This window comes from Solwaraspora sp. WMMB762, from assembly GCF_049179115.1.
In the GTDB taxonomy this organism is placed as follows: domain Bacteria; phylum Actinomycetota; class Actinomycetes; order Mycobacteriales; family Micromonosporaceae; genus Micromonospora_E.
The window spans coordinates 3,968,509-4,199,194 of sequence record NZ_JBMHMD010000001.1 but is presented as its reverse complement, the minus strand read 5'-3'; the positions used below and the strand labels follow the sequence as shown (position 1 = coordinate 4,199,194).

The following is a 230,686-nucleotide window of genomic DNA, read 5'->3' as shown; positions in this document are numbered from 1 at the left end:
GAAGCCGGCTGCGGCTTCGTCGGTGATCCGGGCTGCTGGGCCGCAGACGCTCATCGAGCCGATCACGCGGTGGGTCCCGAAGACCGCTGCGGCTACCGAGGCGGCCCAGGGGTCGCGTTCACCGCGACTTACCGCGTAGCCTACTTCATGTATGCGTTTGAGTTCGGTGCGTAGTTGCCCGGTGTCGGCGATCGTGGCCGGCGTGAGCGTGACCAGCTCGACCGCGCGTAGGTAGCTGTCGAGTTCCGCTGGTGGCAGCGCGGCGAGGATGCTCCGGCCGGACGCGCCGGCGTACAGCGGGTAACGCCGCCCGATCTCGACCGACATCCGGATGTCCTGGGGGCCTTCGACCTGCTCGATGTAGATCCGTTCGTTGCCGATCATGAGGCTCAGGGTGGCTGATTCGCCGGTCAGCCGGGCGAGCTCCTGCAGGTAGGGCAGGGCGGAGGTGCGTACGTCGGGAACGCCCAGCGCGGCCATCGCCAAGGCGGTGGCTCGGCTGCCCAGCCGGTACCGCGACGAGTCGGCGGCGCGCTCGACCAGGCCGACCTCGATCAGCGCCGCCAGCGTACGGTGGACGGCGCTCTTGGGGATGTCGAGGTGGCGCGCGATCTCGGAGACGCCTAGCGTGGTGCCGATGCCTTCGGTGAAGGCAAGTAGCACGGCGCTGAGCCGCTGCGCCTGTGAGGCGGGCGGGGGAGTCATACGCAAGAAAGTAACATGTGGTCGATCCGGTCAGCGGTGCTCGACGGCAGGGTGCTGGTCCCACCAGATCTCGGCGATCTCGCGGCGACTGGCGAACCATCCGCCGCCCTTGGTCAGGACGTGGTCGATGAAATCGCGCAGGGCCGAGGCCCGCGAGGGCTGTCCGATCAGTCGCGGGTGCACGCCGATCGACATCATGCGTGGCGTACGGTCTGCCTCCTCCCACAGATAGTCGAAGCCTCGCCGGCATTCGTCCAGGAAGTCGCTGGCAGCGGTGAGTTGGCCGTAGGTGTGCCGGCTGTCGTTGAATGTCAGGGAGTAGGGGACCACGAGGAACGGGGTTTTCCCGACGTACACGAAGTAGGGCAGGTCGTCGTTGTAGGCGTTTGAGTCGTAGCGGAACCCGCCCTCCTCGACGAGCAGCCGACGGGTGTCCACACTGGGCATCCAACGCGAGTACCAGCCGACCGGCCGTTGACCGCAGGTGGCCTCGATCGATCGGACCGCGCGCTTGATCGCTTCCCGCTGGGCGTCAACGTCGAGGGTCCATTCTTCGGCCCACCGCCATCCGTGCGCGCATACCTCGTGTCCGCCTTCTCGCAGCGTCCCGCAGACCTCTGGGTTGGCTTCCAGCGCCTCGGCGGCGGCGAAGAAGGTGCTGGTGACCTTGTACCGGTCGAACAGCCGTAGCAGGCGGTGCACGCCGACCCTGCTTCCGTATTCGTAGACCGACTCGGTGGCCAGGTCACGGTAGGGGCCGTCGACGCGCCGTGGCACTTCGCCCAGTCCTTCGTTCGTTCCGTCGCGTTCGAACGACCGTTCGCTGCCCTCCTCGTAGTTGACGACGATGCTGACCGCGACCCGGGCGTCACCCGGCCAGCGTACGACCGGTGGGCGGCGACCGTAGCCGATCAGGTCGCGGACGGGCGTGCTCACGTCGTCTCGCCGTCTGCCGGCGCCGGCAGCGCGGCCATCACGTCGCGCGCCGGCATCACGTCGGCGAACTGCCTGTCGACGTCGAACAACGCTATCCGGTGTGAGATGTCGATCCGATCGAACACGCAGTCCTCGACGACGATCGTGCGGAAGTTGTAGGAGGCGCTGTCGATCGTCGTGGCCCGGACGCAGTTGCTGGTCGCGCCGCCGGTCACGATGACCGTGTCGATTCCGCGGTCGATCAGCAGATTCAGCAGCGGGGTGCCATGGAAGGCGCTCGGCTTCTTCTTGACCAGAACGAGGTCACCGGATTCGGGCGCGACGGCGTCGTGGATTTGGGCGCCCTCGCTGCCTTCCAGCGCCCAGCCCTGGGTGGTCAGGATGTCACGCTTGCGCCCGTAGACGCCGATGTCGCTGCCGCCGGGAGCAACAGTCCACTGAGTATAGATGACGGGAACGCCGACAGACCGGGCGTGGTCGATCAGGCCGCGCAGCGTGGGCAGCGCGGCGGCGGCCGATGGGCACGCCGAGGGATACTCGTGGGAGGAGCCGGGCGGCGGGCCGACCATGTAGTTCTGCGCGTCGATCACGAGGAGGGCCGGTCGGGGTCCGATGCCGACCCGGCGGCCGAACGCTGAGCGGCGGATGGTCTGTCGGTCGATGTCGGTGACGAGGTCGTCCCATGGTCGCCGGCCGTCGCCGATGACTCCGTCGGTTTCCGCTGCCGGGGCCGGGGTACGGCGGCCCGCTGCCAGATCGGCCAGCACGCTGGTGGTGTCGGCGCCCACCTCGACCCGGCCGGTGTGTCGGACGCGGCCCGGCGTCGCGCTGAGTTTGGCGATGATTCCGGTGGTGGTGATGGTTCCGAGGTCGTCGTCGGGCAGGTCGATGATGCTTCCCCGAGCCCGCACGTGCGGGTCGACGGCGAGTGACTCCGCGTCGTTGACCGGTGCGATCGGTGCTTCGACGGCCTCGAACGCGGCCAGGACGTCGGCTTGGGTGTTGCGGGCGATCCAGTCTGCGACGATCGTGTCGAGTTCATCGGCGTTCGCCCGCCGGGCGGGCGGACTGCTGAACCGGGGGTCGTCGGCCAGCTCGGGCCGGCCGACCGCGGTCATGATCCGGTTGGCGATCTGCTGGGTGCCGCCGGACAGCGCGACCCACCGGTCGTCTGCCGTGCGGTAGGCGTTGCGGGGGGAGGTGCGGTTGGACCGGTTGCCCTGCCGTTGTTGCACCACGCCGGTCTGGGTGAACTCGGTGACCTGGGGGCCGAGGATCGACAGCAGCGGCTCGTAGAGGCTGAGGTCGATCATCTGCCCGCGTCCGTCGCGGGACGTGTCCCGCCAGTGGAGTGCGACCATCGTCGCGTACGCGCCGGTGAGCGCGGCGACCCCGTCGGCCAGGCCGAACGGTGGCAGGGTGGGGGGTCCGTCGGGCTCACCGGTGATAGCGGCGAAGCCGGCGAACGCCTCGGCGAGCGTGCCGAACCCGGGGTGGTTCCGGTACGGACCGGTCTGGCCGAAACCGGTGACCCGCACCATCACCAGGCCGGGGTTTTCCGGCGCGAGGTCGGAGTAGCCCAGTCCCCATTGCTCCAGCCGGCCTGGTCGGAAGTTCTCGATCACCACGTCGGCCCACTCGACAGCCAGCCGTCGCGCGAGGAGCCGGTCGGACTCGTCGTGCAGATCGAGGCAAATCAGGCGCTTGTTGCGGGAAATCGTCTTCCACCACAGCGGAACGCTGCCCTTGGCCAGGCCCCAGCGTCGGGCGTCGTCGCCTCGTGGGTGTTCGACCTTGATGACGTCGGCGCCGAAGTCGCCGAGCAGGGTGGCGATGTAGGGGCCGGCGTACAGAGAGGACAGGTCGAGCACCCGGATCGAGGCGAGCGCCGCATCTTCGGTCATGACTTCTTACCCCCGGCTTCCTGCAGTAGCTGGCGGGCACGTTCGACCACAGGAACGTCGACTAGTTCGCCGTCGACGTTCGCGTTACCCAGACCCAGCCGCCGTGCTTGTTCCGCCGCGTCGAGGATCCGTCGTGCCTTGTCGAGCTCGGCCGGGTCCCGGTCGAACACGGATCGCACGACAGGCACCTGATCGGGGTGGATGGTGTGCTTGCCGACAAAACCCATCGATCTGGCGATCTCGGCCTCGGCGCGTAGGGTGTCCAGGTCGTGGAACGCGGGGTAGACACCGTCGTGTGGCGGAGCCAGCCCCAGCCGGCGGCTGTGCAGGACCAGTTCGGCCTTGGCGACCAGCAGAGTGTGGCCCTGTACGCCGCCGGGTGGTGGGAACGGTAGTCCGAGCTCGAGGGAGAAGTCGCCCGCGCCGAAGCTGAGCCCGTGCACCCGTGCCGGCAGGTCGGTCGCCGTCCGTACGCTGTGCCAGCCGCCGACCGTTTCGATCAAACCCATCAGCGCGACGGAGTCGGCGGTCAGCCCCGCCGCGCTCTCCCGCTGCTGAGCGTGCGACGCGACGGCCCGCAGCGAGTCTGCAGTGGCCTTGGGTACGACCAGACCGCAAACCTCAGCCCGTATACATGTGTCTAGGTCGGCGGTGTACGCGTCCGTGCCGGGGGCGTTGATCCGGACCCAGATCTGGCCTCGTCGGTCACCGGAGTCGGCCGGGTCGATGTTGTCGAGCATCCGCCCGAGCGCGATGCGTGCGTCTTCCTTGGCCTCGGCGGCGACGGCGTCCTCAAGATCGACGATGATCGTCGTCGTGGCCAGTAGTTGCGGCACCTTGTCGAGCTTGCGGGCGTCACCCGCCGGTACGTAGAGCATGGCTTCGAGGTCACGCACGGTCGGGTCTTCCCCTTTCGCGAACGGCCCGGCGTCAGCGGCCGAGCAGTTCCTTGATCCGCGGCCGGTCGGCGTAAGGGCTCTCGTCGCCGTAGTCGTGGACGATGTAGGGCGAGCTCTTCTGGTGGGTGAAGCGCAGCGTGAAGAACCAGGAGCCGAGCATTTCGCGTGGCTGGAACTGCAGTACCTCGTCGTTCTCGGCATCGAAGAACTGGACCCAGCCGTCGCCCTGCCACACCGGTCCCATCTCGACGTCGTCGCCGTAGTGCGCGACGAGGTCGTTGGCCAGCGGGCGGCCCTTGACCGAATCCCAGATGTAGCGGTGGCCCAGGAAGTGGGGGCAGGACCCCTGGACCCACTTGAACGGCGTGTCCTCGGGCCGGATGACCTCTTTGAGGTCGCCGTACAGGCGGTGCACCAGGCCCATGTTCTCGACGCTGGCGCAGATCCGGGCGCCGGCGTGAGCCTCGTTGTAGGTCGGGTGGAACGAGTGGAAGCTCGTCATTTGTACTTTTGCCCACTTGTGCGGCATTCCGACGAGTCTGCCGGTGTAGCCCAGCCAGTCCCGGTTGCCCCACGAGAAGGGCACGAAGTAGAACTCCTGGCCGCGGTAGGAGCAGGGAATCCAGAAGAAGGACTCGGTCTGGTTGAGCCGTTCGAAGCTGATGAACTCGGTCGCGTTGCGGCTGGTGTAGCCCCAGCGCTGGACGGCCTTAATGTACATGGTCCCGGAGCCGTCGAGTTCCAGTGGCTCAGGCACGTAGGCCCGGACCGCGTCGGGGTCGGCTTTGAAGCCGACGATCAGCACGTCGTCGGAGAGCACCAGGTCGGGTTCGGTGTTGAGGTCCATGAGGCTGGCCCGGCCGGTCGGGGACTGCGGCCACATCACGCCGACCTTGTTGCCGTGCATGGCTTTGGGGTTGCTCGTCTGCGTCATGTGAAGGCCTTCCTGGGAGAGCACGTCGTGATCGCTAGCCTCGCCGGAACATTCCGCCCTGTCAAACGTTGAACCCTGGTGTTTCAGCTCACGGAACGTTTTTCGTTGACGCTGCTATGCCGCAGGGCTAGGGTTCCGGTCATGTCGCCCGCCTCCGTGCTCCGAATTGATCGTTGATGACCGATGTGATGGCGTTGCTGTCCGCCCCGCTGGAGGCGGGTGGTCTGGCGTTGCGTAACCGGGTCGTGGTGCCGGCCCACACAACGAACTTCGCGCGGGACAACCTCGCTACCGAGCGTCTCGTGGCCTACCACGCGGAGCGTGCCCGGGGCGGCGCCGGCTTGATCATCACGGAGGCGATCCGGGTACATCCGACCAGCGCCGGGCGGTCCACCACGCTCGGAGCGTTCGGCGACGACTGCGTGGACCCGCTACGCGGGCTCACCGACGCGGTGCACGCGCACGGCGCGGCCATCGTCGCGCAACTGGTGCACACCGGGCGGCAGGCGCCGGGGGACGGGGGTCGGGTGGTCGCCTGGGCTCCGTCGGCCATTGCCTGGACCCCCGGAGCGCACGTTCCGCATGCCATGGACGCGGTGGAGATCGCCGTCGTCGTCCGGGCGTTCGCCGCCGCGGCACGACGGATGCGCCGGGCCGGCTTCGACGGAGTCGAGGTGCACGCCGGTCACGGCCACCTCATCCACCAGTTCCTGTCCCCGGTCAGCAACGTCCGGACCGACGGCTACGGTCGGGACGCGACGGGCCGGGCGCGCCTGCTGCGTGAGGTCCTGTCCGCCGTGTCCGAAAGTGCCGACGGCCTGCCGGTCGGGCTGCGGATCAGCGCGGACGAGTTCCTGCCGGGCGGCCTCACCCCGGCCGACATGGTCGAGATCGTCAGCGGCGTGCAGCGGGAGTTCCCGCTGGCCTTTCTCGATGTCAGTCACTCCGCATACCACGGCAGTTACACGCTGGCCACCCAGATCGCCGACATGACGTTTCCGCACGCGCCGTTCCGCCGGTTCCCCGCGATGTTCCGCCGCGCGGTGCCCGGCCTGCCGGTGATCGCCGTGTGCCGGCTGGACAGTCTGCCCGAGGCGGCCACCCTGATCGCCGACGGTAGCGCCGACCTTGTCGGCCTGGCCCGAGCCCACATCGCCGATCCGCACCTGTTTGACAAGGCGCGGGCTGGCCGTCAACACACGGTGCGCTCATGTGTGGCCTGCAACCAGGGCTGCCTCGGCCGCATCGAGGCCGGCCTCGACATGGCTTGTGTGGTGAACCCCCGCGCGGGTCGCGAGTGGCTGCCGGTCCCGGGGCCCGGCCCGTCGTGGTCGGTCCTCGTCGTCGGCGGCGGTCCGGCCGGTCTGTCGGCGGCGATCGAGTCCGCCCGCCGCGGGCACACGGTGACGTTGGTCGAAGCCGGTCCGGCTCTCGGCGGTCAGGTCGCCCGGCTGCGCGGTCTGGCCGCGCGTCGGCGGTTCGGCCTGCTGGTCGACGAGTTGGAACGCGACGCGCGGGCGGCTGGCGTACGGGTGCGGCTCGACACGCCGGCGACCGCGGACAGCGTGGCGGGCATGGACCCGGACGCGGTCGTGGTGGCCACCGGCTCGCGCCCGGTGCGTCGCCCGTTGGTCACCGGCCTGCCGCTACTGGACCTGTGGGAGGCGGTGACCGCGTTGCGCGACGCCCGCGATGGCGCCGGCCGCGAGGTGCTGATCTTCGACGACCACGGCGACTGGGCCGGCAGCGCCGTCGCCGAGCAGTACGCCCGGCAAGGCTGGCGGGTCCGGCTGGTGTCGCCGACGGCATCCTTCGCAGGGCGGATCACGACCTACTCGCGGCTGGCTCTGGTACGGCGGCTCGGGCTGCTGCGGGTCAAGGTGCACCCGCTGCGCCGGCTGGAACCGGAACCCGCACCGGACGGATCGCTGCGGCTGGTCGATGTCATCACCGGAGAAGTGGAGAAGCTCGCCGGCGTCCACAGCGTTGTGGACGCCGGTGCCGCGCGAGCCGACGACGGGCTTGTGCCGGCGTTGCACGAACGACTCGGACCCGACCGGGTGCACCTGGTGGGCGACGCGGTCGCGCCGCGTTCGGTGCTCGAAGCCGTGTACGAGGGACACCTCTGTGGCATGGGGCTCGCGGCGGGTCCAGGACCGAGGAGGATGTGATGATCGATATTGAGAAGGGGCTCACGCTCGACGAGCGTGCCTCCGTCGATTTCGTCCTGCAACTGCGCAAACAATGGGCCGGCACGGTCTATCCGGCACTCGTGGAGGAGTTCGGCGATCCGGCCGGGTCGTTGCCCGAGGCCACCCGCCGCCTGCACGAGCTCCCCCTTTACCCGTGGTTCAGCCATCTGGAGCGGACCCAGCAGAAGATGCTGTGGCGTACCGCCGGGGACACGGTGCTGCGCCGGGCCGACGAGCTGGTCGCTCAGGCGGGGGAGTCCAGCGGGCAGCGGGGATCGCTGGAGATCGGCGCTGATTTCGTCCTACCCGACTGGTACACCGCATACGACATCCACGTCCAGCCTGGCGGCTACTCCTCCCATGACCTGTCCGCCTACGTCTACGAGCTGGGCGCGCGCATCGTCATGTTGCGTGACAACGACGGCTACAAGTTCCATCGGCTGTTCGTGGAGACCGCGCTGCCGGACCAACCGCGGGCGAGCCGTATCGTCGACGTCGGCTGCGGGTTCGGTAAGAGCACCCGGCCGTTGGCCCGCCGCTACCCTAACGCCGAGGTGATCGGGCTCGACCTGTCGGCCCCCGGCCTGCGGCTGGCACACCGTGAGGCGGAGGACGAGGGCCTGGCGATTCACTACCGGCAGCGCGACGCGGTCGACACCGGAATCGAGCCGGGTTCCTGTGACGTGGTGACCGGCACCATGGTACTGCACGAGATGCCGGCCGACGTGATCGAACTGACTCTCGCCGAGGCGGCACGGCTGCTCAAGCCCGGCGGCCGCCTCGGCTTCCTGGAGTTCGCCCTGACCGGCGACGCGTTGCGCGACGCGACAGTGGTCGAGCACGCCGAACGCAACAACGAGCCCTACTTCCACGACCTGTTCCGCACCGACGCGGTGCGGATCTGCCGCCAGAACGGTCTGGTCGACGTGGCCTGGGTGCCCTTCGACGAGCGCGCCGCCGGGATCGCTCCGCAGGGATGGGGTGATCGCCGGGAGTGGCACTTCCCGTGGGCCGTGCTCACGGCGGCGAAGCCGATCGAGACGCAGGAGGTGACACCATGACGGCCGAATACGCCTACTTCACCGACCCACAGGTCGGAAAGCTGCTCGACCTCGTGCTGCAGCTGGCGACCGAGTTGCACGTGACCGATCACCGGCTGCGGGTGCTGGAGGCGGCGCTCGCCCGGCAGGGACATCTCGCGGTTGACGCCGTCGACACGTACGAGCCTGACGAGCGTGAGCGGGCGGAACTCGACCTGCGCCGCGACGGCTATCTCGGCCGGCTCATGCGGATCATCGCCGAGGCAGGTCCGGCCGAGCACCCGCTGCGCACCGAATGGGAGCAACGGCTGCAGGGCAAGACGACATGACGGCACCGACCGAGCCCGCGGTCGATCCGAGCGCGGCGCTCGACGCGGTCGACCGCCACCTCGACGAGTTCGTCGACCGGCTGCGGGACCTGTGCCGGCTCCGCAGCCGGCGCCAGGAGCCCGCCGGTATGGCAGCGGCGGCCCAGTTCGTCGCCGAAGAGTTGCGACAGTGGGGCGGCACCGCCGACATCGTCGAGTGGGAGAATTCCTACCCCTACGTCCTCGGCGAGATCGACGGTGGCCCGCGGCGGCTGCTGCACTTTCTCCACTACGACGTGGAGATCGAACCGACCGGTGATGAGAGTGCGTGGACCAGTCCTCCGTACGCGGCCGAGATCCGCCAGGGTCGGCTGTTCGCCCGTGGCGTGGCCGACGACAAGGGCGCGCTGATGTCGAGGATCCACGCGGTGGCGGCGTGGCGTCTCGCCGGGCTGACCCCGCCGGTGACGAGCATCTTCCTGATCGAGGGCAAGCGCCGACTGGACAGTCCCGGTCTGCCGTCGTTCGTTCGCCGGCACGCCGACCGGCTCGCCAGCGACGGCACCCTGTGGGAGAACTCGTGGTCGGACGCCCTCGGACGGCCACTGCTCAAGCTCGGTGAGAAGGGCCTGCTCTACCTGACCCTGTCGGTACGCACCTTGAATCGGGACCTGACCAGCCAGAACGCGGCTCTGCTACCGTCGGCGTCACATCGACTCGTCGCGGCCCTGGCCAGCCTGCACCATCCGGACGGCCGGGTCCGGGTTCCCGGCTTCTACACCGACGTGCGCCCGGTGACAGCGCACGAGCGGCAGCTGCTCGACCAGATCGAGTTCGACGGTGAGTTCCTGCGTCGCCGGTCGGGCGTGACCGGGTTCGTCGGTGGTGTCGACGACCGCGAGGCGACGTCGGTCGTGCGCACCGTGCCGACGCTGACCATCGCCGGCGTCGAGACCGGCGACAACCGTCCCGACGTGACGCTCGGCCTGCCGTCGCAGGCGACCGCGAAGGTCGAGATCCGGCTGGTGGCCGGTCAGCGGCCGGAGCGGATTCTGCGGTCGGTCGAGGAGCACCTGCGGGAGCAGGGGTTCGCCGATGTACGGGTGGAAGTGGTGGCGAGCAACGCGCCCAACGCCACCGACCACCGGGACCCGTTCGTGGCGCTCGTCGCCGACGCGGCGCGCCGTGCGTACGGCCACGAACCGGTCATCGAGCCCTACACCACCTGGGTCGGCAATCAGGCCGCGCTCGGCGACCGGCCGATCGTCGGCATCGGTGTCTCCCGCGCTGACTCGGGGTTCGACGGGCCGGACGAGAACGTACGGATCGACGACTACCGGTCGGGCATCCGTCATGTCGTGGAGATCATGGCAGCCATGGCGGACGGCGGGGCGCGACGACCGACCGACGACGAAGGAGCTCTGCGGTGACCACACCCGACCTGGACCTGCTGATTCGAGACGTCGACGTGGTGCGGGCCGGGGTCGACACGCCGACCCGTGCCGACATCGGCGTACGCGCCGGACGGTTCGCGGAGATCGCGTCCGGCATCGATCCGGCCCGTGCGGCGGCCCTGCTGGACGGCGGTGGGCGGCTCGCGTTTCCCGGCGTCGTTGACGCGCACCAGCACTGGGGGATCTACAACCCGCTGGCAGAGGACGCGGCGAGTGAGAGCCGGGCCGGCGCGCTTGGCGGAGTGACGACCGCGCTCAACTACATCCGGACCGGCCAGTACTACCTCAACCGCGGCGGCCCGTACGCGGACTTCTTCCCCGAGGTGCTCGAACGTACCAACGGCCGGTCTGTGATCGACTTCGGCTTCCACCTGGCGCCGATGACGGCCGAGCACATCGACGAGATCCCGATGCTGATCGACCGGCACGGGGTCACGTCGTTCAAGATCTTCATGTTCTACGGCAGTCACGGGCTGCACGGCCGGTCGACCGACCAGAGCGGTTTCCTGATGATCCCGCCGGACCAGTCCTACGACTACGCGCATTTCGAGTTCGTGATGCGGGCCGTTCAGGCAGCTCGCGAGCAACGACCGGACCGGGCCGACAGCATCTCGCTGTCGCTGCACTGCGAGACACCGGAAATCATGCGGGCCTACACCAAACTCGTCGAGCAGGACCCACAGTTGACCGGTCTGGCCGCCTACCATGCCTCCCGCCCGCCGCATTCGGAGGGTCTCGCGGTGACGATCGCGGCGTTCCTCGCCGATGAGACCAGCCTGGCCACGGTCAACCTCCTGCACCTGTCGTCCGGCAAGGCGGTCACCGCCGCCCTGCGGATGGCCCGGACGTTCCCGCACATCGACTTTCGCCGCGAGGTCACGATCGGACATCTCCTGACCGATGTGGAGTCGGCCCGGGACAACGGCGGGAAGGTGAACCCGCCGGTGCGGCCCAGGGCCGATGTCGAGGCGTTGTGGGAGCACGTCGTCGCCGGAGAGGTCGACTGGGTGGTCAGCGATCACGCGTGCTGCCGCAGCGAGTACAAGTTCGGTGCCGACCCGGGTGACGTCTTCGCCGCCCGGTCCGGGTTCGGCGGCGCGGAGTACCTGCTGACCGGGCTGCTGACCGAGGGCGGTAAGCGGGGGCTGAGCCCCGGGCGCATCGCCGACCTGACCGCGGGCGCGCCGGCCCGCCGGTTCGGCCTGCTCACCAAGGGCGACATCGCGGTCGGCCTCGACGCCGACCTGTGTCTCGTCGACCCGAATGACACCTGGACGGTACGGGCGGCCGACTCACCGTCGACCCAGGAGTACTCGCCGTTCGAGGGGGTCGAGATGACCGCCCGGGTGACCGACACGTTCGTCCGTGGCGTGCCGGTCGTGTCAGCAGGTGCCGTGACCACCGGACCAGCCACCGGCCGCTACATCTCCCGATCCGGTGGCGAGGGAACAGGCAGCGAGGGGTAGGGCGATGATCGATCCCGTTTACACCGCACGGGTGACCGCGACCGGGGGCCGGGGCGGGCGGGTGCGCTCGGCCGACGGCGTGCTCGATATCGCGCTCGTCCGCCCTCCGGGGCTCGGCGGCTCGGGGGTCGACGGCGACGGCACCAACCCCGAGCAGCTGTTCGCGGCCGGATACTCGGCCTGCTTCCACTCCGCCCTGACGGTGGTGGCGAGGGCCGCGCGGATCGGCGTCGCCGAATCGTCGGTCACGGCGGACGTGACCATCGGCAAGCATCCTGACGGCGGCTACGGCCTGGCTGTGACGCTGGACGTACGGCTGCCGGGAGCGCCGCCGGACGTGGCGCAGCGGCTGGTCCGGCAGGCGCACGCGCTGTGCCCCTATTCCCGGGCGACCCGCGGCAACATCGTGGTGACGATCGTGGTCAACGGGGGGTGACGTCGGCGCGGCCGACGTCACGCATGAGGCCCGGGATCGTCGAATCGTCTTCGCCCAGTCGGGCGACAACGGCGATGACCCGGTCCCGGGCCTCTGGGTCGAGCCGGCCGACCACGTTGTCGCGAAACTTGCGGTGCAGCTCGTCAGGGCTCAGCCGGCGTTGGGGACCACCCCGGGTGTACATCACCCGCTCGACGAGCTCTCGGCCGTCCACCGTACGGACCCGTACCGCCGCCGGGAACTGGTGCGGGAAGACGCGGGTGCACTCCGGGTCCTCGACGACCGTCACCTTGGCCATGATGTCCCGCCGGAGCGGGTCCTGGGCCCGGGCGTCGGTGAAGTCGGCGCGGGCGGCCCCCAGTCCACTCCCGCCTAGCAGGCCGACCGTGACCGCGTAGGGCCCGCTGAACTGGGCCTGGTATCCGGTCTTCGGCGTCCGTTTGACCTCGATCGGTTCGCCGATCGTCCGGATGACCGGCCCCGGAGCCAGCACGGTGATCTCGGCGGCGTCGGCGGGACGCAACCCGGCCCGGCGCAACGCGTCGGCAGCGTCGATCACCGCGTGGAGGAAGTGGTTGGCCGGGTAGGGCTTGACGAACAGATCACGGGTGAGCCATTCGCGGCCCAGCCCGTCAATCACCGCCTCCGGGCGCGAGTCGTCGCGGAGGAACGCCTGGAGCAGACCGAATCGACCCTCGATGACTGTCGGCGGTCCGGTGAAACCGGCCAGGCTCAGCTCGGCGGCCCGCACGGCCGACTGGGCGGCCCAACCGCAGTGGATGCGCTTCACCGTACCGCCGGCGCGGTTGGCCTCGATGACGCCCGAGGCCATCGAGGCGGCCAGACCGACCGCTGCGGCGATCCCCCCCGGATCGAGGTCGGCCAGCACCGCCGCGGCGACTGCTCCGCCGACAGTCCCGCAGATGGACGTGGCGTGCTGTCCGTGTCGGAAATACACCGAGTCGCCGCTGGCCGGATCGTATCCGGCCATGCCCAGCCGGATGCAGGTCTCGATGCCGGCAGCGAACGCGGCCATGGCCTTCGCGTCGTCGGCCCCGAAGCGCTCCGCGGCGGCCAGGACGGTCGGTACGAGGGTGGCACTGGGGTGCAGTACCGATGGAAGGTGGGTGTCGTCGTAGTCGAGCGAGTGCGCCAGCACGCCGTTGGCGAACGCGGCGTCGACGGCCGACACCGGACCGGGCAGCCCGATCGCGTGTGCCTGGGGCGAGCCATTGGCAGAGACGTATGTCAGCGCGGCGCGGCTGGTGTCAAGGTCGAGCGCGGCGACGCTGACCCCGAGCGTGTCGAGAATTCGGGCGCGCAGGTTCTCGACGACATCGGCCGGCAGATCGGCGAGGCCCAGGTTGTGGGCGAACGCGGCTACGGTGTGCGCGATCGGTTCAGTCACCGCAGCGCACCGCCAGGGGGCGTACCGGAGAGCCGGTCGCTCCGGTGATGGCCAGTGGCGCCAGCACGAACGTGAACTGGTAGGTCTCGCTGCCGGCGAGTCCCTCCAGCGCCATCGCCTCGATCAGGTATATGCCGTGTTCGACGAGCAGGATCCGGTGGGCGGGTAGGAGGCTGTGCCCGGCCCCGGGCGCGAGGCACTCGAACGCGATGGTGTCCGCGCCGGCCGCGTGGACACCGTGCTCGACGAGCCAGCGGGCACCGGCTGCGCTGATTCCGGGAACCCCGTCGGCGGCCCCGACGAACGCGGCCGGCTCGCCGAACAGCTGTGACCACCCGGTACGGATCAGGACGACGTCGCCGGGTTCCGGTGGTGTCCCCTGAAGCTGGACCACTGCGTCAAGGTCGGCAGGAGTGATCTCGTAGCCCGGCTCGCACCGGGACAGGCCGAGGGTGCGGGGAACGTCGAGCAGGATCCCACGGCGGAACATCGGATCGATCTGCTCGGCCCCGTGTACGGCGAAGCGACCGCCACGCATGGCGTCGGCCACTGGGATGTCGTCGAACAGACGCCCGTCCTGCGAGACGTGGGACAAGGCGTCGATGTGGGTGCCGACGTGGGTGCCGGTGAGGATGAGATCGTTGGCGGCCGAACCGCCGTCAGCGCGTACAGCGTCACCGTGTCGTCGCGGTACGTGGTGTTGAAACGCTGGATGGTTGGGCGACTGAGGCATGCCGGGAAACAGCGGATGGCCGAGGTCGAACACGCGGACGCCCTGGCCGAGCGCGGCGAGTAACGCGTCGGCCGGCGGGCCGGGCGAGGTCGATGACGCACTGACGGCAGCGTCCGGCGTGACCACGCCGGACACGGAGCTGTTGTTCACGCTGACTCCATTGTTCCGCTGGGTAGAACGATACCGAGGTGATGTTCTGCAAGGTACCGAAGGTGAGCGGCCGGGGCCAAGATCTCGTGCCGAACGCGGGCTATCGTTGCGCTCGGAGTGCGGCCGTGGTCACGGTGCGTCCGCCGAGGTGGGCGCGGCTTTGCCTCCACCCGTCGGGCGCGGGGACGCCAGGTGGACATCCCGTGACGTGGTCCTCGCCACACCGCGATGCCCGGGTCGTCGGCGATCGGGTTTCAGGTCTGTTTCGGCCCGCTCGTGACTCCGGGCGAAACGTCTGGATCGTGCCCTTGGGGTCGTTCTGGCCTGCCTGGGCCCGTGAAGGGCCGGACCTTGACACCCGACGGCATGCCCTCAAGAATCCAGAACATCATGGCGCTCCTGTTCTAGCCGGTGGAACGCCAGACGAAAGCCGCGGTCGCGGCGTTTCAGTCAGGATGTGAGGGCAGACAATATGGATGGGTTTAGCCTCATACGGGAAGCAGGCCATTACCGGGTCACCCGCCGTGGCCTGGTCAAGGGAAGCGCCGGCGGGTTGACGCTGGGCGCACTGGCGCTCGCCGGTTGTTCCGGCGGAACCGGTGATTCCGCGACGCCGGGTATGGCGACGGTGGACATGGCGCTTGAGCCATCCACGCTCAACGGCCTGACCATCAACAACCAGTACATCTCATGGGTCAACCGGCACGTTCAGGAACGGCTCTACGACATCGACCCCAACTCGACCGAGCTGATCCCGCGCCTCGCGGAGGGACAGCCGACGATCATCGACGATCTGACCGTCGAGGTGAAGATCCGCTCGGGCATCCGGTTCCACAACGGCGATGAGCTGACCGCCGAAGACGTGGCCGCCACCATCAACGCGGGCAATCAGCAGGGCCGGGTCTGGATTTTCCATTTGCGGCCGTTGGCCAACGTCGAGGCCGTCGACGCCACCACCGTCCGGTTCACGCTCCAGAACCCGTGGGGCCTGCTACCGCTGAAACTCGCCCTCATCCCGATCATCCACCGCGACTTTCTCGACCGTGACGACGAGATGATGGGTACGGGCCCCTACCGGCTCGACTCCCACCAGCCAGGGGTGCAGATCAGGCTGGCGGCCAACGCCGAATACCGTGACGGGGCGCCGGCGATCTCGGAGATCATCTTCCGGATCGTGCCGGAGCCGGGTGCCCGCATGGTCAACCTGACGCAGGGCAGCTCCAGCATTTACCCGGCCGTATCGACCGTCGACGCCAGCCGTATCGCCTCCGATTCCAACCTGGTCCTGGCCGAGGCCGCGGCGCCGGTTCTGATCACCATGCGGCCCAACTGCGCCCATCCTGTTCTGCGGGACGAGCGGGTACGGCAGGCACTCGCCTTCGCGATCAACCGCGGGCGGATGCGCGACGTGGTGTTCGGCGGTCGGGCCGAGATCGGCCAGGGCCCGGTCGGACCGGGGCATGAGGGCTGGGAATACACCACGAGGATCTACGAGGAGGATCCCGACCTCGACCGGGCCCGGTCGTTGCTGGCCGAAGCCGGGTACGCCGATGAGGAAATCTCCTTCACCTGGGTGGCGCAGGACGACACCGTCCTGCGCGACGTCGGTGCCGTGCTCGCGGCCGACTGGGCCGCCATCGGCCTTAACGCCGAGCTGCACTTCCTGCAGCAGGGCGACTGGCTCTCGTCGACCACGAAGGGCGGCCCGTGGGGGTTCAAGATCGCCTACGAAATGGCCGGTACCGGGCAGGGACGCAGCATCGACGGGAGCGTCGGATCCCTCATGGCCGACAGCGCCTCGAACTCCACCTCGTTCATCGACGAAGAGTCGACCGCGATCGCCAAGCGGGCCGAAGTCGCCGCCGACGCCACGGAGCGGGTCAGGCTCTACGCGCAGTGGAGCGACATGCTCGCGACCAAGGCGGCCTACATCCCGCCGGTGTACCCGCTGTTCCTGATCGGTCACCGCAGGGAGGTCACCGGTCTCGATCCGGCCGCCTACCGGCTCAACGCCTTCGACCTGTCGACGGCCACCATCGCGGCATAGGACGACGGGGATGACGCGCGTCATCGGGGTCGACGTCGGGGGCACGTTCACCGACGCCGTGCTCGTCGAGGCCGGCCGCCACGTCTGCGTGGCGAAGGTCCCGTCCACGCCGGACGATCCGTCGCGCGCCATCGCCGCCGCTGTGGAACAGATCCGCACGGAGCGGGACGCCCGGACCCTTCTGGTTCACAGCACGACGGTCGCGACCAATGCGATCATCGCCCGCGCTGGTGCCCGATGCGGCATCATCACCACCCGCGGCTTCCGCGACGTGGTCGAGATGGGGCGCCGGGACCGGCCGGAGATCTACGGCTTCGCCGGTGCGCACCGGCCGGTCGTGGCCCGGCGCGACCGGATCGAGGTCCGTGAGCGGCTGGCTCACGACGGAGTCGTGGTCGAAGCGCTGGACCTGGACGAGGTACGCGACGCCGGCCGGCAGCTGCTGTCGGCCGGCGTCCAGGCGGTCGTGGTCTGCTTTCTGCACTCCGACGTCAATCGCCGCCATGAACAACAGGCGATGGCGGCGCTGCGCGAATTCTGGCCCGAACCGCGTTACGTGACCGGCTCGGCTGATGTCTACGCCGAGGCCGGGGAGTTCGTCCGGTTCGCCACCGCGGCTACCAACGGCTACCTGCAACCGGTGGTCGGAGCCTATCTGGGGCGACTCGCGGGCCGGCTGGCCGACATCGGGCACACCGGTGACGTGCTCGTGATGCAGTCCAACGGTGGGGTCGCCTCGATCGAGCAGACCCGTGATCTGGCGATCGGTGTAGCCCGCTCAGGCCCGGTGGCCGGCGTGCTCGCGGCGGTCGGGCTCGCCGGGCGTGCCGGGCTGACCAACCTGGTCACCTGCGACATCGGCGGCACCAGCTCCGACGTGTCGGTCGTCGTCGACGGCCGGCCACGATACGTCAATGACGCGGCCCTCGGCTTCCGGCTCCCGCTGGTCACGTCAAGCGTGGACGTCGTGGCGGTCGGCGCCGGCGGTGGCAGCATCGCGCGCGTCGACGAGCTCGGCGTGCTGACCGTGGGGCCGGAATCGGCCGGTGCCGATCCGGGTCCCGCCTGCTACGGCCTCGGTGGTACCGCGCCCACGGTCACCGACGCCGCCCTGCTGCTGGGCCGTATCGACCCGGACGCCCGGTTCGGCACCGGCCGGCAACACCGGCTCGACCCCGAGTTCGCTGCGGCAGCTGTCAAGCCGGTCGCCGACGCGCTGGGTATCTCGGCGCAGGAGGCCGCGTCGGGCATCCTGGCCGTGGCCACCACCACGATGGGTAACGCGATCCGGTCGGTACTGACCGCCCGCGGCCACGACCCACGCGAGTTCACGCTCGTCGTGTTCGGTGGAGGTGGCGGATTGCACGTGTGCCCGTTGCTACGGGAGACCGGCATGCGGGCGGCTCTCGTACCGCCCCGACCCGGACTGGTCAGCGCGCTCGGTTGTGCCCTGGCCGACCTGCGGTACGAGAACAGCCGATCGTGGCCGACCACGGCAGCTCAGCTGGACGACGCGGACACCGTGGCCACGCTGCACCGGATGCTCGACGACCAGGAGCAGACGCTGCGAGAGCGGCTGACCGAGACAGGCATCGCGGCTCGTGACGTCGACATCGTCGTGGAGGGCGACATGCGCTACCGAGGGCAGAGCCATCACTTGCGGGTCCCGCTCGAACGGCCGATCAGCCGCGCCGGGGCGGAGCGGCGGTTCCGGGACGCCTACCGGCTGCGGTACGGCCGGACTTTGGCAGACGGCCTGGTCGAGATCGTCACACTGAGATCGACGCTGGTGGCCCGGCACGGAGCCGCAGCGGCGGGAGTTCGGCCGGCGACGCCCCGTACCGGCGCCCCGATCATCGCCTCCGATGCCGCGGCCCGGCACCGGGAAGAGGTGCAGCCGGGCGAGCACCTGCTCGGGCCGCTGCTGCTGTCCAGCGAGGACGCCACGGTCTACCTCGAAGCCGGGTACGTGGCCGATGTCGACGCGGAGCGGAACCTGCTCATCCGGGAACAGTCATGACGGCCGGCGACGATCGACGTCCGAGCGCCGACGTCGATCCGACGACACTGGCGGTCCTGCGGGCCGCGTTACAACAGGTCGCCACCGAGATGGACACCACCCTGGTGCGGTCGGCCTTCTCCCCGGTCATCTCCGAGATGGACGACCGCGCGTCCGGCCTCTACGACGCGATGGACGGCGCGACGATCGCCCAGGGGCCGGACAGCATGCCGATCTTCGTCGCAGGTATGGGATACGCCGTCGGCCGTACCATCGGGCTGTTGCGTGAGCGCGGTCGGCTCGACGACTTGCGCGGCGGCGATGTCTACATCTTCAACGACCCGTACGCCGGAGGAACCCACGCGCCGGACGTCAAACTCCTCGCTCCCTACCTCGTCGACGGCGAACTGTTCTGCTGGCTGGCGACGAGTGGACACTGGCTGGACATCGGCGGCAGCCTTCCTGGCTCGGTCGTGCCGGACGCGACCGAGTGCTACGAGGAAGGGCTGCGTATCCCGCCTGTGCTGCTGCACCGGGCCGGCCGGGAATGCCCTGACGTCGCGGATCTGATCTTCGGCAACATCCGGGCACCACAGCTGCAGCGAGCCGACCTCGAAGCGATGCTCAACGGACTCCGGGTCGGCCGACGCCGCATGGACGAACTGCTGGCCCGATACGGTGCCGGCACCGTGCGGGCCGCGATCGCGCAGCTGCGGACGCGGGCGGCCCAGCGGATGCGGCAGATCGTCGCCGAGCTGCCGGACGGGGAGTACCCGTTCGAGGACCACCTCGACGACGACGGTGCCGGCGGCGGGCCGATGCTGCTGCGCCTCGCCCTGCGGATCGCCGGCGACACGATGACCTTCGACTTCACCGGTTCGGCCGGCCCTGCCTGCGGTCCGATGAATCTCAGCCGGGACACGACGGCGGCCGCCGCGTTCATCGCGATCAAGCACATGTTCCCGGACCTGCCGGTCAACGGGGGCGCGCTCGAGCCGGTCAGGCTCGTCATCGACGACAGCTCCTTCCTCAACGCGGTCCGGCCCGCGCCCGTCGGCGGCTACCTCGACTGCGCCTCCCGGGTGATCACCGTCGTGCTGGGCGCACTCGGCAGATGCGTGCCCGAGCACGTGCCCGCCGACTGGTTCGGGACATCAGCGGTCATGTCCCTGTCCGCGACCGGCCGCGACGGACGACCCGCGGCGATCCCGCTGCCAGCCGCCGGGGGCATGGGCGCACTTCCCGACGACGACGGGCTCGTCAACGCGCCACCGCCCCACGGAACCGCGAAGTACCCGCCGGTGGAGACGATGGAACGACGGTTCCCGATCCGATTCGACCGCATCGAGCTGGCGGCCGACTCCGCCGGCGACGGTCTGCACCGCGGCGGACTGGGCAACACCTACCAGATCACGTCTCTCGACCCGTCTGTGTCGATCAGCATCATCGGGGACCGGGCGCGGTTCGCCCCGTTCGGCGTGCGCGGCGGCACCGACGCCCGGGCGTTGACCGTGCACCTGGACGTGGAGGGGCGACGACGGGACCTCCCCGGTGCGAAGGTGCGGCACGTGCGGCTGAGACCCGGCGACGGCGTGACACTGCGCTCACCCGGCGGAGGCGGGTGGGGCGATCCCCGACACCGTCCTCCGGCCGCCGTCACGGCCGACCTTCGCGACGGCTACATCACCATGGCCCGCGCACAGGCGGTGTACGGCCGGCGGAACCCTTCGGAAGAGGAGTAGCGATCGATGGCAGGATACGTGGTCCGGCGGGTGATCGGTTCGTTCGTCGTCCTCCTGGCGGTGGCCACCCTGGTGTTCGTGCTGGTGGACTTCGCCCCCGGCGACCCGGCCCGGATCTACGCCGGCGCGTACGCCACCGAGGAGGACGTGGCTGCCATCCGTACGCTGATGGGGCTGGACGGGTCGCTGCCGGAACGCTACTGGGCGTACCTGTCCAACGCCGTCACGGGTGACCTGGGCCAGTCCGTCTTCACCGGCCGCGACGTGCTGACCGAGGTGCTGGAGCGGGCCCCGGCCACCGTCGAACTGGCGATCGTGGCACTGATCGTGGCGACCCCGCTGGGCGTCGCACTCGGCCGGCTCGCCGGCGCACGGTACGGGTCGAAGCTCGACACGGCGATCCGGGTCGGCACGCTCGTCAGCTTCTCCGTCCCCGGCTTCTGGCTCGCGCTACTGCTGTTGTTCCTGTTCGGTCTCTACCTACCGGGGATCGTGCCGACCGGCGGCTGGGTGCCGTTGACCGAGGACCCGCTCGGCAACATCCAGCACATGATTCTGCCGGTGCTCGTCCTCGCCCTACCGTATGTGGCGATCATCGCGCGGACCCTGCGGGTATCCATGTTGGACGCGCTCGGCCGCGACTACGTCATGTTCGCCCGGGCGATGTCGTTGTCGCCGAGGGCGGTCAACGGGCGGGTGGCGCTGCCGAACGCGATGATTCCGACGGCGACGGTCATCGGGTTGGCCCTGGCCTACCTGATCGGTGGCACGGTGATCGTGGAGGTGGTGTTCACCATTCCCGGGATCGGTCAGCTGATGATCGACTCGTTCGAGAAGCAGGACTTCCCGGTCGCGATCGGGTGCACCCTGTTCATCGCGCTGTTCTGCGTGGTGCTGAACCTTGTGGTCGACCTGCTGTACGCGGTGATCAATCCCAGAGTCCGTGAACTCTACCGCCAGCGGGTCTCGGTCCGGGACCTCTAGGAAGGAACGCGGTCATGCAATCGACGTCGACGCCGCCCGTTCCGGCGACCGCTCCACCGCCGGCCGAGACGATCACCACCCCGGCGACACCGCCGCGTCTCGCCGGCCTGCGCACCTTGGGCCGGGTGGTCGTCGCCACCTGGCCGTCGCGGATCGGCCTGCTCCTGATCGTCGCCTACCTGTCGGTGGTCGTCATCGGCACGTTCGTCGGCGGCGACCCGCTCGCCCAGGGCGACGACATCCTCGTCCCGCCCAACCTGGAGCATCTGTTCGGCACCGACCAGCTGGGGCGGGACATCTTCGCCCGTACGGCCGCCGGCGCACGCCTGTCGCTGGTGGTGGCGCTCGCCAGTGTCGTGCTGGGCCTGGCCGTCGCCCTGCCGCTCGGGATGGTCGCCGGCTACTTCGCCCGTACCTGGATCGACGAGCTGATCATGCGGTGCCTCGACGTCATCATGGCGCTGCCGCTGTTCATCCTCGGTGTCGTCTTCCTCGGCCTCAGCCGGGCCAGCGGCGGCACGATTCTCGGCCTGCCCGCGCCGATCGAGGTGCAGGTCGTCACCGTCATCGCGATCACCACATTGCCGAAGTTCGCCCGGGTGGCCCGCGCGGCGACGATGGTCGAACGGGAGGAGGAGTACGCCGATTCGCTACGGGTCATCGGGGTCTCCCGGTTCCGGATCATCTTCGGGGAGATCTCCATCAACGTGCTGCCGCCGGTGTTCGTGCAGGCCTTCCTCTGGATGGCGGTGGCGATCTTCGCGGAGGCCGCGCTGAGCTTCCTCGGCCTGGGCGTCCAGGCTCCGGACCCCACGCTCGGCAACCTCCTGCACGACGCCCGCAACTACGTGCTCTACGGCGCATGGTGGTATTCGGTGATGCCCGGGCTGGTGCTGATGATCGTGATCGTCGGGCTCAACCTCGTCGGTGACGCGTTGACCGACCGGTTGTCCCCGCAGTTGCGCGACTGAGCCAGGAATGGAGACACGCGTGGAACCGTTGCTGGAGATCGACTCCCTGCGGACGACATATCGCCGCCAGGGCCGCACACGGACGGCCGTGCGGGGGGTGTCCTTCGTCGTACACCCCGGCGAGGTGGTCGGCATCGTCGGCGAGTCGGGCAGCGGCAAGAGCACGGCGCTGATGTCGGTACTCGGCCTGCTCCCGCCGAACGCCGAGCTGCACTCGGGCCGGATACTGTTCAACGGGACGGACCTAGCTACGGCTGGCGATGCGGTGCTGCGCGCCGTGCGGGGCCGGGAGATCGGCCTGGTGCCCCAGCGGCCGATGACCTCGTTCAGCCCGGTGACCCGGGTCCGCCGGCAGATTCGCCAGCTGCTGCGCCGCCACCGGGCGGGTGAGTCGACCGACATTGACGTGGTGATCGCGGACATGCTGCACCGGGTCGGCCTCGACGGCGTCGCCGGACGCCTGGACAACTATCCGCACCAGTTCTCCGGCGGCCAACTGCAGCGACTGCTCGTCGCGGTCGCGGCGGTCGGCGCACGGCCACGGCTGCTGTTCGCCGACGAGCCGACGACCACGCTCGATCCGACCGTGGCCGCCCAGATCCTGCGGTTGCTGCGCGACCTGCGCGACGAGCTGGGCCTGGCCATCGTCTTCGTGAGCCATGACCTGCGGTCGGTGGCGCAGCTCTGCGACCGGGTGTACGTGATGTACGCCGGTGACATCGTCGAGGAAGGAGACGTGCGGTCAATCTTCGACCAGCCGAGGCACCCCTACACCCGGGCGCTGCTCGACGCGATCCCCAGCCGGCACACCCCCCGCGAGCCGATGCCGGTGCTCGCCGGAAGTGTGTCCAGCCTGCCGGAGGACCGGCGTGGCTGCTCGTTCGCCCCGCGCTGCCCGATCGCCGCCGACGTCTGCCACGAGGACACGCCGCAGCTGCTGCCGGCTGCCGCCGGCCGGGTGGCCTGCCACCGCTACCCGGACGGCGGCTGGCCGCCCGGTGATCTTCTGGAGGATCGATGAGCCAGCGACTGCGCGTCGAAGAGCTGTCCAAGACCTTCCACGGCCGGCGGTCGTGGCGGACCATGCGTACGCCCAGCGTGCACGCGGTCAACGACGTCTCGCTGACCATCGAACCCGGCCAGACACTGGCGCTGGTCGGGGAGAGCGGCTGCGGCAAGTCGACGCTGGTCCGTACGATCGCCGGCATCTACCAGGCCACGGCCGGGCGCATCTTCGTGGACGACACCGACATCAGCGACCGGCGGGCGCTGCGCCGGCACCGGCGGGCCGTGCAGCTCGTACCGCAGAACCCGTTGTCCTCACTCAACCGCAGCCGTACGATCTGGCACGCGCTCACCCAGCCGCTGCGGGTACACCACATCGGTGCCGACCAGGCGGAGCAGGACCGGCGGGCGGGAGCCCTGCTGGAACGAGTCGGTCTGTCCGCCGACTACCTGCCACGCCTGCCGGTCGGGATGAGCGTGGGTGAGCTGCAACGGGTGGTGGTCGCGCGGGCGTTGGCCATCGAACCGTCGATACTCCTGCTCGACGAGCCGACGTCGAGCGTGGACCTGACGACCAAGGCCCGCATCATCAACCTGCTCCTCGACGTACAGCGGTCGTTCGACCTCACCTGCATGATCATCACACACGAGATCGACATCGCGCGGCACCTCAGTCACCAGATGGCTGTGATGTATCTCGGCCGGATCGTGGAGTCCGGGCCGACCGAAGAGGTGTTCAACCGCCCCCGGCACCCGTACACCCAGATGCTCGTGGCCTCGGCGACCGCGACCGAACCGCTCGCCGGCCGGCGAGCGGGCGACACGCCGCTCGGCGAGGTGCCCAGCATCGGGTCGCACACCGACGGGTGCGCGTTCAGCCCGCGCTGCGTTCATGCCGCCGAGGTGTGCCTGACCGCGCCGACCCTGCGGGTTGCCGGCCCCGACCACCAAGCGGCCTGTCATCGCATCGAGCAGATCGGTATCGCGGCACCCTGACCCACCGGCGCTCGTGGGCCAAGGTGCCGAGGACCGCCCGTCAGGCCAGAGTCAGGTCGGGTCGGTCGCGTGGCGGGGCGAAGCAGGTGTCGACGAGCGCCGGTGGGACATCCGCGAGCGTCGAGGGCCGCCACCGAGGTCGGCGGTCCTTGTCGATGATCTGGGCACGGATGCCCTCGACGAGATCGGGCAACCGTAGTAAAGCGGCGGAGATCCGGTACTCCTGGACCAGCGCCGCAGGTAGATCCGGCAGAACGGCCGCGCTACGGAGCGAGCGGAGCGTCACGACCAACGAGGTGGGTGATCGGGTAGTGATCACCTCCGCCGCTGCCCGCGCGGCGGCATCGGGATGTGTGGCGAGCCGGACGACGATCGCGCCCACATCGTCGCCGGAGTAGCAGGAGTCGATCCAGTGCCGGGCGACGGTGAGCTCGGCCCGGGGCGGGGCGACGGCAAGCGACCTGACCGCCTCGGCGGCGTCCCCGCGCGCCAGCTCGAGTGTCAGGTCCGGCAGCCGGTCAGTGGGGATGTAGTGATCGGCGAGCCCGGCGGCTATGGCGTCCGCGGCGTTGACCGGGACGCCGGTGAGCGCGAGGTGGGTGCCGAGCTGCCCGGGTGCGTGGGACAGCAGCCACGATCCGCCGACGTCGGGGTGGAAGCCGATGCCGACCTCGGGCATGGCGACCCTGGACCGCTCGGTCACCACCCGCAGCGAAGCGTGGCCGGAGATGCCGACGCCGCCACCCATCACGAGGCCGTCCATCCAGGCCACGATCGGCTTGGGGTAGGCGGCGATGGTGGCATCGAGCCGGTTCTGGTCGGCCCAGAAGTCCAGCGAGGCGGTGCCGCCGGTCACGGCGTCGGCGTGAATGGCGCGGATGTCGCCGCCGGCGCAGAGTCCACGCTCGCCGGCGCCGGTGATCAGAATTGTGCGGACACGGTCAGATACCGCCCACCGGGCCAGAATGCGGCGGATGCTGGTGATCATCTCGGCGGTGAGAGCGTTGATGGCCGCCGGCCGGTTCAGGGTCAAGTGCCCCAGATGGCCGTTGACCCGGGCGATCACCGGCTCCGTGCTCATGTGGTGGTCCGGTCGTCGATCAGCTTGCCGGACGTGATCAGCCGCATGATTTCCCCGTCCCTTCGGCTAGCCACCTACCCCAGTTCACTGATGATCTTTCCAATTTCGGGCTCGAAAGCACAGCCATAGCTGTCGCTGTGGACTGCGAGATACGTCACGCTATGCGGCGGGGCGTTGCTGGAGGAGGGGTGGGACCCGGGCATAGAGGTCTATTCACAGGCGATCCTGTAGAAGTGCAGCCCGATGGCGCAGGAGATCGTTTCTGTGAAGGTCGCGAGCGGTCTGCGGTAGTCGGTGTGCAGGATTCTCCAGGTCTTCAGATTCGCGATGACCTGTTCGACGACCCAGCGGATCTTGTTGACCTGCCTGTTGTATTCCTTCTGCCACTCTGTGAGCTCGCCGCCCTTGGGCTTCTTGTACGGAGTGATCATGCCGTTGCCGACGTATCCCTTGTCGCCGATCCAGCCTCCAGGATTCAGGCTGACGAGAACACCGGTGTCGTTGATCGCGTACGAGTCGTGGTGGTTGCCGGTGACGGGATCGGAGACCCAGACGAGCGCGCCGTCGAGGGTGCAGGCGACCTGGACGCTCATGCCCGTGGTCTTGTGCTTGCCGGAGTACAGACAGCGGTCCGTGCGCCATGACCAGCAGGGGAACAGGGTGCCGTCGACGATGTACTGGACGGTCGGGTCGAGCTCGTCGGCGGTCGGCGAGAACCCCGCCAGCACGCGGTCGAGGACCGGTGTGATGCCGGTGACCGCCCGTGAGATCGTCGACTGGGAGACGCCGTGCGCCTCGGCGATCTCCGCTTGGACGCGGTTGCGCCGCATGTAGGTCAACGTGACCACGAGGGCGCGGTAGAGGCCGAGGATCGGTGGCCACGGTTCCATGCCCAGGTTCCGGCATTCGGCGCGGACCAGCACGCAGAGGTCGCGGATCTGATCGGTCGTGAAGCCGGTGGTATGATACATGTTCGGCGGTCCGCTTTTCTTTGGTTGTTGTGTGGTAACTCCATCCTATGGGAGGGCGGACCGTCTCATTTATCGGGGGGTCCACTGTGGGCTATCGAGGCCCTGCTGAATAAGCCTCATAGTCGAAATTTGGTTGAACATGTTTGTGATGCCGCCGCCTGGCCATCCGCTGGGAACGCCACTTCGACCTCCACGACGCATCCATCAGCCTCGGACGCGTCCTGATCTGCTGGCGCCAAAGCCGTATTCGGCACACCTTCGGGATGAATCGGTCGTCACCTTGTAGTGACATGTGGGCCGATGAGGCCGGCATTGAATAAGCCGTCGATCCTGTAGCTGATCATCACGCGTTGCGCATCGATGGGTGATACATTTATCTTTCTGTTTAGGATAGGCCAATCGTTTGGATGCCTCGACCCTACCGTCAACAATCACTTCGAATGTTGCTGTAGATTCTGTCTTGGCAAATCACCGACTCCTATCATCGCCTAGAAGTGTTTGTACCTCTTGTTGAAGTGATCTCGGCGACTTGTGGTAAGTATTTGTATCCGAAGTGGGTCAGGTTTGGGGTAGGGTCACACCCTCCCTGCGTCTTCCAATCAGGCCAGTGAACCCCGGAATCCCAGGTCAGAACCACCCTCCGATGACTAGGCAAAGCCCCTGCGCCACCACCGTATGTGAGACGGGGCCAATTTGACAGACCCCGCCCGGTCAGATGATCTCATCGAACGGGCGCAAGCCGGAGAACACCGCGATCACCGAGGTTGACTTCGGTGCAGCGGGTATTTCGCCGTGTGGGTGGTGGGCCGTTCGGGCAGCAAGTACCCATGCCGGCCTACATCTGAACAGCGGACCACTCTCTGGCGTGCTGGCTCTGATGTAACAGAATAGGCATAGCTTGATGAATTGACCTCTATCGGTGTAGCTGATCGCCGCTGAGGGCTGCCTTGGGTGGTTGCGGTTGGCCGGTGCTGTACGCATGGCACTTTCGCGTTACGAGCGGCTCTTCGGTGGGGCGTGGTCCGTATCCGCTTCTTCTCTTTGTCGGATCAGGCTGCGGATGAGTTGGTGGAGTTGTTCGGCGGTGCGGTCGAGGGGTTCGATGCTGCGTTTGGCTCGGCACATGGCCACGGTGCCCTCGACAGCGGCGACGATAAGCGTCGCGGCCTGGTCGGCCTGGTCGGGGTCGGCACCGTGTTCGCGCAGGGAAGCGGCCAGGAGGTCTTCCCATTCCTGGAAGGCTTCCGCAGCGGCTGCGAGGGCAGGTGACGTTTCGTCGGTGGGGGGTTCCTCGACGGCGACGGCGAGGACCGGGCAGCCGGCCCGGAAGTTGGTGTCGACGACGATCGTGCGCCACATGGCAAGAAAGGCGCTGAGACCGGCGGCGGGGCCGGCCTGGAGTTCCTTGCGCAGGCTCCGGGCGATCGTCTCGCCGGTGTGCCGGACCGCCTCGGTGGCGAGTTGCTGCTTGCCGTCCGGGAAGTAGTGGTAGGTGGACCCGAGCGGGGCGCCGGCGTGTTTGGCCATCTGCCGGATGCTGGTGGCGGTCAGTCCGCGCCGGCTGATCATGTCGGCGGCGCCGGCCACGATTCGCTGCCGCGCTGGCGGGTTGCCACTGGTCACCGTACGGCCCCCTTCCTCCACTCCTGGCTATGACGACTGTTATAGCCTACTCTTCGTCTCGTCCATAACGACCGTCATAGTGCGGTGTCGTCGACGGAGGTTCGCCATGCCGATGATCCGGCTTACGGCTGCGGCCGGTGCCCTGACGTGGGAGGGCCGCGCGAGTGTGCAGCGCGACCTCGCTGCGGTGTTGCTTCGCTGGGAGGGTGTGCCGGACACGGCGTTGTTCCGTGCGCTGGCGTGGAGCTATCTGGTGGAGCTGCCGCAGGGTGCGCAGACAACGGCCGAGGACGACGACGCCCGTTTCCTGGTGGAGGTCACCGTGCCGCAGGCGGCGTTGTCGGAGCGTCGTAAGGCGGGCCTGATCGATGAGGTAACCGCCACCGTTCTCCAGGCGGCTGGGCTCGGCGGCGATGCCGCACCACGGGTGTGGGTGCTGGTGCACGAGCAGCCCGACGGCACCTGGGGCGCCGGTGGCGCCGTGGTGCGCTACGCCGACCTCGTCCCCCTCGCAAAGGAGCAGCGGGCCGATGCGTGAGCTGACCTACATCGCCCGCAGGACCGTCGAATGGCGCGAGGCGCCCGATCCGACGCCGGAGTCCGGCCTGGACGCGATCGTCGCACCGGTCGCGGCGACCTCGTGCGACGTGGATTTCGCGATCCTGGCCGGGCACGGATTCCTCGATCCACCGTTCCCGATCGGCCATGAGTGCGTCGCGAAGGTCGTGCAGGTCGGCGACGCGGTGACCGGCGTGACCCCCGGTGACCTGGTCGTGGTGCCCTGGTCGATCAGCTGCGGCACCTGCGCGCTCTGCCGCGCCGGTCTGACCGCGCACTGCGCGTCGGTGCCGCACATGGCGATGTACGGGGCACCGATCGGCGGCAGCTGGGGCGGGCTCTTCTTCGACCTGGTCCGGGTGCCCTGGGCGGACGCCATGCTGGTACCGCTGCCGGCCGGGCTCGACCCGGTGGCCATGGCCTCGGCCAGCGACAACTGGTCGCTGGCCTGGCGGCTGGTCGCCCCGCACCTCGACGCCAGGCCGGGCGCGCGGGTGCTGGTCGTCGCCCGGGGCAGCATCGGCCTCTACGTCTGCGACATCGCCGGTGCCCTGGACGCCGCCGACGTGCTCTACACGATCCGGACCCCGGGCACCGGCAACTCGCCGAGAGCTTCGGGGCCCGCACCGCCGAGACGCTCGAACCCGTCCGGCACGGCTTCGATCTGGCCGTGGAGGCCACCGGCCGCGTCGACCAGCTCGGCTTGGCTTTGCAGAGCCTCGCCTCCGAGGGCTCCTGCGAGTCGGCCGGCACCCACTTCCGCCCCGGTGAGCTGCCCCTGCTCGACGTGTACCTCACCGGCGTCACCCTGCGCGTTGCCCGCGACAACGTACGCGCCCACCTCCCCGACGCCCTCGAACTCGCCGCTTTCCGGAAAGGTAGGCCCCGGCCGCGTCGTCTCCGACGTCCTGGACTGGGAACAGCTGCCTTACACGCTTGTCGGCAAGCACCTCAAGCCTGTCTTCGCGCGCCCTCTGACAGCGCACCACCTGCCGAGAGACTGATGAACACAAGCCCAGATCACCAGCGCACGGCGATCCCAGATCATGAGTTTCCCCCGCTTTGTTGGAGCGGTGGTTACCTGCTGCCGGCTGGCGCAGGGGTGGTGACAGGTGGCTCGTCTGGTGCGGTCTGGCGGCTGTGCCAGGTCGCCTCGTACTCGTTGGGGCTGAGGTAGCCAAGTTCCTTCTGGATGCGGCGGATGTTGTACCAGCCGTCGATGTAGGCGAAGATCGCGTTCTCGGCCTCGTCGCGGGTCCTCCAGCTCGTGCGGTAGACGAGCTCGATCTTCAGGGTCGACCAGAAGTTCTCCATGAGGGCGTTGTCGTAGCTGTCGCCGACGGAGCCCATGGAAGGCAGGATTCCGTTGTCCCGCAGGCGTTCGGCGAAGCGGAAGGACGTGTAGTTCGACCCGCGGTCGGAGTGGTGGATCAACTGGCCGTCGCGGACGTCGCGGGACCAGACGCCGTATTCGAGGGCGGCGAGGATCAGGTCGGTGTCGCAGCGGTCGGAGGTCTTCCAGCCGACGATCCGGCGGGAGAACGCGTCGCGGACGGCGGCGAGCCAGAACACGCCCTCGCCGCAGGGTATGCGAGTGGCGTCGGCGACCCAGAGCCGGTTCGGCCCGTCGGCGGTGAACCGCCGGTTGACCAGATCCGGCGACGGCGTGTGTCGCGGGTCCTGCTTCGTGGAGCCGCCGCGCCAGCCGCGCCGCAGGAAAGCCCCCTGCCAGCCCTGGCCGGCCATGAGCCGCTCCACCCGTTTGCGGCCCACGCGGATGCCGTCGCGGCGTAGCTGCCGGTGGACCCGGTCCGCGCCGTAGGTACGCCCCGAAGTCTCCCAGATCTCGTGGATGTTGGAGATCAACCCCAGGTCGACCACATCGCGGTCGCAGGGCTGCTCGCCCTGCTTGACCCAGGCGTAGTAGGTCGAGGCGCCGATGTTGAGGACCCGTAGCAGGAGCGCGACCGCGAACTGGTCACGATGTTCATGGATGAACCTCATGACCGTCGCCGGGTCGGGTCGAGCTCCGCCGCGAAATACGCGCTCGCGGCCTTCAGGATCTCGTTCGCCCGCCGCAGCTCGGCGACCTCCCTGCGCAGCCGGCGGTTCTCCTCCGCCATCTCGCTGGTCGGCCGGTCGTGACGCTCGTCGGCGTCGGCCTCGGCCTGGCGGATCCAGTTCCGCAGCGCTTCGTGATGCACGCCGAGTTGCTCGGCCAGACGCCGGATCACCGGCTTCGGCTCCGACTCGCGATACAGCCGCACAGCGCGCTGACGTAGCTCGTCGGGGTACTTCTTCGGTGCTGCCACGGACAACTTCCTTTCCACGGCCATCAGACCATGATCAAGAAGCTCCATCAAAGCGGGGGTAGCTCATCACCAGCGCACGGCGATCCCAGATCACCAGCGCACGGCGATCGCCACACTCGGAGACGAACTGCGGTCCCTGGTGGACGCCGCTGTCCGTACCGCCGCTTCCCCGGAAACGCTGCACCGCGTCGCCGCCGGTGCTCGCCGCCTCACCGCGCAACTGGCCGGCCGCCGCCGCGCGCCGACGGAGATCCCCGACGTCGACGGCTTCCCCGCCGGCGTGCGGATGTACGGCCCGGTCACCGGACCCGGCAGCCCGTTGGCTCGGCCCCTGCGGGTCACCCCGGCCAACAGCGGGCTACTCGGCCGGTGCACCCTCCATCGCCCACGAGGGCCCTCCCGGCTGCGTGCACGGCGGTGTGAGCGCGCTGCTGCTGGACGAACTGATGGGCCGCCTGCGTCGCCGCCCGCTCACCCGCCATGATCATCTCTCGGACAACGACCTACCATTGCCCTGTCCCCGTGCGCACCGTTGCGGGTCCTCGCCCGCGTTACACGGCGTTTGAACCGCAAATCCTCGTCGAGGGCTCGATCGTTCCTGAGGCGGGCCCGTCCACCGTCCTGGTCACCGCGAACGGCGTGTTCGTCGCACCCGACCCTCGGCACGTCAACACCCTGTTCCCGCAACTGCCCCGACCGCCGCACCCGAACAGGAAACCGCTCGTGCGTGAACTCCACTTCCTGCGCGCCGGCCGACTCGTCTGGCAGCCGCAGGAGCCACCCGGCCTCCTTGACGCGGACACCGCGATCGTCCGACCCTTCCTTGCCGCCCGCTGCGACGGCGACACCCTGCCCCTGCACCGCCCCGTCTCCCGTGCCCTACAGGCCGGCATCGCCGCCGGACTCGTCGACCCGGTCGTCGCCGCAATCTGCGGTCCCGTCCCGTTCCGCGGCCCCTTCTGCATCGGCCACGAATGCGTCGCCGAGGTCACCGCCGTCGGCGCCAACGTGCGCACCATCAGCGTCGGCCAGACCGTGATCGTGCCCTGGGCCGTCTCCTGCGGAACCTGCCCTACCTGCCAACGCGGCCTGACCTCCAAATGCGACACCACCACCGCCGGGCGCACGCTCGCCGCGTACGGCTTCGGCCCTGCATCCGGCTCCTACGGAGGTATGATCGCCGACGCGGTGACCGTGCCACACGCGGATTACATGCTGGCCCCACTCCCACCCGGCGTGCCACCGCTGCGGGCCGCCGCAGCCAGCGACAACCTCGCCGACGCCTGGCGCACAGTCGTGCCTCCGCTGGCCGAACGCCCCGGCGGCCGGGTCCTCATCCTCGGCGGCGGCGCCAAGAGCATCGGCCTCTACGCCGCCGGCCTCGCCGTCGCCCACGGCGCCCAGACCGTCGACTACCTCGACGACGACCCGACCCGCCGGCGGATCGCCGAGAACCTGGGCGCCCGAACCGGCCCGCCTTCTGGAGCCGGTCCCGCCGGCCGCTACGACATCGCGATCGAGGCGACATCACGCCCTCGCGGACTCCGTCGCGCCGTCCGCGCACTCGCTCCCGGCGGCATCTGCACCGCCGTCGGCTACTACCTGGCAACCGGCACCCGAGTGCCCCTCATGCACATGTACACCACCGACATCACCCTGCGCCTCGGCGTCTCACATCCCCGCGCCGTCCTGTCCCAACTCCTCGCCTTCCTCGACCACACCGGCTTCCCCGCCGAAAACGTCAACACCCTCGTCGCCGACTGGGACGACGCCCCACACGCCTACCCAGCCAGGACCACCAAGCTTGTACTCCGACGTGACCCGCTGCGGGCCGGCGGCGCTGCTGGATAGCCAAACCAGGGACGACGCCGACAGCGTCTAGCCCAACCCTGTCGACACGCAGGCGGCGGTGCCGCACCCGAGCGGGTGCGGCACCGCCGCCTTGCCGTGCGCGTAACCGCGAAGGACGCACGTCATGGTCAACCTGCTGTTCTCCCCGTCGCCCACCCCTGTCGGCGCCGATCCCGGCTCGCCGATTCCCCCGCCGCCGGCAACCCAGTGGATCCCGCGGGCATCGGACTGGGCCATCAACCGGCCCTGGCTGCTGGGCGTCGCTGCCGGCCTTCTCTGCGTCTGGGTCGCCGGCCGGAGCCTCGTCGCGGGCTGGCGACACCGGTGTCACGCCGCCGGCGCCCGGCTGGTCACCGTCTCCCCCCGCCACCCGAGGTCGACGCGCACGGTGCCGCCGCCCTGTGGGCGAACCTGGCCGGCATCCCACTCCGTCCCGCCGTCGACGGCTGCTCTACGGCACCCCGCACGTTGTTTTGCAGTACGTCTGGACCGGCCGCATAACCACACCACAGCTGAAGGGTGTCCCGGCTTCGCTTCGCTTCGCCGGGACGCTACCGCCTGCCCACTAACCAGCATTCTTAGGAGGTGAGACGCTCCGTATTCAGTCCGAGTCTGGCGAATGCGCCGGCCGATCCTCGCCGAAGCCAGCTGAGAACGGACGGCGACGGAGGGAGTACAGCGGCGCTGGAAGCTCTCCCCTCGCAGAACGCCCAGCGGTCCCGGCAGCCGACACATGAACCCGTCCTCTGGCCCGCGCCGGGGGTATGCAGTTGGTCGATTCAGTACCGCCGTTCCGCGCCGCCTCGAGACGCACCTCGCGCCGCTGCCGGCAACCGTGGACGCGGGCGAGGCGGCGTCGGAACTGCGGATGACCGCGTTTCGTTAAGGGGTGCACTGAAGCCATGTCTCGATGATGCGCAGGCCACTATATCGCAGAGTTAGTACGCATGTTCTAATCTTTCGGTATCGTTCTGGGGGTGACCGTTCCTGACGTGCCATCTGATCCGGTGTCGTTGACCGACCGGCAGCGGCAGATTCTTGACGTGATCCGTAGCTGGGTTCAGCGGCATGGTTATCCGCCGACGGTGCGGGAGATCGGTGTGGCCGTCGGGCTTGGTTCCCCTTCGTCGGTGGCGCATCACCTGAAGGCCCTCGAACATCACGGCCTGATCCGGCGGGCCTTTGGCGGGCCGCGAGCGGTTGATGCCCGCCCTCTGCCTGGTGACAAGCCGTCAATGGATTCGGGCGCCTTGTCGGGAATCGCTGTGCCCCTGTTGGGAGCCATCGCCGCCGGCGCGCCGATCCTCGCCGAGGAGTTGGTGGAGGAGGTGCTGTCCCTGCCCGCCGAGATGGTCGGCCGGGGCCCGCTGTTCGCGCTGCGGGTACGGGGCGACTCCATGATCGAAGCGGCCATCGCCGACGGCGACATCATCGTGGTGAGGCAGCAGGCGGTCGCCGACAGCGGCGACATCGTCGCCGCGATGCTCGACGGGGAAGCCACCGTCAAGCAGTACCGAAAGCGCGACGGCCGCACCGAGCTCGTCCCCCGCAACCCGCGCTACCCGGTACTGCCCGGCGATCACGCGACAATCCTCGGCAAAGTCGTCTGCGTCCTGCACCGCCCGTGATATGGATGATGATCGCCGCCACCCCGCATCACCGCCCCGCCCGGACGATCGAGAGGAGCCGAGGGCTCGGCCCGCCTGCTGGCGGGCCCGGCCATGAAGACCGCTGTCCGAGGTCACTGTTCTTTCCCGGCGCGGTCATCGGCCGGCACGACAAATGGTGACGAAGGCGCGCCGTCACCAGCTCGGGGCTGGCGTGCCGCCCGTCGGCGGTGACGCCGTCGGCGGGCAGGATGACCTGATGTCCTCCTCCGCGTCCCGGATCGTGTTCCGGCCAACCGACCCTGACGTTCGGTCGGCGCTGCGCCAGCACGCCGCCCGGGTCGGGGTCATGGTCGAAGGGCTGCTGCATCACACGGACAAGGCGATCGTGGCGGCCGGGTCCCGTGACGGTGAGCCGGTCGTGGCCAAGCTGCTCACCACCGACGATCCGTACTGGACCGGCCGCCGTGAGCATGAACTCGGTGTCTACCGGCTCATCGCCGCGGATCCACCCCCGGTGGTCACGCCCCGGCTGCGGTACGCCGACGAGCGGCTCACCGTCCTCACGCGCGTGCCTGGCGCCCGCTTGGCCGACGAGCGACACCTGACCGGCGATGTGAACGGCCGATCCGTCGACGTCGTGCTGGATACCCTTCATGCGGTGGCCGCGTGGATGCCGCACCCGCCGCTGCCGGAGCCGATCGCCGACTACCACGGCCGCGTCGACGCCGAGCACGCCGCCGGCCAGCTCGACGACGCCGACCGGGCAGCGCTGCACCAGCTCGTCGACGCCAGCGGCGACACCCGGCAGGTCGGACACGGCGACCCGTTACCGGCCAACCTGCTGCTCGCCGACGGCCGCTGCGCGATCATCGACTTCGAACACTGCGGCCGATATCTTCCCGGCTACGACCTGGCCCTGCTCTACACCATCGGCGCACCGGCCAGCCCGACCCTCGCACAGGCGATCACCGGCTGGGTCCACGGCCACGACCTCACCGTCGGGTTCGCGGTCAACCTGGCCCTGCTCGTCGCCCGGCCTTCTCGCGGATGTCCAGCCGTGTGCCCGGCATCCAGCCGAGCACACGGACGATGCTGCGATCGGCGACGTGGTCGAAGGCAGAGTGTACTTGCCGTCGCAGTCGCGGCTGAGGGCTCGGAACCGGCCGGCATGTTGGCCGGTCCATGATGAGGCTGTAGGCCTGCTGGACCACCCATTGGCCGGTGAGGTACGCGGTGATGCTGAAGAGGAAAGGGGTCACGTAAAGGCGGCTCACCGACCGGAGGGCGAGCCGGCTTTCATCCCCCGTTCATGTGACGCACTCGTGCCAGGACCTGCCGGTAGCGTCACCGCCATGTGGACGGCCTTCCTCCGTCGGCCATGTGGCTGGACGCTGCCAGGGAGTCAGGGATGAACGTCGGCGACATCGAGGACAGCTATAAGCTGTCGCCGCTCCAGCAGGGACTCCTGTTCCGGCTCTCGGCGACGGCGACGCCGACGTGTATCTAAACGGGCGTATCTCCCTCGTGGAAGGGTATCGGGACGTCGACATGCTTCGGCAGGCGTGGGAGCAGACCACGCGCGCGCACACGATCATGCACACATCGTTCCACTGGGGAGTGGATGGATCGGTCGGTTCAGAACGTGCACCGGGACGTGCCGCCACGGATCATCCAGTACGATTGGTCCGGCCTAGCGGACCAGGACGAGCGCTCCAAGCAGCTGATTGCCGAAGACGTGGCAGCTGGCTTCGATCCGGCAGTTCCGCCGATGCGGCGGCTGCAACTCATCAAGTTCGACGGCCGCATTCACGGTGTCGTTTGACGCATCACCTGTTGCTCGGCGGCTGGTCGGTACCGGTCTTCCTCAGCACGACCGTCGACGTGGCCACCGCGCCACGCGGTGGTGACTGTTTTCACCAACAGCAGCCGGAGATCGTGGAGAGCGCCCTGCTGAACGGAGATGGTAGATGAGCCGCGCCGGTACCACCGCGTTGAGCCTGGCCGACGCGCTGCGGGCGGTGGACGCGGCCCGTGCCGTCATCACTGAGGAAGCGGTCAAGGCGGACAAGGCCGCAGCCTTTCCCAACCGGAGCGTCGCGGCGCTCAGGAGCGCCGAGCTCATGTCGGCGGCGATCCCGACGCGGTACGGCGGTCCGGGCTTCGATGCGGTACGGCTCAGCGAGATAGGCCGGAGGCTGGGGGCACTGTGCGGGTCGACGGCGATGATCTGGGCGATGCACCAGATCCAGCTCGGCTGCATGGAGCCCAGCGCGGATCAACAGCCCGAGGTCGCCGACTACCTCCGGCGGGCCGCCCGGGAACAGCTGCTGATCGCCTCCGTCACCTCCGAGGAGGGGGTCGGCGGCAACCTGCGTATGAGCAAGGCTGCGGTTCGGCCGGTGCCCGGCGGCGTCGAGATCGTCAAGCGGGCCCCGACCGTCTCCTACGCCGGTGCCGCTGACGCGTTCCTGGTCACCGCCCGGCGCGACCCCGAGGCCGCAGCTGGCGACCAGGTGCTCGTGCTGGTCGAGGCGCGCCAGGCGACACTGCGGCAGACCGGATCGTGGGACACGCTGGGGATGCGCGGCACGTGCAGCGCGCCGTACGCGATCAGCGCGGTGGTACGCCCTTGGCAGGTACTGCGGCAGCCGTTCAGCGAGATCGCGACGCAGCGCATGGTCCCGCTGTCCCACCTCCTCTGGGCCGCCGTCTGGTCGGGCATTGCCGATGACGCCCTGCGCAGGGCGATCGCCTACACCCGCTTGAAGCTGCGCAAGAGCACCGCCGCGCCCGACCCGCGCGTGGCCTGGACGCACGCTCGCGGTCAGATGATCAAGGACTCGATCCGTCAGTTCGCCGCTGACTACGCTGCTGACCCGCGCGGCGGCGCACTCGGCATCCGCGCCAACGCGCTGAAGATGCAGGTGTCCATCGACGCGCTCCGGATCGCGCAGCTCGCCCTAGAGGTCTGCGGGATGGCCGGCTACTCAGAAGTTGGGGACTTCTCGGTCGGACGTCACCTGCGCGACCTCTATTCCGCGCGGTTGATGATCCACAATGACCGGCTCAGCGGCGTCAACGCCGAACTGCTCACCTTCGGCGACGAACCCGTCTAGGGCGTGTATCAAAGTCGGTCACAGCCACTCGTTGATCGCCGCGACCTGCACGGTCGCCTCGTACCGGACCGCGAGCTTGTCGTAACGGGTCGCGACGGCACGGTTGCGCTTGAGCCGGTTGATGCCGCACTCGACCGCGTGGCGTTGCTGGTAGATCTCGGGGTCGAAGGCCGGTGGCCTGCCGCCCTTCGACCCCAGTCTGCGCCGGTTGGCGTCCTGGTCGGCCTTCGACGGGATCGTCGCGGCGACACCCCGTCGACGCAGGTAGGCGCGGTTAGCCTTCGACGTGTACGCCTTGTCCGCCAGCACCCGGTCCGGACGGGTCCGGGGCCGACCGGACTTCAGCCGGGGCACCCGCACACCGTCGAGGACCGTCGTGAACTGCGGGCTGTCGCCACGCTGCCCACCGGTCAGCACGATCGACAGCGGCTTGCGGCCCTGTTCACAGCCCAGGTGCAGTTTCGTGGTCCGTCCGCCACGGGAACGCCCCAACGCGTGGTCGTCGGGTTCCGACCCCGTACCACCGGGTGGTTCGGCCTGCAGATCCCCCTTTTACGCGCTCCGGCCGCGTGCTGGTGCGCTCGGCTGATCGTGGAGTCCACGGACACGTCCCAGACGATCCGTCCCGCCGCGTCGGCCAGGGCCTGCAACGCGGTCAGGATCCTGGCCCAGGTCCCGTCGCGCTGCCACCGGCGGAACAGGGCGTACGCCGCCGCCCAGGAGCCGTAGTGGTCCGGGATGTCCCGCCACGGGGCGCCGGCCCGGTTCCGCCACCGGATCGCGTCGATGAGCTGCCGTTTCGTTGATGCGGGCGGTCGGCCCGGCCTCCGCGCGGTGGGCAGGAGTGGCTCCAGGACTGCCCACTGAGCGTCGGTCAGGTCGTGCCGCCTCGTCACCGCTACGCTGGTCACGAGGTCTCCGTGTTGATGGGTCATCTTGGTCGATAAGCCATCTACCGGAGGCCTCGCTGTTTACCGGGCAGCGACACGCCGGAAGTTCGTCACCCACCCATGGCCGAGTGGTCGTTGGTCATGTCCAGCGGGGTTAAGTGGGGTCGACGTGGAGTAGCCGCAGGATTCGGGTTTGTTGGTACCCGGGTTGTGGCGCCGCAGCGTCGGTGGCGTAGTCGCGGTACTGGACGGTCAGCGGCGGCCGCCCGGCGCGCTCCGGGTCGCCGCCGGCGAGGTACAGGGCGGAAAGCTCGCGCAGCACCAGCCCGACCGGCCAGCCGTCCGACACGATGTAAAGCGGTGGCCGGCACCGTGTTTACGGGACACGACCGGGTACGGTCCGCGCCATACGTTTCCCTTGGGGCATGTTTCTCGCGGGTACGGAGTCTGTCGATGGATGCGATCACCGATGTTCCCGGTTACGATCCCTTTTCGTACCGGATCCACGAGGATCCCTACCCGACTTACGCGTACATGCGCGAGCACGCGCCGCTGTACCGCAACGAGGCGCGGGACTTCTGGGCCCTCTCTCGGTACGAGGACGTGCTTCCCGCGCTGCGCAATCCCTCGCTCTTCTCGAGCCGCAACGGCATTTCGCTGGAACCGGACCTGTGGGGTCCCGAGGCGGTCAAGACAAGCTTCTTTCTCGCCATGGACCCGCCCGAGCACGGCGCGATGCGGCGGCTGCTGGGCACCACGTTCAAGCCGCGGTGGGTCAGGGAAGCCGAGCCGCGGGTGCGGGAGCTGACCCGGGCGCGGCTGCTGCCGCTGCTGGAGCGCCCCTCGTTCGACTTCGCGGGCGAGTTCGCCGCAGCCGTCCCCAACGACGTGATGTGCGACCTGATCGGCATTCCACGCGAGGACTGGGACCGGATCCGCGCAGACAACGACCTGCTCAACCACTGCGAGGACGGCGCCGATGTGCGATCCGCCGACACCATCGACGCCGGCTTCCGGCTCGCGGTCTACTACGTCGGCCTCGTCAACCAGCGGCGCCGACGCCCTGCCGACGACCTTATCTCCGCGATGATCGCCGCCGAGGTCGACGGCCAGCCGCTCACCGACTCCCAGCTCGTCGCGTTCCTTTTCCTACTCGTCAGCGCCACCAACGAGTCCACCGGCAAGCAGATCGGCCTGGCCTGGTACCACGGCTGGCGCTTCCCGGACGTGGCCCGCGCCGGGCTGAACGGGCGGTCCACCGACTGGGGCAACGAGGCACTGCGCTACGACTCGCCGAGCCAGATGATGGCCCGCACGCTGACCCGGGAGACCGAGATCCACGGCGTCTGGGTCCCGGAAGGGGCGCGGATCGCCCTGCTGCCCGGCTCCGCCAACCGGGACGCCGCAGTCTTCCCCGACCCGGACTCCTTCGACCTCGACCGGGACACCAGCGCCATGATCAGTTTCGGCCACGGACCGCACTTCTGCCTCGGCGCCGTGCTCGCCCAACTGGAGATCACCGTGGCGCTGGAGGAGCTGGGCGCAGTGGTCAGCGACTACGACATCGACCTGAGCAACGCCCGCGCCATCCACTCCCCGCACCAGCGCGGCTGGGCCAAGCTCCCCACGGCAGTCACCCGCCGCTGACCGGCACTTTGCCCCCGCTGCCGCGTCAACATCTGCGGGCGTGGTCACTCCGGGGCGATGGCGACGATGCGCAGCTCGGCGGTGTAGCGGTTGCCGGCGGCATCGCGCAGCCAGAGCTGGTCAACGTCCGGCAGCATTTCGGTGATTGTGACCTTGCCGGCGCCCGACCCGGCGGTCCGCCGAATCGACTTCGCCAGCAGATTGACCAGGGGCAGGCTGCGGAAGTCGACGGCCATCGGCTTGCTCTCCACGTCCACCCGCACGAAGCCCCGCTCGGGCAGTTCGTGCTTCGCTCGCCAGCGCCGCGCCTGCGCGTACCGCTTGTCCTCGTCCTTGACGAACGCCCAGGTCGCGCCGGACGCCGGCAGCGTCCACGACTCGCGGCCGACGACCAGCCGGTCGATCGCGATGCGGGGCCGGTGTCGGCCGCCAGCGAAGGGGTGGAACGCGTTGGAGGCGAGCACCGACAGCGGTTCGCCGATAACCTCGAGGAAGCGGTGCGCGGGGCCGGCACCGGTACGATGGCGCACCACCACCTCGTCGCCCTGGCGTTCGGCGACCATGTCCAGCGCGGAGACCACGGTGGCGCCCGGCGGCGGTTCGAAGGTCTCGGCACCGACGCAGATGTACGTGTAGTCGGGCAGCATCAGCTCGACGGCGCGCGACATCCGGGTGGTGGTCTGCGGCGCGTCCATCCTCGGGATCGTAAAGACCCGGTGGGTGAAGCCGACTGCGGCGGAGGCGGCGGTGAGGCGTTTGGGCTCGTGGTGCTGGGCGATGAAAAGTTTGCTCTCCAGCGTATTGGTTGCGGCGTGCAGCTCGCCGAGGACGAAGTCGACGTCGCCGCGGGCGAGTGCCTGCGGGTCGGTCGCGGCGATCATTAGGTCAGGGGAGTGCCAGCGGGCGATGCTCCACAGCGGTGCCGATGTGGCGAACTCCCGCGCCGCCCGCTCGGCGATCTCGTCGCTGGTCACCTGGTGCTCGCGGACCTGCTCGAACCGCTCCGGCAGCAGGTCGAGCACCCGGCGCCAGCGCTCCTGGAACTCGATCTCGAACTCGTCCACGATCTCCGAACCGGCGCCGCCCTGGGCCAGCCGGGCCAGCTCCGGCAAGACAGAGGTGAGCAGCTGGAGCAGTGGCATCGCTGGCTTGCCGGTGCGGGCTGCCTCGCGGTCCACCACGTCCAGCGCCTTGGCCTGGTACCGTTCGCCGACCGCGTTCGCCAGCCACACCGCGCTGTCGAGCATCAGCCCCAGGGCGGGGGCGAGCGCGTCGGTGATCCGGCGCCCCACGCGTACCTCACCGGCGCGGGCGGTGTCCTCGTAGACCAGTGTCCGCCCGGCGTAGGTGGTGCCGGAGCGGCGGGTGGCGGCGCTGCCGGTGATCCGGGAGAACGTCTCTGCTAGCGCTTCCATCGCCCGGAGAAGCCGGTCCGGGTCGCCGGCCGCGGCGTGCAGGGCGTCCCGGGCGTGGACCATCTCCTCCAGCGGCTTGCGGGCACCGGCTCGCACCGCGGGGTCGCCGATCGCGTCCAGCAGCTCCGAGAGCTCCTGCTCGGGCCAGGTGACAAGGTGGACGCCGAGGTCGATGCGGACCGCGCCGTGATCGCGCAGCCGCAGTAGCGTCGCGACGGTCGCCGGGTCAAGCGGGTGACCGGCGATGTCCCGTACGGTACGCCGGCCGTCGCAGCGGGCCAGGACCTGTAACTCCTGAGCTGTCAGCGTGACAGGCTTGCGGAACGGCAGCCGCAGCGAACTGCCGATAACCACAGTGGATGGCGATACACGGGGGCGCAGCCATGGCCACAGCTCCGGGCGGGCGGCGATCGTGTCCGCGACCGCGTCGATCGCCCAGCCCTCGAAGTACGCCGTGCGTCGGGCGAGTAGCTGCGGCCCCGGCTCGCTGATCAGGCCGATGTCCTCCGGACCGATCCGGGCCCAGCCGACCGGCCCGAAGAAGCCGACGGTGTCGTTCTTGAGGCAGTACCGCTGGAGGTAGTTGACGATTGTCTGCTCGTGCCCCCGGCCGCGGGTGTTGCGCGGCTCGCCGGCCGCGGCCTTGTCCAGGCAGTCCCGGATCAGGTTTGGGTTCTGCCAGGTCACAGCCTCCCGGAAGGTGCTCTCCCCGGCGGTACGGCGGATCGCGGCGCTGAGCCGGTCCGCAGCCTCGGCAAAGATCTTCCGGTACCGCTCCTGCGTGGCCGGTACCGCGTCGTCGAGCAGGTCCGCGGCGACGGCCAGTTCGTCGTCGCAGATCTCGGTGAACCGCTCGGCGGGAAAGCCCGCGCCGCGCAGGGCGCTCTCCCGCCACAGCGTCCAGCGGGTGCCGCCCAGCGGGACCAGGTGTTCCGACTCGTCGACCATTTCGATCTCACCCGCGCTCCGGCTCGGCTGGACCGATCTCGTCGAGCAGCGCCTCTAGGTCCTCAACGCCGGCCAGCTCGCCCTGGGTACGGACGATGAGCTGGGCCAGTTCGTCGACGGTGGGTGACTCGAAGACGTCCCGCAGCGACAGTTCGACGTTGAACTGCTCCCGGATTCTCGTCGTGAGCTGGGTCGCCAGCAGCGAGAACCCGCCGAGTTCGAAGAAGCTGTCGTGGATGCCGACGCGGTCCAGCCCGAGCAGCTCCTGGAGGATGTCAGTGAGCTGCCGTTCCATCGGGGTGCGCGGGGCGACGTATTCGTCGCCGGCCCCGCCGTCCGCGTCGTGTTCGCCGAGGACGGCTAGGTCGTACGTGCCGTCCGCCGCGAGTGGCAGCCGGTCCAGAACCACGAAGTGGCTGGGGATGAGGAAGCTGGGCAGACGCAGCATCAGTTGTTGGCGAAGGTTTGTCCCCTGCGCTGGGTCGGGTCCGGTCAGGTAGCCCACCAGCGTGGTCTCGCCGTCCATGCCGACCTTTTCGGTGACCACGGCGTCCCGTACCTCGGGCAGGTCGCGTAGGGCGCCGGCGGTCTCGACCGGGTCGATCAGCGGGCTCGCGCCGAGCCGGCCGACAAACTCCAGCGTTCCGTCCGGCCACCGCCGGCCCAGGTCACCGGTCTGCTGGGAGCCGAAGCAGAGTTCGGCTACCTCGCCGACCGCGGCTGCCTGCCCCGACGGGTGGCGCAGCGTCGCCGGCGTGCCGTCCAGTTCGGTGCCGAGCGGCACCCGCAGTGGCGCGGTCTCCTGCTGCCAGTTCGCCGGCACCTCGTAGGTGGCCAGGGGAAGGCCGTCGGGACGGGTCCGGTAGGCGGCAACGTACCGGCTGCCCGGGGCCAGCCGCCGCAGCGCGGTGACGTCGTGCGAGATCAGCTCGCCGTTGTTGCCGACCAAGGCCAAGCGCAGCGCCGGAACCGTGGTGTCCGATCCGTACCCCGCCGCGCGGAGCACCGGCGGGCTCAGATACGCCACCGTGATCGCCTTGTCGCGCAGCCAGCCGGCGATGTCGCCGGCGACCGGGCCGTCGGACAGTACCAGGGTGCCGCCGGCGGTGAACGCGCTGGCGAGCGCCGACATCAGGTGACCCGGCTGTCCGGACAGCACCGCGAACCGGTCGTCGCTGGTCAGCCCGAACCGCTCGACTGCCCAGTCGCTACCCGGCTCGGCGGCGTCCGCGTCGTCCGGTGCCGGCGGCTCCCCGGCGGAGATTCCGCCGAGTTCCACCGTGTCCGGTGCGGACTCCCCGTCGGGGTGCACGTCGAGCAGGAGCGCGGCACCGAGGTAGCGCGCCGCCACCACACTGTCCGGCTCGGTCACCGTGAACGTCGCGCCCGCCCGTAGACAGCCGACGAGTGCGGCAACGAAGGCGGCGCCGCGGCGGCGGACGACCGCGACGTGGCCACCGGCCCGCACGCCCCGGGAGTCGAGGACAGCGGCCACCTTCGCGGCGGCACTGTCGAGCCACCGGTACCCCCACTCGCCGTCGGCGTCGACGACCGCGACCCGGTCGGCGCCGCGGGCGTGCCGGGCGACCGCCAGGTGCGGGGCGGCGCGATCCACCGGGGCCGGTTCCTGCGGCGGTGGTGCGGGCCCGAGCGGGTAGTCCAGGATGCTGCGGGTCGGGTCGGCCAGCACCGCGCGCAGGAAGGTGCCGATGTGCTCGGCGAGCAGCCGCATCATCTCGACCCGGAACCGGTCGGCGTTGAAGTAGAGTTCCAGCCGCAGGGCGCCTTCCCGCTCACGGGCGATGAGCGCGAGGTCGAACTTGCTCGGCATTGTCGGCGCCTCGTCCATCGGCTCGACCTCGATGCCGCTGATGTACTCGACCTCGGGCCCGCCTACGACGTTCAGCACAGCCTGGAACAGCGGTGTGCGGCGTGGGTCGCGGCTAGCTTGGAGGTCTTTGACGAGCATGTCGAAGGGGGCGTCCGCGTGCGCGTACCCGTCCAGGGAGGTCTTGCGCACCTGGGCGAGCAGGTCGGCGAAGGTCGCCGCGCTGGACAGCTCCACCCGCATCGGCAGGGTGTTGACCAGGAAGCCGATTAGCTTGTCGGTGTCGGCGTTGCCGCGTCTCGCGACCGGCACACCGATGACCACATCGGACTGCCCCGACCATCGGCTCAGTACCGCCGACTCGGTCGCCAGCAGCGCCATGAACGGAGTCACTCCGTGCCTGCGGCACAGCTCGCGCAGCGCGGTGGTCTCCTCGACCGTGAGGGCGAACGGGATCGTGTCGGCGCCGCCGCCTTGAGCGGAGAGGAAGCGCTGTGCGGTCGGCAGCGCCAGCGTCGGCGGAGCGCCGGCCAGGTGGCGATGCCAGTAGTCGACCTGCTTCTGGAGCCGTTCGCCAACCAGCCAGCCGCGCTGCCACGACGCGTAGTCGCGGTACTGGACCGGCAGCGGCGGCAGGCCGGCACGGGCCGCGTCGCCGCCGGCCTGGTACAGCGCGGACAGCTCGCGGACGAAGAGCCCGATCGACCAGGCATCGGAGATGATGTGGTGCATGGTGACGCTGAGCACGTACGTGGTGTCGGTCAGGCGCACCAGCTGGCACCGGAACAGCGGTCCTTCGGCGAGGTCGAACGGCGTAGCCGCCTGCTCGTCGGCGAGCACGATCGCCGCCGCCTGTCGATCGCCGTTGCTGTCGCGCAGGTCCCGCACATCCAGGCGCCAGTCCGGGTCGGCGTCGTCGACCACCTGTATCGGTTGACCGTCTGCGGTGGGGAAGCGGGTGCGCAGCGCCTCGTGGCGTTCCAGGATCACCCGGACGCTCGCCTCCAGCGCGGCGATGTCGAGGTCGCCGGTGAGTCGCCGTCGCCCGTGTACGTTGTACGCCGCGCCGGGCAGCAGTTGGTCCTCCAGCCACAGCCGCTGCTGGTCGTAGGAGAGCACCGGCTTGGCGTCCGGCGTCCGGCGTCCGATCAACTGCGGCTCCGCCGTGGAGCGGGCGGCCACGACAGCGGCCAGCGCCGCCACCGTCGGGGACTCGAAGAAGTCCATCACCGGGATGTGCACGCCGAGCGTCTTGCGGATCCGTGCGACTACGCGGGGGGCCAGCAGCGAGTGGCCGCCGAGTTCGAAGAAGTCGTCGAGGACGCCGACGTCCGTGCGACCCAGCACATCCGACCAGATCTCCGCGATGGCGTCCTCGACGGGTGTGCGCGGCGGGACGGGGTGGTCAGGGATCTCCGCACCCTCGTCGGGATCGGGGAGGGTGCGAGCCGGGGAAGGGTGTGCCATGGCTCAGACGTTACGGGCAGCCACAGGCCACTTGGCTGTCACACAAAAGGGGGTCGGAACGACAGATGCCGCCCGGACACAGTAGATCCCGGGCGATCCCGGTGCGTCGCCGGGGTACGGCAGTGCGACTCATCGCCTGCGTGAATTCCGCACTACGGCCGGTAGGTTCTGAGAGCCACGCTGGGTCAATCCCATCCGACGGATGGCCCGGGACAACCCCACTGGGGCCACAAGAGAATCCACGGCGAACTGCTCGGACTCCGGCCACCGCGTCGGCCTCGGCGCCATCCGTCGAATCCTGGCCCAAGGTCGCCTCGGCCTCGCACCCCCCGACACCTATTGACGGAGGTTCCTACATACCAGGCCATCGGGCGGCAGGCCGCCGACCTCTTCCACGCGGCGGATTCAACTCGGTCGTTGCAACAGTGGGTGTTCAGGCTGATGACGGGCTGATAGTAGCTCGGCGGGGGTGCGGACACCGAGTGTCCTACGGGGGCCCGTGCAACTCGGCGGCGACAGCGGCACGACGCTCGGCACACAAAACGCCCGAGCCAAGGACCGCGGGCCTGACTGGCTCGCGTCGAGGTCCGCCTCTGTGCCGGATTCGCCTACGTCGGCAGCAATCTGAACGACGGCGAGCTATCCCCTCTGCCGCCGCGCTTTATCAGGGTCCTGCACACACGGTGCATCGCCATATACCTGGCCAGCCGCAGCACCTACCAGGACAGCATCCTGCCCATTCCTGTCCTTCGGCACCCGAGGACTGCCTGGACTGCGCCTGCTACCTCTACCTCGGCGACCAGCCAGCCTGATCACCCCTCCATGAACTCACGTGGAGCAGCACTAGCATCGGCCGTGCGGAGGTCGACATGGCGAAATCATGATCATTGGTGACGTCGGTGGATGTGCCGAGCGGCTGTCCCAGGCCGTGGCGCCTATGCTGACGGATCCAGACGCCATGGTGATTCACGTCGGCGATTTGATCGATCGCGGGCCGGACAGCCCTGGCGTGCTCGCCTTTGTTCCGTACCAGCTGGAGAAACCGCGCGGCGGAGACCCAACGTGTCGAATCCGTGACCGCCGAACCGCGCCGGGATCGCCAGCGACTCAGGCCGGCTTCCTTGAGGGCTGCGATGCTCCGGGCGAGAACACCGCGCCTCGGCTACGGCCGCGAGGGCGTCGGCCAGACTCAGCCGGCCGGCGACCGTACCCGTCATCGCCGCGCTTCCGATGTGAGGGTGCTCTCCAGGATCTTGGCGACCATCTCGGGTTGCTGCTGGTGGAAGTAGTGCCCGCCGCCCGGCACAGTGGTCAGCTCGACGCTGCGGCTGAACCGTTCCCACATGCGCCACCGCTGTTCGTAGCGGGGAGTGAGTGGGTCGTCCGTACCGGCGATGAAGGTGATCGGTGCTGCCAGCGGCGGCGTATCCGACTTGCGGGTCCAGCGTGTCGAGAAGTAGCGGCTGGCCTGGGCGACGTCGTGGCGGAAGGCACGCATGACGAACGCCAGCACTTCGTCGTCGACCACGCCCTCGAACCCGCCGATCGAGCGCAGGTAGCGCATCTCGGCGACGTCGGCGCCCGGGCGGTCGTTGCCGGTGAGCCCGACCGTGTTCGCCGAGACCCTCAGCCACCCGCGGCTGACCATGGCGGCGAGGCTACGCTGCACGACCCGGCCGACCGGACCCGGATCGTAGAACGGGAACGACCCGCCGAGCAGTACCCGTTCGACGTGTCGGCCTGCCGCCTCAAGCAGGCGGGCCACCTCGACGGCCAGCGCGACGCCGGCACAGTGCCCGTAGACTGAGGTGGGGCCGGAGGTGCTTCGCAGGACGGCCTCCACCGTCTCCTGCGCCACGTCCTCCAGGGGGCGCAGCTCCGGGTGGCCACCGATGTCGTGCCCGGGCAGCGTGACGGCGTGCAGCGCCACCTCCGGCGGCAAGACCTCTGCGAGCGGCCGATAGCTGATCGCGCTGCCACCGCCGAACGGGACGCAGACCAGGGTGTGCCCGGCTAGCGCCGGGCCGGTCAGGCGTAGCAGGATGCCGTCCGGTTCTTGTACAGAGCGCAGGGCCGCGGCCAGCGCCCGCGCGCTGGGGTTGGCGACGAGCAACCCGACCGTCGCCCCCTCGATGCGGCGGATCGCGCGGACGGCGTCGTAGGAGTTCCCGCCGAGGTCGAAGAAGCTCGCGTCGGTGTCGACGTCGGTCAGGTTGAGGATCTCGCGGTAGACGGAGAGCACCGCCTCCTCTTCGGCGGCGGCCGGCGTGGACGCGGTCTGTGGCGCCCGGACGGGAGACTTGGCGCCGCTCGCTGCGAGGGCCGGCAGGGCGGCCCGATCCAGTTTGCCGTTGTGGGTCAGCGGCATCGCGGGCAGTACGGTGAACGTGGCCGGCAGCATGTAGCGGGGTAGTTCGGTCTGTAGGTGCTCGCGCAGCGCCCGCTGGTCGGGCGCGGTGTCGCTGGCCACCGTAAAGTATGCGGCGAGCTGCAGGGAGTCGTCGCGGCCGCAGGCGACGACCACGGCCTCCCGGACACCGGGGTGACCGGCCAGCACCTGCTCGATCTCGCCCAACTCGATCCGGTAGCCGCGCAGCTTCACTTGGTGGTCGAGTCGGCCGAGGAACTCCAGGGACCCGTCTCGCAGCCGGCGCGCCTTGTCACCGGTGCGATAGAGCCGTCCGCCCGGCCCTGCGAGCGGGTGGGCGACGAACGTCGACGCAGTCAGCCCGGGCCGGGCGAGGTATCCCCGTGCCAGCTGGACACCGCTGAGGTACAGCTCACCCGGTACGCCGACCGGCACCTCCTGTAGCCGCCGGTCCAGTACGTACGCGCCGGTGTTCGCCACCGGAAACCCGATCGGCACTACACTTGGCGGCCCGGGACGGCTGCAGTCCCACCAGGTCACGTCGACGGTCGCCTCGGTCGGACCGTAGAGGTTGTGTAACCCCACGTCGGGCAGCAGTTCGCGGAACCGCCGAGCCAGAGGGTAGGGCAGCGCCTCGCCGCTGCAGATCACCCGGCGAAGCAGCGGCAGGTCGGCCGCAGCGGGCTCGTCCACGAACAGTTGCAGCATCGACGGCACGAAGTGTGCGGTGGTCACCTTGTGGCGGATGAAAGCCTCGGCCAGGTATTCGGCATCCTGGTGCCCGCCCGGCGCGGCCACTACCATTGTGGCGCCGCTGATGAGCGGCCAGAACAGCTCCCACACCGAAACGTCGAAACCGAACGGTGTCTTCTGCATCACCCGGTCGTCGGCGGTGAGCCCGAACGTCTGTTGCGTCCATAGAAGGCGGTTGACCACCGCCCGATGGGTGATGACGACGCCCTTGGGTCGACCGGTCGATCCGGAGGTGTACATCACGTACGCGGCGTCGGCGCCGCTCACCGCAGGTCTGACCCAGCCCTGCTCTGTGGCCGGGAACCCGTCCGGGATCAGCACGGTCCGGGCACCAGCGGCGCGGGCATGCGCGGCGGACTCGGGCGTCGCGATCACCGCGCGCGCGTCGGCGTCGGCGAGCATGAACGCCAGCCGGGCGGCCGGGAGCGTCGGGTCGAGCGGCAGGTAGGCCGCCCCGGCGAACAGCGCGCCGAGAATGCCGGTCACCATGTGCAGCGACCGCTCGGCACAGATCCCGACGACGTCGCCTGGACCGACCCCGAGCGTGCCGAGCACGGCCGCAGCCTGCCGGGCCCGGTCCAGCAGTTCCCCGTACCGGCAGAACTCATCGTCGGTGACGACGGCGACGGCGTCTGGGGTCATGGCCGCCTGCCGTTCGATGAGCTCGGGTAGTGTCGCGTCCGCGTCCCGATAGTTCACCACCGGGCCCTGTTCGGTGGCCGGCGCCGGTAGCGTGGCGGCGACCTCGGCGACGCGGTCGTGTTCGGCCAGCCCGGCGAGCGCGGCCTGGAAGCAGTCGAGGATCTCGTCGGCCGCGCCGGGTACGAACCGTTCGCGCAGGATGTGGATCCGCAGGGCAAGGTGCGGCTCGGGCGTGACGGTCAGCACGAGCGGCTGGCTCGTCTTCTCGATCGTGTCGACAGGGCGTACCGACAGCAGCTGGCCGAGCTCGTCGGCGCTCACGTCGAGCGAGTAGTTGTCGAAGATGAACAGACTGTTGAACAGCGGCTGGGTGCCGGTCGCGCCGATCCACTGCTTGATCTGGGCGAGCGGACTGTACTCGTAGCGGCGGACGGCGGTGTAGCCCGTTTGGATGTCGTGCAGCCAGGGCCCTACCTCGCCGTCATCGGGCACCGTCACGTGTACCGGCAAGGTGTTGGTGAGCAGACCCATCATTCGGTCGACGCGGGGCACTTCGGGCGGGCGGCCGGCGCTGGTGACGCCGAACATCACCTCGGCCTCGCCGCTGAAGCGTTGCAGGACCAGCGCCCAAGCCGCGTGCAGCACAGTGTTGAGGGTGACCCGGTGCCTCGCGGCTTTGTCTCGTAGCCGCGTCTCGACGCCGCCGGGGAGCCGAACCGTGCGTTCGTCGAGCGTGCCCTCGGCGCCATGCGGGTTGGCGGGCAGCAGCGGCGCCAGCGCGGCGGACCCGGCCCGGCCGGACAGCGTACGGGACCAGAAGTCTTTTGCTGCGTCCAGATCCTGTCGCTGCAACCAGGCGATGTAGTCGCGGTACGGGGGCGCCGGCTCGGGCGGCGGGGTGCCGAAGGCGAGGTTGGCATAGCGGCGCAGTACGTCGTTCAGGAAGATCGGCACTGACCAGCCGTCGAGCAGCAGCAGGTGGTTGGTCCAGATGACACCGTGCCGGCGGTCGTCGAACTTAACCAGGTGCAGCCGCTGTAGCGGGACGACTGCCGGGTCGAACCCGGTGGTCAGATCCTCGGCCCGTAACCGGTCGAAGCGCTCCTGCTGGTCCGGCTCGCCGGACCAGTCGTACCTGGTGATCTGCGACGGCACGTCGCGGTGCACCACCTGGACTGGCTTGTCCAGACCCTCCCAGTGGAACGAGGTCCGCAGGATCGTGTGCGCGCGAGCCGTCTGCTCCCACGCCAGCAGCAACGTGTCGACGTCCAGCGGCCCGTCAACGTAGAAGCTGCGCTGGTTGACATAGACGTCGGTGTCACCGGCGTAGAGCGTGTGGAACAGGATGGCCTGTTGCAGCGGTGACAACTCGTAGATGTCCTCGATGTCGTGGGTGCTCATACTGACTCCCTCGCAGGCGTCCACGAGGCGACGCTACGACGGGTGCGGGCCCCGTGATTGAGCCGTGTTCACGTGACGTCCCGACTTGTCCAACCGATCGGTAGCGTCGCCTGGAGGAAGTCCACGCGGGAAAGGACCATGCGCCATGGATATCGCTGTTGCCCGGCTCGAAGCCTGGATGCGCAGCTACTACCACGAGGTCGATCACGACATCGGCAGCAGCGGAGTACGTGATCTGTCCATGGCCGAGTTGCTCGCCATCGGCGGCGCCGACCTCGCCGATTTGAGTACGATGGTCATCCGGGACAGTGAGAGTTACGGCGGCGGTGGCCTGCGCGCCGCGCTCGCCGACCGCTGGACGGGCGGGGATGTCGACCCGGTGATGGTCACGCACGGCTCCAGCGAGGCGATCTACCTGATGATGCACCTCGCGGTCGAGCCGGGTGACGAGATCATCGTCGTGAACCCGGCGTACCAGCAGTTGCACGACATCGCGAAGTGGCGGGGCTGCCGGATCACGCCGTGGCCGCTGCAGGTGAGCGAGGGATTCCGGGCCGACCTGCCGCTGCTGCGGCAACTGGCGCGCAGCCGGCCGCGGATGATCGTGGTGAACTTCCCGCACAACCCGACCGGCGTCAGCATCACCGCCGCCGAGCAGGAGGAGATCATCGCCATCGCCCGCGAGGCGAATGCGTGGCTGGTGTGGGACAACGCGTTCGGCGAGATGACTTACACCGGCGCGCCGTTGCCGCTGCCGTACGATCGTTACGAGAAGACGATCTGCTTCGGCACACTCTCCAAGAGCTATGGGCTTGCCGGGTTGCGGGTCGGCTGGTGCGTCGCGCCACCGGACCTGCTGGCCCGTGCCGCGATCCTGCGCGACTACATCGCCCTGTACGTGTCGCCGGTGCTGGAGTTCTTCGCCGAGCTGGCGGTGCGCAACGCCGACCAGATCGTCAAGCTGCAGCACGCGCACGCCTCGGCCAACCGCCGACGGCTGCTGCAGTGGGCCGGCACTCTGCCGGACCTGGTCCGGGTGAACCCGCCGGACGGTGGTGTCTCGACGTTCGTGGAGTTCCTTGGCAGGCCGGACGTGACCGGGCTCTGCCACGATCTCGCCCGGCACCACCGGGTGCTCCTGGTGCCGGGCTCCTGCTTCGGTGACGCCTTCGCCGGCTACGCACGGCTGGGCTTCGGCGGGACGACGGCCGAACTGACCGCAGGGCTGTCGGCGGTAGAGGAACTGATCCACCGGTGACCTACGAGTCGCGCGTCCCGAAAGTCCCGAGGCGCGCGACTTGCGTTCAGGGCAGACCCGCCAGGTCGTGGCCGCCGCCGGAGGTCAGCGAGGGACCGGTCGAGCGGGATCACCCGGCGCGGCACTAGATACTCCGGCAGGCTCTTGACGAGGCGCCGGCGTATCCGCCCGACGTCGAGGTGGGTGCCGGTCACGTACGCCGCCGTGCCCTGCCCTGGACCGGTGATGACGACGGCGCCGGTGACGCCCAGCAGGTCCGGCCGAGCGCGAACACTTCCAGCGGGTCGCCGAGCGCGGCGCGCGTACTCGACCTCGCTGTCGGGCCGGCGCCGCGCCGGCCGACCGGTAGGCGGCGAGCTCCTCTCGCCCGGTGCGAACAGGGTCACGGCGCCGCACAGAACGCCGACCGGCACCCACAACGGCGCCGTGCGCGTACGCCCGGGTGGCGCTGTAGCGTGGTCTCGATTTCACCCAGTTCGATGCGCCGCCCGCGGACTTGATCTGGAAATCCCACCGCCCGAGGTAGAGCAGGGTGCCGTCAGCCCGGAACCGGACCAGGTCACCGGTCCGGTACAGACGCTCGCCCGGCACCGGAGCGAAACGGGTCGGGCAGATAGCGGGAGGCGGTCAGCGAGGGCTTGTTGACGTACCCGAGGCTGAGCCCGTGGGTCATGACCTGATCTCCTGTCTCAGCCGGACGTGCGGCGGCGCTTCACAGTGATAGGCAGGTGCTGGAAGCCGCGCTGGTGTGCCGAGTGGACCCGCTCGGTGCGCGCGATGTCGACCTCGTACGACTCAACCTTCTTGGCGATCTCCTCCAGCACGATCTCCATCTCCACCTTGGCCAGCGCGCCGCCGAGGCAGTGGTGCGGTCCGGCACCGAAGCTGAGCATCTTGCGGGTGTCGCGATCGATGTCGAACGTGTCCGGGTTGTCGAACACCCGGTGATCCCGGTTGGCCGAGGCGTGCAGCACCACGACCCGGCTCCCGGCGGGGATGAGCGTGTCGTGCAGCACGACGTCCTCGGTGGCTGTCCGCGACGTCATCTGGCTGGAGTTGTCGTAGCGCAACGTCTCGTTGATCCAGTCGCCGTACCGGCCGCCCAGCCCGGCCCGCTGCACCTGCGGCATGCGCCACCCGTGGTACCAGGCGCTGCCGATCAGTTTCCCGGTGGATTCGTTGCCACCGCTGACGATGAGGAAGATGAAGGCGATGATCTCCGAGTCGGACAGCTTGACGCCCTTGACGTTCGACTGGCAGAGGATCGACACCAGGTTGTCGCTCGGATGCTTGCGGATGTCGGCGACCAGATGGACATAGTAGGTCGCCAGCCGGAACGCCGCAGCCAGGGTCTCCGGCGACCGCTCATCGGAGTCGCTCTCCCGTTTGGTCAGCAGGTCGGTGTCGAACCGGATCGTGTCCCAGTCCGCCTCGGGAATCCCGAGCATCTCGCAGACGACGTCGTTGGGCACGGCGGCGGCGAAATCGGCGGCGAAGTCGAAGCTGTCCCCCGCCTCCAGTAGCGGATCCAGCCGGCGTCTGGTCAGCTCGCGGATGCGTTTGGCGCGTCTGCCGACGTGCCGCGGCGTGAAATCCTTGGCGGTCAGGCTGCGCAGAGCGCCATGGTCCGGCGGGTCGAGGGCAAGAAAGAACACGTTCTTGTACGCCTGCGGGCCCCACAGCGACGGCTCCAGCGAGATGCCGTTGCGGTTGGTGAATCGGCGCGGGTCGCGTAGCACGGTGGACACGTCTTCGTAGCGGGACACCGCGTAGAAGTTGCGCTCCTGGTTGCGATAGACCGGGGCGTTCTCCCGCATCCAGGCGTAAAAAGGATAGGGATCCTCCTGCACCTCGTACGAGAAGGGGTCGTAGGGCCCGTGAGGGCTTTCGGTACGCATCGTTGTCACTCCAGAAGAGAGGGAACGCGCCCCACCCGGGCGGTGAAGTCCTTGGCGAACCCGGTGATCGTCGCCTCGTCGAACAGCTGGGTGGCGTAGTCGAGCCGGCCGTCCAGCCCGCCGATCGCCCGCTGGACGGGCCGGCAACAGAGGTCAAGCCGCGCCCCCGGCGGGTCGGGGAGCGGGAACCCGGCCGGCTCGGCGATCCCGTGCAGCGCGAACATCGCGTCGAACAACGGATGCCGGGCCGGATCCGGTGCGGTCTGCGAGCCCTCCAACCCCGCCATGACGATGCCGTCGTACGGGACGGTGGCGTGGCCGATCACCGCGAGCACCGCCGCGCCGACCCAGGGGAGCAGCCCTGCGTAATCGGGCACGTCACCGATCCGGGCCCGCGCCACCATACTGGTCAGGGCGGCGACCAGCGTTGCCAGCTCGGGGCGGTTGCATCCGTCGACCGGGACACCGGTGGTCAGATCGGTGCCGTCCACGTGCCGCGACAGCACCACGAGGAACGCGGTGAGCAGCCCCGCCGAGGCGGTGACGCCGTGTGCGGTCACGGCGTCACGCAGCCCGCTTGCCTCGTCCGGGGTGAGCGCGAACCGGACTGTGCCGGCGTGCCAGTCCCGGTCGGCGGAGCGGGACCGGTCGGTGCACAGCTTCGCCGGGTCGAGCCAGTCCAGCGCCTGCCGCCAGAACGCCGGGTGCCGGGTGCCGGCCGGGCCGGCCATCAGATCGCGGTGCCACTGCGCATGGTGGGCGGCGCGCAGCGGCGGATCAGCGACCGTGCGGCCCCGGTAGACGCCTCGCAGCTGCGCGGCGGTCAGGGCGCGGGAGTGTTCGTCGGCGGCGATTTCGTGTACGGCCACGAGCAACACGTAGCCGTCGGGGTCGCGGAGGAGCCGGATCCGGACCGGCGTCGCCGAGCCGAGCTCGAACGGCCGCGCCAGCTCGGCCGCGGGGACTGCCGTGGGGACACCGTCTTCGACCGGCGGTGACGTTGCGGCGGGAGGTGCCACCACGGGTGCCAGCCGTCCGGACGCATCGGGCATGTAGCGGGTGCACAGCGTCTGGTCGCCGGTCCGGCCGAGGATCTCGACACGGCCATCCGAATGCCGTCGCGCGAGGTCTCCGGTGCAGGACCAACGGGTGCCGCCCGGCGGACCGGGCAGCGCTGGCACCGGATTCTGCTGGTCGCCCACGAGCGGCACATGGTCACTGGTCGGCGTGAATGTCATGCCGTTCCCTTCGCATCCGGGTGCCCGCCCCAGTTAACGGCATGCGCTACCAGGACGTCCGTCGCTGGTTCCGGTGACTGCACCCGTGAACGCGCGCGCCCATAGCGTTTCCGGCAGCGGGCGGTGTCGCCCTGGCGGGGTCCTGCTCGAATGCGGGGTGGAAGGAAGTACACGGTGAAGGTCGACGAGGTGGCTTTCCTGCTGCTGGGTCTGGCCGTGATCGTCGTCGTGGCGCGGCTACTCGGGACGCTGGCCCAGAAACTCGGCCAACCCCGGGTGATCGGCGAGATCCTCGGTGGCGTCATGCTCGGCCCCACGCTGTTCGGTGGTGAGCTGACTCGGACGGTTTTTCCCGCTGACGTAGGCCCGGCACTGAGCCTGATCGCCACCGTCGGGGTGGCCGTCTTCATGTTCCTCGTCGGCCTGCATCTCGACGACGCTCTACCCAGAGGCGCCGGCAGGGTCGCCGCCACGGTGTCGGTGAGCTCGGTGATCCTGCCGTTCGGCCTCGGCGCGCTGCTGGCGTTGCACCTGCTGTCGCGGCACCCCAGCGACAACCGGCTTGCCTTCGTCCTGTTCCTCGGCACGGCTATGGCGGTCACCGCGTTCCCGGTGCTGGCCCGGATCCTCGCCGACAAGGGCCTGATCGACACTCCCATCGGTGGGGTCGCCCTAGCCTGCGCGGCCGTCGACGACGTGCTCGCCTGGTCCATGCTGGCGGTGGTCGCCGCGGTGGCCGGCGACGGCGGCGACCTTTGGCGGGTGCTGCTCGTGGTGCCGTTCGCGATTCTGCTGCTGCGGTTCCTGCGGCCGTTGCTCGCCCGTCTCGCTGCCCAGCGCTCCGGGGACAGCAGGCTCGCGGTGATCGGCGTAGGCCTCGCGGTGGCCGTGGGGCTCTTCCTCTCGGCCCAGGCGACGGAGTGGATGGGGCTGCACCAGATATTCGGCGCGTTCTTGTTCGGTGTCACCATGCCGCGCCAGGGTGCGGTGTCGCTGCGCCGAATCGCGCTGCCCTGGATCGATCGTGCCTCCGCATGGGTGCTGCTGCCGGTCTTCTTCTCGGCCGCCGGCATGAAGGTCGACCTTTCGCGTACGGACGGCACCGGGCTCGGTGAACTCGCACTGATCCTGCTCGTGGCGATCGGCGGCAAGTTCGGTGGAGCGTTCCTCGGCGCCCGGGCCACCGGGATCCAGCCGCGCCACGCCACGTTGCTGGCGATCCTGCTTAACACCCGCGGGCTCACCGAGCTCATCGCCCTGACCGTCGGGCTGCAACTCGGCGTGCTCGACCAGTCCCTGTACTCGCTGATGGTCGTCATGACGCTCGTCACGACAGCCATGACCGGCCCGCTGTTGCGCTACGTCTACCCACCCGAGCGGGTCCGCCGAGACACCGCGGCGCACAACCTGGAGAAGGAGTCAGCGTCATGAACCCTTTCGACGACCCGGACGGACGGTTCCTCGTTCTCGCCAACGATGAGGAACAGCATTCGCTGTGGCCCAGCCACCTCGCGGTCCCGGCCGGCTGGCGGATCGTGCACCCCGAGGACGACCGACAGACGTGTCTGGACTTCGTGGAGCAGAACTGGACCGACCTGCGCCCGCTCAGCACCCGCTGATGGTCGGGACACGATGGCTCAAGCCGGCCGGCCGGCGGGAGCCTGCGGACATCCGGCTCTTCTGCTTCCACCACGCCGGCGGCACCGCCGCGACGTACCGGGACTGGCCCCGGTTGATGCCCACTACGATTGAACCGGTCGCCGTGCAGCTCCCGGGACGGGCCGACCGCTTCCGGGAACCGCCGCTCGATCGGATGCCGGTGCTACTCGACCAACTCGTCGACGTGCTGCGGCCGCTGCTCGGCGAGCCGTACGCGTTGTACGGCCTGAGCATGGGTGCCCGGGTGGCGTGGGCGCTTACCCACCGCCTGCGCGAGGAAGGGCTGCCGCTGCCGGCACGGCTCTTTCTGGCCAACGTCGCCGCACCGAGGCACCGGGAAGGCCGGGCCGTCTGGTCCGACGATGACGTGATCGCCTATCTGCGTCACATGGGTGGCACGCCGGCGGAGATCTTCGCGGAGCCGGCGCTGCTCGCGGGTCTGCTGCCCACGGTGCGCGCCGACCTGATTCTGGTCGACTCGTACCACGCCAGCCCGGAGACGCCGCTGCCGACCCCAATCAATGCGTTCGCCGGCATCGACGACGCCGAGGGCCCGCCCGACCGGATGCGCGAGTGGAAGGCCGAGACCACCGGCGGTTTCACGCTGGACCTGGTCAGCGGCGGGCACCTGTTCGACTCGGCCGGTACCCAGCAGGTGATCCGGGCCGTCGCCGACGAGTTGCGACGCGCGACGACCCGGGCCGACTACCCATAGAGACGGGCGGGAGCCTTTCATGACCAACGTGCAGAGTCGGATCGCGGCGCTTTCACCACAACAGCGGGCACTGCTGGAATCGCGGGTGGCGGCGCTGGCGTCAGCGGCCGGGCCGGACGCCGCCGACACCATCCGGCCCCGAGACCGCGACAAACCAACCCCGCTGTCGTTCGCGCAGCAGCGCGAGTGGGCGCTGGAGCGGTTCCGTCCGTCCAACAACATCAGCGGTGCGCTCCGGATCGAGGGCGATACGGCGGAGGACGCCGACCTGGACCTGCTCGGCCGGATCCTCACCGAGATCATGGCGCGGCACGAAGCGCTGCGCACGACGGTCGAGATGATCGACCGTACTCCGTACTCGGTGGTCCATCCGGTCACCCCGATCAAGATTCCGGTCGTCGACATCACCCACCTCGGCCCGGAGGCGCAGCGGCTGGAGGTGCGCCGGCTGTACGACGTCGAGGTAGCCAGCCCGTTCGCGCCGGACGAGCCGCAGCGTATGCGGTGCACGGCGGTAAAGCTCGCAGAGAACGTCTATGTGGCGCTGATCAGCACCCATCACAGCTCCTCCGACGGCTGGTCGATGGCGATCGTGTTCAAGGAGGTGGCGCTGCTGTATCCGGCGCTGCGGGCGGGCCGCGAGCCGGACCTGCCGACGCCGCCTGCGCAGTATGGTGACTTCGCGGTCTGGCAGCGCGAACACTTCGGTGAGGAGGCGATGGCGAACGAACTCGCGTACTGGAAGAAGGCTCTCGAGGGTATTCCGCCGCGGCTGGCGTTGCCGACCGACCGGCCGTACCCCGCCCGCCGGACGTTCGCCGGCCATCACCACACCACGGCACTCGACCTAGAAACGACCGCGGCGCTGGAGCGGCTCGCCGGGCCCGAGGGCGTATCGATCTCGATGGTGCTCCTGGCCGCTTGCTCGGTCGTGCTGCACCGCTACACCCAGCAGGACGACCTCGTCTTCGGCGCGGCCATCACCGGCCGGGTCCGGTCCGAGACCGAGGAGATCATAGGCTGCTTCGCGAACGCGTTGCCGCTGCGGATCAGGGTGACGCGGGACGACACCCTGCTCGACGTGCTGCGCCGCGCCCGGCAGGTCGTCGCGTCCGCCTTCGACCACCAGAACCTCCCGTTCGACCGGCTGATCGAGGAGTTGGCGCCGAAGGAAGCTGCGCAGACCCCGCTCATCCAGATGATGATCAATGTCTTGAGCGCGCCCGGCTCGGTACTTCGGGTGATCGGCGACGTCTGGGAGGCGCCCGGCGTGCGGGTCAGCCCGGAGGTGATGGATCCAGGACCGATTCCGATCGACCTCATCCTGGCGGTGCAGGCCACCGGCGGGAAAATCTACCTCCAGTGGCACTACTCCACGGAGCTGTTCGACCACGAGACGATCGTCGGGCTCGCCGGCCAGGTCGAACGGGTCCTCGATCGGTTGGTCACCCAGCCGGATGTGCGGGTCGGTGACGCCGACCTGATTCAGGTCACGGAGCCGGCCCTCCCCGCGCCGGTGACCGCGAGTCAGGGGCCGGGCTTCCTCGAGCTGTTCGATGCCCAGGTCGCCTCAGCCCCGGACGCGCCCGCGGTCGTCTGCGACCGTGAGCAGGTCACCTTCGCCGAGCTCGACCAGCAGGCTGAGCGGCTGGCGCGTCACCTGCGTGGGCTCGGCGTGGGCCCGGAGACGGTGGTGGGTGTCCTGGTCGACCGCGCGCCCCGGCTGGCGGTGGCGGTGCTGGGCGTACTCAAGGCGGGCGGTGCGTTCCTCACCCTCGACGTGCAGCTGCCGGCCGCCCGGATCACGTACATGCTTACCGACGCCGGCGCACCGGTGGTGGTGACCACCGCCGAACACGCGTCACTGGCGACCGGATCGGCGGCGCGAACCGTGCTGATCGAGGAGCTGCCGGACGATGCCGGCGGCGCGACCCCACCGGCGCCGGCCCCCGAGTCGGCTGCGTACGTGGTCTACACCTCCGGCTCGACGGGGCAGCCCAAGGGCGTGGTCATCGAGCACCGCTCGCTCGTGGCGTTCGCCCGGGCCACCGCCGCCCGGCTCCAGCTCGGCGCCGGCGACCGGTTCCTGCAGTTCGCCTCGCCCGGGTTCGACGTCCTCATCGAGGAACTCTTCCCGATCTGGCTGGCCGGCGGTGCGGTCGTCATTCCGCCCGCCGACCAGACCGGGCCGGGCATCGACCTGGCGGCTGTGGTGGAGCGGGGACGGGTCAGCGTGATGGAGCTGCCTGCGGCGTTCTGGCACGAGTGGGTCCGGGAGCTGAACGGCACCGGTGCCGAATTGCCCGCCTCGCTGCGGCTGGTGATCGTCGGTTCCGAACGGGTGCTGCCCGAGCGGCTGGCGATGTGGCAACGGCTCGGCGTGCCGCTGATGCACGTGTACGGCATCACCGAGACCACGGTGAGCTCGACGTTCTTCCGGCTTCCCGCCAAGGCGTCCGAGGCCGACCTGCAGTTCCTGCCGATCGGTACCGCCCTGCCCTTCGCTGATCTGCGGATCCTGGACGCCGAGCTGCGGCCGGTGCCGGTCGGCGCGGTCGGCGAGCTGTACATCGGTGGAATGAGCGTGGGCCGCGGCTACCTGGGCCGGCCGGGGCTGACCGCGGAACGGTTCATCGCCGATCCGGACCCGGCTCACCCGGGCGGCCGCCTGTATCGCAGCGGCGACCTGGTACGGCAGCGCATGGACGGGAACCTGGAGTTCCGGTCCCGGGTGGACACCCAAATCAAGATTCGTGGACTGCGGGTCGAGCCCACCGAGATCGAGTCGGCAATGTGCCGGCACCCACAGGTCGCCCAAGCCGTGGCGACCGTGCACGAGCGGGCGGCGGACGACCGGCGGCTGGTCGGCTACGTGGTGGCACAGGGCCGGATCCGGCTAAGCGTCGCGGATCTGCGCCGATTCCTCGGACGGGAACTGCCGCCGTACCTAGTGCCGTCGGTGTTCGTCCAGCTCGAACAGATCCCGGTGACCACCAACGGGAAGATCGACCATGACCGGCTGCCGCCGCCCGGCGACGAGCGCCCAGAGATGGTCGAGGAACTAATGCTGCCGGAGACGCCGCTGGAACAACAGTTGGCGGACATCGTCGCGGACGTCCTAGGGGTCACCGTGGTCGGGCGCAACGACAACTTTTTTGAGCTGGGTGGCGACTCGATCCTCGCGATCCAGGTCGTCGCCCGAGCACAGGAGGCCGGGGTAGGACTGTCGCCGCTCGACCTGTTCGAGCAACCGACCGTGGCGCAGCTGGCCGAGATCGCGTCCGTCGCGGCACCCGCCCCGGAGTCGGCTGCGGCGGCCGAACCGGAACCGGAACCGGCGGCGGCCGCGCCCGAACCGGCCGAAGGGCTGGCGCCGTCCGGGTCGGACTTTCCGCTCGCCCGAGGCGTGGACCAGTCCCAGCTCGACGCGCTGATCAGCCGGATCAGCGGCGGCAAGCCGGCAGGCTGAGCGGCGAGGCCATCGCGCACACGCGGTGAAGCCCTGAGACGATCGTTCCAGGCTTCACCGCGCGTGCGCAGCGTCGGTCGGTGAGGTCGTCGGCGATCGTGCGGATCACTTGGCGGACACCGGCGGAGTCAAACAGGATGCCCACCGGGCACGAGGCCGAGGATGAACGCGGCCGAGGCCTCGTTGCCCGACCCGCGCAGGCATTCCGCGGTGGACGCTGTGTCAGCGGGCGACGCGGATGCACGGATCGGCACGTCGAGCGGGACTGCTGGACGGACAGCGCGCTCGGCTGATTCCAGCAGGCTCTAACAGCGTCAGATCGGCGCGCAGGGTGGGCAGCAGGACGCCAGGCGTCTCCGGGTCGTCGAGCGCCTCGGACGGCGTGCTACCCAGTTTGTGCAGGAAACATGCGAGCTGAGCATCGGCTTTGCGAGGGTTCCAGCTGCCGCGTCCCGAGCGCGGGGCGGGGTCGCTGGCCAGGTAAAGGGTCCGGGGCAGTGCTCGTGCCCGTAGAGCGTGACTGAGCGTCCAGGTGACCCGGGCGCACATGCTGGTGCCGTACAGCGCGAACGGCTGCTCCAGCACGCGCCTCAGCACCTCGATCAGCGGTTCCACGCGGTCGTACGCGGGCCCGCCGAACCGGTCCGCTCGCCCGGGCAGCTGGACCGCTACCCGGCGTGACGGCGCCAGGTGGCGGCCGTGGCCGGGAACGGGAGAGTGCTGCGGCTCCGCCGGCGTGATGCAGGCAAAACAGCTCGATCCGGGACGACGCGGTGTGGACCAACCGCTCCAACCACCGCGACGTTCGACGAGCACGTCAGAGCATGGTGAGGGCGGATAGTTCCCGGTACGACTGCGCCAGCGTGCGAGCGGCCTTATCGACCGAGGCAGCAGGGCGGGCCAGGGACACCCGGATGAAGCGCAGCCCGCCGGCCGGGTCCGCCCAGTGAAATGGGCCGCAGGGCAGCACGTGCACGCCGCGGGTCACCAAGTCCTTGTAGAGCAGAGCGGAGTCCGGGCCGCTGGCGGGCAGCGCGATACGGGCCACGCTGATCTGCGAGTCCGGGTCGGCCAGAGTGAGGCCCAGTTCGTCGACCGCGTCCCGGACCAACGCCCGGTTGCGGGACACGAGGTCTCGAGCCCGCTCGTATCCGCCGTTGACCCAGTCTGCGGCGAGCGCGGTCACCATCAACAGCACCACCGGTGACGCGGACAGCAATGACTCGGAGAACGCCCGCTCGATCGGCAGCTCGTTGCGTTCGCTGTAAGCCAGCATGCCGATCTTCAGCTCGTGCGTCGGCCACAGCTTGCCGGTGTCCTCCAGGACGATCCAGTCGGTGCCGGCCGCGTCCAGGACGGCGTAGGTGTCGTACTGGGCGTCGCGTACCTGGCCGCGGAAGCTCGCATCCACGATCGCAATTTGCCCGTTGCGGGCGGCGTGTTCGGCGAGCGATCGCAGATGTTCCTCAGGGGTAACCAGCCCGGTCGGATTGTTGGGGTGGGTCAGCATGATCGCGCGGACCGGCGGGCCGGGCCACTCCTTGTTGAGCAACTCGGCCTCGGACAGCGGTTGCAGTGAGAGGCCGCGGGTCGTAAAGAGGTCGGCGATGTTGTCGAACGTGGGGTGCAGTACCGCGATCCGGGCGCCGGCGGGCAGGGCACGGGCCACGATGTCGGTGGCCAGCGTCGACGAGTAGCAGCTCAGGATGCGCCCGGTGCCGATCGGTGCGCTGCGCTGCCCGATCGCGTGCAGGAACGCGGTGTGCGCCTCCCGCTCGATCTCGGGGAACGGGCGCCGTGACGCCTCGGCGAACATCTCGGGAATCCGATTGACGATGGCCTTCTGCTCCGGCGACAACAGCAGCCGGGCGTGGCCGTCGGTGAGGTTGATGCCGCCGTCGATGTCGGTGAGCGCATCGACTTCCATCGCGGTCAGGTTAGCCATGTGGGGCATTCGTCAAGTCCTCTGCATGTCCTTCTGACGTCGCCGCACGCGGGAACGACGGCGCGGATCGGCACCAGTAGGTGGGTCTTCATGAAAGGTAAGCGCTCCGGCGGCCGGGCGACCGTCCCGTGTAACGGGGACCAGTGCATACCGGCCGGCTGTTCCTAGACTGCCGATTTGACGGCTGCTGAGTGCAGGAGGGAGACGCGCGTGCACACTCTCGCGCTGACGCCGCAGGAGAACGCCGAGTTCGCGCCGATGCTGGCCGAACTCGTCGCGGCATACGACACCATCGAAGACCCCGAGTTGATCCGGCGGGCGCCGGTGCTCGCCCTGCAGTTGCCGGCTCGGCTGCTGACCTTCCTCGAGGAGTACCGGCTCGGTGAGCCGTCGGCTGTCTGCCTCATTTCCGGTCTCGACGTCGATGAAAAAGCGCTGGGGCCGACGCCGGAGCACTGGCGTGACAGCCAGCACGGCTCCCGGGCGTTTCCGTTGGAGATCTTCTTTCTGCTCTGTGGGTCCCGCCTCGGTGACGTGTTCGGCTGGGCGACCCAGCAGGACGGGCGGATCATGCACGACGTGCTCCCGATCAAGGGGCACGAGAACTACGAGATCGGCTCCAACAGTCTGCAGCATCTCTCCTGGCACACGGAGGACGCGTTCCACCCGTGTCGGGGTGACTACGTGGCGCTGATGTGCCTGAAGAACCCGGATGATGTGGAGACGGTGATCTGCGACGCCGGGGACCTCGACTGGTCAATGCTGGACACCGAGGCGCTGTTCGAGGCGGAGTTCACCCAGATGCCGGACAACTCGCACCGTCCGGAGAACACCGCCGTGTCCACCGGTGACCCGGTTATCGATCGGCTGCGGAAACGCAGCTTCGCGCTCATCCAATCGTGGAACGACGATCCGGTGAAGCGCCCGGTGCTCTTCGGCGATCGGCAGGACCCGTACATGGCGCTCGATCCGTACCACATGAAGACCGAGGGCTGGTCCGGCCGGTCGGCGAAGGCGTTCGACGGGCTGTGCGAGCAGATTGAGGCGCACATGCGGGGCGTGGCCCTGCGCCCAGGCGACCTCGTCTTCGTCGACAACTTCCGGGCGGTGCACGGGCGCAAGTCGTTCCGCGCCCGCTACGACGGCACCGACCGGTGGCTCAAGCGGCTGAACATCACCCGCAACCTGCGGGGCTCGCGCGCGTGGCGTCCAGCCCCGGACAACCGAATCATCTACTGAGCGTCACGGGCTGAGCTTCCCGAACTCGGCGAGCCGCCCGGCAAATTCCACGGTCGCGCTGCGGTCGGCGTTGCTGACGCTGACCCGCAGCATGCCCCGGTCGTCCGGCAGGAACGCGGTACCCGGTATCACCAGGGTGTCATACTCCACGATGAGTTCGCGTACCACCTCGGCGGTGGTGCGTCCGGTGAACGGGTGGCGCACCCAACCGAAGAAGCCGCCGGCGGAGAGCAGTTCGAACCCGCCCGGCCGGTTCGCCATCGCCTCGGCAAACCATTCCTGTCTGCGGCGCACCTCGGCTGCTCGTTGCCGTCGCCACGGGCCTGCGGTGACGAGGCCGGTCAGCACCGCCTCCTGCCCGATCCGCGGCGCGCAGATCGCCACGCAGTCGAGCAGTTTGGTGATCTGCGCGCCGAGCGCCGGTGACGCGACCACGGCGCCGACGCGGTAGCCGGGGACCGCGAGATCCTTGGAGAAGCTGTGCAGGCTTACCAACGTCCGGTCCCACGCCGGGTCGACGAACAGGTGGTGGGCCGGTTCGGTGGTGCCACGGAACGACCGGTAGGTCTCGTCGAGGACGAGAGCGACGTCGTGCCGTGCTGCCACTGCAGCGATCGCGGCGATCCGTTCGGGAGGCATGGTGATTCCGGTGGGATTGCCAGGCGAAACGACGACGATCGCCCGGGTCCGCGGGGTGATCAGCGCCTCGGCGGCCTCCGGCGTCGGCATCAGATCCGGTCCCGGTTCGAGGTAGACCGGCGCGATGCCCTGTGTGCGTAGCCACATATCGTGGTTGAAGTAGTACGGCAGGGTCAGGACGATCTCGTCGCCGGGCCCGGCGAGCGCCGACGTCGCGAGGCAGAAGGCCTGGTTGCAGCCGGCCGTCACGAACACCTGCGTGGGGCTTACCCGGCCCCGGTACGCGTCGGAGACCTCCCTGGCGAATGCCTCGCGCAGACGGGGTAGTCCGGCGATTTCGGTGTACTCTGCGCCGCGGGCGTCGCGGGCCACCGAAGCGAGCCGTTCGGCGACGACCGGCGGCGGCGGGTACTGCGGGGCGGCCTGGGCCAGGTCGAGCAGATCGCGTTTGCCGATCCGCTGGTCGAGCGCCTCGTACGCCGACCCGATCGGCGAGTCCACGGTGTCGGCCACTCGGGTATTGAACCGCATGGGCATGCTCCTTTCGCGGGCGGTGCGTCGAGCTTGCTGTGCCGTTGTGGGCGCAACCATCCCTGCTTCATGTGACACCAAGAACGTCCTGCTCAGACGGTAATTTCGAGGCGAAGCCGAGGGCGATCTGGAGCAGGGGGAGACTGTGGTGAGGTTCGACTTTCCAGATGTGGGCAGCGCTGTCGAGGTGACCACCCTGGCGTGGCTGCTGCGCTGGCGGGCGGCGCACGAGCCCGACCGGATGGGCTACGTCTTCCTCGACGGTGATCTCGATGTCGCGGCCACCAGGACCTACGGCGAACTCGACCGCACCGCCCGGGCCATCGCGGTGAGGCTGCGGGAGGCCGGTGTGGTGGCGGGCGACCGGGCGCTGCTGCTCTATCCGCCCGGGGCAGACTTCGTCTCTGCGTTCTTCGGCTGCCTATTCGCCGGGGTGATCGCGGTGCCCGCGTTTCCGCCCGACCCGATGCGCTTCGAACGTACCCTGCCGCGTCTGCTTTCGATTGTCGCCGACGCCGGTCCCGCAGCGGCGCTGACCACCGAGCCGCTGCGGGGACTCGCCGAAGGGTTGCCAGACATAGGGTTGCCCTGGTTGACGACCGAGGACGTGCCCGACGCGGCGGCCGATGAGTGGACCCGGCCGACGGCGGACCGCGGGAGCACGGCGATGCTGCAGTACACGTCGGGATCCACCGGCGCGCCCAAAGGCGTGATGCTGACCCACGGGAATTTGCTGCACAACTCGCGGCTGATCCAGGACTTCTTCCACACCACACCACAGACCCGAGGCTTGAGCTGGCTACCGCCTTACCATGACATGGGTCTGATCGGGTGTGTACTCCAGCCACTGTTCGCAGGCCTGCCGATCTGGTTGATGTCCCCACTCGACTTCCTTCGCCGACCGCAGAGCTGGCTCGAGGCGGTGACCAAATTCGGTATCACAATGACCGGCGGCCCGAACTTCGCCTACGACCTGTGCGTGCGCCGGACGACCCCAGAGCAGCAGGCGCAGCTCAGCCTGAGCACGTGGCAGGTAGCGTTCAACGGCGCCGAGCCGGTTCGTAGATCCACCATGGAGCGCTTTTCCGCCGCGTTCGCCCCTGCCGGGTTCCGGGCCGAGGCGTTCCTGCCCTGCTACGGGCTCGCGGAAGCAACACTCATCGTCAGCGGAGGTTCGCTCGCCTCGACCGCTGGCGATGTCGACCCAGCGGCGCTCAGGCGTGGTGAGGTCGTGCCCGGGCCTGCTGGGGGACCGGTCAGCTGCGGCCCGGTCGCCGCCGACCAGCAGGTCGCGGTGGTGGACCCGGAAAGCCGGGAACGCCGCGCGCCGGATCAGGTCGGGGAGGTCTGGCTGCGGGGTCCGAGCGTCGCAGCGGGCTACTGGGAGCGGCCGGGGGACACCAGCGAGGTATTCCACGCCCGGATTGCTGGCGAGGGCGAGGAGAACTGGCTGCGCACCGGCGACCTCGGCTTTGTCCGCGACGGCGAACTGGTCGTCACCGGCCGGCTCAAGGACCTGATCATCATCAGGGGGCGTAACCACTATCCACAGGACCTGGAGGTGACGGCCGAGCGGACGCACCCGGCGTTGCGGCCCGGCTGCGCGGCCGCGTTCACTGTGGAGCACGATGGCGAGGACCGGGTGGCGATCGTGCACGAGGTCACCCACGGCGTCGCCGACACCCTCGACATCGCCGCAGTCGCAGGCGCGATCCGGCGAGGGATCGCCGAGCAGCATGGCGTCCAGGTCGCTTTGGTGGTGCTCATCCCGCCCGGTTCGCTGCCCAAGACATCGAGCGGCAAGGTGCAGCGGGCAGCCTGCCGCACGCGGCTGCTCGCCGGTGATCTGCCCGAACTCGGCCGGAACGAGACCGGCCGCGGCGAGACCACCCCGGACGGGCCCGCACCGACTCGCGCGCAACTGCTTGCCGCCGAGGGCCGCGACCGTCAAACGCTGATGGTGGAGACGCTGCGTCGATGGGCGGCTGAGGCCTGTGGGATTCCCGCGCCGGACCTCGCGCCGGAGTCGCCGCTGCTGGCAGCCGGGCTCGATTCGCTGGCCGCGCAGCAGTTGGGGCAGCGGGTCGAACAGGAGCTCGGCGTCGTGTTGCCGCTGGCCGAGGTACTCGCCGGGGCCGGTCTGGCAGACCTCGCCGGTCGCCTGGCGGGACAGCTCGATGCGGCTCGTGCCCGGCCGGTGGTCGGGTCTGCGCTGGCCGAGGCACCGTCGACCGTCCTGTCGCCGGGGGAGCGGGCGCTGTGGTTCCTGCATCAGATGGAGCCGGACAGTACCGCCCACACGACGGCGGCCGCCGTCCGGCTAACCGGGCCACTCGACGAGGTAGCCCTCGCTGCGGCGTTCGATGGTCTCGTCCAACGACACCCAGGGCTGCGGACGAATTTCGTGGCCCACGACGGCGAACCGGTACGGCGGCCTGGGCCCGGTGGCGAGTTCGTGCGGTCCGAGGTGGACCCCGAACAGTTGCCGGCCCGGCTGGCGGCGGACGCCGCCCTGCCGTTCGATCTGGCCTCCGGCCCTCTCGTCCGGCTGTATTTGTACCGTCTCGCCGCCGACGAACACGCTGTCCTGGTGACCGCGCACCACATCGCCACCGACTTCTGGTCCACCACAATCCTCGCCCGGGAACTCGCAGCCCTCTACACCGGGCAGGCACTGCCACCCGCCCCGGCTGTCCTTGCACCGTCTCCGGCTGGCGAGGACCTGCTCGAGTACTGGAAACGGCAGTACGGTGCCGGCGTGCCACGGCTGGAACTGCCCGCCCGGAATCCGTCGGGAGCCTCGCAGACGGCGGGCGTGCACCGGTTCTGCCTCGACGGCGACCTGCTTGCCCGGCTCCGGCGGTGCGCGGTCGACGAGGGTGTCACCGTGAACGTACTACTGCTCGCCGGCTACCAGGCCCTGCTGCACCGGCTGACCGGACAGGACGACGTGGTGGTGGGTACCCCGCTCGCCGCCCGGTCGCGGCCCGACGCCGCGGGCGTCGTCGGGTACCTGATGAACCCGGTGCTGATTCGCAGCCGGGCCACCGGCGCCGACCCTTTTCGGCACCTGTTGCGACAGGCACGGACCCAGGTCGTCGGCGCCATTGAACACCAGGACTTGCCCAGCGCGTTGCTTGCCGAGCAACTGACGGTCCCCCGGCACGGGCTTTTCCAGGCGATGTTCGTCTTCAACCGGCCGTCGCCCGGCGATACCGCAGCGTTTCCTGCGGCGCTGCTCGGCCACGCCGGCATCGTCCGAGAACTGGGCAGCCTGCGGGCCGAGTCCCTCCCGGTAGGCCAGCGGCACAGCGCGTTCGACCTCGAGATGGCGTTCGCCGATCTCGGTGACACGGTGCATGGCTCGCTGCGCTTCCGCGACGACATCCTCGACGTGGCGGCCGGGGAGCGCTTCGTGCGGCAATACACCGCGCTGCTGGACCAGGCGGCCACCAATCCCGCCGCACGGCTCGGCGGGCTGCCTCGGGCAGGCGACGATGAGCGCGACCAGGCGGTACAGGAATGGAATGCCACCGCGCGCGAGCTGGGCACCGGAGAATGCGTGCCGACGTTGTTCGCCAGGCAGGCCCGCCGATCCCCGGACGCCGTCGCTGTGCAGGCGGGGACCGCGTCGCTGACCTATCGGGAGCTCGATGAGCGAGCCGGTGGATTCGCCTCCCTGCTGCGGAGGGCCGGAGCCGGGCCGGGCGGACGGGTGGGGATCGTGCTGGACCGGAGCCTGGACCTGGTCGCCGCGCTGCTCGGCGTACTCCGGGCTGGTGCCGCCTACGTGCCGGTCGACCCGATGAGCCCACCCGGTCGCATCGCGGCCACGTTTGCCGACGCGGACGTGACGGCGGTGCTGAGTCACCGGGACCTGGCGGCGAAGCTGTCCGGCACCGATGTGCCGGTGATCCTCGTCGACGACGACGCAACGTCGACCGGGGACGACCCGGTGGTTACCGCGGGGGACGTCGCGTACCTCATCTATACCTCCGGATCGACCGGCGAGCCCAAAGGCGCGGAGGTGTCGCACGGCTCTCTGGTCAACTTCACGCTGCACGCCGCGGAGCAGTACGACCTCGGGCCGCAGGACCGGATTCTGCAGTTCGCCTCGATGGCGTTCGACACGAGCGCGGAGGAGATCTTCCCGGCCCTGCTGCGTGGCGCCTGCGTGGTGCTGCGGGACGACCGGATGCTGGCCGACCCGGCGACGTTCCTCGATGCCTGTGCCGCCGCCGACGTGACCGTGCTGGACCTGCCGACGGCGTACTGGCACGACCTCGTCGTCGCCCTCGGGCAAGGGGATGCCGAGCTGCCCGGCACCCTGCGGCTGGTGATCATTGGCGGGGAGCGGGCGTTGCCGGAGCGGGTCGCGGTCTGGCACGAACGTGTCGGCGGCCGGGTCCGGCTGATCAACACGTACGGGCCCACCGAGACGACAATCGTCGCGACCACCTGCGAGCTGACCGGCGCCGATCCGAGTCTCGGCGCGCCGATCGGGCGGCCGGTCGCCAACACCCGAGCCTACGTGCTCGATGACGAATGCCGGCCGGTGCCGGTGGGCGTGGTCGGTGAGCTGTACCTCGGCGGCGCCGGACTGGCGTACGGCTATTGGGGCCGGACAGCGCTGACCGCTGCGCACTTCGTGGCGGACCCGTTCGGACTGCCTGGCGCCCGGCTCTACCGCACCGGCGACCTGGCTCGCTGTCTGCCGGATGGCTCGATCACGTTCGTCGCCCGCGCCGACCGGCAGATCAAGCTCAATGGGTACCGGGTGGAGCTGGGAGAGATAGAGTCGGCGCTGCGGCGGCTGCCCGAGGTGACCGATGCGGCGGTGGTGCGGCACCGCCGGCCGGGTCAGTTGCTGGCCTACGTCACGCCGACGTCCGTCCCGGTCGCGCAGCTGCGTTCGGCGCTGCGGGCCGTGCTTCCCGAATACATGGTGCCGGCGCGGTGCGTACCGATCGCTGCGCTGCCCCGGACACCGAACGGCAAGATCGACTACGCCGGACTGCCGCCGGTCGGCCTAGACGAGGCGTCGGACGACGCCGCTGCGCCGGGGGAGCCGCCCCGCACGCCTGAGGAGCGGGACCTCGCAGCGATCTGGTGCGCGATTCTGGACGTGCCACGAGTGCGCCTGCACGACGACTTCTTTGTCCTCGGCGGGCATTCGCTGCTCGCTACCCGGATGCTCGCGCACGTCAATCAACAGCTCGGCGTCGACCTGCCGCTGCGCGCGATCTTCGAAGCGCCGACGCTGGCCGCCTTCGCGGCCCGGGTGGCGGAGAGTCCGGTGTTCCGTGCCGCGCCGGTGCCGCGGGCGCCGCGGGACGAGCCTTTGCCGCTGTCGTTTGTCCAGGAGCGGATCTGGTTCCTGCACCAGTTGCAGCCGGGCAGCTCGAACTACAACGTGCCCCGGGCGCTGCGGCTGCGCGGGCAGGTGGATCTGGAGACGGTCACTGCGGCGCTCGCCGAGCTCGAGGTGCGGCACGAGATCCTGCGGACCGTGTTCCCCGACATCGACGGTGAACCCGTGCAGGTGATCCTGGAGCCGAAGGGCATCCCGGTCGCACTGGCCGACCGGCGCGACCTGCCGGCCGACGATCGCGACGCCTGGCTCGACGACTTCGTGCGCGCCGCAGGGCAGGAGCCGTTCGATCTGGTCACCGGCCCGCTGCTGCGGGTCACCCTGGTTCGGCTCGCCGACGACGAGTACGTGCTGGTCGTGGTCGAGCACCACTTGATCCACGACGGCTGGACGCAGGGCGTCTTCCTGCGTGACTTCCTGGAGCTGTACGAGGCTCGTAGTGTCGGCCGCGAGCCGAACCTGCCCCACCTGCCGGTGCAGTACGCCGACTTCGCCGTCTGGCAGCGTCAGCAGATGCAGGGGGAGCGGCTGGAGTCGCTGCTTGCGTTCTGGCGCGATCGGATGGCGGGGGCGCCCCCGGTCCTCGACCTGCCGACCGACCGGCCCCGTCCCCGCAAGATGACCTCCCGTGGTGGGCAGGAGACGCTGGAGATCGACGGAGAGCTGGCCCGTGGGCTTCGGGAACTTGGCCGGCAGCAGGACGTCACGCTGTTCATGAGCATGTTCGCCGGGTTCGTCGCCGTGATGCACGGGCTCTGCGGGCAGGACGACATCGTCCTGGGCGCGGGCACCGCCAACCGGCAGCGGCCCGAACTAGAGAACTTGATCGGTATGATCATTAATACTGTGCTTCTGCGGACGGATCTGTCCGGCGAGCCGTCGTTTGCCGAACTGCTGCGCCGGGTCCGGGAGACCTGCCTCGACGCGTACGCCCATCAGGACATGCCGTTCGACAAACTGGTGGAGCAGCTGCGTCCGGTACGGAGCGTCAGCCACATGCCGCTGTTCCAGGTGATGTTCAGCTTCCTCGACACGCCGATGCCCGAGCTGCGGCTGCCAGGAGTGACGCTGGAGGTCTTGGACGCGCACAACGGCTCGGCGAAGTTCGACCTCAACGCCGTGATCATTCCACACGCCGAGCAGCGTTTTCAGGACGGCGCAACGGTGTCTGGGGTGGACGAGACCATCACGGTTTTGCTGGAGTACAACGCGGACCTCTTCGACGCGTCCACGGTCGCGGGAATCCTGGAGCAGTACGAGAATGTGCTGCGGGCAATGGTCGTGGAGCCGGGACGCCCTGTCGGTGAGTTGCTGGTCAGGGCCTCGGCAGGTGCTTGAGTTCGTTAGGAAGCCGCAGTTTCAGGCGTGATGTCGGGTTTCGGTGCTGGCCACGCACCGAGCACCACCGGGTCTTGGCCGACGACGCCGCTACGTTTCGAACGGATCCGGGGCCAAGACCTTCCCAGCCATCCCGCCGACCGCAGTTGCAGCGGCAGGGTTCACGGGTTTCCGGCCTGGCACCCTCGCGACACTCGGTCGCGGCCGGCGGTCTGGCCGGACAGACCTTGACGTCCTGAGCTGCTTTGAGGCAGCGCTGGAGCCAGCCTTCAGCTGCGGGAGCGTGAACTCGAGGAAGCAGGTCTTACGGCGAAGCGCCGCCCGCCCGGGCCGGCCGCCAGCTCGATGAGGTCGGCCACGCCCAGCGTCTCGGCCGTCAGGGCGATGTGCTCGGTGGGAGTGCCAGGCAGGCTGTGCGTGGCGTGGAGGATGCGGTGCCGATATCCGAAGGGACCGAGCCGAGCAGCATATGGGTGCCGATCCGTACTCTCGACGGAGTCTGTCGATGATCCCCTCGCTGCGCGTCGAGTAGCGACGTGTGCAGCAGTTCGTTCAGCTCCGTCTCGCTTCCCGTTCAGCGAACCTGAGCGAGTTCGGACGGTGAATGCGGGCGGAGGGCCCTAGCCCGATCGCCGGCACACGCGGTGATCGTTCGGGCTCAGCAGGACGTCGGCCGGCTCGACCAGGGGCCGGCGGACCGAGACCCAGCCGAGCATGACCGGCAGGGTGATCCAGTAGTTGCAGGACCTACACCAGGGACGCTGCGGAATGCCGGGGTGTTCGCCAGTGTCGGCGGGCGGCCGCCAGGAGCCGGGACGGGCAGGTGCGTCGAGCAGCCGCGTCGCCGGATTGCGCCGGTGGCATCGCACCACTACCAGCCGTTACGGCACCGCGTAGGTGTGCAGCTGGAGACCGGCGGCTCCAGGGTGACCCGTCGCACCTGCTGGATCGACCACGCTGGTGCCCCTACCTCTATGGCACCCTGATCCGGCTGCAGGTCGTTCCCCTGCGCGGCGACCATGATTCCAAACCGCTGTGGCTGTGCTGCTCTGCCACCGTGCGTCACCGTCCCGGATGTGGACTGAATCTACAAGGGATCAAGTATTGGCAACTCGGCCAAGGTTAAAGATCAAGTTCGGGGCGGGGGCCGTCGTGTGGTCATGCCGATTTCTGCGCGAGGGGACCGTACTCGTTGTCCGGGCCCGCTTTGGTCAACTGGCCGAGCAGGGCAGCGCGGGTCAACTCGGCCTTGTTGCCGACACCGAGCTTGGCGCGGATGCGCTTGACGTACGTGTCGACCGTATGCGGGCTGATCCCGAGTCGCGTAGCGATCTGTCCGTGGGTGAGCCCGCGGGAGATCTGCCGTAGAACCTGCTTCTCCCGTTCCGACAGGTGGTAGCCCGGGAGATCGGGGTGTTCCGCGGACGCCGGGGTCTGCGGTTCGCCGGGGCAGTAGAGGCAGCCAGAGGTGACGGCTCGTACCGCGTCGACGATGCGGTCGCCTGGCTCCCGTTTGCTGACCACGCCCGAGGCGCCGGCGCGCAGGTACGCGGCACCGTTGGAGGCGGCCTCGTTGTCCAGGACCAGCACGGCCGTGCTCCTTGCGGCATCGGTGATGTGGCCGAGGTCGTCCGGAGGGGACAGCGCATCAATGTCGACCAGGATGATGTCAGCTAGCCAGGACGGCTCCTCCTGGGGTGCGGTTCGTGACGAGACGATGACGATTCCTGCGTCGGTCAGCGTTTGGACCAGTCCGATCAGGAAGATGGGTGAACTGACGAGGATGTCGGTCCTGATCACTTGAGCCCCCGGTGCTGGTTGTGCCGCGCGATCGACGCTCGGCCTGCGTTCCCCCGCGCGGACGGAAAAGTGCATACGTCTATCCCGGCCGGCGTAGGCCGGGATTAGGTCGAAGGATGTCACTGGATGTAGCCCCAAGCTAGCAGCGGGTGCACTGCGCTCGCCGGTCCCTGCTTCCGGGGACTGGTGGCGACTGCAAGGGCGGATAGCTGCCGACCGGCAGGGGGTGTGCGCTCCACAGCGCGGCCCCCGAATTCGGGGACGTGTCCGGATTCCGCCGACCGCAACACAATGGGCCGACCCGCGTGGAGCCCGGCACAAGGCAGGTATGGACTCATGCCAGATCAGGACTTGAGACGAGACGACCCCCCAGAGGGCCAGGTCGTCGAGGCAGATGCGGATCCTCTGGAGCGGGCCGACGGGGCGCGCCGCCGGCGTCGCCGGTGGCGGGTGCTGAAGTGGTTCCTCGCCGCCCTCCTGGCCGCGATATTGGTCGTTTTGCTCTCATTTGCCTGGGCCGTTCGTCGCAGCTTTCCCGATTACAGCTCTGTGATCATTATGCCGGGTCTAAGCTCGGGGGTTACGGCCTACCGGGATGATCACGGAATCCCACATTTGTACGCATCGAACCAATTGGACCTTTTTGTGGCGCAGGGATACGTGCACGCCCAGGACCGCTTCTGGGAGATGGATTTCCGTCGTCACCTCGCCTCCGGGCGCCTCGCCGAACTGTTCGGCCCGTCGGAGATCCCCACTGACGCCTTCCTGCGGACGATGGGCTGGCGTGCGGTGGCCGAGCAGGAATGGGAACTGCTAACGCCAGACGCTCGCGCCAATCTTGAGGCATATGCGGCAGGTGTGAACGCTTGGATGTCGGACAATGGCGGTTCTGAGGCTTCTGGAACCAAAAGTCTGGAGTACGCTGTGCTCGGACTGCAGAACCCCGGCTACACCGTCGAACCATGGAGTCCCGTCGACTCCATTTCCTTGCTGAAAACAATGGCCTGGGATCTGATCGGCAACATCTATTCGGAAATGGATCGCTCTGTCCTGCTCGGGCAAGGGTTGACCCGTGCGCAGATCGAGCAACTATTCCCTGCATATCCCTTCGAGCGGAACGCTCCGATCGTTAGTGGCGGTTCGATTGTCAATGGTGCGTTCGATGCAAAAACAGCCGCTGCAGGTGGCTCGTTGGGAGGCGAGGGCGGGGCAGCGGACCAGGCTTGGCGCGGCGACGCGGCACCGGCGCTCGAGGCGCTCCGTGGCCGGATCGCCGCACTGCCAGCCCGGCTCGGCGTCAGCGGCACCGGCGTCGGGTCGAACTCCTGGGTGGTCAGCGGCGACCTGACCGCCTCCGGCAAGCCGCTGCTTGCCAATGACCCGCACCTCGGGCCGTCCCTGCCAGGCGTCTGGTACCAGAACGGGCTGCACTGCACCTGCGACTACAACGCCGCAGGCTTCTCCCTCGCCGGCATGCCGGGTCTGCTGATCGGACACAACGGGCGGATTTCGTGGGGGTTGACCAACCTCGGTGCCGACGTCGCTGACCTCTATGTTGAGAAGATCGTCGGCGACCGGTACTTCGACGGTACGACCTGGCTGCCGCTGACAATCCGAGACGAGACCATCGAGGTAGCCGGCGGGGATCCGATCACCGTCAAGGTACGGTCCACCAAGCACGGCCCGCTGCTGTCCGACCGGATGTCCGACATCTTCACCATCGCCGCCCGGCCACCGCTCGACCCCTCCGGTTCGCCGTACGCGCAGGTCTCACCGACGCACATACCGAGTCTCGACGTGGGTGCCCCCGGGGTGCCCGCGCACGCCAGCGCCCAGCCGTACGCCGTGGCGTTACGCTGGACCGCACTCGACCCCGGCCGCACGATCGACGCGATGTTCGACCTCAACCGGGCGTCGAACTGGACTGAGTTCCGGGCTGCGGCCGCGCTGTTCGACGTCCCCGCCCAGAACATGATCTATGCCGACGTCGATGGCAACATCGGATACCAGGCCCCGGGCCGGATCCCCATCCGTGGCAAGGGCGACGGCCGCTGGCCCGCGCCCGGCTGGGATCCGGCGTACGACTGGACCGGCTTCATCCCCTTCGAGGCGCTGCCCAACGAGTACAACCCCGACGACGGCGTGATCATCACCGCGAACCAGGCGGTGGCCGGCCCGCATTACCCGTACCTCATCACGAACGACTGGTCGTACGGCTATCGCAGCCAACGCATCGCAGACATGATCATCGACCGGGCGTCGCGCGGGAAACTGACCATCGACGACATGCGCGCGATGCAGATGGACAACTACAACGGCTTCGCTGCCACCGTGGTGCCCGCGCTGCTCGCCGCACCGCTCGCCGACGGCGACGAGAACGTGGCACAGGCCCGCGATCTGCTGCGTGGGTGGGATTTCCAGCAGCCAGCCGAGACGCCGGCCGCGTCCGCCGCGGCGGCGGCGTTCTACAACGCGACTCTGCTTCACCTGGTGAGGCGTACGTTCGACGAGCTGCCCGCCGGCCGGCTTCCCGGCGCCGGCGACGACGGTTGGGAGACCCTCCGCCCGCTCCTGGCCGAACCTCGGTCGCCGTGGTGGGACGACAAGCGCACCCCTGTCACCGAGACGATGAACGACATGCTGTCGCTCGCCATGAGCGACGCCGAGCGGGAGCTGAGCGACCGACTCGGCGACGACCCCACAGCGTGGCGCTGGGGCGACCTGCACACCCTCGCGCTAGAGAACGGCTCGCTCGGGCAGTCCGGGATCGCGCCGGTCGAGATGCTCTTCAACCGCGGCCCGGTGCCGGTCGGCGGCGGTGGCGGCATCGTCAACGCGACCAGCTGGGTGACGACCCAGGGGTACGAGGTCACCTACGTGCCGTCGATGCGGATGATCGTCGACCTGTCCGACCTGAACGGCTCGCGCTGGGTCCAGCTCACCGGTACCTCCGGGCACGCCTTTCACCGCAACTACACCGACCAGGTGGACCTCTGGCGCACCGGGCAGGACACGCCGATGCTCTGGGACCGCCCAAACATCGAGTCGGCGGCAGAGCACACCAGCACCATGAAACGAGAGGGTGACCAGTGAAACTGAAACGCCGGACGATCGTCTTCGAGGCTGCGGACATTCAGGCGGAAAGCACGTTCTGGGCGGAACTGCTGAGCGGCTCGGTCGAAGCCAAGGACACCTGGCACAACGTTTGGGTGGACGGGGACTGGCATATTGCCGTCCAGCTGGCGCCCGAGCACGTGTCGCCGACATGGCCGGACAATGGCTGGTCACAACAGGTCCATCTCGACTTCTACATCGAAGACCTCGAAGCCGCCCATGAGAAGGTACTCGAACTAGGCGGACGGCTGGTGAAAGCGGTCGACGACCCCGCCGCGCGCACCGGGTTCCGGGTCTACGCGGACCCGGCCGGCCACCCGTTCTGCCTTGCCTGGCCCTGAGCTTCCGTATGAAGCAGACACACGGTGGTGGCGGTCCCCGCAGGGACCGCCACCACCGTGTGTGCTCAGGCGTACGGGGTCATCTGGAAGCTGACGAATCGCCAACCACCGCTCTCGTCGCGACGCAACACCTGGGTGGCGACGCCGGCGAGAGTGCGTTCACTGCCGTCGGGCGAACGCAACAGGTTGGTCAGTGGCCCGGTCACCACCGCGACGTCGCCGATGAGCCGGATGAGCAGCTCGCCCCGGGTGATGTCGAGATAGGGGCGGCGCTTCGCGGTGTGCTCCAACAGTTCCGCCTTGCTGTGCGTGACGCCGTGCGCGTGGGTGTGCACGAGCGACTCGTCGAACATCGCGTCGAGCGCGTCGAGGTCGACGGCCACGAGTGCGTGCCGGCGGCGGCGTTCCAGAGCGTGCACCTCCTCGATCGCCCGCTGGTCGGGGGCGCTCATGCGGAGGATCTGGGCGAGAGTTCGCACGCGTTCTCGGCGACACTCAGCAGCGTGTCGGCCAAGTCGCCCTCGAACTTGATCACCTCGGGTGTACGCAGCTCGGGCGGCCGGTCTCCGTCACTATCCATCGGATACAGGCTGTTCGCCGCGACGTCCTGGGCGATAGCGACCAGCCGTCGCAGCAGCTGAGCCACCACGTCGTGCCTGGGCACCGGGGCACGCAACGTCGTGAAATAGGAGTCATAGATCATCCCGGCCAGCCGGTGGCCCGGTTTGCGGACCTGAGCCTCCCGCAGCAGGGATCTGCCGTTGGCCACCAGACGCGCGGCGACACCGTCGTGCACCTGGTGCAGCAGCGTGATGGCTGCGGTGAGCTCGTCGGCGTCCGCCTGCGCCATCGGGGGCAGGCTGCGGCACCGGAAGAGGTCGCGGATCGGCCAGTAGTCCGGCGCCCAGCTGCCGCTGAACGCCCGGTGTCGGCGCCGCATGCTGGGCCGGATCAGCACGTTGTAGAGGTCGGGCGGGCACGAGCCGGTGTAGAGCAGCATCGCCGAATAGCCATCGACGTAGCGGCTGATCGGCGCGACTACCTCGCCGGCAGGGCGACGGCCCTCGTTCAGGTCGTCGAGAAGCTGCGCGATCAGCCGCCACGCGATGAAGCACACCTGGTGCCCGGTGATCCACCGGAACCAGAACAGATCCTGCGGCTCGACGTTGAGCTCCGGCAGGCCAGTCTCACCGATTGTGCGCAGATACCGGCAAGTCTCGGCGTACGCTCCGGCCGGCACCACGTCCGCCGCCCCGGCGTCGGGGGCGCCCACCGTTGGCAGCAGAAGCGGCTCGAGGCCGTAGGCGAATCCACCGAAGTCCCATCGCCCGCAGGCCGGCAGATCGGACAGTGCACCACTGACACCCTGCTTCATGGATCCCTCTCAGGTTGTGAGTCCGTACTAACCGGCGGACCGCTCCAAGGTGTAGTGGCGCCGCAGCGCCTCGATGTACGGCAGGATCGCCGGGTCGGCGGACGCGCGGGCAAGGTCGGTCATGGTGCTCCAGACAAAGTTGTCACCGCCGTCGTACCGGAAGTGCTTCTTGATGACGATGCTGAAGACTTCGTCGACCGTTTCCATCGTCAGTAGACCGGCGAGCGCCATCAGCGCGGCGTGGTCGGCTCCGGTAAGCGGCGGTCGCTTCACCATACGATCCTGGGGGATTCCTGCGTCCGCGCCGGCACTCCCAACAGTGGTCAACGGTTTGTCTGATGGTATGTCTACGAAGTCGAACATCAGGTGGATCCGCTCATCGGCAGAGAGCACCGCCACCGAGTGGATCTCCGAGGCGTCGAGGAACCACACCTCGCCCTTGCGCATCCGGTATACGGTGTCACCTTCGTTGAAGAAGCAGTTCTCGTTGGTGACCAACGGGATGTGCATCCGGTGGGCGTTGCGGGTGTCGTCGGCGATCTCGTTCAGTTCGAGCAGGTCCCGGTGCGGGATGATGACACTGTTCTGCACCTTGGCCAGCCGGACGAAGTTCAGCCGGTCCAGGTCGGCGACGCTCGTGATCAGTTCGCGCAGATAGGGCACCTGCTCGCCGAGCTGCGTAAAGGTCGCGGGCCGTCCGTGGTCGTAATTGGTGACTACCCCGTCGCCGGCGTCCCCACCCCGGGCCCAGAGCATGCAGCTCTTCCAAGCGCCGCCGAACACGAAATCGCTGTACGCATCGGACCACGGGAACGAGGCTGCCTGCTGCAGATCCTTCGCCAGACGCTCATCGTCAAGCGACGTGTCGGCCACGTAGTGGGTTCGCATCAGACCAGTAGACCCTTTCCTGTCGGTGGAGCATCGGAGTCCTTCTGCGACGCTAGTTGGTGCCGGTTCCGGGCGCAGTCACGGAATCCGGTGACGACATCCGGATTTCTCCTCCAGCAGCCAGAGCTTGATCAACTCGTCGTGGTCGACCTTTCCGTTCACCGTCGCCGGCAGGTATTCCACCGGAATGACTTCCTCGGGCCGCATCTGCCGGGGCAGCAGCCCCGCCGCGTGTTCGAGGATCGCAGCGGGGTCCAGATCGGCGGCCGAGCCGCGGCCGGCCGGCGCGACGAAGGCGAGCAGGCGCAGCGGCTGCCCGTGGGCCAGCACCGCGCAGTCCCCAACCGCCGGGTGCGTTGCCAGCACCGACTCGATTTCCCCGGGTTCCACCCGCAGCCCACGAACCTTCACCTGCCGATCGATCCGGCCGAGGTGCTCCAGCGAGCCGTCCTCGCGGTAGCGGCAGAGGTCACCGGTGCGATACATCCGCGAGCCCGGCGCACCGTACGGGTCCGCAACGAAGCGCTCCGCGGTCTGGCCCGGCTGCCCCCAGTAACCGTCGGCAAGACCGACATCACCGCTGACGTACGCCTCCCCAGGCGCGCCAATCGGCACCAGTCCGAGGCCGGCGTCCAACACCGTCACCCGGAAGTTCTCCGCGGGCCGGCCGACCGGGACGAACCCGCCGACCGAGCCAGGATCGACGACGTCGTCGGTGACCGGACCGGCCTCCGTCGGGCCGAACGCGTTGACCAGCGAGCTGCCGGGCATCGCCGCCGCGAACGTCGCTGGAATCTGCGGGTTCATCGGTTCACCGCCGCACACTACCCACCTCGGACCGCCCGGTGCGGAATGCGCCAGGAACGCCGGCATCATCGTGGGTGCCATGAAGACCATCGAGACGTGGTGCTCTCGGACCAGCCGTGCCAGGTGCCGCGGGTCCCGTTCGCTACCGGGCCGGCAGATCATCAGACGAGCGCCCCAGTAGAGCGGCCAGAAGATCTCCCAGATCGAGATGTCGATGCCGGGGGAGGTCTTGTAGAGCGCCGTGTCGCCGTATCGGAACGGGTATCGCCGTTGCATCCAGAGAATGTTGGCCAGAGCGCCGCCGGCGCGCGAGACGACGCCCTTGGGACGGCCGGTGGTACCGGAGGTATAGAGGATGTGCAACGGCCCGGGTGCGCTGTCGAGCACCGGGTTCGTCACCGGGCACCCCGAGCCGGTACCTGCGGCCGAGGCGCTGTGAATCGCCCAGCCGCCGTCCGGAAGGCGGCTGCGCCAGTGGGAGTCGGTCAGCACGTGCTGCGGCGTCGTGTCCGCCAGGATCAGCGCGATGCGCCGTTCCGGCAGGTCAGCGTCGATCGGAACGTACGTGGCGCCGGTCTTGACAGCGGCGTAGACAGCCACGATCTGGTCGATGCCGCGCCGCAGGCAGATTCCGATCCTCGTCCCGGGCACGGCGCCGAGCCCGCTCAGGTGGTGGGCCAGCCGGTTCGCCCGTTGGTTCAACCCCCGATAGCTGACCGTGGTCCCGTCCTCATCTTGCAGCGCCACCGCGTCCGGCGTACGTTCTGCCTGCTCCTCGAACGGTTCCGCCATCGTGCGGAACTGGATGTCCGGCTTGCGGTACGGATTGAGGCCGTGCAGAATCCGCTCGCACTCCCTGGCCCCAACCAGCGGCAGGCTCCGCATCGGCGCGTCGGGATCGCTCGCCATACCGGCGAGCAGCTCGATGAAAGCGCCCGCCCAGGCCTGTGCCGAAGGGACATCCGGTGACTCGGTCGTAGTCTCGACATACAGCTGCCTTCCGCCCCGCGAGACCAGGATTATCACGGCGGCCGAGCCGTCGACTTTTCCGGTGCCCCGTGGGATGGCGGCGTGCCGCAGCGCGTCACGGAAGCTGGTGCTGAGATCGGGGGCGCCAGGTGCGGGGCAGCCCGCCTCGCTCGTCCCCCGGCTGATCAGGACTCGGCAGTTCGTGCCCGGGCGCGGCAACCGTCGGGCCAGCACGTCGGCGCAGATCGACAACGGGGTGAAGTCTTCCACTCCGGCCGCCGCAGCGAGGCTGTGCACGGCGTCGAGCAGTCCGTCCTGCAGGGCGATCGGCCCGATACAGTCCGCGTTGGACGGCAGCCTGCTCACGCCGCGCTCCCTCCGAGAAGATCTCGCCAGGATCACACCGTATGTGGGCCGGCTCCGGCCGTCTTGTCACCGGAAACAGGGTCGCCCGTTGCGGCATCTGAGCCGTGATGCCTGGGCTGCCCGTGCAGGTCGGCCCCGTGAACGCCACCGGGAGTGGAACCCCTGTTCAGCACCCGTGCGGCCAGACGGCGTACTCGACGCTGGTGGTCGTCGGTCGGGCGGTGTGTTGTTCGTTCTCTATTGGGAGTCGGCCGTCCTCGACACTCGAATCGGCGCCGAGGCGGCGTGTCTGGCCGCCCGGACCGCGTCCCAGAACGCGACCCGCCGGAACCGGGGCAGTGACCTAGACATCGCAACTCCCTTGATCGACTCAGGTGTTGCGACGACCCCCTGGACCCGAGGCCTGGTTCGAGTGCAACAGCCTGGTCAACGTTCTGTGCGGTATGGCCGGCCACAACGTGATCGACGCCCGCTCTGGACCGGTCGAGACCGATCAGAAGGTCGACGGCGGTAGCGGCGGACGTCTGCCGTGGTGGCGGCGTATCCCACCTGGCCGGCCTGCGATCGGTGACGGGACCCGGCTTCGCCGCCGACAATGCTGCCGGACCCGGTAGCCCACGACGCCATCAGGACTGATCAGCAGTGTCTATGAAATCCGGGCCGTTCCATCGAATGGGTGTCAGCGGACCATGGCGTACGCTTGGCGGCCGCGGGCACCGGCGGCGGCGAGTCGGAAGCCGGTGGTGGGGTCGACGCCGACGGCGCAGACCTTGCCTAAGGTGGACTCGGGTACCACGTCCAGGACATGGCCTCGCTGTCCCAACGTGGTGATGACCTCGGGGTCGAACGACCGCTCCACCACCACGGTGCCCGGCCGGGACGCGCGGGGTGCGAAGGACTGGGGGAAATGGTCGATGTGAAAGGTGGGGGTCTCGGTCGCCGCCTGCAGGTCGAGGCCGAACTGGGTGGTGGCCAGAAACGTCTGTAGCGTCCACTGATCCTGCTGGTCGCCGCCGGGAGTGCCGAAGGCCAGGAACGGCCAGCCGTCGCGCAGCACTATGGTCGGGCTCAGCGTCGTGCGGGGACGCTTGCCCGGCGCGAGCGAGTTCGGGTGTCCTTCGGTCAGCAACGCTGTCTGGCCGCGGGTGCCGAGTGCGAAACCCAGGCCGGGGATGACTGGCGAACTCTTGAGCCAGCCGCCGCTGGGGACGGCGACCACCATGTTGCCAACGCCGTCCACCACCGCGATGGTGCACGTGTTGCCGGCGCCGGCTCGTTTCGCGACCGAGCTGACGGTGGGCAGGCCGCTGCGAAGGTTCGTCATCCACGCGGGTTCGTCGGCCGGGGTCGGCGCCGGTTCGGCCCAGGGGATCCAGGACTCGCGGCCGTCCGGTCGGCCCGGTTGGGGATTCAGCGCTGAGTCCGAGGCGATCAGCGAACCGCGCAGCGCCGTGTAGTCCGGCGCCAGCAGCGCGTCCATCGGCACCTGGACGTGCCGTGGGTCGCCATACCAGGCCTCACGGTCGGCGAACGCGAGCTTCGCCGCCTCCACCCGGGTGTGCACGTAGTCGGCGCTGTTCAAGCCCATGCCCCGCAGGTCATGCCCCTCGAGGAGAGCGAGCTGTTGCAGGAAGGCCGGGCCCTGCGTCCACGGTCCGGGCTTGAAGACCGAAAGCCCGTGATAACTCAGCTCGTACGGCTCCTCCACCGTCGGCTGCCAGGCCGCGAGGTCGTCGGCGGACAGCAGGCCGTGGTGCCGCCGGCCGGTCGAGTCGAAAACTTTGGTGGTACGCAGGTAGCCGTCGATCGCCTCAGCGACGAAACCCTGATAGAACGCGGAGTGCGCGGCAGCGATCTGCGTCTCCCGCTCGCCCGAGGCGGCCTGTGCCTCGTGGACGATCCACTCCAGGGTGGCGGCCAACTCGCCGTTGTGCATCCTGGACCCGGCCGCTGGCGGCTCCCCGCCGGGCAGATAGACGCGCGCCGAGTCGGGCCACTCCTGCCGGAACAGCGGGGCCATGGCGGCGATCGTTTGGGCGGCGCTGGGCAACAAGGGATAGCCGCGTGAAGCATAGCCGATCGCCGGTTCGAGGACGGACGCCAGGGGCATGGTGCCGAACTCGGCAAGCAGCCGAAGCCAGGCCCCGAACGCTCCCGGTACGGAGGCCGGCAGCACCCCGGAGGCCGGGATGTGATCGAGGCCGAGCCCGGCGAACGCAGCGATGGTCGCAGCCTGGGGCATGGGGCCCTGGCCGCAGATGATCCGGACCGTGCCGGTGGACCGGGAATAGACGGCAATCGTGACATCGCCGCCCGGACCGTTCGAGTGCGGCTCCACCACCTGCAGGGCGAAGCCCGCGGCGACCGCCGCGTCGAACGCGTTGCCGCCCTGATCGAGGATCGCCGTTCCGACGCCGGCCGCGAGCCAGTGCGTCGACGCCACGCCCGCCGAGGGGCCGCTCAACGCGGGTCGTAGCACCGTCACGACTGATCGCCCGGTAGGTAGGTGAACTCGAGTTCGAGCCCATTGACCTCGTACGCGTAGAAGCTCTGGATGCCGTCATCGTCGACCACGATGTCGGTCGGCTGCTCGTCGAGCGCAAACCAGAACCGGCCGGACTTGTACAGGTCGATCCAGCGTTGCCGGGTGGTGACCAACTCGTCCGGGTCGTGTACGCGGAAGCAGAAGTGCTGGAACTGCACCGCGCTCTGCCCTGGGTCGGCCGCCTGCCCAGGCCGCTCGAACAGGTGGATGCGCACCTCGCCGACCACCATCTCGGTCAACGTGCGGATGCCCGGCAGCCGGCTGCGGGTCAGTTCGGAGAACCGGTCGAGGACCCACACCTGCTCGCAGCCGAGGAACTCGGAATACCAGCGGACGCTGTTGTCGAGGTCGTTCGTCTGCACCCCGACGTGATGAAAACGCGGTGCGAGGGCCGATGGTGACACTGTCATGACTGATCACTCCGGACGCGGATGCGGCGAGGATTCTCAGTTCATGGTCACCCGATTACGCCGTCCGGAGGCTTCCCCGCTTTAGGGGACAGCCAGGATCGCGTCGAGGTCACGTACGGCGTAGCGGTGGTGCTCCCACTCCTCCTCGAGGATCGTGTGCAGGCAGGCGAGGGTGGTCTGTTCGTGCGCGGGACGCCACGGATCGGTGTGGGGTTCGCCGAGCGTGCCGGGGACGACGGCGGCGAGGAAGTCGCGCACCATCGCGACGCGACCGGCCCGGACCTCTAGCACCTCGGCGTACGTCGGGGTGGCCGTGGCGAACACCGACATGTCCAAGCAGCCCTTGTCGGCGCCCCGGTGCGGCAGCCCGAGGGGGTGGAACGGCTGATCCAGCTCCAGCACCGTCTTGCGCAGCCATACGTCGGTGGCGAGCACCAGGTGACGCAGCGTCTGCGCGAATGACCACTCGCCGTCCACCGATACCTCCGCCGTGCCGGGCGGCATGGCCGCGACCCGGTCGAGCGTGCCGGCCCAGACCCGCTCGAGCGAGGCCCAGGCCGCCCGCAAACCGTCCGGGTCGGTGGCGCGACGGTCAGCCCGGCCGGGGAAGCGTCGGTTGAGCTCGGCCTCGACCAGCGGCACCACGTCGACACCGTTGACGCTCAGCGAGCCGCCCTCGAAGAGCCACGGCGACTCGATCTCCATTCCGGACACCTCGACCCCGCGCAGTACGGCGCTGGAGAGATCGGTGCCGACGAACCGGGCACCGGCCAGGTCGATTTCATCGAACTCGATGGCTGCCATACCTGTGCTCCTCGTCGAGCGAGCGGATCAGCCGGATTATGTCAAGGCCGGCCGGTCCAGCTCAGCAGCGATCTCGTCGAGTACCTCCTCACGACCCGGGAACGGCTCGTCCGGGCGGGGCCACTGCACAACGACGTCGGTGATGCCCACCTCGGCGAAGCGTCCAGCCGCGTCGAAGAACGCCTCCTTGGAAGCAAGGACCCCACTCACGGTAGGACCGGTGACCAGCAGGCGGGACACGCCGGCCGGGTCGCGTCCGACCTCGGCGCACGCCTGCTCGAACGCCTCCACCTGGCGGCGAAGCACCGGCAGGGCTTCGTCGTAGGGTGCAGCCGCAAAACGGTTGGGCTCGCCGGTGGTCACCCAGAAGGAGCCGTACCGGGCTGCGAGCCGCATGCCCCGCGGCCCGGACGCGGCGACGGCGAACGGGACACGTGGCTGCCGTCGACACAGCGGCTGGGAGTGGACCTCGTCGGCCAGGTAGTACTCGCCGTCGAACGAGGTGACCGGCTGGGTGAGAAGCAGATCGGTGAGCTGGACGTATTCCTCGAACCGGGCAGTGCGTTCGCGCTTGGTCCACTGCCTCCGGCGGGTCATCTGCGAGTCGAAGCCCTCGGCGCCGGCGCCGAGCCCGAGGACGAGCCGCCCGTTGGAGATGTCGTCGATGGCGGTGATGTCCTTGACGAGGTGCACCGGGTGTCGCAGGTTCGGTGAGGCGACCAGGACCCCGATCTCGATCCGTTGGGTCTCCATCGCGGCTGCGGTCAGCGTTGGGACGGCGGTGAACCACTCTTTGGCGCGGAAGGCGCGCCAGTTCAGATGGTCGTAGGTCCAGGCGTGGTCGAACCCCATCTGCTCGGCCCGGCGCCACTTGTGGCGGGCGGTCTGCCACCGGTCTTCGGGGACGATCATGATGCCGAATCTCACGCGTCCTCCTTGCCCGGCTCGATGTTGAAGTTGTAGCGGAAAAGGTTGTTCGGATCAACGCGCCGTTTCAGCGCGACCAGACGCTGCCACCGATCGCCGTACGCGGTGCGGACCCCGTCCGATCCTTCGTCGTTCAGAAAGTTCACGTACCGCCCTACCGAATGCGGTGCCATGGCTGCGCTGAAGTTGCGGACCCACGCCACATGTCGCTCCCGGTCGTCTCCTTCCGGCTCCCAGGCGCCGAAGATGTTGATGTTGTGTCCGGCGTGGCGCGAGCCGAACGCGCTCCCGCCTTCGGGCAGCCGGCTGACGGCTCCACCGAGGTGATAGATCGGCACGGCGGCCAACGGAGAGGTGATCTGCGAGGCGTGCTCGACGATGACGTCGATGACCGGGTCGGTGAGGGGGCCGAGGTCCACCGACCGCCAGTAGTAGTGCTTTCCGGGCGGCGAGGTCTGGTCGACCGCCTGCTGGAAGTCGACGTAGGGCTTTGGCGCGACGGTGTCGAGCACAGGCCGGCCCAGGGCTCGCAGGCCACGGACGTACGTCTCGCCCGCATCGAGGCTGCCGGACCAGCATACGTTGATCGCCACCACTGGGGTGCCGTGCAGCTTCGCGGGAATGGCGGCTACCGCTGGGGCGAGCCGCAGGTTGAGGATCGTGCCGAAGGCCTCCGGGGCGTCCGCGATCAGCTCCCGGTAACGTGGCAGGACGGCGGGGGCGTCGGCCAGCGGATAGACGATCATTCCGGCCAGGACGGTCGGACCCACCTCGTGTAGCCGGAAACCGAACCGCACCACGGCCCCGAAGTTGCCGCCGCCACCGCGCAACCCCCACAGGAATTCCGGATGCTTCGTGGCGTCGACCGAGACGATGCTCCCGTCCGCAGTCACCACCTCGGCCTCGACCAGGTTGTCCGCGGTGAGACCGCACCGACGCATCAGATGCCCGATCCCACCGCCGAGCGTCAGCCCGCCGACGCCGGTCTCGCTGACGATCCCGCCGGTCACCGCGAGGCCGTGGGCCTGGGTGGCGCGGTCGACGTCCTGCCACAGCGCCCCGCCCTGTACGTGGGCCAGCCGGCGCTGCGGATCCACCCGGACCATGCGCATTCTGGACAGGTCGAGCACGATGCCGTCGTCACAGAGCCCGTGACCGGCCACGCTGTGCCCGCCGCCGCGCACTGCGATGGGCAGTTCCCGCTCCGCAGCGAAGGCGACCGCGGTCGCGACGTCGTCCGGGCCGGCGCAGCGGGCGATCAATGCGGGGTAGCGGTCGATGTCACCGTTCCACACCGTCCGGGCCTGGTCGTAGCTCAGGTCCGCTGGGGTGATTAGGTCACCGCGCAACGAGTCAGCCAGCTTGTCCGTACCGCTGATCGTCGAGTCGTTCAAGACCGGCCTCCGGTACCGTCGTGGGCGGGTGGATCGATGACGCCACATCTCGTAGTGTCGCGGTGAGGACCATGGTCGGGTCGGGAACGGCGTGCAGGGCGGCCCGGCACTCGTCGAGCAGCCGGAACACGAGCATCGAGTGTCCGCCGAGTTCGCCGAAGGTGTCCAGCACGCTGATCGGTGACGTGTTCAGGATCCGACGATAGATGTCGATTAGGGCCTTCTCGTACGCGTCGGCGGCCGGCACGACACGGCGTTCGCGTTCGGTCAGCTCCTGCCAGACGGCGACCAGCCGCGCCTGGTCGATCTTGCCGTTCACCGTCGCCGGAAGGCGCTCGACCGGAACGAGCCGTTCGGGTCGCATGTGGGTGGGCAGCAGCGTCGCCGCGTACTCACCGATCGCCGTGAGATCCATCTCGGAGGTCTGCGTTCGGCCGGCCGGCACGACGAAGGCGAGCAGGCGAACGGGCTCGCCGTGTACGACGACCGCGCAGTCACCGACCGCGGGATGCGCGGCCAGGACCGTCTCGATCTCGCAGGGCTCGATCCGCATCCCGCGGATCTTGACCTGCCGGTCGATCCGGCCGAGGTGTTCCAGCGCGCCGTCGGGGCGGTAACGGCAGAGGTCACCGGTGCGGTACATACGCGATCCTGGCGGGCCGTAAGGGTCGGCGACGAACCGTTCGGCGGTACGGGCCGGCGCCCGCCAGTAACCCTGGGCGAGGCCGACCTGACCGCTGATGTACGCCTCCCCGGGCGCGCCGATCGGCACGATCCCCAGGCTCGCGTCCAGCACGGTCACTCGGAAGTTGTCCGCCGGCCGGCCGACCGGGACAACCGGGCCGTCCGCAGCCCGGGCGACGGTGTTGTCAGTGACCGGGCCGGCCTCGGTGGGGCCGAAGGCGTTGATCAGGACACTCGACGGCAGGCGGGCGTAGAACGTCTCCCGGATCCGCGGGTTCATCGGCTCACCACCGCACAGCATCCACCGGAGCGCACCGGCCCTCGCCGACGACACCTCTTCCAGGAACGCGGTCAGCATCGTCGGAACGAGGAAGATCTGCGACGCGCAGTACGTCTCGGTCAGCCGGGCGAGGTGTCGGGGATCGCGCTCGGCGCCCGGCCGGCAGATCACTGTGCGAGCACCCTGATACAGCGGCCAGAAGATCTCCCAGATCGAGATGTCGAATCCCGGCGACGCCTTGTACAGCGCCGTGCCGTGTTCGTCGAATGGGTACTGGCCCTGCATCCAGAAGATGTTGGCGAGAGCTGCGGCGGTGGTGGTGGCGACGCCCTTGGGGCGACCGGTCGTCCCCGAGGTGTAGAGGATGTGGACGATCGCCTCGGGTCCGCCGTCAACCATGAGGTTCGTCGTAGGACGGCCGGCCCACGGCGGGTCGCTGGCACCGAGTTCGTGGATCTCCCAGGCGCCGTCCGGAACCCGGTCGCGGCAGGCGTGGTCGGTGAGCAGATGGTCGGCTGCCGCATCGTCGAGCATCCACGCGACACGTTCGCCGGGCAGGTCGGCGTCGATCGGCACATAGGTGGCGCCGGTCTTCGTAGCGGCGTAGATCGCGACGATCTGGTCGATCCCACGTTCCAGGCAGACGGCGATGCGGATGCCCGGCGCGGCGCCCCGCTCGCGCAGGTGGTGCGCCAGCCGGTTCGACCGCTCGTTCAGCTCCCGGTAGCTGACGGTGGCGCCGTGCTCGTCGAGCAGCGCTACCGTGTCTGGGCTGCGTTCCGCCTGCTCCTCGAAGGGTTCCGCCATCGTGCGGTAGGGGCTTTTCGGCACACGGTACGGGTTGAGCCGGCGCAGGATCAGGTCACGTTCGTCGTCGTCGACCAGGCAGTGGGTGCGCATCGGGACGTCCGGCGCGCCGGCGAAGCCGGTCAGCAACGCCGAGAACGCGTGTGCCCAGGCCCGTGCGGTCGGGATGTCGGCCGAATCCGTCGAGCTCTTGACGTACAGGTGTCGGTCGTCGTCCGAGATTCTGATGGTCACCGGCGGATCGTTGTCGGCGCCCGTGTCCGGGCCGGCCTGTCGCAGCGCCGTACGGAAACTGTCGTGCAAGGCGACGGCCGCCGGGACGACGGCCTCGCGGCAGCCGTGCACCACCCGGACCTGCACGTTCGTGCCCGCGCGTGGCAGGCGGGCAGCCAGCACCCCAGCGCCAATCGACAACGCGGTGATGTCGTCGGCGCCAGCAGCCGCGGCCAGCGAACGCAGAGCGCTGATCAGGCCGGTCGGGAGCTGGGCGGTGGACTCGCTCATGCGGAACCCTCGAGCAGGGTACAGGCGTGAAAGCCCTGGGCCGGCGCTTGGGCGAGGTAGGTTTGCCCGGCCACGATGCCGGACTTCTCGTGGTAGTCGGCCAGATTGATCATCCAGTCGGTGTTACCGCAGTGCCCGTAGGCGGCAAGCGTCTCGGCGTAGTGCAGCCGGTCCGGCGGCAGACCCGCCGCAGCGGCGTTGAACAGCATCAGCGGCTGGTACAGGTTGGCGGTGAACACCTTCGTGATCTGTTCTAAGCGCCGTCCGCTTGCGGCAAGGACAGCGGTTAGCGCCTTGTCCGCGACCTCCTTGCGACTGAGGATCGAGTCGTGGCCGCGCAGCCCGTCCTTGTCCACGTGGATCGAGGACGAGACGAGCCGGACGAGCCCCGGTGCGCCTCGCGTCAACACGCAGCTCGCCGCGCCGTCACTGAACAGCGCGTAGTCGCGTACCCGATCGCGGTCGTCCGGGGTGAAGTCCAGGGCGACCACGAGAACGTTGTGCACACCCGGGTCGGCGAACAGTTGCCGGCCGTGTCGCAGCGCGGTTTGCGAACTGCAACAACGTTGGAAAGACAATAGGTGCGGCACACAGCCGATCAACCCGACGGCGTCGATGACCCGGATCGCGAAGTCGTGCGGCAGCCGGGCTAGGGTCGGATCGCTGGTCGCGAACACGATGTGGCTCACCGCCGAGGGCGACACCCCGGCGTCGCGCAGGGTGCGGTGGACGGCGTCAACGACGTATGGCAACACCGGGCCCGGCATCCTCCGGTAGGTTCCGCACCCCATCGCAGCGAAGTCGGTCTTGGGGGAGACGGACTGCCAGAGGGAGTCGAAGCCCGGGATGTCTGCGGGTTTGCACTCCAGCTCGCCCACGACGTACGCGAACGAGCCGATGCCGATGTCGTCTTGGTCCATAGCCATGGTCACCTTCGATCGTCCTGGGTAGGCGTCATGTCTGCGGCTGCGCGACCTTGCTCGCGTCGATCTCCCGGAGCACGGCGACGATGCCGTCCACGTCGACCATCCTGGGGACCCACTCCGGGCGGAGGGTGACCGTGTCGTTCGTGTGTTCCTTGATGTAGTTCAATATCACCACGATCATGTTGAGTGAGCTGATCCCCAGTTCGTCGCGGGTCTGCGCCCGGAGCACCTGCTCGGCGGTGACGTCCTTGGCGACAGGCTGGGTCGCGAGGAACTCGGCAAACTTGAGGCGGTAGCCGTCGTCGGTGCCCATCAGGACTCGACCTTGGGGAAGGGGAAGCCGTTCAGGTTGTTCTGGAGGATCCGATTGTGGCCCCACCGGTCCTCGCCGGAGACCAGGACGCTGCCGTGGTAGTCGAGGCTGATCGCGTCACCGAACCCGCTGAGGCTGTCGATGTGCTCGTAGACCCTGACCGAGGGGGAGACGTAGCGGGTGGCGAGCCCGAGGCGTTTGGTGTCGCTGATGTTGGGCAGCGACCCGTGGATGCACTTGGCGAGAAAGATGACGAACTGGCCCGGCTTCATCGGCATGTTGACGATGGTGGCGGCGTCCGGGTCCCAGTCCTTGTCGAGCTTCAGCTCCGAGTAGTCGTAGCCGAAGAAGTCGTGCGACTTGCTCTCCACGTTGCGCGACATGGGCTTGGTCTCGTCGTAGTACCACTTCTTGTGGCTGCCCGGGATGAATCGCAGGCAGCCGTGCTCCTCGTCGGCCTCGGAGAAGGCCGTCCACACAGTGAGCTCTTGCGTGGCGGCGGTGCTCTCCTCGGTGTACCGCAGCGAGGGGTAGGCGACCGTCCCGGACTCGAAGACGGTGAACGCCTCCACCTGATGCCAGCCGGTGCCGGCCTCACCCGGCTGCTTCTCGAAGATGTTGGTCTTCCAGCAGATGATGTCGCTGCCCATCAGGCTGCGCAGCTTGTGCACGATCGTTGGGTGCGCGATGTGCTCCGAGAGTGTGTTGCAGTCCAGATGACGGTCATAGTTGATGATGTTGGAGTCGTGAGGCTTGTTGGCCGAAGTGACCATTTCGATCATGGCCTGACCCCAGAGGACCGGTGCCTGTTCTTCGGGGTAGAGGTCGAACGGTCCAATGAAGCCGTTCTCCTGGAAGGACCGCACCTGCTCGGCCGTCAGACCCTTGATCTCGGTGCCGGTTACGCTCTCAGCCATTCCTACGTCCTCTCCGGAGTCGGTTTTAGCCCAACGTAGGCGTCCCCGCCCGAGGCGTCTTGTCACCGGAACCGGTGTCCGCCGATGCCCCGCAGCTGATGGCAGGCTCCCGGCATGCCTAGGTTCCTTGTGTTCTCGGTCGGATTGCTGACCTCGGTTCTCGGGTCGGCGTTCACCAGCCTGGCGATGGGCGTCTGGGTGTTCCATGACACCGGGTCGGCCACGCAGTACAGCCTCACGCTTCTCATGAGTCTGCTGCCCGGAGTGATCTTCGGGCCTCTCGCCGGCGCGCTGGTGGACCGCTGGAGCCGGCGGGCCCTGCTGATCGTCAGCGAGGTGGCGTCGGCCGTACCGGTTCTCGTGCTGGCCCTGCTCCACTCCGCCAGTGCGCTGCAGCCGTGGCATGTGTTCGTCTTCGTGGGTATCCAGTCGCTGATCCGTGCGGTCCAGCTGCCGGCTCTGAGCGCCAGCATCGTACTACTCGCGCCACCCGAGCAGGTGGCACGCGCCAACGGCGTGGTCATGCTCGCCCATGCGCTCGGCAACACGGTCGGTTTCGCCGCCGGTGGTGTCCTCTACTTGTTGATCGACCTCAACGGCGTGCTGTCCGTGGACTTCGCGACGTTCGTGTTCAACACGGTGATTCTCGCGTTCATCCGGATCCCGCGCCCGCCCCGCAGCGAGGCCGGCCAGACGCCGTCCGGCGGACTGATCGCCGAGATCCGGGCGGGCTGGCGCATAGTTGCCACCCGGAACACCCTGGTGACCATTCTGCTGTTCAGCGCGGCGCTCAACGTCAGCCTCGGGTACGCCGACGCGGTCCTCACCCCGCTGGTGCTCTCGTTCGCCTCCGCAGCGAGCCTGGGCATCGTGATCGCATGCATGGGGGTCGGCGCGGTGGCCGGCAGCCTGGCACTCGCGACCTGGGGCGGCCCCCGCCGCCGGATCATCGGGCTCGCCGGCTTTGCGATACCCCTCGGGTTGTTCCTGTGCCTCGGTGCACTACGGCCAAGCATTTCGCTGATCATGGTCGCCGCCTTCGGCTTCACGTTCTGCTTCACCATCGTGGACGGCACGAGCCGTAACATCCTGCAGGTCGAGGTCGAGCCGGATATTCAGGGCCGGGTCTTCGCCACCTACAACATGGTCGGCGGCCTGGTGCTCGCCTCGTCGTATCTGATGGCCGGTCCGGTCGCAGACCGGCTCTTCGAGCCGTTGCTGTTGGCGGACGGCCCCCTCGCCGGGTCCGTGGGCTCGGTCATCGGGGTCGGCCCGGGGCGGGGGATGGCCATGCTGATGCTGGTGATCGGGGTGGTCATGCTGATTACCGCAGTGGTGGCGTCTCGGCAGGCGAGCCTGCGCGGGCTTCCGGACAGACCGATCCGCAAAGCAGCCCAGCCCGTGTCCGAAAGCGTGCCCGCAGCGGCTCCGAGCAATATGGTCGGCTCATGACCGTTCACGAACTGTCCCGTGCCGACGCGCGGAGGATCGCGGTACGTGCTCAACTGCTCGATCGGCAACAGCCGACCGACCTTCTCGACGTGGTCCGCAAACTGACTCTGCTGCAGATCGACCCTACCGCGGCCGTGGCACCCAGCGCCGACCTGGTGGCCTGGAGCCGGCTGGGCAACTCGTACGCCCCGGCGCAGCTCGACGCTGCCCTGCAGGACCGCACGCTAGTCGAACTGCGAGCGATGATCCGGCCCGCGGAAGACATGCGCCTGTATCGCGCGGATATGGAGGAACGGTCCGGACGCGGCGAAAACAGCTTGTGGCGGGAAGCGCGGTGGGAATGGGTCAGGGTCAATGACGCCTTCCGGCGCGATATCCTCGCCCGGCTCACCGAGTCGGGGCCGATGGTCTCGCGGGACCTGCCCGACACCGCCGTACAACCCTGGGGATCCTCGGGGTGGACCAACAACCGCAACGTGTCGCAGATGCTGGAGTTCCTCGTGCAGCTGGGTGAGGTCGCGGTCGCCGGCCGGCAGGGCCGGCAGCGGCTGTGGGACCTGGCGGAACGGGTCTACCGCGACGACCCGGTGGTGCCGGCAGAGAAGGCGCGGCACATGCAGGACGAGCGGCGGCTGAAGTCGCTGGGCATCGCGCGGGCCCGCGGGCAGGAGTGCGCGGTCGAGCCGTGGGACGTGGGCGAGGCGGGTGAGCCGGCCGTCGTGGAGGGCACCCGCGGCCAGTGGCGGGTCGACCCGGCTGCATTGGGCCAGCCGTTCACCGGCCGGGCGGCGTTGCTGTCACCCTTCGACCGGTTGGTGCACGACCGTAAGCGTATGGCCGAGATTTTCGAATACGAGTACCAGCTGGAAATCTACAAGCCGGCCGCGCGCCGCCGCTGGGGCTACTACGCGCTGCCGATCCTCTACGGCGACCGGCTGGTGGGCAAGTTGGACGCGACCGCCGACCGCAAGGCAGGGGTGCTCAAGGTCGCCGCGATCCACCGGGACATAAATTTCACCATGGCGATGACCAGCGCGGTGGGCCAGGAGATCGAGAAGCTGAGCCAGTGGCTCGGCCTGGAGCTCAGGTGAGCTCGTCGCCGAACGCGAGGAGTTCCGGGTTGACGGTGCCCAGCCGGTTGTTGGAGATCGTCAGCCGTGCGGAGTAGAGGTCGCGCTGGTGGCGGCTGATCGAGAACCTGCCGGTCTCGGAGTTAGCCGGCCATCCGGCAGATTTCGACCGCGATCTGAGCGACCTGAACCGTGTCGAGCGACACCCGCACCTTCGGCACGTTGGCGCGCAGACCGAGCCCGGGGCCGCGCGGGTTTCGGGCGTAGTCGGTCGCGAACGTCGCGACCGCGTGCCCTGCCGCCCGGATGCGGTTGTGCATCCACGCCTGTACCGTGCCAAAACTAGATTCCGGCTGCTGACCTGCGGCTTTGAGGATTCGGTCAGGCTGCTCGGTGGTACTCGTTGATCACTCCGCTGAGGCGTCTTCGGCGGCGTATGGGCTTGTCGATGGGGATGACGACGGACGGATCATGGTTGGGTGGCCGCTGCTGACGCCCTTGGTGCGGCCGGTGGTCGTTGAAGTGGTCGACGTACTCGCCGACTACGGTCTGCGCGTGGCGCTCGTTGTAGATCAGCATGTGGTCGGTGCACTCGCTGCGGAGGCTGCGTCCCCAGCGTTCGATGAAGCAGTTGGCCTGTGGGGTCCGGGGTGGGGTCTTGACCACGGTGATGCCCTCAACGGTGAAGACATCATCGAAGGCGGTGGTGTACTTGGCGTCGCGGTCGCGGATGAGGAATCGGAACCGGTTGGCGCGCTCGCCGAGGTCGAAGGTGAGGTTGCGGGCCTGTTGGGTCACCCACTGCCCGGTGGGGTGCGCGGTCACACCGAGGAGGTGGACCCGCCGGGTGGCTACTTCCATGACGACCAGCGCGTAGAGGCGTCGTAGCAGGATCGTGTCGAGGTGGAAGAAGTCGATGGCCAGCAGGCCGGCGGCCTGGGTGCGCAGGAAGGACCGCCAGCTGGTGTCGGGCTGGCGAGGCGCGGGGCCGAGGCGTCGGTGGGTCAGGATCCGTCGGATCGTGCCGGCGCCGATCTGATGGCCGAGTCGTTGCAGTTCGCCTTGGATTCGGCGGTGTCCCCATCGCGGGTTCTCCCGGGCCAGCCGAAGTATGACGTCCCGGAGTTCGTCGCTGACGGGTGGGCGGCCGGGTCGGTTCGGGTAGGTCCAGCGGCGTCGTACCAGCCGGCGGTGCCAGGCCAGCAACGTGGCAGGGGTGACGATCCGATGTGCCCGTAGTCGACGCGGCAGCAGGCGAGCCAGGGCGGACAGGATCGCCCGGTCCGGCCACGACAGCCGCGGCCGGCCGCGGACCTGCCGACGGAGCACCGCTACCTCATGCCGCAGCGCGAGGACCTCGATCAGCAACGCTTTGTCGCTGCGGATCAACAATCCCAGACCGTTGAACAGGCGGATCATCCCCAGGTACAGCAACTGCGCGGCCATACCGACGATCATCAACCCAAGCCGAGAACTCCCAGCTCACAGCATGTGCGACGAGTTTTGGCACGGTACAGGTTGCCGCGAGGGATTCACCCCGTCCCAGCCCGAAGTCGGTGTACTCGGCGTCGAACTCCGCCGCCAGCAGAGCGAGTACCTGCTCTCGGGTCACGTCGGCTCCGCTGTATAGCCCGTATTCGTTCGCCAACGCGAGGTCCTTTCCTCGTCACGGCTGCAGGATCAACTGCGGCTTTCTGTGACAATCAACCTACTTGGTCGCGTCGACATTAGGTGGGCACGGCCGCCGGCAGGCGGGTGTCGCAGGGCGTCGGCTTACAGATTACAGACCGTGCGGCAAGTCTTGCCCCGCCACACCTGACTCACCTCAAATTGAAATACCTATCCAGAGTTGGCTTAGATCACATCATTCGCTAATTACCAGTCACGGTCGCGCAGCCATTCCTCAATGTCTCGATCGAGGGTCTGTTCATCGACGCCTTGAAGATTAGATGCTGCAATCCATTCGACAACTAGTTTCTCGAATTGAACGAAGGTGCTTTCGTCAACTCGACCGTGGATTGCCATGAAAGCCAATAGTCCCTGCGCTGCCGGCTTTTCCGCATCGCAAGATGGACATAGTACGATTATACGCTTGCACGGAAGATCTGGATCCGGCACTGTGGCTGTCAGATAAAGTTCACCAGAGCAGCGATGACATGCACTTGAAGTGTCGGCAACAATGATGGGCGACCGTGAATCGTTACTACGATAATTCGGCAAACTCATTCAATTCCTCCTGCGCCGAGGAGGACCTTGATTTCAGAGCGAAAATTGAGATCATTGCTTACTTGGAAGTTTGGGAAGGCTAGCTGCAAAGTTCCTCCAGGTTTTTGAAGATTCAACTGGATTGGCGCCTTGCCTGGGTGGGCAAGGATAATTTCCTTCAACTCGTTGACGAGTTGTGGACTGATTCGGTCCAGTCGAGTGCGCAAAATTACCGGAGGCTCTCCGCCGTCGGTGATAGACGAGACGTCGAGGACCGCTAGGTCTTGGGCGAAGACGCTGACACCGCCGTCACGCACGCTGACGTTCCCGGAGATCTTCACGACGCTGTCTTCAATCAAATACTGTCCGAGCAGTTCGTAGCTCTTGGGAAAGAAGAGTACCTCGATGCTACCGGTAAGGTCTTCGAGTTGTACGATTGCCCAGGAGGCGCCCTTCCCAGTGATCTTTCTCGTTACGCCGGAGATGAGTCCGGCGAGCACAACGGGCTTACGATCTGCGGTCTCCTCGTCAAGGATTGCGGTGATCGTGTGGTCACAGTTCGCTTTAAGAATGCGTTCAGCCCCTGCCAGTGGGTGGTCGGAGACATACAGTCCTAGCATGTCGCGTTCTAGCGCCAGCTTTTCCTTCTTCGGCCACTCCTTGCCAGAGCGAGCCATCGTGAAGCCAACGATTCCTTCGGCTCCACCTACTTCCTTCATTTCACCAAAGAGATCCATCCAGCCGATGGACTCTTTGCGCTTGGAGTCCATTACCGCGTCGATGGCCGCCTCATGGTTGTCGAGCAAGTCGCGTCGTGTGTCACCTAGCTCGTCGAATGCGCCAGCCTTGATGAGAGACTCGATCGTTCGCTTGTTGCATGCTGTCGCGTCTACCTTGATCAGGAAGTCCTCGAAGGAGGAGTAGCGCCCCTTCTTCTTTCGACCTTCGACGATGGCGTTGACGACGTTCGTTCCGACGTTGCGCACTGCGTTGAGGCCGAACCGAATGTCAGATTCGACGGGTGCGAACGGGCCTTTTGATGTGTTGACATCGGGCGTGAGAATTCTGATGCCCATGCTCCGGCACTCGGCCAGGTAGATGGCCATTGTCTCCTTCTTGTCGCCGACGGACGTCAGTAGTGCGGCCATGTACTCGGCGGGATAGTTGGCCTTCAGGTATGCTGTCCAGTAGGAGATCATTCCATAGCATGCGGTGTGAGCTTTGTTGAAGGCGTAGTCCGCGAATGGAACGAGGATGTCCCACAGGGTCTGGATGGCTTCGTCAGAGTATCTGTTGCTGCGCATTCCATCCCGGAAGGGGATGAACTCCTTGTCTAGAACCTCCTTCTTCTTTTTTCCCATAGCCTTGCGGAGCATGTCGGCGCGGCCGAGGCTGTATCCGGCGAGCTTCTGCGCGGCGCGCTGCACCTGCTCCTGATAGATGATCAGGCCGTAAGTGGGGCCGAGGATTTCGTCGAGGGCGTCTGCCAGTTCGGGATGGATCGGAGTGATCTCTTGCTGTCCGTTCTTCCGCAACGCATAATTGGTGTGCGAGTTGGCTCCCATTGGGCCGGGGCGGTAGAGAGCCAAGGCTGCGGAGATGTCCTCGAAGTTGTCGGGCTTCATCAGCCGCAGCAGTTGCCGCATTCCGCCGCCATCGAGCTGGAACACGCCTAGGGTGTCACCGCGCGAAAGTAGCTCGTACGTGGGCTTGTCGTCCAAGGGGAGACTTAGCAGGTCGATCTGTTGCCCAGTGGTGGCTTCGACGTTACGCAGCGCGTCATCGATGATGGTGAGGTTGCGAAGGCCGAGGAAGTCCATCTTCAGCAGGCCGAGTGACTCGCAGGTCGGATAGTCGAACTGGGTGATGATGGCACCGTCGGCATCACGCCTGACGAGGGGTACGTGATCGATCAGCGGCTCTGCGGACATGATCACACCGGCGGCATGTACGCCGAGTTGGCGCACAAGTCCCTCGATGCCCTTGGCGACGTCCATTACGCGGGCGACATCGGGTTCGGTCTCGACAAGCCTGCGCACCTCGGCAGCTTCGGCATGACGTGGGTGCTTCGGATCGAAGATGCCGGACAGTGGAATATCCTTACCCATCACTGCGGGCGGCATCGCCTTGCTGATCTTGTCGCCCAGAGCGTAGGGAAATCCCAGGACCCGGCAACTATCCTTGATTGCAGCTTTGGCCTTGATTGTGCCGAAGGTAGCAATCTGGGCGACCTTGTCGTCGCCCCATTTCTCGGTGACGTATCGGATCACCTCGCTGCGGCGGCGGTCGTCGAAGTCGATGTCGACGTCGGGCATCTGCACGCGTTCGGGATTTAGGAAGCGTTCAAAAATGAGGCCGTGCTGGATCGGATCTAGGTCCGTGATGCCGAGCGCGTAGGCCACGATGCTACCGGCCGCAGAACCACGACCAGGCCCTACCCGGATTCCCTGGTTCTTTGCCCATACGATGAAGTCGGCGACGACAAGGAAGTAGGCCGGGAATCCCATCTGAAGGATGATGTTGAGCTCATACTCGGCCTGGGCGCGCCGTCGTTCGTCATACCCAGTTGGCCAGCGGCGGTCCATGCCCGCCCAGACCTCCTTGCGGAACCATGACTCGAGCGTCTCGCCCTCCGGCACTGGGAACTTCGGGGCCAGATTGTAGAACTCGAACATGCCGGTCGGATCGACCTTTTCGGCCACCAGTAGTGTGTTGCGGCAGCCTTGCGCCCAGATGTCGGACGAGTCGACAGCATACATCTCCTCGGCAGTCTTGACATAGTAGCCGCCCCCCTCGAAGCGGAACCGCTTCGGGTCATCGAGCCGACTACCCGTCTGTACGGCCAGCAGCGCATCGTGCGCCTCGGCCTGCGACGCCTTCGTGTAATGAAGATCATTTGTGACCAGCGGAGGGATACCGAGCCGCTTGCCGATCTCTAGGAGGTCGTCGCGAACTCGGCGTTCGATGTCTAGTCCATGGTCCATCAACTCGAGGAAGAAGTTGTCCTTGCCGAATATGTCCTGGTAAGCGCCGGCGACTTTGATTGCTTCGTCGAATTGACCGAGCCGGATCCTGGTTTGTACTGAGCCGGAAGGGCAACCGGTGGTCGCCATGATCCCCTCGGCATTTTCTGCGATCAGATCCTGGTCCATCCGTGGCCACTTGACGTAGTGCCCCTCGATGGAAGCACGCGAATTCAGGCGGAAGAGGTTGTGTAGTCCGGTCATGTTCCTCGCCCACATGGTCATGTGGGTGATCGCACCACCACCAGAGACGTCGTCGCTCTTCTGCTCTGGCCGTCCCCACCGCACCCGCTGCTTGTGGAACCGGGACTCAGGCGCCACGTACGCCTCAACCCCGATGACCGGGGTGATACCCGTCGCCTTGGCTTGGTGAAAGAAGTCGTACGCGCCGTGCATGTTGCCGTGGTCGGTGACCGCCACCGCCGGCATCTCCAGTCGCTGTGCCTCTGCTAACAGCTCCTTCAGCCGTGCAGCTCCATCGAGCATCGAGTACTCGGAATGCACATGAAGATGGACAAACTGCTCGGCCACCAGTCCCCCTCGATCCACGTCCCAAACGACCCCTGCGCGGGCCTTCCTGACCCTAGCTCCCGGCTGGCAGAGGATCGAGTGGCAAGCCGGCGCGTCGGCGACTCCACCCTGCTCCGGCTTGCGGGGCAGCACAAGCGTCTGTAGTCCTACGGTCGACAGCTATGGCACCCACCCGCACTCACGCCACCGTCCGTCACGGTCCGACTACGGCAGGGTCGGCGCGAACGCGACTGGTCAGGCCCAGGTAGTTCGCCGACACGGTCGGCTGCAAACGTTCGCTACATGCTCCGGCTTGGCGCGCTGACTCCCTCACACGCATTCCCGAAACATCTGCTGCGGTGCGCTGCGGCTCGTGCGCAGATCGTCGTTGATCTTGCTATATAGTCATCAATCCAGCCAAGTGCCGCAGACGCACCTCTGTTGCTACCACTGGGTAGAGCCGATAGTCAACCTGGTGCTCTCCACTGCGGCTTGCCTGCTCCATAGCGAGACGAAGCCGGTCGACGTTGACGACGCCCAACTGTCCAAGCAGGAGGTCCGTGCGCAGGAACCGGCTTAGTAGGGGAAGGCAGTTCCGGTATACCCCAAGGTTCATGAGTCCTCCGAGGTTCTCTGATAGTCGGGGATTCACCACTTCATTAGACGCGCCGGCCCGATTAAGTCGATCCCGAAAGATTCGCTTTCGCCGTCGCCATTCTGGTGGAAGCCATTCGCCGAACCGTATTGCGGCTGGTGATGCCAGTGGTTCCACGGGCCAGACGCCGCGCTGGATGTAGAGAGGATTGTGACAGGCAAAGCCGGCCAATGTTACCTCGTTGATGATGGCTGCGGGGGCTATATCTGACTCTGCGGAAAGCAGCTCATCGCGTGCAGTCGCAGTTAGCCAGACAGGCAGAGTTAGGTCCTCTAAGTCGCCAGAAAAGTCTCGTTCTTCGGGTGGCAGTGCCAGCATCTCGTCACCGCCCGTACCACCGAAGGACACTTTGATACCCTCATCAACCATAAGGTCGATCAGGTGTCCGACTGCCTCGGAAAAACCTTCTTCGTCAAAATCTAGACTGTTGCCGGCTAGGATTGCGCTCCCCGCAGACAATGGTGGAAGTTCCATCGCCGGGGTAGTGATGTCAGATTTGAGATGCGCAAGTCTTGCCAGTTCGCGGCGCCGCCGGCGCTGCTGCTCTCCGGCAGCGCCGGCGACAAGGATAGCGGATCCAGCGATGGCCCCTGGATGAAGCCTGCCTAGTGTCAGTGCGACGTTAGCTGAATCCATTCCGCCGGAGAGAGTCAACCCGCATATCGCAGGTTCCAAAACCCTTTCTTGGATGATGGACTCGAGTAGCACGGTCAAGCCGTCGACAACGTCGGCTCCCTCGCGTATTGGTCGAGGCTCCGCATGCTGGGCGTCGTCGGGATACTCTATCCGAAAGTCGCCGTTTTGCAGATAGGCGGTCGAGCGTTCAGTCAGGTGAAAGATGTGTCGAAAGTGAGTTCTATTCGAGTATCGTTGGAAGTAGCTCAGTGTTCGCGCAACCATGTAGCGTATTACATCTTCTGGAGTGCATCCTCGCGCCAGGTCGGTCAGATTCCATGAACCGGTGAGAGTGTGATCGGTTGCCGTGAGGTAGACTGGCGCTACGTTATATACGCCGGACGAAGCGCGTACGCCCTGGTCTGGGCTAATTTCCAAGATGAAGCGATCGAGATGCCAATGCTTGGCGTCATCCAGAACTGCATGGTAATCTTCCGGGCTTACTTCTACAGTTCGACTTGGTCCGGCCCAGGGGTAGGTTACATCGACGTTGGCGCTGCGTTCACGGATGATGACAGCAGCCCGCACCCCTTCGGTGATGAGAGTTGATTCTAATGCTGGATGGGTTATCGGTTCGATCCAGTCATCTTCAGATTCCCAGCGTCTGGAGCTGGTCCAGACCCACCGCTTGGTGGGATTTTCACTTACGCGGAATCGAATCATGGAGGGCTTCTCCATCTCTTCAGGGTGAACGTCGGCCAGAAGTGCTGCGATTCTGGCCGACGTTCACGGTCGTCCTACTCGAATACGTCCTTAGTCTTGTGCGTGTCCGAACTGCCCCTCTTCTTCTTGTACTTCTGTCGAGAAGCAACTGATGGCACCACTAGTGTCTCTGGGCCGTCGAAGACTTTGTCCACCAGTGACAGTGATTGTGACATGCGCATCGTGAGATTCACCTCCTCCCCGCTACGAAAGGTACCATGCTCAACTTAGAGTGAAGCCGATCGATATCCAGCGTAGCCCCTCGACGGAGGGAGGTCGACCCCGCCAAGTGTTCCGGCGCCGTCGGTGCGACTCCCTGGAAGGTGGGGAGTCGCGTTGGCGCTTACGGCTATGCAGCCGACTTATCGGTTCGTTGGGCTGCGAGAAGGCATCCTGTGATAATTGCACCCAGGCCGACGATGGTCGTGGGCGTGAGTTGTTCGCGGAGAAATACGGTCCCGAAAATGACAGCAAAGGCGGGCGACAGGTAGAACGCCAACGCGGCTCGGGCTGGCCCGCTGCGGGCGATCAGGGTGTAGAACAGTACGAGGGTCATGCCGGTGCAGACGATACCGAGGAGCATCATAGCGGCCAGCACGCTGGTTTGAGGTAGTTGGACAGGCAGCGTCAAGCTGGCTGGTGCAATCATCGCTGTGCTCGTGACGAGCATTGCCGAGGTGGCTACGCCGAGCGGTGGGGCGTTCGCGTGGCGTCGGTGGATCATGATCGCGCCGGCGGCGTAACATAGCGCGGCCACCAGTACGAGAGTGCCGCCTAGGAGGGCGAGTCGGCCGCCGCGGAGGTCGACGCCGAAGAGCAAAATGAGTCCAACGAATCCGATGGCAACGCCAGTCGCACCCATCCATCCCTGCGGGCGTTCGTCTGGCGCATACCGGTAGGCGAGCATCGAAACGAACAACGGCTGCGCTCCGACCAGGATGCCTGCGATACCCGAGGGTACGTATTGCTGCCCGTACGTCAGTAGTAGAAGCGGGATGGTCGACTGCACTAGTACGGTCTCAATAATTTGTTTTGGTCGCCGCCAAATATCCGCTAGTGCACCGCTGCTGAGGGCTAAGGGTACCAAGAGGACGCAAGCGAGCAGAACTCGGCCGAGGACAACGACAGCGGGTGACAGCTCGCGTAGCGCAACGTCGATCAACGGGTAGACCGCCCCCCACAGGGCTGCGAGGAGGATGAGCTCGATCCAGGCCCTTCGGCTCACCGGCGACTCGCGAGTACAGCAATCAGCACACCCCTAGTTAAGCAGCACCTGACGGTAGAGCCTCTGGACGTAGTCGATGTCGGTCCACGGCATAAGGCCGACTAGCAGCTCACGCAGACGCCTGCGGTTGCGCTCGGACCCGGTGCGCCGGGCAAGGGTGTCGGCCTGGCTCGCTGCGTCGCAGGCTTGCTCAATCTGACCCATCTGCACGTACGCGACGGCCAGATCGATCAGGGTGCCGGACCGTTCGCGTACGAACGTGGGCGGTAGCAGCGTCAGCGCCTCGTAGAGCGCCCGAGTGGCTTCTCGTGGCTCACGCAACCGTGTCAGGCACCTGCCCTTCAGCCGTGCAGCATGACAGTCGGCGTTGTAGAACCCCAGCCACGCAGGAGCGCTTTCCGTGCTGACGCCGTCAAAGACCCGCTCCGCCTGCGCGAGCGAGGCAAGGCCGGGCCGGGGCTGGCCCAGGAATCCGTACGCCTCGCCAAGGGCTTCGCATAACCACGACCTGACTGCGGCGGGGGCGCCATGACCAGCTAAGCCCTGCGCGGTGTCGAGCACACTGAGCGCGGCCTTCCCGTCGCCGGCATGTAGGTGTGTGTAGCTGATCACACCAAGGCTGTATGCACGCAGTGCACGGTCGTTGGATTTCTCGGCCAGTGACGCAGCCAATCGACAGTAGCCCTCGGCCTGGTTGTACTTTTGTGCGTCGATCGCCAGCCAGCCGGCCAACTGGGCGGCATCACCTGCGGCGCGTAGCAACCGGCGATGGGCCGCACTGGTGGTCGTACGGTTACTTACCTCCAACATGGTCCGCAGATGCGTGGTCACCTCGGAGCTCACCCGGTGTGATCCTTCACGATAGTCTAGGTGCCGATAGGTGTCGGTTAGCACTTCGAAGTCCTCGATCACCGCCTCGGTGACCTTCGTGAGCCCCGCCGCGCCGGTTAAGCCAGCGGTCGGTGGCCGAGCCTGCGACGGCTCACGGTCGGCGGCGGCACCCCCGTGGCCTGCTGTGTCCAGATGGCTGTAGTCCTCGCCATCCAGCAGCTCACCTGCGTTGCAGCGGTAGAGGTAAGCCAGCTTGTTCAACGTGTCCAGTGATGGGGTACGGCCGGCCGGGCCGGGCCATATCTCCCAGTATGAAATTTGCTTCGCGGTTTTTGGGGCGTCCTCGTCCGGCCACAGCTCGTTCCATCGCTGGGCAGCCTCAGCCTGAGTCATCCCATGCGCCAGCCGGAAGGCTACCCGCGAGTTCAATCGATACCGCTCTCTCCACTGTGCGGCAATTTGTCGGTACGTGTACCCCTGGGCGCGAAGTTCCTCGGCCTCCTGTTGGTAGCTGCGTGCGGTCCTGGGCACCAGCGGCTCCTTGCCGTCGTCTGTCCTTAGTACCTGAACATACGGCGTGGTTGACCTCTGTGGAAGTCCTACCATGTTTCGCTCCCCGCATCGCGGGGAGTATCGCGCGAACGGATACCCCATCCTTCGTGGTCGACTAATCGCGTGATTGGAGGCACGGTTGGTCGTGACCGCCGAGCTCCTCGATGGATGGGACGTTTGGGCTGTGATTCCGCCACTATCAAAAACCGATCTTGATGACGCAGGGCGTCGGCCTGCGTCCCAGCTACGCAGCTGGGGCGACTCCCTGCCCTGCCCTGGTGGGCCGGTGCGCCTGCAAACTGGTGCCCAGTGACCGTCTACCACTCCGGTACTGGTCGGCGTTCGGTGTTGTCGTTGCCGGTTGATCGTCGGTTGTTGGCGGATGAGTTTTTCCTGATGGCGCATCACGACGTGTCGGGTCAGTTGCGGGTGACGGCGCGGATCGCCGGGTTCGGGGCGACGGCCGCGGTGTTGGCGGACCTGGTGGTGGCGGGGGTGTTGGTGGTGACGGCGTCGGGGCATTTGGCGTGTCCGGAACCGGGGGTGCGGCTGGTCGGGTTGGAGCGGCAGATCGTGGCCTGGGTGGCGGCTGAGCCGGGTCAGCCGGTTCCGGTGTGGTTGGACGTTCTCGCGGATGTGTCGGTGCCGGCGATCGGTCAGCGGTTGGCCGATGCGGGGGTGGTGCGGCCGGTGCGGGTGCGGCGGCTGGTGACGGTCCGGACGGTGTGGGAGCCGACGGACATGAATGTGGCGGCGTGGCCGTGGGCGCGGTTGTCGACCCGGATCGGTCGTGGTGACCGGTTGGACCAGTTCGACAGCGTTCTGGCGCGGTTGTGTGTCGCCGTTGGTGTCGAGGGCCGGTTCCTCGGCGGTGAGCCGCGGGCTCGGCAGCGTCTGGACCGGTTGTTGAGTCCGGTGCCGGCGCAGGTCGACGTCCTGTTGTGGGAGTTGTCGGCGGCGGTCGGTCGGGCTGTGTTGGGTGGCCGGACCTGACCACCGTCTGCCCTGTTCAGGCGTCTGCTCAGGCGCCCTGCCCGCTCTTTTCTCTGACCTGCCTCCGTCTCATCTCTGGTTCTTGTCTTTTCTTGGGGGTTCGTTGTGTCTGTTTCTCATGGTGTGCCGCGTCCGCGTCGGGGTGGTGTCGCCGCCGCGTTGGCCCGGTCGCGGCTGGGTGTGCCGCAGGTGGTGTTCTTTGTCCTGGCGGCTGCGGCGCCGATGACGGTGGTGGCGTCGGCGGTGCCGACGGCGTATGCGGTGACGGGCCTGTCGGGGGTGCCGGTCGCCTATACGGCGACCGCCGCCGTGATGGTGGTGTTCGCGGTCGGCTATGTCGCGATGTCGCGGCATGTGGTCAACGCCGGGTCGATGTACTCGTATGTCGCGCACGCTCTCGGCCCGGCGTGTGGTGTGGCGGCGGCGTTCGTGGCGGTGGTGGCCTACAACCTGATGCAGGTCGGCCTGTACGGGGCGTTCGGTGTCGTCGCGGCCGTGACGGTGTCGGCGGTGGCCGGTGTCGGCGTGTCGTGGTGGGTGTGGGCTCTCGGCGGCTGGCTGCTGGTCGCGGTGCTGGGGTTGGCGCGGGTCGACCTCAACGGCCGGGTTCTGGGTGTGCTGCTGGTCGCGGAGGTCACCGTGGTGGTGGTCTTCGACGCCGTGATGGCCACCCACCCCGCCGGCGGGGGGCTGTCGGTGCACGGGTTGGCGCCGGGGCATCTGGCGGTGCCGGGGATGGCGGCGATCCTGGTCGGTGGGATCGCCGGCTACGTCGGTGTCGAGGCCACCACGGTGCTCGCGGAGGAGACCCGTGACCCCCGGCGTACGGTCGCGCACGCCACCTACACCGCGATCGCGGTCACCGCGATCCTGTATGCGGGGTCGGCGTGGGCGATGCAGACCGCCGCCGGCCCCACCACGATTGTCGACGCCGCCGTCCGCCATGGGCCGGAGTTGATGTTCGTGCTGGTCGATGGCCACCTCCCACGCCTGATCGTCGACGTGGGTCGGCTGCTGCTGGTGACGAGCCTGTTCGCCGCTCTGTTGGCCTTCCACAACATGGTCGCCCGCTATTTGTTCGCGTTGGGCCGAGAACAGGTCCTTCCCGCCGCGCTGGGGCGGACCCACGGGCGGACCGGAGCGCCGAGACTCGGCTCGCTGGCCCAGACCGGCGTGGCAGGCCTGACCATCGCCGGCTACGCGCTGGCCGGCCTGGATCCGATCGTTCATCTGTTCTTCTGGCTGACCGTCACCGGCGGGCTCGGCGTGTTGATCCTGATGACCGCGACCAGCCTCGCCGTCCTCGCATACTTCCGCCACCACCGCCGGGGTGAGTCCCGCTGGTCGACCGCGGTCGCTCCCGGCGTCGCGCTCAACCTGCTGGTGTTCATCCTCGGCGGCACTCTCATCGGTTTCGGTGACCTTCTCAACGCCCCGCCCGGCTCGCCGGCCCGGTGGGCGCTGCCCGGCCTCTACGCCGCCGCCGTCACCGCCGGCCTGGTCTGGGCCGCTGTCCTGCACCGCACACGCCGTCACGTCTACGCCACGGTCGGCGCGGGTGCCGACGCCGCGACCCGCTCCACCACCCACCCGACCCCCGCCGCGCGTAAGGAGATCCGTCGGTGACCACCACCCCCACCACGACCGTGGTCCGTGTCGCCGAGCGCCACGACATCCCCGCACTCACCGCGACCCTGGTCGAGGCGTTCGTCGACACTCCGGACGCCGTCTGGCTCATCCCCGACCCGGCCGAACGCCGACGGATATACCAGCAACTGTGTCCTGCGATCCTCACCCACGCGATGACCTCGGGCACCGTGTACACCACCGGCGACCACGCCGGCGCCGCCGTCTGGCTGCCCCACACCACCGCCCACACCCCCGACCCCCACCACACCGCGCTGGTCACCCGAGCCGCCGGCCCGCACGCCGGACGGTTCACCCGCCTCGCCGCGCTCCTGCACGACCACGCCCCGCGCCGCCCCCACACCTACCTCGCATACCTCGGCGTCGCCCCCACCCGGCAGCGCCGGGGTGTCGGCACCGCCCTGCTCGCGCACCGGCACACCATCTGCGACACCGCCGGCACCCCCGTCCACCTCGTCGCCACCACCACCAACGCCCGACGCCTCTACCAACGGCATGGCTACTACGACACCACTCCGACGCCGGTGCACCTGCCCGACGGTGGACCACCTTTGTGGCCGATGTGGCGTCAACCTCAGACCCGCGGTGTCGGCTCCGGCCGGGAGTCGTGACGGCCGTGCCCGCCAGCGCCGTACGCAACCCGTTCGACCCATCCGGAGAGGCAAGCCCGGTCATGAGCGACACCGCGCCCACCGCGAGGCGGGGCATCGACACCTGCGTCCCGCAGTCCGCCCGGGTCTGGAATTACTGGCTCGGCGGCAAGGACAACTTCGCCGCCGACCGGGAGATCGGAGACCGGATCAGAGCGGCGAACCCGCACATCGCCGAGATCGCGCTGGCGCAACGCGCGTTCCTCGTCCGGGCCGTCACCCACCTCACCCACGCCGGTATCCGCCAGTTCCTCGACATCGGCACCGGCCTGCCCACCGCCGACAACACCCATCAGGTCGCCCAGACACTCGCACCCGAATCCCGCATCGTCTACGTCGACCACGACCCCCTCGTTCTCGCCCACGCCCGCGCCCTGCTCACCAGCACCGCGAACGGCGCCACCGACTACATCGACGCCGACCTGACCGACCCCGAATCGATCCTGTCCCAGGCCGCCCGCACCCTCGACTTCGACCGCCCCGTCGCCCTGATCCTGCTCGGCGTCACCGCCCACCTCACCGACGACACCCAGGCGTACGCCATCGTGCGCCGCCTCGTCGACGCCGTCCCCGCCGGCAGCTACCTCGCCCTGTGCGACGACACCAACGTCATCCACCCCGCGCCGATGGACGACATGGTCCGCCAGTGGAACGCCAGCGGCGAAAACCCTCGCGTCAACCGCACCCCCGACCTCATCGCCGGCTTCTTCCACGGACTCGAACTCCTGGAACCCGGCGTCGTCTCCGTCACCCGCTGGCGACCCGACACCACCCACATCGTCGACGTCGACGACTTCGGAGGAGTCGCCCGTAAACCCTGACCAACATCGACCACGCCACCGACGGACGGCGGATCCCCCGAGCAACCAACGGAGACCGGAACCACACCCACAACCACCCGAGACCCACCTAGCCCCCCACGCACCCTCGCCGAGGACGGAACACCACCCATGACCATCACACCCACCCACCCGCCCGCCCCAGCGCCGGCGTACCCGTCAGCGAGCCTCACGGCCGACGCCATCCTCGCCCTGCACACCCCCGACGACACGCTCATGTGCGCGCAGTGCCGCTTCGAGGGACGACTCACCCCACACCCCTGCACCCACCGTCGATGGGCCGACGCCGTCGACCGCTCCACACCCACCCGCGACACCCTCATCGTCCTTGGACTCCTCGGCCGGCCACCGCGGTTGGCCGGCACCGCGCCTACACCGGACCCGCCGACGGAAGGCACCCCGTGATGGCTGACGAAACTCCGCCTGATCAGCGCCGCCGTCACCGCCCCGGCCAGCAGCCGCCATCGGACCACCGACTGGTCACCTGCTCCCTCACCCTGGACACCCCTCGCGAGGAGGGACGATGAACCCCACCACCGGCAGACGGGGCATCCTCGCCGCGTGTCTGGCCGCCGCCGTACTCGTGGGCGTCGCCAGCGGGTGCGGGACCGACACCGAGGACCCGCGGCCCGACCCGACACCGCCGTATGACCAGATGCCCCAGAACCTGTGCAACCGGCTGCGGTCGGAGGACCTGTTCCGGCGATTCGGGCTCACCCTCGCTCCCGCCCGGGACCACCACACGACCTACAGCGTGGGACGGACCCACTGGTCGGCGTACTGCATCTTCGTCGCCCACGCCACCGACGGGCGTTTCACCACCAAACTCGGCTTCGAACCCGTCGGCGGAATACAGGTCCGGGTCTACGACGACGTGCCAGGCGCGGTCGAGGCGTACAACCAGGACGCCGCCCGCTACGTCGACCTGTGGAAGGACACCACACCCGGCACCACCACGGCCGACCTCACCGGCTGGTGGGAGGACAGCGGACTCTCGTTCGAAACCGTTGAAGACCTGGACGCGAGCAGCACCACGGGCGGCGGCCTCGGAGCCACCCAGATCGACATCACTCACCTCGTCCGCGACGAGAACCTGGTCGTGATGGCGTACGTGCAGGCGCTGACACCCACCGCGGAGACGGACACGGCGCTCGCATTCCTGCACGACCTCACCGACACGCTGACCGACCAGACAGCCAGACGCCTCGGCCGCTAGCCAGACGGCCCAACCCGACCGGACCGGGAGGCAACCCAACCGCACCCGGGCCACAGCCATGGACACAGCCCAGGTCGTGGGTGAGTTCATGACGGCAGGAAGACGACGACCTGTACCCGCAGGATCTCTGGAGTGGCCATCCGCGCTCGGCAGCACTCAGGCAGAAGACCGGTGCCGGCGGCATCAGCCCGACGCGCCGCCACCGCAGCGGCGGCCCACCAGCCCACCAGCCCGCCAGCCTCCGCCGCCGGTCACGCGGCCCGACCGACCGATACAGGGGGAGGACGTTTGACCGCAGTAATGGTGGACTACCACGGCCATTGCGAGCCGTTGCCCGACCCGGTCCGCGCCGCCGAGTTGTTCGCCGGTCAGGCTGAGTCGATCATGGCCCACGGTGGAACCGGCCAGACCATCTGGATCGGCCCCGGGGACGGGCCAGCTCAGCTGCGGATCGACGTCGACACGCGCGTCAACCGGGCAGCGGTGTGCTGGCTCCCGGACGGCACGCGGGGCATCGAGCGCGAACCCGTCGGCGCGATCACGGTTGTCGAATCGCCCGATTCCGGCCTGGTCACCGTGCCCGCCATCCTGGCCCGGGTCAGTGTCGCCGCCGCCGGCCGCGCCGTCGCCGAGTACACCGCCACGGGCCGCCGGCCCACCTGCCTCACCTGGCGGTCAGAGCACCAATGACCGGGGGTGATGCCGGGGAGGGGTCGGGGGCGGCGCGATCGACTCTTGCGGGAGATCGACATGGAGATGGTGCCGCGCCGCCCGAGCGCAGCATATCGGCAGGCTGCGTTGCGCACCTCGGGCTCACAACCGTTCGGGTCCACCAGTCCCGCCCGGTACGCGGGGCGTTGCGGCGGTGGTGGTGTCGAGACGGGTGGTCCCGCCGGTGTTTCGGCGCTGTGGGGACCGTCGCCTCCTTCGCGGTCAGGATCTGGGTTGCGGGACCCGCTACGGAAGGTGACATGTGTCGGCGGCCCGGGCGGGCTGGCGTCTGCCCGGGCCGGGGGAGTGTCGGCCGTCGTCGACACCTACTTCCGACACCGGTCCGGAGTCACGCTGCGGCACCCTGTCCCACGGGGGTGGGAGGCCCGGTCGGCGTGTGTGCCGTCCCGTGTTATGCCGCCTTGGGGCGGTTGCGGCGGGGGACGAGTCGGGTCGTCGCCGCCGCGGTGGTCTTCTTCAGTTCAGCGAGGACGGAGGTGTAGGTGTCGGCGGTCAGGTTGTAGGAGGAGTGGCCGAGGGTGTCCTGGATTTCCTTGATGGTTGCGCCGGTGGCGAGCATCAGGGTCGCGGCGATGTGGCGCATGTCGTGGAACCGGACGGGTGGTAGTCCGCTGCGTTCGACGAGGCGGTCGAACCGGTAGGCGACTGTTTCCGGGTGCCAGGGTTGGCCGTCGCGTTTGCGGACGAAGAAGACGTCGGTGTCGGCCCAGGCGTCGCCGGCGACGATCTTCCATCCCGCGCGGCGCGTCAGGTAGGTGCGCAGGCTGGTCACGGTTTCGTCGGCGAGGTCGACGACCCGGTCCCCGGCTGCCGACTTCACGCCCTTTTCGATGACCTGGTAGCCGACGCTGGTGCGCTGGCTGGTGATGGTGATCGCGGCGGCTTCCAGGTCGACGTCGTAGTCGTGCAGACCGCAGAGTTCTCCCCGTCGGGGGCCGCGGTGGATGGCCAGGTCGAACAGCGCGTACAGCTCGGGGTCGTCGGTTTCGGCGAGGTCGAGGAACTCGCCCACCTGCGCTGGTGTCCAGACCATGACCGGGCTGGGCCGCTGGCCGGTGCGGCGCCACCGGTTGACCGCCGCGTCCGTCCACAGGCGGGGCTTCGGTGGTTTTCCCGATCTGAGTTCGACCGACTCGGCCGGGTTCCGGTCGATCAGGCGGTGGTGGTAGAGACGGCGGGCGTCGTTGAGCGCCTTGCGCAGGGTCGCGAGGATCCGCTGTTGGCTGGCGTCGCCGACGGTCCGGGTTCCTTTGACCGCGTCGCGGACCTCTTTCACCGGGCTGGCCTTGGCGGTGAGGATTTCGGCGTTGCGGGACTCGATCGCGGTGAAGACCATCTCGATGTGCGCGGCGGTGAGGTCCTGCAGCGCGACCTGCCCGAGGTGGGGTGCCCAGTACTTGGTGATGTGGTCCTGGTAGCTGCGTCGGGTGGCGGGTTGCAGTTTCGTGCGGCCCTTGATCCATTCGGTGAGGTAGTCGCCGAGGGTGAGGCGGGTGTCGGCGGGTACGTCGGCGCGGACGCGTCGGGCCATGTCGTCGCGGTCGGGCAGCGGCTGGTGGGGTTTGACAGCGTGCAGCGTGTCGGCGATCTGCTGGCGCAGGGTCTCGTCGCGGCCGGCGAGGTCGAGCAGCGTCCGGGCGTGGTCGCGTTCGTCGGCGGCGGTTTCGCGGGTGTCGAAGCCGCTGCGGCGTAGTTGCCGCCGCCTGCCTGCGGTGTCGAGGGGGAGTTCGAGCTGGTAGCGCCAGCTGCCGTGGTGGGGGTTCCAGCCGTTGCCGCGGCGCAGTTTGGGGCATTGGGCGCCGAGGCGTTTGCCGTTGTGTCGGCAGCTGCAGCGTTTGGTGATGGATCCGTCGGCCATGACGGGTGTCCTCCTTGCCGACGCCCCGGTGGGGAGCATCGGATTGTCGGGTGTCCGTTGGGTTGATCGACGCTCGGTTCGGCGGTGCGATCAAGTCGCGGGCGGCGGCGGGGGAGGGGCGTCGGTGGGGACGCCGAGGGCGGTCAGGATCGCGGTGACGGAAACCCGGTAGCGGGACCCGACCCGCAGGACGGGAACGGGGAGCCGGTCGGCGCGGGCGAGTTCGTAGGCGCTGCTGCGGGACATGCCGAAGATCGCGCCGGCGGTCGCGACGTCGGTGACGGCACCGAGTGCGCGGATGCGGTCGACGGTCCAGACCGGCGGGGGAGCCGGCTTGTCCGCGGCGGTGGCGGGGGATGCGTCGTTCATGATCTGTCCTTGTCGAACGGGGGGAAGGGGCCCGCCACCGTGGTGGTGGCGGGCCCTCTGCGGGTGGGTTGGGTCATGGTGAGGTGGTGCGGCGAAGGGGAAGGCGGGCGTCACCGAGACGCGGCCCTGGTCGGAGCCGGGGCGCCGGTTCGGGCGGTGTGGTCAGGGAGTCCGACTGGGCGGGTCGGGTGCGGCCCACCGGTGCGGGCACAGCAGCAGCCGTAGCGCGGCGGCCGCTTGGTGGGGGACGACGCCGTTGCCGAGGACCCGCAGCGCGCCGGTGCGCGGTATCGCGAGGGTCGGGTCGGTGACGTGGCCGTCGTTGAGGCCCATGAGCCATTCGACGAACGGCGGGGCCAGGACCGGTTTGTCGTGTCGGCCGGGTTGGGTGGGTTCGGGTACGCGGCGGCCGAGCAGCTGTTCCCAGCGGGCCACCGCTGGGGCGTAGGCGCCCCACCGGTCGGTGTCGGGTTGGCCCAGCCGGGCGACGGTGGTGCGCAGGTCGGCGCCGCCGTCGCCGTGTCGGCCGGGTCCGCGTGCGTCGGAGGCGCGGGGGGTGGGCAGGATCCGGTCCGGCACCCGTGCGGCCGCCGACGGCAGGGTGAGGTCGCCGCGTGATCCGCGCTGCCCCGGGCTGCCCTTGGTGCCGTCGGAGGCGCGTGGGGTGGGCAGCAGTATCTGTGACAGCGGTGGCCGCCACCCGGTCCCGGCCCGCCGGCCCGGGGTGCCGGTGTCGCTGGCCCTCGACGTCGGCAGCAACCTCGGGGCGGCGCCGGACTGTCGGTCGTTCCCGGCCTGCGGGGACGCGTCCGGCCCATGCGGCGTCGGGTGCGGAGTCGGTGGAAGGTGGTGGTGGCGGGTGCCGGCCGGTTCGACCAGGTCGGGTAGTCCGTACTGGTGGCCGGGGCCTTTGCCGTCACGGGCGCACGGGGTGGGCAGCGTCGGTGCCTCCTCGTTCGGTGGGTGTGGCCAGCAGGAACAGGCGGTCTCTGCGGTGGGGTGCGCCGATGTCGGACGCGCGTAGGCATAGCCAGCGCGTGTCGTACCCGATCTCGGCCAGGTCGGCGTGGACGACGTCGAGTCCTCGGCGGAGGAGGGCGGCGACGTTCTCCACGAAGACGAGCCGTGGTCGTAGTACGCGAACGGCGGCGGCGATGGTTGTCCACAGGCCGCTGTGGATACCGGTGATGCCGGCGCGTCGGCCGGCGTTGGAGATGTCCTGGCAGGGGAAGCCGGCGGTGACGATGTCGACGGGCGGGACGCGGGTCCAGTCGATGGTGCGGATGTCGCCGAGGTTCGGCACGTCGGGCCAGTGGCGGTTAAGGACGGTGGTGGCGTGGCGGTCGGTTTCGGCGTACCAGGTGAGGTGGCCGCCGAGCACCAGCTCGACGGCCAGGTCGAGTCCGCCGTAGCCGGTGCACAGCGACCCGATCCGCGCGGGGGTGGGTAGGTCACCGATCACCCCACCTCCCCACGGCCGTCCTGGCGGGGCGGGTCGTGGTGGGGGCAGGTCCACGGCCCGCAGCCCGGGACGTCGGGCTGAGGGCGTGGGCGCAGGACCACCTCGCCGAGCGGTACCCGTTGCCGGTGCAGGAAGAACTCCCCGCGCAGTGGACGACCCTGAGCGTTGGCCCGGGCGGAGCCGTTGCGGACCGCCGTGTCGAACGCGACCGCGTCTGCCCACTCCTGCGGGCTGTCGGCCTTCAGACGAGCCCAGAAACGGTCGTCGTGGAACGGGCATCCCACGCAGGACGACTTCGGGGTGTCGGCGTAGCCGTTGTCGGCCAGGAAGCGGAGGCAGTCGGTCCGCCGCCAGCCCAGGTCGAGCAGCGGGAACACGTTGCGCATGTAGGCGACGTCGCAATCGCGTGCCCGGCCGATCTCGTCCAGGCTGATCCCGATCGCCATCTCCGCCCGTACCCCGGCCGGCACGCGTGCGGGGTGCGGGTAGCCGAGCCGGCGCCGTACCTCCGCCTTGATGGGTTTGATCTTGTATTCGCTGGTGCACTGCCGGCGGGCCATGCCCCGTTGACCGTCCGGGCCGAGGGTGAACAGCGGCATGGAGGCGAACCGGTGGCCGGGGTCGAGCGCGTCGGCGCGGATGTCGCCAGCGGTCACCCGTATGACGTCGATCCCGGCCTGCCGGGCGATGCGGGTCAGCCGGTCCAGATGCCGGTAGACGGCTGCCGGTTCCCACGACGTGTCCGCGAACACGGCTGCGTCGAACCCGGGAATCCTGCCCTGGACGGCCAGGAGCAGCAGCGTCGTGCTCTGCACGCCGGCGCCGAGGGACAGGTAGCGGCGGGTGGCTGTGGTCACGCCACCACCCCGCTTCCCGGATCGTGGTGCGGGCGCTGGGGTTCGGCGGAACCCGCTGTGCTCTGTGGCTTGGCCAGGACGAGGACGTCCTCGTGGGCGATCAGGTGCATCGGCACCCCGGCCTGGCGGGCCTTACGCACGGCGGAGAGTTGGAAGAACGACGGTCGGGCGATCAGCCGCCCGCCGCGGACGGCGGCGAGCAGTGCCACGCACCGCTCGACCGGGACGAGCCCGGCGGCGACGCCGGCGCCGATGACCGCCGACGGCAGGTCGACCAGTTCGCCGCGTTTACGCCACGGCCGGGCGGTGACCACGACGATCCCGCCGGGCTTGAGCAGGGTGGCGCAGCCGGCGAGGATCTCGGTGAAGCCGTCGGCCAGGCCGGGGAGGTCCCGGTAGGCGAGGTTGCCCTTGTCGGTGCCGTCGTTGTAGGTGTTGTCGGACTTGTGTACGCCGGCGCCGGCCTGCGGGCGGACCAGGCCGTGCACGGTCGGCCCGTACGGCGGTGAGGTCACGACGAGGGACACCTGTCCGGCCAGCGCGGCCGGCAACAGGCTGGTGATGCGGGTGGCGTCACCACGCACGACCGACGCCCGCCCGGTCGCGCCGTGGCGGTGGGCGTGGACGACGTTGGCGTCGGCGATGTCGCTCCACCTGCTTTCGTACTCGACGCCGATGGCGTCCCGGCCGAGGCGGACGGCTTCGACGAGGGTGGTGCCGATGCCGCACATCGGGTCGAGCACGAGGTCGCCGGGCCGGGTGTAGGAGCGGACGGCGTGGGCGGCGATCGCGGGCAGCATCCGGGCGGGGTGTGTGACCGACTGGGGCACGTAGCGGCCGCGTCGTTGGACCGGGCCGGTCGACTGGGCGGTCGCCCACACCGACAGGCCCTGCGGCGACACCGCCGCCTTCTGGCCCCGACCCTGGCCCTGTCCCGGGTCCCGGCCGGCGTCGTCGCCGGTGTTGGTGGTGGGTTCAGGCACGCCGCTCACCGCCCTGTGCGACATCCCGCGAGGTCGTTGGGGTGGTGAAGACGAGCAGGTCGGCGTGGACCTTGACGTGGAGGACGAACTCCCGTGCGTGGGTGGCGCGGGCCAGGGACAGCAGTTCCTCGTCGGTGGCGTGGAACGTGAACCGGTCGCCGTCGGTGTCGGCGGCGACCGCGACGATGTGCTGCAGGTAGCCGAGCCCCGCGCCGGTGGCGGCGTCGACGACGTTGGTGAAGTCCTGCGGGGCCGCGGCGACGCCGGCGGGGGCACCGGCGACGAGGACCAGGCAGCCGCCGGGGCGCAGCAGCCGGCCGCAGGCGGTGAGCAGCCCGCCCAGCCGGGCCAGGTTCGCGGCGTCGTCGCGGGTGTGGAGGGGCCAGGTGGCGACGACGAGACTCGTACGCCCCGGACCGTCGCCGCCGTGCGGGGTGGTCGGGTCGTCGCCGGGTAGCGGGGCGGGGTCGGTGAGGTCGTCGCCGAACCACACCCCCGCCTCACCGGACCCGTCCAGGTCAGGACCGCCCGGGTCGGGGTGGTCGTCGGATGGCGGGGCCGGTGGTGGTGTCGATGGGCCGATGGTCAGCCTCGCCGGCCTGGTGAACCGGGCCGGCAGGTGGGGGCGTCCACCACGCTGGCAGGCCGTGGACAGCGTGTGGGTGTCGGTGAGGTCGACGACGGCGTCGCCGGGCCGGCTGTAGGCGGCGACGAGCCGGTACGCCAACCGGCGGGTGATGGTCGTGTGCTGGTCGTCGCCGCCGCGGGCGGTGCGCCAGACGGTGATCGGCACCGGCGGGTCACCGGCGACCACATCGATCGGAGGGACGTTCGGGTTGCCGCCCGGGTGGGCGGGCTGCGGCGTGGAGTGCTCGCTCATGTGGTGTCGGCTCCGCGCCGCGCCGTGATGCGCTGACATCCCCGAACCGGCGTGTGTGGGCTGTGGCGAACATCCGCCGCGCTCACAGGCGCTCACAGGCGTCGACCAGATGGGTCGACCACCGGCCTCGGTCGCGCCGTGGCCCGTTGCCGGGGTGCGGCTCTGCGGGGCCGGTCTGCGGCGGTCCGGCCGGTCGGCCCTGGTGGTGGCCGGCGTTGCCGCGGATTGCCGGGGCGGCCCTGACTGCGGTGTGCGACGTGCGGGGGTGGTCGGGCGTTGCCAGCGGGACGGGGTGTGTCCGGTGGATCAGGTCTTTCCGGCAGGGGTGAGCTTCTGTCAGGGCGGTGCTGGTTCTGTCAGCGGGGTCGTGTCAGCGGGTGGCAGAGGACCGGCTGCTGTCACCGGCGGGGTGGCCGCTGACAGCGGCGGGGGTGACAGAGGACTGTGAGCGGGCCGTCGTGTCACAGGGCGTGGACGACCGGGGTTGGTGCGTGCCGCGGGTCGCGGACCGGAGTGGGCGGCAGTGGGTCGCGGTCGGTGTTTTCTGTCAGCGTGTCACAGGGCAGGTCAGGCCTCGGGTGACAGGCCGACGCCGCCGCCCGGGCCGTGGGCGTGGCGGTGGCAGGGGACGTCTGTCGCGGCGGTGGGCGGACGGGTGGCCGGGGCGGCGCTGTCAGTGGTGTGTGAGCCCGTTGTGGCGGAATCGGTGGCGCTGTTCGCTGCGGCGTGACCCGGCGGACGGCACCAGGTTCTGTTTCTGTCAGGGGAGTGTTGACATGAGTGTGTCCGACACGGGTTGGCCGACGTCGGCTCTTGACGCGGCGGGGGCCGCGTTCGCGGCGTTGACGTGTGAGCCGGATCCGCCGCTGGTTCTCGACTGCGCGGCGTTCGCCGCTGACACGGGTCTGCCGCGGCGGGTGATGCCGCTGTCCGAGGTGCGGGACTGGCTGCTGCGGCGCCCGCGTGCCTACACGGCGCGGGATGAGGTGTGGCGGGAGGTGGTCCGTCGGGCCCGGCTCGACGGGCCGCACTGGGTGGTGGGTGCGGTCGGGATGGCGTTGCCGGCGTTGCGGCGGTACGCCGCCGCCCTGTGCCGGGGCTACGACGGGGATCCGGCGGATGTGGACGCGGAGATCCTGACCGGGTTCCTGGCCGCGGTGCGCGACCGGGTGGACGTGGCCGGGCCGGCGCCGTACGCGGGCCTGGTCAGGGCGGCGTGGCGGGCGGGGCGGGATCTGCGGTTGCGGCAACGCGGGTACGTGCCGGTGGAGGACATCGACCAGGTGGTTCCGGGTCCGCGGGCGCCGCGGGTGCCCTACGGGCATCCGGACCTGCTGGTACGGCGGGCGGTGATCCTCGGCGTCGTCGACGCCCGGGACGAGCAGGCCTACATCGATGTGCGGCTCGGCCGCCGGGCGGTCGAGCCGATCGCCGCCGGGATGGGGGTCAGCGTGGACGCGCTGCGAATGCGGCTGACGCGTATCGACGGGCGCCTCGCCGAGGCGTTGGCGCACGGGCTGCTGAGCGGGGTGGCGTCGCCGGAGACGATGGCTCGGCTGCGTCGTCGCGGTCGACGCCGGCCCGGTCGTGGCCCGGTCGGGCGTCGCGGCACCGCCGAGGCGGCCGCCTGATTCCTCGTCTGCCGGCGGTGTGACGGCCGCGTCCGATGCGATGTCGCGTCGGGCGCGGCCGTCTTCCGTGTTCGGACGAGGCCGGACCCCTCGTGGCGGGGTGTCCAGGCTGGTCGGGTTGGAACGGGTCGGCCGGCGGGTGGTGGCCGGGGGCCGTGTGGCACCGGCCGATGGAGGAGGACGGCCCTGGTCGGTGTGAGGGGCCTGCGAGCGCGGCGGGTGTTCGCCGGGGCTCACAGCGGCCGGTTCGGGGGTGTGGGACCACTTAGGCCGTTACCGGCCGCCGGTCCCGCCCGCCGCCGGGCAGTTGTGAGCGGAGCGGACGCGATCCGTGTGCCTCGGGTGCCGCGCCGCCGATGCGCTGACACCACATCGATGACCGTGACCCACCCGTGAGGGAGGACGAGCTCCTCCCCGGGGCACACGGTTCGCCTGCTCCGTTCATCCGCGCCCGGCGGCGGTCCTGTCCCGGACCGCTGTCGAGTCGCCACGCCCCCCTTGTTGTGGGGGCGTGGCGGGAGGTGACCACGATGTCCCGCAACCCACACCACATTCCACGAGCCCGACTGTTCCGTCGCCGCGCGCTGCGCGTGGCCGTGCCGCTGGCCGCTGTCGGTCTCGCCCTCGTCGTCGCGGGTGCCGCGCACGCCGCTGACGGTGGCGTTGTCGCGCCGGAGGCGAACTCGCTGCCGGTGGTGATCGCCAACCTGCGGAACTGGATCATGGGGATCCTCGCCGCGGTCGCCACCCTGTTCCTGGTCCTGGCCGGCGTGTACTGGGCCACCGCCGGCGGTGACCCGTCGCAGGTCGAGCGGGCCAAGTTCGCCTTCCGTAACGCGTTGCTCGGTTACGGCCTGGCGGTGCTCGCCCCGGTCCTGCTGCAGGTCGTCCGAGGCGTCGTCGGGGGCTGAGCGCGGTGTTGCTGACAGGTCCCGTCCTCGACGCGATGATCGCCTGGTTGACCGAGGCGGTCCTGGCCTGCGTCGTCGCGGTCTTCGACGTCATCACCGGGGTGCTGCTGACCACACCGCAGGTCACCGCGATGCCGCAGGTGCGGGCCCTCACCGGCCGGTCGGTGTGGATCGTCGACTCGGTCTTCCTGATGGCGTTCGTCGCCGCCGGTGTCCTGATCATGGCCGCCGGCGGCGGCGAACAGTCCCGGTACACGGTCAAGGACCTGCTGCCCAGGCTGGTCGTCGGCTTCACCGCCGCGCACTTCTCCCAGCTCATCTGCGCCCAGCTGATCGACCTCGGCAACGCGGTGACCGGGGCGGTCAGCGACGGCGCCTACGACGGCGACGGCGCGCTCACCGCGATCCACACCCACCTCACCGCCGCCGCCGCGAACCACACCGTCCCGCTGCTGTTCCTGATCCTGGCCGCGGTCATCGCCGCGCTGGCCGCGGCGACCGCGGTCCAGATGATCGGCCGGTTCGTGGCGCTGCTGGTGATGACCGCCGTCGCGCCACTGGCCCTGGCCTGCCACGCCCTGCCGCAGACCGACCCGGTGGCCCGCCTGTGGTGGCGTTCCTACACCGGCTGCCTGGCGATCCCCGTCGCGCAGGCGTTCCTGCTCACCGCGGGCGAGCAGATCCTGCTCGACCCGGCGGCGGCGCTGCCCGTGCCGGTCGACCCGGGCGGCACCGTCAACCTGCTCGTCGTGGTGGTGCTGCTGTGGACCACCGTCAAGATCCCCGGGCTGATGGCCCGCTGGGCCGGCCAGAGCAGCCGCGGCATGACCACCCTCGGCGCGGTCGTCGTGGTCCAGCAACTCGCCCGCGCCGTTCCCGGCCTGAACACCCTTCGAAGGAGTATCCGATGACCCGACCCGATCCCGACGAGGCGACCGTCACGGCGCGGATGCCCGCCGACGTCGACGCCCCCGACAAGGTCGCCTACGGGCTGACGTTCCACCAGCTGGCGATCGTCGCCGCCGCCGCGTTGATCTTCTACTGCCTGTGGCAGGCGCTGCACGGCGTCGTCGCGGCCCCCATCCTCGTCGCCGCCGGGATGCTGATCGGCGGGCTCGCCGCCGGGGTGGCGCTCGGCCGCCGCGACGGCCTGCCGCTGGACGTGTGGCTGGCGCACGCGGTCCGCCACACCCGCGCCCCCCGGTCGCTGTCCACCGCCTCCACCGGCGACGGCGCGGTCCCGGACTGGGTCGACGTCCCCCGGTCCCGGCGGCTGCCGCTACCGGCGCCGCTGCGGCTGCCCGCCGACGCCATCGACGACGACGGGCAGATCAGCCTCGGCGGCGCCCGGGCGACGATCGTCGGCACCGCCACCGTCAATCTGGCGCTGCGCACCCCCGGCGAGCAGGCGGCGTTGATCGACGGCTGGGGGCGGTGGCTCAACAGCCTCTCCGCCCCCGTCCAGATCGTCGTGTCCGCCCAGCCGGTCGACCTCGCCTCCCACAGCCGGGCCCTCGCCGCCGCCGCGCCCACCCAGCCGCACCCGCGGCTGACGGCGGCGTGCGCCGACCACGCCGCGTTCCTCGCAGACCTCGCCGTCCGCCGTGACCCGCTGCGCCGTCAGATCCTGGTCGTCAACCGCGCTCCCGGCGCGGAAGCCGGCCCCCACGCCGCGCGGCGCCGCGCCGACGACACCGTCCGCGCGTTGTCCGGCCTCGGGGTGACCCCCCGCGTCCTGGACGGTGCGGCCGTCACCGCCGCCCTCACCGCCGCCGCGGACCCCTACCGGCCGCCGCGTCCCGGCGGGCTGGCCGCGCCCGACACCGTGATCACCACCGCCCCCACATCGGCCCGCCGCAACCGGAGGACATCATGACGATCATCCGCAACCGCCGCCGCACGGACGGCGGCCCCACCGGCGCGGCCGCGGTGGCGTCGACGGTCGCCCCCGCCGCCGTCGAGGTCACACCCCGCTGGCTGCGCGTCGGCGACGGATACACCGCCACCCTGGCGGTGACCGGCTACCCGGCCGAGGTCGGCCCCGCCTGGCTGGAACCGCTGCTGTCCTGGCCCGGCCGGCTCGACCTCGCCCTGCACATCGAACCGCTGCCCGCGCCGGTCGCCGCCACCCGGCTCCGCGGCCAGCAGGCCCGTTACGAATCGTCCCGACGGGCCGACGCCGACCGCGGCAAACTCGCCGACCCCTACACCGACGCCGCCGCGGCCGCCGCCGCCGACCTCGCCGACCGGCTCGCCCGCGGCGCCGCGAAACTGTTCCGCGTCGGCCTGTACCTCACCGTCCACGCCCGCAGCGAAACCGAACTCGCCACCGCCTGCGCCCAGGTCCGCGCGGCCGCCGCGTCCACCCTCATCGACGTACAACCCGCGACCTGGCGGCACCTCGCCGGCTGGACCACCACCCTGCCCCTCGCGACGGACGGGCTGCGGATGCCACGCACCATGGACACCGCCGCGCTGGCCGCCGCGTTCCCCCTGTCCAGCCCCGACCTTCCCGCCCCGCTACCCGGCGCACCGGCCACCACCGGCGGCGTCCTCTACGGCGTCAACCCCGCCAGCGCCGGCATCGTCTGGTGGGACCGCTGGACCCAGGAAAACCACAACTCGATCATCCTGGCCCGCTCCGGCGCCGGGAAGTCGTACTTCGTCAAACTGGAAATCCTGCGCAGCCTCTACCAGGGCGTCCAGGTCGCCGTCGTCGACCCCGAGGACGAATACCCGCGCCTCGCCGACGCCGTCGGCGGCAGCACCGTCCGACTCGGCCGCCCCGGCGTCAAGATCAACCCCCTGGACCTGCCCGCCGGTGACCACCGCCCCGACACCCTGACCCGCCGGGGACTGTTCCTCCACACCCTCATCTCGGTCCTCATCGGCCACCAGCCGCCACCCGCCGAACGGGCCGCCCTCGACCGGGCCATCATCACCGTCTACCGACATGCCGGCATCACCGCCGACCCGGCCACCCACCACCGGCCCGCGCCGCTGCTCCGCGACCTCACACAGACACTCCACACCGACGACGACCCCGCCGCCACCAACCTGGCCGCCCGGCTCGCCCCATGGGTACACGGCAGCTTCGCGGACCTGTTCGACGGACCCACCACCCACACCCCGGACGGGCACCTCGTCGTCTGGTCACTGCGGCACCTGCCCGACGAACTACGCACCGTCGGCACCCTGCTCGCCCTCGACTCGATCTGGCGCGCCGTCGACACCCCGAAACACCCGGCACGGCGGCTCGTGGTGGTCGACGAGGCATGGCTGCTGATGCGCGACGGCGAAGGCGCCCGGTTCCTGTTCCGCATGTCGAAAGCGGCCCGCAAACGCCACGCCGGGCTGACCGTCATCACCCAGGACGCCGCCGACCTCCTCGGCAGCGACCTCGGCCAAGCCGTCGTCGCCAACGCCGCCACCCAGGTACTGCTCCGCCAGGCCCCCCAGGCCATCGACGCCGTCGGCGACGCGTTCGGCCTCACCGCGGGCGAACAGCGGCTGCTGCTGTCCGCCCACCGCGGCCACGGCCTGCTCATCAGCGGCACCAACCGGACCGCGTTCGACGCCGTCTCCAGCGACACCGAACACGCCCTCGCGACCACCAACCCGCTCGACCTGATCGACGACGACGCCGACAGCGTCTAGCCCAAACCCTGTCGACACGCAGGCGGCGGTGCCGCACCCGAGCTCGGGCGCGGCACCGCCGCCTTGCCGTGCGCGCGTAACCGCGAAGGACACGTCATGGTCACCCTCCTGTTCTCCCCGTCGCCCACACCCGTCGGCACCGATCCCGGCTCGCCGATTCCCCCGCCGCCGGCAACCCAGTGGCTCCTGCGGGCATCGGACTGGGCCATCGACCGGCCCTGGCTGCTGGGCGTCGCCGCCGGCCTGTTCATCGCCTGGATCGCCGGCCGCAACCTCGTCGCGGGCTGGCGCCACCGGTATCACGCCGCGGGTGCCCGGCTGGTCACCGTCGCCCCGCCGCCCGAGGTCGACGCGCACGCTGCCGCAGCCCTGTGGGCGAATCTGGCCGGCATCCTCACTCCGTCGCGCCGTCGACGGCTGCTCTACGGCACCCCGCACGTTGTCTGGCAGTATGCCTGGACCGGCCGGCAGCTGATCATCTCCCTGTGGGTGCCCGGCACCGTCCCGAACGGGGCGGTCGAGGCCGCCGTCCGCGCGGCGTGGCCTGGCGCGGCCACCACCACCAGCGAACCCGCGCCGGACCCCATCCCGGCGCAGACGGCCGCCGCGGTGGGTGGTCACCTGCTGCCCGTGGCCGCCGACTGGCTGCCGCTGAACGCCGACCACTACGCCGACCCGCTGCGCGCTCTGATGGCCGCCGGCGCCCAGTTGCACGACGGCGAGTACGCCTGCGTGCAACTCCTCGCCCGACCAGCCGCGCCCCGTCGCGCGGGGCGGGCCCGGCGCGCCGCCGGGCGGCTGCGTCAGGGCAAGACCGCCGTCGGGTCGGTCAACCTGGCCGGGCCGCTGACCGAGATGATCGACATCTTCCTGCCCGGCCGCTCCCGCGGCCCTACCGGCGCGGCGCCGGCCAGCCGCCGGGACCCCACCGCCGAGCGGGACGTGCGGGCGATCCTCGACAAAACCTCCCACCAGATGTGGGAGACCGGCATCCGGTACGCGGTCGCCTCCCGCGCCCACCGCGACGGCACCCGGCCCTATCACCGGCTGCGGGGCGTCGCCGACGCGGTCGCGTCGGCGTTCGCTGTCTACACCGGCCGCAACCGTCTCGCCCACCGCACCCGCATGCCTCGGCCCGTCGCGGTCCTGGCCACCCAGCGGCTCGGCGCCGGATTCCTCACCTCGACCCCGGAACTCGCCGCGATGGCGGGGCTGCCCCGCGACCTCGCCGTGCCCGGCCTGGACCGCGCCCGCGCCAAGTCGATGCCGGTCCCGGTCGCCGTACCGACAGGCGGACGGGGCCGCAAGGTCCTCGGCGACGCCGAGGTCGGCGGCCACGCCGTCGCACTGTCCGTACCCGACGCCCGCTACCACACCCACATGGTCGGCCAGACCGGCTCCGGCAAGACCACCCTGCTCGCCAACCTGATCATCGACGACATCAAGGCCGGCCGCGGCACCATCGTGCTCGACCCGCACGGCGACCTCGTCCTCGACGTCCTCGACCGGATCCCCGCGACCACGGCCGACCGGGTGGTGGTGTTCGACCCCGCCCAGCCCAACCCGCCCGCGATGAACCCCCTCGAAGGCGACGACCCGGACCTGGTCGTGGACAACCTGGTCAGCATCTTCGGGTCGATCTTCTCGAAGGCGTGGGGGCCGCGGATGGACGACGTGATGCGGGTGTCCTGCCTGACCCTGCTGCGGCACGCCAACGTCGGCCTCCAGCACATCCCGCCGCTGCTCAACAGCGCCCAGTTCCGCTCGGCGATGACCGTGGACCTCAATGACCCGGACGGGCTGCACGGCTTCTGGCAGTGGTACGACGAACTGTCCCCGGCGTTGCGCTCACAGATCATCGGCCCCGTGCTGGCCCGACTACGCGCCTTCCTCCTGCGAGATTTCGTCCGCAAGACGATGCGCTACCCCAAATCGAGCTTCGACATGTCCAAGATCCTCGACGGCGGGGTGCTGCTGGTCCGCATCCCGAAGGGCGAACTCGGAGAGGACACCAGCCGGCTGCTCGGCTCACTGATCCTGGCCCGGGTGTGGCAGGCCGCGACCGCCCGCGCCAGCATCCCCGCCGACCGGCGCAAGGACTGCTCGATCTATCTCGACGAGGCCCAGAACTTCTTGACCTTGGCCGCGAGTCTGGACACGATGCTGGCCGAGGCCCGCAAGTACCGCCTCGCGATGACCCTCGCGCACCAGGACCTCGCCCAGTTCCCCCGCGAACTCCTGGCCGCGGTCAGCGCGAACGCCCGCAACAAGATCTACTTCAGTGTGGCGCCGGAGGACGCCCGCGTGCTTGCCCGGCACACCCTGCCGGAACTCGACGAGCACGACCTGGCCCACCTCGACGCGTACACGGCGGTCGGTCGCCTGGTGGTGGACGGCCGGCAGACCGCCGCGTTCACCATGCGGACCCGTCCGCCGCTGCCGGTGGTCGGCGAGGCCACCGCGATCCGTCAGCAGGTCGCCAAGGCAGTCCCCGCCCAGGACCCCTCCGCCATCGACGCCCTGGTCAAGCAGCACAGCCAGAAAACGGACGACCGGCGCCGCAGAGGCGGCAAGGCCTCGTCGTGACCGATCTGTCACAGCGACAGACGTCGGCTTCCGTAACGGGATCCCCATGGGCATCCACCACCCCTTCCACCCTCATCCGCGACACCGGCTGACAGATCACCGGTGACGTCCTGTTCCCGCCGCACTGCGGCCCTGTCGACCAACCACTGTGGTTGAACCCCACTCAGACACCCTCCGTATGGAGGGCTCTCCTCCCTAGGAGCACCTGCCGTGTCCAGCCGTCTTCCGCCCCGCTCGCCCTCATCCGACCCGTATCTGCACACCCGTCGCCTCACCTCCCGCGACCGGCTCCTGCTGTCCTGGCTCGCCGAGCACTACCTGCTGTCCACCCGCCAGGTCGCCAAGGCCCTGTTCCCCTCCGGCCGCAGCGCCCGCCTGCGGCTGACCCTGCTCCACCGCATCGAGGCCGTCGACCGGTTCGTCGACGAAGCCGCCGCCGACTCCACCCAGTACCTGTACGCGCTCGGACCGCTCGGCCTGCGGCTCAACCGCGACGCCTACCACGACCCCGACAACCCCGCCGCGAAACCGCCGCGCAGCAGCCGCGACCGGGCCGACCGCATCGTCGGCAGCCGCAAACTGCGCCACCTGCTCGGCGTCAACGACTTCTTCACCGACCTGCTTGCCCACGCCCGCACCGATCCGCGGGCGCGGCTGGAGCGGTGGTGGTCCGAACAGCACGCCACCGACGCCTACGGCGGTGCCGGGGTCCAGCCCGACGGCCACGGCGTCTGGACCGTCGGCGACGCCACCGTCGGGTTCTTCCTCGAGCACGACAACGGCACCGAACCCCTCGGCAGGGTGCTGGCCAAGCTCCGCGCCTACGAGCGGGTGACCGAGTTCGGACCCCGGTACCCGGTCCTGTTCTGGGTCCCCAGCCGAGGCCGCGAGCGCAATCTCCTCGACGCGCTCGCCGGTACGTCCGCCGCGATGCCGATGGCCACCGCCGTGCACGGCACCAACCCCGCAAGGCCCGTCTGGACGCTGACCAGCGACCCCGACCGGCGTCGTCACCTGCACGAACTCCCCAGCGACCACGGCCCGTACGCGGCCACGAACCCGAACCGGTTCGTCCGCCGCGACCCCGAACCCGAGCCGGGCACCGAACAGGTCACCCAGACGCCCCTCTGACAGACACGCGCCGTATCTGTTCGACCACATACTCCCCGCTGTCAGATCACGGTGATCTGTCAAGGCCCGGCGAGCAGCCGTCCTTGACCGCCGCCCACGTCTGACAGTGCAGGTCAGCGGCCCTTTACGGGATCTGCTGCGGTCCGCGCGCTGACAGATCAGGCCGCTACGGTTCTCGGCACTACAGCACACCCATATATCTCCACCCCGGTAGGTCCCACCCTCGGACCTCTCGCCGCTCCCGGCACCTGACGTCCACCCGCCCTCACCGGCCGGTCGGCCCAGCAGCCCGCGACGAACCCCGACGGTCGCACCCACCACCTCGCACCAACCCCACCCACCCCCGAGCCGGCGCCCACGCACCCAGTGGACCGGCTATCTCCGCGTGCCTACGGCACGCCCAACCCACAAAGGAGGACCCCGCATGACCAAGAAGACGGCCCCCGCGGCCACCACGACCACGACGGTCGCCCCGGCCGTCGTGGCCATCCCGGAAGCAGCCGTTCGCACCATGATCGTCTGCGTCTCCGACGAGCTGGCCCAGGTGCTGGACAGCACCCGGCAACTCGAACGCCACCTCGGCGTCTCGGGTACGAGCTGCCCCCGGTACTGGGCCTCCCCGGCCATCTACCCGTGGCAGCGCCGCCAGCTCATCGACCTGCGTAAGGCCAAGACCGGACCCCGGTACTGCGCCGGCGGACCCGTCCGCCTGCTCGACCTGGCCGGCATGCGCCACGGCGCCTACGTCGGGGCCAGCGTGCGACACGCGCACTGGGCCCGCGTCGTCGCGGGAACGAAGGCGGCCACCCCGTGGCCGAGCTTCCTGCAGAAGCACCTGTCCGACCCGTCGGCGTATCCGATGGACACCGCGACCGCCGAGTTCAACCGGCAGCCGCGGGTGCAGGCCATGCGCATGTACAACGCCGCCACGTACGGTCCGGGTCACCTCGACCTGGGCGACCTGGAGATGTTCCAGGCCGGTGCCAGCGCATACGCCAACTACCACGCCCTCTGGGCGTTGTGCACCGACGCCTTCCTCACCGAGGCCGGCGACCGGCTGCAACCGGCCAGCGCGTTCTTCGCCGACCGGATCACCTACCTGGAGCAGGCGGCCCGCTACCTGGACTCGCTCGACGGGTCCCAGCGGCTGTTCGCCGTCACCCTGCACCACTCGTGACCGCAGAGCCGGTCGGGCCAGCCAAACCTCCCTCGTACCCAAAGGGGACCAGTGTTGCTGCCCGGCCGGCTCCACCCCACCAATGCCCCACGACACCCGAAGGGATGGATCCGGATGCCTCTACGGCTCTGGTTCGACTTGGCCACGGTGCTGCACCTGGCCGAAACCGCGATCAACACCCGCCATCGGCTCGACATCGACGGCACCGTCGCGGCCGACGCGCCGCCCGCGCTGCACCTCATGCGCGACTGCGGCGGAGACCTCGACGATCGCCTCTACATCGACGGGAACTTCCACCCAAGCCTGTCCGCGGACGACATCAACACGGAACCGTTCCGCAGCACGTACCGCGGTCGCCACTACGGCCACGGCATCACCTGGACCGAGTGGCTCGGCAGCCCACCACGCCACTGCCGGCCGATACAGGCGCAGATCGCCCTCCTCGACGATGCCAGGCTGCTCGACCTGCTCCGCGCCGGCCACGCCGCCGGCTTCGACATGTTCGCCATCGACCCCGACGCCGACGGCCTGCGGCCCGCCATCGCGCGACGCCGACGCCGCGCACGGCGGTCCCGCCAGGCGCCCCGGGCTGGGGCATCCCACCACGCCCGGCCCGCGCAAGGGCCGCCTTATACCTCTTCCAGGGGAGTGGATCAGCTTTGATCGTCGACAAGGGCTTCGACGCGGACGAGTTGAGTCGCTACATCCTCACGCGCGTCCATCACGTCGACGGGCAGGTGCTGTGGGCGCGGATCCGCCGCGACCACGCTGTCTATCAGTGTGCCGCCGCCGTCGGGGTTCTGACCCCGAACCTGACCGGGACCACCCTGGCCATCGAGCCCCGCGCCACCTGGTACCCGAACACACCCGAGTACGCCGACGACGAGGGCCCCCTCACCGACGTGGCCGACCGGCTCCTCGCCCACGCCCGCACCATTCTCGCCGGGCTTCCCAGCCCCGGCTGCTGACCACCTCCGGTCGCCGACGGAAACCGGCCCGCCGGACTCTCGCACCACCGCACTCGCACGACCTGGCCGTTGCCCGGCCGACCCGCGCACACCGCGCAGCCCCGGGCACGGCCGTACGGCCGTGCCCGGGTTCCCACCCCCGGTAGAAGGGAACCCCCATGGACTCGAACCCCGCCCTGGCCGCCCGCACCACGGGCGCCGGACTCCGCCGGCTGACCATCGCCGTGATCGGCGGCAGCCTGACCGGCCCCGTCACCGCCCTGCTGTTGCTGCGGGCCGGCTTCGACGTCACGGTCTACGAGGCCACACCGGCGTCCGCCCCGCTGGGCGGCGGGCTCATCGGCCTGGAACACACCGCCCTCGACGTGCTCGACCGCCTCGACATCCCCCAGCGCGAGTTCATCGCCTACGACTCCGAGACGATCCGGCAGGTCGCGATCCGCGACCGCCAGCCGGCACAGACCGTCCTGCGCACCTACCCCGGCCGGAACACCACCTGGACCCTGCTGCACCGCGCGTTGGCCGCCCGGGTCCCGGCGGACGTCCTGCGCAAAGGAACGCGGGTCACCGGCCTGACCGAGGATGCCGGCCGGCCCGTCCTGCGGTTCACCGACGGGAACACCGAGACGGCCGACCTGGTCGTGTTCGCCGACGGCCGATCCTCGATCGGCCGCCGCCTGCTCGACCCGGACCGCAAACTGCACTACGCCGGCTACGTCGCCCACCGCGGGATCGCCACCAGCACCCCACAGCCAGACCTGCGGGACTTCGTCCGGCTGGAGCCCTGCCCCGGCGCACAGTTCACCATCGCGCCGGTGCCCGGCGGCTGCGACTGGACGTTCTACCTCGGCTGCACCGCCGCCGAGTACGAGCAGCGTTTCGGCGCGACACCCACCCGCCGGGTCTTCGCCCTGCCGCGGCACATCACCCCGGCCGCTCGTACCCACGTCGACGAGCACGCCGACTACCTGCTTCCGTCCGACCACGCGGCGGTCGTGCGGGCCACCACCACCCGCATGGCCGTGCCGGTGCTGGACATCGACCCGCCCACTCGCATGGTGTGGCCAGTCGGCGACGGGCACGCTGTCCTGCTCGGCGACGCCCTCGCCCCGGTCCGCCCACACACGGCCCGGGGCGCCAACAACGGCATCGAACAGGCCGCCGGACTGGCCGTCGCGCTCACCCAGCACTACCGGTGGGGCGCCGACCTGCCCACCGCCCTGAACGGGTGGCAGCGCCGGCACCTGCCCACCGCGGTCGCCGCCGTACGGCGAGGGCCCGTCATCGGCGACAAGCTCGGCCTCGGCACCCGATAGCCCGCCGTCTCCTGTGGCCAGAGCCCCACCGAACGGCGAGCGCCTTGGCCGGAAACCCCCACGTCCTACCGCCCCCGCCGCCGTACCGGCCGAGGGCTCTTTTGCATCCCAGATCGAAAGGACACGGCCCGATGGCCACCAGAACCACCAGCGTCGTCTACGACGACTTCGACGGATCCACCGACGACATTGGGACCTACCGGTTCGCTCTCAACGGCGTGCTGTACGAGATCGACCTGTCCCGCCCCAACTTCGACCGGATGGCCGCAGCCTTCCAGCCCTTCATCACCGCGGCCCGCCGCCTGCCGAAGTCGACGGTGAGAAAGCAGACCCGGCACGACACCAACACCGATCGCCGCGCCCTCAACGCCCGCATCCGGCGGTGGTGGGCCACGCACTGGCAGGAGCGCAACCTGCCCGAGCCCAGGACCCGAGGGGCGATCCCTCCGGCCGTCCGTGACGCCTACAACAGCGCCCACTAGCCCTGCGCAGCGCGTACGCAGCTCCAACAGCCAGGGCGCCTAACGGCCGCCCTGGCTGTCGCGGCCAGGTACGCGCGAGTCCACCCAAACGACTTGATCGCGCCCCGCTTCGAAGCGTGCATGAGTGCACGCCTCGTCCTCACCCATTGGTAGCAGGAAGAAACGGAACCCGTCGCATGACCGACAGCACCAAGAAAACATCCACCCTGGAGCGGGTGCTGACCGCGCTCGCCGAACTCGGTCCGGCCACCGCCGCAAACATCGGCAAGTCCATCGGCGTCGCCTACCCCACGACCACCCCCAAACTGCGAGAGCTGGAAAACGCGGGCCACGCCGAGCGGATTCGCACCGAGCAGCGCACGACGCTGTGGCAGTTGACCGACACCGGCAAGGCGGCAGCCGCGTCGGTCGCAGCCGGCAGCACCAGCACGCAGACGCCATTCGCTGCCTCAACGGATGACGACGACCAGGCTGGGGGCGAGTCACAGCGGCGAGCCAACCTCCGCCCGGAGGCCGAACCGGAACTCGGCGCGGGAGTACCTGCCGAGGACCAGGTACCTGGTAAACCGCCAGCCGACCAACAGCCCCGCGACTCGGCAGCGGAGACCGACCAGGCCGGCCCAACGCCAGCGGAAGCGGCAGGCCCAGTCGGGACGGCCGAGCAGGTCGCCGCGCCGCAGGCCGAGCCCGACCCGGATCCGATGCCCGAGCTGGAGACCGCACCAGCGCCGGAGACCGACTCAGGGGCGTCGCGCAGCGGGGCTACGCAGGACCAGCCGACCGGTGAACCGCGCGCCGACGACCGTATCGGCGAATCGGAGACCGAAACCACGGAGGACATCGAACACCAGGGATCTGGAGCCAGCACACAGGAGCGCGACGGCCGTCGGAAGCCGGCCCAGCCCCGACGCCGCAAGGGGGAACTCCGCGACGAGGTGCTGGCGCTGCTGCGACGCAACCCGGACACCGCCTACAAGGTCGGGGAGATCTGCAAGCTGATCAACCAGGCCCACGACGGCGCCCAGGTCAACCAGGCCAGCGCGGGGGCAGTGGCCAACGCCCTCGACAAGCTCGTCATCGCCGGCAACGTCACGCGACTCGACACCAAGGTCGCGACCTACCAGGCCGATTAGCGGCGCCCTCACCCCTGGCAGCCCGGGGGCGGGCGTTTGACGTTGGCGCGCTCACGCCCGTCCCCGGTGCTCCTTCACACACAAGGAGCGACAACCAGTGTCTCAGACAGCGAACTCCCTCCTCACCGCCGCTGGCGGGCTCCTCGCCGGGCTGACCATCGCCGGCCTGTGGGCACTGCGCCTGTGGACCCTGCTGACCCGCGCCCGGATCCGGCTGCGAAAGCTGGACCGCGTCGTCCTGAACGCGCACGAACTGGTCGACACCCTGCGAGCCGAACGCGACAGGTACCACCGGCAGGCGACCGAGGACGACACCACCCGCCTGCCCAACCGCCGCGCCGCGATCGAGCGGCTGACGCACGCGGTGACGACCCACAGCGAGGTCGGCGTCATCGTCCTCGACCTCGTCGGGTTCAAGCTGATCAACGACCGGCTCGGGCACCGAGCCGGCAACATTCTGCTGTCCCAGGTCGCCGAACGTCTCCGCCGCCTGGGGCAGTCCGACATCGTCGCGGCCCGGCTCTCCGGCGACGAGTTCACCCTCATCGTGCAGGCGGGTCTCGACAGAACGATCTCGGTGGCGGACCGGGCGTGGCGGCACATCAGCCAGGTTCCGTTCGCCCTCGACGGCAGGCAGATCGACATCGTCGCCAGCGTCGGCTACACGACCACCGACCAGGCCGGTCGCGATCCCGAATCCCTGCTGCACCTGGCCGACATCGCCATGTACTGGGCCAAGGCCAACGGCGGCGTCGTGCACGGCTACGCCGAGCACATGGGCGACGTCCCCAGCGACGGTCGCCCCCGCGACTGGCCGCCGCCCTACGAGGGCTGACACCGCCAGGGCCGGGCCCGGCTCGCAGGCAACAGCCACCTGCACCGGGCCCGGTCCTTCCCCGACCTACGCGACCGCCGCGCGCTCGGCGGCCGCGTCAACCCCGCCGCGCGCCGGCGTGGGCGGATTCCACCCATCCCACACCCCATTTTGGAGTAATCCGTGACAGACATCATCGTCGTCCTGCGGCATCTCGCCCGCCTCGACAGTGCCGCACTCGACATGGAGCAGATCGGCGTCACCACCGCGCAGAACACGACCGACGTCTGTGACTTCGTCACCGCGGGTTGCGCTCTCGTCGCCGCCAACGTTCAGGAGCAACTGCTCGTCGAGGCCGCGCAGGTGCTCTGGAACGTCTACGACGGGGCAAACGGCCCCGAACTCGTCACCGCCGGTGAGCGTGTGCGGGCTGTCGGGCTCGCGCTCACCCGGGTGCGGGAGGAACGAGAAAAGGCACTCGTGCGGTTCCACGAGGCGTGCGCCGTCCTCCGGCACAACGGCACGCTCACCGAACCGGTTTCGAAGCCGGCAACCCCGCAGGGCGGTCTCCGCTGATGGGACACATGCTGCTCGCCGTCCTCGTGCCGGCAACCGCGACCGTCGACACCGTCGACGCTGACCTGGACCGGATCATCGAGCCACAACTGGAGACACTCGGCATCGATGACTACCGCCTCGGCGGCGGCTTCACCGGTGCCTGGGGCCCGGACTACGACCCGACCCGCGACCCGGCCAACCATGAGCCCTTGCCCGCGGTGCCACGGCACGCTGCGCGACCCGGACGGCAACACCTGTCACGGCCGCGCGGACGCGGTCAGCCAAGGCCCGCAGCACCGGGACGATCCTTAAGCTGACGTACGTCTGTGCCCGGCACCCCGGCGATCTGGTCCCGCCAGCCCGGCTTCTGGATCCCGGCTGGCGGTTCCCGCCGCACCGCACCCCGCACGCGTGGGCGAACCCAGCCGGCGTGCGCTGGCTCGGCACCGGGCTGCGGCTCTACCCGCTCAACACCGACACCGACATCCCGCCTCGCTTCGCCAGCCTGCGCGCCGGACGCCGCGACATGGACGGTTCGGGCCGGCGCATCTCCGTCGACCCGGCCGAATGGTTCGTCGCCGTCGTGGACGCCCACCACTGATCCGCAGCCGGACTCACTCATCGGCCTGCTCTCCGATGCCTCCGCCATCGGCTACCGCTGGCCACGCCTGGCCGCCACCACCGACGGTGCGCGTCGCCCATGCCCGCCACCAACCACTGACCCACCCGTCACCGCCGTCCGTGCCCTTCCTGCTCGGGAGCGGGGCTGGCGCCTGTCCTTTCTTGGGAGATCGACATGCCCACCTTCGACAGCGATCCGCAACCAGCGGCTCTGGAATCGGTCCTGCGGGACGCCTGGGACGCCTTCCACCCCGGCCAGCCCGCCCCGCTGGGCTGGCTCACCCACACCGCCACCCGCGTCCACGACTACCTCGGCACCCACCAACCCGCACCAACTCCGCCCGCCGCCCCGCCTCCCACCGTCAACGAACAGGTGGCACGGCTGCGCCGACAGGTGTGGCGCGCCGTTCGCGACGCCGTCGGCGATGACGACATCGACCCCGATGCCGCCAACAGGCTCCTGAACCTCCTGGACCTGCCCGGCCTGCCACGCCACTGGCAGGTCCGACTCACCATCCCGTTGACGATCACCGTCACCGCCACCGACCCCGACGACGCGTTCGACACCGCCGAGTCCGTCATCGACGACGCCCTCGACGCCAGCGGCCACGACAGCCACATCGACTGGACCGCCTCCGGCCGCGACGACGCCACCCCCGGAGACCTCGATCCCACCGCCGACGATCCGCCCGGCCTGCGATGACCTGACGCCGAATGTCCGCGCGGCCAGCCATGCCCCGCGCGGTCGTCGCCATACCCCGCGCCCATCCAGCGATTCACGAGGAGACACCGCCCGTGGGAACCCCCTGTTACGTCGGTGCCGCCGACCCCGCCCGGCCGACCATCGTCCGCGCCCGCTACGTCCACTTCGACGGCAACCCCTCATCCCTCATCCCGCAGCTGCGCGGCATCTGGGCCACCACCACCGGACGCGACACCCGCGCCCTCATCGATGCCGTCCTCGCCCACGACTGGGACCACCTCGGACCCGACCTCGCCCCGGACCCGCGGCCGGTCACCGGCCAGCACCACGTCGCGGGGGTCGGCATGACGCTCGACGACACCGATCCGGAGCCGCTCACCGTCTTCCCGCTCAGCCGCGCCGTCGACCTCGTCGCCTCGTGGATCTACGTGATCAACCCCGCCGACGACACGGTCACCGTGCACAACGGCGACGGCGAGCCGGTCGGCGTCCACCACCTCGGCTAACCACGAACCAGGAGGAACCCCGCCATGCCCGGCTCCGCCGCGCCGCCCCACCGAACCCGTCATCCCAGTCCCGACAGCAGAGGGCCGGGATGACGCTCCGATCCCTGGTATCACTCGCCGTGGCGCTCATCGCCGCGTTCATCCTCTGCGCCGGTGGTCTCGGCGGCCTCGTCGGTGGCGGCACCGCCGCCGCCGGCTGTGTCACCGTGGCCACCTCGCCCGGCCCCTCGTCACCTGCCACCGTGGCGCCGATCGCCGGACCGACCCTGTGGCCAGACATGGGTGACTGGGACAGCGGCCAGGTCGGCAACGCCGCCGCGATCGTCACCACCGGCGCCCGTCTAGGGGCACCCGGACGCGGGTGGGTGATCGCGGTCGCCACCGCTATGCAGGAAAGCACCCTGAGGAACCTGCCGGGTGGCGACCGCGACTCCGTCGGCCTGTTCCAGCAGCGTCCCAGCCAAGGCTGGGGCACCCCCGCCCAGCTCCGCGACCCCGCCTACGCGTCGGAGAAGTTCTTCGGCACGTTGGTCACGATCGACGGCTGGCAGACGATGCCGCTGGCCGAGGCGGCGCAGGCCGTGCAGATCTCCGCCTACCCCGACGCGTACGCGAAGTGGGAGGGGCCAGCCGCCGATCTGGTTGCCGCGATCGCCGCCACCGCCGGCCTACCCGCCGACGGGCTGGCCGGCTGCGGTGCCGTCGGCCCGTGGACCCAACCGGTGCTCGCCCCGGTCGGATCCGCCTTCCGCAGCTCGGACCGGCCGGGCCACGACGGCGTCGACCTCGCCGCCCCACGCGGCACGGTCATCCGCGCGGCGTCGGCCGGCACCGTGCGCACCGTGCGCTGCAACGCGGTCTACGCCAGCACCGGCGCCGAGTGGGGCTGTCACCGCGACGGCCACCCCACCCTGACCCGCGGCTGCGGCTGGTACGTCGACATCGACCACGCCGGGGGCCTGCTCACCCGCTACTGCCACATGGACCGGCCGCCGACCGTCAGCGTCGGGCAGCAGGTCGCCGTCGGCCAGCCCATCGGCGTCGTCGGCTCCACCGGCAACAGCTCCGGCCCGCACCTGCACTACGAGGTACACCACAACGGCGACGCCAGCGCGAACGGGGCCATCGACCCCGTGCCGTTCATGGCCGCGCAAGGCGCCCCGCTCGGCGTGCCGCCCACCTGAAATCCGTCACCCACCCCAGCGGCGGTGGCGGAATCCACACCGCAATCAACCCACCCATGAGCGCCAGCCTCGACAAAGGGAGAGAGTCAGTGCCTGACCACACCACCCCACCGACCCGCGGCCAGCACCCCGCCGATCCCACGGTCGGCGGCCATCTCGCCGCCACCCACATCATGATCGGCGACATCGGCGTCTTCGCCGGGGACTGGACCGCCTACGACCACCACGGCCGGACCCGCCACCCGGTCGGCTTCGTCGGACGGCTCGACGCCCAGCGTGGATACGGCGGCCAGTACGCCGTGTTCTCCTGCGAACGCGACGTCGCCGAAGCGATCGTCGCCGACCAGGAACGACTGCGCGATGAGACCCGCCGGCGGCTACACGGCGACGGTCTGCGCGGGCCGGCTCTCGACGCCGAACTCGACCAGGTGTGCGCGCCGCTGTACTTCGACGGCGACGACATCATCCTGGACGAACGGCGCGTCCACGGCGACGCCGACGGGATCTCCCGGATCTGCCCCGACGCCGACGGCCGGTACACGATCTGCGGCTGGGTGTGGGAATGGCGCGCCGTTGACCCCGCCGACTGCGCCCGCATCGCCGGCACCCCACCCACCCCGACCCAGCAACACGCCCGTATCCCGCTGCGGCACAGCCCGCTGCACGTGCCCCACGACCGGCTCACCGTCACCAGCCTCGACGAACTCCCCACCGACCGTGGGGTCGCGTTCACCGCCACACTCCGTCTCGACGGCACCCGGATCGGCGTCATCCACAACGAGGGCCGCGGCGGCGGGACCTGGCTCAGCTACCACGATCCCGCCCGGTTCAGCCGGCGTGACCTGGATGAGTACGTGCGTGGATGCCGCTACCGGCGCCAGCCCACCGACGAGGAGACCGTCCTCGACCGTCTGGTCACCGAATACGACCTCACCCGCCACATCGCCGCCCTGCCAGCCGGCGCGTTCCTGGCCAGGTCGGTCGACGACGACGGCGACTCCTGCGGCGACTTCGTCGTCTTCACCGGCCTCGACCGGCCCCAGCAGCCCGCCGCGTGGACCAGCCTGGCCACCTACCTGGCCACCGTCGAGGCCACCTTCAGCACCCACTGGCAGGTGTGGCTGGACGGCGCCTGGCACCGGGTGCCCGACCCCACTGACACGGCCGGACCCGACACGCATTGACGCCACCCGCCACACCTACCCAGCGTCGCCATCGCCCGCCACGCGCGCGCTCATCACCACCGCACAGCATCAGCCGCACGACCGCCCCGGTGGCCGGGACCGGCCGCCGGCGGACCCCGCTCACCCGAACAACCTCCGCTGACCACACCACCACCGTGCCCGGCCGGCACCTGCCCGGCCGGGCCTTTCCCCGACCCGAACAGCAGAAAGGGCACCCCCGTGATCGACACCCGACTCGCCGCCAAGTACTGCCGCGAACGGATCAACCCCCAGCACTTGGCCGAGGCACTACTCGCCGACCCCGGCACGCCGACGCTCGCCACGGAACTGCGTACCGCGCTCACCGCCCTGGAGATGACCGAAGGCTTCATCGCCGGACTCATCACCCCGCTGGACCGCAGCCTGCGCGACGTCGAGCAGGTCCTCGTCGCCGGACGCCACGACCAGATTCCCCTCATCGAGAACACCGGCGTCCTCCACGCACGAGGACCCCGCCTCGACGCGCTGCTCGCCCGCCGCGCCGCGCAGATCGACCACCTGCGCTCCCTCACCCGGCTCTGGGCAGCCGAGCACCCCGACACGACCCCCCAGTAGAAGCAGACACGCCTCCCGCCCATCCTGACCCCGCCATCCGTACCCCGCACCGCACGCCGGCCCTCACCGCAGCTCCCCAACGCCTGGGCACACCTTCGGCGACGGCCGGCCCGGCCATGGTGGCGTCACCCTGCCCCGCCCGCTGGCCGGGTACCTGGGCGGCGGACCCGCACGCCGCCGTGCTGTCCCCGCTCGAGGTCGCCGCCGCGGCCCTCCGCCTTGCACCACCTGCCGTCGTAGTCCCGACGGCCTCAACCGGCTCGTTCCACCTGACACGATCGCCCCGGCCGGGGCAACCTGCTGCCGCCGGCCGTGCGCCGGTCCGTGTCAGCAGGAGCCGCTCCGGCCGGGGCTTTCGCGTCCGAACCGCGCGCCACCGACGCGCAGAAGGCCCCGGCATGATCCCGAACCCAGAATCCACCGCACCTGCCGCACGGCGCACGGAACGGTGACCGCCTCATGGACGACACGTTCCTGCGGCGCGCCGCAGGCGCCGCCGGCTACCGCCTGGCGAACGACCGGCTGACCGAGGCCGCGATCGAGCAGCCCGAGCACGTCGCGAACTGGTGTAGGTTCCGCAGAAGCTTTACCGGGCGCGTGCCGACGACGGTCGCGGTGACCGACGCCACCTATGATCCATACCAGCACACCATGGCACTACTTCACTCGGGCGACGGTATCGCCCAACCGACGTCGGGGCGTTCGAGGATGAGGAGCACGGTAGCGTAAACTTGCCGCACCTTGGTAAGAAACATGCGGAAATGGTCGATATCCGCAGAACCTTCCTCGGGTGCGTGCAGCAACGCGAATAGGAGCAGCCTCATCACGTGTAGCTGATACGTGGTGGGCGCATGGTAGTTCACCCGATCGTTGGTCCCCGGCCGACCGGACCAGTCAGCCATTGCCTCCCACATGGCATGATCGAGAGTCACTGCCGTCATGGTCTGCTCGATCCTGCGGCATGGCCGTTCCAAGACATCCAGTGCGTTCCTGTGATTGGATTCGGTCAATGTCAGCAGCTCATCGACCTCGGTGAGGGTATGCCAGGCATGGCGGACCAGGTACGCGAGCCGATCGAGAGGCGTGGACCCGTCTAGATCGCCGCTGACCTGCTCCGGAGGCCGATGCGGCTTAGCGGCCTGCCTCGCCATCCACGATACAAACGCTTCGTCTCTCAGCTCAGGGCTATTGCGAAGTCGGGTTACCCCTGGTCACGGCAGGGTTTCCTGTAGTCACGGCGTCGATGAGGTCGTGTGGGCGGTGGCTGGCGCGTCGGGTGGCTTCGGCGATGTTGGTGGCACCATCGATGTGGTGGTATCCAATCGCGGTGTTACGGAGCGTGGCGAAGACGGCAGGTCCGCTACCCGTTCGGGCGCGATGAGCATCCTCACGGAACGTGACATCTCGTACGTGATGGAGCCGATTCTCAATATGCCATTCCGACCGCGCCCAGGCACCCAGATCAGCGGGTTGGGCCTGGTCGGCGGGCAGCGAGACGGTCAGGTACGCCGTCTCGCGGGTGCTCCTGCCCTTGATCGTGCGGGTCCGGGTGATCCGGACGGCCTGCCGCGCGTGGGGGAAGCCCAGGCCGCCCGGGGTGGAGACCGTCAACGCCTTGACGGTGCGGGTCTCCTTACGTCCGTGACCGGTCTCGCGGGTCTGGGACCCGACCGGGACCTCAGCCCAGGGAAGGGCCCTGAGCTGCGCGAACACGGTGGGCTGGTTGGCCTTGACCGCGGTCATCAGATGCCCGCCGTCGGCGGCGAGCAGCTCGGCGTGCCCGGTCTGTGCGTGCAACGCGTCCGCGACCACCAGGACGTCTTTCAACGATCCCAGCACGGCCGCGACCAGGCGTAGCAGCGGGGTGAACGCCGGGATCTGACCGGAAAAACAACCGTGAGTGGGCAGGCGGCAGCGTCGGGGCGCAGCCCCGACGAGGTTCTGAATTTGTCCGTTGGGTGTGGTGCTGGTCAGGCCGGGTTGAGCTGAACGGTGTGGCCGAGGGCTTCGAGCTGGCGGATGAGGCTACGGGTCTTGCGGTGCTTGTTGATATGGGTGGCGTAGTGGTCCGGGCCGAGATCGATGAAGCTAGCGGTCGGGTCGGCCAGGATGTGCCAGACGATCGTCAGGATGGATCTGGCGATCGCGACCAGGGCTCTGGCTTTGCCTCGGCGTTTGACCAGGCGCCGGTAGCGTTCGCCGAGGAAGGTGTCGGTGCGGGCGGCTGCCGCGGCGGCGTCACCGAGCACACTTTTAAGGTAGGGGCTGCCACGGCCGGTGGGTCCGCGGCGGGTCTTTGACCCGGACTGCATGGTGCGTGGGGACAGTTTCGTCCAGGACACCAGGTGGCCAGCGGTGGGGAACTGGGCCATGTTCCCGCCGGTCTCCGCGATGATGATCTGAGCGACCCGAGGTCCGACACCAGGGATCTCGTCGAGCCGCTCCAAGACCGAAGGCTGATGGGCCGCAGGAGGACAGTCCTCACCAGTACCCGTCGGAGGCAGTGCGGCGATTAGCTGGTCGATGATCACGGTGAGCTTGTCGATCTCGACGTCAAGGGCATCGATCTGCTGCAGCAGGACGGCAGCGATCGTGGCGTGATGGTCGTCGAAACGGCCGGTCAACGCCTCAACCAGAGCGGGACGTTTGACCCGTAGCTTGCCCAGGGCCAGCTCGGCCAGTCGGCGGGGATCGCGTTCACCCGCGACGAGAGCGTCGATCATCGCTCTTCCGGACAGCCCGAGGAAGTTGGTAGCCACCGTGGACAGCTTGATCAAAGCGTCTTCCAGCAGCTTGTCCAAGCGCAGCTTGTAGCGGGTCCGGTCCGCGACGAGGTCGTGGCGCAGCCGGGTGTAGTCGCGGATGTCCCGGATCGCCTTCGGCGGCACGAACGAGGGCCGCAGCATCCCACGCTCGTTGAGCTTGGCCAGCCAGACCGCGTCGAGCTTGTCGGTCTTGGGTCGGCCCGGGACCTGCTTGACGTCGTTGGCGTTGACCAGCCACACGGTCACCCCGTGGGCTTCCAGGATGTAGTAGAACGGTCGCCAGTAGTCGCCGGTCGACTCCAGAACGACACGTTCGATCTGATCGGTGACCAACCGCTGGGCCAAGGCGCAGAGCTCGTTGGTCGTGGACACGACGTCCCAGACCAGCGTCACCCTGCGGTGAGGCTGAGTCGGATGCGGTAGCCGGGTACAGACCTTGCCGGATGCCTTCGCGACGTCGATGGCCGCGACCCGGCTCAACCGGATCTCATGGTCGGGGTCGTGGATCTCTTCAGGTTCTCGTGACATGCCACCGGGCTCCATACGGGCAGAAGGGGGTGGGAGGTCGCCCGTGGGCCACGGTCGGGAACCAAGAAATCTGACCGGCGTGCTCGAAGCAACAGTGTGCGACCCATCGAGGTCGGGCCCCGCGCCAGACTCGTTAACGGCTTCAAGTGCCAAGATCCCATCGGCGTCGGCGGGCGACCGTACCGCAGTTTTTCACGCCATAGCGGCGTGCTCGGCACAGGGTGACTCGTTCGACTTCGCCGCGATCTGGACCTGGGCGAGCACGATCCCGGTGCCGGTGTCGTACGCCGAGAGCAGGTGGACCTGCCGCCCGTCGGGTAGTCGGGCGCCCCGGGCGACCTTGCCGTCCACGGCGATCACCAGACGCCACCGACGTCCGCCGATCACGACCGGCCCCGCCCGGTCCCGCAGCCAGCGGGCCAGAACCTGTGACAACACCTCGGCGTCGAGCCGGATCAACAGCCGCCACACCGTCGTGGCGGCGGGCACCCGTCCGGTGAACCCGAGCCGGGCCCACACGGGACGGTCCTGGAAACGCACCCAGTCGTGGACGGCGGCGAACGTGCACGCCCCGGCCAGTACCGCGCACACCGCCGCCGCCAGGATGCTGACCAGCGGGTATCTCCGGCCTCGTGGATCCCGTGGGTCGTTGATGGCCTCCAGGGCCACGAACAAGCTGCGGCGGTCACGATCGGTGACCACGACTGGTGACGGCAGGTTGGGGGGTCGATGCGGCAACACGATCTCGGTCAGTGATGATGACATCAGCGGGTGCGGTCCTCTTCTGGGTCATGGTCTTCGCAAACTCATGATCACCAGCGGGCCGCACCCGTCTTACACGGCCCCGGAACTCGCCGAACTCCATCCAAAACCCCAGCTCAACAGCTCCTCAACCGACTACGCAACCGCCCTGTCTCTCAGCTGCTCCAGACGCCCATCTGGGAGCCCGTCACTGTAGGCGTTGTGGGCCGCTCTCCTACCGGTTCCTTCACTACGACCGATCATCTCCCACGTCAGGCCGCGCGCTCGAGCCTCGGCAACAAGATCCTTTCGAATGGCACCCATGATTTTTTCCAGATCGCGCGCCGCACGGATGTAGCGCAGCACTGGGTCCACATCGGATGACTCAAGGCCGGACGGATTCGCCTCGCCCAACGTCCTGACCAGTTGGCCAATGGCGCGCCGCGCTTCGAACACCGCGATATCGGGGGAAAACGGCCACGCGTCGGAAGTGCACGGGGTTCCCCTCCAGGCAGGATTCTGCCATTCGTCCAGGATACTCACGCGCGCCACCATAGAGGGGTTTGCATCCAGGCCGTCAAGGTCTTCTTGTCCACCCGTCGTGGACAAGCCGCAGTGGGCCAGCAGCCGTGCGAGGTGCTCCCATAGGCGGCATGGCAAGCAGTCTCCTGAGCCTCGCGCTGGCCGCACTGGCCACCACGACCGTGCTCACCCGAGTGATGGCGCCCGTGGCTCGGGAAGTCCGCAACTGTCTCCTCCTGTGGCTCGCACTGCGCGGCACCAGGCCCGACCAGCGTCCTAGCATCATCAAGGCCCTTCCACCGTTAGAGCCGCCGCCTCTGCCAGCCAAATCCGGTCCACGCGTCGCCAAGCCCTCGGACACCGAGCAGCGGAGGCGGTCGGTCGCTTGATCCGGCGCACGCTCATAGCCGCGGATAACGCTTGCACGCGTGAGAACAACGCGGATGCGATCACCGAGAGTGCCGGCGTGCCGGGGAAACGCATTCATAACGCCGGTGGGTGCCAGTTGCGAACGTCCTGGTGAGGCCACCGAACTCCGTCACTGCCACACCTGCCACTACACCCGAACGTCACAGCACCCAACCACTGCTGCCACGCAACCCTGGACGACCGAGCCGCCATCCGCTGACCGGCAACCCTGGACGCCCAGGTCACCGCGCTGCCGTTGACAGGGCAACGACGGAACCTACAACTGGATCGCCGCCGCCGCCCGCTACACCGCCACAAGCAGAATTCAGCGCCTGCTGACCAACGCCGCACAGCAGCTACGCGACCGGCTCACCGGCCGGCCGCCTACGCAGTTCCGCGCCGACGCCGGAGCGCTCTCCGCCGTGTGCGACCTGCTCTTCGACATCGACGAGGCCCTACGTGACCTCGGCCGGCACGCCATCGCCCTCGCGCACCTCGGCCGGCCGCCGCTGGTCGACGACCCGGCGGCCACCACACTACCCGCCGCGCTGGCCGGACGGCAGGAAGCCGGCGGCGGTGACGAACCGGCGGCTCGGGCGCAGCACGTCACTGGCGGCAACCCGTTGCCGCCGGGCCGCCGCCGGCCCCGCCGCCGGCGGCGGTAACGCACCACGGCGCCGACCGACGGCGCACCCCTGTCTCACCAACGGCCACCCGGCCCGCGTCCCGCGCGACGCCCGGGTGGCCTTTCGCATGTAAGAGGGTGGTTCGGAGGATTAGGTCCGTTTCTGGGCGAGTGTGAATATTCCGGGCTCGTCTTCGGTGAGGACCTGGCGGTTGACCATACGTTTCAGTTTGGCGCGGGTACCTTCGACGTTTTTCGGTGACGGCTCGATGCCGAGGGCGAGGCAGATGCCCTTGGCGCGCAGGCCGGTGGGCGCGGTGGCGAGGACGCGCAGGATCTGCTGGTAGGGGGCGCTGGTGATCGTCGGGTCGTCGGCGGTGAACTCGGCGGCGGCGAGAGCGCGCAGGGTGGTACGGGTCGTCGCCAGGTCCGCCAGTTCGCTGTCCAGGCGGGTGAGTTCGCTGGTCAGTGCGGTGATCTGCTCGCGGAGCCGGTCGGCGTTCTGGCGTGCGCTGGTTTCCCGATCGGCGATCAGGTCGAGGACGGTGGGAAGGTTCACCGCTGCCGCCAGGTGGGTGTGTTGGTCCCGGTCAGCCGCCGCACGATGTTCGCCGTCGACGCCCACAGGGTTCGCGACACCGCCGATTCCGGTCGGCTCTCGTACTCGCGTGCGAGGCGGCGGTGCAGCATCAGCGTGCCGTTGACCTGCTCGACGATCCACCGCTTACGGATCGGTACGAACCCGGGTCGGGTGTCGGATCGTTTGACGACCTCGACGTCGACACCCAGGACGGCGCCGTGCAGCGCCACGTCCTGCTTGAACCCGGCGTCGACCCAGACGCGGCTCACCGTCGGGGTGTGCGCGACGACCTTGTCGAGCAGCCGGATGCCGATGGCGTTGTCGGTGACCGACGCCGCGGTCACCACGACCGCGATGACCAGCCCCAACGCGTCCACGGCCAGGCCCCGCTTGCGTCCAGACACCTTCTTCCCCGCGTCCTTGCCGGTCGTCGAGGCCGGGACGTGGTTGGCGGCCCTGATCGACTGGGTGTCCAGCACGACCGCGCTCGGATCCTCCCGACGGCCGGCCTTCTCCCTGGCCTGGCAGCGCAGCAAATCGTGAACCACCTGGTCGGTGCCGTCGTCACGCCACAGGGCGAAGTAGTAGTAGGTAGCCGACTTCGGCGGCAGGTCGTGGGGCAGGTACGACCACTGACAACCGGTCCGGTTCTGGTAGAAGATCGCGTTCACGATCTCCCGCAGGTCGTAGTCACCGTGTCGACCTGACACCGACACCGCGACCCGCTTGGCCTTCCATGCCTGTAGGAACGGCCCGATCAACGCCCACTGCTCGTCGGTGAGGTCACTGGGATACCGCTTTCGATCACCCATGACCGGGCTAACGCCGTAGCCGCCCGAACAGTCACGACCAGGACTCACATTCCACAGATCGACCAGCCACTATCCACAGCGAACCCGTCGGAAGGCCTCCAACCGGGCGCAACGCCTAGATCAGATCAAGCTACTGCGGACCAGCCTCTGACTGGACGTTTGCTTCATCTTCGCGCCAGTAGCGGCCGATTCACGTACCGACCCCAGCAGAGCAAGATGCCCGACCCGACCCAGAAAGACAGCATACCGGCAGCCACAGGCCCGCCCGGCTTCGCCGCATTCCACCCCGGGATCGTGTCTGATTCACTTTGATCCCCACATCGACGGACATGACGTCCGCCGAGCCGCCGCCCGAACACCGTACGCCTACCGAATGACCGAACGGCGAGCCTATCCGTCCGACCTGTCCGACGCCCGCTGGGCCCTGATCGCACCCCGCCTGACCGCCTGGCGACAGGCCCGCACCGACGCCGGCGTCAGCGGCCGCACCCCCACCCACGACCTGCGCGACATCTTCAACGCCATCCTCTACGTCAACCGCACCGGCATCGCATGGCGCTACCTGCCCCACGACTTCCCGCCCCACCGCACCGTCTACGGCTACTTCGCCGCCTGGAGCAAGGAAGGCATCTTCACCGAACTCAACTACCACCTCACCGGCCTCGTCCGCGACCACCACGGCCGCGCCATCCAACCCACCGCATCCATCATGGACAGCCAGAGCGTCAAGACCTCCACCAACGTCCCACTGTCCACACAGGGCACCGACGCCGGAAAGAAGATCGTAGGCCGCAAACGCGGCATCATCACCGACACCCTCGGCCTGCTCCTCGCCGTCATCGTCACCGCCGCCAGCGCCAGCGACAACGCCATCGGCGCAGACCTGCTCGACCAGGCCACCACCACCTACCCCACCCTCACCAAGACCTGGGCCGACGCCGGCTTCAAGAACCGCGTCGTCGAACACGGTGCCGCACTCGGCGTCGACGTCGAGATCGTCACCAAAGACCCACAGGCCAAGGGCTTCAGCGTGGTCAAGCGCCGATGGGTCGTCGAACGCACCCTCGGCTGGCTCATGCACCACCGCCGGCTCGTACGCGACTACGAAGCCCGACCCGACAACTCCGCCAGCATGATCACCATCGCGATGATCGACAACCTCGCCAAACGACTCACCGCCGAAACCACCCCAACCTGGCGATACGGCTAAACCCGCATAACCGGCAAAACACGTGAATCAAACGTCCTCTAACTGGACGTTTGCTTCATCTTCGCGCCAGTAGCGGCCGATTCACGTACCGACCCCAGCAGAGCAAGATGCCCGACCCGACCCAGAAAGACAGCATACCGGCAGCCACAGGCCCGCCCGGCTTCGCCGCATTCCACCCCGGGATCGTGTCTGATTCACTTTGATCCCCACATCGACGGACATGACGTCCGCCGAGCCGCCGCCCGAACACCGTACGCCTACCGAATGACCGAACGGCGAGCCTATCCGTCCGACCTGTCCGACGCCCGCTGGGCCCTGATCGCACCCCGCCTGACCGCCTGGCGACAGGCCCGCACCGACGCCGGCGTCAGCGGCCGCACCCCCACCCACGACCTGCGCGACATCTTCAACGCCATCCTCTACGTCAACCGCACCGGCATCGCATGGCGCTACCTGCCCCACGACTTCCCGCCCCACCGCACCGTCTACGGCTACTTCGCCGCCTGGAGCAAGGAAGGCATCTTCACCGAACTCAACTACCACCTCACCGGCCTCGTCCGCGACCACCACGGCCGCGCCATCCAACCCACCGCATCCATCATGGACAGCCAGAGCGTCAAGACCTCCACCAACGTCCCACTGTCCACACAGGGCACCGACGCCGGAAAGAAGATCGTAGGCCGCAAACGCGGCATCATCACCGACACCCTCGGCCTGCTCCTCGCCGTCATCGTCACCGCCGCCAGCGCCAGCGACAACGCCATCGGCGCAGACCTGCTCGACCAGGCCACCACCACCTACCCCACCCTCACCAAGACCTGGGCCGACGCCGGCTTCAAGAACCGCGTCGTCGAACACGGTGCCGCACTCGGCGTCGACGTCGAGATCGTCACCAAAGACCCACAGGCCAAGGGCTTCAGCGTGGTCAAGCGCCGATGGGTCGTCGAACGCACCCTCGGCTGGCTCATGCACCACCGCCGGCTCGTACGCGACTACGAAGCCCGACCCGACAACTCCGCCAGCATGATCACCATCGCGATGATCGACAACCTCGCCAAACGACTCACCGCCGAAACCACCCCAACCTGGCGATACGGCTAAACCCGCATAACCGGCAAAACACGTGAATCAAACGTCCTCTAAGGAGCCAAACGACGATGACGCGTCGACTCTGGTGGCGGGTGGAGGAGATCCTCCCGCTGGCCGAACACGCCGCCGCCACCCCCCGGCAGCGCAAGACCCGCCAGCAGTACCGTGCTGGCTGGCCGGACGTACCCGCACTGATCTGGTCCCGCAAGCCTGACGGCGACTGGCTGGCATCCAACGGCGTCCCCATCTGGTACGACGTCGACGGCACCGAGTACCGGGTACGGGCCGAGACCTGGACCCACACCGCCACCGGCGCCACCGGAAACCCCCACCCGAACGACGGTGACGGATTCCTGCCCCTGCACGCCGAACACCTCGACGGGCGCCGCACGCTGCCCGACCTGCTCCGCTTCGCCCGCCAGCACAACGTGCCGTGGCTCGGCGTCAACGCCGACCGCACCAGCGAGGACAGCAACGACAGATACCTGCTGTCGCACAGCCGCGAGGACATCCTGCCCCCTTACGCGAGCTGGGTACCGGCGACCGTCACCTCCGACACCGTCGGCGGCGACCACTACACGGCGCTGGTCGCCGACGGATACAGCGCCGTGGACGGCGGCCTGCTGTGCCGGTTCCCGCGCGACGAGGTCGAACGCATGGCCGACCACCTGCACGGGCTGTCGATCGGCGACATCCCCGGTGAACACCCCGTCCTGCGTCTCGGTGCCGGCTTCGTCAGCGTGCAGTGGGAAGCGGACACCGGCGAGGACAGCAGCCGGTGGATCGAGGAGGACCGGGTACCGGCCGACGCCGACGACCACTACGCCGTCGGCGCCTACCAGTGGCGCTGGACGCCCGCGACCATGGTCGAGGAGCAGCCGTGACCGCCCGCCGTAACCAGCGACGGCCAGGCACTCCCAACCCCGCCGACGACAGGGCGTTCCACCGTGCGCTGCAACGGCAGGTCGACGCCTTGGCTGCCACGGTCACACTCAAAGACCCTCCCGACGGCCTCAGCGTCACGGCCGAGCGTGAGCGGCGGGAACAAGTGGCCGCCGCCTGGCTTTACCTGTCCTGCGTCGCCGTCTGGGCCGAGGACCACCAGCTCGTCGAGCCGCTGCTGCGCAGCGCACCGCCCGGGACCGTGCGCAACGCCGCGAGCGCGCCGCTGTGGCTCGGCCGCGCTTTTGAAGCCCTCACCCGGCACCCTTCCACCCAGTGGCTGCTGCACCCGGAGTACAACCCGATGTTGTGGGCCGGCGCTCCCAGCGCCGCCGCCTGCGACGACCTGATCAGGTGGTGGGCCACCCAGGCGCCGTCGCTGGCCTGGCCCGACCAGGACGGCTATCCGCCGTCGATCAGTGGCTGGGTCATCGGCGACCTGCTGCAGATCCTGTCCCCGCAGCGGCGGGCGCGTCACGCCCTGGTGCAGACACCGCACCACGTCGCCGACTTCATCCTCGACCGCACCCTCCACCCAGCCGCCGACACCTTCCGCGAAGAGCCCGTGCTGCGGCTCATCGACCCGACCGTCGGCACCGGCCACTACCTGATCCGGGCGGTCGACTACCTCTGGCAGTGGTACACCACCGGCCGAATGGACCCCCGATCGGTTGACCAGCCGCCGGTCACCGGCGGGCACACTCTCCCGCCCGGCGAGGCGATCCGGCGGATCCTCGCCGGAGTCGACGGCGTCGACATCGACCCGCTGACCGTGGCGGTCGCCCGGCTTCGGATGACCGTCTACCTCGGACATCTGCTCGCCGACGCTGGGCTGCTCCCGCGTCCGCTGCGCCTGGCCGCCATTCCCGCCTGGGTCACCCCACGGATCGCGGTGGGCGACTCGCTGCTCATCGGCAAGATCAGCCGCGCCGAGTACGGCCGGCTGCACCCACACCTGGTGGACCTGCCCGGCGCCGCCTTTCCGCTGCCCGGCTTCACGTGGACGGCCGACGAGGCGGCGACCACAGCGCCTCCTCGTCGCGGCCGCCGGAGCTGAGCGGCCTCACGCCGGACGACCCAAGCGACTTGATCGACACCGGTCGCTCGCGTGTGGTTCGTCCCGCCGGCCCGCGCCAGGGCCACCTGCGCCATCCCGTCCCTGGCTCGGATCGCCATCGGTTCGAGCCGCACCGACCCGCAAGGAGGACAACTGTGCTGCACCCTGCCACCCGCGCCGCGATACCTGCGGTGTTGACCGGCGTCGAGTCAGCCGCCGACCAGTACGGCTGGGACCAGCCCCCGGTCGTGTTCGGCCTGTTCGACCGCACCGACCTCGCCGACGGTGCCGGCTCCGGCTTTGGGGCGCTTGAGGTCGACCCGACCCTGGCCGCCCCGGACCTGTGGACCGCGTCCGACCCGGCCCGGCCCGGCGAGTCGCTGCCCGTACCGGTCGTACTCCAGCGCTTCGCCCGGCAGCTCGCCACGCCGCACGCCCGGGTTTGGCTGCGGGACTGGCTGGCCCGCGACCGCCGCGCACTCGTCGGTGTCGGCCTGCTGTTCGAGGGCTGGGCTGGACCGGTGACCCCCGGCTACCGGCGCGGTGATCTCGTTAAGGCCCCTGCGGTGCTGCGCCGGGAAATCCGCATCGCCGCCGCCGTCGACACCGACCTGGGGCTGCACCGCGTCGCGCGGGTCCGCCATGGCCAACCGTCGGCCGCGCGGAGCTGGCCCGAACTGCCGTGGTGGGGCCAGCGGCGCGGCGTCGTCGTCGGGCTGCGCGCCCTCACCGAGCTGGCCAAACGCGTCTAGCGCGCCCGCCACGCAGTGCGCCCATCACTGGTGATGAACGGCCCGCTCACCCAGGCATTGGGTGGGCGGGCACGAACCCCAACGCCCAGCTCAGCGCCGCCGCCCGCGCCGCCGTGAAACACCCGCCCACGAACCACCGTCTGACCGGCTTCGACGCCCCGCCGAAGCGTCCCATCGAACCAGTAAGGAGCAGCATCCGATGCACACCGGGGACCCACGTGTGGCCCGCTACGCCGACCACATCATGACCGAGATCGATGGCGACATCACCGAGGGAGTGGTGCCACCCGGTATCGGCAGCTTCGCCGACCTGCACTGCTACCTCGACGCGAACGGCTACCTCGACGCCGCCGGCCTGCCTCACTACAGCAGCCAGGCGGACCTCGACCTCGCCAACGCCGTCACGGACGAGGTCAGCCGGCGGCTACGAACGCCCGGCCGCCCGTTCTGTACCTACGGCCGCTGCACCTTCAGCGCTCACGACCACACCACCAGCACGGGTCCCGACGGGCGGCACCTCGACCGCGAGGTCCCGCTGCGCTGCGCCCACTGCGGCCGCCCCGCGCACTACGACACCCGCCTGCGCGACTACCGGCACGACGACCCCGCCGTGCCCGACTGCTTCCTCATCCGCAGAGACACCCACGGGCACACCGAGACCTCGGCCGGTCCGCAAGCCGCGTGCGGAAACGCGGAGCCCGCCGACGCCCCCTGGACGACTTGATCTTTCCGCAGAGTCGAGCGTCGATCGGTGCGGTCACCATCGCCCGGCCCGAACGGCGAGGAGGACGGCTCCCAGGCCACGAGCCGAGACGGCCCGGGGGGTGGTGACCACCCGCCCGATCCCGGTCGCCGAAAGGACCCGCCCTCATGCCGCCCACCACCCCCGCTCCCGAGCCCGAGACCGTGACCGACCCGATGCTCTGGCGCATGGCCATCCGGGTCACCGCCGATCACCAGCCCCACCCGCGCCATCCCGGCCGCTGCGCCAACCTGCGCTGCGTTCACGAGGCCTACCCCTGCCCGCCGCTGCGCGACGCGCAGCGGGCGCAGCAGGCCGCGACCCGCCCGCACCGGTTCACGCCGGGACGCGCCCGCGTCGCTGCCGTCGCGCAGCGGTTCGTCGGCTGGTTCCGGCCCGCGCGCCCCGTTCCGCCGGCGCCGGTACCGCTGCCCCGCCGGCAGCCCATGGCCGCCCTCGGCCTCGCGGCCTGACGTCCCGCACAGACCAGCGACCGTTCGATCCCGCCGCCGGTTCGACAACCCCATGGAGGCGCCTTGAGCTTCTATCAAGAGACAACCCTGGCCGGCTACGCCCGCGCCGCCGTCCACCTCAAGTCACGGATGGTCGACTACAGCCGTACCCGCTTCGCCCAGCAGTACCTGAAGGCCTACCTCGACGCCGCGTTCGAGGAGACCGTCGCGACGACAACGCCGAAGGTGCTCGCAGCCGTCGACACGCTCGCCCACCAGCCGTGGCAACTCGGCGATCCCTACGTGCTGGCCCCCGAGATGACCGCGATCGTGGCCGCCGCCGCCGAGGCACTCGACCTGACCGGCGACCTCATCCCCGACGACATCGCCCCCAGCGACAGCGGCGTCCTCTTCCTGCCCGAACCGATCTACCACCGTGGAACACACGGCCAGGTCGCATCGATAGGCGCCGTCACCTGGGCAAAGATGCACAACATCGGCACCGGAAGCACCGACTGGTGGATCACCGGCTGGGCCGACCGCAACGACCCGCTCGACCCCAGCGCCGCCCGCCTCCGCGCCCAGTACACACAGGACGCCCAACTCGCGGCGGACTTCGGCCCGTACGTACTGGCCTCATCGGCCCGGATTCCCGTGGGCAGACCGGTCGAAGCCCGTTGCGACCTCACCGCGTACGACGATGACGACATCGAGTGGGAACCAGCCCCCGACGGGCGGTTCTGCATCGACGAATCGACCGTCCGGGTCAACGCGGTCGCCGCCATCGCCTACGCGTTCTGGGCCATCCAGGCCCAACCCCTCGCCACCGTATCCGCCCCACCGCTCGACCGCGCCGCCCGCCGCCGCGCCCAACGAGACAAGGTCGTCCACCTGACCCGAGTCGTCATGCTGCGCCGACGCAAACCCGTCACCGACCGCAACACCGGTGAAGCGAAATGGCACTACCGGGTCCGGTTCTTTGTCAAAGGCCACTGGCGTCACCTCTCCGACGCTGACGGCCGGCGGTATCGCATCTGGGTCCACAGACACATCAAGGGGCCAGACGGCGCCCCGCTGCTTCTTGGTGACGCCGTCTCCATCCTCGCCCGCTAAACAAGAAAGGAAACAAGATGCCACCGCTCGAGGAGTTCCTCCAACACCAACAACGTCTCATCAACGAATTCGGCTGGGCAGTGACCGCCGTACTGCCCGATCTCGGGGAGAGCGGCTCCGCGTTCGCCTACACCGTAGGCCTGACCGAGCATGATTTCCCTGAGTTGGTCATCGCCGGCCTTGACCCGCTCATCGCCCAGGCATTGCTGAACGACATGGCCGGACGCGTCTACGACCGGGCCGAGCGGTTCACCCACGGCCAACGCGTCGCCGACCTGCTCGTCGGCTACGACGCGATCATCGTCGAGGGACCCGCCACCGACGCGCTGCTTCCCGGTGCGGCCCACGCCCGGTACGGCAAGGATCGCGTGCGCCTGCAGCAGATCGTGTGGCCGGACCCGCGCTCCCGGTTCCCGTGGGACGACGGCTACGAATACCCCGCTCACGTGCAACCGCTGCTGGGACGCCCATAACCCGATGAGCGGCATCACGGGAGCCGTCAACGACCTGGCGCTGGAAGTCGGCGCGACGGTCAACTGGACCGCGTTGCACAACAATCTGCTGTCCCCAGCCGTGACCGCGCTCATCAGCGCCGCCGGGACCGTCGAGTTCAACACCGGCCTGATACAGAAGCATCAGCAAGACCTCAATCACATGCTTGACGCGGCGAAAGCCGAAGGCGGCGTCCCCGAGGACCTGCTGTTCGTCGCCGGCGCACTGGCGGACATGTCCCTGACCCTCCTCGATGAGCGACAAGCAGCCGTCGATCGAGTACGGGCGCTCGTCATTCCGCTCGCCGAACTCGGGGTGCTGGAAACGCCCGTGTGACGGGCGCGGCGCGAAACGACCCCGCTCTCTAACGGCGACGCCGTCGCTGTCCTCGCCGCGTTCACTACGAACCCGGGTGTCGCTGTGGGAGACAGCGACGCGATTCGCCTGGCCCCACGCCCCGCGCCTGGGGCTTTGTTGTGCCCAAGAATCGACACAGGAGCGATATTTTCCATGTCCGGTCACACCTTCGGCAAGGATGACCTTGTCGTCATCAGCCCGGTTTTCGCTCGCCCTGGCGAGGAGAACGTCGTGTATCGCGTGGTCGAGGTTCACCGAGTGAACCTCGACGCCGCTCCCGTCAGCGGCGGGCACCCTGTCCGGGCACCCAAGGACATGTTTGAGCCCGCGCCGGAGACCACCGCCGCTGCCGAACAGCCGGACGGCACGCATCCGGCCTCAGGCAACGCCGTCACCCTGTGGGCCGGCAGTGTCGTCACGGTCGCCGGGCCACGGTGGACAGGGCCGGCTGGCCAGCTCTACGTCGTCCTGCGGACGAGCGGCGACAAGGTCTGGCTGGTCAAGCTCGGCGGCGACAACGGCCGCTACTGGCGTGGTGTCCACCGCAGCTTCTGCGCCCTCGTCGACCCGAGCCTCATCACCATGTCCCCCGGCGACTCAGTAGCCGGGCGCCGGCGCGTCACCTCCGGTGGCTAATCCGCGCCGTCGGCCCGCCGGTCTGCCGCCAGCCCACCGGTAGGCGGCAGCGCACTCCGGCAGCCCGCCGCCGAGGCTTTCGGGTCAATCCAGCTCCAATCATTCGCATGCGGCGCCCCGAAGGCGATCCCACCCACCACTGGGCGGGCCCGCCTTTCGTGAGCGCCGCTGCCTCTTCGCTGGGAGAAATCCATGCCTCCGTCGACAAGCCCTCTCGTCCGGGTGGCCGCACAGTTCGGCTACGACCTCGACGAAACCTCACTCCTCACCGACCCGGGCGTCCCCGCGACCGACACACAGGCCGCCCGGCTGTGCGCGATCCTGATCGAACATGCCAGCACCATCAACGACCCCGACCTGCGCTACACCATCAGCCAGGACCCGGACTACGTGCACGGCATCGCCGCGGACGCTGCTACCGCGATCGAGCGCGCCTACCGGGCCGTCGCCGTGCTCCTGTCCACCGCGGTCAGCACCGGTGCCGCGCGGCTGCTCACCCCAGGCGGCAGTCGCGCCGCAGTCGCGTCGCCCTGGCGTCCCGGCGTGGTCCGCATCGCCGGCGCCCACGGCGGGCCCTACCCCTGCCAGATCTGGCAGGCGGGCTGGAACGGCTGGGCCCGGCCCCGCTTCACCCGTGACATCGTCGCCCGGCTGATGGCCGACCTGGACGAGGACTGGCGCCGCAGCGGGCAGCACCCCGACTCCCTCGCCGGACAGCTACTCGAGGACGGCAACGTGCTCCTGTTCCACGACGAGGGCGTCCAGGAGGTCATCCACCCAGACGACGACGACATGTTCGCCGTTGGCACCGGTACGTGGACGTGGGAGGAGTGGCCGGAGTAGAACCCGGCCCGCCACCCGACCCGGCGCGCCCCGGGCCGTACTGGCCCGCCTGGGCGCGGCCCGTACCGCGGGGCCGGCACGGCCACGGCACGAGCCGAGCCCTGAAAGCAATTCCTCTACCCCAGAAAGGAGGCGAGATGCTCAGAATCCTCGCTGTATCCGTCCGAGGGCATCGGTATCTGGAGGGAAACCCGAGCGTTCACCCCATCAGCGAGGTACCCGCCGGTACAGGGACCCTGTTCCCTGACCTCACCGCAGTGCAACGCCACGTGCAGCGCGAGTACCGCACCCTGTCGGTGTTCTGGCGCGTCGAGGTCATCGACGAGCGTGGTCAGATCGTATCGCGAGGCACGCGTGACGGCCTCAACGGCACCGGCAACCGCTGGGTGTGGCAGCCCGCGCAAAAGCCGTGACCGGCGCACCCACACCAACTGATCCCGACTCCGCTCGACGTCCGGACACTCCGGCGAGCGGCACCAGCCCCACCCGTTCCTGCGGCGTCATCCGTAGCTGACCGACGCCCGCTTTCGGCACCGCCACCGGTTGTCCGCCCCGCCCTTTGACGGCGGTTCGGCGCGGCACCAACCCCATTCCCGACCGGGAGGTGGCCACGCCGGAGGCGTGGCCACCTCCTGTCCATTTCCCAGGAGGAGTAACGGATGGACTCTGCACCCACACCAGCGCACCACAGCCCCGACCGCGACTTGATCACCGGGAGCGGCAACGGTAGTCGTGTCTGCGCCGCACCAATCGACGGCGTCAGGGGACCGGCGATGACCACACCGACAGCGGGTACGCCCGCCACACCTGCCGGCGCGGCCGGGATCAACGCGGTCAGCGGGCTGCCGAGGCTACGCGCCGGCGAGCTGCAGAACCAGGTCCTCGCGGTCCTAGCCAGCGCCGGCGTCGCCCTGGACGTCGGCGACATCGCCGGGGTCCTCGCCGGACGGTCCTCTGGCGCGATCGGTCAGGCGTGCGACCGGCTCGTCGAGCGCGGCCACGCCGAACTCCTGCCAAGCTCGCCCAAGCAGTACCGCATCACCTCGGCCGGGCTCACGCAGCACCGGGCGAACCCGACGCTGATACCGCCCGCACCGCAAAGCACCGCCGCTCGACCCGCGTCCCCGGCCCCGCCGGCCGCCCCAGCCCCACGCCCGGCGGCATCCACCCACCCCACACAGCCGGCGGCCGCAACCGCGCGACCGGCGACACCGGCGGCGCCCGCGCCGAAGAAGCCGACCACAGGACCGGTGCGGCGCCCGAACGGGCAGCTGTACTACCCACGGCTGCTGGCCAAGCGCCCCGACGTCGACGTGCTGCGAGACCTCCGCGACGCCGACGTCCCCGTGCTGCTCTACGGGCCGCCCGGCACCGGCAAGACCTCGCTGATCGAGGCCGCGTTCAGCACCGACCTGCACACGGTGCCCGGCGACGGCGACACCACGGTCGGCGACATCGTCGGGGACTACGTGCCCACCGACAGCGGCGGCTACGAGTTCGTGCCCGGCCCGCTGCCACGGGCGATGGAAGCCGGCGGGGTGCTGTTCATCGACGACGCCACCCTGATCCAGCCGAAGGTCCTCGCCGTGGTCTACCCGGCCATGGACGGCCGCAGGCAGATCATCCTCAAGGCCGCCGCCGGCCGGGTCGTCACCGCCGCCCCCGGCTTCTACGTCGTCGCCGGCCACAACCCCGGCGTCCACGGCGCCGTGCTGACCGAAGCCCTCTCCAGCCGGTTCTCCACCCAGGTCAAGGTCTCCAGCGACTACGACCTGGCCGCCGCGCTCGGCGTCGACTCCCGGATGGTCCGCGCCGCCCGCAACCTCGCCACCCAGTACGACAGCGGCGAGATCGGCTGGGCCCCGCAGCTGCGCGAACTGCTCGCCTTCAAACGGATCACCGACGTCCTCGGGGTCGACACCGCCATGGCCAACCTCATCGGCCTCGCCCCGGTCGAGGACCGCGAAGTGGTCCACAAGACCGTCTGCCAAGCCTTCGCCCGCGCCAAGATCCTGCCCCTCGCCCTCGGCAACCAGCTGTAACCCCGCAACGGAGGCACACCCATGTCGTTGTCGAAACACCTCAACCCGGACCCGGACGCCGCGTCCACCCCACTACCGGCCGACCACGCCTGGCTGCGCATGTCGGCCGCGCTCAGCGCGCACATCCCCCCGATCGCCGGCCGCGAGGACCTCCTCGTCGTCATCGAACCCGGCGCCGGTCACGGCGCACCAGCCTGCTTCATCCGTGAACGCGCCACCGTCGAAATCGACGGCACATACCTCGGCATCGACCCCCGCACGGTCGACCCGCACGACCCCGACGCCCGGGAAAAGTACCCCGTCGCCTGGGGGCTCCTGGTCCACGAAGCCGCACACTCCCACCACACCCGCTGGGAGTTCGGCACCGGACCCGCCCGGGTGGCCGAGGCCGCCGCGCTGCTGGAGGAGTCCCGCATCGAGACCGCCCAACTGCGCCGCAGGCCCGGCGACCGCCGCTGGCTCCGCGCCGCGGTCACCAGAATCCTGCTCGACGACATCCCGACCACCGACGACCCATGGGCCGCCGCCGCCAGCGCCGCGCTCGTCCTCGCCAGGGTCGACGCCGGGGTCATCGACCCCGACGAGGCCGAACAGCTCCGTCGCGCGGTCGTCCGGATCCTGCGCCCGACCCTGCTCAAGACCCTCACCGGGATCTGGCGCGACGCGCACCAGGTGCCCGACGACGACACCGACGCCATGCTCGCCCTCGGCCGACGCTGGTGCGACGCACTCGGCGTCGACCCCGACACCCCGCCGCCCGGAACGGGGCAGGCCGGTCCAGGCAACCGGCACGGCGGCGCCGGGCAGGGCGCCGGAGGCAGCCCCGCGGGCGGAGGCGTGCTGCGCAACGCGGCCGCCTCCGTCGCCGGTGCCGTGGCCGTCCACGACGCCGAAGCCGCCCAGGCCGCCGCCGCTGCCGCCGCCCGCGCCCAACAGCGGGCCCAGCAACGCAAGGCAGAGGCCGACCAGCAGAAACGGTCCCAGGACGCGGCCGGCGCGGTCTTCGACGGAGACGGAGGCACCGGCGGCGGGGGCGGCGCGAGCACCAACGGGAACCCGCTGGTCCGCACGCAACCTCCGAGGCATCGGACCCGGGAGCCCGGCGACGACGAGCGTGCCGCCGCGCGGCAGCTCGCCCGCGCCCTGCGGGAGGCCGCCTACCGGGAACCGACCGACGCGGTCACCACCTCGGTGACCCCGCCCGGCCGGCTCGTCACCCGCGCCGCGCTCGCCGCCGACGCGCAACGCGCCGCCGGCCAGATCCCCACCTCGCAGCCGTGGCGGCGTACCGAACGCCGCCGGGTACCGCAGCCGCCGATCCACGTCGGGATCGTCGCCGACGTCTCCCCGTCGGTGGAGACGTTCGCCGGGCCGATCGCCTCAGCGGCGTGGATCACCGCCCAGGCCACCGCCTGGGCCGGCGGCACAAGCGCCACCGTCACCTTCGGCCAGTACGTCACCGCCGTGACCCGCCCGGGCCAGCCACCCGACAGAGTCCGCCTGTTCGGCAAGGAGGGCAACACGCAGGGTTTCCCCCTCGCGGTGGACGCCCTCGACGCCACACTCGGCCTGGCCGACCCCCGCGGCGGCGCGCGGCTGCTCGTCGTGGTCAGCGACGGCGAGTTCACCGCCGCCGAGATCACCGAGGGCCAGAAACGTCTGGACCGTCTCGTCCGCGCCGGCTGCGGCCTGCTCTGGCTCGGACCGCCCAACTCCCGCCCCCTCAAGGGCACCGACGCCACCATCCTCGGCAACCCCGGCGACGCCGGCAGGCTCATCGCCCGCGCCGCCGCCACCGCACTACGCGACACCTGAGGCGACGCCCAGGGCCGGCACCTGTTGGTGTACGGGTTCCCGTGCAGAGCCATGTACGGGAACCCGTACGCCCGGTTACCTGCCGCTTCGGCTCCGTCGGCGGCCGCGGACGCAGTGGCCCCCATCCGTTTATTACGCTGGGTTACTAAGAGAGTCGGTTCGGTGCACCGGATCGCGGCAGATCCGGACGCTGCCGGGTCGATCGACAGGACTGATTGTAGTTGCTCGTTGCAGAGCAAGCTCGGCCGCGAACCACAGCCGCACTCGTAGATGTCGATAGCTGCCGTGTACTCGGTGGCGTACCCGGCTCTCTGCACTCGAGCCGTACGCCGACCCCGTGCAGGACGGTCGACGCAATGTGAACGCCTACAACGGAGGCGTCGATGAGGCAGACAAAGGAAGGCTGGCGCCGTCCGTGCTGTCAGCGGTGCTCGTCACTCGGTTGTCCGGGCCTGCTGTCCCGTCCGGTTCGGGTGCTGGCTTGTCCGGTCGCGTGGGACTCCGGGTCGGCGGGGGTAGTCGTGCGGGAGGTACCGGTAGACGGATCGCAGCGATCTGCCGATCTTCTCGGCGAGCAGTTCCGGGGCGAGGTCAGGTTCTCTGTCCAGCCAGTAGGCGACCGCCTCGGCTGTCGTCCGGGGCGGGCCCGGCTCCTGGTGGGTGTCGCCGCTGGCGGTGTCCGGTTCGTCGTGGCGGTGGTTGTCGCCGTGGATGTCGTGGGTGCTCCGGCCTGCCCGGTTCGGGGCGCTCTTCTCGTCTGTTACCGCCGTGACCTGGGGTTTCGCGTCGTGGTTGCCGACCGAGAGCGGTCCGGGGTTGGGGGCTTTGCGTGGTTCCGCCCCGCGCCGACGGTCGTGTGCGGCGGCGGGTGGTGTGGCGTCGGAGGTGCGTTGCCCGCCGGCGGTGTGTTTCCGTTTGGTCCAGGGACGGCGGTTGGGGCGGTGGGTCGTGATGATCCGTTCTGGTGTGAGGTCGGCGGCGATGAGGGCGGTCAGTCCGGTGTAGTCGGCGGTGGCGGTGAGGCGTGCGGCGATTTCGTTGAGGTCGTACACGCGGACGGCGATGTCGGCGGTGGTGATGTCGACGGCGGCGCGGATCTTGCGGTGCAGCACGGTGGCGATGGCGGCGTCGCGGCGTTCGCGGGTGATCGCGGCGCGGGCGGCGTCCAGGGACTCGTACAGGTCGAGGCCGTGGGCTTTGGCGAGGGTGTGTGCCCGGGCGGTGACGGCGGGGTGGCGTGCCCAGTGGTTGATCAGTTCGTAGGCGGGTGGGGTGGGTGGCAGGTCGCCGGTGGCGCGGAGCCGGTCGCGGCGCTGGTTCCCGGCGTGCATGAGCCAGACGAGGTAGCCGAGGGCGGACATGCCGGCGTAGAAGCCTGCGGCGAGGTGGTCGGGGTGGACGGTCCAGTTGAAGGTGACGGCGGCGGCGGCGATGATGGCTGACAGCAGTCGGGGGCCGATCGCCCGTTCGCCGAGTCGGCGGCGGACGTCGGCGTTGGCCATCACCACGACGCCGCCGAGTTCGAGCGCGGCGACGGCGGGGACCGCGACGAGGGCCGGGATGTCGAGTGTGTCGACGGCTCCGGTGACCTGCCCGACGAGGGCGACGAGCAGGACCATGACGTAGAAGGCCAGGCGCAGGTGGGTGGTGCGCCGGACGGCGGCGGCGAGGTCGCGGTCGGTGGCGTCACGGCGGGTGGCGCGGGTCGACGTCGGGTGCTGGCCGGTCGCGGTGGTGGTGGCGCCGTGGGGGTGCCCGGATCCCGGGGTGGCGGCGGGTCGGGGGCGGACACCGGCCGGGGTGGGCTGGTGGGGTGGGGGTTCGTGGCGACCGGCGGAGGTGGAGGGTGTCGCCGGGCGGGTCATCGGTGTCCTCCGCGCGGGTCGGGTGCGGCGGGGCGGCGGCGGAGGTCGGTGGTGAGCTGGTCGGCGAGGGCGGTGGTGGTGTCGTCGGGGGCGGCGTCGATCTCGGCGAGGCGGCGGGTCAGGGTCCGGCGCAGGGTGCGGATCTGGTCGGGGTGGCCCAGGGCGGCGTGGACGCGCATCGCCTGCTGGTAGAGCGGTTCGGAGTAGGGGTCGTGGCGGATCGCGGCGTCGAGGACGGTGAGGGCCTCGGCCGGGTCGGGGGTCGCGGTGGCGAGGGCGAGGTGCGCGTCGAGGGCGCGGCGGCGGACGCCTTCACGGTGTGCCTCGATCCATTCGTAGTCGTGGCCGTCGGCGAGCGCGCCGCGGTAGGCGGCGACGGCGGTCCGGAGCGCGGTGAGCCGTTCGCCGGGGTCGGTGGCCTGGTCGGCGTCGCGCAGGGCGTCGCGCAGCCGCCACAGGTCGACGTCGAGGATGTGCCGGTTCAGGGTGTAGCGGCTGGCCGCGTGGGTGAGGTGGTCGGCGGGCCCGCCGGTGCGGGCGAGGGTCTTCCGCAGGGTGGACACGTAGGTGTGGAGGCGGTGGGGTGCTCTGGACCGGGGGGCGTCGGGGAGCAGGTCGTCGAGGATCGCGTCCTGGGTGGCGTCGCCGTCGTGGACGGCGAGGTAGACGAGCAGTTCGAGCGATTTCGCGCGCAGCGGTGTGGTGGTGTCCATGTCGACGATGCGGGCGTCGCCGAGCAGCCGCACGCTGACGTGTCCGCCGCCGGATGGTTCCGGTCGGGCGTCGCCGTGTCCTTCCGGTCGTGGGCCGGTGTCCGGGCGGTCGTCGGCGGCGTCCTCCGGCCCGGCGTCCGCGGGCCCGGGGTGTGCGGGGGTGTGGGTGTCGGCGGTCGTGGCGTCAGCCGGCGCGGGGCCTGGGCTCGGGTCCGGCGCGCCGCCCTCGTGGGAGGGGTCCGCGGGCGGTGGTTGCGGATCGGTGGGTGTCCCGGTGAGCGTGCGGATCAGGTCGATGGTGTCGGCGGTGGTGAGGACGGTCAGCCGGCCACCACCACCGCCGATGACGTCGTCGTCGCTGGTGGTGGTGCCGTCGGTGTCGACGGTGAGGGTGCGGCCGTCGGGCCACGGGGTCAGCACGACGCCGTGGATGTCCAGGCGGTGGCCCTGGGCGAGGACCGCGGCGGTCCGGGCCGTCGCGTCGGCGGTGTCGTCGGCGATCAGCAGTAGGGGCGGCGGGCTGGGGTGGCCGCAGCGTCGCAGGTCGGCGACGGTGTCGGTGTCGTGCTGGTCGAGCAGCCGGCTGCGGGACATCAGCTGGGTCTCGAGGATCCGCAGGGCGGCGTCGAGGTTGGCGGTGAGGGTGAGGCGCGGCGTGTCGGGAAGGGCCCCGGGGTCGCCGAGCAGGGCCGCGGCGGTCGTGGACGGCATGACCACGTGGGTGGGCCCGGTGGTGAGGGCCGCGGTGAGCATGCCGCGGGCGGCGGCCCGCGCGCCGGGTCCGGTCAAACCCAGCCCGCCCACCGGGGCCGTCGGGTCGAGGGCGGTGACGGTGCCGGTACGGTCGCCGGCGTCGGGGCGGTCGGGGCGGTCGGGGCGGTCGGGGCGGTCGGGGAGGTCGGGGAGGTCCGGGTCCGGGTGGGGGATGGTCTGGTCCCGGGTGTCGCCGGCTCCGTGGGTGGTGGTGCCGGGGCCGGCCGTACGGTGCAGGCTGCGGCGGATCTGGTGGATCATCCGGGGGAGAGCCGCCGGGTCCTCACCGTGCCGGCGGTGGCGGCGTCGGCGCGCCCATACGGCCGTCGCCGTCGCGGCGAGGGCCACGGCGAGTCCGGCCTCGACCCAGCTTCCGTCGGGTAGTGCCACCCCGACGGGCCGCCGCCCGGTGTCGGTGTCGGTGGTGTCGCAGGTGCTGTCGGCTGGGGCGTCCGGCCGGGGGGTGTCGGCGGTGGGGCCGGTCTCGGGTGTGGCCGTGGGTGTCGGTGGTTCGGGTGTCGGCGGGGTATCCACCGCTGGCGGTGGCGGGGGCCGGTTGTCGTCGGGCGGTGTGGCCACGGTGGTGGGTAGGTCGAGGATCCAGCCGGGGTGGATGAGGTCCGGGTCGGTGAGCGTGCCGCCGGTGGGGAACCGGGTGCCCCGGTTGAGGTCGTAGATGTCGGTCCAGCGGTCGTGGTCACCGAGGCGCCGGTCTGCGATCGCGGACAGGGAGTCGCCGCGTCTGACCGTGTGAGTGGGCCGAGGTCCGTCGTCGGCGTCGGTGGTGGTGGGCGGGTCGGCCGTGCGGATGGTGCCTGCGACGGGTTGCGGGGGTGTGGCGGTGGTGGATGCCGGGGTGGTGGCGTGGGCGGCCCCGGCGGTGGTGGCGGTGACGGCGGAGGCGCCGAGGACCGCGGCGGTCAGGCCTTGCAACGGGCGGGGTAGACGCAGGGGTGGCAGCCACCGGGCCAACCCGGTGGCGGCGGCGCACAGCCGGGCCGCGACGGCGGTGGCGATCACCGCCCACACCAGCCATGCGCCGGCCAGCCCGAGCGCGGCGAGGAACCCCGGGGTGAGGGGCTGGTGGATCCACGCCCGCACCGCCGCCATGGACACCGGAGCGGTCGTCGTGCCGCCGAGGTGGACCAGGACGGCGGGCAGCACGGCGACGGCGGCGGCCACGGCGGTGACCCGGACCACGGCACGGGGACGACACGGCACGGCGGCTCCTGTTCACGGGGCGCGGGACCGCCCACGGCGTCGGCGGCGGCGGCAACCGAATTAAGGGCGGTCAACGGGGGATGCCGTCGACGGTATGGCCGTGACCGGCCCGAAGACGTGGCCACGCGTCTGACAGCACCTCACACGACCTCACACCGGCTCACAACGCCAGCTCACACCACCGCCGCGCCGCCGGTCCCCGGGACGGCGGCAGGGGTCGATCTTTCGTCGGCAACCCGGGCGGGCGGGCCGGGGGTGCCGGCCCTGGGGTGGTCAGGTCGCGGGGTCGAGGCCCGCTCCGGCCAGCCGGTCCTGGAAGGCGCGGAGCAGGGCGCGGGCGGTGTCGCCGTCGCCGAGCGCTGTCAACATGTGCGCCGCCCGCCGGTGCAGGTGTTCGTTGTAGGGGTCGACGCGGATCGCGGCCTCGAGCAGCGTCACCGCCTGACGCGGGTCGGTCTGCGTGTCGGCCAGCGCGACGTGGGCGTCGATCACGTCCCGGCGGACGGTCTCCCTCGGTGTGTCGAGCCACGGCCAGGTGTACCCGTCGGCGAGGCACCCGCCGTACAGGTCGATCACCGCCTGCCACGCCGCCGGTCGGCCGGTCACCGCCGTCGTCGCCTGCCGCACCGCCCGACGCAGCCGCCACAGGTCCACGTCTATGTCCGGGTGGAGCCGGTACCGGTCGTCGACGTGTTCCACCACGCTCACACCGCCGTCCTCGGACCCACCTGTGGCCTCCCGGATCGCTTTCCGCAGGTCACTGACGGTGGTGTAGAGGCGGCCGGTGACCCGGTGGGCCGGCACCCCGGGCCAGATCGCCTCGACCAGCTCCCGGACCGTGCCACCGCCGGAATGGACCGCGAGGAACACGAGGACCTGCAGCGCGGCGCTACGACGCACCGCCACCGGCGTGTCCCGGACGGACAAGCCCACGCCGCCGAGAAGCCGCAGCCGCAGCGCCGCCACCCCCGACCGGCCACCGCCGTCCCGGTCCGCTGGCGGGCCGCCGCCGTCCGGACCAGGGTCTACCGGCCGGTCCCCGGCACCGGGCGCCGGCGGCGCCGGCCCCGGCGCGAACACGGCCAGGGCGCCGCCGCCGGCAGTACCGGGTGGGCTGACCACCGCGAGGACGTCCCGGGCCGCCGCCACGTCCAGCACACACATCCGGCCCCGGACAGCAGGACCCCGCGAACCCCGCACCCGCCCCGACGCGTCCACCTCCCAGACGCCGCCGGTCCGAGCCCGGCCCACCACGACCACGGCGACACCACCGGCCACCGCCCCCACGAGACGGTCATCGACAGGTCCGCAGGTGAGCAGCACCACCCGGTCGCCGCCGCCCACATTCCCGCCGGCCGGCGCCTGGCCGGCGGCCCGCGACGCGACAGCGACCGCGTCGGCGACCGTGGACGCCACCTGGACGCCCGCCACCGCCGGCGCCGCGGCACCCGCACCGAGGAACACCTCCAAATCGGCCCGGGTCGTGACGACCCTCACCACCGCGGCGGGATCACGCAGCGACCGCACCGCCGCCGTGACCAGCACGCCACGGGCCGCGTCACCCGCGCCCGGCCCGGTCAGCCCCACCCCACCGGCGGGAAACACCACACCGGCCGGCCCGTCGACCTCCCACCCCTCCGCCGCCGGGCCGGCCCCGCCGCCCGCCGCACCACCATCGGCGGCGACCCCGGTCCGGGCCGCCGCGACCACCGCCGGCAACGGCACCAGATCATCGTCGCTTCGCCGCTGGCCGGGCACGACCGGCCGGTACGACCGGCGACGCCGCAGCCACAGCAACACCCCCGCCGCCGCCACCTGCTCCGCCGTGCCCCGCGGCAGCCAACCACCCGGAACCGTCACCCCCACCCGCTGATCAGCCGACCCCCGCCGCGGCACCTCACCGGACCCGCCGACCCCGGCCGGCACCGCCGACGGCTGATCCGTCACCCCACCCGGAACCGGCCCGGTGTTCGCGCCGAGAACCGCGACCCCCGCCAGCCCGGTGGCCGTCGCCTGCCACGGCGTCGGCAACCGCATCCGCCGCACCCACCCGGCGACCGCCCGCACCCGGACCAGCACCCGCAGCAGCACCACCGCGACGACCAGCAACCACAACAGCCATCCCCCGACCACCGCCGCCGCCGCGACCGTCCCCGACGTCAGCGGATCCGCCGCCCACCGCGCCAACCCCTCCCTGTCCGGCCAACCAGACCACGACCACCTCGTCAACCGCGCCAACCACAGCGCGGGCGCCACCACCAGCACCCCGACCACCACCACGGACACGACCCGCCGCGCCCACCCCACCACCGATCACCCCACCCGGGCCGGCGCCGGCACGACCCCGCTCACCCGGCCGCCACCCCCGCCGGCGAAGCCCGCACGATCCGCGTCCACAACCGACGCAGCCACCACACCGCCACCGCCACCGCGAACACGGCCCCGAGAATGCCCGTCGCCCGCCAACTCACGATCGCGGCGCCGATCACCGCCACCGGCGCCACCAGCACCAGCCGCAACACGACCGGACCCACCACCGCCACCACCACCGCCGCGCCCAGCAACCCGCCACCCACCCGACCCGCCAGATCGATCCACACCGCCATGCCCGGCGACCGGCCCGCCGACATCGAGTACTGCACCAACCACATACCCGCCCCCGCCGTCACCGCCGCACCGTTCGGAAACGCCAGGAAATCCGCCCACCCACCCACCGGCGTCCGCCACCCCCTCGCCGCCACCACCGCCGCCGCCACCGCGCACACCGCCACCGGAGCCACCGGCAGCAACGTCCACCGCAGGAACGGCCCCACCCCCACCTCCAGGTACAAACTCCCCACGATCGCGTACAACCCCGCCACCGCCACACCCAACGACAACCCCGCGAGAATCCCCGTACCGACCTGCCCACCCACCGACCCGACCCGCCCGCCCGCCGGCCCCCGCGCCGCCGCCAACGCACCGAACACCGTGCCCGCGTTCAACCCCGCCACCACCACCAACACCGCCGCCAACGCCAACTCACCCCAGTTCAACAACACCGACGCGCTGAACAACGGACCCGCCCAGTCCACCGTCGACAAACACTGGGTCACCAGCCCCAACGACACGAACCCCGGCACCGCCATCCCCACCACCCGCCGCACCGACGGAACCTCCGGCACCTCCACCACCGGCGACGCACCCGACCCGGCGACACCCGCCGCTCCCCGCACCGCCGCCGTCACCGGATCCTCCACCACCACCGCCGGCACCGACACCGCCTCACCCACCACCCGCGGCACCACCGCCATCAACGACGTACCACCCACACAGAACACGCCCGCCACATCACCCGGCAGCAAATCAGCCGCCGCGACCGCCTCCGCTGTCAACCGACCCACCCGCTCCGCCACCGGCCCCGCCACCCGCTCCAACAACACCCCATCCAGCACCACCCCGCCCCCGGACGGCAACGGCACCGTCACCGCCAGAAGCCACGACAACGACTCCTTCGCCGCCCGCACACCCACCCGCACCGACCACCCGCCCCCCGCCCCAACGGAAACGCCACCGTCGACACTGCCCAGCAACGCGTCAACCAGCCCACCGTCCAGCGCGTCACCACCCGCGTCCGGATCCGCCAACGTCGCCAACACCTCGAACCCCGCCGAACCCCGCCGCAGCACCGACACCTCCGCCCCCGCACCCACGTCACACACCACCACGAACGCACCCACCGGCACCTGCGTACCCCCGGACACCACACGCTGCGCGACCGCGACCGGAGCCTCCACCAACGACGGCTGACCCAACCCCGCCCGATGCGCCGCCTGACGCATCCACAACCGCCGCCGAGGCCCCCACCCCGCCGGCACCACCAAACACACCTCACCCACCGACCCACCCACCACCCGACCCGCCTCATCAGACACCCGCCGCAACAACGCAGCCATCACATCAACCGACTCCACCGTCGCCTCACCCACCGTCACCGGTCCGCCACCGGCGACCGGTGCCGCCACCAACCGGTCAGGAAACGCCGACGCGACCCGCCACGCCTCCCGCCCCGTCACCAACGACCCGTCCTCAGCCACCGCCACACCCGACAACACCGGCCCGCCATCAAACAGCACCGGCGTCCAACCACCCTCCGGACCCGAAACCACCGCCACCACACCAGCCCGACCAACATCGATACTCAGGCGCGTTCCCGCAGGCATACCAGCCAGTCAAACATGAATCACTTACTCACGTCACTCCACGCGTTGACCTCTCACCACGTCCGTCAGGTCCTGGAGCGGAAACACCGAGCCGCGTGCTGACCGCTCTTGACCAGTCCCCAGAAGGCCGGCACGCGTCGCGATCGTCCGCCGACCCGAGCCGCTGATCACCACGCTCACCGCCGGTGGTGGACTCGGCCCCGGACCCTCATCCTCACCGTCGCCGCAGGCACCACGGGAATGGGAGACGTCCCCTCGCCGCCCTGCTCGGCCCCGCCAGCTGCCCGCCGTACTCCTCGGGGCGGTAGGGCCGGCCTACCTGCTCGCTACACCCACACCGTCGCCCTGACCGTCACCACAGCCAGACCGCCGTGCCGCGACGCTGCGGGCGAGTTGCCATCCGCCTGCCGTGCGAACGCCGGTCGCAGTCGCCGAAGGGATCGACCGCGTCCGGGAGGCGGACGACCTTCGCCGGCACCATGAGGGCGCCAAACACAACCGACGACGGCGAGCGACACCCTCGACCGAGTTCAGCCACCCGTGGGCAGCCCCGCCAGGAGCCATCGACCTCTTCCGTCGCGGGTTCAGCTTAGCCATTACCGAGGCGGCGTGCCTCGGCCACCTTGACCAAACCGGACGTGGGCGACCTCGGCGTCCGGGGTGTGGAGCCGACCGAGCACCGGCTCCACACCCGGACGCCCCGCTGGGCTACTGGCGGAACACGGCCAGGGCTGTGGCGACCGCGGAGATCACCGCTGCCACGCCGCCAAGGACCGCAGCCACGTCACCCAAGTTGACACCCCGCCCACGGCGGGCCTTGCCACGCGCCTTGGATCTTGGCCACCTACTTGCTAACTTCACGGTTCCCTTTCCTCTCTACACAACCGGGGGAAGGCACAGGGACGGCATCCGCTGCAACGGATGCCGTCCCGCACTACACGGCCACATGTTCGGCCGCCAGGATCAAACCACGAAGGACCATCGCCTTCTGTGATTTCCGAGGCCATTTCGGGCCACCCTGACCCCGCCTCACCATCGAGAAACACACCGCATCCAGGCCAGGCCAACAGCGATCGTCGCTGACCTGCGACTTCCCTTGCTGGCTGCAAGTTGCATTAGGCAAGACGAGGAAGATTCGCATAGCGAGATATCTGATCGAGACACGCCGATAGGATGCAAACACTTTGGCTGGCGATTCAAATGCGATCAGCATTCACAAATGGGCATCGGCGCGGGAGATCCTCAACCTGTCCGCGGACGCAACACCACCCGTTTCCTCCGGTTGCCCCTCGCCGACACTCGCTGGCGTTCCGGACCGGAGCGCGACCCCGCCGATGTCGACGGTTCGTCGACCATCATCATGATCCGAGCCACCAACGGACGCAGCAGGTGCTCACAGCCCGCCGTCACGGCGCGCTCCCGGACCTCATCCAGCAGCGACTCCCAAAAATCGTCACTCGAACGTGCAGCGGCTACCCGCCGCGCCGCCCGATGCCTTCGGCTCCACGCGAGACCACGCGGCCGCGCCGGCGTGATCGCCGCCAGGTCGTAGACCACCCGTCTCAGCTGCAGCAACCGCACCTCAAGTTCGGCGTACCGTCGCGCCAGCTCACCGACCTCAGCCCGAGCGGCGTCCACCACCAACTGGACATCCGCCCGCGCCTGACGCGCCATCCGGTCCCGCTCCCGCGCGGCCTCAACGCGGATCTGCTCAGCCTCCCGGACCGCCGCGGCCGACTCGACCCGCGCACAGCACACCGGCGCCAACGGATCATCCAGCCGATCGCCCTGGCCCGGATACCCCGCCGACGCGGCCACCGTCGCCCACCGCCGCGCGGCGTCCAGATCCGCCCCGCCCTCGCCGCGGCCGCAGTTCGCCTCCACCACCGAGCGCAGCTCATACAACAAGGCCAGCCGTGCCGCAGCGTCCGCCACATCCCGCTCCGCCGCCAACCGCAACCACCGCAACGCATCCGGATGATCATGAACCTGCAGATGAACCCCCAACAGGTACGCGGCCACGCCCAGCTCGGCGTCCGCCGCCTGCAACTCCATGAACAACCGTTCCCTCGGGTCGGCGGCACGCTGGCGATACCGGTCCAACAACGCGGCCGCCTCGTCCTCCACATCACCGACCGGCCGTCGCGCGTCCACCGCGTCCACCGCCTGCCGCACCACATCACCGATGCTCACGCCAACCCACCTCCCGCCCGGTCAACGACGGTCAGCCGTCCCGACAACAACTCCTGCAGCCTGCGCAGACCCCGCGACCGGTGAGTCTTGACCGTCGACTCACCGACACCGAGGATCTCGGCGACAGCCCCGACGTCAAGATCACACACCTGCGTCAACACGATCACTTCCCGCTGACGCGGCGGCAACATCCGCACCGCCCGCAGCACATCCACGTGCACGGCCAGATCCCGACCGCCCTCGCCAGCCGGGATCCGCTCCACCTCGCCACGGCACGCCTCCAACGACTCCACCCGGGCACCCTCGCGAGTCAGCTGCTGACGTGCCAACCGGTACATCAGCACCTCCGGACGTTCGTAACGGCCCCAGTAGCGACGCACCACCAACATGACCTCCTGCACCACGTCATCAGCGAGAAACCGATCCCCCGTCCACGCCACCACCGCCCGCCGCAACGGATCCCGCCACCGCCGGAAAAACGCTGTGAACTGCTCATCCACCTCACGCGAGAGACTCATCCGGCGAACCGCCGCTCACCGGCAACACCGGTCGAGGCACCGGATCGCATACCGCAGCGCGACACCGACACCGCGGTCCACCCAGGATCTGCCGCCCCCAGCAACACGTGGCGCACCTGCACTCCTCCTTCTCGAAACCACTTCCGTCAGCCCTGAACTCCCCGGCAAGAAAGAGCGGCCACGCACCACCCGAAGACGACAAGTACCCCGATTCGTGTCCAGAGCGTTACCGGCAGCGACGCCGGGGTGGCCGAGGTACACCGCAGATCGACCGGGCATGCGAAAGTGGATCCGTGTTGGTGCTCCTGGTGACCGGCGTGCCGGCAGCCGGCAAGTCGACCGTCGCGCACAAGCTGTCCGACTGGGGCCACACCAGCATCAGCCTGGACGACGACAACAGCACTTGCTCCTGGCCACACCCCGCCGGCCCCCTGGACACGCAGCCCGGCCGCCGAAACAACAGCTCCTCGCCGCCGCCACTTCAGCGAACGTGGAACCCGGACCGACTCGACGACGTCATCTCCACCGCCCGCCACGACGGCGTACAGACACTGTGGCTGTGTGGCAAGGCCACCAACGCCTCCGAGCTCAGAAACCGGTTCGACGCCTGCCTACTGCTGGAAATCGACCAGACCACGATGCGGAGACGGTTGACCGACGTCGAACAGAGCGGCGTCTGCCGGGCCAACGACTCACTGGCCACCGCGATGGCCAGCTACCAGGCATTCGTCGCGACCTGGCGGCGCCTCGGCGCCGTCCCTGTCGACGGCACGCAGGACCCCGACCAGGTATGCCAGGACCTACTGATGGCAGCTGCATTCGCCGCACTCGGCCGCCACCGCTGATCACAACGCTACGGCGACTCTCCGTGTCCTGAGAGGACGTCTGATTGACGTATTTTGTTGGTAATGCGGGTTTAGCCGTATCGCCAGGTTGGGGTCAAAACAGAATACCCTTCATGTTGTCGGGTGGGTGACAGTTTCCTAGTTCTGTCAGACGTAGGTTGTAGCGTTCCGCCGGTCTCAAGTTGAGAGAGCCGAGGAGGGCTGATGCGTCTGAGGATCGAGGTGGTCACCTCGGCCACCGAGTTGCCTTGGCCGAGCGTGTTGGCGCCAGGTCGGAGCCTGGCGTACGACCTGCTGTCTCGCACTGTGCGCGGGCTGGGTCAGCAGATACACGAGAACGGTTGGGGTCAGCATCGGATGGCGCCGTTCGGCTTCGGTGCCCCGCTCTTCCCTGGCGCACCCCGTGTCCGGGGTAAGTACGCGGCCGGTGGGCGGGGCTTTGTCGAGTTCGGCAGCCCTGTTCCGGAGATTGTCGAGGCGTGGGCGGCTGGCCTGCAGCAACGCGAGTTGATCGACTGGGGCGGGGTTGCCTTCCGGATCAGCCGGGTCGTTCCCGTCGATCCGCCGGACTTCAGCGAGGGCGTCGCCCGGATGCGGACGTCGACGCCGGTGGTGATGAAGGGATCGGGTCGCGACGAGGGCGGTGAGCGGACCACCCGGCAGGCGTGGCTGTTGCCGACCGACGTCGAGTTTCCGGCGTACTTTGATCAGAATTTGCGGCGGAAGCTGGAGACGTTGGGCTTGGAGGCCAAGGTCGTGCTCGAAGGGCTGACCTGGGTTGGGGCGAAGCGCTCGTTCTCGGTGGGCAAGGGTCTTAAGCCGGGGGCGCCGGTCGAGGCTGAGCTACGCGGCGATCCGGAGGCTTTGCAGGCGATCTGGAGCTGGGGCCTCGGCCAGGCGAACTCGGCCGGGTTCGGCTGGGTGTCGGCGGACAGCCGGGCCGGGTGACCGGACAGTGTCCAACGAGATTGCGCTGACTCCGCATCCGTTGCAGCGGGTCGGCGCGTACGCGCTTGCGGTCCTAGCCGGCGTGCCCGATCCGCAGCGGCTCAGCGATGACGGCTTGGACGACGCCTTGAAGAGAATGACCGACGATGCGGTCCGTGCCGCGCTGGGTGGGGACACGAAGGTGCCGGCGGGTTTCTGGCTGAAGTGCAGCCTGTCGTTGTTCCCGAACTCGCCGATGAACCATCCGAGTAACGGCAAGAAGTCCGTCGGGGCCATCAGGGATGCTGTCGAGCGGTGGCGGGCCAAACCGGAGGAGCAGGGCTGGCCTGGTGTGCCGTGCGTGCTGTGTGGGCGCGACGCGGTGCGTTTCTTCGGCAAGCTGGATGTGCCGCTGGCCGAGAGCGACGCCTACCGGAACAACACGCCTCGTGGTCATGACGGGATGGCGTTGTGCTGGCCGTGTGTGTCCAGTTTCCGGGCTTTGCCGTACGGGTGTCAGCTCACCGGCGGCCCGTCGATCGCGGTGCACAGTTGGGACGAGCGGTTCCTCGCGTACAGCGTGCGGCGGCAGGTGCGGGGCAACCAGACGCTGATCAACCTGGGACGGGAGCCGCGTCAACCGCCGTCGCGTGAGGTGCTGGCGTTGCAGCGGCTGCGTGGATACGGGCAGCGGCTCGACGCTGGCGTCGAGTTGATCGTTTTCAGCAACAACAACCGAGGGCAGACGCTGGAGGCGTACGCCCTGGACCAGCCGTTGGCCGAGTGGCTGCGCTCGACACTCACCGGCGGCCCGCATCAGGGCAGCTTCTGGCCGCTGTTGAAGGCGCATCGCAGCAGCTCCCAGGCGGGCATCGTCAACCTGGCCCGCAACGTTTTCCGCAATCCGCAGCGGGTGGTCAGCACGTGTGGCCGTTATCTGGCGTCGGCGGCGGTCACCGGCAACCTCCGGCCGGACACCGGCCGGCTCGCGACTCTCTGTTACTCGTACTCGACTGAGGTACTCGATATGGATGATAGTGCGCTGAAGGAAATCCAGGGGACGGCGGCACGCGTCGCCACCCTGTTGGCCGCGCAGGACAGCGCCGGCAAGATCAGGGCTTTCCACGCGGACTTCAAGCAGCCGACGAGGCTGCGGAGCTGGCTGCGCAAACAAGCAGTGTGGTGGATGCTCCAGCCACCGGACACCGCTGATTCAAGCACTCCGCTGGTCACCACCCGTGGCTACGAGCTGTTGTTCGACCCCGACCTGGACAGCAAGGCGTGGTTCCACCGTGAGGTGTTCCTGATCGCCGTACTGGAGGAGCTGCACCAGCGGCGGTGGCGTCCGTCGGATGCGGCGGAGGTGGCAGCCGAGCTGGCCGAGGCCGACGACGATCCGGACCCGGTTGACAGCGGCTTCATGAACGGCAGTGACGACGAGGACGAGGAGGGCCAGCGGTGACGTACCTGGTGGGCAAGGTGGCGCTCGGCGTGGTCGCTGGGGCGCCCAACAACGGCCAGGGCGAGGACAATGTCGCCAAGGCCAAGGCGATGCGGGTCGGTCGGGATGTCTTTCCGTACGTGTCCGCCCAGGCGTTCCGCCGCTGGCTGCGGGACTCGCTGCCGGCCGACGAACCCCGGTCGCCGGTGATCCGTTCTGGCAGCGGCAAGAAGCAGCAGGCGTACACGTCTGGTCGGCCGGACCGCTACCTCGACGACGACCTGTTCGGCTACATGGTGGCGGTGAAGAAGGAGGCCGGTGTGCCGTCCGGCACCTGCCAGCGGGACACCGTGCTGGCCACTGGCACCCTGGTCGCGGTGGCCCCACGGCAGCCGGTGTCCGACTTCGGCACGATGAGCCGTGGGTTCGCCGCCGGTGAGAACCCAGTCCTGCACGGGCACGAGTTCTACAGTGCCGAGTTGGCCGGTGACCTGCTGCTCGATGTTGCCAGGGTCGGCGTGTTCGAGACGGACGGGTCCGGGTTGAAGGTGGCGTTGACGGCGGCCGGTGCCAAGGAGGCGGAGGCCGGCGGCGCGGAGCGGACCGAGTTCCGGGACGCGCAGGCGCTGCGGTTGCCGTTGGACGAGCGGCGACGGCGGGTGGCGCTGGTGCTGCGTACTCTCGCGGCGGTGCGCGGCGGCGCCAAGCAGTCGTTGCACTACGGCGACCGGGCTCCGGCGCTGGTGTTGCTGGCTCCGGTGAAGGGTGGGGTCAACCCGTTCACTCGGGTGTTGGCGTCGCAGGACCGGCAGACGGTGTTCCAGGTCGGTGTGTTCCGCGAGGAGCTGGACGCCTGGGCGGACGAGCTGGACGGGCCGGTGCTGATCGGCTGGGCTCCGGGGTTCCTCGGCGAGCAGCGGGAACGGGTCCGTCGCGAGCTGGCCGACCTGATCGAGGCGAAGCGGGTCCTGCTCGACCATCCCCGCACCTTGCTGAACAAGCTTGCCGAGGGGTTCGTGGAGGGCAGCCATGACGCGTGGTTCGAGGACGCGAAGCGCTGATGCCGGGTGAACTGCGCGCACTGGAGGTGACGGTCACCGCGCCGGTGGTGTCGTTCCGTAATCCGCTGTACGCCGGGGTTCAGGTGGGTCTGCCGTGTCCGCCGCCGGCCACCGTCGGTGGGATGCTCGCCGCGGCGGCTGGCGGTTGGCATCGGGTCGATCCGGGGCTGCGGTTCGCCATGGCGTTTCGTTGCGGGGGCACCGGCGAGGATCTGGAGACGTACCACCCGCTGGATGCGTCCGGCCGCAAGGCGGATCCGACGCCCCGGCTGCGGGCGTTCCTGGCCGATGCGGCGTTGACGGTGTGGCTGGTCGACGATGTCGACGGCTGGTGGGGTCGGCTGCGGCGGCCGGTGTGGCCGCTGCGGCTGGGCCGCAGTCAGGATCTGGTGGGGCTGCGGATGCGTCGGGTCGCGCTGCGGTCCGGCGGCGGCCGGCAGGGCGCGGCCGTGGTGCCCGGATCAACGTCGGGGTACGGGCTGCGGCTTCGGCTGCCGACGGCGGTGTCGCTGGACCGGGCGCGGACCAGGTGGGACGACTACCGTTACGACGCTTCCGGTCGGGCCGGTGTGATCGACGCGGACTGGTCCGACCCGGGCGGTCAGGCGGTGGCGTTGCTGCCCGCGCCGCATCCGTCGCTGGCGTCGCGGTGACCGGGGCGGTTCGGGCGGAGGCCGCGTTGAGCCGGGCGTTGGCGAAGAGTGCCCAGCGTGGCCGTTCCGCCGAGTCGTTGACGGATCATCTGGCGGCGACGTTGACGGCGGCGGGGGAGCTGGCGGCGCGGGTGGGCCGGATCACAGTGGTGGAGGGGGCCGTCGGCAGGTCGTTCTGGCCGGCGGTGCGCTGGGCGGCGGTGAGTCACGACGCCGGGAAGGTCGCCGACGGCTTCCAGAAGATGATCACGGGACGGGCGCCGACGTGGGGGCAGCGGCACGAGGTCCTGTCGTTGGGTTTTCTGCCGCTGCTGATCGACGACGAGGCGCTTCGCCGGTGGGTGGCGTTCGGCGTTCTCACCCACCACCGTGCGTTGGTGCCGTCGGCGGACGGCACCGGCAAACTGTCGATCGGCCAGTTGTACGGGCACGGCGGTCTGCCGTTAGCGGACTTCCGTGCCCGGATCGGCGCGGTCGACCCGGCGATCGTCGCCGAGCTGCACCGCTGGCTGGCAGCAACGGCGGCGACCGCCGGCCTGCCGGTCGCCGCCGGCCCGTCAGCAGCCGCCGGGCCACAGTTGCCCGACCTGGACGTGGTCGCGGCGGCGCATACCCTGCTCGACGAGACACTGCGGTACTGGGAGGAGCAGGGCTGGGCCGGCGTCGACCACGATCTGACCGCGATCCTGCTGCAGGGTGCGGTGACGCTGGCCGACCATCTGTCGTCGGCGCATGGCACCCTGCACGGCGACCAGCCGATCGGGCCGGCGCTGGCGGCCCGGCTGGTCGGCGAATTCACCGCTGCCGGCCGTCAGCTGCACCGGCATCAGCGGCAGGCCGGGGACGTATCCGGGCATCTGTTGTTGCGGGCTCCGACCGGGACCGGCAAGACGGAGGCCAGCCTGTTGTGGGCTGCCGCCCAGGTCGCGGACCTGGCGCCGGCGGTCGGCGGGGTGCCGCGGGTGTTCTACACGTTGCCGTACCTGGCGTCGATCAACGCGATGGCCCGGCGGCTCGGTGCGCTGCTCGGCGACGACGACCTGATCGGGGTGTCGCATTCGCGGGCGGCCTCCTACCACCTGGCGGCGGCCATCTGCGCCGAGGACGAGCCCGCCGACGGCATCCGCGATGACGACGAGCGGCGGGTGGCTGCTGCCCGTAAGGCGGTGTCGCGGGCGGCGGCGACCCGGCTGTTCCGGGAGACGGTGCGGGTGTCGACGCCCTACCAGTTGCTGCGCGGGGCGTTGGCCGGCCCGGTCCACGCCGGCATCGTGCTCGACTCGGCCAACTCGGTGTTCATCCTGGACGAGCTGCACGCCTACGAACCGGTCCGGTTGGGCTACATCGTCGCGTCGGCGCAGCTGTGGGAGCGCCTCGGTGGTCGGGTCGCCGTGCTGTCGGCGACGTTGCCGACGGCGTTGGCCGAGTTGTTCGGCGCGGCGATGCGGGCACCGGTGCACCGGGTGTCGGCCGAGCCGGGCTGTGTGCCGCAGCGGCACCGGATCGGGGTCCGGAACCGTGCGTTGACCAGCCCGGACGCGGTCGACGAGATGCGGGACCGGCTGGCCGCCGGTGAGGCGGTGCTGGTGGTGGCGAACAACGTCGCCCAGGCCCAGCAGCTGTACGACGAGTTGTCGTCGGATGCCCGCCGCCGTCACGAGGGCGACGGAGGGGCCGACGCGGCGATCCTGCTGCATTCACGGTTCAGACGGGGCGACCGGTCCCGCATCGAACGGCGAATCATCAACCGGTACGGCACCCGCGCCGCTGCGGCCGTCGGGCGACGCCGGGGCGGGCTGGTCGTGGCTACCCAGGTCGTCGAGGTGTCGCTCGACGTGGATTTCGATGTGCTGTTCACCTCCGCCGCGCCGCTGGAGGCGCTGTTGCAACGCTTCGGCCGGGTCAACCGGCTGGGTGCCCGCCCGCCGGCCGATGTGATCGTGCATCCGGCGGCGTACGGGCCGCGTCGTGGGGACCGGTCCGGGCGCGACTACGCCGACGGTGTCTACCCGCGCGAGCCGGTCGAGGCGGGCTGGCGGATCCTGTGTGGCCACGACGGGCAGCCGGTCGACGAAGTCCAGGCCGGCGGCTGGCTGGACGAGGTGTACGCGACCGCGTGGGGTCAGGCGTGGCGGGCCGACGTCGAGCGGGAACGCCGGCGCTTCCACGACGAGTTTCTGTCGTTCGCCGAGCCGTACGCGGACCGGTCGCCGCTGGCGGACCGGTTCGACGAGCTGTTCGACGGCACCGAGGCGGTCCTGCAGGAGGACCTGGGCGACTACGAGTCCGCGTTGCAGCTGGCCGACCATAAAGCGGCGGGCCGGCTGCTCGCCGACGACTTCCTGATCCCGATGCCGGCGTACGCGGCGCGGCTGGCCCGGCTCGACCGCAAGCTCGGGGTCCGCATCGTTGACGGCGAATACGACGACGAGTACGGCCTGACAAAGGTCAACGCCGTCGAAGGCGAACGGTACCGGCTCGGTGAGGTGTTCTGATGCGACCCGAGGACATCGGCGGCGTACACATCAAGTATCTGCACCACTGCCGCCGGCAGCTCTGGCTCTATGCCCGCGGGGTGCGGCCGGAGCAGCTCAACGCGGCGGTGCAGCTAGGGGAGGCGGTGCACGACGTATCGTACCGACGCAACTCCCCAGTGGATCTCGGCGCGGCCGTGCTGGACTTCGTCGACGGCGAGCAGTGGGTGCACGAGGTGAAGTCGTCGTCGAGGTCGACGACCGCCGACGAGGCCCAGGTAGTGCACTACTGCTACCGGCTGCGGCAGGTCGGAGTGCCCGCGCGCGGCGCGGTGCTGCACTACCCCAAGACCAGGAAAACCAAGAAGATCGAGTACGGCGACGCCGAAACGGCCCGCGCCGAACGCGACATCGCCGACGCGCTCGCGGTGACCGCCGCCCCCGAATCCCCGCCCCGGCTGGCGCGCACCCGCTGCCGGGGTTGCAGCTTCGTCGACTACTGCTGGAGCGACTGATGCCCGCCGCCACCCGCACCTACTGGCTGACCACCCCGTGCCGGATCCGCCGACAGGACCAGTCGCTGGTGATCGAACGTGAGTCCGGTGACAAGGTGCACGTGCCAGTGACCGATGTGCGGGACATCGTCGCCGTGCAGCCGGTGGACATCAACACGGCGGTCGCGTCGCTACTCAACCGGCACCGGGTCAGCGTGCACCTTCTCGGCCACTACGGCGACTACGTCGGCTCGCTGCTGACCAGCGAGACCAGCGTCTCCGGGGAGACGGTGCTGGCCCAGGCCCGACTGGTCACCGACCCGGCAGCCAGCTTAAAAGTCGCTCAGGACCTGGTGGTGGCGACCGCGTTCAACGTCCGCCGGGTGATCGACCGCGATCTGCTGGCCGCACCGTACGCGACGCTGAAGGCATCGGCGGCGAAGGCGACCAGCGCCGCCCAGCTGATGGGCGCCGAAGGCACCTTCCGCCGCTCGGCGTGGGAGATGCTGGACACCCGGCTGCCCGACTGGCTGCAACTCGGCGGCCGGTCGCGACGGCCGCCGAGCAACGCCGGCAACGCGTTCATCAGCTACGTCAACGGCATCGTCTACGCCCGGGTGCTGACCGCCGTCCGGTTGACGCCACTGCACAGCGGGCTGGCATTCCTGCATTCGACAATGGAGCGGCAGCGGCATTCGCTCGTGCTGGACCTGGCCGAGGTGTTCAAGCCCTTGTTCGCCGAGCGGCTGCTGCTCCGCTTGGCCGGCCGCAACCAGCTCAAACCCGAACACTTCGACAGCGACGTCAACCAGGCGATGCTCAGCGAAACCGGCCGCCGCTTCGTCGTGCAGACCGTCCGTGACGAGCTGGGCACCACGGTGCAGCACCGCAGCCTCGGCCGGAAGGTCGCCTACGACGAGCTGCTCTACCTGGAGGCGCTGCGACTGGCCCGGCACTGCCTGGAAGGCGAGCCGTACAAGCCGTTCCGGATCTGGTGGTGACCCGGTGTACGTGATCGTCGTCTACGACACCGCCGCGAAGCGCAATCCGCTGATCCTGCGGACCTGCCGACAGTACCTGCACCACGTGCAGCGCAGCGTTTTCGAGGGCGACCTGAGCGAGGCGCAGCTGCGACGCTTCCGGGCCGCTGTCGAGAAGGTGATCGACGGCGGCTACGACAGCGTCCTCGTCTACACCTTCCCGCCCGGCACCAGCGGCCAACGACAGGAGTGGGGCCGTGCCCAGCCCGCACCGTCCGACATCCTCTAGATCAACATCCCGGATTTCAGCGACACGCCGGGGTCCGCTGCACAACCGGAGGTTCACTGCAAAACTCAGCCCGACACCGACCTCGACAGGCCCTCTGACCTGCGACTTAAGCTTCGGGTCCTCATCTGCCCTACGAGGGATTGCAACTAGATGTCGCGTGGGGTGATGGTGACCGGGCCGAGCGTCCTCATCTGCCCTACGAGGGATTGCAACATGCGGTCGATGGGGATGCGCAGCACCGCCGACACGTCCTCATCTGCCCTACGAGGGATTGCAACACCAGCTGGACCAGGTCGTCGCGGGCGCGTTCGAAGGCGGTCCTCATCTGCCCTACGAGGGATTGCAACAGTTGCGCAACGCCGGACTCCTCGCCCGCGCCGTCGTGTCCTCATCTGCCCTACGAGGGATTGCAACCTTGAGTGGGGTTACGTGGTGGTACCACTCACCGGCGTCCTCATCTGCCCTACGAGGGATTGCAACATCGCCCCGGACTGGCCGTCCAGGCTGGTGACGCCTGCGTCCTCATCTGCCCTACGAGGGATTGCAACGCGAAAACGTCCAGCCGCTCGGAGCCGGTCCGGACGTCCTCATCTGCCCTACGAGGGATTGCAACATGAGCCCGTCGCCCCACTGGCTGATCCAGGCGTGTCCTCATCTGCCCTACGAGGGATTGCAACTCGAAGCGCGCAAAGCCGAACTCGAAGCCGCACAGGTCCTCATCTGCCCTACGAGGGATTGCAACACTTTCAACCCCTTGAGGACTCAAGGGGGTTGAGCGAGTCCTCATCTGCCCTACGAGGGATTGCAACTGGTCAACGACAGCAAGGTCTTCTTTGCCGGGCCGGGTCCTCATCTGCCCTACGAGGGATTGCAACGCTGGATGTGGATCGCCAGCGAGATCGACAAGCAGTCCTCATCTGCCCTACGAGGGATTGCAACGCCCCGCCCCGTGGGACCCGCACCCCGACGCACCCACGTCCTCATCTGCCCTACGAGGGATTGCAACGTGACGCCGTCCTCGGACACGTACCCCTTGCCCGTGGTCCTCATCTGCCCTACGAGGGATTGCAACTTGAAGGTGACGACTTCGACGGTGTGGCCGAGGATGTCCTCATCTGCCCTACGAGGGATTGCAACCGAAAACGGTGTTGGCGGGGCCGTCCAGGCCGGCGGAGGTCCTCATCTGCCCTACGAGGGATTGCAACGTGGGGATCGCGCCGGCTTGAAACATCCAGCAGATGGTCCTCATCTGCCCTACGAGGGATTGCAACGGCAGCAGGCCGAGGGTCGACCGGATCTTGTTGTCGGCGTCCTCATCTGCCCTACGAGGGATTGCAACGGGTGGGCGCGTGCAGCATGGCGGTGGTCATCGGCCCTCGTCCTCATCTGCCCTACGAGGGATTGCAACTGCACGACGGCGGCCGCATCATCGTCGGCGGCACCGTGTCCTCATCTGCCCTACGAGGGATTGCAACACAATCTCACCGGCCTCGACTGTCATCGCGCCAACCTCGTCCTCATCTGCCCTACGAGGGATTGCAACAGCAGGCTGACCGGCAGGGTGGCGATCCGATCCGAGTCGGTCCTCATCTGCCCTACGAGGGATTGCAACTTGCGGTGGTGCGGGCCGGAGGCCTATCCCCGCTCCGGTCCTCATCTGCCCTACGAGGGATTGCAACACCTGGTCGTGCACGCCGTCCGATGTCAGCAACAGGTCCTCATCTGCCCTACGAGGGATTGCAACACCTCGGCAAGGCCCGCCTGGTGGTGCCGGCGGAGTGTCCTCATCTGCCCTACGAGGGATTGCAACACCAGGCGGTCACGGTCCCAGCGCAACTTGGCGACGGTCCTCATCTGCCCTACGAGGGATTGCAACACGCCGGCCCGCTCACAGCCACACGGCGAGTTGGCGAACGGGTCCTCATCTGCCCTACGAGGGATTGCAACGTGTGGGGTGCGCCGTTCTCTCGCAGGTATCGGGTGAGTCCTCATCTGCCCTACGAGGGATTGCAACAACTGCGGCAGCTCGGCGGCAACTCGACCCCATTCGAGTCCTCATCTGCCCTACGAGGGATTGCAACTCGTGGTCGGCGGCCGGCTCGTCGTCGACGGTGGCGGGGTCCTCATCTGCCCTACGAGGGATTGCAACATCCCACCCAGTACCCGTTCGATCTGCTGGTGGGTGGGGTCCTCATCTGCCCTACGAGGGATTGCAACCTGACGACGAGGATGTCGGACATGTTCCGGATCGGGTCCTCATCTGCCCTACGAGGGATTGCAACCCATGGACCCGCTCAGCCTCGCCGACGACGTTGCCGCCGCGTCCTCATCTGCCCTACGAGGGATTGCAACACCGGGTCGCGCACGCCCAGCGCAACGACCCCGCCGTCCTCATCTGCCCTACGAGGGATTGCAACATCGACGACGCGGTGGTGGGTGGCAGCTGATGGGCCTGGTCCTCATCTGCCCTACGAGGGATTGCAACTGTTCCTGCCAGTCCCGCAGCACGAACGGCTTGCGGTCCTCATCTGCCCTACGAGGGATTGCAACGCCTGGCCGATCCGCAGCACACCGCCACGCCGCAGGTCCTCATCTGCCCTACGAGGGATTGCAACCCGACGACCCGGCGGGTCTCCGCTACGCGGGGGATGTCCTCATCTGCCCTACGAGGGATTGCAACCTGCTGGCGGCCAGAACGCATCCAAGGACTACAGCGACGTCCTCATCTGCCCTACGAGGGATTGCAACACACGTCATGCATGACTAGGAGACTGCCACCCGGTCCTCATCTGCCCTACGAGGGATTGCAACGTGATGTAGCCGGACAGGTCGACTGGGTCACCAGGTCCTCATCTGCCCTACGAGGGATTGCAACACGCCGACGACGGCCGCCCACCGGACGACGATCTCCGGTCCTCATCTGCCCTACGAGGGATTGCAACATCTGGTGCAGCCCGCGAATCCGCAGGTCACAGCGAGTGTCCTCATCTGCCCTACGAGGGATTGCAACGCCAGCACGGCGCTCACCCGGCGGTGGTCCATGTCGGGTCCTCATCTGCCCTACGAGGGATTGCAACAACAGGCGCGGCACCACCCCGCCGAGCCGCATCCCCATGTCCTCATCTGCCCTACGAGGGATTGCAACGAGGGTCCGACTACTTCGGTCGCGCCTCCGGTGGGATGTCCTCATCTGCCCTACGAGGGATTGCAACGTTTCGGTGGGTTCGATGGCCGTCACGATCGGTCGGAGCGTCCTCATCTGCCCTACGAGGGATTGCAACTTCTTATGGTGTGCGCGGCCAGGCCGCCCTCACGGGTCCTCATCTGCCCTACGAGGGATTGCAACCCCGGTTCCAGGGCGGCGTCCGGGACGGCGGCGAAGTCCTCATCTGCCCTACGAGGGATTGCAACTGGGCGCCGCACGATCCTGACCTGGCCGGCAGGGCGCGACGTCCTCATCTGCCCTACGAGGGATTGCAACAGGTCGTACGTCGACACCGCGATGTCGGCCATCACCGGTCCTCATCTGCCCTACGAGGGATTGCAACATAAACTGGGCGATCACAGGGGGCTCCATCCCTGGGTCCTCATCTGCCCTACGAGGGATTGCAACCAGGCGAGCACCGTCCGAATGACGAGGCGGTCGATGTCCTCATCTGCCCTACGAGGGATTGCAACGGGTTGTGGCCGCTGGGCGACCGCTGGTGCGCGGCGGTCCTCATCTGCCCTACGAGGGATTGCAACCCCGGTTCCAGGGCGGCGTCCGGGACGGCGGCGAAGTCCTCATCTGCCCTACGAGGGATTGCAACCTCGAAGACCTCTAGCTCCGGCGTGCCGAACAAGTCCTCATCTGCCCTACGAGGGATTGCAACCCAAGTGGCCCGACGACGAGAGCAAACTCATCTACCGGTCCTCATCTGCCCTACGAGGGATTGCAACCTGCGCTGCCCGCAGTCCGCGCAGATCATGCCCGGGTCCTCATCTGCCCTACGAGGGATTGCAACACCAGGATGCGGCCGTCGAGGGTGTTGTGGATGTCGCCGGTCCTCATCTGCCCTACGAGGGATTGCAACCCGAAAATCCGCACTTCGGCAGCCACGTTGCCGAGTCCTCATCTGCCCTACGAGGGATTGCAACTCGATCGTGTGCTGGATCTGCTCAATCCAGCAGTCCGGTCCTCATCTGCCCTACGAGGGATTGCAACCACGAGACGTGCTGGAGATCGAGCCGCTGCCGTGGCGTCCTCATCTGCCCTACGAGGGATTGCAACATGTGGTTGTCTCCGACGTGTCGACCGTGTCCGACGTGGTCCTCATCTGCCCTACGAGGGATTGCAACGTGTGAATGAATCTCGTACACCTGCGCTGACCTGGTCCTCATCTGCCCTACGAGGGATTGCAACACGACCACGAGCGCGAGACCCCCGACCTGATCGACGGGTCCTCATCTGCCCTACGAGGGATTGCAACAGGCCAGCAGTCCCCGTGAGGCGTCGATGGGCGCCAAGTCCTCATCTGCCCTACGAGGGATTGCAACATGGTGAGCCAGTCGCGTAGGTCGGGGCCTTGGCGGACGGTCCTCATCTGCCCTACGAGGGATTGCAACACCACGGCCGCACCTCCCGGCGAGTGCAGCGAGATGTCCTCATCTGCCCTACGAGGGATTGCAACACCAACCAGCCGGCGCTGGGCGACTGCCACGACAAGTCCTCATCTGCCCTACGAGGGATTGCAACGACCAGCCCGGTCGGGCCAGCCACTCTGTGAGCTCGTGTCCTCATCTGCCCTACGAGGGATTGCAACCCGCACTGCAGGTACAAGCCGACCCCGTTGTCCTGCAGGTCCTCATCTGCCCTACGAGGGATTGCAACATGCGCAGCGACCGGCCGCCCCGCCGGTTCGCCGCCGCGTCCTCATCTGCCCTACGAGGGATTGCAACTTCTTATGGTGTTGCTGCCGCCTTCACGGATGCGGTCCTCATCTGTCCTACGAGGGATTGCAACATGAACGCCTGGAACGAGCTGATGCTGTCGGAGATCAGTCCTCATCTGCCCTACGAGGGATTGCAACATCTCAACCCGGTTGTACGGAGGGCCGGTGTCCGGGTCCTCATCTGCCCTACGAGGGATTGCAACGCGTGACGTCATCGTGGTCCAGCTCCTGTGTGCTGGGTCCTCATCTGCTGTCAACGTTCCGGCAATCTGAACCCTGCATGAGTCTGGGAATTTTGACCCATGGTTGGTTAGTCGCGGCTGGTGCGGTTTTCCTTGGCGAGGAGCTCACGGCGTTGGCGGGTGCGGTAGGAGTCGCCGGTGAGGGTGAGGACCTCGGCGTGGTGGACGAGGCGGTCGATCATCGCGGCGGCCACGACGTCGTCGGAGAACGTCTCGCCCCAGCGGCCGAAGGGCAGGTTCGAGGTGACCATGACCGAGCCGACCTCGTAGCGTGAGGCGATCAGCTGGAAGAACAGGTTCGCGGCGTCCTGGTCGAACGGGATGTACCCGACCTCGTCGATGATGATCAGCCGGTAGCGGCGGATCTTCTTCAGCTCGGCTTCCAGACGGTTCTGTTGGTGGGCGGCGCCGATGCGGGCGATCCAGTTGCTGGCGGTGTCGAACAGGACCGAGTAGCCGGCCTGGCAGGCTTTGACGCCGAGTCCGATCGCCAGGTGCGTCTTACCGAGTCCGGGTGGACCCAACAGGATCACGTTCTCCGCCTTGGGAACGAACGTGCTGGTGGCCAGGTGGGCCAGGACGTCGCGGCGGAGCGACGGCAGGTGATCGAGGTTGAAGTCCTCCAGAGTTTTGACCTGCGGGAAATGGGCGGTGCGGACCCGCATCGTGGTCCCTTTGGACTCCCGGTCGGCGACCTGACGCTGCAGCAGGGCGGCCAGGTACTCCTCGTGGGACCAGTTCTGGTCACGGGCCTGTTCGGCCAGTTCCTCCCAGACAGCGCCGATGGTGGGCGTCTTCAACACCCTGGTCAGGTAGGAGATCATCGACGGCATCCCGTCCCTGGGTGTGCTGGTCCGCGGTGGCGTGGTGGTGGTCACTGGTGGCTCGCTTTCGTCGTTGGGTTGGTGAAGTCGACGCCGAACAGGGCGTCGTAGTCCGGTAGTGCCCGCAGCGCGACGGTGTGACCGTCGCTGTGGTGGCGCACGGACACCTGGCGGCGGTGGCGTTCCTCGGTGAAGGCCTGACGCAGGCGTTGCGCGGTGTCCTTGTGGACCGGGTCGGTGACGAGGCCGTGTCTGGCCCAGGACCGGTCGTGGTGGGCGACGATCTGGCCATCGCAGGACACCGTCACGGTGTCCAGTGAGGCGTTCACGTCGACGAGACGGCCGATCGAGCGCGGGTCGACGGAGTAGTCGACGGTGTCGACGCGGATGTAGTAGTCACGTCCGAGCCGGACGCGGTTGGTCAGCCCGGTCGGGGGTTGCACCGGCGGCAGCGGGATCATCGACAGGTAGTCGGTGGCCAGCAGGTCCACCGGCCGGGCCTGGACCGAGCGGACGGTGCGGGCGTTGGCCCCGGCCAGCCAGTCGTCGAGCTGGGTGTTGAAATCGGCGGGTGAGGTGAACAGCCGGCCGGGCATGAACGAGGTCTCCAGGAATCCGTTGGTGCGTTCGACCATGCCTTTGAACTCCGGATCGCGGCGGGGAGCCAGCCGGATGCGCGTGGCCAGGGTTCCGGCGAACGCCGCCGCCGGCGCCGAGACCCGTCCGGTCCCGCCGATCGCGGATTCCCGGTCCCACACCAGGGTTTTCGGCACCCGCCGCAGCTGCGAGATCAGCCGCCACATCCCGGACAGGATGTCGCCGGCCTGCCGGGACGGGATCATCACGGCGGTCATGAACCGGGAGAACCCCAGGGTGATGACCAGCACCGGTAGCTTCGTGCGTGACTGGCCCGCCGCGACCGGGATCGCGGTGTCGGGAAACCACAGGTCGCAGTGGGCGATCTCGCCCGGCTCGTAGACCGTCCGGTCGACCGGGTCCACACCGACGTACTCCGGCCGGATCACCGCCAGCCGTCTGCGTAACGGCGGCATCGAGTAGGGCCAGCTGATCCGCTCGGCGATCACCGGCCCGGGCATCCGTGGCCACTCGGTCAGCAACGCCCTGATCCGTGGCTCGTAGGGGTCGACGACCGAGCCTCGTGGCTCACGTTCGTACTTCGGCGGCCGGTCGCTGGCCAACGCCGCCCGGACCGTGTTGCGGGCCACTCCCAGCCGGCGGGCGATCTCCCTGATGGGTACGCCCTCCGCACGATGCAACCGGCGTATTTCAGCCCAGTCCTCCACTTTCAGCACCCTCCTCACATACAGCAGGATGGGTCAGTTTTCGGAGACTCCTGGTGGGTCAGTTTTCAGGAAGCGGCGACATCTGCCCTACGAGGGATTGCAACCCCGAGGGCCTGGATCGTCACGCCCTCCTCCGTACCGAGTCCTCATCTGCCCTACGAGGGATTGCAACAAGAACATGACGACCGGAGCATCGTCAGCGACCACCACGTCCTCATCTGCCCTACGAGGGATTGCAACCTGACGTCAAGGTCCGCCAGGGCCGCGACCCGGTGCCGTCCTCATCTGCCCTACGAGGGATTGCAACGATTGGTGGCCCCTGCCGGTGGTGCGGCGGGGGCCGCTGTCCTCATCTGCCCTACGAGGGATTGCAACGGGTTGTGGCCGGACGGCGACCGGCGGTGCGCCGCGTGTCCTCATCTGCCCTACGAGGGATTGCAACAGGTCGGCCAGCTCGGCGGCGAAGGCGGAGGTGCGGGTCCTCATCTGCCCTACGAGGGATTGCAACAAGTCAAAGGCGACGACCACGCCTTCCTCACCGAGTCCTCATCTGCCCTACGAGGGATTGCAACTGAAATGTCAACGGTCTTCCTGACCTGGCTCTGGCACGGTCTCGGTGATCGCGGACGGTCGATTAATCGGCGAGTAGGACGGGTCGGCGGAGCAGGTCGGGGTTGGCCCGGCGTACATCTGTCTTTTGAGTGTTTTGATGCGGTTCACGGAGCCTTCGACGGCACCGGAGTTCCAGCTCGTGGTCAGGCCGGCTCTGACCGTGTCCCAGTCCGGGCGCAGGCCTTTGGCGAACGATCGGATCTCCGCGATGGTGCTGTGCTCGGCCTGTTCGAGCCAGGTCGTGAGGCGGTCGCCGCCCCGGGTCCGGACCAGGTCGGTGAACCCGCGGGCCAGGTCTCGGATGGCCGCCAGGTCCGGGCACAGACCACACAACCGCTCGAGTTCTGCCCGGTGTTCGTCGGTGAGTTTGTCGATCGGGCGCATGATCCAGCCGGTGATGTCGCGGGTGGGTGGCGGCGCTGGTGGTACCGGCGTCGGCGTGTCGCGGCCCCGGACGCCGAAGTGTCCGAGGTCGGCGTGTGGAAACGCACACCTGTCCTTCGACCGGACGGCACCACGACGGGCCACATGGTCGTCTAAACAGCCTCGTTCGCCAGCTTATCGACCCGACGTTGGTCCAGGATCCGACGCTGTTCGCGCTCGCGGCAACAGACCCCATCTACTCCATCCCGGTGTCCGTCGCGCTGCCGACAGATCCTGACGAGGTGCTACGGGCACGTCCCCGGCGTGGCGTTGGACGAACGGCTCCACGCCTCGTGGCTGCTGTTACCGGAGTGGACCGAGGCGATGAACTCGGTCCTGGCCGGGGCGGAAGGCACCGCAGCGACGCTCGGCGGGCTGGCGCTGGCGACAGACGCGCTCGTCGCGCTACGCAACCTCGGACAGGAACGGGACCTGACCCAGCTTCTACACCTCTATCCCCAGCTCGGGGCGCTGCTCTCCGGTCGGCGGCAGCTTCCGCCGCTGCCGGCGCAGGTGCCACCCGAACTGCTGCACGGCTGATCACAAACGATGACCACGGGGCCAGTCCTGCCACCGCACCAGGTGGGGCGCTGGTCGGTGAGCAGAAACTCGCGGCGGCAGGGACCTGCTGGGGCGATCGTCGGAGGAAAGTGATCACCGCTCGCTACGTTCCTCTAACGGCAAGTTGACATTGACGGATACCGGCGACAGTGGCAGCCTGCCCCCGCACACCAAACCGGGCGACACGGCCGCGCCTCCAGCACCGCGAACCCGGCCGGGGGAGAGCGGCATCTCGACCACGGAAGCACGTCCCACTGTCTGGACTTTCGGCCCGACGCGGGTACCCATGATCAAAACCCATCGGGACAGGACGGGTCACCCCTGGACTGGCCGGGACGTGAGGGATGCTCGTCGCACGAGCACCCACCGAGCACCCAACCGACCACAAGGGACGGAAAAGCGAAAGGGCCTGACTGCCGTTTCGGCAGGTCAGACCCCTGATGATCTCGCGCGCCCGAAGGGACTCGAACCCCTAACCTTCTGATCCGTAGTCAGATGCTCTATCCGTTGAGCTACGGGCGCAGGTGCCTGGCAAGCATACACGCCTCGCCGAAGCGCGGAGACTCCGGGATTCGAACCCGGGAGGGGCTTTAAGACCCCAACCGCATTAGCAGTGCGGCGCCATAGACCAGACTAGGCGAAGTCTCCCCGGCGGCCGCTCCAGACCACCGCCGGTCGAGGATACAGGGCTCGCCGCGCCCGGGGCAAAGCACCTCCCCGGGCCGCAGCCGACGTCAGTGCGGCGCGACCGGCGTCGGCGCGGCCCGGTCGGGAACGGGCAGACGGCCGGGACGCACGACGACCAGGAGCACGATCAGCGCGGCCAGCACGCCTCCGGTGATCACCGTCGCCATCGCGATGCTGCCGGTGCCGAGCAGCCCGACGATCGGCGCGGCGAGCGCGCCGACACCGAACTGCACCGCCCCGAGCATCGCGGACGCGGTCCCGGCAGCTTCCCCGTGGCCGGCCAGGGCCAGCGCGGGAGCGTTCGGCAGCGCGAACCCGGCTGCGGCGAGCACGGCCCACAGCGGGATCAGGACGCCAGGTAGCCCGCCGACGTTCGTTGCCGCGAAGCCGAGCAGGATCAGCCCGCAGATCAGCCCGGCGATCAGTGAGGTCCGCAGGATCTGCTGCGGTGAGTAGCGGCGGAGCAGCCGTACGTTGAGCTGGGTGGCGGTGATCATGCCGACCGCCCCGGCCCCGAACGCGATACCGAACTGTTGCTCGTCGAGCCCGTACTGGTCCTGCAGGACGAACGACGAGCCCGCGACGTACGCGAACAGCGACGCCATCGAGAACCCGGCGACGAGCACCAGGCCGACGAAGATCCGGTCCCGGAACAGGCTTCTGTACACCCGGAGGGTGTCCAGCACCCGGGCCGGACGGCGGCGGTGCGGCGGCAGCGTCTCGGGCAGCCCAAGGGCGGTCACCGCGATCAGGGCGAGCCCCAGTACCGCGAGCGCGGCGAATACCCCTCGCCAGTGCGTCCAGTTGAGCAGCGCGCTGCCGAGGGTCGGCGCGAGAACCGGTGCGACGCCCATGACCAGCAGCAGCCGGGACAGTACGCGGGCGAAGGCGATCCCGCTGAACATGTCCCGGACGACCGCCATCGCGATCACCGCCGCGGCGGCGGCTCCGAAGCCCTGGACGATTCGCAGCGTGCCGAGCACGGCGATGTTCGGTGCCACGGCGCACAGGACCGAGGCGAGCACGTGCAGACCGGTGCCGACCAGCAGCGGCCGGCGGCGACCCCACACGTCCGACAACGGCCCGATGATCAACTGGCCGATGGCCAGCCCGGCGAGTGTGCCGGTCAGCGTCAACTGGACGCCGGCTGCGGTGGTCTGCAGGTCGTCGCTGATTGCCGGTAGTGCCGGCAGGTACATGTCGATGGTCAACGGGCCGACCGCGATGAGCGTGCCGAGCACCAGGATCAGCCGGATCCGCTGCCATGAGCTGAGCGACTCACCGGGAGTCGGCTCCACGACGGGGACTGTTGCGGACCCGCCGGGCCGTTGGGCGAGCGCTGTCATGGTTCCTCTTCCGCGATGGCGCGTCGTCTGCGCGCGGTAGGGCACGGGTCGTCGCGACCCGACTGGTACGCCAGTGCTGCCGCTGTGCAGGCGCGCAGCCAATCTCACAAGCTAGCCGTCGCGCCTGCCATTCCCGTTACGGCGAACGGTGTGGCGCGTCACAGCGGCGCGGACAGTGCACTCGTCGGCCCGGATGTCGGCCACTGCACGTGTGGAGGGCCGACGTCGGCGGTGCCCGCGGCGGGGGCCGGCCCACCGGCCCGCCCAGGCCCGCCCAGGCCCGCTCAGGTCCACCGGCCCGTCCAGGCCAACCCGGGGGTGGTCAGCGTCCACCCGATCACCGTACTGACTATGACAGACGACAATGCATATTGCGTGCGTCATATCTTCGTACGGCAGGTCGCTCCGTAGGACGCTATCAGAAATAATCGGTCCGTAGTCTTGTCGTGGAAACCGTCGAAGCCTAATCTCTGGCATCACCGATGCGCGACTCGCGTCGCCGGTGCGGCGCCTGCCCGGCGTCGCCGGACAGCAGGTGTCCACCGACGGAACCCCGTCGTGGGACACCGGCCCGACCGGCCCGGAATCCCCCGGGGCAACCCCTTCGGTTAAGGAGCCAGCCTTGCGTATCCGACTCACCCTGGCCATCGCCGCGACCGCGCTGGTCGGCGCGTTCGTGGCCCCGTCCGCCGCGGCTGCGGCACCGCAGCAGATCATCGGCGGCGGCACGGTTTCCTCGGCACCGTGGGCGGCCGCCGTCTTCCAGAACGGCTCGTTCGCCTGTTCCGGCTCGATCATCGCCTCACGGTGGGTGCTGACCGCGCGGCACTGTCTCGGCGGGTCGATGTCGGTGCGAGTGGGCAGCGTCTACCGCTCCTCGGGCGGCGCGACCAGCACGGTCAGCGCCACGTACGGCCGGTACGACCTCGGCCTGCTCTACCTGAGCTCGGCGGTCTCCACCAGCTACGTCACGTTGGCGTCCAGCAACCCACCGGTCGGCTCGACGAACACCATCTACGGCTGGGGTCGGACCTGCAGCAACTGTGACGCCTCGGCGCAGCTGAAGGTCGCCTCGGTGCGTACCACAACGAACGGCGCGTCCGACGCGTACGGCGGCCCGGCGATCCGCAGCACCGGGGTGAACGGCGTGGCCTGGCGGGGCGACTCCGGCGGTCCGCAGTTCTACAACGGGCAGCAGGTGGGTGTCTGCTCGACCGGCAACGGGTCGACGTACCAGAACTACGCCTCGGTGGCGTCTAGCCGGAGCTGGATCCGCTCGGTGACCGGGGTCTGAGTCTGTGACGACCGGAGTGGCCGACATCGGTCGTTCGGTACGCGGGGGGCCGGTGGGCGTCCCGCGTACCACCTGATCCGCCGGTTCGGCGGCCGCTGCCCACAGCGGCTGCCGAACCGGCACCGGCCGCCACACCTGTACCGGCTCGTTCCGGCCGGTGATCGACATCGGTGGTTGTTGGTGGAATCTGAGCCTCGTGCCGGCGGCGCGGTAGGTTTCCGCGGTCACGGCGACATCGCCCGGGGCAGCATGTGCCTGCAGCCGAGCGGCTACGTTGATCAAGTCGCCGGTGAGGAATCCGACTCCGCCGTCGACTGCACCCGCGGTGTCGATGGCCGCCGCTCCGGTGGCCACTCCGACCCGGATCCGTACCCGCGCGCTGTCGGGAAAGTCGGTACGGCGGACCGCGTCGGCGAGTTCGAGAGCTGCCCGCACCGCCGGGTACGCGCCGCCATCGCCATGATCATCGTCGTTGCCGGCGATGCCGAAGACCGCCATCACCGCGTCTCCGATGTACTTCTCCACCACTCCGTCCCACCGTCGAATCACCGTCCGCACCGCGTGGAAGTAGCGCAGCTGTACGTCGCGGACCTCCTCCGGAGTAAGCCGACTGGACAGGGCGGTGAAGCCGACCATGTCGACGAAGAGCACGCTGACCGTGCGGCGGCGGGTCCGGGCGGCTGGAACGGACCAGCCAGACGGCGGTTTCCGTCGCGCTCCGCAGTTGGCACAGTAACGGTGGGTCGACCTTACGGATGTACGGCAGATCGGGCCGGCTGCGTGGGTCGGGCCGGTGGGGCGGCGGTAGTTGCGGCGGAGCGTCCTCATGATCGCCTCCTGCGCGGTGGTGGTGGTGCTTCAGTCCGCTCCCGGGTGGACCTGATCCGGTCCGTGTGGACCGACGTACGGGACGGATGGCTGAAACGGTCGCAGCCCAGCGCAGCCCTAGGATCTGTAGAACGACGTATGTCAGATACTCCCACCCTTTATGTCGGTGATCGGATTGACACAGTCACGCGATGGTAGGTCGCTGGCCCCCAGCTCCGACGAGGTCCCCTTCGTCGGGCGGCAGGCTCAGCTGCAGGTGTTGCACGAGTCGCTACGTAGGGTCGAGCGGGGGAACACGGCCGCGGTCTTCGTCATGGGCGAGAGCGGCATCGGTAAGTCGCGGCTGCTGAGCGCGGCCAGCGACCGGCTACGTACTGCCGGTGCCCTGGTGCTGTCCGGGGCATGTCTGGACATTGGGGACTCATCACCGCTGCACCCACTTCGGCAGGCTCTGCGGCGTTATCAGCCGGCGGCCGGCCGGGCCGGCATCCTGTCCGGCGCCGCGGCCAACGAGTTGATTTCGGTGCTGGACGGCGAGGCCCGGCATCCCGACGGAGCCGGTGACCTGCTGGAACGGCTCACCCGTGGACTCGGCGCGGTCGCCGCCGGACGGACCCTGGTGCTGGTCATGGACGATCTGCAGTGGGCCGACCTGACCACCCGGCATCTGCTGCTGTACCTCCTCGCCGGGCTGGGTGACGTCCGGCTGCTGCTGCTCGGCGCGGCACGGACTGAGACGCTGCGGGGCGACGATCCGATCCGCCGCATGCTGCTGGAGTTGCGCCGGTCCCGGTCGCGTTCCGGCGCGGTCCACGTGTTGGAGCTGGAGCCGCTGGACCGGACGGAAACCGCCCAACTCGTCGCGGAGCTGCTCGGCGGCGACCCGGAGCCCGACCTGGCCGAGTCGGTGTGGCGGCGCAGCGGTGGGGTGCCGTTCCTCGCCGAGGAGCTGGCCCGGGACGCCAGGGACGGCCGGGACGGCTTGTCGGAGACCCTGCGTGAGATCACCCTGGCCCACGTCGACGCCTTGCCGGCCGACGCCCAGCTCGTGTCACACGCGGTCGCCGCCGGCGTGGAGCCGGTCGCCCACGACCTGCTGGCCCGGGTCGCCGAGCTCGGCGAGGACCGGCTGCTGCAGGCGGTACGCGAGGCAGTCGGCCAACGGGTGCTGCTGTCCGAGCCGGACGGGTACCGGTTCCGCTACCCGCTGATCCGCGAGGTCCTGGAGCCGCGGCTGCTGCCGGGGGAGCGGGTCCGGTGGCACCGGCGGTACGCCGAGGCGCTCGTCGCCGGCCCCACCGGTGACCTGCAGCACGCCCGGTTGGCGTACCACTGGCGGGAGGCGGGCGAGACCACCCGGGCGTTGCCGGCCGTGGTCGCCGCCGCCGAGGAGGCGGAGCGACTGTACGGCTTCGCCGAGGCGTTCGAGCACTGGGCCAGCGCGGTCGACCTGGCCAACCAGGTCCCGCCGGCCTGGCTGGTCGAGTTCGACGCGACCATGCTGGGTCGACGCGCGGCGGAGGCGGCGCACCGCAGCGGCGAGCACGAGCGCGCGCTGGCCCTGCTGGAGCAGTTGGCCACCAACCTGTTCGGCCCGCCGCCGTCCTGGCTGTACACCCTGCGGGCGCGGTACCTGACGGCGGTCGGTCAGCTGGCCGAGGCGGAGCGCGAGTACGACCGGACGCTGGCCGCGGCCGACGCCGCCGCCGGCGAGCGGGTCGCCGCCGCCGCGCACTCCGCCGATCTGCTGCTGCAACTCTGCCGGTACGCCGACGCTGGCCGGCGGGCCCAGGAGGCACTTGACCTGGCTGCCGGGGTGCCCGACTGTGCCTCGGCGATGGTGCTGGCCGGGGTGACCCTCGGCTACAGCCAGGCATACCTCAACGATCCGGCGGCGGGCAAGGAAGCGGTCCGGCAGGCGCGGCGTACCGCCGAACTGACCGGCGGCCCGGCGGACGTCGCCGTCGCCGACCTGCAGCTCGCCGAGCTGCTCAGTGGACACCTCAACGAGTTGGAGGAGGGGGTCGCGGTCGCCCGCCACGGCGCGGAACGGGCCGAGCGGGTCGGGCTGGCCCGCACCTACGGCACCCGGTTGCTCTCCGCCGCCGCCAACGGGCTGTTCCGGCTCGGCCGGTGGAGCGAGGCTGAGGAGGTGATCACGGCCGCGCTGCGGCATCGGCCGTCCGGGGCGGACGCGGTCGAGCTGCTGCTGGCCCGCTGTCGGATTCATGTGGGTTTCGGCCACCTCGATGGTGCGGAGTCCGACCTGGAGGCGATCGAGACCCTGCTGGCCGCTGGCGGTGGGATGCGGCACATGCTGCCGTTGCTGACGTTGCGCGCCGGGCTGGCCATGTGGCGTGGCCGGCATGCCGAGGCGCGGGAGGCGGTACAGCAGGGCATCGACCTGGCCGAGCGGCACTCGGGTGACGTCTGGTTGCAGGCGCCGCTGGTCTGGCACGGGCTGCGGGCCGAGGCGGAGGCCCGGTCCAGCGGGACACCGACCGACCCGCAGGCGGTGCAGCGTCTGGTCAAGGTGGTCGGCCGGATGGAACGCAGCAGCAACACGGAGACCGCGGCACCGGTACGCGACGCGGTGATCGGTTACCGGGAGCTCTGCGCCGCGGAGATCAGCCGGATCGACGGCCGGTCGGACCCGGTGCTCTGGTCGCGGGCCGCCGAGGTCTGGGAGCGGCGGTGCCATCCGTACCCGGCGGCGTACGCCCGGTTGCGCCAGGCCGAGGCGTTGTACGCGATCCGTACCCGTAACGCGGACGCGACCCGGGCGCTGCAGGCGGCGTACCGGACCGCCCGGCGGCTCGGTGCCCGTCCGTTCACCGAGGAGATCAAGGCCCTGGCCTCCCGCGCCCGGGTGGCGTTGGGCGCGGGTGAGCCGGAACCGATGCCCGAGGTGGACAGCCAGGAACGGGTCACCCTGCGGGCCGGGCTGACCAGCCCGCCGACCGTCGGCGAACGGGTGGCCCGGGCGTTGGTCAACGACCGAGCGAAGCGGACCTCGATGGTCGAGCGGGCCGGCCAGGTGCTCGCCCCGGGCGGTCCGGACGAGCTCGCGGTGCTCACCGACCGGGAGCGTCAGGTGCTGGAGTTGGTCGCGGAGGGACGGACCAACCGGGCGACGGCCGAGGCGCTGTTCATCAGCGAACGTACGGTCGGTGTGCACGTGTCGAACATCCTCAACAAGCTGCAGGTCAGGACGCGAGTGGAGGCGACTCGGGTGTTCATGCGTAACCAGCCGCGTGCCTGATACCCGACTGTGAACCTGCCAGTCCGGTGCGTAGCGGCCGCCGACCGGTCGGTCCACCCCGGCCGGTTGACGTCTCGGCCGGAAAACCGCACACCGGGGCGGCGGGATCGGCCAGTGAGACACCCGTCGTTGCGCCGATACCTGCGGGTTGGCAGCGGCTGCCACTGTAGGGACCGACCGTTTCGGTGACGACCGCCCGCCCGGGGCGAGGGAGCACTGCAGACTGGAGGTGTCCGATGCCAGAACTCCGCTGGGGTCACGTGCACGACCAGATCATGGAGGTCCTCGACCACCGGCCGACCGACGTCGCCGGCGTGGTCGAGGATTTGGCGGCGTTGCAGAAGCTGCTCGAGGCAGCCACGCCGAGTGACAGCGACAATCCGGTGGCCGACTTCAACCATCTTTACTGGGTGATCACCAGCACCATCGACGAGCGGCTGCAGGCCGGTGAGTTCGCCGACCCTGCCTTCCTCACCCTGCTGGACATCGAGTTCGCGGAGCGGTACTTCGCGGCGCTGCGCTGCTGGGGCAACCGGGGCGACACCCCGGCGGCCTGGGAGGTGCTGTTCAGCCGGCTGCGCGACGAGAGCGTACGGTCGTTGCCGTCGGCCGCCGCCGGGGTGAACGCGCACATCAACTACGACCTACCGTTCGCCCTGCTGAGCACCTGGGCCAAGCTCGGGTCGGGCCCGGACAACGACGAGCAGCACCGCGACTACCTCTACATCAATGAGATTTTCTTCGACCGGATCCCGCAGCTGCGGCGCAGCTACCTGAGTAGCTGGCAGATCTGCCTCGACCGGCTCAACGGGCAGGTCGACGACTGGTACCAGAACCGGTTGGTGGAGTTCACCCGGGACATCGCCTGGCGGGACGCGGCCCGGATGTGGCCGATGCGGGACAATCCGACGATGCTGGAGAGTGAGCGGTTGCGGATGGACCGGCACACCGCCTTCCTGGGCTGGGCGTTGCTCTCGCCGGTGGGCAGCCTGCTGCAGTGACGCCCGGCCGGGTGCCTGCCGGTCCGCTGCCGGTGGTATCCGCTGTGGGTGGGGCACCCATGGTCAGGCGGTCCGGTCGAAGCTGTCCCGGGCCGCGAGCACCGTCGGCATCTCGCGTTCGACCAGCTCGATCAGGTCGACCAGCTTGCCGGCGACGGCGCGGCCGAGCGGGGTGAGGCTGTACTCGACCCGGGGCGGGATGGTGGCCTGGACGTCCCGGACGACCATCCCGTCGCGCTCCAGCGCTTGCAGGGTCTGAGCCAGCATCTTCTCGCTGATGCCGTCGACCCGGCGGCGCAGTGCGTTGAACCGGTAGTTGCCGGCGAACAGGGCAGCCAACGCTAGTGTGCCCCATTTGCCGGTTATGTGGTCTAGGGTGGCTCGTGACGGGCAGCCGCGGGCGAAGACGTCGGTCACCAGGGCGGGCGTCGGGTCGTCGGTCGGCGGGCAGGATTCGCTGTGCGGCGCGGGCGCGGACCGGCTGGCCATGTTCCCAGGGTATCTCCCAGTGATGTGTCGAATGGGCCACAGCACTTACTGATTGCCTTGCGCTTTCGAAAAGTTAGTGCAGGCTGGTGGGTGAGGGCGATCGTGGGGCCGCCCCGCAGGGACGTAGGAGCTGACATGATCACTGTCACCGGTGCCGCCGGCCAGCTGGGCCGGTTGGTCGTCGACGAGTTGCTGGACGGCGGACTGCCACCGGCGCAGATCGTCGCCGTCGTACGGAATCCGCAAAAGGCTGGCGACCTCGCCGCGCGTGGCGTACAGGTCCGGCACGGGGACTACGACCAGCCGCAGACTCTCGGGCCGGCCCTGGCCGGGACCCGCAAGCTGCTGCTGATCAGCGGCAGCGAGGTCGGCCGGCGGATCGACCAGCACCGCAACGCGGTGGCGGCGGCGAAGGCGGCCGGAGTCGACCTGATCGCGTACACCAGCATCCTCAACGCGGACACCAGCAGCGTCCCGTTGGCCGCCGAACACCTCGCCACCGAACAGCTGATCCGGGACAGCGGCCTGCCGTTCGTGCTGCTGCGCAACGGCTGGTACCTGGAGAACTACACCGGTTCGGTGCTGCCGCAGGCGCTCGCCACCGGCAGCGTGCTGGGCGCTGCCGGCTCGGGTCGGGTCGCCGCCGCGACCCGGGCCGACTTCGCCGCCGCCGCCGTCGCGGTGTTGACCGCGCCAGCACCCGCCGGCAGCGCTGACACCGCCGGAACGGCCGGCACCGTCTACGAGCTCGGTGGTGACGAACCCTTCACCCTGGCCGAGCTGGCCGCCGAGATCAGCCGGCACAGCGGGCGGGAGGTCGGCTACCAGGATCTTCCGGCCGACGTGTACGCCAAGGCGCTGACCGACGCCGGGGTGCCGGAGGCGTTCGCCAGCATGCTGGCCGCCTCCGACGTCGGCATCTCCCGGGGCGATCTGACCACCGACAGCGGCGACCTCGCCCGACTGATCGGCCGGCCCACCACGTCGCTCGGCGACGCCGTCCGGGCCGCCCTGGCCGGCCTACCGGGCTGATTCGCCGTTCGGCAGTTGGTAGTTGGTGACCAGCAGATCCCAGCTGCCCCGCTTCGCCGACTGCAGGTTGATGTCCCGGCGGGTCGCCATCCGGGCGATCAGAAAGTCCGCGCCGAACAGCTCCCGTACGAACGGCGTGTCGCTGTTGGTCAGGGTCAGCCGGACGCCGCGCCGGCTGGCCCGTACCATCGCGTCCCGCAGCCGCACGTGATCGGCCGGCCCGAACTGCGTCGAGGTGTACCGCCGAAAGTCCGCCCACCCGCCGAGCGGTACGTACGGCGGGTCCAGGTAGACCCAGTCGCCGGCGGTGGCCTCGTCGAGCTGCTCGGCGAAGTCGGCCACCCGCAGCTCGGCGCCGGCCAGCGCCTGCGCGGCCTCCAGCAGCACCCGCCGGTTGTAATACGGCCGGTCGTAGGCGCCGTACGGTGCGTTGAACTCGCCCCGCCGGTTGACCCGCCACAGCCCACGGAACGCGGTCTTGTTCAGGTAGATCACCCGGACCGCGCGTTCCAGATCGGAACAGTCCGTCGGCGAGCGGCGGCGGACCGCCGCGAAGTGCTCCGGCGTGTTCGGTTGCTCGTCCAGTAGCCGCATCACCGCCTCGGGGTCGCGGGCGACCTCCCGGAAACAGACGATCAGCTCCGGGTTGGCGTCACTGAGCACCGCCCGCTGCGGCGCCAGCTCGAAGAAGACCGCTCCGCTGCCGAGGAACGGCTCCCGGTAGCTGCCGGTGAACGGTGGCGCGGCGGCGACGAGGGCGGCGGCGTACCGGGTCTTCCCGCCCGCCCACTTGAGGAACGACCTACCGTCCGCCCTGGTGGTGGAGCGCGCGGACCTGGCGCCGGCCCGGATCATGGAGCGGATCATACGGGGCGGTGACCCGCCAGGCGTAGTGCGGCGAGGCGAGGAACTCGGCGAGCAGGCTCGCCGAGTTGGGAGCGAACGGCCGCCCGTCGCTGATCTGATCCGGCCGCAGGAACTCCATCGCGGCACCCTCGCCGAGCCGGACGTCGCACTGCCGGGCACGGGTGGAGCCGAAGTAGTAGTGCGCCGTACGCTGGGGGTTCAGCTGCCGGCGGCAGAACAACCGCAGCCCGTGCTCGGGCCGTAACCCGGTCTCCTCGGCGAGTTCGCGCAGCGCCGCCTGCTCCGGTGTCTCCCCGGGCTCGCAGTGCCCGCCCGGCACGCACCAGGCGTGCGGATGGCTCGGCGCGTTGCCGTCCCGTAGCTGCAGCAGGACGGAACCCGCCGGATCGACCAGTAGCACCGCGGCGACGTCACCCATCGGTCCAGTGTGCGGCCGAGCCGCCGGTAACGGGGGCGAGCGCCGAAAGCTGGTCGGCGGGGCGGTCGATTCCACCCGGATGTGCGAGTCGGGTGGCGATCTCGGCCGGTGCCGGCAGTCTCGACATCAGCTCGGCCGCGTCCGCCACCCCGCTGGCCGGACCGCCCTCGGCCAGCAGTTCGGCGAGCAACTGCGGGGTCACCTCCTCGGGTGCGCAGCCCAGGCCGAGCCGGTGCCGTCGGACCAGGTCGGCGTTGCTGAACTGGTCGGCGCCGTGCGGCAGGACCAGTTGCCGTACCCCGGAACAGATCGCGCCCATCATCGTCCCGGAGCCGCCGTGGTGCACCACGGCGGAGCAGCCGGCGAGCACCTGGTGCAGCGGCAGCCAGCCGGCGGGCCGGACGTTGCCCGGCAGCGGCCCGAGCGCGGTCACGTCGGCGTCTGTGCCGAGGGCCAGCACGAAGTCCGCGTCGGTCTGCCCGGCGGCGTCGATGGTGTGGCGCAGACCGGTCAACCCGGCCAGCGCCGGCACCACGGTGCCGAGGGTGATCAGCACCCGGGGGCGCGCGGTGGGCAGGCGCAGCCAGTCCGGCAGCGCACCGCCGGCGTTGTACGGCACGTACCGCATCGACCATCCGTCGCCGTCGCCGATCATCAGCTCGGGCGGTGCCAGGTGCAGGACCACCCGGTCGGGCAGTTCCAGCGGTACGCCGTTGCGCTCGTACGCCGCCGCCAGGTACGGCAGGAACCGGGCGGCCAGCGCCTCTTCGCGGAACAGGTTGAATCCGTGCTCGACGGCGGGCACCCGCAGCGCGCGGGCGGCCATCAGTCCGGCCGGATGCAGCCGGGAGTGCACCACCAGGTCCGGCCGCCACCAGCGGGCCAACGTCAGCGTGCCGTCCGCCATCAGGTCGGAGACCCGCCCGAAGGTCTCCAGCAGCAACGGGTCGGTACGGCTGCCGGCGGCGGCGATCCGCCGGCCCCGCTCGCGCATCCGGGCGGCCAGTTCTGCCGTCGTGCCGGTGCCGGTGCCGAACACGGCGGCGATCGGGGCGCCGGGGGCGACGTCCACCGCCGGCAGGCCGGCCCGGGCCGCGCCGGCCAGTCCTTCTGCCGCGGTGCCGACCAGTACGTCGTGGCCGGCCGCCCGTAACGCCCAGGCCAGCGGCACGGTGGGGAAGAGATGCCCGACTCCGGGCGGGCTGGTGAACAGGACGCGCACCGAGGAACCTTCCGGTTGACACTTGAGTCGACAATGGATAATTTATCGTGATTGATCCGGTTTCGCGAGAGGGAGTTCATCGATGGCTGGGCCGACGGACATCCCGTTCACACCGGAGCTGCACCTGCGACTGCTACTGAGCATCGACCGCGGGCACAACGTGCAGCGCGCGGTCCGCAGCGCGGTGCGGCCCGGTGACCGGGTGCTCGACGCCGGCACCGGCAGCGGACTGCTGGCGCTGGTCGCCGCCGACGCGGGCGCCGCCGAGGTGGTCGCGGTGGATCGGCACCATGTCGGCATGGCCGAGCGGATCGCTCGGCACAACGGGGTCGCCGACCGGATCACCTTCGTCGAGTCCGACCTCGCCGATCTCGACCCGGAGGATCTCGGCGGTCGGTTCGACGTACTGCTCGGCATGATCCACACCAACAACCCGTTGCTGGACGAGGAGCGCTCCCGGCTGGTCGTCGAGCTGCGTCGCCGGTTCGGCACGGCCGACTGCCGGGTGCTGCCGGGCGAGGTGCGCTACCTGGCCACCGGCTGCGACCGGCTGGACTGGGACCTGCCGACCGAGCTGACCGACCTGGCCCAGGCCACCGAGGCGCTGCAGGGGGCGTACGGCTGGGACTTCCAACCGCTGGTGGACGCGGTCCGCGACGGGGTCGCGATGCGTGCCGCCCGGCCGGCCAAAGGGGTCGCCCCGGCCTGGCGGTCGCCGACCCGGTCCGGCGCGCTGCGCTTCCCGCGAAACGACGTGCGGCTGCTCACCGCCGCCGAGGACTGGGTGACGGTGGACTACCAGGCGTCGTCGTTCGACGGGTTTCCCGACCAGGTGCGGCTCACCACGACCGCCGCCGGGCGGCTGACCGGGGTGATCTGGACCCAGCAGCTGCGGTACGCCGGGGTGCCGCTGTGGACCAGCGAGTCGTACAGCCCGCTGGCCGGCCCGCGCCACGTCGGCCCGGGGCAGGAGCTGGTCTTCGGTGCCGGTGCGACGTGGCGGGCGACGAACGTCCTCAGTCACCACCACCCGACGTAGTCCTCCAGGAACGCGGCCAGGTAGGCCGGTGAGTCGACCAGCCGGGTCAGCCGCGCCGCCTGCACCCGGTGTAGGAAGGCCGCGTCGGCCGTGCCGTATCCGGGGGTGTTCACCAGGTCCATCATCCAGTGCACGAACTCCTGGGCCCGCCAGATGCGGGCCAGCCGGTGCTGCGAGTAGGCGTCCGACCGGCGGTGGTCGCCGGCGGTGAACCGCTCGATCAGCCCCAGCGCCAGCTCTTCCGCGTCGGCCAGGGCCAGGTTGAAGCCCTTGCCGCCGACCGGCGGCACGATGTGCGCGGCGTCCCCGGCGAGGAACAGCGACCCGTACCGCATCGGGTCGCAGACCAGGCTGCGCATCCGGACGGTGCCGGTGTCGGTGACCGGCCCGGTGTGCAGCGTCCATGGCTCGTCCAGCGCCAGCCGGATCCGGACCTCCTTCCAGATCCGCTCGTCCGGCCAGTCCGCCCGGGTCTCGTCCCGCCCGCACTGCAGGTAGAACCGGCTCACCGTCGGCGTCCGGCGGACGTGTACGCAGGCCCCCGACTCATGCAGGGCGTTGATCACGCAGTCGCTGGACGGCGGGGCTTCGGCGAGCACCGACAACCAGGCGTAGTCGTACTGGTAGCCGGTGCAGCGCAGCGCCCCGGCGGGGACCGCCCGCCGGGCGACGCCGAACTCGCCGTCGCAGCCGGCCACCACGTCGCAGCGCAGCTCGCGGCCGTCGGCGAGCCGGATGCGGGGCTGCCCGGTCAGGTCGTCGATCGCCTCCGCCGCGGTCTCGAACCGCAGGTCACCGCCGTCGGCGAGGTAGGCGTCGACCAGGTCACGGACCAGGAACTGCTGCGGGTAGATGTAGTGGCTGCGGCCGTCGGCCAGCGGCTCGTAGCGGACCGGGTAGCGCCGCCCGCCGAGCCGGAACTCCACCGCGTCCTCGACCGCGCCGGTCCGTAGCAGGTTGCCGGCCAGGCCGTGCCGGCGGAGCAGGTCGACCACCCGGTGCTCCACGGTGGCGCCCCGGGCGCGGTTGGCGACGTACTCGCGGTCCCGACGCTCCAGCACCACACAGTCCACCCCGGCCCGGCGTAGCAGCACTGCCAGCAGCATCCCGGCCGGCCCGGCGCCGATGACGCCGACCTGGGTACGCTCGTTCAGCACCGGTCACCGCCGGCCGGCTGGTCGACCTGCCCACCGGCGTCCGCGCCCGGCGTTTCGTCTCCGTGGCCACCCAGGCCGGTGTCCGGCGTCCCGCCGCCTTCGGGCCCACCGGGTGTCCCGTCCCCGTCGGTTCGGTCCCGGTGGCTGCCGTGGAGCGCGAACAGCCGGGCCCGCATCATCTGCCGTACCACCTGCACCCCCGGAGACGTGCTGCGCCCCGCCGACCGGGCGGCCATCCGGAGGCTGGGCAGCACGTCGCCGCCGAACCGGGCGCAGATCAGTTGGTGCGCCTCGTACGCCTCGACGGTCGCTTCGACGAACTCGTCGAAGGCGCTACCCAACCGGGCCGGGCCGATCTTGGATCGCATCGCGCGGACCTCGGTGAACAGCGCCATGAGGTGGGCGTGGTCGCGGGTCTGCAGTCCACTGAAGCCGGCCCGCACCGCTGGTGGTGCCATCGCCGGACGGATCAGTCGCTCGTAGTCGACCGGCGAGAAGTCCGAGGTGAACCGGAAGGCGGCCGCCGAGCTGCGCATGAACGCCGTGGCGACCCGCAGCGCGGCTCGCGCCTCGGCCTCGTCGCCGTCGGCGCTGGCACCGAGGAAGCAGTTCAGCCCGGTGATCGCCCCCTGCATCAGGGTGAAGAAGAACTGGTGACCGATCAGCCACCGCTCGGCGGCGGCGTCGGAGTCACCCGGGTCCGTCCCGTTCGACTGTGGGTGCGGCGGGCGTTGGACGGGCTGGTCGAGAACGCCGATCGGCTGGTTGTCGACGTCGTGGCCCGCGTACCGGTACAGGCTTTCCAGCCCGAGCCACAGTTGGGCGACATAGCCGTCGCTGAGCTGCGAAAGCCCATTTTCTTCGACGTTCTCCCGAACTGCCAGATGCGCTATTGCCAAGGCGTGGAGAAACGCTGATTCCGGTGCTTGACGCGTACGGCGGATCTGGAAGTAGCGGTCATGTTCCTGATAGTCGGCTTCCTGGTAGTCGACGGTGGCCGGGTCGGCCCGGACGCCCGACATCGCGCTGTCGAGCGGCTCCGGGGCCGAGGTGTGGGGGCCGTCGGCGATCGCAGCACGGAGTCGGTGCCGGTTGGCCGGCAGCAGCTCCGGATAGGGTAGGCACAGTGCACCATCAGACACAGGGCAGCCCTTCTGGTGGCTTCCGGGCATGGGTACGGTGTCGCAATACCGTGCCGGCGGAGTGGCCTATTCACCGCGCCGCCGGTGATCCACAATGCTCGCAAATTCTCGCGGCTGCTGTGATGGCTGTCAATCCCTGTGTAGTTTTTCGCCTACTGAGTGGTGACTTTGTGCACGTCAGCGGCGCGATATTGAGTTGGGCGACCGGCGGAGGCGTTCGGTGCCCTCCGGTTGGAGGGCGACCGTCAACGGTGTACCCGGTCCAGCATCGGGTCGGTCTCGGCCCGTGGCAGCACGTACGGCGCGGTGATGGTGTCCACCCCGGTGCCACGCGAGCCGGTGGGGCGGTAGGTGACGGTCGCCGCGCCGGCTGAGGCGGTCTCGACGATCCCGGCGCACCAGGTGCCGCCGCGGTAGACCCAGACCGGGTCGGACGGCTGGTACCGGTCGGTCGGGTAGACGTCCCGGGGATCGCGTTGGTTGGGGTTGAGGATGGGAGCCGGCATGCTCATCGCCCTCCTGTCTCGCTGCGCGCGGTGTGTCTCGTGGCTGCTGCCGTCGGATGACGCCGGAGGCAGCTGACCGGCCCGCAAAGTGGTGACTCTGCGTGCATCGTTGTCTACGCCGCCCCTGGCCTTATCGGAGGTGATGTCGTCGAATGTCCGATTATTCATCACGATGGGTAAACCGCCGGATACAAGTTCACGTGCGCTATCATGCTCGCAATACCTTGCAGGCGCAAGAGCAGATGCACGTGCATTTGACCCTTCCGCGACGAGGCGCGGCCGACCCTGGAGTCCTACGTCTGTTGCGACAATGTCCGATTTGGATTGTATGTATGCATAAGCCGGATAGTGACGTTCCAAGTACCGACCTGCCGACCCTCGCCTGGCGCAAGAGTGGCCGCAGCAACCCCAGCGGGAACTGCGTCGAGCTTGCCCGGCTGCCCGGTGGCAGCGGGATCGCTCTGCGTAACTCCCGCTACCCGGACGGTCCGGCGCTGATCTACACCCGTGCGGAGATCGAGGCGTTCATCCTCGGCGCCCGGGACGGTGACTTCGACGACCTGATTCGCTAGCATCGATCCGGCCGGGGGCCTGCACCATGGGGCCCGTCCGGACTCTGCTGGTGACGACCGTCCGCACCGCACGGCGGTGTCCACTGGTCGGACCGGTATCGACGGGGCCTTAGGGATCACCCTCAGGTCATGGCATGCTTACTCGCCAAGAGTAGCTGCCATACGACGTGACGGTGTCCGGAGGTCGGTGGGTGACGATGACGGCCCAGCCAGATGGCGGATCGGCGACCGGGCCGACCGTGCTGCGGATGCTGCTCGGCGCGCAGCTGCGGCGGCTCCGGGAGAGCCAGGGAGTGAGCCGGGAGGCGGCCGGCTGGCACATCCGCGCCTCCGAATCGAAGATCAGCCGGATGGAGCTCGGCCGGGTCGGCTTCAAGGAACGCGACGTCACCGACCTGCTCACCCTCTACGGGGTGACCGACTCGCGGGAACGCACAGCGCTGCTCGGGCTCGCCCGGCAGGCCAACACGCCCGGCTGGTGGCACCGGTACGGCGACATCCTGCCCAGTTGGTTCCAGTCCTACCTGGGGCTGGAGGCGGCCGCGAAGATGATCCGCAGCTACGAGGTCCAGTTCGTACCCGGCCTGCTGCAGACCCGCGACTACGCCCGAGCGGTGGTCCTACTCGGACACGGTCGGGCCCCGGCCGACGAGGTGGAACGCCGGGTCGAGCTGCGGATGGAGCGTCAGGAACTGCTCCATCGGCCGCAGCCACCGAACCTGTGGGCGGTGATCGACGAGGCGGTGCTGCGACGGCCGATCGGCGGCCCCGCCGTGATGCGCGACCAGATCAACGCTCTGATCGAGGCGACCAAGCTACCGAACGTACGGCTGCAGGTCGTGCCGTTCGACGCCGGCGGGCACGCCGCCGCCGGCGGAGCCTTCACCATCCTGCGCTTCGCCGACCAGGACCTGCCCGACATCATCTACATCGAGCAGCTGACCAGCGCGATCTACCTGGACAAGCGGGAGGACGTCGACCACTACGCCGCGGCGATGGAGCGGCTCTGCGTCGAGGCCGACCCACCCGCCCGTACCCAGGACCTGCTCCACCAGCTCCTGCGCGACCTGGACTGAGCCGGCCGACCCGGTCGAGGGAGATCCTGGCACGACGACGGGAGCCGCGACCGGTCGGCGAGATCGGCCGCGGCTCCCGGAGCCCGTACGTCGGGCTCGGATGTTGAGCAGGGGTGGACCGGAGCGGTCAGGTGCCGATGACGCCGCCGTCGGCCTTGCGGATGACCACGGTCGCCGACCGGGGCCGGCCGGCCGGGTCGAAGTCGGGCCAGTTGCTCACCGCCCGCGGGTCCTCCGGCGTCGGGCTGCCCCAGTACGTCGTGGACTCGCCCGGATGCTGCACGTTGATGAACATGGTCCGCTGGTCCGGGGTGGTTACCACCCCGGTGATCTCCGCGCCGCGCGGGCCGACCAGGAACCGCCGGACCTCCCCGGTACGCGGGTCAGCGGCCAGCATCGCGTTGTTGCCGATGTTGTCGTGGCCGCGGTCCGCCCGGTTCTGCGTCGAGTTCGACACGTCGGTCTGAATCCACAGCCGCCCGTCGCCGTCGAACCAGATCCCGTCCGGCGAGCCGAAGATGTTCGTCTCGTCGAGCTGCACCTGCGGGTCGTACGCCGGGTCACCGGCCAGCATGAACACGTCCCACTCGAAGCTGGTCGCGGTGCTGTCGCGACCGCGCTCGCGCCAGCGGACGATGTGCCCGTACGGGTTCGGGGTACGCGGGTTGACCGCACCGGGCCAGCCGGTGCCGTTGGTCAGGGTCAGGTAGACGTCGTTGTTCTTCGGGTTGACCGCCACCCACTCCGGGCGGTCCAGCGGGGTGGCACCGACCGCGTCGGCCGCCTCCCGGGTACGCAGCAGCACGTCGGCCTGGTCCTGCCAGCCGTTCGCCCTGGTCAGCGGCCCCTTGCCGTGCTTCAGCGGCAGCCAGACGCCCTTGCCGTCGTCGTCGAACCGGGCGACGTGGAGCGTGCCGTGGTCCAGCGGACTACGGCCCAGCGCCCGCTGCATCCGCCACGGACCGTCACCGACGAACTTGTAGAGGTAGTCACCGTCCTGGTCGTCGCCGCTGTAGACGACGACCCGACCGCGCGACTCCCAGAAGGTGGCACCTTCGTGCTTGAACCGACCGAGGGCGGTCCGCTTCACCGGGGTGGAGCGGGGGTTCATCGGATCGATCTCGACCAGCCACCCGAAGCGGTTCAGCTCGTTGGGGTTGCGGGCCACGTCGAAGCGCGGGTCGGCCAGATGCCAGCGGTAGCCGAACCCGGCGGCGTTGACCCCGTACCGGGCCTGCTCCGGCGTCGGCGACCACTGCGGGTCCTCGGTGCCGAAGTACCCGTTCCAGTTCTCCTCACAGGCCACGTAGGTGCCCCACGGGGTGGCCCCGTGCGAGCAGTTGTTCAACGTACCCATCGGGGGGTTGCTCGAGCGCAGCGCCGGGTGCCGGCCGGACACCGGTCCGGAGAAGGCGACCGGGGTGGTGCCGGTGACCCGGCGGTTGAACCGCGAGTCGACGTTGCGCCACCGGCCCCGCGACAGCTCGACCTCGACGACGCTGACCCCGTGGCCGGCGAGTGCCTTGTCGACCTTCTCCCGGGTCATCTCCGCGTCGCCGTCGGGGTAGAGCAGGGTCCGGTCGACGTACTCGTGGTTGAGCACCAGCAGGCCGCGGCGGCTGCCCAGCGGGCCTCGACCGAGCGGGAAGAAGTGCATGCCGTCGTGGTGGCTGCCCACCTGCTCGGCCTGTTCGGCGGCGGTGTTCGTGGCGTCCTTGCGCCAGGCCGGTCCCCGGCTGCGCAGCGGGGTGCCCCACGGGATGAGCACGTCGGCGGTGTAGCCCGGCGGGACGGTGATGGCGTCGTCGGTGTTCGGCAGCACCGGGTCGAAACCGAGCAGACCGCGCCGGTCGGGCTTGCCCTTGCCGTGCCCGTGGCCGTGCCGGTGCCCGCCGGCGCTGGCCGGCGCGTCGGTGCCGAGGGCGCCGCCGGCCGCCCCGAGGAAGGCCGCGGCGGCGATCACCGTACCGCCGCGGACGATGTCGCGGCGGCCGGCGCGGGCGGCGAGCACCTCACGGAACGGACGATTACCGGAAGGGTTCGAACTGATGTCGTCCGGGTCGGTGTGGACGTGGCTGTCATGGTCGATTGACATGTCGATCCTCGCTCGGTCGGAAGCGGGCCGCCCGGTCCGGTGCCGTATCGTGCGCGACGTTCGGACCGGATCTGCCGGCGACGGTCCGGGCTGGACGGCGTCACTGGCACCGGGACGGTAAGCAGCGGACCGGGACCGCCCGCGAACGCGGGTGCGACCTGCCGGCGACGTCGAGATGAACGATCGATGTCCTGACCTGGGGTGTCACCGAACCGTCCCTTGTCACGAAGGGGTAACGGGACCCGAATGTTTAACGGGTCACCACCGACCCGTCTGTGCTTCGACACCCGCGTCTCCTAGATTTACTTGACTCACCCTCTGACCGGAGGAACGCCTACATGCGCCAGCACAGACGCATAGCCACCTGGAAATTCATCACCGCGGTCGTGGGGGCCGGCGCGCTCAGCGTGCCCGGCAGCGCCGCCGCCATGGCCGCCCCGGCCGCCGGTGACCCGTTCATCAGCGAGATCCACTACGACAACGCCGGCACCGACACCGGCGAGGCGATCGAGATCGAGGCCCCGGTCGACTTCGACCTGACCGGTTGGCAGATCGTTCTCTACAACGGATCCAACGGCACTGTCTACGACACCCGTACGTTGGCCGGCACCGTCGCTGCGGCCGGTGTCGCCGTCACCGAATACCCCGCCAACGGGATCCAGAACGGGTCGCCGGACGCAGTGGCCCTGGTCGACCCGGCCGGAGCCGTCGTCGAGTTCCTCAGCTACGAGGGCACCCTGACCGCGGCCGGCGGCCCGGCCGACGGTGCGACCAGTGTCGACATCGGCGTCGCCGAGACCTCCGACACCCCGGTCGGGCACTCGCTGCAGAAGGTCGACGGCGACTGGCTGCAGCCCGCCGCCGACACCTTCGGCGTCCGCAACGGGACCGGCGACCCGGACCCCGACCCCGACCCCGAGCTGGGCTGCGACGTCGCGGTGACGAACAGCATCGCGGAGGTGCAGGGCACCGGTGACAGCACGCCGCTGGCCGGCACCGAGGTCACCGTCGAGGGCATCGTCGTCGCCGACCACCGGGTGGGCGGCTACAACGGCGTCTACCTGCAGACCGCCGGCACCGGCGGGTCCCGTACGGTTGCCGCCGGCACCGCCAGCGATGGCATCTTCGTCTACCTGACCAGCGACCCGGCCAACCACCCGGGGGTCGCCATCGGCGACCGGGTACGGGTCACCGGCGATGCCGGTGAGTACTTCGGACTGACCCAGGTGAGCATCGGCGCGCGGACCGACGTGCAGATCTGTGACCGGGACAACCCGCTGCCCACCCCGGTCGCGCTGACCCTGCCACTGGCCGCCGCCGACCGGGAGTCCGTCGAGTCGATGCTGGTGGCCCCGGTCGGCGACTACGCCGTCGCCGAGGTCTACAACACGAACCGGTACGGCGAGGTCGTGCTCACCGCCGGTGACGCCCCGGCGGTCATCCCGACCGACGTGGCGCAGCCGGGCAGCGCTCAGGCCGAGCAGATCGCCACCGACAACCGGCTCAACCGGATCCTGGTTGACGACGCCCGGACCACCAACCTGGCCAGCGCCGGCATCGCCCCGCCGTACGTCTCGCCGGACCAGCCGCTGCGGGTCGGCGACTCGGTCGAGGCGTTCGGGCCGAGCGTGCTGTCGTACGGCTTCGACGAGTGGCGGCTGCAGCCGACCCTGCCGGTCGACGCGGACACCCCGGCCGCCGAGCGGACCACGTTCAAGGTGACCAATCCGCGTACCGCCGCCCCGGCGTCCGTCGGTGGCGACATCCGGGTGGCCAGCTTCAACGTGCTCAACTACTTCGTCCACTTCGGTGGCGACGCGCGCGGCGCGGCGGACGAGGCCGCGCTGGCCAAGCAGGAGGCGAAGATCGTCTCGGCGATCACCGCGCTGGACGCGCACGTGGTCGGCCTGCAGGAGATCGAGAACTCGGTGCGGTTCGCGCCGGGCGAGCCGGAGAAGGCACTGATCCGGCTGGTCGGTGCGCTGAACGCTGCCGACGGGGCCGGGACCTGGGACTACGTCCGCTCCCCGGCGGACCTGCCGGGCGCCGCCCAGCAGGACTTCATCAGCAACGCGATCATCTTCAAGCCGGCTGCGGTGACCCCGGTCGGGCCGTCCCGGTCGGTCGACGACGAGAGCGTCTGGTTCAACGCGCGGGAGCCGATCGCGCAGACGTTCACCGCCGACGAGCTGACCTTCACCGTGGTGGCGAACCACTTCAAGTCCAAGAGCACGTCGACGCCGCCGACCGGCGACAACGTCGACGCCGGCGACGGACAGGGCGCGTACAACGGTGACCGGACCCGGCAGGCCGCAGCGCTGGCCGACTTCGTCGACGGGCTGGTGGCCGACAGCGGCAGCGATGAGGTGCTGCTGCTCGGCGACTTCAACTCGTACACCCAGGAGGACCCGATGCGGGCCCTCTACGACGCCGACTACGTCAACCTGAACGACACCGGACGCAGCACCTACGTGTTCGCCGGCGAGTCGGGCTCGTTGGACCACGCGCTGGCCTCGCCGTCGCTGGCCGACCGGGTCACCGGAGCCGACGTCTGGCAGATCAACGCGGTCGAGTCGTACGCCTTCCAGTACAACGGCTTCCCGACCTTCTTCGACCCGGGTCCGTTCCGGGCCAGCGACCACAACCCGATGATCATCGGGCTGGACACCGGCGCCGACGGGCCGGTCGAGCTGCAGCTGCTGGGGATCAACGACTTCCACGGCCGGCTCGAATCCGTCGGTACGGTCGACGGTCAGCCGGTCGGCGGTGCGGCCCAGGTGGCCGGGCTGGTCGACCAGTACCGGGCGGCCAACCCGAACACGGTGTTCGTCTCCGGTGGAGACAACATCGGGGCGTCGACGTTCATCTCGGCGATCGACGACGACAACCCGACCCTCGACGCGCTCAACGCCGCCGGTCTCGACGTGGCTGCGGTCGGCAACCACGAGTTCGACAAGGGCATGGTGGACCTGACCGACCGGGTGATCCCGCGTTCGGACTTCCCGTACCTGGGTGCCAACGTGTACCGCGACGACGAGCGGGCGCTGCCGGCGTACCACGTGCAGGAGATCGGCGGGATCCGGGTCGGCTACATCGGTGTGGTCACCGAGCAGACCGGCTCGCTGGTCAGCCCGGACGGCATCGCCGGGCTCACCTTCCGCCCGCCGGCGCCCGAGGCCGATCTGGTCGCCACCGCGCTCAAGGACGGCGACGAGAGCAACGGCGAGGCGGACGTGGTGGTGCTGCTCACCCACGAGGGCGCGGCCACGGAGAACATCGACTCGCCCGAGGCGCTGATGAACGACCCGGTGTTCGGCCCGTTCACCCGGACGGTGCCGGAGATCGACGTCATCTTCAGCGGGCACACCCACCAGCCGTACGCCTTCGAGGTGCCGGTTCCCGGGACCGACGAGACCCGGCCGGTGCTGCAGGCCGAGGACTACGGCAAGAAGATCGGCCGGGTGGTGCTGCAGGTGGACGCCGAGGCGGGGACGGTCGAGACGGACACCGTCGAGGTCGTCGACGTGGTCGGCGCGCCGGTCAACCAGGAGGTCGCCGACATCGTGGCGGCGGCGAAGGCCAACGCCGAGGTGCTCGGCCAGCAGCCGCTGGGTTCGATCACCGCCGACATCACCCGGGCGTACACCAACGGCAACGAGGACCGCGGCAAGGAGTCGGTGCTCGGCAACTTCATCGCCGACGTTCAGCTCGCCGGGACCCGGGAGCCGGGTCGGGGTGGTGCGCAGATCGCCTTCATGAACCCGGGCGGGCTGCGGGCCGACCTGTTGTACGGCGAGGACGGGGTGATCACCTTCGCGGAGGCGTTCTCGACCCAGCCGTTCGCCAACGACATGGTCACCCGGACCTACACCGGCGCCCAGGTCAAGCAGGTGCTGGAGGAGCAGTGGCAGCCGGCCGGGGCGTCGCGTCCGCTGCTGTGGCTCGGCGTGTCGGAGGGCTTCTTCTACACGTACGACCCGACGTTGCCGCAGGGCGAGCGGATCACCTCGATGACCCTCAACGGTCAGCCGGTGTCACCGACCGGGACCTACCGGGTCACGGTCAACTCGTTCCTGGCGGCGGGTGGCGACAACTTCACCACCCTGGCCGACGGCACGGACAGCTCGACCACCGGTGACAACGACCTGACCATGCTGGTCGCGTACTTCGCCGAGAACTCGCCGGTCACCGCGGACACCGAGTCGCGGTCGGCGATCGGCCAGCCCGAACCGACCTGCGACGTGACGGTCACCGGCACGCATCACGGTGGGCTGATCGTCAAGGCGGAGATGACCTACTGCCTGGAGTCGGCGACGGTCAACGGTCCGGTGACGGTCCGCCCGGGTGCGACGCTGATCGCCACCGACGGTGCGATCAACGGTCCGCTCACCGCGAACCGTCCGGCGGCGGTCAGCTTCACCGGTACGAGCGTCTCCGGGCCGCTGGCCCTGTTGCGCGCGACCGGGGCGGTGACGTTGACCGGGGTGACCATCCAGGGCCCGCTGGAGGTGACTGGCGGTGACGGCGGTTTGCGGCTGGACGGCGCTGACATCTCCGGTCCGGTCCGGCTGGTCAACAACAAGCACGACGAGCTGCCGGTGGTGGTCGCGGGGAACACGATCCGTGGCCCACTGCACTGTCAGGGCAACAGCCCGATGCCGGTCGACGAGGACCGGGTGAACACGGTGCAGGGCCCGGTGTCCGGGCAGTGCGCCCGGCTGTGAGCCGCCCGGTTCGACAGCACTGAGAAACGGTACGGCCCGGCGGACCTTGACTGGTCCGCCGGGCCGTACCGGTCTTGCCGGATCTGGCTACCGCCGCGTGGTGGTCAGACCGTCGCGGGCTCCGGCGCGGGCGTGGCGGCCGTACGACGTCGACTCAACATGGCGTCGAGCGAGTACCGTCCTGGCCCCAGCGCGGCCACCAGCAGGAACGCCCAGCAGAACAGCGCGGCGAGCTCGCCGCCGTTGTTCTGCGGAAGAAGTGCGTCCGGCTGATGGACCACGAAGTAGGCGTACGCCATCGATCCGGAGCAGATGACGGCGGCCACCCGGGTGCCGAGTCCGGTGAGGACCAACAGACCGCCGACGAGCTGGATCAGCGCGGCCCACCAGCCGGGCCAGACGCCGATCTCCAGTGCCTCGCCGGTGCCCCGGAAGCCGCCGAAGATCCCGAAGATCGAGGCGGCACCGCGTAGCGTGAACAGCAGACCGACCACCACGCGGAACAGTGTGGGGACGATCTCCGGCAGGCGGGTGAATACGGGCATGGGGACTCCTCGTGAACTTGGGAACACCGGTCCCACGGCGCCCGGATCGTATCGACCGAGATGAAACTCAGTCAACGATTTCTCGCTCAGTGTGATGATCGACTAGGTGATCTGCTAACCCGGATCGGCGGTCTCCCGGTCTGTCCCCAGCCGGCGGGTGGCGTCGCGTAGGCTGGGCGCTTCGAGCAGCCCAACTCCGCCGCGCGGGCCTACGGGCGCCACCGCAGGTCGGAGTCGCGACCCGCCAGACGGAGACCAGCATGCACGAGATCCGGGTGTCGTCACCCGAAGCCGGGCACTGCGTCATCGAAGCCTCCGGCGAGCTGGACATGACCGCAACCGGAGAGCTCAGTGCCGCCGTGCAAGTGGTCGACCGGAGGCAGGCGACCTGGATCGTAGTCGACCTGGACGCCGTTACACTGATCGATTCGAGTGCGGTCAAGGAACTGGTCGACGCGCATCACGCGGCCGCCGGTCAGGGTCAGATCCTGATAGTCCGCAACCCGCAGCCGATCGTCGCCCGGGTGCTGCGGGTGACCGGAGTCGCGCCACTGCTGGGCATCGCGCCGCAGGACCACACCGGAACCGTCTACGGTGGTAGACCGGACAACGGGGACCACGGGTGAACACCCTCACCTGGCTGGTGGCGCGTGACTTCGCCAGTGGTGTCACCCGGATTCGGCTGACCGGCGCGTTGACCGACACCGAACTGGTCCGGCTCGCCCCGGTGCTGCGCCGCTGCCTGCTGGAGGAGCCGTTGGCGTTGCTCGTCGAGCTGGACGAGGTGACCGTGGCCAGCCCGATCGGGCTGCGGGTCTTCGCCATCGTGCAGGGCGGCGACGCCAGCCACCGTCCGGTGGTGCACCTGTGTGCCCGGCCCGACTCACCCACCGGCCGGCTCGCCCGGCACAGCATCAGCGGTCTGGTGAGTGTGCAGGACAGCGTGATCGACGCCACCAAACTGGTCGAATCAGCACCAAGGTCCCCGTACCGGTGGCACGAATACCTGCCCCCGCACCCGCACTCGCCGGGACAGGCCCGCCGGCTGATCGGCGGTGCCTGCCGCTCGTGGCACCTGACCGCTCTGGTCGACGAGGCGATGGTGATCGGTTCCGAGCTGGTCAGCAACGCGGTCGAACATGCCGGCACCGAGTTGGACGTCACCACCACCCGGCAGGCCGGAGCGATCCGGATCAGCGTCCGCGACCGCGCTGCCGAGCTGCCCCGACCGGCCACCGGGCCCCGGCCCGGGCCGGCGCCCGGCCGCGGTCGAGGGCTGGCCATCATCGAGGCGCTCGCCAGCGACTGGGGGTACGCCGGATTCGCCGACGGCAAGACGGTCTGGGCGGCACTGCGGCTGCCCGACTGACCGGGCCGGTGTTAGTCGGGCCGGGCAGCGGGTACCCGACCTCAACGGTCACACCTGTGGAGGTCACCATGACGCAAGCAACCGAGATGCTGGAAACCTATCCGCTTGATCTGGGACACGTCGACCAGCAGGCACTCGCCGACTGCATCGACGCCTGTTTCGACTGCGCTCAGGCCTGCACCGCCTGCGCTGATGCGTGCCTGAGCGAGGACACGGTCGCCGAACTGGTCAAATGCATCCGCACCAATCTCGACTGCGCCGACATCTGTGCCACCACCGGTCGGGTGCTCTCCCGGCACACCGGCTACGACGCGAACACCACCAGGGTGATGCTGCAGGCATGCATCCAGGCATGCCGTTCGTGCGGCGAGGAGTGCCAGGCACACGCCAGCGAGCACGAGCACTGCCAGGTCTGCGCCGAGGCCTGCCGTCGGTGCGAGCAGGCCTGCCGGGACCTGATGGCCGCGCTCGGCTGAGCCGGCCCCAGCCCCCGGCGTGGCCCGCCGGGCGGGTGGTCAGATCCGGGCCAGCGCGGTCCGCAGCGGGTCGAGACCGAGTACGCCCAGGTTCAGCGCTGCCTGATGGAACTCCTTGAGGTCGAAGGCGGCACCCTTGCGGGCCTGGGCGTCGGCTCGGGCCTGCAGCCAGATCCGCTCCCCGACCTTGTACGCCGCCGCCTGCCCCGGCCAGCCGAGATAGCGGTCCAGTTCGAACCGGAGAATCTCGTCCGGCAGCTGGCAGTGCGCCCGCAGGAACTGCCACGCCAGCTCCGGAGTCCACCGCTCGCCGGGATGGAAGTTGAACGAGTTCGGCGGGATGGTCAACTGCAGGTGCAGGCCGATGTCCACGATCACCCGGGCCGCCCGCAGCGCCTGCCCGTCGAGCATGCCGAGCCGGTCACCGGGGTCGGCCAGGTAACCCAGCTCGTCCATCAGCCGTTCCGCGTACAGCGCCCAGCCCTCGCTGTGCCCGGAACACCAGCAGAGCAGCCGCTGCCAGCGGTTGAGCAGATCGGCACGGACCTGCGTCTGACCGATCTGCAGATGATGTCCGGGCACCCCTTCGTGGTAGACCGTGGTCACCTCCCGCCAGGTCGAGAACTCGGTCAGCCCGTGCGGCACCGCCCACCACATCCGGCCCGGTCGGGAGAAGTCCTCACTCGGCCCGGTGTAGTAGATGCCACCGTCGCTGGTCGGTGCGAGACAGCACTCAATCCGCCGGATCTGCTGCGGAATGTCGAAATGGGAGCCGTGCAGGTCCTCAATGGCCTTGTCGGCCAACGCCTGCATCCAGTCGCGGAACGCCTCACCACCGGCGATGGTCCGCGCCGGGTCGGCGTCCAGGGCGCGTACCGCGTCGTCGATGCTGGCGCCGTGCCCGGCGATCTCGGCGGCGACCCGGCGCATCTCCTGCTCGATGCGGTCCAACTCGAAGAAGCCCCAGGCGTACGTCTCGTCCAGGTCGATCCGCGCGCCGAGGAAGTACTGGGAGGCGAGTTCGTAGCGGTCCCGTCCGGCGGCCTCGGTGTCCCGCCCCAACGGGGCCAGCTCGGTACGCAGGAACCGGCCGAACGCGATGGTCGCCGCGGTGGCCGCCGAGGCCGCGCGGCGCAGGTCCGCGGTGAGCGTGGCCGGAGCGGCCAGCCGGCCGACCAGGGCGTGGAAGAAGTCGTCCGCTTCCGGATCGGTCCAGACGTCGCACTGGTCGGCGACCTTGAGCATCTGCGCCCGGGGGGCCGCGTGCCCGGCCCGGGCCGCGTCCAGCAGGGTGACCCGTACCTGGTCCAGAGCCTGTGGATAGTTGTCCAGCCGGGCGGCGATGTTGGCCACCGCCTCGGTGCCCTCGGTCGGCATCAGGTCGAAGACCTGGCGCAGCTGGTGCAGACCGCTGGTGATGACGCTCAGCTCGCTGGTCTCCTCACCCGCCTCGTAGCGGGCCAGCTCCAGGCCGAGCCGCTCCGCCATCGCGTCCCGGGCCACCCGCTCGGTCTCCGACTCCGGGTCGGCGACATCGAGCTGCCGCAACGTGTCGCGGGTCAGGGCGGCGCGTTCGGCGTACCCGTCCGGCGACAGGTCGTCGAGCTGGTCGTCGTGCCCGGTGATGCCGGCGTAGGTGGCTCCGATCGGATTCAGCCGCGCCCACCGCTCGACAAAGCTGTTGCTGATGTCATCCACACGTCCCATGCTGATGACCCTACGCGGCAGGTCGGCGGGGCCGGCGCATCCGAAAGGTGGAACGGGCATGCAGGAACCCGACCCGGCCGGCCCACCACTCGGTCCGCGGCTCGCCAGCTGGCTGCCCGGCTTCCTGCTGCTCGCCGGCATCTGGGGCACCAGTTTCCTGCTGATCAAGATCGGGGTCGCCGAGCTGCATCCGATCCACGTGACCCTGGCCCGGGTCGCCGCCGGCGCGCTCACCCTGCTGATCGTGTTGCCACTGGTCGGCGACCGGCTGCCCCGGGATCCGTGGCTGTGGCTGCACCAGTGCGTCGTCGCGGCGGTCGGGGTCGCCCTGCCGTTCACCCTCATCGGGTACGGGGAGCAGTGGATCCCGTCGCTGCTCGCCGGCATCTGGAACGCCACCACCCCACTGATCGCCCTGCCGCTGGCGGCGCTGGTGTTCCGCACCGAGGCAATGACGGCCCGCCGGCTGGCCGGCACCGGGTTGGGCTTCGTCGGCGTGCTGGTGGTGCTCGGGGTCTGGCAGGGCGTCGGCGGGGGGCAGTTCGCCGGGCAGCTGATGTGTCTCGGCGCGGCCGCCTGCTATGGCGCGACGATCCCGTACCAGAAGCGGTTCGTCGCCGGCCGGTCCGACAGCGGCGTCGCGCTCGCCGCGACCCAGCTGATCCTGGCCACCGGCCAGTTGGCCGTCATCGCGCCGATCGTCGCCGGGGCCCCGCCGACGCCGACCCGGCTCTCCCCGGCGGTGATCGTGAGCGTGCTGATTCTTGGGGCGGTCGGCACCGGTCTGGCCTTCGTGATCCACATGCGCAACATCCGGCTGGTCGGGGCCAGTACGGCGGCCACCGTCACCTATGTCGTGCCGGTCGTCGCGGTCGCCGCAGGGGTGTCGGTCCTCGGCGAGCGGCTGGTCTGGCACCAGCCGGTCGGGGCGCTGATCGTGCTGGCCGGGGTGGCCATCGCACAGGACACCGGGCTGCCCCGACCGGCCCGCTCCGGCCCGCTGCCCGGCGGCCCGCAGCCGGACAGCGGTCCAGTGATGGACAGCGGTTCAGTGATGGACAGCGGTTCAGTGATGGGCGGCGGCCCAGTCGACCAGCTCCCCGGCCGACCAGGTGTTGACCACCCGGTCGGCATCGACACCGCAGAGCGCGGCCCGGGCGCACCCGAACCGCTGCCAGTCGAGCTGACCCGGCGCGTGGGCGTCGGTGTCGATGGCGAACAGGCAGCCGGTCTCGACCGCTAGCCGGATCAGCCGCTTCGGCGGGTCCTGCCGCTCCGGCCGGGAGTTGATCTCGACGGCCTTGCCGTGTTCGGCGCAGGCGGCAAAGACCGCTTCGGCGTCGAAGTCGCTTGGCGGCCGGGACCGCCGTCGGTGGCCGCGGTCGCCGGGGCCGGTCACCCCCGGTGGCCGGGACGTCACCATCCGGCCGGTGCAGTGACCGAGGATGTCCAGCCGGGGGTTGGCGACCGCGGTCAGCATCCGCCGGGTCATTCGCGCCCGGTCGTCACGCAGATTGGCGTGCACCGAGCCGACCACCACGTCGAGCCGGTCGAGCAGTTCGTCGGACTGGTCGAGGGAGCCGTCCGGCAGGATGTCCACCTCGATGCCGGTCAGGATCCGGAACCCCTCCGGCAGGGCGGCGTTGAGCGCCGCGACGTGGTCGAGTTGGCGCCGCAGACGGGCGGCAGTCAACCCGCGGGCGACTGTGAGCCGGGGCGAATGATCGGTCAGCACCAGGTACTCGTGGCCCAGCTCGACCGCGGCCAACGCCATCTCCTCGATCGGCGAACCGCCGTCGGACCAGTCCGAGTGGGTGTGGCAGTCGCCGCGCAGCGCGGCGCGCAGTGCCGCCGCCGCCTCGTCCAGGTCGGTGCCCTCGGTAGCCAGTAGCCGGCGCAGATAGACCGGCTCCTCGCCGGCCAGCGACTCGGCCACACACCGGGCGGTCACCTCGCCTACCCCGGCGAGCTCGGTCAACGTGCCGGCATCAGCCCGCTGCGACAACTCGGCAGCGGGCAGTCCGGCCAGTGCCGTGGCGGCGGACCGGAACGCGCGTACCCGGTAGGTCGCCTCGTTGGCCCGCTCCAGCAGGAAAGCGATCCGACGAAGGTCGGCGATCGGGTCCCGGGCATTGCTCACACCGGTCACCATAGGCCCCTTCGGCGGTACTGTCGCCCGGCCGGAGCCGACTAAGGTCGTCGCATGCGGACCATCGACTGGGTCGACGACGCCATCGAGATCATCGACCAGACCGCGTTGCCGGACCGGACCACCGTACTGCGGCTGTCCACCGTCGAGGCGGTGGTCGACGCGATTCGGTCCCTGGCGGTCCGCGGCGCGCCGGCGCTCGGCGTTGCCGGTGCCCTCGGCGTGGCGCTGGCCGCGCGGCTGCACCACGACGAGCCGGACCCACTCGCCGACGCCGTCGACCGGCTGCGTACCGCCCGGCCGACCGCGGTCAACCTCGCCCGGGGCGTCGACCGGGCGGCGGCCCGACTCGCGGAGAGCCCGTCGGCCGTACTCGCCGAAGCGGTGGCCCTGCGCGACGAGGAGGAGGCGGCGTCGGTGGCGATGGCCCGGCTCGGGGCCGACCTGCTCGGGCAGCTCTGCCCGCCCCGGTGCCGGCTGCTGACCCACTGCAACACCGGTGCGCTGGCCACGGTCACCGGAGGAACCGCGCTCGGGGTCGTCGTCGAACTGCACCGGCGCGGCGGGCTGGAATCGGTGATCGCCAGTGAGACCCGGCCGCTGCTGCAGGGTGCCCGGCTGACCGCCTGGGAACTCGACCGGGCCGGGGTCGACTTCCGGGTCGCCGTCGACGGGGCCGGGCCGTTCCTGATGGCCCGCGGCCTGGTCGACGCGGTCGTCGTGGGCGCCGACCGGATCTGCGCGAACGGCGACACGATCAACAAGATCGGCACGTACGCCCATGCGCTCGGCGCACGCCGGGCCGGACTGCCGTTCGTGGTGGTCGCTCCCGAGACGACGGTGGATCCGGCGACCGCGACCGGCGCACAGGTCGAGATCGAGGACCGGGGATCCGCCGAGGTGGTCAGCTTCGCCGCTGCCCGGACCACGCCGGCCGGGGCCGGCGCGGTCAACCCCGCCTTCGACGTGACGCCCGCCGACCTGGTGACCGCCGTTGTCACCGACCGCCGGGTGATCCGGCTGGACCAGGGCGAACAAATCTGAGCCGTTGCCGGTAGACAGCCGGCCCACCGTCGGCCAGCCGGGCCGGGTCGGTCAGCCGGGTCGGTCAGCCGGGCCGGGTCAGTCGACCGGCGCCGGCCGGACCGCCGTCACGGTACGTCGGTCCTCGGCCACGGCGGTGACCCAACCGCCGGCCCGCCCCAACCGCAGCAGCGCGTCCGGCCGGGCCGGCAGCTCCAGCGGCCGGCCCGGCTGTGGCGGCCAGCCGCCCCGGGCCGAACTGCCCGGGGTCAGCCACGGCACCAGAGCCTGCACCGGGTCTTCCGCGTCCAGCGCCGCCCGGGCCGCAGTCAGGGTGGCGAGCACCTCGTCCAGGGCGGCCCGGACCGCCCCGGCGTTGCCACCGCACATCGCCGCCACCAGCTCCGGCCGGCTGGCCGCGACCCGGGTACCGTCCCGAAAGGACCCGGCGGCCAACGACCAGGCGAGCGGGTCCGTCACCGCGGTGGCGGCCAGCGCGGTCGCGAGCAGATGTGGTACGTGACTGATCGCCGCGACGGCCCGGTCGTGCTCCTCGGCGGTGGCCGGTACCACCCGGGCACCCAGCCCGGTCACCGCTGTCGCCACCGTCAGCCAGTCGTCGACCGAGGTCACCGGCAGCTCCAGGCAGAGCACCCAGGCGCAGCCGGTGAACAGCTCCGGATCGGCGGAGGTGAACCCGGAGGTCTCCCGACCGGCCATCGGATGGCCGCCGACGAACCCGGCGGTCCGATCGTGCTGGCGGTGCAGCCGCCGGTCGACCAGCCGCCGCACCGGCTCCTTGACCGAGGTGACGTCGGTGACCAGCCCGGAGTAGCCGACCGCAGCGATCTCGTCGAGCACCGGACCCACCGCCGGCAGCGGCACCGCCAGCAGCACCAGATCGGCGTCGGCCACCGCGTCCCGTACGGTCGGGGCGACCTGCCAGCGCGCGCCGGGTGCCGCCCGCGCGGCGGCGGTACGCGCGGTGGCCCGGGTCGCGGGATCGGCGTCGTACCCGAAAACCCGGTGTCCGGCGGCGGCGAACGCGCGCAGCGCCGAACCGCCGATAAGCCCCAGCCCGATCACCGCCACTCGCACGGCGGTGACTCTGCCACATCGAGCCAGGGCACGATCGGGCAGCCGTCGTCGGTACGCTGACTTGGCACGGCGGTGGACCGTCACGGGCCGCCGCCCCGGCCGCAGGAGGGAGGGACGAGATGCCGGACCGCCCGATCGACTGGCCGTCACCCGCGCCGACCAGCCCGCCCGGTTGGCCCGGTGCGCCGGCCGGCTGGCACCCGCCGGTGGCCGGCTGGGGTCCACCGCATGGCCAGCACCCGTACCCGCCGGGGATGTTCCCGGCCGTGCCCGCACGGCCACCGGCCCCGTCCCGGCCGACCTACCGGGAGCCGCACCCGGTACGCCCCGGAGCCGTCGCGCTCGGGGCGCTGGCCACCGCGCTGTGGCTGCTGCTGACCGGCCTGATCGGCCAGGACCTGCGCGGGTACGCCCTGTCGACGCTGCTCTGCGGCGCACTCGCCTGGGCCGTCGCGATCCTGCTCGCCCGGGTCGGCGACCGGGGCGTGGCGACCGGCATCGCGCTCGCCATGTCGGCCGGCTGGAGCATCACGACTGTGGCGCTCGCCACACACTGGGCGGCGACCGGCGACTGGCCACTGTGGTGACCGGCGGTGGGCGAATTCCGGGCTTGACGAACGCGGCGGCGGTCGGCACGCTCGGCGGCATGGCCAACACCGGGCACCGGCTCGATCCCGAGCGGAATCGGCGCCGACTGCAGATCCTCGCCGAGCTTGCCGGCGCCAAGCTCGGCCGCGAACGGGTCCGGCCCCGTAAGGTCCGTGGGCAGCAGTTGCGCGAGCTGATCGCGGCCCGCCGACTGGTCAACTGACCGAACGCCTGATCTGAGCGAACGCCGACGCGCTGTCGCGCACCGGTCCCTGCCGGTCAGTGACTGTTCGGGGCGTTGTGGGGTCAACGACCGACCTGAGCCGATACCGTCATTCTGACGACAGAATCGGCGGTCACCGACGGCGGCGGGGATGCCGCGCCGCCCGGTAACCGCAGGGACCATTGGGGGGACCGTGCCCTATTTTGCTGCCGCTGCCGTACGCGGCCCGGCCGGTTGGTCCGGCGCCGAGCTCGACCTCGGTGGGGTCGCCGACATCGACGAGGTGGTCGACCGGCTCCGTGAGGTCGACCCCGACGCCGAGGTGTCACTGCTGTTCGTCGAATCGGACGACAGTTACCTGGTGATCCTGCGCCTCGACGAGGGCGAGGATCTGCGAATCTTCAGTTCGGACGCCGCGTTCGCCGAGGAGTCGCGGCTGGGCGCGCTGCTGATCGGCGACCTCCGTACCCCGGCCGTCGAGGTGGACCTCGAACCGGTCGTGGTCGGTGCCGGCGGCGGCTCGATGCCCGCCGCCGCTGCCGCGCCGGCCGGTTCCCGCGCCGGCGGGTACCTGGTCGGCGACCCGTTGGACGACTCCGACGACGTCGACGCGTTGGCCGACGAGGAGGACGACGACGATGAGCCGGCCGCCGACCCGGACGCGGAGCCGGTCGGGGATGCCGACCTGCTCGCCGACCTCGGCCTGTCGGCCCGACGGCTGCTGGCACTGTGCGCGCGTGACGGCATGCTGCCGGCCGACGTGACCGCCGAGATCTGCCAGACGGTCGGCTGCGGCGACGAGATCGAGGAGTTGCGCGAGGCATGAGACCGGGCGGGGCGACGGCGTGACCGGGCGGGGCGACGGCGTGCCGACGGCCCGGCGGCACCGCGACCCGCTGCACGAGAGCTGGATGCGGCGGGCGTTGTCGGTGGCCGGCGGGCCGACCGCCGGCGCCGACGTGCCGGTCGGTGCGGTCGTGTACGACGCGGCCGGCCGCGAACTCGCGGTCGCACACAACGAACGTGAACTGACCGGCGACCCGACGGCACACGCCGAGATCCTCGCGCTGCGCCGGGCCGCCGCCCGGCTCGGCCGGTGGCGGCTCGACGGGTGCACCCTGGTGGTCACCCTGGAGCCGTGCACCATGTGCGCTGGCGCGTTGGTGCTGGCCCGGATCTCGACCGTGGTCTTCGGCGCGTGGGAGCCGAAGACCGGCGCCGTCGGATCGCTGTGGGACGTCGTGCGCGACCGCCGCCTCAACCACCGGCCGACCGTGTACGCCGGGGTGCTGGCCGACGAGTGCGCCGCCGCGCTGCGGGCCTTTTTCCGCTGAGCCGCGCTATGGGCCTTTCCCGCTGAGCCGCGCTGCGGGCATTCTTCCGTTGAGCCGGGCGGTCCGCCGGTGTCGTCGGCCGATCTCGGTGGCGTCAGGCGATCGCGGTGTCCAGCGCGATGCGTACCATCTCGCTGAAGGTCTGCTCCCGGTCGTCCGCGCTCATCTTCTCGCCGGTGCGGATGTGGTCGCTCACGGTGAGGATGGTCAACGCGCGGGCCCGGAACCGGGCGGCGATGGTGTACAGCGCCGCCGACTCCATTTCGACCGCCAGCACCCCGTAGTCGGCCAGCGTGTCGTACAGGTCCGGCCGGTCGGTGTAGAACGCGTCGGCGGCCAGGACCGGGCCGACCCGCAGGTCGACACCGTGCCGGTGGGCCGCGTCGACCGCCGTACGCAGCAGGCCGAAGTCCGCCACCGGGGCGTAGTCGACCAGCCCGGCGAAGCGCACCCGGTTCATGTTCGAGTCGGTGGACGAACCGTTGGCCGCGATCACGTCCCGCAGTTGCAGATCCTCGGCCAGCGCGCCGCAGGAGCCGACCCGGATCAGCGTCCGGACCCCGTACTCGTTGATCAGCTCGTGGGCGTAGATCGACGCCGACGGCATGCCCATTCCCGACCCCTGCACCGACACCTGCGTGCCGGCGTACCGGCCGGTGAAGCCGAACATGCCGCGCACGTTCGAGTAGCAGGTGGCGTCCTCGAGGAAGTTCTCGGCGATCCACTTGGCGCGCAGCGGGTCTCCGGGCATGAGGACCCGCTCGGCGATGTCGCCGGGCTTGGCTCCGATGTGCGTGCTCATGGCCATGATCCTGCCAGTGCGGCCGGCGCTGCCCGCGCTCGGGCGGGACCGCCGTGACGGTCGGCAGGCGCTTCAGGTAGCCTACTCGGCGGTGGTGTGTCCGAGTGGCCTAAGGAGCACGCCTCGAAAGCGTGTGAGGGTTCACGCCCTCCGCGGGTTCAAATCCCGCCGCCACCGCCACTGAGCAGGCGAAACGCCCGGTAGGTCCGCGAGGCCCTACCGGGCGTTTCGGCGCACCGGTCCTCACCGGCCTTCACCGGTCGGCGATTAGCTCGACGACGGCGCTGGCGATCCGGTCGATCGCCGCGGAGTCGGCCAGCAGGGCGGCGACCCGCTCGTCCGCGGCCGGTCCACCACCGGGCGGCCGGTCCATCTCCTCGGCACCCGTGCCGGTGTCGAACACCGAGCGGAGTACGGCGACCACCGCGCACCGGGGGTCGGCACCCCGACGCAGCTGTGCCTCGATCGCCGTCACCGCGACCGACGCCAGCTCGGTCAACCGGGCCTCGTCCGCCTCGTCCGGCGTCCTCGGCTGCAGGTGGTCGGTCTCGCGAGCCGGACCGGTCCCGGTCCGGGCGGCCGGCAGCACCGGGGCGTGCTTGCGGCCGAGCGGCCGTTCGACGAAGTCCGCGTACCACTTCGGACGTCTGCGCATCGCGGCGAGCACCCGGTCGAGGTCGGCTGTCACCTCCCGCTCCCCGCCACCGCAGTGCCCGGTGACGGCGGCCCGGCGGTCTGCCCACGCGGACAGCGGCCACACCCGTACTCCGGCCGTGGCCGGGATCCCCACCCAGACCAGCACCTCGACGGCGAGGGTCAGCAGCCACGGGTCCTGGCCGAGGTCGTGCTTGAGCCATCCGGGCAGCCGGGGCCGCTGCAACGCGCCACGGTCGCCGCGTCGGCGGCGATGCGCGTCGACGGTGGCCGGGCCGATCCGCCGGGCGATCCACCCCTCCAGGTTGACCACTGGGACCTTGGCGTTGGCCAGTAGGTCGTCGAGGACCGCCTCGACGTCGTCGTGGAACTTGTCGAGGCAGTCGGCTTCCAGCCGGTGGACCGACGACGCGCAGGTGTGGTGTCCCCGGGTGAGTTCGATCCGACGGGTCAGCCGCTGGAACACCACCGGCCAGACCAGCGCGTACCCACCCGTGCGGAGCAGCCCGCGTTCCGCGTCGGACGCCGCCCTCGCGCGGTCCGCCAGTATGCCCCGTCGGGCGAGGTCCCGGACGTGATCTTCTGCGGCGGTACGCCCGGACGACGCGCCGGCGGCCCGGACAGCCACGCTCGCACTGGCCATCGGTATCTGTCCTTTCCGGTAAGCCACCAAATCATCAGAAAGGTGTGTGTGGGAGGTGATCGGCGACATGCGTACGGGTCGAAACTAACCGCTGTGCCGCCGACTCAAGAAGCGGTCGGAACCCGTTGCCGTAGTAGTGCGTAGTAGCGGGTCGAATTGTCGACCGGTGCAGATCTGAGGGGTGCCCGGCCGGATCTATGGATGGCGTACTGGTACGACTACGTAGTTCCCCCGATGGAACGGCCGCCGGGCGCGGCGAAGCTGGCGATGTGCCGGTGCCCGACCCGCACGTCGACCGATCCCATCAGGAGCCGCTGCGATGACCACCACACTTCCTCCTCTGCCGGACCACCCCACCCACCGGGCCGAGCCCGCCGACCGGCTGCTCGACCTGGTGCTTCCCGGGCCGGTCGAGCCGACCACCCGGACCCTGCTGACGGCGGCCGCCGCCGGCGACCCGGTACTGCTGCGCGCCCTGGTCCAGCTCGGGCTGGCCCTCGGCGACCTGGTCCGCCGGGACGGACACTGGCGGTGGAGCACCACCGGACCGCGTACCGCCCCGCTGACCGGGTCGTCCGGTACGCGGCCGGTTCGGCGTACCGCCGGCCAGCTCGCCGCGATCCGGACCCTGGCCGAGTCGTGGAGCCGGCCGCAGCCGGCCGCCGGCTGCATCGTGACCGACCGGCCGGGGGCGGCCGTGCCGCCCGTGCGGTTGCCCCGGCTGACCGTCCGCGAGCAGGAGATCCTGCGGCTGCTCGCGGACGGTCTCACCGCCCAGGCGATCGGTCACCGGCTGCTGCTGTCGCCGCGTACGGTGGCCAAGCACCAGGAGCGGATGTACCGCAAGTTCGGCACCTCCGACCGGCTGACCACCGTGCTGCGGGCGCAGCGGCTGGGCCTGCTCCCGCCGCCGGACGCGCTGGCCGGCGCCGGCCGTGGCGACGGGTGAATCAGGACATCTCGCTCGGGCGGGGGTCGAGACCGAGGTCCACGACCACGGTCACCGCGGTCCGACCGTTGAGGTAGACCGTCACCGGCCGGCTGGCCCCGTCCAGCAGCTCCAGCTTGACCACCGAACCGGTTTCCATGGCGGTCTGGATGCTGGCGAGGACCGGGTCGAGGTTCGACTCGGGGATCTCCCACTCGGACCCGTCGACGATCACACGCTTGCGAGCCATGATTTCCACCTTTCAGTCTGTTGTCCGTACGGATATTTCAGCACCGCCGGGGCACCGGGCGTAATTAGATGAATTGCGTACCGGTGGCCCGGCGGAGGCGTTGGTCAGTCGACCGTTTCGATCGTGTACGAGAACGAGAAATCCTGCGCCCGCAGATTTCCCACGGCCGGGTGCCGGCCGACGCCGAATTCCTCGGTCGCCAGCAGGGAGGTGCGGTACAGGCCGATGCTGTCGCCGACCGCGTCCAGCAGCAGCCGGTACGCCAGGTTGACGACCACGGCACCCGCCCCGATCGTGGCGACTGCGGCGGCGGCCTGCGGGGCGGCCACGGCCAGCCCGAGCAGGTTTGCCCCGGCGGCCTGGAAGGCCGGACCGTTGAGTTCGTCGCGCAGCAGGTCGCTCAGTGCCCGGCTGTCCCCGGTGTCCCGGGACACCCAGACCGCCAGGTCCAGGTAGTCCACCGCCCGACCGTGGTAGACGAGCATCCGGTCCAACGGCAGCCGGTCTCCGTCGCGGACGTTGCGGAACCGCGCCGTCTCCGCCCGGTACGGCACCGCCCCGTCGTCGTCGGCGGTGCCGGTGAGCACCACCGCGTCGACCCGTATGTCGGCGCTGCGCAGCGCCCGGTTGCGGTGCACCAGCACCTCGTCCAGCCGGACCGCGACGGTGCGCGCCGCGCCGCCACGGGCCCGGAACAGCAGCCGCGACCGGTCCGGGCGTTCGTCGATCAGGAACCGCACCGACTCGGCCGGCGGCCGCGCCGTCGGGCTCAAGCTGAACTCGATGGTACGCAGCGCGTAGCGCACCTCCGGGGCGAACTCGTTGGACATTTCCCGCATACCGCCGCTGCCCAGCTGGTCGAGGGCCCGCTCCAGCGGCGACTGGTCGCGGCGTGGGACGGGGCTCTTGGCGGTGCGGATGCCGTCCTGCTGGAGCAGCCCGACGTCCTGCGGTCGCGAAGTGGCGATCAGCAGGATTGTCTCCGGCCGCCCGGCCGCCGGCACGATGCCGGCCGGCCAGTTCAGCCGCACGCCGCGCAGCACCCCGCTCAGGGCGTCGTACCCCACCAGGTACTTCTCGCCGGGCTCGAGCCGGAACCCGGACGGCGCGAAGTTGGTGAGATTCTCGATCCGGGCGGAGACACCGATGTCGAGCAGCGACACGTAGACCGCCTCGGTGCCGCCGTTGCGCACCCGCACGTACACCTGGTCGCCGTCGTGCACGACCTCGCCGGCGGACCGCATCGGCACCTCGACGCCGTCGACGACCCGGCCCCATTCGAAGGTCAACGGGGTGTCGAGAGCGCACCGGGGGTCTTCACCGAGGGCCCGCAGCCCGGTGGCGCGGGCGACCCGTTCCAGGTCGGTGAGCAGCCGGGCGGCGGTGCCCGGCCCGGCCGGTCGGGGGCTGTGCAGCGGACCGGTCCGGTCGTGGATCTGGTAGTTGCCGGCCCGATCGGGCCGGACCTCCACGGTGCACGGCTCGTCCGCATCGGCCAGCCGGACCAGGGTGCTGGTACCGATCGCGGCGACCAGGTCGGCGGCGTCCGGGTCGGTCACCCGGACCGGCAGCGCGGGCGCGGCGCTGCGGGTCCGGTACGCCCGGGCCGTCGTCGGCACCTCGGACCAGCCGGTACGCAGGGTGAGCTCGGCCTGTGCCGCCAGCGCCCCGAGCCGGTCGACGACGGCGGTGCCGACGCTGGTCTCCTCGTCGACCGGCAGCTCGGCCGGCATCACGGTGAACTCGTCGTGGAGCTCGACGCCGAGCAGCGGGGCGCCGGGCAGGACCACCCGGCCGTCGGGAGTGGCGGCCACCGGCAGGCCGGCGATCGGGTCCGTCTCCTGGAGTGAGAACAGCAGTCGGCGGGACGGCCCTTCCACCTCTGGTCGCTGGTTCGACGCCCGGCGCAGCACCTGGCGACGTACCGTCTCCATCAGCGTGAACCAGGTCACCGGAAGGTTCTCGGCGGCGGCCAGTGCCTGGATCAGCGCCTCGGTGAACATCCCGGTGCGCAGCCCGGCACCGTTGCGGTACTCGTAGGCGGACTGCTCGGGGGCGCAGGCCACCAGCCGCACCGAGTACGGGTCGCCGGTCACTACCCGCCGGTCGACCGCGAGCCCGTCCCGGCGCAGCGCCGCCAGGTGCCGGCTGATCTGCTCGTACCGGGTGGTCGACTGCCGATCCAGGCCTTTGACCCGCAGGTCGGGGTCGCGGGACTGGTGGGCGGCGTGGCAGCAGTCCAAGGCCACCACCACGTTCTGCGTCACCTCGGTCAGTCGGGCCTGCAGCACTGACAGCTCGACCGAGGTGATGCCCCGAAATTCATCCTCAGTGGATGGGGAGTAGTCGGTGGGCACGATGAACTGCAGGTCGGCCGGTCGCCGGTCGGGCGTAGGCTGGCTGGCCGGTTCGTCGCTGGCCGGGTCCTGACCGGCCGGGTCGTCGCTGGCCGGATCCGGTGCGGACGCGTATCCGCCGTGACCGCTGTAGTAGATCAGGACAGTGTCGTCCGCCGTGCTCTGTCCGATCAGTTTCTCGTAGCCAGCGAGGATGCCGGCGCGGGTGGCATCGTCGCCGGTAAGACAGGAAATGGTGAACCCGCGCCCATCGAGCGCCGCCGCGATCGTTTCGACATCGTTGTGCACCCCGGTGAGGCCGTTGGTCTGAGAACCGACCAGCAATGCTCTCCGCGTCACCGCTACCCCCTAAAAGGTCGCTCAGCAGATCCGGTGTGGACTTTACGGGTCGGGCGCCGGTGGCGTCATCACTCAGTGCCTACGATCTTTTGCGTACGGTCACTTTCGGCTCGCCCGCCGGCGATCGGCTCCGACCTGACAGGACGATCCACCGGTACGTTCGGTGCGAGGACTCCGTACGGAGGTCTATCCGGAATCCCGATCGGCGCAGAGCCGGAGCCGATGAGCCATCGAGGCGGCGGCATTACGGTTGTTGGCCGCCATCTTCCTGAGCAGGTTGGACACATGGACACCCGCCGTGCGTTCGGTGATGAACAGTTCGGTGGCGATCTCCCGGTTGGTCCTGCCCAGGCAGAGCAGACACAGCACCTCCAACTCGCGGGCGGTGAGACCGAACGGTCGTACTGCCGGCCCGGCGGTGTCGGCGGTGTCGGCGGCTGGCTCCGGCGGCTCCGGGTCGAGGGTGATCCGGGCCCGACGGGCCATCGCCTCGATCTCGGTACGCAGCGGCCCGGCCGGCAGCGGCTCGGTCGTCTGCCAGGCCGACCGGGCGGCCGATCCGGCGCGGGTCAGGTCGGCGGCGGCGAGCGCG

The 230,686-nt window shown here is 69.6% G+C and carries 188 protein-coding genes, 3 tRNA genes, 5 pseudogenes and 2 CRISPR repeat arrays (2 of these 198 running past the window's edge); of the genes and pseudogenes, 109 read left to right on the top strand and 87 right to left on the bottom strand.

Annotation, left to right across the window (positions count from 1 at the left end; all coding sequences use genetic code 11):
* The 5 genes in view from ACN27J_RS18695 to ACN27J_RS18675 are tightly spaced (at most 34 nt apart) and all read right to left on the bottom strand, a layout consistent with a single transcriptional unit that may run on beyond the window.
* Positions 1–705, bottom strand: partial view of an IclR family transcriptional regulator gene (locus ACN27J_RS18695; protein WP_421367894.1) — the 5' portion only. Its footprint begins 105 nt before the window's first position; 705 of the gene's 810 nt are visible here — the first part of the coding sequence; it begins with the start codon at positions 703–705; the stop codon falls past the left edge of the window.
* Between the two features lie 30 nt (positions 706–735).
* Positions 736–1,641 (bottom strand): polysaccharide deacetylase family protein, encoded by a 906-nt coding sequence (locus ACN27J_RS18690; RefSeq protein ID WP_278110332.1) that lies wholly within the window; start codon positions 1,639–1,641, stop codon positions 736–738.
* A complete protein-coding gene (locus ACN27J_RS18685) occupies positions 1,638–3,545 on the bottom strand; it encodes an isochorismatase family protein (RefSeq protein ID WP_421367891.1) in 1,908 nt (635 codons plus the stop codon). The genes ACN27J_RS18690 and ACN27J_RS18685 overlap by 4 nt, the downstream gene beginning before the upstream one ends.
* Positions 3,542–4,441 carry an HpcH/HpaI aldolase/citrate lyase family protein gene (locus ACN27J_RS18680; RefSeq protein ID WP_421367888.1) on the bottom strand — a complete coding sequence of 300 codons (900 nt, stop codon included), beginning with the start codon at positions 4,439–4,441 and terminating at the stop codon, positions 3,542–3,544. Before ACN27J_RS18680 ends, ACN27J_RS18685 begins: the two co-directional genes overlap by 4 nt.
* A 34-nt stretch (positions 4,442–4,475) precedes the next feature.
* Positions 4,476–5,378 (bottom strand): acetoacetate decarboxylase family protein, encoded by a 903-nt coding sequence (locus tag ACN27J_RS18675; RefSeq protein WP_278110329.1) that lies wholly within the window; start codon positions 5,376–5,378, stop codon positions 4,476–4,478.
* 176 nt (positions 5,379–5,554) lie between these two features.
* Here ACN27J_RS18675 and ACN27J_RS18670 point away from each other — a divergent pair, with 176 nt between their 5' ends.
* Genes ACN27J_RS18670 through ACN27J_RS18645 form a run of 6 tightly spaced genes read left to right on the top strand, consistent with a single transcriptional unit; the run spans position 5,555 to position 12,274 of the window.
* Entirely contained in the window at positions 5,555–7,549 is a 1,995-nt protein-coding gene (locus tag ACN27J_RS18670) for an FAD-dependent oxidoreductase (RefSeq protein WP_421367886.1), read from the top strand.
* A complete protein-coding gene (locus ACN27J_RS18665) occupies positions 7,549–8,631 on the top strand; it encodes a class I SAM-dependent methyltransferase (protein WP_421367884.1) in 1,083 nt (360 codons plus the stop codon). Before ACN27J_RS18670 ends, ACN27J_RS18665 begins: the two co-directional genes overlap by 1 nt.
* Positions 8,628–8,939: a hypothetical protein gene (locus tag ACN27J_RS18660; protein WP_278110326.1), complete on the top strand. Its 312-nt coding sequence runs from the start codon at positions 8,628–8,630 to the stop codon at positions 8,937–8,939. The genes ACN27J_RS18665 and ACN27J_RS18660 overlap by 4 nt, the downstream gene beginning before the upstream one ends.
* The gene (locus ACN27J_RS18655; protein WP_421367881.1) at positions 8,936–10,348 is read left to right on the top strand and encodes a M20/M25/M40 family metallo-hydrolase; all 1,413 of its coding nucleotides are present in this window, start codon (positions 8,936–8,938) and stop codon (positions 10,346–10,348) included. The genes ACN27J_RS18660 and ACN27J_RS18655 overlap by 4 nt, the downstream gene beginning before the upstream one ends.
* Positions 10,345–11,838 carry a dihydroorotase gene (locus ACN27J_RS18650; RefSeq protein WP_421367879.1) on the top strand — a complete coding sequence of 498 codons (1,494 nt, stop codon included), beginning with the start codon at positions 10,345–10,347 and terminating at the stop codon, positions 11,836–11,838. The genes ACN27J_RS18655 and ACN27J_RS18650 overlap by 4 nt, the downstream gene beginning before the upstream one ends.
* Positions 11,839–11,842: 4 nt before the next feature.
* Positions 11,843–12,274 (top strand): organic hydroperoxide resistance protein, encoded by a 432-nt coding sequence (locus tag ACN27J_RS18645; RefSeq protein ID WP_278110323.1) that lies wholly within the window; start codon positions 11,843–11,845, stop codon positions 12,272–12,274.
* On the opposite strand, the gene ACN27J_RS18640 is transcribed toward ACN27J_RS18645, so the two are convergent.
* Positions 12,261–13,682 (bottom strand): MmgE/PrpD family protein, encoded by a 1,422-nt coding sequence (locus ACN27J_RS18640; protein ID WP_421367877.1) that lies wholly within the window; start codon positions 13,680–13,682, stop codon positions 12,261–12,263. The two genes, ACN27J_RS18645 and ACN27J_RS18640, sit on opposite strands and share 14 nt — an antisense overlap.
* Positions 13,675–14,565, bottom strand: a complete 891-nt coding sequence (locus tag ACN27J_RS18635; protein ID WP_421367875.1) for a cyclase family protein — start codon at positions 14,563–14,565, stop codon at positions 13,675–13,677. The genes ACN27J_RS18640 and ACN27J_RS18635 overlap by 8 nt, the downstream gene beginning before the upstream one ends.
* A gap of 634 nt (positions 14,566–15,199) precedes the next feature.
* Between ACN27J_RS18635 and ACN27J_RS18630 the strand changes: the two genes are divergently transcribed.
* The 7 genes from ACN27J_RS18630 to ACN27J_RS18600 are packed head-to-tail and all read left to right on the top strand — an operon-like array spanning position 15,200 to position 24,309.
* Positions 15,200–16,612, top strand: a complete 1,413-nt coding sequence (locus ACN27J_RS18630; RefSeq protein ID WP_421367873.1) for an ABC transporter substrate-binding protein — start codon at positions 15,200–15,202, stop codon at positions 16,610–16,612.
* A 10-nt stretch (positions 16,613–16,622) separates the two neighbouring features.
* Positions 16,623–18,632, top strand: coding sequence for a hydantoinase/oxoprolinase family protein (locus ACN27J_RS18625; RefSeq protein ID WP_421367870.1), 2,010 nt, complete (start codon positions 16,623–16,625; stop codon positions 18,630–18,632).
* A complete protein-coding gene (locus ACN27J_RS18620; protein ID WP_421367868.1) occupies positions 18,629–20,353 on the top strand; it encodes a hydantoinase B/oxoprolinase family protein in 1,725 nt (574 codons plus the stop codon). The genes ACN27J_RS18625 and ACN27J_RS18620 overlap by 4 nt, the downstream gene beginning before the upstream one ends.
* 6 nt (positions 20,354–20,359) lie before the next feature.
* Positions 20,360–21,337: an ABC transporter permease gene (locus tag ACN27J_RS18615; RefSeq protein ID WP_278110317.1), complete on the top strand. Its 978-nt coding sequence runs from the start codon at positions 20,360–20,362 to the stop codon at positions 21,335–21,337.
* 14 nt (positions 21,338–21,351) lie between these two features.
* On the top strand, positions 21,352–22,308 hold the full coding sequence (locus tag ACN27J_RS18610) for an ABC transporter permease (protein ID WP_421367865.1): 957 nt from the start codon (positions 21,352–21,354) through the stop codon (positions 22,306–22,308).
* A gap of 19 nt (positions 22,309–22,327) precedes the next feature.
* Complete coding sequence (locus ACN27J_RS18605; RefSeq protein WP_421367862.1) at positions 22,328–23,329, top strand: ABC transporter ATP-binding protein; 1,002 nt, start codon at positions 22,328–22,330, stop codon at positions 23,327–23,329.
* On the top strand, positions 23,326–24,309 hold the full coding sequence (locus ACN27J_RS18600; RefSeq protein WP_421367860.1) for an oligopeptide/dipeptide ABC transporter ATP-binding protein: 984 nt from the start codon (positions 23,326–23,328) through the stop codon (positions 24,307–24,309). The genes ACN27J_RS18605 and ACN27J_RS18600 overlap by 4 nt, the downstream gene beginning before the upstream one ends.
* Before the next feature lie 40 nt (positions 24,310–24,349).
* On the opposite strand, the gene ACN27J_RS18595 is transcribed toward ACN27J_RS18600, so the two are convergent.
* The 3 genes from ACN27J_RS18595 to ACN27J_RS18585 form a co-directional block, all read right to left on the bottom strand.
* Positions 24,350–25,390, bottom strand: coding sequence for an enoyl-CoA hydratase/isomerase family protein (locus ACN27J_RS18595; protein ID WP_421367857.1), 1,041 nt, complete (start codon positions 25,388–25,390; stop codon positions 24,350–24,352).
* Between the two features lie 209 nt (positions 25,391–25,599).
* Positions 25,600–26,313, bottom strand: a complete 714-nt coding sequence (locus tag ACN27J_RS18590) for a transposase family protein (RefSeq protein WP_421367855.1) — start codon at positions 26,311–26,313, stop codon at positions 25,600–25,602.
* 1,041 nt (positions 26,314–27,354) lie between these two features.
* On the bottom strand, positions 27,355–27,984 hold the full coding sequence (locus ACN27J_RS18585) for a TetR/AcrR family transcriptional regulator (RefSeq protein ID WP_421367852.1): 630 nt from the start codon (positions 27,982–27,984) through the stop codon (positions 27,355–27,357).
* A 106-nt stretch (positions 27,985–28,090) separates the two neighbouring features.
* Here ACN27J_RS18585 and ACN27J_RS18580 point away from each other — a divergent pair, with 106 nt between their 5' ends.
* A complete protein-coding gene (locus tag ACN27J_RS18580; RefSeq protein WP_421367850.1) occupies positions 28,091–28,522 on the top strand; it encodes a tautomerase family protein in 432 nt (143 codons plus the stop codon).
* Positions 28,515–29,546, top strand: a complete 1,032-nt coding sequence (locus tag ACN27J_RS18575; RefSeq protein WP_421367848.1) for an alcohol dehydrogenase catalytic domain-containing protein — start codon at positions 28,515–28,517, stop codon at positions 29,544–29,546. Before ACN27J_RS18580 ends, ACN27J_RS18575 begins: the two co-directional genes overlap by 8 nt.
* A gap of 73 nt (positions 29,547–29,619) precedes the next feature.
* Here the strand turns inward: ACN27J_RS18575 and ACN27J_RS18570 are convergent, their stop codons facing one another.
* Both ACN27J_RS18570 and ACN27J_RS18565 read right to left on the bottom strand, forming a co-directional pair.
* On the bottom strand, positions 29,620–30,546 hold the full coding sequence (locus ACN27J_RS18570; protein WP_421367845.1) for an IS3 family transposase: 927 nt from the start codon (positions 30,544–30,546) through the stop codon (positions 29,620–29,622).
* On the bottom strand, positions 30,543–30,854 hold the full coding sequence (locus ACN27J_RS18565; protein ID WP_421367843.1) for a transposase: 312 nt from the start codon (positions 30,852–30,854) through the stop codon (positions 30,543–30,545). The genes ACN27J_RS18570 and ACN27J_RS18565 overlap by 4 nt, the downstream gene beginning before the upstream one ends.
* A 723-nt stretch (positions 30,855–31,577) precedes the next feature.
* Here ACN27J_RS18565 and ACN27J_RS18560 point away from each other — a divergent pair.
* From ACN27J_RS18560 to ACN27J_RS18535, 6 genes and pseudogenes are all read left to right on the top strand, one after another.
* Positions 31,578–32,705, top strand: coding sequence for a zinc-dependent alcohol dehydrogenase (locus ACN27J_RS18560; RefSeq protein WP_421367840.1), 1,128 nt, complete (start codon positions 31,578–31,580; stop codon positions 32,703–32,705).
* A 124-nt stretch (positions 32,706–32,829) separates the two neighbouring features.
* Positions 32,830–33,202: pseudogene (locus ACN27J_RS18555) on the top strand (type VI secretion protein); the annotation flags it as partial.
* A 480-nt stretch (positions 33,203–33,682) separates the two neighbouring features.
* A complete protein-coding gene (gene lexA, locus ACN27J_RS18550) occupies positions 33,683–34,333 on the top strand; it encodes a transcriptional repressor LexA (RefSeq protein ID WP_421367837.1) in 651 nt (216 codons plus the stop codon).
* A gap of 238 nt (positions 34,334–34,571) precedes the next feature.
* Entirely contained in the window at positions 34,572–35,501 is a 930-nt protein-coding gene (locus ACN27J_RS18545; protein ID WP_421367834.1) for a phosphotransferase, read from the top strand.
* A 435-nt stretch (positions 35,502–35,936) separates the two neighbouring features.
* Positions 35,937–36,137, top strand: a complete 201-nt coding sequence (locus ACN27J_RS18540) for a hypothetical protein (RefSeq protein ID WP_421367831.1) — start codon at positions 35,937–35,939, stop codon at positions 36,135–36,137.
* Between the two features lie 145 nt (positions 36,138–36,282).
* A complete protein-coding gene (locus ACN27J_RS18535) occupies positions 36,283–37,431 on the top strand; it encodes an acyl-CoA dehydrogenase family protein (RefSeq protein WP_421367829.1) in 1,149 nt (382 codons plus the stop codon).
* Positions 37,432–37,449: 18 nt separating this feature from the next.
* On the opposite strand, the gene ACN27J_RS18530 is transcribed toward ACN27J_RS18535, so the two are convergent.
* Both ACN27J_RS18530 and ACN27J_RS18525 read right to left on the bottom strand, forming a co-directional pair.
* A protein-coding gene (locus ACN27J_RS18530; RefSeq protein WP_421367827.1) for an IS5 family transposase occupies positions 37,450–38,366 on the bottom strand; the annotation gives its coding sequence in 2 pieces (ribosomal slippage) (positions 37,450–37,935 and positions 37,938–38,366; 915 coding nt in all).
* Positions 38,367–38,475: 109 nt separating this feature from the next.
* Positions 38,476–38,670, bottom strand: coding sequence for a hypothetical protein (locus tag ACN27J_RS18525; RefSeq protein WP_421367826.1), 195 nt, complete (start codon positions 38,668–38,670; stop codon positions 38,476–38,478).
* A 104-nt stretch (positions 38,671–38,774) separates the two neighbouring features.
* Here ACN27J_RS18525 and ACN27J_RS18520 point away from each other — a divergent pair, with 104 nt between their 5' ends.
* Entirely contained in the window at positions 38,775–39,968 is a 1,194-nt protein-coding gene (locus ACN27J_RS18520) for a cytochrome P450 (RefSeq protein WP_421367823.1), read from the top strand.
* Positions 39,969–40,012: 44 nt separating this feature from the next.
* Here the strand turns inward: ACN27J_RS18520 and ACN27J_RS18515 are convergent, their stop codons facing one another.
* Positions 40,013–42,331, bottom strand: coding sequence for a lantibiotic dehydratase (locus ACN27J_RS18515; protein ID WP_421367822.1), 2,319 nt, complete (start codon positions 42,329–42,331; stop codon positions 40,013–40,015).
* 7 nt (positions 42,332–42,338) lie between these two features.
* Entirely contained in the window at positions 42,339–45,626 is a 3,288-nt protein-coding gene (locus ACN27J_RS18510) for a condensation domain-containing protein (RefSeq protein WP_421367819.1), read from the bottom strand.
* An 880-nt stretch (positions 45,627–46,506) separates the two neighbouring features.
* Between ACN27J_RS18510 and ACN27J_RS18505 the strand changes: the two are divergent.
* Positions 46,507–46,653, top strand: a pseudogene (locus ACN27J_RS18505) (metallophosphoesterase); the annotation flags it as partial.
* A gap of 186 nt (positions 46,654–46,839) precedes the next feature.
* Here ACN27J_RS18505 and ACN27J_RS18500 read toward each other — a convergent pair.
* Positions 46,840–50,790 carry an amino acid adenylation domain-containing protein gene (locus ACN27J_RS18500; RefSeq protein WP_421367816.1) on the bottom strand — a complete coding sequence of 1,317 codons (3,951 nt, stop codon included), beginning with the start codon at positions 50,788–50,790 and terminating at the stop codon, positions 46,840–46,842.
* 145 nt (positions 50,791–50,935) lie between these two features.
* Here ACN27J_RS18500 and vioD point away from each other — a divergent pair, with 145 nt between their 5' ends.
* Positions 50,936–52,048, top strand: a complete 1,113-nt coding sequence (vioD, locus tag ACN27J_RS18495) for a capreomycidine synthase (protein WP_421367815.1) — start codon at positions 50,936–50,938, stop codon at positions 52,046–52,048.
* Between the two features lie 433 nt (positions 52,049–52,481).
* On the opposite strand, the pseudogene ACN27J_RS18490 reads toward vioD, so the two are convergent.
* From ACN27J_RS18490 to ACN27J_RS18480, 3 genes and pseudogenes are all read right to left on the bottom strand, one after another.
* A pseudogene (locus tag ACN27J_RS18490) lies at positions 52,482–52,712 on the bottom strand (hypothetical protein); the annotation flags it as partial.
* A gap of 25 nt (positions 52,713–52,737) precedes the next feature.
* Positions 52,738–53,946, bottom strand: a complete 1,209-nt coding sequence (locus ACN27J_RS18485; RefSeq protein WP_421367812.1) for a cytochrome P450 — start codon at positions 53,944–53,946, stop codon at positions 52,738–52,740.
* Between the two features lie 5 nt (positions 53,947–53,951).
* Positions 53,952–55,184, bottom strand: coding sequence for a condensation domain-containing protein (locus tag ACN27J_RS18480; protein ID WP_421367810.1), 1,233 nt, complete (start codon positions 55,182–55,184; stop codon positions 53,952–53,954).
* A 174-nt stretch (positions 55,185–55,358) separates the two neighbouring features.
* Between ACN27J_RS18480 and ACN27J_RS18475 the strand changes: the two genes are divergently transcribed.
* From ACN27J_RS18475 to ACN27J_RS18460, 4 genes are read left to right on the top strand one after another with little or no spacing between them, the layout of a single operon-like run.
* Positions 55,359–56,615, top strand: coding sequence for a cation:proton antiporter (locus tag ACN27J_RS18475; RefSeq protein WP_421367808.1), 1,257 nt, complete (start codon positions 55,359–55,361; stop codon positions 56,613–56,615).
* A complete protein-coding gene (locus ACN27J_RS18470) occupies positions 56,612–56,803 on the top strand; it encodes an MbtH family protein (protein ID WP_421367806.1) in 192 nt (63 codons plus the stop codon). Before ACN27J_RS18475 ends, ACN27J_RS18470 begins: the two co-directional genes overlap by 4 nt.
* Complete coding sequence (locus tag ACN27J_RS18465) at positions 56,803–57,558, top strand: thioesterase II family protein (RefSeq protein ID WP_421367803.1); 756 nt, start codon at positions 56,803–56,805, stop codon at positions 57,556–57,558. Before ACN27J_RS18470 ends, ACN27J_RS18465 begins: the two co-directional genes overlap by 1 nt.
* Before the next feature lie 19 nt (positions 57,559–57,577).
* The gene (locus tag ACN27J_RS18460) at positions 57,578–61,027 is read left to right on the top strand and encodes a non-ribosomal peptide synthetase (RefSeq protein ID WP_421367802.1); all 3,450 of its coding nucleotides are present in this window, start codon (positions 57,578–57,580) and stop codon (positions 61,025–61,027) included.
* 222 nt (positions 61,028–61,249) lie between these two features.
* On the opposite strand, the gene ACN27J_RS18455 is transcribed toward ACN27J_RS18460, so the two are convergent.
* Both ACN27J_RS18455 and ACN27J_RS18450 read right to left on the bottom strand, forming a co-directional pair.
* Positions 61,250–61,843: a thioesterase II family protein gene (locus ACN27J_RS18455; protein WP_421367800.1), complete on the bottom strand. Its 594-nt coding sequence runs from the start codon at positions 61,841–61,843 to the stop codon at positions 61,250–61,252.
* 1 nt (position 61,844) lies between these two features.
* Positions 61,845–62,954, bottom strand: a complete 1,110-nt coding sequence (locus tag ACN27J_RS18450) for an aminotransferase class I/II-fold pyridoxal phosphate-dependent enzyme (protein ID WP_421367797.1) — start codon at positions 62,952–62,954, stop codon at positions 61,845–61,847.
* 228 nt (positions 62,955–63,182) lie between these two features.
* Between ACN27J_RS18450 and vioC the strand changes: the two genes are divergently transcribed.
* The gene (vioC, locus tag ACN27J_RS18445) at positions 63,183–64,211 is read left to right on the top strand and encodes an arginine beta-hydroxylase, Fe(II)/alpha-ketoglutarate-dependent (RefSeq protein WP_421367795.1); all 1,029 of its coding nucleotides are present in this window, start codon (positions 63,183–63,185) and stop codon (positions 64,209–64,211) included.
* A gap of 3 nt (positions 64,212–64,214) precedes the next feature.
* Here vioC and ACN27J_RS18440 read toward each other — a convergent pair whose 3' ends face one another.
* Positions 64,215–65,381: an aminotransferase gene (locus ACN27J_RS18440; RefSeq protein WP_421367792.1), complete on the bottom strand. Its 1,167-nt coding sequence runs from the start codon at positions 65,379–65,381 to the stop codon at positions 64,215–64,217.
* Positions 65,382–65,529: 148 nt separating this feature from the next.
* Here ACN27J_RS18440 and ACN27J_RS18435 point away from each other — a divergent pair, with 148 nt between their 5' ends.
* Positions 65,530–72,090 (top strand): amino acid adenylation domain-containing protein, encoded by a 6,561-nt coding sequence (locus ACN27J_RS18435; protein WP_421367789.1) that lies wholly within the window; start codon positions 65,530–65,532, stop codon positions 72,088–72,090.
* Between the two features lie 1,158 nt (positions 72,091–73,248).
* Here ACN27J_RS18435 and ACN27J_RS18430 read toward each other — a convergent pair.
* On the bottom strand, positions 73,249–73,965 hold the full coding sequence (locus ACN27J_RS18430; protein ID WP_421367787.1) for a helix-turn-helix transcriptional regulator: 717 nt from the start codon (positions 73,963–73,965) through the stop codon (positions 73,249–73,251).
* A 375-nt stretch (positions 73,966–74,340) separates the two neighbouring features.
* Between ACN27J_RS18430 and ACN27J_RS18425 the strand changes: the two genes are divergently transcribed.
* Both ACN27J_RS18425 and ACN27J_RS18420 read left to right on the top strand, forming a co-directional pair.
* Positions 74,341–76,983 carry a penicillin acylase family protein gene (locus tag ACN27J_RS18425; RefSeq protein ID WP_421367784.1) on the top strand — a complete coding sequence of 881 codons (2,643 nt, stop codon included), beginning with the start codon at positions 74,341–74,343 and terminating at the stop codon, positions 76,981–76,983.
* Positions 76,980–77,345: a VOC family protein gene (locus ACN27J_RS18420; protein ID WP_421367782.1), complete on the top strand. Its 366-nt coding sequence runs from the start codon at positions 76,980–76,982 to the stop codon at positions 77,343–77,345. Before ACN27J_RS18425 ends, ACN27J_RS18420 begins: the two co-directional genes overlap by 4 nt.
* A gap of 65 nt (positions 77,346–77,410) precedes the next feature.
* On the opposite strand, the gene ACN27J_RS18415 is transcribed toward ACN27J_RS18420, so the two are convergent.
* From ACN27J_RS18415 to ACN27J_RS18355, 13 genes are all read right to left on the bottom strand, one after another.
* Positions 77,411–77,797, bottom strand: coding sequence for a YybH family protein (locus ACN27J_RS18415; protein WP_421367779.1), 387 nt, complete (start codon positions 77,795–77,797; stop codon positions 77,411–77,413).
* Positions 77,794–78,618 (bottom strand): hypothetical protein, encoded by an 825-nt coding sequence (locus ACN27J_RS18410; protein WP_421367776.1) that lies wholly within the window; start codon positions 78,616–78,618, stop codon positions 77,794–77,796. The genes ACN27J_RS18415 and ACN27J_RS18410 overlap by 4 nt, the downstream gene beginning before the upstream one ends.
* A 129-nt stretch (positions 78,619–78,747) precedes the next feature.
* The gene (locus tag ACN27J_RS18405) at positions 78,748–79,593 is read right to left on the bottom strand and encodes an aspartyl/asparaginyl beta-hydroxylase domain-containing protein (RefSeq protein WP_421367773.1); all 846 of its coding nucleotides are present in this window, start codon (positions 79,591–79,593) and stop codon (positions 78,748–78,750) included.
* A 93-nt stretch (positions 79,594–79,686) separates the two neighbouring features.
* Positions 79,687–81,750 carry a non-ribosomal peptide synthetase gene (locus ACN27J_RS18400; protein ID WP_421367770.1) on the bottom strand — a complete coding sequence of 688 codons (2,064 nt, stop codon included), beginning with the start codon at positions 81,748–81,750 and terminating at the stop codon, positions 79,687–79,689.
* Positions 81,751–82,429: 679 nt separating this feature from the next.
* Positions 82,430–84,235, bottom strand: coding sequence for a gamma-glutamyltransferase family protein (locus ACN27J_RS18395; RefSeq protein ID WP_421367767.1), 1,806 nt, complete (start codon positions 84,233–84,235; stop codon positions 82,430–82,432).
* Positions 84,232–84,705: a VOC family protein gene (locus ACN27J_RS18390; protein ID WP_421367766.1), complete on the bottom strand. Its 474-nt coding sequence runs from the start codon at positions 84,703–84,705 to the stop codon at positions 84,232–84,234. Before ACN27J_RS18390 ends, ACN27J_RS18395 begins: the two co-directional genes overlap by 4 nt.
* An 81-nt stretch (positions 84,706–84,786) precedes the next feature.
* Positions 84,787–85,509: a DinB family protein gene (locus tag ACN27J_RS18385; protein WP_421367763.1), complete on the bottom strand. Its 723-nt coding sequence runs from the start codon at positions 85,507–85,509 to the stop codon at positions 84,787–84,789.
* 36 nt (positions 85,510–85,545) lie between these two features.
* Entirely contained in the window at positions 85,546–86,436 is an 891-nt protein-coding gene (locus ACN27J_RS18380; protein ID WP_421367761.1) for an LLM class flavin-dependent oxidoreductase, read from the bottom strand.
* A complete protein-coding gene (locus tag ACN27J_RS18375) occupies positions 86,433–87,830 on the bottom strand; it encodes an FAD-binding oxidoreductase (protein ID WP_421367759.1) in 1,398 nt (465 codons plus the stop codon). The genes ACN27J_RS18380 and ACN27J_RS18375 overlap by 4 nt, the downstream gene beginning before the upstream one ends.
* Positions 87,790–90,105, bottom strand: coding sequence for a non-ribosomal peptide synthetase (locus ACN27J_RS18370; RefSeq protein WP_421367757.1), 2,316 nt, complete (start codon positions 90,103–90,105; stop codon positions 87,790–87,792). Before ACN27J_RS18370 ends, ACN27J_RS18375 begins: the two co-directional genes overlap by 41 nt.
* A complete protein-coding gene (locus ACN27J_RS18365; protein WP_421367754.1) occupies positions 90,102–90,983 on the bottom strand; it encodes a hypothetical protein in 882 nt (293 codons plus the stop codon). Before ACN27J_RS18365 ends, ACN27J_RS18370 begins: the two co-directional genes overlap by 4 nt.
* Positions 90,984–91,059: 76 nt before the next feature.
* Positions 91,060–91,344 carry a hypothetical protein gene (locus tag ACN27J_RS18360; protein WP_421367751.1) on the bottom strand — a complete coding sequence of 95 codons (285 nt, stop codon included), beginning with the start codon at positions 91,342–91,344 and terminating at the stop codon, positions 91,060–91,062.
* Complete coding sequence (locus ACN27J_RS18355; protein WP_421367748.1) at positions 91,344–92,261, bottom strand: chlorinating enzyme; 918 nt, start codon at positions 92,259–92,261, stop codon at positions 91,344–91,346. Before ACN27J_RS18355 ends, ACN27J_RS18360 begins: the two co-directional genes overlap by 1 nt.
* Positions 92,262–92,390: 129 nt before the next feature.
* On the opposite strand from ACN27J_RS18355, the gene ACN27J_RS18350 reads away from it, so the two are divergent.
* Positions 92,391–93,713 carry an MFS transporter gene (locus tag ACN27J_RS18350; protein WP_421367745.1) on the top strand — a complete coding sequence of 441 codons (1,323 nt, stop codon included), beginning with the start codon at positions 92,391–92,393 and terminating at the stop codon, positions 93,711–93,713.
* The gene (locus ACN27J_RS18345) at positions 93,710–94,804 is read left to right on the top strand and encodes a DNA glycosylase AlkZ-like family protein (RefSeq protein ID WP_421367742.1); all 1,095 of its coding nucleotides are present in this window, start codon (positions 93,710–93,712) and stop codon (positions 94,802–94,804) included. The genes ACN27J_RS18350 and ACN27J_RS18345 overlap by 4 nt, the downstream gene beginning before the upstream one ends.
* A 122-nt stretch (positions 94,805–94,926) precedes the next feature.
* On the opposite strand, the gene ACN27J_RS18340 is transcribed toward ACN27J_RS18345, so the two are convergent.
* From ACN27J_RS18340 to ACN27J_RS18310, 7 genes are all read right to left on the bottom strand, one after another.
* Positions 94,927–95,103 (bottom strand): hypothetical protein, encoded by a 177-nt coding sequence (locus tag ACN27J_RS18340; protein WP_421367739.1) that lies wholly within the window; start codon positions 95,101–95,103, stop codon positions 94,927–94,929.
* A gap of 61 nt (positions 95,104–95,164) precedes the next feature.
* Entirely contained in the window at positions 95,165–96,241 is a 1,077-nt protein-coding gene (locus ACN27J_RS18335) for an integrase core domain-containing protein (RefSeq protein ID WP_421367738.1), read from the bottom strand.
* 417 nt (positions 96,242–96,658) lie between these two features.
* Entirely contained in the window at positions 96,659–97,009 is a 351-nt protein-coding gene (locus tag ACN27J_RS18330; RefSeq protein ID WP_421367736.1) for a DUF6300 family protein, read from the bottom strand.
* Positions 97,006–100,542: a DNA polymerase III subunit alpha gene (gene dnaE / locus ACN27J_RS18325; RefSeq protein ID WP_421367733.1), complete on the bottom strand. Its 3,537-nt coding sequence runs from the start codon at positions 100,540–100,542 to the stop codon at positions 97,006–97,008. Before dnaE ends, ACN27J_RS18330 begins: the two co-directional genes overlap by 4 nt.
* A gap of 376 nt (positions 100,543–100,918) precedes the next feature.
* Positions 100,919–102,529, bottom strand: coding sequence for a hypothetical protein (locus ACN27J_RS18320; RefSeq protein WP_421367731.1), 1,611 nt, complete (start codon positions 102,527–102,529; stop codon positions 100,919–100,921).
* 373 nt (positions 102,530–102,902) lie between these two features.
* Positions 102,903–103,778 carry a DMT family transporter gene (locus ACN27J_RS18315; RefSeq protein ID WP_421367730.1) on the bottom strand — a complete coding sequence of 292 codons (876 nt, stop codon included), beginning with the start codon at positions 103,776–103,778 and terminating at the stop codon, positions 102,903–102,905.
* A 33-nt stretch (positions 103,779–103,811) separates the two neighbouring features.
* The gene (locus ACN27J_RS18310; protein ID WP_421367728.1) at positions 103,812–105,140 is read right to left on the bottom strand and encodes a hypothetical protein; all 1,329 of its coding nucleotides are present in this window, start codon (positions 105,138–105,140) and stop codon (positions 103,812–103,814) included.
* Positions 105,141–105,536: 396 nt separating this feature from the next.
* Between ACN27J_RS18310 and ACN27J_RS18305 the strand changes: the two genes are divergently transcribed.
* The 7 genes from ACN27J_RS18305 to ACN27J_RS18275 all read left to right on the top strand — a co-directional run bounded on the left by ACN27J_RS18305 (position 105,537) and on the right by ACN27J_RS18275 (position 111,196).
* Positions 105,537–106,154 (top strand): GOLPH3/VPS74 family protein, encoded by a 618-nt coding sequence (locus ACN27J_RS18305; RefSeq protein ID WP_421367726.1) that lies wholly within the window; start codon positions 105,537–105,539, stop codon positions 106,152–106,154.
* A 123-nt stretch (positions 106,155–106,277) separates the two neighbouring features.
* A complete protein-coding gene (locus ACN27J_RS18300) occupies positions 106,278–107,780 on the top strand; it encodes an APC family permease (protein ID WP_421367725.1) in 1,503 nt (500 codons plus the stop codon).
* On the top strand, positions 107,777–108,412 hold the full coding sequence (locus ACN27J_RS18295; RefSeq protein WP_421367722.1) for a GNAT family N-acetyltransferase: 636 nt from the start codon (positions 107,777–107,779) through the stop codon (positions 108,410–108,412). The genes ACN27J_RS18300 and ACN27J_RS18295 overlap by 4 nt, the downstream gene beginning before the upstream one ends.
* A gap of 62 nt (positions 108,413–108,474) precedes the next feature.
* A complete protein-coding gene (locus ACN27J_RS18290; protein ID WP_421367720.1) occupies positions 108,475–109,272 on the top strand; it encodes an SAM-dependent methyltransferase in 798 nt (265 codons plus the stop codon).
* A 129-nt stretch (positions 109,273–109,401) separates the two neighbouring features.
* Positions 109,402–109,695 (top strand): hypothetical protein, encoded by a 294-nt coding sequence (locus tag ACN27J_RS18285; protein ID WP_421367718.1) that lies wholly within the window; start codon positions 109,402–109,404, stop codon positions 109,693–109,695.
* A gap of 118 nt (positions 109,696–109,813) precedes the next feature.
* Positions 109,814–110,506, top strand: a complete 693-nt coding sequence (locus ACN27J_RS18280) for a hypothetical protein (RefSeq protein WP_421367716.1) — start codon at positions 109,814–109,816, stop codon at positions 110,504–110,506.
* 288 nt (positions 110,507–110,794) lie between these two features.
* Complete coding sequence (locus ACN27J_RS18275; protein ID WP_421367715.1) at positions 110,795–111,196, top strand: Imm1 family immunity protein; 402 nt, start codon at positions 110,795–110,797, stop codon at positions 111,194–111,196.
* A gap of 433 nt (positions 111,197–111,629) precedes the next feature.
* Here the strand turns inward: ACN27J_RS18275 and ACN27J_RS18270 are convergent, their stop codons facing one another.
* The 7 genes from ACN27J_RS18270 to ACN27J_RS18240 all read right to left on the bottom strand — a co-directional run bounded on the left by ACN27J_RS18270 (position 111,630) and on the right by ACN27J_RS18240 (position 117,647).
* Complete coding sequence (locus ACN27J_RS18270; protein WP_421367712.1) at positions 111,630–113,096, bottom strand: tyrosine-type recombinase/integrase; 1,467 nt, start codon at positions 113,094–113,096, stop codon at positions 111,630–111,632.
* A gap of 90 nt (positions 113,097–113,186) precedes the next feature.
* Positions 113,187–113,465, bottom strand: a complete 279-nt coding sequence (locus ACN27J_RS18265) for a DNA-binding protein (protein WP_421367710.1) — start codon at positions 113,463–113,465, stop codon at positions 113,187–113,189.
* Positions 113,466–113,627: 162 nt separating this feature from the next.
* The gene (locus tag ACN27J_RS18260) at positions 113,628–114,224 is read right to left on the bottom strand and encodes a hypothetical protein (protein WP_421367708.1); all 597 of its coding nucleotides are present in this window, start codon (positions 114,222–114,224) and stop codon (positions 113,628–113,630) included.
* 157 nt (positions 114,225–114,381) lie between these two features.
* Positions 114,382–114,927 (bottom strand): DNA cytosine methyltransferase, encoded by a 546-nt coding sequence (locus ACN27J_RS18255; RefSeq protein WP_421367706.1) that lies wholly within the window; start codon positions 114,925–114,927, stop codon positions 114,382–114,384.
* Entirely contained in the window at positions 114,924–115,784 is an 861-nt protein-coding gene (locus ACN27J_RS18250) for a hypothetical protein (protein WP_421367704.1), read from the bottom strand. Before ACN27J_RS18250 ends, ACN27J_RS18255 begins: the two co-directional genes overlap by 4 nt.
* Positions 115,781–116,791, bottom strand: a complete 1,011-nt coding sequence (locus tag ACN27J_RS18245; protein WP_421367702.1) for a TRM11 family SAM-dependent methyltransferase — start codon at positions 116,789–116,791, stop codon at positions 115,781–115,783. Before ACN27J_RS18245 ends, ACN27J_RS18250 begins: the two co-directional genes overlap by 4 nt.
* Positions 116,760–117,647 (bottom strand): hypothetical protein, encoded by an 888-nt coding sequence (locus ACN27J_RS18240; RefSeq protein WP_421367700.1) that lies wholly within the window; start codon positions 117,645–117,647, stop codon positions 116,760–116,762. The genes ACN27J_RS18245 and ACN27J_RS18240 overlap by 32 nt, the downstream gene beginning before the upstream one ends.
* A gap of 776 nt (positions 117,648–118,423) precedes the next feature.
* Here ACN27J_RS18240 and ACN27J_RS18235 point away from each other — a divergent pair.
* From ACN27J_RS18235 to ACN27J_RS18125, 23 genes are all read left to right on the top strand, one after another.
* Positions 118,424–119,278 (top strand): hypothetical protein, encoded by an 855-nt coding sequence (locus ACN27J_RS18235; protein WP_421367697.1) that lies wholly within the window; start codon positions 118,424–118,426, stop codon positions 119,276–119,278.
* 530 nt (positions 119,279–119,808) lie between these two features.
* Positions 119,809–120,189, top strand: coding sequence for a pilin (locus ACN27J_RS18230; protein WP_421367695.1), 381 nt, complete (start codon positions 119,809–119,811; stop codon positions 120,187–120,189).
* 35 nt (positions 120,190–120,224) lie between these two features.
* Entirely contained in the window at positions 120,225–121,100 is an 876-nt protein-coding gene (locus ACN27J_RS18225; RefSeq protein ID WP_421372330.1) for a hypothetical protein, read from the top strand.
* Positions 121,097–122,065, top strand: coding sequence for a PrgI family protein (locus tag ACN27J_RS18220; RefSeq protein ID WP_421367692.1), 969 nt, complete (start codon positions 121,097–121,099; stop codon positions 122,063–122,065). The genes ACN27J_RS18225 and ACN27J_RS18220 overlap by 4 nt, the downstream gene beginning before the upstream one ends.
* A complete protein-coding gene (locus ACN27J_RS18215) occupies positions 122,062–123,846 on the top strand; it encodes a VirB4 family type IV secretion system protein (RefSeq protein WP_421367690.1) in 1,785 nt (594 codons plus the stop codon). Before ACN27J_RS18220 ends, ACN27J_RS18215 begins: the two co-directional genes overlap by 4 nt.
* 96 nt (positions 123,847–123,942) lie before the next feature.
* A complete protein-coding gene (locus ACN27J_RS18210; protein WP_421367688.1) occupies positions 123,943–126,432 on the top strand; it encodes a type IV secretory system conjugative DNA transfer family protein in 2,490 nt (829 codons plus the stop codon).
* A 210-nt stretch (positions 126,433–126,642) separates the two neighbouring features.
* The gene (locus tag ACN27J_RS18205) at positions 126,643–127,563 is read left to right on the top strand and encodes a replication-relaxation family protein (RefSeq protein WP_421367686.1); all 921 of its coding nucleotides are present in this window, start codon (positions 126,643–126,645) and stop codon (positions 127,561–127,563) included.
* A 424-nt stretch (positions 127,564–127,987) separates the two neighbouring features.
* A complete protein-coding gene (locus ACN27J_RS18200) occupies positions 127,988–128,740 on the top strand; it encodes a hypothetical protein (protein WP_421367684.1) in 753 nt (250 codons plus the stop codon).
* A gap of 114 nt (positions 128,741–128,854) precedes the next feature.
* The gene (locus ACN27J_RS18195) at positions 128,855–129,403 is read left to right on the top strand and encodes a hypothetical protein (RefSeq protein ID WP_421367682.1); all 549 of its coding nucleotides are present in this window, start codon (positions 128,855–128,857) and stop codon (positions 129,401–129,403) included.
* Positions 129,400–129,708, top strand: coding sequence for a hypothetical protein (locus tag ACN27J_RS18190; protein WP_421367680.1), 309 nt, complete (start codon positions 129,400–129,402; stop codon positions 129,706–129,708). Before ACN27J_RS18195 ends, ACN27J_RS18190 begins: the two co-directional genes overlap by 4 nt.
* A gap of 158 nt (positions 129,709–129,866) precedes the next feature.
* The gene (locus ACN27J_RS18185) at positions 129,867–131,024 is read left to right on the top strand and encodes an FAD-dependent monooxygenase (RefSeq protein WP_421367678.1); all 1,158 of its coding nucleotides are present in this window, start codon (positions 129,867–129,869) and stop codon (positions 131,022–131,024) included.
* 131 nt (positions 131,025–131,155) lie between these two features.
* Positions 131,156–131,506 (top strand): histone-like nucleoid-structuring protein Lsr2, encoded by a 351-nt coding sequence (locus ACN27J_RS18180; RefSeq protein WP_421367676.1) that lies wholly within the window; start codon positions 131,156–131,158, stop codon positions 131,504–131,506.
* A 176-nt stretch (positions 131,507–131,682) separates the two neighbouring features.
* On the top strand, positions 131,683–132,639 hold the full coding sequence (locus tag ACN27J_RS18175) for a hypothetical protein (RefSeq protein WP_421367674.1): 957 nt from the start codon (positions 131,683–131,685) through the stop codon (positions 132,637–132,639).
* Between the two features lie 97 nt (positions 132,640–132,736).
* Positions 132,737–133,474: a diguanylate cyclase domain-containing protein gene (locus ACN27J_RS18170; RefSeq protein WP_421367672.1), complete on the top strand. Its 738-nt coding sequence runs from the start codon at positions 132,737–132,739 to the stop codon at positions 133,472–133,474.
* Between the two features lie 162 nt (positions 133,475–133,636).
* On the top strand, positions 133,637–134,029 hold the full coding sequence (locus ACN27J_RS18165; protein WP_421367669.1) for a hypothetical protein: 393 nt from the start codon (positions 133,637–133,639) through the stop codon (positions 134,027–134,029).
* Positions 134,029–134,328 carry a hypothetical protein gene (locus ACN27J_RS18160; protein ID WP_421367666.1) on the top strand — a complete coding sequence of 100 codons (300 nt, stop codon included), beginning with the start codon at positions 134,029–134,031 and terminating at the stop codon, positions 134,326–134,328. The genes ACN27J_RS18165 and ACN27J_RS18160 overlap by 1 nt, the downstream gene beginning before the upstream one ends.
* 113 nt (positions 134,329–134,441) lie before the next feature.
* Positions 134,442–134,612 carry a hypothetical protein gene (locus tag ACN27J_RS18155; RefSeq protein WP_421367664.1) on the top strand — a complete coding sequence of 57 codons (171 nt, stop codon included), beginning with the start codon at positions 134,442–134,444 and terminating at the stop codon, positions 134,610–134,612.
* A 195-nt stretch (positions 134,613–134,807) separates the two neighbouring features.
* Positions 134,808–135,335 carry a hypothetical protein gene (locus ACN27J_RS18150; protein WP_421367662.1) on the top strand — a complete coding sequence of 176 codons (528 nt, stop codon included), beginning with the start codon at positions 134,808–134,810 and terminating at the stop codon, positions 135,333–135,335.
* Between the two features lie 92 nt (positions 135,336–135,427).
* Positions 135,428–135,841, top strand: a complete 414-nt coding sequence (locus ACN27J_RS18145; protein ID WP_421367659.1) for a hypothetical protein — start codon at positions 135,428–135,430, stop codon at positions 135,839–135,841.
* A gap of 89 nt (positions 135,842–135,930) precedes the next feature.
* Positions 135,931–137,025, top strand: a complete 1,095-nt coding sequence (locus tag ACN27J_RS18140) for a M23 family metallopeptidase (RefSeq protein ID WP_421367656.1) — start codon at positions 135,931–135,933, stop codon at positions 137,023–137,025.
* Between the two features lie 89 nt (positions 137,026–137,114).
* The gene (locus ACN27J_RS18135; protein ID WP_421367654.1) at positions 137,115–138,209 is read left to right on the top strand and encodes a hypothetical protein; all 1,095 of its coding nucleotides are present in this window, start codon (positions 137,115–137,117) and stop codon (positions 138,207–138,209) included.
* A 219-nt stretch (positions 138,210–138,428) separates the two neighbouring features.
* Positions 138,429–138,803 carry a hypothetical protein gene (locus tag ACN27J_RS18130; RefSeq protein ID WP_421367652.1) on the top strand — a complete coding sequence of 125 codons (375 nt, stop codon included), beginning with the start codon at positions 138,429–138,431 and terminating at the stop codon, positions 138,801–138,803.
* Positions 138,804–139,262: 459 nt separating this feature from the next.
* On the top strand, positions 139,263–139,532 hold the full coding sequence (locus ACN27J_RS18125) for a hypothetical protein (protein ID WP_421367650.1): 270 nt from the start codon (positions 139,263–139,265) through the stop codon (positions 139,530–139,532).
* Between the two features lie 456 nt (positions 139,533–139,988).
* On the opposite strand, the gene ACN27J_RS18120 is transcribed toward ACN27J_RS18125, so the two are convergent.
* From ACN27J_RS18120 to ACN27J_RS18105, 4 genes are all read right to left on the bottom strand, one after another.
* Positions 139,989–140,642, bottom strand: coding sequence for an ISAs1 family transposase (locus ACN27J_RS18120; protein ID WP_421367649.1), 654 nt, complete (start codon positions 140,640–140,642; stop codon positions 139,989–139,991).
* Between the two features lie 131 nt (positions 140,643–140,773).
* On the bottom strand, positions 140,774–142,096 hold the full coding sequence (locus ACN27J_RS18115; protein WP_421366303.1) for an IS110 family transposase: 1,323 nt from the start codon (positions 142,094–142,096) through the stop codon (positions 140,774–140,776).
* Between the two features lie 192 nt (positions 142,097–142,288).
* Positions 142,289–142,861: a transposase family protein gene (locus ACN27J_RS18110; RefSeq protein WP_421367646.1), complete on the bottom strand. Its 573-nt coding sequence runs from the start codon at positions 142,859–142,861 to the stop codon at positions 142,289–142,291.
* 132 nt (positions 142,862–142,993) lie between these two features.
* On the bottom strand, positions 142,994–143,380 hold the full coding sequence (locus ACN27J_RS18105; RefSeq protein WP_421367644.1) for a hypothetical protein: 387 nt from the start codon (positions 143,378–143,380) through the stop codon (positions 142,994–142,996).
* An 809-nt stretch (positions 143,381–144,189) separates the two neighbouring features.
* Between ACN27J_RS18105 and ACN27J_RS18100 the strand changes: the two genes are divergently transcribed.
* The gene (locus ACN27J_RS18100) at positions 144,190–144,432 is read left to right on the top strand and encodes a hypothetical protein (protein WP_421367642.1); all 243 of its coding nucleotides are present in this window, start codon (positions 144,190–144,192) and stop codon (positions 144,430–144,432) included.
* Between the two features lie 111 nt (positions 144,433–144,543).
* Here the strand turns inward: ACN27J_RS18100 and ACN27J_RS18095 are convergent, their stop codons facing one another.
* Positions 144,544–144,951 (bottom strand): hypothetical protein, encoded by a 408-nt coding sequence (locus ACN27J_RS18095; protein WP_421367640.1) that lies wholly within the window; start codon positions 144,949–144,951, stop codon positions 144,544–144,546.
* A complete protein-coding gene (locus ACN27J_RS18090) occupies positions 144,948–145,784 on the bottom strand; it encodes an IS5 family transposase (protein WP_421367638.1) in 837 nt (278 codons plus the stop codon). The genes ACN27J_RS18095 and ACN27J_RS18090 overlap by 4 nt, the downstream gene beginning before the upstream one ends.
* Positions 145,785–146,157: 373 nt before the next feature.
* Between ACN27J_RS18090 and ACN27J_RS18085 the strand changes: the two genes are divergently transcribed.
* The 15 genes from ACN27J_RS18085 (at position 146,158) to ACN27J_RS18015 (ending at position 159,326) form a co-directional block, all read left to right on the top strand.
* Positions 146,158–146,994 carry an IS5 family transposase gene (locus ACN27J_RS18085; RefSeq protein WP_421364685.1) on the top strand — a complete coding sequence of 279 codons (837 nt, stop codon included), beginning with the start codon at positions 146,158–146,160 and terminating at the stop codon, positions 146,992–146,994.
* 264 nt (positions 146,995–147,258) lie between these two features.
* Complete coding sequence (locus tag ACN27J_RS18080) at positions 147,259–148,095, top strand: IS5 family transposase (RefSeq protein WP_421364685.1); 837 nt, start codon at positions 147,259–147,261, stop codon at positions 148,093–148,095.
* A 56-nt stretch (positions 148,096–148,151) separates the two neighbouring features.
* Positions 148,152–148,967, top strand: a complete 816-nt coding sequence (locus tag ACN27J_RS18075) for a hypothetical protein (protein ID WP_421367635.1) — start codon at positions 148,152–148,154, stop codon at positions 148,965–148,967.
* A complete protein-coding gene (locus ACN27J_RS18070) occupies positions 148,964–150,082 on the top strand; it encodes a hypothetical protein (RefSeq protein ID WP_421367633.1) in 1,119 nt (372 codons plus the stop codon). The genes ACN27J_RS18075 and ACN27J_RS18070 overlap by 4 nt, the downstream gene beginning before the upstream one ends.
* A gap of 155 nt (positions 150,083–150,237) precedes the next feature.
* Positions 150,238–150,834 carry a hypothetical protein gene (locus ACN27J_RS18065; RefSeq protein WP_421367632.1) on the top strand — a complete coding sequence of 199 codons (597 nt, stop codon included), beginning with the start codon at positions 150,238–150,240 and terminating at the stop codon, positions 150,832–150,834.
* Positions 150,835–151,033: 199 nt separating this feature from the next.
* On the top strand, positions 151,034–151,558 hold the full coding sequence (locus tag ACN27J_RS18060) for a hypothetical protein (RefSeq protein ID WP_421367631.1): 525 nt from the start codon (positions 151,034–151,036) through the stop codon (positions 151,556–151,558).
* A gap of 146 nt (positions 151,559–151,704) precedes the next feature.
* Complete coding sequence (locus ACN27J_RS18055) at positions 151,705–152,049, top strand: hypothetical protein (RefSeq protein ID WP_421367628.1); 345 nt, start codon at positions 151,705–151,707, stop codon at positions 152,047–152,049.
* A gap of 63 nt (positions 152,050–152,112) precedes the next feature.
* Positions 152,113–153,141 carry a hypothetical protein gene (locus ACN27J_RS18050; RefSeq protein ID WP_421367625.1) on the top strand — a complete coding sequence of 343 codons (1,029 nt, stop codon included), beginning with the start codon at positions 152,113–152,115 and terminating at the stop codon, positions 153,139–153,141.
* Positions 153,142–153,158: 17 nt separating this feature from the next.
* Entirely contained in the window at positions 153,159–153,614 is a 456-nt protein-coding gene (locus ACN27J_RS18045) for a DUF4262 domain-containing protein (RefSeq protein ID WP_421367622.1), read from the top strand.
* A 4-nt stretch (positions 153,615–153,618) separates the two neighbouring features.
* Complete coding sequence (locus ACN27J_RS18040; protein WP_421367620.1) at positions 153,619–153,969, top strand: hypothetical protein; 351 nt, start codon at positions 153,619–153,621, stop codon at positions 153,967–153,969.
* A gap of 84 nt (positions 153,970–154,053) precedes the next feature.
* Positions 154,054–154,626 carry a hypothetical protein gene (locus ACN27J_RS18035; RefSeq protein WP_421367617.1) on the top strand — a complete coding sequence of 191 codons (573 nt, stop codon included), beginning with the start codon at positions 154,054–154,056 and terminating at the stop codon, positions 154,624–154,626.
* 192 nt (positions 154,627–154,818) lie between these two features.
* Positions 154,819–155,469 (top strand): hypothetical protein, encoded by a 651-nt coding sequence (locus ACN27J_RS18030; RefSeq protein ID WP_421367615.1) that lies wholly within the window; start codon positions 154,819–154,821, stop codon positions 155,467–155,469.
* A 137-nt stretch (positions 155,470–155,606) separates the two neighbouring features.
* On the top strand, positions 155,607–155,882 hold the full coding sequence (locus ACN27J_RS18025; RefSeq protein ID WP_421367614.1) for a hypothetical protein: 276 nt from the start codon (positions 155,607–155,609) through the stop codon (positions 155,880–155,882).
* A gap of 360 nt (positions 155,883–156,242) precedes the next feature.
* On the top strand, positions 156,243–157,511 hold the full coding sequence (locus tag ACN27J_RS18020) for an AAA family ATPase (RefSeq protein ID WP_421367612.1): 1,269 nt from the start codon (positions 156,243–156,245) through the stop codon (positions 157,509–157,511).
* A gap of 21 nt (positions 157,512–157,532) precedes the next feature.
* Positions 157,533–159,326 carry a hypothetical protein gene (locus ACN27J_RS18015; RefSeq protein WP_421367610.1) on the top strand — a complete coding sequence of 598 codons (1,794 nt, stop codon included), beginning with the start codon at positions 157,533–157,535 and terminating at the stop codon, positions 159,324–159,326.
* Positions 159,327–159,760: 434 nt separating this feature from the next.
* Here the strand turns inward: ACN27J_RS18015 and ACN27J_RS18010 are convergent, their stop codons facing one another.
* The 6 genes from ACN27J_RS18010 to ACN27J_RS17985 form a co-directional block, all read right to left on the bottom strand.
* Positions 159,761–161,191 carry a hypothetical protein gene (locus ACN27J_RS18010; RefSeq protein WP_421367608.1) on the bottom strand — a complete coding sequence of 477 codons (1,431 nt, stop codon included), beginning with the start codon at positions 161,189–161,191 and terminating at the stop codon, positions 159,761–159,763.
* On the bottom strand, positions 161,188–163,878 hold the full coding sequence (locus tag ACN27J_RS18005) for a BTAD domain-containing putative transcriptional regulator (protein ID WP_421367606.1): 2,691 nt from the start codon (positions 163,876–163,878) through the stop codon (positions 161,188–161,190). The genes ACN27J_RS18010 and ACN27J_RS18005 overlap by 4 nt, the downstream gene beginning before the upstream one ends.
* Positions 163,879–164,151: 273 nt before the next feature.
* Positions 164,152–166,164 carry an AfsR/SARP family transcriptional regulator gene (locus tag ACN27J_RS18000; RefSeq protein ID WP_421367603.1) on the bottom strand — a complete coding sequence of 671 codons (2,013 nt, stop codon included), beginning with the start codon at positions 166,162–166,164 and terminating at the stop codon, positions 164,152–164,154.
* A gap of 62 nt (positions 166,165–166,226) precedes the next feature.
* Entirely contained in the window at positions 166,227–167,993 is a 1,767-nt protein-coding gene (locus ACN27J_RS17995) for an Hsp70 family protein (RefSeq protein ID WP_421367600.1), read from the bottom strand.
* Between the two features lie 1,329 nt (positions 167,994–169,322).
* A complete protein-coding gene (locus ACN27J_RS17990) occupies positions 169,323–170,273 on the bottom strand; it encodes a hypothetical protein (protein ID WP_421367599.1) in 951 nt (316 codons plus the stop codon).
* Positions 170,270–170,791: an RNA polymerase sigma factor gene (locus ACN27J_RS17985; protein ID WP_421367597.1), complete on the bottom strand. Its 522-nt coding sequence runs from the start codon at positions 170,789–170,791 to the stop codon at positions 170,270–170,272. Before ACN27J_RS17985 ends, ACN27J_RS17990 begins: the two co-directional genes overlap by 4 nt.
* Positions 170,792–171,084: 293 nt before the next feature.
* Here ACN27J_RS17985 and ACN27J_RS17980 point away from each other — a divergent pair, with 293 nt between their 5' ends.
* The 9 genes from ACN27J_RS17980 to cas2 all read left to right on the top strand — a co-directional run bounded on the left by ACN27J_RS17980 (position 171,085) and on the right by cas2 (position 179,955).
* Positions 171,085–171,636, top strand: a complete 552-nt coding sequence (locus ACN27J_RS17980; protein WP_421367595.1) for a hypothetical protein — start codon at positions 171,085–171,087, stop codon at positions 171,634–171,636.
* 204 nt (positions 171,637–171,840) lie between these two features.
* On the top strand, positions 171,841–172,584 hold the full coding sequence (locus tag ACN27J_RS17975) for a CRISPR-associated endoribonuclease Cas6 (protein WP_421367592.1): 744 nt from the start codon (positions 171,841–171,843) through the stop codon (positions 172,582–172,584).
* A gap of 7 nt (positions 172,585–172,591) precedes the next feature.
* Positions 172,592–174,025 (top strand): hypothetical protein, encoded by a 1,434-nt coding sequence (locus tag ACN27J_RS17970; RefSeq protein ID WP_421367589.1) that lies wholly within the window; start codon positions 172,592–172,594, stop codon positions 174,023–174,025.
* A complete protein-coding gene (cas7i, locus tag ACN27J_RS17965; protein ID WP_421367587.1) occupies positions 174,022–175,065 on the top strand; it encodes a type I-B CRISPR-associated protein Cas7/Cst2/DevR in 1,044 nt (347 codons plus the stop codon). The genes ACN27J_RS17970 and cas7i overlap by 4 nt, the downstream gene beginning before the upstream one ends.
* Positions 175,065–175,718 (top strand): CRISPR-associated protein Cas5, encoded by a 654-nt coding sequence (cas5, locus tag ACN27J_RS17960; RefSeq protein ID WP_421367584.1) that lies wholly within the window; start codon positions 175,065–175,067, stop codon positions 175,716–175,718. The genes cas7i and cas5 overlap by 1 nt, the downstream gene beginning before the upstream one ends.
* Positions 175,715–178,213, top strand: a complete 2,499-nt coding sequence (gene cas3, locus ACN27J_RS17955) for a CRISPR-associated helicase Cas3' (protein ID WP_421367581.1) — start codon at positions 175,715–175,717, stop codon at positions 178,211–178,213. The genes cas5 and cas3 overlap by 4 nt, the downstream gene beginning before the upstream one ends.
* The gene (locus tag ACN27J_RS17950; RefSeq protein ID WP_421367578.1) at positions 178,213–178,707 is read left to right on the top strand and encodes a CRISPR-associated protein Cas4; all 495 of its coding nucleotides are present in this window, start codon (positions 178,213–178,215) and stop codon (positions 178,705–178,707) included. Before cas3 ends, ACN27J_RS17950 begins: the two co-directional genes overlap by 1 nt.
* On the top strand, positions 178,707–179,687 hold the full coding sequence (gene cas1b / locus ACN27J_RS17945; RefSeq protein ID WP_421367576.1) for a type I-B CRISPR-associated endonuclease Cas1b: 981 nt from the start codon (positions 178,707–178,709) through the stop codon (positions 179,685–179,687). The genes ACN27J_RS17950 and cas1b overlap by 1 nt, the downstream gene beginning before the upstream one ends.
* A gap of 4 nt (positions 179,688–179,691) precedes the next feature.
* Positions 179,692–179,955 (top strand): CRISPR-associated endonuclease Cas2, encoded by a 264-nt coding sequence (gene cas2, locus ACN27J_RS17940; RefSeq protein ID WP_421367573.1) that lies wholly within the window; start codon positions 179,692–179,694, stop codon positions 179,953–179,955.
* A gap of 117 nt (positions 179,956–180,072) precedes the next feature.
* A CRISPR array of direct repeats spans positions 180,073–185,089; the repeat unit is 30 nt; unit sequence GTCCTCATCTGCCCTACGAGGGATTGCAAC.
* Positions 185,090–185,196: 107 nt separating this feature from the next.
* Here the strand turns inward: cas2 and istB are convergent.
* The 3 genes from istB to ACN27J_RS17925 form a co-directional block, all read right to left on the bottom strand.
* Positions 185,197–185,961: an IS21-like element helper ATPase IstB gene (istB, locus tag ACN27J_RS17935; protein WP_278174674.1), complete on the bottom strand. Its 765-nt coding sequence runs from the start codon at positions 185,959–185,961 to the stop codon at positions 185,197–185,199.
* A 41-nt stretch (positions 185,962–186,002) separates the two neighbouring features.
* Positions 186,003–187,265, bottom strand: coding sequence for an IS21 family transposase (gene istA, locus ACN27J_RS17930; protein WP_421372328.1), 1,263 nt, complete (start codon positions 187,263–187,265; stop codon positions 186,003–186,005).
* Between the two features lie 65 nt (positions 187,266–187,330).
* Positions 187,331–187,828: a CRISPR direct-repeat array (repeat unit 30 nt; unit sequence GTCCTCATCTGCCCTACGAGGGATTGCAAC).
* A gap of 7 nt (positions 187,829–187,835) precedes the next feature.
* Complete coding sequence (locus ACN27J_RS17925; protein ID WP_421367570.1) at positions 187,836–188,252, bottom strand: ISL3 family transposase; 417 nt, start codon at positions 188,250–188,252, stop codon at positions 187,836–187,838.
* 303 nt (positions 188,253–188,555) lie between these two features.
* Here ACN27J_RS17925 and ACN27J_RS17920 point away from each other — a divergent pair, with 303 nt between their 5' ends.
* Entirely contained in the window at positions 188,556–188,831 is a 276-nt protein-coding gene (locus tag ACN27J_RS17920) for a hypothetical protein (RefSeq protein ID WP_421367568.1), read from the top strand.
* 470 nt (positions 188,832–189,301) lie between these two features.
* On the opposite strand, the gene ACN27J_RS17915 is transcribed toward ACN27J_RS17920, so the two are convergent.
* The 3 genes from ACN27J_RS17915 to ACN27J_RS17905 all read right to left on the bottom strand — a co-directional run bounded on the left by ACN27J_RS17915 (position 189,302) and on the right by ACN27J_RS17905 (position 190,885).
* Positions 189,302–189,374, bottom strand: a tRNA-Arg gene (locus tag ACN27J_RS17915).
* Positions 189,375–189,409: 35 nt separating this feature from the next.
* Positions 189,410–189,500 (bottom strand) — tRNA-Ser (locus ACN27J_RS17910).
* A gap of 86 nt (positions 189,501–189,586) precedes the next feature.
* Complete coding sequence (locus tag ACN27J_RS17905) at positions 189,587–190,885, bottom strand: multidrug effflux MFS transporter (protein WP_421367566.1); 1,299 nt, start codon at positions 190,883–190,885, stop codon at positions 189,587–189,589.
* A gap of 622 nt (positions 190,886–191,507) precedes the next feature.
* On the opposite strand from ACN27J_RS17905, the gene ACN27J_RS17900 reads away from it, so the two are divergent.
* A complete protein-coding gene (locus tag ACN27J_RS17900; protein ID WP_278172193.1) occupies positions 191,508–192,179 on the top strand; it encodes a S1 family peptidase in 672 nt (223 codons plus the stop codon).
* Positions 192,180–192,329: 150 nt separating this feature from the next.
* Here the strand turns inward: ACN27J_RS17900 and ACN27J_RS17895 are convergent.
* A pseudogene (locus ACN27J_RS17895) lies at positions 192,330–193,007 on the bottom strand (adenylate/guanylate cyclase domain-containing protein); the annotation flags it as partial.
* 166 nt (positions 193,008–193,173) lie between these two features.
* Here ACN27J_RS17895 and ACN27J_RS17890 point away from each other — a divergent pair.
* Positions 193,174–196,269 carry a helix-turn-helix transcriptional regulator gene (locus ACN27J_RS17890; protein ID WP_421367564.1) on the top strand — a complete coding sequence of 1,032 codons (3,096 nt, stop codon included), beginning with the start codon at positions 193,174–193,176 and terminating at the stop codon, positions 196,267–196,269.
* A gap of 236 nt (positions 196,270–196,505) precedes the next feature.
* A complete protein-coding gene (locus ACN27J_RS17885; RefSeq protein WP_278172191.1) occupies positions 196,506–197,270 on the top strand; it encodes a DUF5995 family protein in 765 nt (254 codons plus the stop codon).
* Positions 197,271–197,333: 63 nt separating this feature from the next.
* On the opposite strand, the gene ACN27J_RS17880 is transcribed toward ACN27J_RS17885, so the two are convergent.
* Positions 197,334–197,759, bottom strand: a complete 426-nt coding sequence (locus ACN27J_RS17880) for a winged helix-turn-helix transcriptional regulator (RefSeq protein WP_421367562.1) — start codon at positions 197,757–197,759, stop codon at positions 197,334–197,336.
* A 135-nt stretch (positions 197,760–197,894) separates the two neighbouring features.
* Here ACN27J_RS17880 and ACN27J_RS17875 point away from each other — a divergent pair, with 135 nt between their 5' ends.
* Positions 197,895–198,791, top strand: a complete 897-nt coding sequence (locus ACN27J_RS17875; protein ID WP_421367559.1) for an SDR family oxidoreductase — start codon at positions 197,895–197,897, stop codon at positions 198,789–198,791.
* Here the strand turns inward: ACN27J_RS17875 and ACN27J_RS17870 are convergent.
* Genes ACN27J_RS17870 through ACN27J_RS17860 form a run of 3 tightly spaced genes read right to left on the bottom strand, consistent with a single transcriptional unit; the run spans position 198,780 to position 201,298 of the window.
* Positions 198,780–199,646 (bottom strand): DNA adenine methylase, encoded by an 867-nt coding sequence (locus ACN27J_RS17870; protein WP_421367557.1) that lies wholly within the window; start codon positions 199,644–199,646, stop codon positions 198,780–198,782. The two genes, ACN27J_RS17875 and ACN27J_RS17870, sit on opposite strands and share 12 nt — an antisense overlap.
* Positions 199,594–200,076 (bottom strand): NUDIX domain-containing protein, encoded by a 483-nt coding sequence (locus tag ACN27J_RS17865; protein ID WP_421367554.1) that lies wholly within the window; start codon positions 200,074–200,076, stop codon positions 199,594–199,596. The genes ACN27J_RS17870 and ACN27J_RS17865 overlap by 53 nt, the downstream gene beginning before the upstream one ends.
* Positions 200,069–201,298: a nucleotide disphospho-sugar-binding domain-containing protein gene (locus tag ACN27J_RS17860; protein ID WP_421367552.1), complete on the bottom strand. Its 1,230-nt coding sequence runs from the start codon at positions 201,296–201,298 to the stop codon at positions 200,069–200,071. The genes ACN27J_RS17865 and ACN27J_RS17860 overlap by 8 nt, the downstream gene beginning before the upstream one ends.
* Before the next feature lie 82 nt (positions 201,299–201,380).
* Between ACN27J_RS17860 and ACN27J_RS17855 the strand changes: the two genes are divergently transcribed.
* Positions 201,381–202,337 carry a 50S ribosomal protein L11 methyltransferase gene (locus tag ACN27J_RS17855; protein ID WP_421367551.1) on the top strand — a complete coding sequence of 319 codons (957 nt, stop codon included), beginning with the start codon at positions 201,381–201,383 and terminating at the stop codon, positions 202,335–202,337.
* Here ACN27J_RS17855 and ACN27J_RS17850 read toward each other — a convergent pair.
* The 3 genes from ACN27J_RS17850 to ACN27J_RS17840 form a co-directional block, all read right to left on the bottom strand.
* The gene (locus tag ACN27J_RS17850) at positions 202,319–203,494 is read right to left on the bottom strand and encodes a 4-hydroxybenzoate 3-monooxygenase (RefSeq protein ID WP_421367549.1); all 1,176 of its coding nucleotides are present in this window, start codon (positions 203,492–203,494) and stop codon (positions 202,319–202,321) included. The genes ACN27J_RS17855 and ACN27J_RS17850 overlap by 19 nt on opposite strands.
* Complete coding sequence (locus ACN27J_RS17845; RefSeq protein ID WP_421367547.1) at positions 203,488–204,636, bottom strand: hypothetical protein; 1,149 nt, start codon at positions 204,634–204,636, stop codon at positions 203,488–203,490. Before ACN27J_RS17845 ends, ACN27J_RS17850 begins: the two co-directional genes overlap by 7 nt.
* A 245-nt stretch (positions 204,637–204,881) precedes the next feature.
* The gene (locus ACN27J_RS17840) at positions 204,882–205,142 is read right to left on the bottom strand and encodes a hypothetical protein (RefSeq protein WP_281552713.1); all 261 of its coding nucleotides are present in this window, start codon (positions 205,140–205,142) and stop codon (positions 204,882–204,884) included.
* Between the two features lie 332 nt (positions 205,143–205,474).
* Between ACN27J_RS17840 and ACN27J_RS17835 the strand changes: the two genes are divergently transcribed.
* Both ACN27J_RS17835 and ACN27J_RS17830 read left to right on the top strand, forming a co-directional pair.
* Positions 205,475–205,714 (top strand): DUF397 domain-containing protein, encoded by a 240-nt coding sequence (locus tag ACN27J_RS17835; protein WP_278172180.1) that lies wholly within the window; start codon positions 205,475–205,477, stop codon positions 205,712–205,714.
* A gap of 248 nt (positions 205,715–205,962) precedes the next feature.
* On the top strand, positions 205,963–206,790 hold the full coding sequence (locus tag ACN27J_RS17830; RefSeq protein ID WP_421372326.1) for a helix-turn-helix domain-containing protein: 828 nt from the start codon (positions 205,963–205,965) through the stop codon (positions 206,788–206,790).
* 127 nt (positions 206,791–206,917) lie between these two features.
* Here the strand turns inward: ACN27J_RS17830 and ACN27J_RS17825 are convergent, their stop codons facing one another.
* A complete protein-coding gene (locus ACN27J_RS17825) occupies positions 206,918–208,885 on the bottom strand; it encodes a PhoX family protein (protein WP_421367544.1) in 1,968 nt (655 codons plus the stop codon).
* A gap of 338 nt (positions 208,886–209,223) precedes the next feature.
* On the opposite strand from ACN27J_RS17825, the gene ACN27J_RS17820 reads away from it, so the two are divergent.
* Complete coding sequence (locus ACN27J_RS17820; protein ID WP_421367543.1) at positions 209,224–213,609, top strand: ExeM/NucH family extracellular endonuclease; 4,386 nt, start codon at positions 209,224–209,226, stop codon at positions 213,607–213,609.
* A gap of 104 nt (positions 213,610–213,713) precedes the next feature.
* Here ACN27J_RS17820 and ACN27J_RS17815 read toward each other — a convergent pair whose 3' ends face one another.
* Positions 213,714–214,154 carry a DoxX family protein gene (locus ACN27J_RS17815; protein ID WP_421367540.1) on the bottom strand — a complete coding sequence of 147 codons (441 nt, stop codon included), beginning with the start codon at positions 214,152–214,154 and terminating at the stop codon, positions 213,714–213,716.
* A 260-nt stretch (positions 214,155–214,414) separates the two neighbouring features.
* Here ACN27J_RS17815 and ACN27J_RS17810 point away from each other — a divergent pair, with 260 nt between their 5' ends.
* The 3 genes from ACN27J_RS17810 to ACN27J_RS17800 all read left to right on the top strand — a co-directional run bounded on the left by ACN27J_RS17810 (position 214,415) and on the right by ACN27J_RS17800 (position 215,999).
* Entirely contained in the window at positions 214,415–214,780 is a 366-nt protein-coding gene (locus ACN27J_RS17810; protein WP_421367538.1) for an STAS domain-containing protein, read from the top strand.
* Positions 214,777–215,523, top strand: coding sequence for an ATP-binding protein (locus ACN27J_RS17805; RefSeq protein ID WP_278172174.1), 747 nt, complete (start codon positions 214,777–214,779; stop codon positions 215,521–215,523). The genes ACN27J_RS17810 and ACN27J_RS17805 overlap by 4 nt, the downstream gene beginning before the upstream one ends.
* Positions 215,524–215,591: 68 nt before the next feature.
* A complete protein-coding gene (locus ACN27J_RS17800) occupies positions 215,592–215,999 on the top strand; it encodes a four-helix bundle copper-binding protein (protein ID WP_278172172.1) in 408 nt (135 codons plus the stop codon).
* Positions 216,000–216,038: 39 nt separating this feature from the next.
* On the opposite strand, the gene ACN27J_RS17795 is transcribed toward ACN27J_RS17800, so the two are convergent.
* Positions 216,039–217,706: a DUF885 domain-containing protein gene (locus ACN27J_RS17795; protein ID WP_421367536.1), complete on the bottom strand. Its 1,668-nt coding sequence runs from the start codon at positions 217,704–217,706 to the stop codon at positions 216,039–216,041.
* On the opposite strand from ACN27J_RS17795, the pseudogene ACN27J_RS17790 reads away from it, so the two are divergent.
* Positions 217,687–218,604, top strand: a pseudogene (locus ACN27J_RS17790) (DMT family transporter); the annotation flags it as partial. The gene ACN27J_RS17795 and the pseudogene ACN27J_RS17790 sit on opposite strands and share 20 nt — an antisense overlap.
* 168 nt (positions 218,605–218,772) lie before the next feature.
* Here the strand turns inward: ACN27J_RS17790 and ACN27J_RS17785 are convergent.
* Complete coding sequence (locus tag ACN27J_RS17785; RefSeq protein WP_421367534.1) at positions 218,773–219,846, bottom strand: PHP domain-containing protein; 1,074 nt, start codon at positions 219,844–219,846, stop codon at positions 218,773–218,775.
* A gap of 63 nt (positions 219,847–219,909) precedes the next feature.
* Between ACN27J_RS17785 and mtnA the strand changes: the two genes are divergently transcribed.
* Positions 219,910–220,899, top strand: coding sequence for an S-methyl-5-thioribose-1-phosphate isomerase (mtnA, locus tag ACN27J_RS17780; protein WP_421367532.1), 990 nt, complete (start codon positions 219,910–219,912; stop codon positions 220,897–220,899).
* Between the two features lie 78 nt (positions 220,900–220,977).
* Here mtnA and ACN27J_RS17775 read toward each other — a convergent pair whose 3' ends face one another.
* Entirely contained in the window at positions 220,978–221,976 is a 999-nt protein-coding gene (locus ACN27J_RS17775; protein WP_421367530.1) for a prephenate dehydrogenase, read from the bottom strand.
* A gap of 254 nt (positions 221,977–222,230) precedes the next feature.
* On the opposite strand from ACN27J_RS17775, the gene ACN27J_RS17770 reads away from it, so the two are divergent.
* The 4 genes from ACN27J_RS17770 (at position 222,231) to ACN27J_RS17755 (ending at position 224,121) form a co-directional block, all read left to right on the top strand.
* Positions 222,231–222,563 carry a hypothetical protein gene (locus ACN27J_RS17770; protein WP_421372324.1) on the top strand — a complete coding sequence of 111 codons (333 nt, stop codon included), beginning with the start codon at positions 222,231–222,233 and terminating at the stop codon, positions 222,561–222,563.
* Between the two features lie 23 nt (positions 222,564–222,586).
* Positions 222,587–222,787, top strand: a complete 201-nt coding sequence (locus ACN27J_RS17765) for a hypothetical protein (protein WP_416597165.1) — start codon at positions 222,587–222,589, stop codon at positions 222,785–222,787.
* Between the two features lie 193 nt (positions 222,788–222,980).
* Positions 222,981–223,613, top strand: a complete 633-nt coding sequence (locus tag ACN27J_RS17760) for a tRNA adenosine deaminase-associated protein (protein WP_421367527.1) — start codon at positions 222,981–222,983, stop codon at positions 223,611–223,613.
* Positions 223,614–223,698: 85 nt separating this feature from the next.
* Positions 223,699–224,121, top strand: coding sequence for a nucleoside deaminase (locus ACN27J_RS17755; protein ID WP_421372322.1), 423 nt, complete (start codon positions 223,699–223,701; stop codon positions 224,119–224,121).
* A gap of 94 nt (positions 224,122–224,215) precedes the next feature.
* Here ACN27J_RS17755 and deoD read toward each other — a convergent pair whose 3' ends face one another.
* Positions 224,216–224,923 (bottom strand): purine-nucleoside phosphorylase, encoded by a 708-nt coding sequence (deoD, locus tag ACN27J_RS17750; RefSeq protein ID WP_421367525.1) that lies wholly within the window; start codon positions 224,921–224,923, stop codon positions 224,216–224,218.
* A gap of 90 nt (positions 224,924–225,013) precedes the next feature.
* Here deoD and ACN27J_RS17745 point away from each other — a divergent pair.
* Positions 225,014–225,103, top strand: a tRNA-Ser gene (locus ACN27J_RS17745).
* A 73-nt stretch (positions 225,104–225,176) separates the two neighbouring features.
* Here the strand turns inward: ACN27J_RS17745 and ACN27J_RS17740 are convergent.
* Positions 225,177–226,220 (bottom strand): hypothetical protein, encoded by a 1,044-nt coding sequence (locus ACN27J_RS17740; RefSeq protein ID WP_421367522.1) that lies wholly within the window; start codon positions 226,218–226,220, stop codon positions 225,177–225,179.
* Between the two features lie 319 nt (positions 226,221–226,539).
* On the opposite strand from ACN27J_RS17740, the gene ACN27J_RS17735 reads away from it, so the two are divergent.
* Entirely contained in the window at positions 226,540–227,169 is a 630-nt protein-coding gene (locus ACN27J_RS17735) for a helix-turn-helix domain-containing protein (protein WP_421367520.1), read from the top strand.
* A 1-nt stretch (position 227,170) separates the two neighbouring features.
* Here the strand turns inward: ACN27J_RS17735 and ACN27J_RS17730 are convergent, their stop codons facing one another.
* From ACN27J_RS17730 to ACN27J_RS17720, 3 genes are all read right to left on the bottom strand, one after another.
* Positions 227,171–227,398, bottom strand: coding sequence for a hypothetical protein (locus ACN27J_RS17730; protein ID WP_278172155.1), 228 nt, complete (start codon positions 227,396–227,398; stop codon positions 227,171–227,173).
* A gap of 104 nt (positions 227,399–227,502) precedes the next feature.
* A complete protein-coding gene (locus ACN27J_RS17725) occupies positions 227,503–230,094 on the bottom strand; it encodes a caspase family protein (RefSeq protein WP_421367518.1) in 2,592 nt (863 codons plus the stop codon).
* A gap of 186 nt (positions 230,095–230,280) precedes the next feature.
* Positions 230,281–230,686: the 3' portion of an AAA family ATPase gene (locus ACN27J_RS17720; protein ID WP_421367516.1), read on the bottom strand. 2,690 nt of this gene lie beyond the right edge of the window; only the last 406 of its 3,096 coding nucleotides appear in the window; the start codon falls outside the window, past its right edge — the gene reads right to left on this strand; its stop codon occupies positions 230,281–230,283.

Coding starts and splice junctions, on each gene's coding strand:
- ACN27J_RS18685 (WP_421367891.1), bottom strand. CDS start 3,545: ATGACCGAAGATGCGGCGCTCGCCTCGATCCGGGTGCTCGACCTGTCC.
- ACN27J_RS18675 (WP_278110329.1), bottom strand. CDS start 5,378: ATGACGCAGACGAGCAACCCCAAAGCCATGCACGGCAACAAGGTCGGC.
- ACN27J_RS18670 (WP_421367886.1), top strand. CDS start 5,555: ATGACCGATGTGATGGCGTTGCTGTCCGCCCCGCTGGAGGCGGGTGGT.
- ACN27J_RS18665 (WP_421367884.1), top strand. CDS start 7,549: ATGATCGATATTGAGAAGGGGCTCACGCTCGACGAGCGTGCCTCCGTC.
- ACN27J_RS18660 (WP_278110326.1), top strand. CDS start 8,628: ATGACGGCCGAATACGCCTACTTCACCGACCCACAGGTCGGAAAGCTG.
- ACN27J_RS18655 (WP_421367881.1), top strand. CDS start 8,936: ATGACGGCACCGACCGAGCCCGCGGTCGATCCGAGCGCGGCGCTCGAC.
- ACN27J_RS18645 (WP_278110323.1), top strand. CDS start 11,843: ATGATCGATCCCGTTTACACCGCACGGGTGACCGCGACCGGGGGCCGG.
- ACN27J_RS18630 (WP_421367873.1), top strand. CDS start 15,200: ATGGCGCTTGAGCCATCCACGCTCAACGGCCTGACCATCAACAACCAG.
- ACN27J_RS18625 (WP_421367870.1), top strand. CDS start 16,623: ATGACGCGCGTCATCGGGGTCGACGTCGGGGGCACGTTCACCGACGCC.
- ACN27J_RS18620 (WP_421367868.1), top strand. CDS start 18,629: ATGACGGCCGGCGACGATCGACGTCCGAGCGCCGACGTCGATCCGACG.
- ACN27J_RS18615 (WP_278110317.1), top strand. CDS start 20,360: ATGGCAGGATACGTGGTCCGGCGGGTGATCGGTTCGTTCGTCGTCCTC.
- ACN27J_RS18610 (WP_421367865.1), top strand. CDS start 21,352: ATGCAATCGACGTCGACGCCGCCCGTTCCGGCGACCGCTCCACCGCCG.
- ACN27J_RS18600 (WP_421367860.1), top strand. CDS start 23,326: ATGAGCCAGCGACTGCGCGTCGAAGAGCTGTCCAAGACCTTCCACGGC.
- ACN27J_RS18595 (WP_421367857.1), bottom strand. CDS start 25,390: ATGAGCACGGAGCCGGTGATCGCCCGGGTCAACGGCCATCTGGGGCAC.
- ACN27J_RS18580 (WP_421367850.1), top strand. CDS start 28,091: ATGCCGATGATCCGGCTTACGGCTGCGGCCGGTGCCCTGACGTGGGAG.
- ACN27J_RS18575 (WP_421367848.1), top strand. CDS start 28,515: ATGCGTGAGCTGACCTACATCGCCCGCAGGACCGTCGAATGGCGCGAG.
- ACN27J_RS18570 (WP_421367845.1), bottom strand. CDS start 30,546: ATGAGGTTCATCCATGAACATCGTGACCAGTTCGCGGTCGCGCTCCTG.
- ACN27J_RS18545 (WP_421367834.1), top strand. CDS start 34,572: ATGTCCTCCTCCGCGTCCCGGATCGTGTTCCGGCCAACCGACCCTGAC.
- ACN27J_RS18540 (WP_421367831.1), top strand. CDS start 35,937: ATGGATCGGTCGGTTCAGAACGTGCACCGGGACGTGCCGCCACGGATC.
- ACN27J_RS18535 (WP_421367829.1), top strand. CDS start 36,283: ATGAGCCGCGCCGGTACCACCGCGTTGAGCCTGGCCGACGCGCTGCGG.
- ACN27J_RS18520 (WP_421367823.1), top strand. CDS start 38,775: ATGGATGCGATCACCGATGTTCCCGGTTACGATCCCTTTTCGTACCGG.
- ACN27J_RS18515 (WP_421367822.1), bottom strand. CDS start 42,331: ATGGTCGACGAGTCGGAACACCTGGTCCCGCTGGGCGGCACCCGCTGG.
- ACN27J_RS18510 (WP_421367819.1), bottom strand. CDS start 45,626: ATGGCACACCCTTCCCCGGCTCGCACCCTCCCCGATCCCGACGAGGGT.
- ACN27J_RS18500 (WP_421367816.1), bottom strand. CDS start 50,790: ATGAGCACCCACGACATCGAGGACATCTACGAGTTGTCACCGCTGCAA.
- vioD (WP_421367815.1), top strand. CDS start 50,936: ATGGATATCGCTGTTGCCCGGCTCGAAGCCTGGATGCGCAGCTACTAC.
- ACN27J_RS18485 (WP_421367812.1), bottom strand. CDS start 53,946: ATGCGTACCGAAAGCCCTCACGGGCCCTACGACCCCTTCTCGTACGAG.
- ACN27J_RS18480 (WP_421367810.1), bottom strand. CDS start 55,184: ATGACATTCACGCCGACCAGTGACCATGTGCCGCTCGTGGGCGACCAG.
- ACN27J_RS18470 (WP_421367806.1), top strand. CDS start 56,612: ATGAACCCTTTCGACGACCCGGACGGACGGTTCCTCGTTCTCGCCAAC.
- ACN27J_RS18465 (WP_421367803.1), top strand. CDS start 56,803: ATGGTCGGGACACGATGGCTCAAGCCGGCCGGCCGGCGGGAGCCTGCG.
- ACN27J_RS18460 (WP_421367802.1), top strand. CDS start 57,578: ATGACCAACGTGCAGAGTCGGATCGCGGCGCTTTCACCACAACAGCGG.
- ACN27J_RS18450 (WP_421367797.1), bottom strand. CDS start 62,954: ATGGAAGTCGATGCGCTCACCGACATCGACGGCGGCATCAACCTCACC.
- ACN27J_RS18440 (WP_421367792.1), bottom strand. CDS start 65,381: ATGCGGTTCAATACCCGAGTGGCCGACACCGTGGACTCGCCGATCGGG.
- ACN27J_RS18430 (WP_421367787.1), bottom strand. CDS start 73,965: ATGCACTTTTCCGTCCGCGCGGGGGAACGCAGGCCGAGCGTCGATCGC.
- ACN27J_RS18415 (WP_421367779.1), bottom strand. CDS start 77,797: ATGAGCGCCCCCGACCAGCGGGCGATCGAGGAGGTGCACGCTCTGGAA.
- ACN27J_RS18390 (WP_421367766.1), bottom strand. CDS start 84,705: ATGACAGTGTCACCATCGGCCCTCGCACCGCGTTTTCATCACGTCGGG.
- ACN27J_RS18385 (WP_421367763.1), bottom strand. CDS start 85,509: ATGGCAGCCATCGAGTTCGATGAAATCGACCTGGCCGGTGCCCGGTTC.
- ACN27J_RS18370 (WP_421367757.1), bottom strand. CDS start 90,105: ATGAGCGAGTCCACCGCCCAGCTCCCGACCGGCCTGATCAGCGCTCTG.
- ACN27J_RS18360 (WP_421367751.1), bottom strand. CDS start 91,344: ATGGGCACCGACGACGGCTACCGCCTCAAGTTTGCCGAGTTCCTCGCG.
- ACN27J_RS18355 (WP_421367748.1), bottom strand. CDS start 92,261: ATGGCTGAGAGCGTAACCGGCACCGAGATCAAGGGTCTGACGGCCGAG.
- ACN27J_RS18345 (WP_421367742.1), top strand. CDS start 93,710: ATGACCGTTCACGAACTGTCCCGTGCCGACGCGCGGAGGATCGCGGTA.
- ACN27J_RS18340 (WP_421367739.1), bottom strand. CDS start 95,103: ATGCACAACCGCATCCGGGCGGCAGGGCACGCGGTCGCGACGTTCGCG.
- ACN27J_RS18335 (WP_421367738.1), bottom strand. CDS start 96,241: ATGATCGTCGGTATGGCCGCGCAGTTGCTGTACCTGGGGATGATCCGC.
- ACN27J_RS18330 (WP_421367736.1), bottom strand. CDS start 97,009: ATGAGTTTGCCGAATTATCGTAGTAACGATTCACGGTCGCCCATCATT.
- ACN27J_RS18320 (WP_421367731.1), bottom strand. CDS start 102,529: ATGGAGAAGCCCTCCATGATTCGATTCCGCGTAAGTGAAAATCCCACC.
- ACN27J_RS18290 (WP_421367720.1), top strand. CDS start 108,475: ATGAGCGACACCGCGCCCACCGCGAGGCGGGGCATCGACACCTGCGTC.
- ACN27J_RS18285 (WP_421367718.1), top strand. CDS start 109,402: ATGACCATCACACCCACCCACCCGCCCGCCCCAGCGCCGGCGTACCCG.
- ACN27J_RS18280 (WP_421367716.1), top strand. CDS start 109,814: ATGAACCCCACCACCGGCAGACGGGGCATCCTCGCCGCGTGTCTGGCC.
- ACN27J_RS18270 (WP_421367712.1), bottom strand. CDS start 113,096: ATGGCCGACGGATCCATCACCAAACGCTGCAGCTGCCGACACAACGGC.
- ACN27J_RS18265 (WP_421367710.1), bottom strand. CDS start 113,465: ATGAACGACGCATCCCCCGCCACCGCCGCGGACAAGCCGGCTCCCCCG.
- ACN27J_RS18245 (WP_421367702.1), bottom strand. CDS start 116,791: ATGTCGCACAGGGCGGTGAGCGGCGTGCCTGAACCCACCACCAACACC.
- ACN27J_RS18240 (WP_421367700.1), bottom strand. CDS start 117,647: ATGAGCGAGCACTCCACGCCGCAGCCCGCCCACCCGGGCGGCAACCCG.
- ACN27J_RS18235 (WP_421367697.1), top strand. CDS start 118,424: ATGAGTGTGTCCGACACGGGTTGGCCGACGTCGGCTCTTGACGCGGCG.
- ACN27J_RS18230 (WP_421367695.1), top strand. CDS start 119,809: ATGTCCCGCAACCCACACCACATTCCACGAGCCCGACTGTTCCGTCGC.
- ACN27J_RS18225 (WP_421372330.1), top strand. CDS start 120,225: ATGATCGCCTGGTTGACCGAGGCGGTCCTGGCCTGCGTCGTCGCGGTC.
- ACN27J_RS18220 (WP_421367692.1), top strand. CDS start 121,097: ATGACCCGACCCGATCCCGACGAGGCGACCGTCACGGCGCGGATGCCC.
- ACN27J_RS18215 (WP_421367690.1), top strand. CDS start 122,062: ATGACGATCATCCGCAACCGCCGCCGCACGGACGGCGGCCCCACCGGC.
- ACN27J_RS18210 (WP_421367688.1), top strand. CDS start 123,943: ATGGTCACCCTCCTGTTCTCCCCGTCGCCCACACCCGTCGGCACCGAT.
- ACN27J_RS18200 (WP_421367684.1), top strand. CDS start 127,988: ATGACCAAGAAGACGGCCCCCGCGGCCACCACGACCACGACGGTCGCC.
- ACN27J_RS18195 (WP_421367682.1), top strand. CDS start 128,855: ATGCCTCTACGGCTCTGGTTCGACTTGGCCACGGTGCTGCACCTGGCC.
- ACN27J_RS18185 (WP_421367678.1), top strand. CDS start 129,867: ATGGACTCGAACCCCGCCCTGGCCGCCCGCACCACGGGCGCCGGACTC.
- ACN27J_RS18180 (WP_421367676.1), top strand. CDS start 131,156: ATGGCCACCAGAACCACCAGCGTCGTCTACGACGACTTCGACGGATCC.
- ACN27J_RS18175 (WP_421367674.1), top strand. CDS start 131,683: ATGACCGACAGCACCAAGAAAACATCCACCCTGGAGCGGGTGCTGACC.
- ACN27J_RS18160 (WP_421367666.1), top strand. CDS start 134,029: ATGGGACACATGCTGCTCGCCGTCCTCGTGCCGGCAACCGCGACCGTC.
- ACN27J_RS18150 (WP_421367662.1), top strand. CDS start 134,808: ATGCCCACCTTCGACAGCGATCCGCAACCAGCGGCTCTGGAATCGGTC.
- ACN27J_RS18140 (WP_421367656.1), top strand. CDS start 135,931: ATGACGCTCCGATCCCTGGTATCACTCGCCGTGGCGCTCATCGCCGCG.
- ACN27J_RS18125 (WP_421367650.1), top strand. CDS start 139,263: ATGGACGACACGTTCCTGCGGCGCGCCGCAGGCGCCGCCGGCTACCGC.
- ACN27J_RS18115 (WP_421366303.1), bottom strand. CDS start 142,096: ATGTCACGAGAACCTGAAGAGATCCACGACCCCGACCATGAGATCCGG.
- ACN27J_RS18110 (WP_421367646.1), bottom strand. CDS start 142,861: ATGTCATCATCACTGACCGAGATCGTGTTGCCGCATCGACCCCCCAAC.
- ACN27J_RS18090 (WP_421367638.1), bottom strand. CDS start 145,784: ATGGGTGATCGAAAGCGGTATCCCAGTGACCTCACCGACGAGCAGTGG.
- ACN27J_RS18085 (WP_421364685.1), top strand. CDS start 146,158: ATGACCGAACGGCGAGCCTATCCGTCCGACCTGTCCGACGCCCGCTGG.
- ACN27J_RS18080 (WP_421364685.1), top strand. CDS start 147,259: ATGACCGAACGGCGAGCCTATCCGTCCGACCTGTCCGACGCCCGCTGG.
- ACN27J_RS18075 (WP_421367635.1), top strand. CDS start 148,152: ATGACGCGTCGACTCTGGTGGCGGGTGGAGGAGATCCTCCCGCTGGCC.
- ACN27J_RS18060 (WP_421367631.1), top strand. CDS start 151,034: ATGCACACCGGGGACCCACGTGTGGCCCGCTACGCCGACCACATCATG.
- ACN27J_RS18055 (WP_421367628.1), top strand. CDS start 151,705: ATGCCGCCCACCACCCCCGCTCCCGAGCCCGAGACCGTGACCGACCCG.
- ACN27J_RS18045 (WP_421367622.1), top strand. CDS start 153,159: ATGCCACCGCTCGAGGAGTTCCTCCAACACCAACAACGTCTCATCAAC.
- ACN27J_RS18040 (WP_421367620.1), top strand. CDS start 153,619: ATGAGCGGCATCACGGGAGCCGTCAACGACCTGGCGCTGGAAGTCGGC.
- ACN27J_RS18030 (WP_421367615.1), top strand. CDS start 154,819: ATGCCTCCGTCGACAAGCCCTCTCGTCCGGGTGGCCGCACAGTTCGGC.
- ACN27J_RS18025 (WP_421367614.1), top strand. CDS start 155,607: ATGCTCAGAATCCTCGCTGTATCCGTCCGAGGGCATCGGTATCTGGAG.
- ACN27J_RS18020 (WP_421367612.1), top strand. CDS start 156,243: ATGACCACACCGACAGCGGGTACGCCCGCCACACCTGCCGGCGCGGCC.
- ACN27J_RS18015 (WP_421367610.1), top strand. CDS start 157,533: ATGTCGTTGTCGAAACACCTCAACCCGGACCCGGACGCCGCGTCCACC.
- ACN27J_RS18010 (WP_421367608.1), bottom strand. CDS start 161,191: ATGACCCGCCCGGCGACACCCTCCACCTCCGCCGGTCGCCACGAACCC.
- ACN27J_RS17985 (WP_421367597.1), bottom strand. CDS start 170,791: ATGAGTCTCTCGCGTGAGGTGGATGAGCAGTTCACAGCGTTTTTCCGG.
- ACN27J_RS17975 (WP_421367592.1), top strand. CDS start 171,841: ATGCGTCTGAGGATCGAGGTGGTCACCTCGGCCACCGAGTTGCCTTGG.
- cas5 (WP_421367584.1), top strand. CDS start 175,065: ATGCCGGGTGAACTGCGCGCACTGGAGGTGACGGTCACCGCGCCGGTG.
- ACN27J_RS17950 (WP_421367578.1), top strand. CDS start 178,213: ATGCGACCCGAGGACATCGGCGGCGTACACATCAAGTATCTGCACCAC.
- cas1b (WP_421367576.1), top strand. CDS start 178,707: ATGCCCGCCGCCACCCGCACCTACTGGCTGACCACCCCGTGCCGGATC.
- istB (WP_278174674.1), bottom strand. CDS start 185,961: ATGCCGTCGATGATCTCCTACCTGACCAGGGTGTTGAAGACGCCCACC.
- ACN27J_RS17925 (WP_421367570.1), bottom strand. CDS start 188,252: ATGCGCCCGATCGACAAACTCACCGACGAACACCGGGCAGAACTCGAG.
- ACN27J_RS17905 (WP_421367566.1), bottom strand. CDS start 190,885: ATGACAGCGCTCGCCCAACGGCCCGGCGGGTCCGCAACAGTCCCCGTC.
- ACN27J_RS17885 (WP_278172191.1), top strand. CDS start 196,506: ATGCCAGAACTCCGCTGGGGTCACGTGCACGACCAGATCATGGAGGTC.
- ACN27J_RS17880 (WP_421367562.1), bottom strand. CDS start 197,759: ATGGCCAGCCGGTCCGCGCCCGCGCCGCACAGCGAATCCTGCCCGCCG.
- ACN27J_RS17875 (WP_421367559.1), top strand. CDS start 197,895: ATGATCACTGTCACCGGTGCCGCCGGCCAGCTGGGCCGGTTGGTCGTC.
- ACN27J_RS17870 (WP_421367557.1), bottom strand. CDS start 199,646: ATGATCCGGGCCGGCGCCAGGTCCGCGCGCTCCACCACCAGGGCGGAC.
- ACN27J_RS17865 (WP_421367554.1), bottom strand. CDS start 200,076: ATGGGTGACGTCGCCGCGGTGCTACTGGTCGATCCGGCGGGTTCCGTC.
- ACN27J_RS17855 (WP_421367551.1), top strand. CDS start 201,381: ATGGCTGGGCCGACGGACATCCCGTTCACACCGGAGCTGCACCTGCGA.
- ACN27J_RS17840 (WP_281552713.1), bottom strand. CDS start 205,142: ATGCCGGCTCCCATCCTCAACCCCAACCAACGCGATCCCCGGGACGTC.
- ACN27J_RS17835 (WP_278172180.1), top strand. CDS start 205,475: ATGCATAAGCCGGATAGTGACGTTCCAAGTACCGACCTGCCGACCCTC.
- ACN27J_RS17830 (WP_421372326.1), top strand. CDS start 205,963: ATGCTGCTCGGCGCGCAGCTGCGGCGGCTCCGGGAGAGCCAGGGAGTG.
- ACN27J_RS17825 (WP_421367544.1), bottom strand. CDS start 208,885: ATGTCAATCGACCATGACAGCCACGTCCACACCGACCCGGACGACATC.
- ACN27J_RS17820 (WP_421367543.1), top strand. CDS start 209,224: ATGCGCCAGCACAGACGCATAGCCACCTGGAAATTCATCACCGCGGTC.
- ACN27J_RS17815 (WP_421367540.1), bottom strand. CDS start 214,154: ATGCCCGTATTCACCCGCCTGCCGGAGATCGTCCCCACACTGTTCCGC.
- ACN27J_RS17810 (WP_421367538.1), top strand. CDS start 214,415: ATGCACGAGATCCGGGTGTCGTCACCCGAAGCCGGGCACTGCGTCATC.
- ACN27J_RS17800 (WP_278172172.1), top strand. CDS start 215,592: ATGACGCAAGCAACCGAGATGCTGGAAACCTATCCGCTTGATCTGGGA.
- ACN27J_RS17795 (WP_421367536.1), bottom strand. CDS start 217,706: ATGGGACGTGTGGATGACATCAGCAACAGCTTTGTCGAGCGGTGGGCG.
- mtnA (WP_421367532.1), top strand. CDS start 219,910: ATGCGGACCATCGACTGGGTCGACGACGCCATCGAGATCATCGACCAG.
- ACN27J_RS17770 (WP_421372324.1), top strand. CDS start 222,231: ATGTTCCCGGCCGTGCCCGCACGGCCACCGGCCCCGTCCCGGCCGACC.
- ACN27J_RS17755 (WP_421372322.1), top strand. CDS start 223,699: ATGCGGCGGGCGTTGTCGGTGGCCGGCGGGCCGACCGCCGGCGCCGAC.
- deoD (WP_421367525.1), bottom strand. CDS start 224,923: ATGAGCACGCACATCGGAGCCAAGCCCGGCGACATCGCCGAGCGGGTC.
- ACN27J_RS17740 (WP_421367522.1), bottom strand. CDS start 226,220: ATGGCCAGTGCGAGCGTGGCTGTCCGGGCCGCCGGCGCGTCGTCCGGG.
- ACN27J_RS17735 (WP_421367520.1), top strand. CDS start 226,540: ATGACCACCACACTTCCTCCTCTGCCGGACCACCCCACCCACCGGGCC.
- ACN27J_RS17730 (WP_278172155.1), bottom strand. CDS start 227,398: ATGGCTCGCAAGCGTGTGATCGTCGACGGGTCCGAGTGGGAGATCCCC.